Consider the following 223011-nt stretch of genomic DNA (forward strand, 5'->3'; position numbering starts at 1 on the left):
GGCAGGAGCCCACATCATCGGCACCGGCCGAGCCACACACCGGGACGCGGCCCGCGATCTCGGCGTCCACAAGTTCGTCGACCTGGACGGCGAACTCCTGGAGGACGTCGGCGAGGTCGACGCAGTACTCGACGTGATCGGCGGCGACATCCGCGACCGCTCCACCGCGCTACTACGCCCCGGCGGCACCCTCGTCACCATCACCGATCCACCCACCATCCACCCCCACGACGGCCGAGCCATCTTCTTCGTCGTCGAACCCAACCGCGAGCAACTGGCCCAACTGGCCACCCGCCTCCACGATCGCCGGCTCATCCCTCTGGTCAACGCCGTCCGCCCCCTGGCCGACGCCCCCGCGGCCTTCAGCCCCGAGGGACGCACCCGCGGCAGAACGATCATCAAGGTGACCACCGACTGACGCTCGCCGGTCCCGGTCGAGGCAGGCGTGGTACCGGCGAAGCTTCGCTGGCGTTCCGCTGTGCACTACCGGCTCACCGACACCGGAATCGTCAGTCCGCCGCCTGACGCGAACAACACGCCCACATCCCGTCTCGCGGCACCGGCAGTCACTGCCGATGCGACTGCCGCGCGGCGCCTCCGTCGTACTCCAGCGCTCCGGTCGACGGATCATTCGGATCAGCTACGTGGTGTTTCCCTCGGCAGTGTCGTCTGGTGCATCTGGGTAAGCGTCTGAGAACTCGTCCGCGAGCTCGGGCTGCCCGTCGTCGCGGGTCGGCAGCGAGTTAGTGCACGTCTGCCAGGTCGCGCTGGCGCCGCCTCTGGTAGCGATTGCTGTCAGTTCTCGCGGTCGGCGGCGTCGAGGCCCGTGGCTCGGTCCGGTGTGTGGTGTCGCAGGCGGTCGTTGTCGGCGCGGAGGTCGGCGTTGAGGTCTTCGAGATCGAGGATGCGCGCTATGCCGGCCAGGTTGATCCCGGAGGCGGCCAGGGCGGTGATGCGGTACAGGCGGGCGAGGTCGTCGCTGCTATAGCGGCGGGTGCCGCCCTCGCTGCGGGCGGGAATGAGCAGCCCGTGGCGTTCGTACAGGCGCAGGGTCTGGATCCCGATGCCGGCCAGCTCCGCGGTGACCGATATCCCGTAGACGGCCTGCGCGGGATCAGGCAGATGCGACCCGGGATGCGAGCGTGGCGGCATACCTCTTCCTTACCTTCGATGTCCTATCAGATTTTCTATTTTAGGTTCTTGCACTCTTCGGTATCGAGTGCTAAAACAAATCTATGCCAGATGACATAGGTTATCTGCCTTGACAATGGAGATTGGAGTGAGTTGGAGGTGGCGACCATGCTGATGCGCACCGATCCCTTCCGTGATCTGGATCGTTTGACCCAGCAGGTGTTCGGCACACCGGCACGGCCGGCTGCGATGCCGATGGACGCCTGGCGTGAGGGGGACGAGTTCTTCGTGGAACTCGATCTGCCCGGCATCGACCCGGACTCGCTGGATCTGGATATCGAACGCAACGTGCTGACAGTGCGGGCTTCGCGACAAGAGCTGGACTCGCAGCGGTCGATGATCGCCGCCGAACGTACCCGCGGAGTGTTCGCCCGCCAACTGTTTCTGGGCGAGAACCTCGATACCGACGCGATCCGCGCCGACTACCGCGACGGGGTACTGCGCTTGGTGATCCCGGTGGCGGAGAAGGCCAAACCCCGCAAGATCGAGATCGCCCGCCACGATCACGAGCGCCAAGCCATCAACGCCTGAGCACCCGGCCCGGCGCTTCCCCGTAGGAGGCAGCGTCATGACCTACACCAACTCGAGCCTGTCCGGCACTGAACCGCTCGACGCCGTGTTGCTCGATCTCGATCCCGACCTCGAGCAGCTTTTCGGCGAGGTCGAGCAGGTCCTGCGCGACGCCCTCGCGCGAGCACCGAGCACCCCGCCGGTCCCGGTGCCCAAGCCGGGGCCCCGGCTTGGGCCAGTGCACTGCGAATACTTCGCCCGGTTGCGTGGCCGCTGGCCCACTACCGGGCGGGCCACCCAGCGAAGCCCTCCGGCTATCGCGGGTCCCGCTGTCCCGGCAGCATGATTACCAGCGATGAGAGCGAGGTGATGCCCGTCCTACAGCAAGAAAATCGTTCTCACCGGGTGGAACGCGTGGCCCGAAGCCTGCCCACCAGCACAGACCCGCAGCCCGAGGACTCCCGGTTCGACCGGGGTGGCCCTGGCCGGGCGTGCACAGCCACCTGATGTGGCAGCCAGGCCGAAACCGCGTCGCGCCCGCCCGCGAGAGCACGTCACAGATCCTTCCATCCACGGGTGGGCCCGGTCAGCACTTCCGGGCCCACCCGGCCCGTTCGCCGGATGATCGACCCCGCGACAACGTCGGAGGAGGCCAAGTGTCATGACCACATTCGCAGCCGGCAGCGACCTCGACCGCGCCGACCAGAACATCCCTGTCGACGACACCGATCGCGATATCGGCTTGGACACCAGCGCGCTGCACCCGCTGGCCGAACGCATCCGTGCCGCCTTCGACACGGCCGATATCACCGACCGCATCGACCAAGCCTGGATCACCCCACCCGCCGATGACCACGACATCCTCACCTACTGAGCCCATCCACCCCCACATCCACACCGGCGCGGACTGCCGCTGGCAACCCGGCCACGTCGCCTGGTTCAACGCCGAGAAAGGCTTCGGGTTCATCACCCCCGACACCGGTGACGCGGTGTTCGTCGACTACCGCGTGATCGCTACCCCCGGCTACAAAACCCTCACCTCCGGGCAACCGGTCGTCTTCACCGCCACCGACACCGCCCGCGGCCCCGAAGCCACCCAGGTCCTCACCTACCCCGGCGCCCGCACCAAACCACGCGGCCCACATATCGACGCCACGCGCCTCGACATCACGCACCGAGCCGTCCGCAGTACACCGTGCCGCGACCGCGCCGCATGATCGGAGACATCCCTCGTGACAGCAACACTCCCAACCCCCGGCCGGGTTTCGGCAGACCTTCCTGCGCGTCGAACACGCACGGACACAACCGATCTCGATGGCATACCGGTGGTGCACTGGCCCGAACCCAGCCCCCTCGAATCATGGTGGAACACCGTCATGAACGCCCCATCGACCCGACCCGCTCGGTCTCGCCGTTAGCGGCGATGCGCTGACAGCCATACCGCCGATGCGCCGGATCGCCGCGGCACTGCTCGACTCAACCGACCGGGAGTTTCACCACCGGATTGGGGCCCAAGTCGGTGACGTACACGTTGTTCGCCGCGTCGACCGCCACATCCTGCGGATTCTTCAGGCCGGAGAACGGCAGCGTGGTCGGTGCCGACGCGCCCGCCGCCAACCTCACCACCCATTTGTTGTCCCAGTCGACTACGTACACGTCACCCGACGCGTCGACCGCCACACCCTGGGGATCTTTGAGCCCGGTGAACGGCAGCGTGGTCGGTGCCGACGCGCCCGCCGCCAACATCATCACCCGCTCGGTGCCCAATTCGGTGACGTACACGTTGCGTGCCGTGTCGACCGCCACACCGTGGGGATCTTTGAGCCCGGTGAACGGCAGCGTGGTCGGTGCCGACCCGCCCGCCGCCAACATCACCACCCGATCATTTCCCTGGTCGGTGACATATACGTCTCCCGCGGTATCGACCGCCACCCCCTGGGGACTCTTCAGGCCGGTGAACGGCAGCGGGGACGGCGCCGACGCGCCCGCCGCCAACTTCATCACCCGATCGTTACTCGTGTCGGTGACGAATACGTTCCCCACCGCGTCGACCGCCACACCTTGGGGATTCTTCAGGCCGGTGAACGGCAGCGGGGACGGCGCCGACGCGCCCGCCGCCAATTTCACCACCCGATCGTTACCCATGTCGGTGACGAACACGTTCCCCGCAGTGTCGGCCGCCACACCGGTGGGCAGGCTGACGCCGGTGAACGGCAGCGGAATCTGTGGCGAGTAGGCCGGCGAGATAGCTGCCGGCGAGTTGCCACCGCCGCCTGACTCCCGTTGGACGCCGACGATCACCGCTACGGCAGCCAACACCGCAACCACGGCCCCGACGGCGAGCAGCCCGGCGGTCTTGGGCGACAATCTCATTCGCCGCGCATGGCGCGCATCCACGCCCCCGGTGGCGCCGGCCGCGGAATCGTCTACCGCGGCGCAGGCGGCCGCGGCCAGCTCGCGCACGGTCTGGTAACGCTTGTCGGGGTTTTTGGCCATTCCCTTGGCGATGACCGCATCGAACGCAGGCGGTACATCGGGTGTGGTGGTGCTGGGACGCGGCGGCGGGGTGTGCAGGTGATGGGCGATCACGCCCTGCACCCCCGCTGCGCTCGCAAACGGCGGCCGGCCGGTCAGGCACTCATACAGCACGCACGTCAACGCGTATACGTCCACTCGGGCATCGGTCTTGATCTCCGAGCCGATCTCCTCCGGCGCCATGTAGGCGATGGTGCCGATGGTCTCGCCGATCGTGGTCAGCGTACGGTCGTCGGCGGCGTGGGCGATCCCGAAGTCGATCAGGGAGGCGAACTCATCGGCCCCTAGCAGGATGTTGGTGGGTTTGACATCGCGGTGGACCAGCCCGGCGTCGTGGGCCGCCTGCAGCGCGCCGGCCACCTGTGCGATGATCGCCACTGCTCGCCGCGGCGACAAGGCCCCTTCTTCCGTGATCACCTTGCGCAGGTCGGTGCCTTCGATCAAGCGCATATTCAGATAGAGCCGACCGTCGATGTCGCCGAAGTCGTGGATGGGGATTACATGCGGCTCGGTCAACTGCGCTACCGCCCGACACTCCCGGCGGAACCGCTCGCGCAGCTGCTCGTCATCGGCGAAGCGCTCAGGCAACACCTTGAGCGCCACCACCCGGTTGGTCAGCGAATCATGCGCCCGCCACACCTGGCCCATGCCGCCCTGACCCAGCAGCGACAGCAGCCGATAGCGTCCGAACGTCTCCGCTGACCCTCGCGTGGCGTCCCCGCCACTCACTGCCGTGTCATCCATTGTGCCGTCCCGTGACCACCCGACTGGCAAACGGTGTACTTGCCGTGCGCGGATCGTGTCGAGAGATCCGCCAACAAACCTCTAGCAACTTCAGCGTACCTCTGAGCCATACGATCAACTTTCGTGAATCCGGCCGTCCAACACCGCTCGGAGGCCTGGGCCATATTGCACAAAAGGCCCGTCCGACAGCGAACCGATTACGGTGCTCGGTGCTCGGTGCTCGAACCGCTGCACTTCCATGCCCACGCCGAGCTCTACGATCGCGCCGCCAACCGGCCGCGCTATGGCAACGACTCCACGCCGCGCGCTGTGTCGCGGCACCAGCTCGTCGAACTCGGTGCCGGCACCGGGCTAGCAACGGGCCGATGCTTCAGACCAGCGCCATCGTCACCGCGGTCGAGCCCGGCCCAGCCCTTGCCGCCCGCCTGCATCGCCGCTGGCGCGAAGGTACACGGACGCCGACCTCACAACTGGGTATCGGGGCCTTGTGATACCGCGGCCCTGGATAGCATCGATTCTCGTACAGATCGAGGAACGCCGAGGGGCTTGTGTTGACGAACGACCATCTTGACCGCTGGAACGCTCACGAGGCTTCGGCGGAGGCGATGATTCCGATCATTGGCAGGCTGTACCGCGAGAAGGGGGTGACCATCCTCCTGCACAGCCGGTCGCTGGTGAACAAATCGGTGATCAGCATTCTGCGGACGCACCGGTTCGCGAGGCAGATCGAGGGTGAGGAACTGTCGATCGAGGAGACGCTGCCGTTCCTCGAAGTGCTCAGCGCGTTGGATCTGGGGCCGTGCAAGATCGACCTCGGCCGGTTGGTGATGACGTATCGCACCGACGATCGCGGGCTATCGATTCCGGAGTTCACCGCCGCAGTGTTGGCCGATGTCACCGACGGCAACAAGGCCGAGTCGCAGGGACCGCGGGACGTCGTGCTGTACGGCTTCGGTCGGATCGGTCGTCTGGTCACTCGTCTGCTCATCGAGAAGGTCGGTTCCGGCAATGGGCTGAACCTGCGGGCCGTTGTGGTGCGCAAGGGCGGCGAGGAGGATCTGGCCAAGCGGGCGTCGTTACTGCGGCGGGATTCGGTGCACGGCCAGTTCAATGGAACGATCAAGGTCGACGCCGAGAACGACACGATCATCGCCAACGGCAACGTCATCAAGTTCATCTACAGCGATGATCCGACGACGATCGACTACACCGAGTTCGGGATCAACGAGGCGATCCTGATCGACAACACCGGCAAGTGGCGTGACCGTCAGGGCCTGTCGCAGCACTTGCGGCCCGGCATCGCGAAGGTCGTGCTCACCGCCCCGGGCAAGGGCGACGTTCCGAATATCGTGCACGGCGTCAACCACCGCGACCTCGATCTGTCCGAGCAGATCTACTCGTGCGCTTCGTGCACGACCAACGCGATCGTGCCGCCGCTCAAGGCGATGGATGACGAGTACGGCATTGTCCGCGGTCACGTGGAGACGGTGCATTCCTTCACCAACGACCAGAACCTGCTGGACAACTTCCACAAGGCCGACCGTCGTGGTCGCTCCGCGCCGTTCAACCTCGTGCTCACCGAAACCGGCGCCGCATCCGCGGTCGCGAAGGCGATGCCGGACTTCAAGGCCAAAATCACCGGCAACTCGATTCGCGTTCCCACACCGGACGTTTCGGTCGCGATCCTGAACCTGCAGCTCGAGCGGGAGGTCACGAAGAGCGAAGTGCTCGAGTACCTGCGCCGGGTATCGCTGTCCGGACCGCTGAGCCGCAACCTCGACTACACCGCGGCCACCGATGTGGTTTCGAGCGATTTCATCGGATCCCGCGCGGCGTCCATCGTCGATGCCAATGCCACCATCGTCGACGGCGACACCGCGATCCTGTACCTCTGGTACGACAACGAATTCGGCTATTCGTGCCAGGTGGTGCGGACGGTGCAGTTCATCTCGGGCATCGAGTACCCGACCTACCCGCAGCTGGGCGCGCAAGATCGCGCCGCCGTTCCCGCGGCCGCCGCGCGGTAGTCCGCACAACGACACGTTCGGCCGAAACCTGTTCTGCCATAGCGGTTTTCCGCGAGTAGCGGCGTGACTCACGCCGCTACTCGCCGTCGCCAACGCCGCGACCCGCGACGGCAATGCGGCCCCAACCCGTCGACGGTCCACGGGTTTTCACCCGGCTTGGTCAGCCCGCCGCAGGTGTCGCCGTGGCCGTTCGCACCCCCTAAATTTCGACGACACGGGATCCGACCGTCAGCCAAGGCCGTGATCACTTGCCACGCCGGGAAGTAGCGCAGACTCGATCGTTGAGACGTGAGTTCGGCCGGTCAGCTCCAAGCGGTCAGGTAGCCCCGCAGGCGGCGTCGAGAAGGGTTGCCGCGGCAGCGCGGGCGTTTGCGGCGGCGGCGGGTTGCCCTGCGATGGCGGCGGTGGTCTGGGCCCCTTCGACGAGGATCGCGATCTGCGCAGCGACGGCCTCGGGGGCGCCCGCGTCGTGGACCAGTTGGGCGAGGTATCGCTGGAAGCCGTCTTTGTGTTCGTGCACGGCGCGAGTGACGTTCGGCGAGCCGGCGCTCAATTCACCGAAAATATTGATGAAGGCGCAGCCGTGGAAGTCCGGCTGGCGGAACCACATGTCGAGGAAGTCGAAGACGGACAGGACCTTCTCGCGTGCGGTGACCGCGTTCTCGGCGCTGGCGGCGATGCCGTCGTTCCATTGGGCCCTGCGGCGGTGCAGGACGCCGACGATCAGGTCGTCCTTGGAGGGGAACAGGGAGTAGATCCGTTTCAGGGATATCCCCGCGTCGCTTCGGACCGCGTCCATGCCAACGGACTGAACTCCGCGCGCATAGAAGAGTCGGTCGGCTGCTTCCAGCACCCGCTCCCGAGCTGCCGTGTCGTCGATCATGGTCATTCCCCTTGCGCTGAGAACGTGCGTTCTCTACTGTAATGCACAGTCCGGAGAACGACCGTTCTCCAGCTGATTTCAGGAGGATGGCAATGGCCACCATCACCGTCGGAACCGAGAACAGCACGCCGATCGAGCTCTACTACGAAGACCACGGGACCGGTCAGCCGATCGTGCTCATCCACGGCTACCCACTCGACGGCCACAGTTGGGAGCGGCAGTCCCGCGAGCTGATCGCCGCTGGCTACCGGGTCATCACCTACGATCGGCGCGGCTTCGGGCAGTCGAGCAAGGTCGGCACCGGATACGACTACGACACCTTCGCCGCCGATCTCAACACGCTGCTCGAGACACTCGACCTGCACGAGGTGATCCTCGTCGGCTTCTCCATGGGCACCGGCGAACTCGCCCGCTACGTCAACAGGTACGGCCACGAGCGTGTCGCCAAGCTCGCCTTCCTCGCCTCACTCGAACCGTTCCTGGTGCGCCGCGACGACAACCCGACCGGTGTACCGCAGGAGGTCTTCGACGGTATCGCCGAGGCCGCCCGCGCCGACCGGTTCGCCTGGTTCACCAAGTTCTACGAGGATTTCTACAACCTCGGCGAGACACTCGGCAGCAGGATCAGCCAGCAGGCCGTCACCGCCAGCTGGAACACCGCGACCGTCTCGGCGCCGGTGGCCGCATACGCGGTCGTCTCCTCCTGGATCGAGGACTTCCGCGCCGACGTCGCCGCGGTCCGCACCTCGGGCAAGCCCGCGCTGATCCTGCACGGCACCAAGGACAACATCCTGCCGATCGACGCGACCGGACGCCCCTTCCACGAAGCCTTCCCGGAGGCCGATTACGTCGAGGTCGAGGGAGCCCCGCACGGGCTCCTGTGGACCCACGCCGCGGAGGTCAACGAGGCACTGCTGCGCTTCGTCCGCTCCTGAACATCACCTCCGGCGGGGTCACGGACCGCGCCGTGTCCCGCCGGAGGGCTCACAGCAGAAGGTAGGAAAAACGGCGGATTCGCGGCAACCAAGCATGCAGGTCGGTTAAGTCGGCTAGGTCGGCAACGGTGGATACCCGCACAAGACCGCGGTGCAGACGGGTCCACTCCGCGAGTTGGCTGTCCGGGAATGGCCCGACGATCCGGTTCGCCCAGATCTGTTCGGACCGCTGCGGTTCGACGCCGGCGACGAACCGATCCCACGACGTCTCACGCGGACGGTGCGTGAGGCCACCGTCGGTCCCGTTGGCTGGCTCGGGCGGGGCGTCCAGCACACTGCCGAGCAGATGCGCGCGTACTGTGAGCAGCCCGAACAGGACCACCACCGCCTGATACTCCCCTGGGCGGCCGTCCATACCGAGGAACCGTGACGCCTCGGACAAGTCGCGAGTCGCTCGCACCATGCGATAGAGATTGAGCAGACGTTTGGCTTCACGCGGTGTGTCGATCAGCGGGTCGAGGGCGGCCAGCAGAGTTATCTCAGGTTCGGTGAGCGGTCGAGGCCGTTCGATCCGGCCACCCGCCCGCCGTTGTGCGTCGACCTCGGATCCGGTCTCGATGGTGATGTCGGCCGCAGCCGCAACTTGGCCGGAGTCGGGCCGACTGGCAGGTGAATTGTCTTCGGCGCCTTGACTGTCCGACGTTTCGGTGGACCGGACCTCGGCTCGGACGGTAGAGAACGAGCGGAGCAAGCGGTCCAGGCTCCCAGAGGGCATGGCGGGCAACGCAAGCGGAATGTTGAGGATCTTCTCCAGATAGTCTTCGGGTGTGTGCCGGTTTTCCGCCGGACCCCCGAGCCCGTCGTGCAGCAAATCGGCGTACTGACTGCGCAGCGAACGGAGCAGCCAGTTCGGGTCGACTCCGACCACGACGACGAAGAGTTCGAAGGCCAGCAACAGGTGTACCGCCTGGAGTACCTCGACGACCTGGTCGGGACGGCACCGATCGAGATCATCGATATACAACACGATTCGGTCGACCGGCCTGCGGTGGTCCGCCCATTCCTCGGGCTTGTCCCGCCACTCCCGCATCAGCTCGGCGAGCTTGACTGCGCTCAACGAATCTCCCCAACCGGGCTCGCCGAAATGCCCCACCCGTGAGCGGTGTCGATTATAGGGGTTCGCGGTTGCCGGTGGTGGCTCGGCGGAGGTTGTCGGCGGTGGCTTGGTGGTCGCGCAGGCGGTAGGAGTCGCCGTCGAGGTTGATGACCATCGATCGGTGTAGCAGGCGGTCCAGGAGGGCGGCGGCGACGGTGTTGTCGCCGAGGATTTCGCCCCAGGATCCGACGCCGCGGTTGGTGGTGATCGCGATCGAGGTTTTCAAATATCGTTGCGACACAACCTGAAACAGAGCGGAAGCGGCCTCGGCGGGCAACGGCAGGTATCCCAATTCGTCAATGACCAGGAGCGCGGGGCCGGCGTAGAAGCGCATGGTGGTGGCCCAGCGGCCCTCGATCGCGGCGCGGTGGCAGCGGGCGGCCAGGTCGGCGGCGGTGGTGAAGTAGGTGCGGTAACCGGCGTGCGCGGCGGCCCGCGCCAGACCCGTTGCCAGATGGGTCTTTCCAGTGCCGGGGGTTCCGATCAGCAGGACGTTGGTGGCGGTTTCGAGGTAGCGGCAGGTGCCGAGTTCGTCGAGCAGGGGCCGGTCGATGCCGGAGGCGGCGTCGACGTCGAAGTTGGCCAGCGACGCCGGGGTGGGCAGGCTGGCGAACCGCAACCGGCCCGCCAGGCGGCGGGCCTCGGTGTCGTCGACCTCGATCCGCAGCAGCTTCTCCAGTGTCGCTGTCGCCGAAAGGTTCTGCGTGGTGGCATCTTCGAGGACCGATGGCAGTGCCTCGGCGGCGGCGTGGAGTTTCAGCGTGGCCAGGTGCGACCGGAGTTGCTGGTAGCGGGTCGCGGTTTCCTCGGCACCGACGGCTTTGGTGGCGCGGCGGGTGGTTTTCTTCGGGGTAGGGCTGGTCATTTTCGGCTCCTGGCTGTGGCGGCGCGCTCGTAGGCGGCCAGATCGGTGACGGTGGCGTTGGTGGCGGCCGAACCGTTGGCAGGGTCGGCGGCGGCGCGCAACGCCGCAGCTGCGGCTCGGGCGGCGTCGCCGGGTGGGATGCGTTCTTTGCGGCGGTGAGGGCGCCCGGTGTTCGCCGACGCCATCGCGGCGGCATCGAGGGCCACGACGTGGCCGTGGTCACGGACGGTCGCGCCGAGACCATCGGCGGCGCGTGCGTGGCGGGCGATCACGATGCCGGCAGTGGTGGCGATGTCGATGATGTTGCCGCGCAACGGTTGCGCGACGATCACCGTCGCCGAGGCCAGTTCCGGAGGCACCGAGTAACGGTTACCGCGCCAGGAGATCATCGCCTGCCGCGAGGCGACCCGGGGCTCGGCGACCATCGCCGGATACGCCTGGGCAGGCAAGGGCCGCAACGGTTCTCGCGCGGCAACGGTCGCGACACTCGCCCGGCCGTCAGCGGTCGGCCGCAGCCGGGTGTCGGTGCGCAGCGAACAGAACTTGTCCAGGCTCGCTTGGGCCTGCTCGACGGTCACCTCGTCGGCCAGAGTGCGCCACCAGCGTTGCGCAGCAGTGTGATTGGCCTTCTCCACCACGCCTTTGCGGTTCCCGCGACGGGGCGGGCAGATCACCGGCACCACCCCGTAGTACTTCGCTACCGCGGCGAACGACGCGGTCACCTGCCCGCTGGAGGGATGGCAGACCGTCGACATGCGGTCGAACCGCCACGACCCGCTCACCCCGCCGAGGGCGCGGGCCACGCGATCGAGGCCCTCGATCAGGTGCGGCTGATCGGTGGACGGCGCGAGATAGCCACGCCACCGGCCCGAATGGGCCAGGGACCCGACCAGCAGATGCGCGTTCGCGCCCCACCCCCACGTGGCCGGCGGATTCGGCAGATCGACCCAGTCCCATTGGGTTTCACCGCCGGGCGGGTGCGCGATGACGGCGTTGGGGCGTTCGGTCGCGGTCCGGCACGCCTGGCACACCGGCCGCAGTTTTCGGTTGCGGATGTTGCGTGTCAACGACTGATACGACAGCGGGAAACCCAGCGGCTCCAGCTCATCCATCAACGTCTGCGCCCACAAGTGCGGGTCTTCTTCCAGACGCGCGGTCACGTAATCGACGAACGGATCGAACGGATCGGGCAGATGCCGTTTCCGCACGCCAGGGGTACGTTCCCCGGCCAGATACGCACGAATGGTCTTTCGGTCACGGCCGGTATGCCGGGCGATCTGCGAGATCGTCCACCCCCGTGCACGCAGGGCACTGATTTCCACATCTTCCTCACGTGTCAACATGGAAAAGCGGGCCTCCTCCGAACGAAAGCGCTGGTCAGGTGTGGTAACCACCAGCATCGAAGGAGGCCCGCCCTTCACGGCGGAGCCACACGGGACAAATGGGGAATATCGGTGAGCGTGAAGTGGGGAAGTTCGGTGAGCGCCGTCAAGCTGCTGGAAGTCCTTCCGAATCGTCGAGATAAGCCCCAGATTGCCCGCGAACGAATCGCTTCGGGCGCGATCGGCCAGGAAGGCGTACAGCCGACGGCCCGGTGTGAGCTGAGCCAGCTGTCGGCCTAGTTCACCCACGTGGGCGACGACATCGTCGAGTTGTGCTTGTGCGACACGCTGTTCGGCCTCGGCGTCGCGCAACGCGGCGAGCTTGTCCGACATCTCCTCGCCGATGGCCGCCGCGGTCGCCGAACTCCACTCGGACTGCAGATCCTCGGTGACCTGGCGTAGGCCACGCAGTCCGCCGCGGGCTCGAGTGAGCAGAGTGATGCCTAGACCGCCGGTGCCCAGTGTCACCACCCCGAAGACCGCGGTCACCCATTCCCGCACCGCCGGTACCAGTGCCGCCGCAACTACCCCGACCACGAGCAGACCAACCGCGACGACAAGGGCGATGCGCCCCTTACGATCGGCCGAGGCCCGGCGCAGTCAGTCTGCTTCGGTCAACGTTCCCTGCAGCTGCGCGGCGAAGAGCTTCGCCTGCTCCACCTGATCGGAAATGCCGAGCTGCCGCCACAGGCCATCGACCCTGCTACCGAACTCCGCAGAGTTCCGCAGCGCGACAATGAGATCCGCCGCGCTGGCCTCGCGCTGGGCAATGGCCCGGTCGATCTCTTCCTGTAGCGCGGCGGCGGTAACCCGCGCATCCTGTGTCGCCATCTCCAGATGCCGTCTCTGGTCGAGCCTTTTGACGAGTTCGGTACGCAGTTGCTCGGACCGTTCCCGCGATGTCAATTCCGGCTCGGCCAGTTGCCGGAATATCTCGTCGCCGAGACTGGCCCACAGATTGCTATCCGCGTAATGCCAAGCGTTGAATCCGATCTGCACGATTTCCCGCTGGTATCTGGTGTCACCGGAGTTCGCGAGCCCGCGAATCCGATCTCGCAGCATCGCCATGAAATAGCTCTTGCCTGAACCCCATTTGCCGAAGATGCCGACCGACAGCGGCAACGGCGTTTCCCGGTCGGCGATGACTGTGGCCAGCATCGAGACGTACGGAGCGAAGCCCAATTCGTCGTCGGTCAGCGGGATCCCCTGGCTGGGATCGACCAGGTCTCGTGTGACTCCACCAGCAAGCTCCACGGAGGAATTGGCCACTTCCGCTGCGCGGACGATCCGGTTGAATTCCTGTTCGATCGGATCGGCAACGTCATCGGACGACGCGAGATACACGACCTCGTCAATGGTGCTCCTCGGCAGTTGTCGCTGTGCATCGACGAGGGCGGGAACGACGATCGCCGCAATTCGGCTTGCGGGCTCAGCCAACGCTCCGGCACCCAACAGCGGAACTCCGACTCTCCTTGCCTTGTTCTCGGCGGCAACACCGATCGCGCTGCTGATTGCGAGCGATACCGAGGCATCGGTCACGTCTCCGGCGTCATTAGCCTCCGCACGAGGGGTGACAAGGACCGCCCATCGCAGTGTTGCGCCGCCACTTTCCGGATCTTCCAGAAACAACACACTTGGTCGATCCGGGGTGATCTGCTCGAAAGCAATGGAATCCCACCTAGCTCGCGGGAATTGCAGCTGCAACGAACGACCGAGGTTGCCGAGCGCACTGCCGACCGATACGACAATCGTATCTATGTCCAGTTCCCATGGCCGACTCGTGCGAGCGACCGAATAGCGAACGCCCCCAATCGTTCCGAGATATGTGATGGACGAATGGACGGGACTCGTCATAGCGCCGCCTTCACATGCCGAGCGTGCGCAGTTGTATGGATCGATGGGTGAAGCCTGATCCAGCATTCACCATCCCCACCCCCGAGCTCGCTTCCCCTTGATACCGGATCTCGCTTGGACACGCGAATCTTAGTCCAGAGCGATCGAGCCCTTGCGTGAGTCTGCCCCGCGTACGTGCGCACGGGCCGCCGCCGTTGCCGCGCAGTACCCCGTCGCCGCCGAGTCGCCGGCCGCCGGCCGCTGTCGGGTGGACACCGACCGCAACGTGAGCGATCACAACGCACTAAACAGCTGAGTCCTTGACACGGGGCAAATGTTCGCGCTAACAATGTTTGCGTTAACATTGTTAGGAGCGTCACAGTGGCGGACGAGTATGTGGTCGGTGTCGACTTCGGGACGTTGTCCGGGCGGGCACTTGTTGTCAGGGTGCGGGATGGAGTCGAATTCGGTAGTGCGGTAAGCGAATACCGGCATGGGGTCATCGATCGCATCCTGCCTGTGACAGGCGTTGAGCTTCCGCCGGATTGGGCGTTGCAGGATCCTGAGGACTACCTCGACGTTTTGCGGACGGCGGTGCCGGCGGCGCTGGCCGACTCGGGGGTCGACCCGGCCGATGTCATCGGGATCGCTACGGATTTCACGGCGTGCACGGTGCTGCCCACGCTTACCGACGGGACGCCGTTGTGTCGGGTGCCGGAGTTTGCGGACCGTCCGCACGCGTACCCGAAGTTGTGGAAACACCATGCGGCACAAGCGCAGGCGGATCGGATCAACACCCTCGCCCACGAACGGGCCGAGCCGTGGATCAATCGGTATGGCGGCAAGATTTCGGCGGAATGGGAGTTCGCCAAGGCGCTGCAGATGTTGGAAGAGGATCCGGAAATCTATGCCCGGGCCGAGCGCTTCATCGAAGCGGCGGACTGGATCGTCTGGCAGCTGTGCGGCACGGAGACACGCAACGTCTGCACGGCTGGTTACAAGGGAATTCACCAGGACGGGAATTGGCCCAGCCGCGACTACCTCGCTGCGCTGAATCCGGACTTCGCCGACTTCGCCGTCGGCAAGCTGGTCCACCCGCTGTCCCCGCTCGGAGGCCGTGCCGGTGGCCTGACCGAGCGGGCAGCGGGATGGACGGGGCTGCGGCCCGGGATCGCGGTCGCGGTCGGCAATGTCGACGCGCATGTCACCGCGCCCGCCGCGCAGGCTGTCGAGAATGGGCAGCTGCTCGCGGTGATGGGCACCTCCACCTGTCATGTCATGAACAGTGACCACCTCGCCGAGGTGCCTGGGATGTGCGGGGTGGTGGATGGCGGAATCATCAGTGGCAGTTGGGGATACGAGGCGGGACAGAGTGGGGTCGGCGATATCTTCGCGTGGTTCGTCGACTCGTCGCTGCCGGGGCGCTATCACGCCGAGGCCGCCGCGCTCGGCATGGACGCCCACGCATATTTGAGTGAGTTGGCGCAGCGGCAGCGGGTCGGTGAGCACGGCCTGGTCGCGCTGGACTGGCACAGCGGAAACCGCTCGGTGCTCGTCGACCACGACCTGTCCGGGATCCTGGTCGGCCTCACCCTTGCGACGAAACCCGAGGACATCTATCGCGCATTGCTGGAGGCCACCGCCTTCGGCACCCGCACCATCATCGAAACCTTCAATGCCGCAGGCGTTCCCGTTCGCGAACTCGTGATCGCCGGTGGCCTGCTGAAGAACTCGTTGCTGATGCAGATCTATGCCGATGTGACGCGGTTACCGCTGTCGATCATCGGTTCGGATCAGGGCCCGGCGCTCGGCTCGGCCATCCATGCCGCTGTCGCCGCCGGGGCCTACCCGGATGTCCGTGCCGCCGCCAAGGCGATGGGCCGGGTGCACCGGAATGCCTACCTCCCCGATCCCGACCGCGCCGCCGCCTACGACGCCATCTACGCCGAATACCAAGCCCTACACGACCATTTCGGCCGCGGCGGCACCGAGGTGTTGCACCGGCTGCGGCGCATCCGTAACGACGCACGAAGGGAAGTCGCCACCGCATGAGTGAGCGAACCGCCATTACCGGCCTGCGTGAGCAACTGGTCGATCTGCATCGAGAACTACTGCGCTGGGGGCTGGTGGTGTGGACCGCGGGCAATGTCTCCGCCCGGGTACCCGGGGAGGAATTGCTGGTCATCAAGCCGAGCGGGGTGTCCTACGACGAACTCACCCCGAATTCGATGGTGGTCTGCGATTTCGACGGCAAGCTGGTCGAGGGCGATCTGTCACCGTCCAGCGATACCGCCGCGCACGCCTACATCTACCGGGCAATGCCCGAGGTGGGCGGTGTGGTGCATACCCATTCGACCTACGCGAGCGCGTGGGCCGCACGCGCGGAACCGATTCCGTGTGCGCTGACCGCGATGGCCGATGAGTTCGGCGGCGAAATTCCGGTCGGCCCCTTCGCACTCATCGGCAACGACGATATCGGCCGGGGTGTGGTCGCGACGCTGTCGGGCCACCGCTCCCCCGCCGTCCTGATGCGCAATCACGGCGTCTTCGCGGTCGGGCGCGACGCCCGCGCCGCGGTCAAGGCGGCCGTCATGTGCGAGGACGTGGCTCGCACCGTGCATATCGCGCGCCAACTCGGTGAACCGGTCCCCCTCGCGCAGGCCGATGTGGACAGCCTGCACGACCGCTACCAGAACGTATACGGCCAGCACTGATTTCCGGCCGCCGACAAAGGAGTACGTCCTCGATGAACCCGAAACCGCGCATCGGCCTACTCGGCATCATGCAGGCCCTCTACGACGACATGATCCCGGGCATCGCCGAGCGCCAGGACCGCTACGCCCACGATATCGCCGAACAACTCGCCGATCTCGCCGACTGGACCGTCGGACGCCCGGTCAAGGACCGGCGTGACGCCGAGGCGGTCATGCGCGAATTCGTCAATGCCGATCTCGACGGCGTCATGGTGGTGATGCTCACCTACGGCCCGGCGATGCGGGTGGCCCGGTTGTTCAACGAGAACCGACTTCCGGTGCTACTGGCCAATATTCAGCCCGAACCCTCCGTCACCCCCGCCTGGGATATGGCGGATATGACCTATAACCAGGGCATCCATGGCGCTCAGGACACCGCGAATGCGATGGTCCGCGCCGACCGTCCGTTCACCGTGGTGACCGACGATTGGCGCACACCGGAATTCGCTGTGCGCGTTGATCGTTGGGCGCGAGCCGCACGCGCGGTCACCGCATGGCGGTCACTGAAGGTCGGCGTATTCGGCTATGCCATGAACGATATGGGCGATATCCGCGTCGACGAGAACGCGCTGCTGCGGGCGCTCGGCCCGGAGATCAGCTTCGTCGCTCCCGGCGACCTCTACCGCGGCAGCCAGGCAGTGTCCGACGACGACGTGGCGGCGCTGATGGCTTGGGAGGACCGGGAATTCGCGATAGATCCGGCGCTGACCGGAGCGGAACGCGAAGACCACGCCCGGATGCAGATCGCCATCGAACGCATTCTCACCGATCGCGGCTACGGTGCGTACTCGACGCATTTCGACGCGATCGGCGAGGACGGCCGGTTCCAGCGGCTGCCACTGGCCGCGGCGTCGAGTCTGATGGCCAAGGGATACGGCTATGGCGCCGAAGGCGATGCGATGGCAGCCGCCATGGTCTACGCGGGACATCAGCTGATCGGCGACGGCCATTTCACCGAGATGTATGCGATGGACTTTCCCTCCGACTCGATTCTGATGAGCCATATGGGCGAGGGGAATTGGCGCATCGCTCGCACCGATGAACCGGTCCGGCTGATCCGGCGCGAGCTCGGCATCGGCAAGCTCGACGAGCCGCCGACCTTCCTGTTCCGCTACCGGCCGGGGCCCGCGACGCTGGCCTGTCTGGTTTCGCTCGGCGGCGAAAAGTTCCGGCTGGTGGTGGCCGAGGGCACCGTGCTCGACAGCCAGGAACTGCCCGCACTGGAGATGCCCTATGGCCAGTTCCGCCCCGCGAGCGGCGTTCGGGCCTGTATGGACGGCTGGCTCACCGCCGGCGGGCCGCATCACCAGGTCATGAATATCGGCCACCACGCCGCCGACTGGCAGGTCTTCTGTCAGCTCGCCGGCATCGAGTTCGTCCAGGTCTAGTCAAGGAGTTGTGCCCATGCCCACTATCAACCGACGCGGACTCTTCGCCGGCGCCGCCGGTGTCGCCGCGCTGTTGGCCGCCGCCGCGTGTTCCGTTGAGGACAGCGGTAATTCGTCCGCGGCCGGCGGCATGATCGGCATCGCCATGCCGACGAAATCCTCCGAACGCTGGGTCGCCGACGGCAACAATATCGTCAAGCAGTTCAAGGACCTCGGCTACGACACCGATCTGCAGTACGCCGAGGACGTCATCGAAACGCAGGTTTCACAGATCGAGAACATGATCACCCGGGGCGTCAAGGCACTGGTGATCGCGGCGATCGACAACAAATCGCTCACCGGCGTATTGCAGCAGGCCAAGACGAACAAGATCGCGGTGATCGCCTACGACCGGCTCATCCGCGACACCGCGAATGTCGACTATTACGCCACCTTCGACAACTTCAAAGTCGGTGTGCTGGAAGCGAATTACATCGTGGACCGGCTCGGCCTGCGGGATGGCAAGGGCCCGTTCTCGATCGAACTGTTCGCCGGTTCCCCCGACGACAACAACACCTACTACTTCTTCAATGGCGCCATGTCGGTGATCCGGCCCTATCTCGACTCCGGCAAGCTGGTGGTCCGCTCCGGGCAGACCGCCATCGATCAGGTGACCACGCTGCGCTGGGACGGCGCCACCGCCCAGTCCCGGATGGAGAACCTGCTCAGCGCCAACTACTCCACCACGAATATCGATGCGGTGCTGTCGCCCTACGACGGCCTCAGTATCGGCATCGTCTCGGCACTCAAGGCGGTCGGGTACGGCAGGGGCGATAAGAAGATGCCGGTCGTCACCGGCCAGGATGCCGAGAAGGCGTCGGTGAAGTCGATCATCGCGGGCGAGCAGACCATGACCGTCTTCAAGGACACCCGTGACCTTGCCAAACGCGCCGTGCAGATGGTCAATGCGATCTTGACCAGCGGCACCCCGGAAACCAACGACACCACCTCCTACGACAACGGCGCCAAGAAGGTGCCGTCGTATCTGCTGCAGCCGGTCTCGGTCGACAAGGACAACTACCGGAAGGTGCTGATCGACTCCGGCTACTACTCCGAACGCGACTTCGCCTGACGGCCAGGAAATGCCCGCATGGCCGAGTTAGGGCCCGGAGGAGGCAGCCTGCGTAACCACGGAGGGCCCCTCGGGCATGCAGAAAAGGACACAGCGCATGACCAAGCACATTCTCGAAATGCGCGGAATCACCATGGAATTCCCGGGTGTCAAAGCGCTCGACGCAGTGGATTTCGCGGTGGCCGACGGCGAAATCCACGCGCTGGTCGGCGAGAACGGCGCGGGCAAATCGACGCTCATGAAGGTGGTCAGCGGCGTCTACCCGCACGGCTCCTACAGCGGACAGATCCGCATGGACGGTACCGATGTGGCGTTCAAGGATATTCGCGGTAGCGAGGCGGCGGGTATCGCGATCATCCACCAGGAATTGGCGCTGGTGCCGCAGCTTTCGATCGCGGAGAATATCTTCCTCGGCAATGAACGGCTGCGCAGCTGGACCGTCGACTGGCACGAGACCAATCGGCAGGCGATGCTGCTGATGCGGCAGGTCGGTCTCGTCGAGGATCCCGAAACCCTGGTCGCCGCTTTGGGGGTCGGTAAACAGCAGCTCGTGGAGATCGCCAAGGCGCTGTCCAAACAGGTGCGATTGCTCATCCTCGACGAACCGACCGCGGCACTCAACGAGACCGACAGCGCGAGCCTGCTCGCGCTACTGCGGCAACTGCGCGAACAGGGCATCACCTCGATCCTTATCTCGCACAAGCTCAATGAGGTGCTCGCGGTCGCCGATTCGATAACCGTGCTGCGCGACGGCCGCACCATCGAGACCCTCGATGCGGCGGCCGAAGAGGTCACCGAGGATCGCATTATCAAGGGAATGGTCGGGCGCGATCTCGACCACCGGTTCCCGCCGCGTGCGGATCCGCAGATCGGCGAGGTGTTCTTCGAGATCGCCGATTGGAATGTCGATCACCCGACCATCGCCGATCGCCGGATCGTCCGGGACGCCGCACTGAACGTACGGCGCGGTGAAATCGTCGGTATCGCCGGATTGATGGGTGCCGGGCGCACGGAATTGGCGATGAGTGTTTTCGGCCGGTCCTACGGCCGCAATATTCGCGGCACGATCCGCAAAGATGGTGCGGTACTGCGAGTTTCGTCGGTGAGCGATGCGATAGCCGCAGGGATAGCCTATGTCTCGGAGGACCGCAAACAATACGGACTGATCCTCGATGAAGACATCCGGCGCAATATAACCCTGGCCAATCTTCCCGCGGTCTCCCGGCACACCGTCATCGACACCCACCGCGAGATCGTCGAAGCCGAGCGCCTGCGCACCCGGCTGACAGTGAAGACGCCGACGGTATTTCAGAAGGTCGGCAACCTCTCCGGCGGAAATCAGCAGAAGGTCGTACTCGGCAAATGGATCTTCACCGAACCCGATCTGCTGATCCTCGACGAGCCGACCCGCGGTATCGACGTCGGCGCCAAATACGAGATCTACCTGATCGTCCACCAGCTCGCCGCCGCCGGGAAGGGCGTGCTGATCATCTCCTCGGAGTTGCCGGAATTACTCGGCCTGTGTGATCGCGTCTACGCGATGAGCCAGGGCCGTATTACCGGCGAACTCCCGAAACACGAAGCCACACAGGAGGCTGTCATGAAACTGATGACACGCGGTACCGCCACAGCCGAGGCGGTACCCGAATGACGTTGCTGGACAAGCTGGAAGACGACGACTCTGCGGAGGTTATCGCGAAGGCCGTCGAGCAGAAACAGGTGGGCGCGCTCGCAGCGCTACGCCGCACCCTGCGCGGCAATGTGCGCCAGTACGGCATGATCGTTGCGCTCGTGGTGATTACGCTGCTGTTCCAAATCCTCACCACGGCAAAGCTTTCCGACGGTGTCAGCCTGTTGACGCCGCTCAATGTCACCAATGTCATCCTGCAGAACGGCTACATCCTGGTGCTGGCCATCGGGATGATGCTGGTCATCATCAACGGGCACATCGACCTGTCGGTCGGATCACTGTGCGCGCTGGTCGGCGCGGTGACCGGTATCGCCATCGTGCAGTGGCACTGGCCGTGGCCGCTGGTCGTGCTTGCGGCCGTCGCGATGGGCGCGGCCATCGGTGCATGGCAAGGATATTGGATCGCCTACGTCAAGATTCCGGCATTCATCGTCACCCTCGGCGGCATGCTGCTGTTCCGTGGTCTGGCGCAGTTGGTGCTCAAAGGGCAGTCGATCGGGCCGTTCCCGCAGGGCTTCGTGAATATCGCGGCCGGGTATCTTCCGAATTGGTTGCCGCTGCATGCCGTTCAGTTCGCCGGGTTCAACGGAATCGCGATACGGCTGCGCGTCGGCGAGCTGAACGGTTTGACCTTGCTCATCGGCGCGCTCGCGGTGGCGGCGCTGGTGTGGTCGCAATGGCGGGTGCGGCAACGCCGCCGCTCCTACGGTCTGCCTGCCGGGCCCCGCTCGCTGTTCATCGCGAAGTTGGCGGCGCTCGGTGCGGTCATCCTCGCATTCAGTTTCGTATTGGCGTCCTACAACGGGATTCCGATTATCGGCGTCATTCTGATCGTGCTGATCGTGCTGTATTCGTTCGTTATGAACCGGTCGGTGATCGGGCGACGGATCTACGCCGTCGGCGGCAATGAGAAGGCCGCACAACTGTCCGGGGTGAATACCAAAGCCAATACGTTCTGGGTTTTCGTGAATATGGGCGTGCTCGCTGCGCTGGCGGGTGTCATCTTCGCGGCCCGGCTCGGTGCGGCAACTCCGAAGGCGGGGCAGAACTTCGAGCTCGACGCCATTGCCGCGGCATTCGTCGGTGGCGCGTCGGCCAGCGGCGGTATCGGTACGGTCGTCGGCGCCATTGTCGGGGCGCTGGTGATGGGCGTGATGAACAACGGCATGTCGATGCTCGGCGTCGGCAGCGACTGGCAGCTGGTCATCAAGGGCCTGGTGCTGCTGGCCGCGGTGGCGTTCGACGTCTACAACAAGAAGCGAGCGGCGGCCTGACACTTCACCGCTGGGCCGGTGCCGCCGTGCTGTCGCGCGTGACCAGCGTCGGCACCACCGACGGCGATGCCGGTTCGGCGGTGGTGCCGTCGAATTCCAAGAGCCGCAACAACATCTGCATACTGCGGCGGCCTACTTCGTCGAAGTCCTGCCGGACGGTGGTGAGCGGTGGCGAAAGGTAGGCGGCCTCCGGAATGTCGTCGAAACCGACCACCGAGATATCCGCGGGCACCCGAATACCGCGTTCGGTGAAGGCGCGCAGCATGCCGAGCGCCATCTGGTCATTGGCCGCGAATACCGCGGTCACGTCGGGCTGCGCGGCGAGCAGCAGGCCCGCTTCGTAGCCGGAGCGGGCACTCCAATCCCCGCCGATCACCGGGGGGATCGGCGCGCCCGCGGCCCCCAGCGTGCGTCGCCAGCCGTCGATGCGGTCGCGTGCCTCCAGCCAGTCACTGGGTCCGGCGACCTGCCATACCGTGCGATGCCCGAGTTCGAGCAGATGCTGCACGGCCAGCCGGGCACCCTCGACCTGATCCACCGATACCGACGGCAAACCACTGTCCTGTCCGGCCTCGACCGCGACGGCCAGCAGGCGTTCGGGCAGGTTGTGCAGTGCGGCGGCGGCGGCCATCTGCGGGGCGATGAGGATGATTCCGTCCACACCCTGATCGGCCAGACTGTTCGCGGCCGCCAGCACGCTGGAACGGTCCACCGTCTCCAGCGCGAAGATGCTGACACCGTAACCCGCTGTGCGAGCGGCACGTTCGATGCCGAGCAGGGTGCATGCCGGGCCGTACAGGATGGTGTCGAAACTGACCACGCCGAGCATATTCGAGCGCCTGCTGACCAGCCCCCTTGCCATGGCGTTGGGGCGGTAGCCGAGTTGTTCGACGGCGCGCAATACCCGCTCGCGGGTCTCCGGGCGCACGTTCGCACTGCCGTTGAGCACCCGCGACACGGTCTGATGGGAGACTCCGGCGAGTTTGGCGACATCGGTCATGACCGCCGGGCGCGCGCCCGTCGGTCGAACCGCCGTTGAGGTGTCCCCGGCGGCAAATCCGTCCCTGTCCCTCACATCCCACCTTCCAAAGCGTCGTCCCGGTTCCCCCAGGTTAACGCTCACACGGCCGGTGGCCACACCGCGACCCTGAACCACCGCGCCGACCTCGGCAACCGATATCCATTCGTCGCTACCAGATTACGGCCGCGAAAGCTCTTGACTAGAAGAATGTGAGCGCTAACACTAACAGGACTACCGCACCTCGGTGCAACACGTTTCACAATTCAAGGGAGAGCCTGATCGTGTTGAAGAGGCTTCTGATCACCGCCAGCGCACTTGTCCTCACCGCAGCAACGGCCGCCGGCTGCGGCAGCTCGGGAAGCGACCAGACCGTACTCGGGTTCTCCCAGGTAGGCGCTGAAAGCGGTTGGCGCACCGCGAATACGAAATCCATCCAGGACGCCGCGGCCGCCGCCGGAATACAGCTGAAATTCGCTGACGCCCAACAAAAACAGGAAAACCAGATCAAGGCGATCCGCACCTTCATCCAGCAGCGCGTGGGCGTCATCGCCTTCTCCCCCGTCGTCGCATCCGGATGGGACACCGTCCTGAAGGAGGCCAAGGACGCCAAGATTCCGGTGATCCTCACCGACCGCGCGGTCGACTCGGCCGACACCTCGCTCTATGTGACCTTCCTCGGCTCGGATTTCGTCGAAGAGGGCCGCAGGGCGGCGAATTGGCTCGTCGACGCGACCAAGAACTCGAACGACACGGTGAATATCGCGGAATTGCAGGGCACCACCGGATCCGCGCCCGCGACGGATCGCAAGAAGGGTTTCCAGGACGTCATCGGCGCCGACCCGAAGTTCAAGATCATCGCATCGCAGACCGCGGAGTTCACCCGCGCCAAGGGCAAAGAGGTCATGCAGGCATTCCTGGCCGCGCACCGGGATATCAACGTGCTGTACGCGCACAACGACGATATGGCGCTGGGTGCGATCCAGGCGATCGAGGAGGCCGGGCTGAAGCCGGGTAAGGACATCAAGATCATCTCGATCGACGGGACCCGAGATGCCTTCCAGGCCATGGCCGACGGCAAGATCAACGTCGTGGTCGAATGCAATCCGCTGCTCGGCCCGAAGCTGATGGAGATCACCAAGGATGTCGTGGCGGGTCGCCCGACGCCCAAGCGGATCGTCACCGACGAAGGCGTCTACACCCAGGACCAGGCCGCCGCCGCGCTGCCCACCCGGACGTACTGAGCCGGAGCAGTGCATGTCGGAACCGACTGTCACACCCGCACTTCGGATGTCGGGCATCGTCAAGCGTTTCGCCGGGGTCACCGCACTGTCCGAGGTGGACCTGCGGCTGTTCCCCGGTGAGATACACGCACTGGTCGGTGAGAACGGTGCGGGCAAATCCACCCTCATCAAGGTGCTCACCGGAATCCACGACGCCGATGCCGGAATCATCGAACTCGACGGTCGCCCGGTGCGCTTCACCGGCCCGCAGCAGGCGCTGCGGGCCGGGGTGAGCACCGTCTATCAGGAGGTGAATCTGTGCCCGAATCTGTCGGTCGCGGAGAACATCTACATCGGACGGGAACCGCGGCGGGCCGGTCTGATCCGCTTCGCCGCGATGCGTCGCGAGGCCGCCCGGTTGCTGGCCAGACTGCATCTGAACATCGATGTGGCGGCCCCACTCGGCTCGTATTCGCTTGCGGTGCAACAGCTCATCGCCATCGCCCGAGCCGTCGACCTGGATGCGAAGGTCCTCATCCTGGACGAGCCGACCTCATCGCTGGACACCGGTGAGGTCGAGCAACTGTTCGCGATGATGCGCAGGCTCGCCGCCGATGGCGTGGCGATCGGATTCGTCACCCACTTCCTCGATCAGATCTTCGAGATCTGCGACCGGGCAACCGTGCTGCGCAACGGAACTCTCGTCGGCGAGTATCCGGTGGCGCAACTGGACCAGAAGGATCTCATCGCGCACATGCTCGGCACGGCGCTGCGCACGCTCGACGAGATCGAGCACGAGAAGCCGGATCCGGCGGTGGTGGCGCGCCACGATCCGCTGTTGCAGGCCACCGGGATCGGCGGGCGCCGCAATTCTGTCGCGCCATTCGATCTCACCGTCCGGGACGGTGAAGTCGTCGGGTTGGCCGGGCTGCTCGGCTCCGGCCGCACCGAGGTGGCGCGCCTGCTCTTCGGCGCCGACCGCGCGTCCACCGGGAATCTCCGCGTGGCTGGCGCACCGACGGCACTGCGCTCGCCGCGCGCCGCGATCGACCACCGGATCGCCTTCTGTCCCGAAGATCGCAAATCCCAGGGCCTGATCCTCGACCTGTCGGTGCGCGACAATATCGTGCTCGCGGTCCAGGCCGCGCGCGGCTGGGCCCGGCCGCTGTCGGCGCGCAAGCGCGACGAACTCGTCGCCGGGTACATCACCTCGCTGCGGATCGTCCCGGCCGATCCGGATACGCCGGTGAAATTCCTCAGCGGCGGCAACCAGCAGAAGGTGCTGCTGGCCCGCTGGCTGGCCACCCGGCCGAAACTGCTGATCCTCGACGAACCGACCCGCGGCATCGATATCGGGGCCAAGGCGGAAATTCAGCGGCTGGTCATCTCACTGTCCGAGGAGGGCATGTCGGTGCTGTTCATCTCCGCCGAACTCGAGGAGGTACTGCGGCTCAGTCACAAGGTGGCGATCCTGCGCGATCGGCGGCTGGTCGCCGAACTCGTCAACGATGCCACCCTGACCATGGACCGCCTCACCGAAACTATTGCGAGCGGCGCGATTTCATGACGATTATCCGAAGCCACCTGTTCTGGCCAGCGGCCGCGCTCGTCGCATTGCTGATCGTCAACGTCGCGTTCACGCCCGGGTTCCTCTCGATCCACATCCAGGACGGACACCTCTACGGCAGCCTGATCGATATCCTGCGCTACGGCGCACCACTGGTGCTGATCTCGCTCGGCATGACGCTGGTCATCGCGACGCGCGGCATCGACCTGTCGGTCGGCACGGTCGTGGCCATCGCGGGTGCGCTGGCCTGTCTGCACATCAGCAATATGCCGGATCAGGCCGATGCCGGTGGCGTCGCCGTCGCGGTGCTGATCGCGCTCGGCGTGGCGGTCGCGCTCGGACTGTGGAACGGAGTGTTGGTGGCGCGCTTCGGGATTCAGCCGATCGTGGCGACATTGATTCTGATGGTGGCCGGGCGCGGTGTCGCACAGCTGATTACGTCCGGTCAGATCATCACGATCAACAGTCCGCCGTACAAGGTCATCGGTGGTGGTTATCTGCTCGGGCTGCCGGTGCCCGTATTGGTCGCCGCCGCAGTGTTCGCTGGGCTCGCCTTGTTGTTGCGGCGCAGTGCGCTCGGGCTGCTGCTGGAATCGGTGGGCGGGAATGCCGAGGCGGCGCGTCTGGTCGGCATCCGGGCCGGTGGTCTGATCGTCGCCGTCTACGCGGTCTGCGCGTGCTGCGCCGCGATCGCGGGACTGATGATCAGCTCGAATGTCTCTGCGGCGGATGGCAACAACGCAGGACTGTGGATCGAACTCGATGCGATTCTCGCGGTCGTCATCGGCGGTACCGCGTTGACCGGTGGGCGATTTCAACTCGGCGGCACCGTCCTCGGGGCGCTGGTGATCCAGACGCTCACCACCACGATCTACACCGTCGGCGTGCCACCGGAGACGACACTGGTCTCCAAGGCGGTCGTGGTGATCGCGGTATGCCTGATCCAGTCACCGGCGTTCCGCGCCAAGGTCTTTCGCCGCCGAACCCGACCGAGCATCCCATCGACAGCTACGGAGGCGACTAGATGAACGTGCTTACCCAGGCCCGTGCCGTCCGCCCGATGCTGCGCCGACCCACGATGCGCGGATACCGCAGCCGATACATCCCGGTACTGGCCACCGCGGCGCTGTTCGCCGTCATCTATGGCGTCGGGGTGATGCGCTATCCGGCATTCGGCTATCCGCAGGTTTTCGTGAACCTGTTCATAGACAACGCCTTTCTGCTCGTTCTCGCCGTCGGGACGACCTTCGTGATCCTCACCGGCGGCATCGACCTGTCCGTCGGCGCGGTGCTGGCCCTGTCCACGGTCGTCTCGGCGTGGCTGGTGACCGTGCACGGGTGGCCGCCGCTGCTGGTCATGCCGCTCATGCTGGTCGGCGGCACGCTCTTCGGCGCCGCGATGGGCGCGGTCATCCACTACTTCGAGATCCAGCCGTTCATCGTGACGCTGGCCGGCATGTTCCTCGCGCGCGGGCTGGCGTACGTGATCAGCACGGATTCGATCACGATCACCGACCCCATGTATACGGATCTGGCGCAGCGTCGATTCCGGCTCGGCGGGGACGTATTCCTGACGGTGGGCATGATCGTCGCGCTGGTAGTTGTCGCCGTGGCCTTCGTCGTTCTGCACTACACCCGATTGGGTCGCACCGCGTATGCGATCGGCGGCAACGAACAGTCTGCGCTCATGATGGGGCTACCGGTGGCCAGGACCAAGGTCGCCGTTTATGCGATCAGCGGCTTCTGTTCGGCACTCGCGGGCATCCTGTTCACGCTCTACACCCTGTCCGGCTGGAGCCTGCACGCCGTCGGCATGGAACTCGACGCCATCGCCGCGGTCGTCATCGGCGGCACCCTGCTCACCGGCGGCTCCGGATTCGTCCTCGGCTCGGTACTCGGTGTACTGACCCTCGGCGTAATCCAGACCATCATCAGCTTCGAAGGCACTCTGAGTTCCTGGTGGACCAAGATCTTCATCGGCGTCCTGCTACTCGCCTTCATCCTGCTCCAGCGCACCATCGCAACCCGCGACGGATAGGTAGGACGCTGCCGTGCGGCAGCAGCTCGGTACCAACGACGACGAGCCTGTCGCGAAGAACACCCGACTCGGGATCGACAAAAGGTCTGCCGTCGTTCGACGCCGTGCAAGCGCCGAACGAGTTCACGCATCTGTTCCGTACCGATCTCGCCGCGCGACCAATGTTCGACGATCGCGTCGGCATCCGAGCTCGGAGTCAACCCCTCGCCCCGCACCGAGGCGTCCGCCTGCAGTGCAGAACGTGCTTGTTCCACAGTCAACTCTTCGACAGACAGACGCCATCACCGCCTCGGACTTGCGTTGGGATCCCACGCACCGGAGTGCGAGTCGCCACAGGTGAGGTCACAAGCACGACGAATTTCATCAGGACCGATATCACGGCACCTGCCGTCGAACCAGCACTCCCACAAACGAACTCGATGACCTGTTGGAAATCCAACGCATCGATGCCATCGAGATGCACGCGCCGGAGCTGGAAACAACTTCCGCGTTGGGGGTGGCGTTCATCGACATCGACGCCGCCTCCGTCATCGACACCGAGCTGCCGCAGCGGATCCCGCTCATCGGTCCGCCAGCTCCAGTGGATCTGCCAGTCGAACTACTCGAACGCATCGAAGACGCCCTCCATAAGTGGGCCGATCAGTGAGGATCCCCGCCAACCAGATGCCCACCGCCGCCGCATACCGGCCTGACTCGCGCGATACCGAAATCCGCCGCTACTTCGGCCTTACCCAATTCGCGCTCAGCGCCGGAGTGCCAGCCTCGAAACTGTCCGCCTGGCGGAACGGCCGCTACACCTGGGTGCCCTCACCCGACGTTCAAGTCGGCGACCATCCCGGTTGGTCGTTGGCGTGCATCAATGCATGGAACCCCGGAGGCGACCCGTTCCTTCGGCCGCCTGTCGTGCGATTCGCCGATACCGCCGCCATCAGGGCCCGTCACCACCAGATGCCCACGCCCACTTTGTGGGCCTGCATTTGCGACGGCACGATCCCCCAACCGGTCGTGTGGGTCGACAACCGACCAGGCTGGCTGTTGTGACGTGTGCCCGTCACAACTCCCGTCCCCGGCTGTGCGTGGCCGGGGACGGTTCTACATAGCCTGCCCACCACCAGCGGATTCGGCATGTTTGCCGCGGCCGCGGTGATCGCCCTGCTCATGATCAGCTACGTGCGGCGCAATCTGGAGGCGAAACGCCATCAATGCCGCCGAAGTCCGCGCGGCGATCCCCGTGCAGTCCGCATAATCGGATCGTGGCCGGATGTGCCGTGACCGGCGCCCCGACCGTGAGCCGTAATCCGGTTTCCGACCTGGCAGCACGATGCAATAATTGAATCCGACGTCAACTTCAACTAACCTCTGAGCCATCCGGCAACGGCAACCGGCGCTCCATCGCGGACGCCCCGGTCAGCGCGCATGAACATGGAGGTTTCTGGTCGTGAAGAGCCGAGAGGTACATCTGGTGGCCCGGCCCACCGGCGAACCCGCACCATCCGATTTCCGGATGGTGACCACGGATGTCCCGGATCCGGGCAGTGGGCAGTTGCTGGTCCGCAACGACTGGATGTCGGTCGATCCGTACATGCGCAACCGCATGAACGACGTGAAGTCCTACATTCCGCCGTTCCGACTCGATGCCCCCATGGACGGCGGCGCGGTAGGCACCGTCGTCGCCTCGGGTGTACCGGGAATCGAAGTCGGCGCGACAGTGCTGCACGATCTCGGCTGGCGGGAGTACGCGCTGCTGAAGGCGGGGCAGGCGCGCGTCGTCGATACCACGCTGGCACCGGCCGAGACCTACCTCGGCCCGCTCGGCATCCCCGGGCTCACGGCGTATGTGGGTCTGAAGGAAATCGCGCCGGTCCGTCCGGGTGATGTCGTATTCATCTCGGGCGCGGCAGGCGCCGTCGGTCTTGCCGCCTGCCGGGTGGCCAGGCACTTCGGCGCGGCCAAGATCATCGGATCGGCCGGCGGTCCGGAGAAGGCACGGCGGCTGGTCGAGGAGTTCGGCTACGACGCCGGGATCGACTACCGGGCGGGCAGTCTGGGGAAACGGTTGCACGAGGCGGCCCCGGACGGCATCGACGTCTACTTCGACAATGTCGGCGGCGACCATTTGCAGGCGGCGATCGGCTCGATGCGTGACTTCGGCCGAATCGCCCTGTGCGGAGCCGTCGCCGGGTACAACGCCGAAACCCCGCCGCCCGGCCCGAAGAATCTGGCGCTGGCGGTAGTTCGCCGACTGTCGTTGCGCGGCTTCATCCTCACCGACCATCCGGAGCTGGCACCCGAATACGCGGCGCTCGCGGCGGACTGGGTGCGTGATGGCAGCCTCCGCGTCCCCACCACGGTGCTGACCGGGATCGACACCGCTGTCGAGGCCTTCCTCGGCCTGCTGCGCGGTGCCAATACCGGCAAGATGCTGGTCCGGCTGAATGGCGAGGCGAACTGATGCGCGTGGCGAACGCGGTCGCAATCGTCACCGGCGCCGCGGGCGGCATCGGCGCGGCCATCGCGCAACGCCTGCTCGAGCACGGAGCTCGCGTCCTGATCACCGACCGTGATGCGGACCGGCTCGCGGCGACGACACGTCAACTCGCCGAGGCATTTCCCGGCGCGGTGTCCGGACAGGCCGGTGACGCCGCATCCGAATCCGATCTCCGCAAGCTCATCGCTACGGCCACAACCGAATTCGGCCCCGTCGACATGTTCTTCGCGAACGCCGGTGTCGGCGGCGGCCCGGGACTGGACGCCACCGAGGCGCAGTGGGAGCAAGCACTCGAGGTCAACACCTTGGCCCACGTGCGGGCGGCGCGGTTGCTCGTCCCGGGCTGGCTCGAGCGCGGCAGCGGCTACTTCGTGAGCACCGCCTCGGCGGCGGGACTGCTCACCCAGATCGGTTCGGCCACCTACGCGGTCTCCAAGCATGCGGCCGTCGGATTCGCCGAATGGCTGGCGGTGACGTACGGGGATCTCGGTGTGCGGGTCAGTTGCCTGTGTCCGATGGGCGTCGATACCGCCCTGCTCACCGGACTCGGCACGGACGGCGGATCCGCAGGCGACCTGGCCACCCGCGCCGTCACCGGAGCCGGCGCGGTGCTGGCTCCGCTCGACGTGGCCGATCACGTGCTCGAGGCGATCGAGGCCGAACGCTTCCTCGTGCTGCCGCACGAGGAGGTCCGAGAATTCCTGCACCGCAAGGCTGCCGATCACGATCGGTGGATCGCGGGCATGCAGCGCTATCGGAAGTCACTGTCTTGACTTCCTCCCCGCGCCTAGAGGCGGGGGATTCCAACCTTCACAGGTCGGATTTCCTGCTTCATCGGCGACTGCCGCGCCGACGACTGCCGGGGTGGTCTTACACCGCCTCCACAGGCAGACACCGCCAGCCCGGCGGCCAAAATATTCCTCGCAGCGTTGACGTCACGATCATGAATCGCGCCGCAGCACCGGCACACCCATTCCCGCACATCCAACCCCATCGTGTCGTGCAGCGACCCACACGCCGAACAGACTTTGCTCGACGGGAACCATCGGTCCACGACAATCACCTCACGCCCGTACCAGGCGGCCTTGTATTCCAACATCGAACGCAACTCCGACCACGAAGCATCGGAGATCGCACGCGCCAGACTGTGATTGCGACGCATCCCCGCCACATTCAGATCCTCGATCACGATCGTTTGGTTCTCACGAACGAGCCGAGCACTCAGTTTGTGCAGGTAATCCCTACGACGGTCGGTGATACGAGCGTGGATACGCGCCACCTTCCGGCGAGCCTTATCCCGGTTGCACGACCCATTGGCCTTGCGGGCAAGAGCGCGTTGAGCTTTCCCCAACTGCGCCTGTTCTCGCCGCAGATGTTTGGGATTGGTGATCTTCTCCCCAGTCGACAACGCCAGCAGCGAAGTAATCCCGGCATCCACACCAACGACACTATCGGTCGGCGGGTGGTGAGCTACTACGGTCTCGGTGAGCACGGACACGAACCAGCGGCCCGCGCTGTCACGAGACACAGTGACCGTGGACGGTTGCGCACCCTCGGGCAACGGCCGAGACCACACGATATTCAATGGCTCGGCCATCTTCGCGAGGGTGAGTTCCCCGTCACGAAATGTGAACGCCGACCTCGTGAACTCCGCCGCCGACCGAGACTTCTTCCTCGACTTGAAACGCGGATACTTCGCCCGCTTATCGAAGAAGCCAGCGAACGCACGCTGCAAATGCCGCAACGCCTGCTGCAACGGCACCGAAGACACCTCACCCAAAAATTCCAGGCCATCGGTCTTCTTCCACGCAGTCAGCATCGCGGAAGTCTCGTTGTAGTTCACCCGCCGCTGCTCGGTGAACCACGCAGTAGTCCTGGCCTCCAAAGCCTTGTTATAGACCAAACGAACACATCCGAACGTACGCACAAGCTCCCGCTCCTGCCGCTCGCTCGGATAGAAACGGTACTTATACGCCCGCTTCACCAAGCCCACCCCCATGCCCCACACACTAACAAGTCAGGTCGTAAACAGTGAAACAATCTGCGCCAGGCTCGTTTTCGACACCAGACATGCCAGGCATAAACTCGCCCCACCCACTCCCCATGGCTGAAGCCGGGGACCTCCACGCCACGGCCATCGGATGAGTACGCGCAGCGCCGTGCTGTTCGATTTCGGCGGTGTGCTCACCACCGCCGTCCTCGCCGCATTCGCCGAATTCGGCGCGGAGCTGGGCGACCCGCGGCTGCCGCTGCGACTGCTGACCCGCGATCCCGAAAGCAGTGCGCTGCTGGTGGATCACGAAGAGGGGCGCATCGGTGAGCGTGAGTTCGAGGTCGGGTTCGCGCGGCGACTGCGCGCGCACGGCGTCGAAATCGACGATGCGGGCCTTGTCGATCGCATCCAGTCCCGACTGCATCCCGATCCGGAGATGATCGAGCTGGTCGCGGGTGTCCGCGCGGCGGGCTATCGCGTCGGTCTGCTGTCGAATTCGCTCGGCGACAACTGCTACGCGGGCTTCGACCTGCCCGCCATGTTCGACGCGGTGACCATCTCCGCGGAGATCGGCACCCGCAAACCGTCCCGCCGGGCCTATCTCGTCGGCTGTGAACGGCTCGGTGTCACGCCCGAGCAGACCATCATGGTCGACGACCTCGAGCAGAACATCACCGCGGCCGAACTTCTCGGACTCGGCGGCATCGTGCATCGCGACGCCGCATCGACGGCGGCCCTGCTGTGGCCCGCGCTACGAACCCCCAGCTGATCCACCCACCTTGCGGCGCAGTCTCTTTCGACCACCCGCACCAACGATCGGAGCCTCGATGGACCTGTTCAGCACGTCCGAGCGCACCCAGCAGTATCAACGCGATCTGCGCGCCTTCATGGACGAATGCGTGTACCCGGCCGAGTCGGAATACGAGAAGCAGATGGCGGCAGCCGGCGATCCGCACCACCATCCGCAGATCGTCGAGGACCTCAAGACCGAGGCCCGCGCCCGCGGCCTGTGGAATCTGTTCCATCCGCATCCCGAATGGGGTCCGGGGCTGACCAATCTGGAATACGCCCCGCTGGCCGAGATCATGGGCCGCAGCCCGCATCTCGCGCCGGAGGCGTGCAATTGTTCGGCGCCCGACACCGGCAATATGGAGGTGTTCACTCTCTTCGGCACCCAGGAGCACAAGGAGCGCTGGCTGGAGCCGCTGCTGAACGGCACCATCCGCTCCGCCTTCGCCATGACCGAGCCCGCCGTCGCCAGCTCCGACGCCACCAATATCCAGCTGCGCATGACGCGCGATGGCGACCACTACGTGCTCAACGGTCGGAAGTGGTTCGCCTCCAATGCATTACACAAGAACTGCAAGGTGCTCATCGTCATGGGCAAGACCGATCCGGACGCACCCAAGCACCGTCAGCAGTCGATGATGGTCGTGCCGATCGACGCACCCGGCGTGACGGTCATGCGCAATCTGCCGGTGTTCGGCTACGCCGACCGCGAGGGCCACGCCGAGATCGATTTCTCCGATGTGCGGGTGCCCGTCACGGATGTATTGAAGGGCGAGGGCGAGGGTTTCGCCATCAGCCAGGCCCGGCTCGGTCCGGGTCGCATCCACCACTGCATGCGCGCCATCGGTATGGCCGAACGCGCGCTGGAACTGATGTGCGCACGCGCCGAATCGCGAATCACATTCGGGCAGAAGCTGAGTGAGCGCGCCAATATCCAGGACTGGATCGCCGAGGCCCGCATCGATATCGAACAGGCCCGGCTGCTGACCCTCAAGGCCGCCTGGATGATGGACACCGTCGGCAATAAGGCGGCCCAGGTCGAGATCGCGGCGATCAAGATCGCCGCACCGGAGATGGCGCTGCGGATCGTGGATCGGGCGATCCAGGTGCACGGCGGGGCCGGTGTCACCGACGATTTCCCGCTCGCCAGCATGTACGCGCACCTGCGCACACTGCGTCTGGCCGACGGACCCGACGAAGTGCACAAACGCGCCATCGCGCGCGCCGAACTCGGTAAGTTCAGGACCGGGGCGTAGGACGGACAGGAACGAATGCAGACGAGTAACGGGCTCATTCAGCCCACCGCGGACGCGACCGGCTTCGATATCGATGCGGCCGCGTTCGCGGACTGGGTGTCCTCGCTCGGTTCGGCGTGCACCGCGCCCGTGCGGGCCGAACGGGTGGGGATCGGCCAGTCCAATCTGACCTTCCTGATCACCGACGCGGACGGGCGGCGTTGGGTGCTGCGGCGTCCGCCGCTCGGCCACCTGCTGGCGTCCGCGCACGATGTGGCGCGGGAGGCCCGAGTCATGTCGGCCCTGGCGCCCACCGATGTCCCGGTGCCGCGCGTCCACGATATCCGGCACGAGGGCGAGATCGCGCTCGTGCTCATGGAATTCGTCGACGGACTGGTCATCGACGGGGTCGAGACCGCCGAGCGAATCACCCCCGAGCTGCGCCGCAGCGCCGGGCTGTCACTGGTGCGGACGCTGGCCCGCATCCACGCCGTCGATCTGGAAGCCACCGCGCTGATCGACCTGGCCAGCCACAAACCGTATGCCGAGCGACAGCTCAAACGGTGGTCGGCACAGTGGGAGAAGTCGAAAACACGGGACCTGCCGCTGGTGGACCGCCTCACCGAGCGGCTCCGGGCCGCCGTTCCCGAACAGCGCGAACTCGCGCTCGTGCACGGCGATTACAACCTCCGCAATGTGATCACCACACCGGAGACCGGTGCGATCGCCGCCGTACTCGACTGGGAGCTGTGCACCCTCGGTGATCCGCTGGCCGATGTCGGCAGTCTGCTGGCCTACTGGCCGATGCCGGGCGAAGCGGCCATTCCGGGTACGGAAATGGTCACGCTCCCGGGTTTTCCGTCCCGTGCCGAACTGGTCGAGGAGTATCTCGCGATCACCGGACGTGACCGGCGCGCACTCGGGTTCTGGCATGCGCTCGGTCTGTGGAAGCTCGCGGTCATTGCCGAGGGTGTGTACCGGCGAACCCTCGACGACCCCCGAAACCGTGCGGCCGCGGGCATTCCGACTACCGACCTGGTCGACGGACTCGCCGAAACCGCCGACCGGATCGCCACCGAAGCCGGTTTCTGATGGGAAAACGGCCTGTCTCCCGATATCGGGAAACAGGCCGTTTCGCGTATTCACACTTCTATCAGGGCACGAGCACCGACAGCGCTTCGGCAATGCAGGCGGGCTTGTCGCTGCCCTCGCGCTCGATGGTCACCAGAGCCGTCACCTGGACCCCCGCTTTGGTCGGCTCGAGCTTCACCAGTTCCACGCCCGCCCGCACGCGACTACCGGATGGCACCGGCGATGGGAAGCGAACCTTGTTGCTGCCGTAGTTGATTCCCATCCGCACCCCGTCGACGCGATAAACCTGCCAGACCAGCTGCGGCAACAAGGACAGGGTCAGATAGCCGTGGGCGATCGTCGTGCCGAACGGTCCCTGCGCGGCCCGCTCCGGATCGACGTGAATCCACTGACGGTCACCGGTCGCCTCGGCGAACAGATCGATCTGCTCCTGGGTAACGGTGTGCCATTCGCTGTAGCCGAGATGGGTGCCGACGGCCTGCTCGAGTTCGCCGATTCCATTGAATACCTTCATTATTCGCGCCTCAGACCGTCGGCGCGCCGGCGACGTAGAGTACTTGGCCGGTGACATACGACGCGCCCTCGCTGACGAAGAACGACACCGTGTGCGCGATATCCGCGGGCTTGCCGACGCGTCCCACCGGAATCCGCGCCACCAGGGTCTTGCTGAACTCCTCGAACGAAACACCCATGCGCTCGGCGGTGGCGGCGGTCATCTCGGTCTCGATGAAGCCCGGCGCGACGGAGTTCACGGTCACGCCGAATTTGCCGAGTTCGATCGCGAGGGTCTTGGTGAATCCCTGCAATCCGGCCTTGGCCGCGGCGTAGTTGGCCTGACCGCGATTGCCGAGCGCCGAAGTGCTGGAGAGATTGACGATGCGGCCCCAGCCCGCGTCGGTCATGTACTTCTGCGTCGCGCGGCTCATCAGGAAGGATCCGCGCAGGTGCACGCCCATGACCGCGTCCCAGTCGTCGACGGTCATCTTGTACAGCATGTTGTCGCGGATGATGCCCGCATTGTTCACCAGGACGGTCGGCGCGCCCAGTTCGGCGGCGACCCGCTCGACCGCCGCGGCGACAGCCTGTTCATCGGCGACGTTCGCGCCCACCGCGAGCGCCCTGCCGCCGGCCGATTCGATCTCGGCGACAACGGTTTTGCAAGACGCCTCATCGAGATCCAGGACGGCGATCGCGAATCCATCCGCCGCCAGCCGCTTGGCGACAGCCGCGCCGATGCCGCGTGCCGCACCGGTCACGATGGCGGTACGGGTTGTCTCACTGCTCATTACGGTTCTCCTTGTCGAATTCGGTTGGCACCGTTCACGGTTCGAAGACCACACGACCGACGGTCTTGCCGTCGGCGAGGCGCTGCAGTCCGGCAGCCACGCTATCCAGTGGCAGCCGCTCGCCGATCAAGGGTTTCACCACACCCTGCTCGGCCAGCCCGGTCAGTTCCAGATGGCAGTCGCGCACCGCTTGCGGATCCTTGTCGCGGTACAGGCCCCAGTGCAGACCGAGGATCGAATAGTTCTTCACCAGTGCGTGATTCAGTGCGGTGGACTGGATCTGCCCGCCCGCGAAGCCGACGACCAGGATGCGTCCCTCGAAGGCGATGCACTTGGTGGACCGCTGATAAACCTCGCCGCCGACCGGGTCGTACACCACGTCCGCACCGCGACCGTCGGTCGCTTCCCGCACGACCGAGACGAAATCCTGTGCGCTGCGATCCACCACGATGTCTGCGCCGAGCGCCCGCGCGACCTCGGCCTTGGCCGCGCTGCCGACCACTCCGATCACCGTGGCCCCGGCCGCCTTACCCAATTGCACGGCCGCACTGCCGACGCCACCGGCCGCCGCATGCACCAGCAGCGTCTCCCCCGCCCGCAGGCCGGCGCGCCGATGCAGTCCGAACCAGCCCGTCTGATAGCCGATGAAGAGGGCGGCGGCCTCGGCATCGTCGAGCGCCGCCGGGGCGGGAAAGACATCCGCGGCGCGCATGACCGCCAGTTCCGCGAACCCTCCCCAGGGCAGCGCCGGACTGCCGAGCACTCGGTCGCCGATCGCGATGCCGTCGACGTCGGCACCGACCGCGACCACCTCACCACACAGTTCGACCCCGGGGGTGAACGGGAGTTCGGGCTTGATCTGATACTCGCCCCGGCACATCAGTACGTCCGGAAAGTTCGCGGCCGCGGCGCGGGTGCGCACCACCACCTGGCCTGGACCGGGCTCGGGCTCCTCCAGTTCGACCAGCCGCAGTACCTGCGCCGGTTCGCCCAATTCCGTTACCTGCCAAGCCTTCACGCCACGCCTCCGGTGAGCGTGACGCCGCCGTCGACGACGATCAGCTGGCCGGTCAACCAGGCCGCGTCATCGGAGAGCAGGAAGGCGGCGACACTGCCGATGTCCTCGGGTACGCCGAGGCGCTTGAGCGGATAGGCCGCGGCGACCTGCTCCTCGCGGCCGTCGTAGAGCGCGGTGGCGAATTGGGTCTTCACCACGGCCGGCGCGATCGCATTCACCCGGATCGACGGGCCAAGTTCGACCGCCAACTCCTGGGTGATGTGCACCAGCATCGCCTTGGTTGCCCCGTAGAACCCGATGCCGGGCGCGGGCTTGATCCCGGCAACCGACGCGACATTGACGACCGAGCCGCCGTGCTCGCCCAGCCATGCCTTGTGCGCCTGCTGTACCCAGGAGATCGCCGCCAGGCAGTTCACCTCGAAGACTTTACGGGCCGCGGCCAGGTCGAGTTCGACCATCGGTCCGTACACCGGGTTGATGCCGGCATTGTTGACCAGGAAGTCGACCGAGCCGAAGGTCTCCAGCGTGCGCTCGATGGCCTCGGTCTGATGTTCGACGTCGTCGGCTCGTCCCGCGACGGCGATGGCGTGCTCGGGTCCGCCGAGTTCGGCGATCACCGCGTCCAGCGCGTCCTTTTTGCGGGCGGTCACACAGACCCGCGCACCGTCGGCCACCAGCCGCTGCGCGATGGCCAGCCCGATACCGCGGCTAGCTCCGGTGACAATCGCCGTCTTTCCGTCGAAACGACCCATTACGTAAGCCTCTCCTGATGCTCGAACTGCGTGACCCAGACTCACCGAACTTGATTCCGACGTCAAGTTCAAGTGAGGCCGCACGTCACGTGATGCGGGTCACATGAATGATCGGTACACACCGGCCGGCCGCGTGGCCGACGATCGGTCAGTGAGCTTCTTTCAGCTGAAGAGCGTTGAACCACAACTGATTCAGCGTTTTCACCAACTTCTCGAAGGACACCTTCCGCCCCTCGACGAATACGAAGTACGCCATACGGCTCACCATGCTGGACAGCGCGAGCGAGGTGACCTCGGCATCTAATTCGGCGTCCACCAGGCCACGATCCTGCAGATTCCGGATCATCTCGGCATTGCGCTCGACGAAGGCCAGGGCGCGCTCGAAGCGCAGCACCCGGAACTTCTCATCGATCTTCGACACCTGCTCGAGCACGGCCATCAGCCGCGCATTGCGCCGATACGACAGCAGGTACTCGCGATTGGCGGCGGCGATCAACTCACGCGGGTCGTCGATGCCGACCCGCTCCCGGATGTGCGGGTGCAGCATTTCCTCGCGCACCTGCTCGACGACCGCGGCGAAGATCTCTTCCTTGCTGTCGAAGTAGGTGTAGAACGAGCCGGAGGCGACCCCGGCGGCCTTGGAGATGTCACTGATCCTGGCGTCGAGGAAACCGTCGCGTTCGAACACCTCGCGCGCCGCGGTCACCAGTGCGGACCTGGTGCGCATGCCACGCTTACTCCGTGGGGGCACCCGACCGGGCTGGTCCTCGGTGGCTTCCTGGGCGTTCACGGCCTCACTCGCTGTCGTCCGGCTCGCTGACGTGGTGGATCGTAACAGCGCCCGCCGCTCCCGCGACCCCACGACGCCGCTGGGCAACCTGTATCGGCACAACATCTATTGAACATGACGCCAAATTCAAGTAGCGTCCGACCCACTGACGTGGCCTGGGTCACATCAGTTCTCGCCCACTCATAAAACTGGAGCAAGCCATGCCTGCGAATCCGGCTTCCCCGACCGCATCGGATCAGCCGACCAATGTCGCCGACCGGTGCTGGCAGCACGCCGCCGAACGCCCCGAAGCCATCGCGCTGCTGGCCACGGACGTACAGCTCACCTACGGCGAATTGGCCAGGCGCAGTGCGGCTTACGGTGGCCTGCTGCGCGAATCCGGTATCGCCACGGGCGACCGGGTGCTGCTGGTGGCGCCCACCGTTGCCGAATTCGTCGTCGCATATCTGGGCGCGCAGCTCATCGGCGCCATCGCCATCACCATGAACACCATGGCCACCGCGCCCGAAATCGGGTATGTGCTCGACGACTCCGGCGCGCGGATCGTCATCGCATGGCACGGCGCGCAGGAGGCAGCACAGGAGGCGGCCACCGAACGAAATCTGCCATTGCTCGCGCTCGCGCCGGGCGCGCATGCCGAACCGGCCGAGCCCGTGGCCGAACCGGTGCGCCGCCGCGCCGACGACACCGCCGTGCTGCTCTACACCTCCGGAACCACCGGCAAACCGAAGGGCGTCGAACTCACCGTCGCCAATCTGACCGAGACCGCTCGAATCTTCACCGATCAGCTGCAGCTCGGCCCGGACGATCGCTTCGGCACCGGACTGCCGCTGTTCCATGTCTACGGGCAGGCGGTGTGTCTGCTCACCGCGCTGCACGCGGGCGCGTCCTTCGCCATGGTGACGCCCTTCGAACCGCGGGCCATGATCGCGATGATCCGCGATCAGCAGCTCACCCACGTCGCCGGTGTGCCGACCATGTGGAATGCCATGCTGCACGCGGCCGGTGACTACAGTGCAGCAGATTTCGCGAGCCTGCGGCTGGCGGCATCCGGCGGGGCGTCACTGCCCGGTGAGGTGATCCGCGCCTTCTCGGATCGCTTCGGCTGCACCATTCTCGAGGGCTACGGACTCACCGAATCCACCGGTGCGGCGACCTACAACCCGCTGAATCGCGAACAGCGGGTGGGCTCGGTCGGCGCTGCGCTGCCCGGGACGTCGATCGAGGTTCGCGATCCCGACGGCAAGATACTGCTGGCAGACACCGTCGGCGAGATCTTCCTGCGCGGCCCCAGCATCATGAAGGGGTACTGGAACCGGCCCGACGCCACCGCCGCCGATTTGCGCGACGGCTGGTTGAAGAGCGGCGATCTGGGCCGCGTCGACGCCGACGGCTATGTCTATATCGTCGACCGCGCAAAGGATCTCATCATTCGCGGCGGATACAACGTCTATCCGCGCGAGGTCGAGGAAGTGCTGTACGAGCATCCCGACATCGTCGAAGTCGCGGTGATCGGCATTCCGGACGACCACTACGGCGAGGAGGTCGGTGCGGTCGTCGCCGCCACACCCGGGGTCGAACTCGATCCGGCGGATCTGCGGTCCTGGGCAAAGGAGCGGCTGTCCGCGTACAAAGTGCCGCATCGCTTCGCCTTCACCGACCAGCTACCCAAGGGCGCCACCGGCAAGATCCTCAAACGCGCTCTCGACCGGAATCTCTTGACAGACAAGGCATCCCGATGACGGAAATCCCCACCGCGACCGGAATCGTGGACTCCGCCGAACTCGGCCGCGTCCTAGTGCACGAGCACGTTTTCGTACTCGGCGAGGAATTCCGGCAGAACTATGCCGACTGGGACGAGGACGCCCGCGTCGACGATGCCGTGAGTCAACTCGACGAGTTGAAATCCCTCGGCATCGACACCATCCTCGATCCGACCGTGCTCGGGCTGGGCCGCTATCTGCCGCGCATCCAGAAGATCGCGGCCAGAACGGATTTGCGGATCATTGTCGCCACCGGCATCTACACCTACAACGATGTGCCCTTCCAATTCCATTACACCGGTTCGGGTTTGCTGTTCGATCGGCCGGAGCCGATGGTGGAAATGTTCGTCAAGGACCTCACCGAGGGCATCGCCGATACCGGTGTGCGCGCCGGATTCCTCAAATGCGCCATCGAGGAACCCGGACTGACGCCCGGCGTGGAACGCGTCATACGCGCGGTCGGGCAGGCATCGGCGCAAACGGGTGCGCCGATCACCGTGCACACCAACCCGCACACCCGATCCGGGCTGGTGGCGCAGCGGGTGCTGGCCGAGGAAGGTGCGGATCTGAGTCGCGTGGTAATCGGCCACTCCGGCGACACCACCGATATCGATTACCTCACCGAACTCGCCGACGCGGGATCGCTGCTCGGCATGGATCGATTCGGGCTCGACGTCCTGCTGCCGTTCGAGGATCGGATCGACACCATTGTCGAACTGGTGCGGCGCGGCTACCTGGACAGCGTGGTTATCGCACATGACGCGGCGTGCCACATCGACTGGTTCGATCCGGAGGCCAAAGCGCAGGTGGCGCCGCGGTGGAACTACCGGCACATCAGTGAAGATCTGATTCCGGCGCTGACCGCGCGGGGACTCACCGAGGACGATATCGACGCGATTCTGGTGCGCAATCCGCGCCGGTACTTCGAGAAGTGAACCGAATAGATACCCGGAGCAACGCCGTTGACTGCCATCTCCCCGCGTAGTGCCCATCTGACGTTCCGCGCGCTCGAGCCGATACACGGGGTGATCTACTTCACCCCGCACGGCCCGGATGCTTACCGCGAGTTGGGCATTACGGATCCGCGCATGATGTACTTCGCGTCCCGGTCCGCGGCATTCGGGCCGGTGGCTGCCGAGGTCACCATCGCCACGTTCTTCAATTTCAATCCGGACGCGGTGCGGGCCGTCATCCCTGCCGCATGGGAAATCACTTCCCCCGCAGACATTTTCCGAGCTCGTATGCGTGCCGTCGATCGGTCGCTTCGGCAGGCATGGGGCGATGACATCTATGGCCCCGAGGTGAGTGAAGCCGCCGAGCTCGCCCGGCAAGCCGCCGAACGTGCCTGCGAACGCCCGCAGGGCCGTCCGTTGTTCGCGGCGCATGCGGCGCTGCCGTGGCCCGATGAACCACATCTGATGCTGTGGCATGCGCAGACACTGCTGCGGGAGTACCGCGGCGACGGACACGTCGCCCTGCTGCTGACGGAGGGGCTCGACGGTATCGAGGCATTGATCACCCACAGTGCGACCGGCGAGATATCGCCGGAAGTGTTGCGCGCCAGCCGATCCTGGAGCGAACTGGACTGGGCCGCGGGTGTCCGGCGGCTTCGTGAGCGGGGTTGGATGGCCGACGATGCTGTCGCGCTGAGCGAGCACGGCTCCGAGCGACGCGGCGCGATCGAGAGCCGGACCGACGAACTCTCGGTCTTTCCGTACGAAGCGATCGGCGAAACCGGGTGTGCGCGCCTGCGTGCGCTCGCTTCGCCGTTGGCGATCCGGGTGATCGAAGGCGGCCTCGGATTCCCGCAGCTGCTGTCCGCGCGCTATCGGCAGGTGGTCGGGTAGGTCTTCAGCTGACGCTGCGGGCGAAGTCGATGAGTGCGGCGCTGACTTCGTCCGCGCGTTCCTGCTGAATCCAGTGTCCGGCCCCGTCCAGGACAACGGTCGCCCGCAGGTCGGACAGTATGTGAGCCATCTTGGTGGTCGGAGTGAACCGGATGACGGCATCCTGGGACCCTGCGATGAACAGCGCGGGCTGATGGATCTTCGCATCGGCCAGGTGCGCGCTGTGTTCCCAGTTGCGGTCGAGGTTGCGATAGTAGTTGAGTCCGCCGGTGAAACCGGTCGCCGTGAAAGTCTCTATGTAGTAGGCGAGTTCGTCCTCACTCAGCCAGGCCGGAGCCGCCATCTCGGAACCGTTGCCGCTCAACAGATCCCGGACACCGACGACATCGTCCTGCAGCAGCGTGCGACGCACATCCGACGCGAGCTCAGCGTCAGCGCGGCCCGGTTCCTGAAACCAGCACATATAGAACTCGTCGCCGAGCCGGGACCGCAGAATCGGCAACGGCGCCGCGACCGACCGCGGTGTGGCCGGAACACTCAACCCCGCAACGGCCCGCACCCGATCCGGATGCCGCAGGGCCAACTGCCACACCACCGACGCACCCCAGTCATGACCGACGAAGATCGCATCCTCGACACCGGCCGCATCGAGCAAACCGACGAGATCATCACACAGCGCGGCCATGTCGTAGTCCTCGATCCGGGCCGGCCGAGAACTGCCACCGTATCCACGCATATCGGGTGTCAACGTCCGGAAACCCGCCTCCGCGAGCGCGAAAACCTGATGCCGCCAAGAAAATCCGAGCTCGGGAAAACCATGACAGAACACCACAACGGGACCGTCACCATGCTCGACAACCCGCAACTCGATCCCATTGGTCGCGACCTGGCGACTCCCCAGCCCCAGCCACTCGTCCAGCAGATTGCGTGCGTCCAATGGGTCACCTCGTCTACCACGGCAATATAGATCGCCACCGTATTCGACTCTGACGTCAAGTTCAACTTTCGGCTCCGTGCGTCGAACCTCTTGATCGCCGCTTAACCTACGTGGCGCCCTATGTTTATGAAGACCAAGACCAGCGTCTATCTCGCGCCTGATCAGGCGGCCCGCCTCGAGAAGGCAGCGTCGGAGTCGGGACGATCGGAAGCCGATCTCATCCGCGAGGGAATCGAACTGGTACTGCTCCGGGCACACAAAGTCCAACGGAGCCGGCGCCGACACCTCGGCCATCATCGCCGCCTACGATCGTGCCGCTGAACTAGCCGCAGGGCGCGGGCAGCGGCATTGGCTCCGCACATGCCATGAGCGCCGGGGCCGGGTGGGGTGGCGGCAGAGCACATGTAGTGGCCGGGGAGGCCGATATCATAGGGCTGCAATGTTTTTCGCGGGCCGAAGACGAGTTGGGGAATGTCTTTGGCACCGGTCATGATGTTGCCGCCGACGTAGTTGGGGTTGTATTCGGCGAAACCGGGAGCGGTGCGGACGATGGTGCCGACGATGCGGTCGCGGAAGCCGGGGGCGAAGGCTTCGATCCGGGCGCTGATCGCTTCGGTGGCGTCGCCGGTGAAGCCATGCGGAACATGGGCATAGGTCCACACCGCGTGCACGGCGCCGACCGAACGCTGGGGGTCGGCGAGGTACTGCTGTCCGACCAGGACGAACGGGCGCGCGGGCATGCGCCCGGCATGGATTTCTCGTTCGGCGGCCGCGATTTCGGCGAAACCGCCGCCGAGATGGACGGTTCCGGCCCGGCGGGCGGGTGCGGCGGTCCATGGAACCCCGCCCTCGACCGCGAAGTCGACCTTGAAGGCCGCTGGCCCATAGCGGAATCGCCGATATGCCTTGGCAATTCGAGGCGGAAGCCGGTCACCGAGGATTTCGGCGACCGCGGTCGGCGCCAGATCCCACATGGTGATGTCGGTGGGCGGCAACTGCCATGGCGACCGCACGTGCACACCGATTTCGATCTTCCCGCCGAGGTCGAGCAGCAGCGCGGCCATCGCATCGGTGATGCGCTGTGAGCCGCCGACGGCAACCGCCCAGCCGTGTCGATGCCCCGCGGTGAGGATGCCGAGCCCGACGCTGGCGCTCAGTGGTCGGTGCAGCGGGTGGAACGCGTGCGCGGCGACGCCACCGAACAATGCCCGCGCCTGCTCGGTGCGGAAGATCTCCGCAAGTAGTGATGCCGGTGCCAGCGCGGGAATTCCGAAGCGGGCCAGGCTGATCGGATGCCGGGGCAGCCGCAGCAGCGGGCGCATGATGTCCGCACCGAACCGGTCGTAGGCGGCGACCGGCCGGTCGAACAGCAGCCGCCAGGCCCGGCCATCGGTACCGAGACCGGCGGCGGTCTCGGCGACCGAGCGATACAGCACCCCGGCGGTTCCGTCGTCGAGTGGGTGGGCGCAGTCGATCTCCGGCCACGCCCACCGCAGCCCGTAACGCTCGAGTTCTAGACCGCCCAGAAACGGCGATCCGACCGCCATCGGATGGATGGCCGAGCAGTGATCGTGTACGAGTCCGGGCACGATCGCCTCGCTCGAACGGGTCCCACCGCCGATCTCGTCGGCCGCCTCCAGCACGGTCACTTCGACACCGGCTCGGACGAGAGTGATCGCGGCGGCCAGGCCATTCGGTCCGCTGCCGACGACGATGGCGGTTTTCATCGGATGTCCTTCCTGAAAACTATTGGGACACAGGCACTACGACACCATTTCCGACTCCGGTTCGGCCCTGCCGGACAAGGCGTGGAACGCCTCCTCCCGCCGCCAGGTGACCTGCAACGGAATCGGACCGTCCGGCAGCCACGGCTGGGCGGCCACCGCGTCACGGACCCGCCAGGTGCCGCGTTCGATGACGCCGAGCGCGGCATCGATCACCTGATACTCCTGGGTTCCCCGATGGATCGGCTGTGATTCGACCCAGACGACGATCCATTCGCCGGGTTCGAATCCGACCCTCGCTTGTACGGCGTTGATCAGGTCCAGATTGTGCAGGTGGCCGTCGCCGAAGTTGAAGCCGATCAGCGAGTTGCAGCCGAACTCGGCCTCGCGCACCGTCCAGCGGTCGATCTCGTGGATGTTCTTCAGCAGCAGGGAGAATAGTCCGCGGCCCTGGCTGTGCATGGACCGCCACGCGATGGTCTGCTGCATGGTGATCTCGGCGACCGCGGGCGGATAGCCCATGGCCTGCAGTTGGTCGATCTGATTCTTGGTCGGCCGGTGCGGCAGGGCATTCAGCTTCTCCTCAGCACCGGGCGCGAAGGCCCACAGTGCCGAAGCCCAGTTTCCGGCGTATTGGCGCATCGACGGCAGGAACGACACCAGATCCGGACGCAGGTTGCCCAGAATCGGGAAGCAGACCAGAACCGCGACGATCGCGACGGTCAACCATGGCGAGGACATGTCGGTGAAGGCATAGCCGTCCCCGGCGGGGAAGCCCAGGAACAGGAACACCGTCAGATAAGCGAAGATGACATTCCATTCCTGCGGCACCGCCAGCGCGAACATCGAAATGATCGTCAGGTGGAACACCACCATGAGCACCACCGCCGCCAGGATGATCCACCGGTTGGTGGCGAACAGCAGCACGAGCGGAGTGGCTATCTCCACGGCCGAACCGCCGACATGCGCGGTGAGCGAGGCCAGCTTCGAGGGCCGGATATCGCGCGGGAAGTCGCGGTAGTACCGCCGCTTGACGCTCTTGAACGGCACACACGGACCATTCGAGGTCATCGCCGACACGACATTGCTGAAGTGGTGGCCGTACTTCGAGATCCCCGCCCCGATCCACACCGCGCAGATCAGCAGTTTCGCGGCGATGATCATGTCGACGAACGGCAATACCGCGAAGAACACCAGCGCGGGCAGGTACTGCTCGCCACGGGCGGCGAGGAAGATCGTCTTGTCCCGTAACCCGCACAGTATGTACAGCACAATCGGCGCGATCAGCAGCGTCGGCTGCACCAGGCCGGTGGTGTTGTCGGGCACCGCGTCGCTCAGCGAGGAACTCGGCACTCCCGGCAGCAGGATCGGCACCAGCAGACTGGCCAGGAATGCCAGATACAGCAGCACATCCACACCGGTGCGGCGATCGCCATCGGTGAACGGCACCCGCCGCCACGGCCGCAGCCGGATCGCGCCGCGCCGGGCATAGAACAGGATGCCGCCGATCATCGGCTTGAATTTGCCCGCGATCGGTCCCCACGATCCGGCGATGCCGATCGCCTCGAGCAGCACCGTCCACAGGATCAGCTTCTGATACACGATCGGCTGGTTCCACCAATGCGCCACATCCCAGAACGGGCCGACGCCGGATGTCCAGGTGACCACCGCGGTACCGCCGAGAACGTAGAGGATCAGCACCTTGACCATATAGATGGTGTGGATCATTTTCGGCGTGCCGAATCCGTATTCCACCCAATGCAGGGCCAGTGCTTTCATGCGCTCCATGAGCGGTTTGTCGAGAAATGTCTCCGGATCGACGGGCGGGAAGTCCGCCTCTTTGAATCCCATTGTTCGAACCTTTCAATGGCAGGATTTCGGGCAGGCACGAGCCGCATCCGAAATACCGGTGATTATGGATTGTGTGGCCGGGCGGATAATCTGCTATGCACTCGCCGCGAGTGCACGGAGTTTTCGTTTATCGATCTTTCCGACGGGATTTCTGGGCAGTCCGTCGGCCAGGAAGATCGATACCGGCGCCTTGATGCGGGCCAGCGACCGCAGACAGTGCTCGATCAGCTCGACCTCGGTGACCACCGAACCGGGCAGCGGCACGATATGGGCGACCGGAACCTCGCCGAGAACCGGATCGGGCGCACCGACCACGGCCGCTTCCAACACGCCCGGGTGAGCATGCAGGACATTCTCGATCTCCTTGGGATAGATGTTCTCGCCACCGCGGATGATCATGTCCTTGATCCGGTCCACCAGCACCAGGTAGCCGTCGGCATCGAACCGGCCCACGTCCCCGGTGTGCAGCCAGCCGTCGACGATCGTGCGCGCGGTCGCATCCGGCTGGCGAAGATAGCCGCGCATGACATTCGGCCCGCGCACCACCACCTCGCCGGGCGATCCGTCCGCGAGCAGGTTGCCGTCGGGATCCATGATCGCGACGGTCTGCCCGGGCAGCGGAAGCCCGACGGTACCCGGCTTCCTTTGCCCCGCAGGCGGATTCAACGTCGAAGCGCAGGTGCCCTCGGACAATCCGTAGCCCTCGACGATCGGTACACCGAACCGGGTTTCGAAGCGTGCGATCAATTCGGCGGGCATCGGCGCCGCACCGCAGATCACCCGGCGCAGCGACGAGGTGTCCGGGCGCAGTTGTTCCGGTTGGGACACCAGCATCGCGTAGATCGCGGGCACCGCAGAGAAATAGGTCGGCCGGACCCGCGCGAGGAGATCGAAGAATGTCGATGCGGAGAATCTTCCGGCGATACTGGCGCGACCGCCCGCCAGCAGCGGCGACAGCACGCTCACCACGATCCCGTTGACGTGGAACAGCGGCAGGATCAGCAGGCTGTGATCGGACTCGTCCAGGCTCAGCGCGTCGATGATCATGCCGCACATCGCGGCGATATTGCCGTGATCGAGCATGACTCCCTTGGGCCGCCCGGTCGTACCGCTCGTATAGATGAGCAGCGCCAGACCATCTCCGACAGCTGAATCCACCATGGCGTCCGTATTTGCCGACCGCCCGGCCACGTCGGCCACATCCAGCGTCCCGATGCGGCGCCCACCCTCGGTGATCACCACCTTCGCCGCGGCATCCTCGATTTGATAACGCCCTTCGTCGAACGTCAGGTCCGGATTCACCGGCGTGACGGCTGCCCCCAGACGCCATGCGGCGAACAGAATTATCACCAATTCCATTCGATTCGGCAGCGCCACCGCCACGACATCCCCGGAACGAATTCCATGCCCATATAAAACGGCGGCAGCCGCGCGCACACGGTCCGCGAAGGCCTGATTATCCAACTGCTCACGATCATCCGCGATACAGGGACCGGTCGGATTCCGTTCGGCTCTGATATCCGGTAATTCGGCGATGTGGTGCACGATTTCCTCACCATCGGGTGTGATCGGTATTACATTCCAACGGTAGGCACCCGGCCGACCCTCGACTACGGGCCGGTATCCCAGAATTCACCGACGGCTTTGTACTGCAGGCACAAAGGGTTTCCGAATACCGCCGAACCCGACCATGCCGTCGGTTACTGTCCGGCTATGAGTGCCGGCGTGGACCCGATCGTGCGCGAGGTCGCGGGAAGTATCAAGGCCGATCTCGAGCGGCTGACCGTCGAGATGACCTCGATGTTCGCCGATGTCATCCCGGAGTTCCGGCACGACAGCGAGGTGCGGCGGCTGATGGTCGCCAGCACCTCTTCCAATCTCGTCGCCATTATCGACATGCTGGCCCTGAGCATCTCCATCGACGACATCACCGTGCCACCGGCCGCCGCCGAATACGCCCGCCGATTCGCCCAACACGATATGTCCCTGGAAGCGCTGCTGCGCGCCTATCGCCTCGGTGAACACATGTTCCTGCAGCAGGCCATGACGATCCTGCGCGAATTGGATCGGTCCGCCGACGAGGCACTGGCGACCATGAGCCGGATCGCCCTGCTGGTCAACAGCTACATCGACCAGGTCATCGAGGGCATCATCGACATCTACGAAAACGAACGCCGCCGCTGGGACACCCGCTCCGATGCCACGCGCGCCGCACAGATCCGCGCCGTACTCGACACCGACGAACTCGATCTGGCATCGGCCGAACAGATGCTGGCGACCTCACTGCGCGGCTGGCACCTCGCCGCAGTCATCTGGATACCACCGGGCTCCCCCGCCCCGGCCGGTCTGCTGCGCGCGGGCGCGGCGATGCTGTCCGCGGCCACCGGAAAGACCGCATTGACGATCACCGTCGATGAACAGAACTGCTGGGCCTGGATCTCCTCCACCGGTAAACCCGACCTCGATGCCGACCGGCTCGACAACGAGCTGCGCACACGACCGACGCTGCGCATGGCAGTCGGCGAACCCGGCACCGGGCTCGACGGATTCCGTCGCACCTTTCGCGACGCACAGCGCGCCCGCGGCGTCGCCATCGCGACCACCCACCTCGACCGTCAGCTCACCCTGCATTCCCGAATTGCCTTGGCCAGCCTGCTGATCGACCATCTCGCCGATGTCCGGGCCTTCGCCGATCGCGTGCTCGGCGACCTCATGCGCGACGATGAAGCGACCACCCGGCTGCGGGAGACGGTACAGATCTTCCTCGATGCCCGCGGCAGCTTCACCGATGCCGCCACCCGTATGCACGTGCACAAGAACACCGTCCACTACCGAGTCCGCAAAGCGGAGGAAATCCTCGGCCACCCGGTATCGGAGAACCGGCTCGAAATCGAGGTCGCCTTGCTCGCCTGCGCACAGCTCGGACTGGATCGACCGGAGCGCCGACGCAGCTGATTCTCAGCCTTGCGCCAACTCCTGGGCGGCCTCTTGGCCCGCCACGCCGGTTCGCTGCAGGAAGTCGGCGATCACCTCGAGTTCGGCCTCGGAGTAGCGCGAGCAGAGTTCATCCATGCGGTTGTTCATGCCGGAGAACAGCTCGAACAGTTCGGAATTCCGTTCGCGCACCGCATGCAGGGTGACCGCGCGACGATCCGTGGAGTCCGGGTCGCGTTCGCGGACGATCCATCCGCCCTTCTGCAGGCGATCCAGAATTCCCGTCATGGTCGCGGGGTGGAGTCCGGCGCGGCGCGCCAACGCCGTCGGGGACATGGGGCCGTGGCGGTTGATCAGGTCGAGGCAGGTCCAGTCGACGTCCTTGAGTTCGACCCGGCCGCCGAACCGTCGATTGAGCAGCGAAAGCTGAATATTCAAGTCACGCAATGCTTCCCGCACGTCGGCCGTCAGTCGCCGACGGCTGCGCGTCGATGTACGACCTGCTGAACTCATTGTCCGTCACCTCGCCTACGTTTATACGGTTTTCGTATCATACGTAGGCGAGGGGCAGGTCCGGCTCGCCGGTGTGCGATTGGCTCCGTCAGGCGGGAACGACGCGGAAGACCGCGATTCGATGCGCCGACGCGGCCACGCCATCCGGAGTGGCTGCATCGGCCAGTCCGGTGGTGACGAAACGCTGGCCGACGCTCTTCGGACTCGTCGCCACCAATTCGTGCAGCAGCGGCGGGCGCTCGTCGACGGGCACCTCGACCAGGCGCGCCGTCGATGACTTGCGGCCGCGCGTCAGCGTAACGATATCTGCCGCACGGGCATTCGCGACCCACGCCGCCTTCGGGAATGCCTGGAAGATAAAGCGTCCGCTGTCGAGCTGGTTCACCGCGATCGGGAAGGTGCGCAACTGCCCGCTGCGCCGCCCCGCGACCGTGAGCAGTTGCATCGGGCCGAAGGCGATGCCTATCCGCTGTAGCCCGACGATGACCTTGTTGATGGTGTTGGTTGTCCGACGGTAACTATCTGCACTCATGCACACAATCCTAGTTGAAGATTATACGAGTTTCATATCGTATATTTCACATACCAGCGCGGTCGCTCCTGGACGAAGCGACCGGCGTCGGCGATTATCACTGCCAGGACAGTCGGACGCGCCGACGTCGGCGTATTCGATGGATGCGGCTCGCCTAACAGCTCCTGGCAACCGAGCACGTCATCTACTGCCCACCGACGATTCGTCGCCGACGTAGGCCGACCACAGCTTGCGGTAGGGGCCGGAGTACCGCGCCGTCGGTGGTGTCGTACAGGCGCGCAAGCAGTTTCACCAGAGTGGACTTGCCCGCGCCGGTTTCGCCGACCACGGCCACCTTCTCGCCGGGCGCGATCGTCACATCGATATCCGACAGCACCCGCGCACCGGCACTGTCGTAGGCGAAACCGGCCGAGCGATCTCACTGCGCGGCGCAGCCCCCTGCTCAAGCACCGCACGCAAGAACGCCCCCACACTATTGCCCCCAGCCACCACCGTCATCTCACCCTCGGTCAGCCCGACCGGGACATCATCGCCCCCGCCCGACCCGAGCGACACCCTTGCACTCGAGCCGATTCCGAGAAGGCGCCCGGGTTGACGGCTGAAGATATGCCGCCGATTTGGTCCACGGCGGCATCATTCGAATTCCATTCCGCTTCCGACCGAACTGGTGCTGTCCGAACTCGATTGCTGCCCTCGATCCGGAATACCGAGGGCAGCAGCCGAATTCAGGCCGACACCGTGGACCGGATATTCGGCAGACCGAGGTTGTCGCGCAGCGTGGTTCCGGCGTATTCGGTGCGCAATACGCCGCGGTCCTGCAGCAGCGGCACCACCTGGTCGACGAATTCATCGATGCCCCATGGCACCAGGTGCGAGCCGAGGATGAAGCCGTCGGAGCCCTCGTTCTGGACGAAGGCATCGATCTGCTCGGCGACCTGGGCGGGAGTGCCGACCAGGGGCCCGCGTTCGAACTGATCGATCACGACCTCGCGCAGGGTGAGTTTCTTCGCCTCGGCGACCTGGCGCAGGCGCTCGGCCGTGGCGAACCGGTCCTGATGCACGAAGGCGCGCCCCTGGATGATCGGCGGCGCATCGGGATCCGGATCGATATCGGGTACTGGTCCCTCCGGGTCGTAGCCGGACAGGTCGCGGTTCCAGATCTGTTCCAGCAGGATCAGCGCGGTCTGTCCGGTGACCTGCTCGTTGCGCACGGCGCGGAACTTCTCGATCGCCTCGGCCTCGGTATCGCCGAGCACGAAACTCGCCGACGGCAGGATCTTGATGTCGTCGGCCGCACGGCCCGCCGCGACCGCGCGCGCCTTGATATCGCGGTAGAAGTCCGCGGCCTCCGGCAGCTTGCCGTACGGGGAGAAGATGGCGTCGGCATTGGCGGCGGCGAAGGCGCGGCCCTGCGGCGAGACACCTGCCTGCAGGATTACCGGCCGACCCTGCGGGCTACGCGGCACGGTGAATCGCCCGGAGATATCGAATTGGTTGCCGTGGAAGGCGAATGCTCCGGCGTCGGGGCGGCCCAGGAAACGGCCGGACTCCTTGTCGGCGACGATGTCGGCGGCGTCCCACGAATCCCAAAGGACGCGAACGGCATTCAGTGTCTCCTCGGCCCGCACATAGCGGTCCGCCGGATCGAGGAAGCCGCTGCGGCGGAAGTTCTGGCCGGTGAAGGCGTCGAAGGAGGTCACCACATTCCAGGCGGCGCGACCGCCGGACAGGTGGTCCAGGCTCGCGAGCTGGCGGGCCAACTCGTAGGGCTCGTTGAAGGTGGCGTTGATCGTGCCCGCGAGCCCGAGATGCTCGGTGACCGCGGCGATCGAGGCGAGCACGGTGAAGGTATCGGGGCGGCCGATGATGTCCTGATCGAAGATCTTGCCCGCGCGTTCGCGCAGGATGAGACCTTCGGCGAGGAAGAAGAAGTCGAATTTGCCGCGTTCGGCGGTGCGCGCGGTGTGTTCGAAACTGCTGAAATCGATCTGGCTGCCCGCCTCGGGATGCCACCAGGCGGTGTGGTGGTTGACGCCGCCGAGGTAGGCGCCCAGGATGACCTGCTTACGTGGGGTACTCATGCTGACCTCGCTCAAGCTGTCGCGTAACGGTTGGGAACGTCGGTGGGCAAGCCGAGCAGCGCGCGCAGCGAACCATCCGGATAGTCGGTGCGGAACACACCGCGACGTTGCAGGGCGGGCACGAGCCCACCGGCGATGGCGGCCAGGTCATCGACCGCGACACCCGGCCGCAATCGGAAGCCGTCGATCCCCTGCTCGCTCCAGGCGGTGAGCAGTTCGGCGAGTTCTTCGGCGCTGCCCGCGAAAACCCCGGCATCCGAGGCGAATTCGACACCGGCGAGCTCGTTCAACCGCGCCAGGCGCTGCGGACCGGTGGCTTCGTCGGTATCGAGGAATACGACGACATCGGCGTAGACCCGTAGCGGTTCGCCCGTGCGCTCCACGCGCGCCTCGGCGGCCGCGACGTGCTCCAGAATTGCGCCGGGACCGGCCTCGCGACTCGGCGTGACGAAGACCAGATCCGCTGAGCGAGCGGCGAATTCGTAGATCAGCGGACCGTGCGCCAGCGCAGCCACCACCGGCTGCCCCTGGGGCGGACGCGGTGTGATGGAGGGTCCACGGACACTGAAGAAGCGGCCCTCGAAATCGATGTAGTGCAGTTTGTCGCGATCGATGAAGCGGCGGGCGGCCACATCGCGGATCTCCGCATCGTCCTCCCAGCTGTCCCACAGCCGCCGCGCCACCTCGACCACATCGGCGGCTTCGTCGAACAGATCGTGCACCCGGTTCGGAAAGACGCCCGACGCAACAGCTTCCGCGATATCGGCGGCGGTGAGTTCGTGCACTTCGCGACGGCCGAAGTGCGCGGCCTCCTCGGCGCTGCTGGATGCCCGCACCTGCCAGCCCGCCCGGCCACGCGAGGTGTAGTCGAGGGTGGCGATCGATTTTGAAACGTGGAACGGTTCGGTATGGGTGACCGTCACGGTCGGAATGAGCCCGATGTGCCGGGTGACCGGCGCGACCCGCGCGGCGATCAGATTGGCATCTATCCGGGCCCGGACCTGGTCGACGGCGTCATCGGACGGCTCGTGCGGCGTGCCCGGAACCCGCAGTGTGTCCTCGATGCTGACGAAATCCAGCAGTCCGCGCTCCGCGGTGGCGACCAGATCCGTCCAGTAGCCGGGGCTGAACAGCTCGGCGGGCCGGGAGTTCGGCTCCCGCCACGCGGCCGGATGCCAGCCCGCTCCATCGAGCGCGACGCCGAGATGTAGTTGTTTCGGTGCCATCGTCTCCCGTTCCTGTGCATGCGCGAATGTCATGTCCTGCAACGCGCGCGATCGCTGATGCGTCGGGCGTAGCCGACTCCGACCGGACGCTGCCCTGCTCGGTCTGAGTCCGCGCCGACCGCATATGGCGTGGCCAGGCGATATTCGTGGCGGGACCGACCCGGTGGTGTCAACGATTGAGATCAGCTCGAGCGCGGGGAAATACGCTGTGAGTCGACTACCACCGGATAGAAATTCCGCTGAGCACAATCGGTGCCGACACTCGTGCGCCTCGCTAACGTTCTCCGGTCGGAACCTGTTGCGGAGGAGTGCGCGATGACCACCGAGTCGACCATCGACATCAATACCCCACTGCACCCGCTCGACGATCCGGTGCGGGCATCGCTGCGCGGTGAGCACCGCCGCTTCGCCAGCTGGGTGGGCCGCATCGGTCGCTACGACCCGGACGTCGCCAGGTTCGTCGGTCATCCACCGGTGCTGGACGAGCAGGATTGGGCCGATCTGGCCACCCTGCTCGGACCGGGCGGCAGCACCGCACTGCGCGGTGAGGGCCATGTGCCGCCGGACGACTGGACCGTGCTGAACGAATTCGGTTCGGTGCAAATGGACGGCACCGCGCTACGCGTCACCCACGATCCGGAACTCGAGGTACTCACCGCCGCCGATGTGCCGGAGATTCTGGAGCTGATCGCCCGCACCGAACCCGGCCCGTATGCGCCTCGGACCATCGAAATGGGCACCTACCTAGGGCTTCGAGTGGACGGCAGGCTGGTGGCGATGGCGGGTGAGCGCCTGCACCCACCGGGCTGGACCGAGATCAGTGCGGTGTGCACCGATGCCGAATTCCGCGGCCGCGGCTTCGCCTCTCGACTGACCCGTGCGGTCGGCGCGAGGATCCGGGCGCGCGGCGAGACACCGTTCCTGCACGCCGTCGCCCACAATGCGACGGCGATCAGTCTGTACGAGACATTGGGATTCACCCTGCGCAAGCGTTCGTTGTTGACGCTCGTGCAGGCACCATCGTCTAACGGCTCGGCATCGACGCCGAACTAGCCGCCGAGATCATTCCGTGCGCTCGGGTAGCGGAGGAAGTTCCAGGTTCTCGCGGAAAGTGCCACCGACATAGTCGTTTCCGACGATTCCCCGGCGGCGCAATTCGGGCAGCAGTCCATTGGTCACGAAATCCCGAGTTCGGGCATCGGCCAGACCGCCCAACGAGATGACATCGAGAACCCCTGCGCGATAACGCTCTTCGACAGCATCAGCCAGTTGTTCCGGCGTTCCGGCTGCCGCCCAGTGCCCGGTATCCTTCGCGGCGATGATCAGCTCACGCAGCGTACGACCCGATGCCGCCAGCTTGGTGAAGATCTCCACCCGCCCACGACGGCGATTCACCGAATTCAGTTCCGGCAGCAGCGTTTCCGGGATCGGCCGATCCAGCGGCAGTTCCGAAAGATCGATACCGCCGCCGAACATATCGGCCAATTGGATTCGGCCCGCATCGAAGTCGGTCGCCTCGGCCGCCTCCCGGACCAACCGGCGCGCCTCTTCTTCCGTTGCTCCATAAGTCGCATGGAACGACTCATGATCAGCGGTAAGCCTTGTGCGCGACCGTGTTCCGTCGCGCGGGCGCGAATCGTCTTGGTATAGGTCACCGCATCTTCGAGCGTCGGCAGCGAGGTGAAGACCACCTCGGCGAACCGCGCGCCGAGCTCGATTCCGCCCGCCGATTGACCGGCCTGGAATTGGACCGGGCGACGCTGTGGCAACGGCGGGATATTGACCGGACCCCGCACCGTGAAGTATTGCCCCGCATACTCGATCGGACGCACCTTGGTCGCGTCGAGGACCGCGCCGCCGCTTCCGTCGGGAGTCAGCGCCCCTGGTTCCCAGCTGTCGAACAGCGCGTTGACGACCTCGAGTGATTCGGTCGCCCGCGCATACCGCTGCTCCGGGCTCGGCAGATCCTGATCGCCGTAGTTCTCCTCACCGACCGAGGATGTGACGACGTTCCAAGCGGCGCGGCCGTTGCTCACATGGTCGAGCGTTCCGAACAGCCGGGCGAGATTGTAGGGGTGGTGGAAGGTGCTGGTCACGGTGGCGATCAAGCCGACGTGCGAGGTAACCGCGCTCAATGCGGACAGAAAGATCAGCGGCTCCTGCGCGCCGATCGCTCCCTGTGCGCCGAAGCTCAGCAGGTCGGCGGCGAACAGGGCGTCGAACTTATTTGCCTCGGCGATTTTCGCGATCTCGATCGAGGACGCGACCGTCGATTCGTGCGGATCGATCGCGGCCGCATAGACACTCACCGCGCCGCTGACTCCGGTGACTGTTTTCAACGCCCGACGTCGTGCAGAGCTCATTTGCTCGAGACAACCGTATTCCGCTCCCGCAGAACAGGTTTGCGATCAGCTCGAATGGAATCGGTCAGAGTTCGGGAAGATCGGGCAGTGGCGCGGCGACTATCTGACGCGCCTCCTCTCGCGGCACCCCCAACGCGCACAGCACCAGTTCGGCCGCACCCGCGCCGGCATCGCGCCAGGCCTGATGCCCTTCGAGCACCATCCACATCGCACTGACCACCGCGCCCGTGACCATCGATATCCGCGACGACCACGCCCGTGCGCTCTACGAACGCGACCTCGTGCTGATCCGGCCGGACCAACACGTCGCGTGGCGTGGCAACGCCGCCCCGACCGACCCGCTTTCCATCGTCGACCGCATCCGCGGCGCGCACGCCTGACTTTCAGAACCGGCTGTCGATCAATTTCGTTTCCGCGATGGCGAATACGGTGTCGCTGATCTTGCCGAGCAAGGCCAGCAGCACAATGGCCAGCAGCATGACGTCGGTGCGACCGCTGTTCTGGCTGTCTATCAGCAGGAAGCCGAGCCCCTTCGACGAGGCGATCAGCTCGGCCGCTACCAGGAACAGCCAGCCATTGGCCAGGCCGAGTCGCAGACCATTGACAACCGCCGGTGCCACCGCAGGCAATTGGATCGAGAACAACAGCGCGGCCCGACGCAGTCCATAGGCCCTGCCGAGTTCGGTCAGGTGCGGATCGACCTGCGCCAGAGCCGAAGCCGTCGTCGTATAGATCGGGAAGAACGCACCGATGGCCACCAGCACGATTTTGGGTTCCTCGCCGATGCCGAGCCACAACAGCAGCAGCGGCACCCACGCCAACGACGGCACCGTGCGGAACAATCCGACGGTCGGCGCCAGTAGCAGTCGGGCGATATCGAACAGCCCGACCACCGCGCCGAGGACAAGTGCGATGAGCGCGCCACTGGCGAAGCCGAGCAGCACCCGCTGGATGCTGATCGCCAGATGGCTCCACAGTTCGTCGCGCTGTAGCAATTCCCGCAGTGCGGCAAGCACATCCGCGGGCGGCGCGAGCTGACTCGGCGAATACAGTCCGGCCGAGGTCACCCCTTGCCACAGCAACAGCAGCAGCACGGGCACAACCAGTCCGAGCGCCACCCGGTCCCAACGGATCCGGCGCACAGCACGCGGCGGCACGGTCGGGGTCACCGTCACCGAAGCGCCTGCTGTGCGAATTTCGGCTCGAAGAGTGCGCCGAGTGCGGCCTCGGCGGCTTCCTTCGATCGCACGTCACCGTCGGCCACAATGATCGGCACGATCGGGGTGAGCACCGCCCGCTGGGCCTCGCCCGGCACCGGATCGACCTTCAGCACGGTGCGCTCGAGCGTTTCCTCGGCGACGTCGAGGGAGGTCTTCGATTCGGTCGCTAGCAGCTGCGCGAGTTCGTTCGGATGTTCCAGCGCCCAAACCCGGGCCTGCTCATAGGCATTGACCACGGCTTGGACCCGGTCCGGATGCTGTGCGATGAAATCGGCGCGGGCATTGAGTACGCCGTAGGTCTGGAAGTTGGCGTTGCGGTATAGCAATCGCGAACCCTGCTCCTGACGGGTCTGCGCCATATAGGGATCCAAACCCGCCCATGCGTCGACATCGCCGCGTTCGAGTGCGGTCTTACCGTCGGCGTGCTGCAGATTGGTCACTTCCACGTCCTTGGCGGTGAGACCGGCCGTCCGAAGTGCTTGCAGCAGTGTGAAATAGGCGTCGGTGCCCTTCGTCGCCGCGATCTTCTTACCCTTCAACTCGGCCACCGAGGTTATGGGTGAATCCTTCGCGACGACCAGCGCGGTCCATTCCGGCTTGCTGTAGACCGAAATGCTTTGCAGCGGTGTGCCATTGGCCTTCGCCAGCAGCGCCGCCGAACCCGCGGTCGAATTCACGTCGATCGCATCGGCGCGCAGGCTTTCATTGGCCTTATTGCTGCCCGCGGAGAACACCCAGGTCACCTTGGCGCCGGACTTCTCCAGCAGGTGCTGGTCCCGGATGACCAGGCTCAGCGGGTTGTAGTAGGCAAAGTCCAGCCGCACCCCATCCGCCCCGGCGGCACCAGACTTTTCGCCCTCCGCGCAACCCGAAAGCAGCGTCATCACCGTCGCCGCGACGGCTGCCAGGACAATCGTCGGTCGTCTCATCAGAGTGTCTCCTTGACGGTGGCGCGGCGCGGAACGCCGAGTCGTTCGAGTAGGTCGAGCCGCAGTGCGGCCAACTGCGGGTCGGTATCGTCACGGGGGCGATCGGCGGATACCTCCAGGGCCGCGCCGATCGTGAAACCCTTTTTGCCACTTATGGTTTCGAGTACGACAACACGGTCGGCCAGGCGCAGCGCCTCGTCCACATCATGGGTGACGAGTACGACCGTGATGCCCGCGGCGCGCTGCACCTCGTCGAGCAGGTCCTGCATTCGCAGCCTGGTCAGCGCATCCAGCGCCGCGAACGGCTCGTCCAGCAGCAGCACGCCCGGATGGCGAACCAGCGCACGGGCCAATGCCGTTCGCTGCGCCATGCCCCCGGACACCTGTCGCGGCCGATGTCCCTCGAATCCGGCCAGGCCGACGATCTCGAGTCCACGCCGCACCTCGGCCTCGCCTTCAGCCCGCGAGATGGTCGGTGGCAGACCCAATGCGACGTTGCCCGCGAGGTTGCGCCACGGCAGCAACCGCGGCTCCTGGAAAACCACCGCGCAGCGCGGGTCGATGCCACGCATCGGCCGACCGTCCAGCACGACTTCGCCCTCGGTCGGCTCGTCCAACCCGGCGATGACCCGCAGCAGTGTCGACTTCCCGCTGCCGGACGGACCGACCAGGGCGATCACCTCGCCCGGCGCGATCTCCAATTCGATATCGCGCAGGACGGTATGGACGCCGAAACTGCGGCCGAGGCCGCGCAATGCGACCCCGGCGGCACGACTGGCAGTGGGTGACACGTCGACTACTGAGCGGCGGCGAATCCGCCGCGGAGATCGGCGAGGATGTCATCGATCCCCTCGATGCCGACCGCGAGACGGACCAGACCCGGCGTGACACCGGCCGCCAACTGCTCTTCCGGAGTCAGCTGGGAGTGGGTGGTCGAGGCCGGATGGATTACCAACGAACGCACATCGCCGATATTGGCGACGTGGCTGTGCAGCGTGAGCGCCTCGACGAAACGCTTACCCGCATCGACCCCACCGGCCAATTCGAAGCCGATCACCGCGCCGACGCCCTTGGGCGCGAGGGTGCGCCCGCGTTCGTACCACGGGGAGGACGGCAGCCCGGCGTAGGACACGGAGGTCACCTCCGGACGGGCCGCGAGGAAGTCCGCCACCGCCTTCGCGTTCTGCACATGCCGTTCGATCCGCAGACTCAGCGTCTCCAGACCCTGGCTGATCAGGAAGGCGTTGAACGGCGAGACGGCCGAGCCGAGATCGCGCAGCAGTTGCACCCTGGCCTTGAGTGCATACGCGGGAGCGCCGAGGTCGGCGTACACCACGCCGTGGTAGCTCGGGTCCGGCGTGGTGAAGCCGGGGAACCGGCCGCCGGTCCAATCGAAGGTGCCGCCGTCGACGATCACGCCCGCGATGGCCGCACCGTGGCCGCCCAGATACTTGGTCGCCGAATGCACCACGATATCGGCGCCGTGGGCGAGCGGCTGGATCAGATACGGCGTCGCGACAGTGTTGTCGAGGATCAGCGGAACGCCTGCGGCATGGGCGATTTCGGCGATGCCGGGAATGTCGAAGATGTGGTTCTGCGGGTTGGAGATCGTTTCGCCGTACACCGCCTTGGTATTCGGCCGGATCGCCGCGCGCCACTGGTCCAGATCGTCCGGATCGTCGACGAAGCTGACCTCGATGCCCAGTTTCGGCAGCGAGTAGCGGAACAGGTTGTAGGTGCCGCCATAGAGCCGTGGGCTGGACACGATGTGATCGCCCGCACCGGCGATATTCAGGATCGCGAAGGTCTCCGCGGCCTGTCCGGATGCCAGCAGCAGCGCCGCGACACCGCCCTCCAACGCCGCGATCCGCTGTTCCACGGCATCCTGGGTCGGGTTCATGATGCGGGTGTAGATATTGCCCGGTTCGGCTAGACCGAACAGCGCCGCAGCGTGCGCGGTATCCCGGAACGTGTAGGAAGTGGTCTGGTAGATCGGCAGGGCGCGGGCATTGGTCGTGCCGTCCGGCGCCTGTCCAACGTGGATCTGCTTGGTTTCGAAGCTCCAGTCGGCGCTCGGGTCGGCCTGGGTCTGGTCGCTGGTGGTCACATCAACGGACACTAAGAAGCGCCTGCCTGGGCGTCGATAATTACATTCAGCCGGAACCGAATCCGAGCCGCGAAAACCATGGCCGGAATCGACTCTGATCCTTTTATCAGATACGATTTCGATAACGGAAACGACGGGAAGAGGACATGGTGACAGGTGTGGTGGGCAACCGCATCGACAGGCGACGCGAGCGGACGCGCAATGCGCTGATCGGGGCGGCACGGAAGTTCCTGTCGGAGGGGCGATCCGCGGTCAGCATCCAGGAGATCACCGATGCCGCCGATGTCGGATTCGGCTCGTTCTACAACCACTTCCAGTCCAAGGAACAGTTGTTCGACGAGGCCGTGCGGTCGGTGCTGCAGATCTACAGCGAGATGCGCGACGAGATCGTCGCCATGTACGACGATCCCGCCGAGGTATTCGCGGTGAGCTTCCGGATGACCGGGCGGCTGCAGCGCCAGATCCCGGAGGGCGTGCGGGTGATCCTGAATTCCGGTACGTCCGTGCTGCTGCGCGACGAGGGCTTGGGCCCACGCGCGCGCCGCGACATCATGTCCGCCCAGGAGGCAGGCCGGTTCGAACCGATGGACCCGGATATGGCGCTGATGGCCGCGGGCGGGGCACTGCTGGGACTGCTGCAACTATTGGACACCCGGCCCGAGGCCGATGCCGAGGCGCTCATCGACGAGTTGACCCTGCGTGTGCTGCGGATGTTCGGTATGAACAAGCGCGCGGCACAGAAGCTGGTATCCAGCGAATTGCCGCCGCAGCCCCAGCTGTGATCAGCCGTCGACCGCTGCGGCCAGTCGCGGCAGTTGCCGCAGCGGATTGTGGTGTTCGATCTCCATGCGCTGATCGGCATCGAAGATCTCGCTGAGTCCGGGCGCGGGATCGTGCGAACCCCTCTGCGGGAGCGTGAGCGCGCTGAAGGGCCAGTCGGAGCCGAATACGATGTGATCACGGTTCGTCACGGCGAGCACCCCGGCCATGGCGGCGGGCGAACCACTGAGCGCGGTGTCGTAGTAGAAACGCGAGATCTGGTTCTTCATATCGAGCACCGACGGTTTCGGCAGGTCTTGCGGCCACAGCTCGCCCAGCACCGTTTGCGACGCGACACTGATGCGCCAGGACAGGAACGGAACGGTCCCGCCCGCGTGCGCGAGCTGGAAGCGAATGTTGGGATAGCGCTGGGTCATTCCGGTGACCATCATCATGGTCGCCGCGCGCGTCGTGTCGAAAGTGAACTCCTCCAGGAAGTCCGGCAGCGGTTGCCACAGTTTGACGATATATTGCAGCAATGATGAAATCATCAGCTGGTGCCATCGCGCGTGCCACCAAAACCCTGTGGCGTGCCGGATGCACGGACTCGCGCCTGGTCGGACCGTTCGCGGCACCGCAATCGCCGCTCAACGTCGACGAGGTCGGACCGCATCGCTGGATCGGCACGGCCGCAATCGAATTGGACCGTATCAAGCGCTTGCCGAAGCGCAGCGAAACCACCGTCAACGACATCGCGCTCACCGCCTGTGCCAGGGCGCTGCGCCGATACATGATCGAGATCGCCGACCTACCGGACAAGCCGTTGGTGCTCGGCTGCCCGGTCTCCATCGCACCCGAGGGATCCGCGACCGCCAGTTCGATCGGCATCATGTTCGTCGACTCGGCCACGGACGAACCTGATGCCGGGGCTCGGCTGTCGCGGATCTCCGCCTCGACGCGGGCGGCGAAGCAACACCAGTCGGCGTTGCCGCCCGCGGCCCTCGTCGGCTAGGCGATTGTCGCCATGGCGCGCCAGACACACCGCGCCAACTCGTGCCCGGCGCCGTCGCCCACGTGCCGCCGACGTTCAACCTGATCCCCGATGTCGCCCGCCTCGCCCGCCTCGCCCGCTACCTCGGTGCCGCCTTCGACGAACTCAAAGGCCATTACGCCACGGCGCTGCCCGATCTGGCGCGCAGGCCGGCCGGATAGGCGTGAGCTGCGGTTATGACACATATGACGGGTTCGATCGGCCTACCCTGGGAAGTGGATTCACGAGACCGAAGGGAAGTCGAAATGAACCGCGGAGGTGACCCATTCGCCCACACCGAACAGACAGCGCGAATCTGGCTCGACACCGTTATGGAGTGCCTGGGGACCAGTGATCGCCGTTATGCATACCGCGTGCTCCGCGCGTGGTTGCATACGGTGCGTGACCGTCTGACGGTGGATGCGGCAGCGCATCTCGGCGCGCAGCTCCCGGAGCTGTTGCGCGGCATTTACTACGAGGGCTGGCGTCCGAGCGACGTTCCGAAACGCTACGACCAATCCGAATTCGTGCAGCTCTTCGCCGCGGAGGCCGCGATCTCCGACGGCGATGTGCCATTTACGGTGACCTGTTTGAGCGCGGCGCTGCGGGACCGGTTCTCCCCGGGCACGCTGGAGCACGCCCTCGAACAACTGCCACCCACACTGCGCGAGCTCCTGTTGTCCCCCGAAACGGCCCCACCCAAGACGGCCAGGCACGGTACGGCCGACCGGCTGGATCGACTGGAACGGTCGGTCGAGTCACTCACGGATACGCTCGCGCGCATCGATCAGCGGCTGGCCGGGATGTCATCGGATCAGACCGGTAAATACGAGGCCGTCTATTAGCCACGGTTTAACAGATAGTCCAGCGGTAACCCGCACATTGACGCTGCTCGGCGAGTACGAGATCAGCGCGAACCTCTCCGATTCCGAGGCAGCTTCCGAACCATCGATCGACCGGAGGAAACTATGGCCAATCCCACCAGCCAGCGATCCGACGTGCAACGGACGCCGGCCCGCGCGGACCTGCACAGTGCCGCGTTCACCGACCACGCGACGATTCCGGACCGCTACTCCTATGACGGCGGAAACGTTGTCCCGCCGCTCGAGTGGAGTGGCATCCCCGACGACGCCGAAGAGCTCGTCCTGTTGTGTGAGGACGAGGACGCACCGGGCGGCCCGTTCACCCACTGGCTGATGACCGGCATCGCGCCGAATGCGACCAGTGTCCGGGCGGACGCGCCGCCGCCCATGGCCGTCGTAGGTCCCAATGATTTCGGTGAAATCGGCTGGAGCGGTCCGCGACCGCCGGCCGGCGACCGGCCACACCGGTACTTCTTCCGCCTCTACGCCCTGGACCAAAAGCCCGGATTCACCAAGGAAACCACGGCCGACGTGGTCCGCTCGGCCATCACGGACCACGTCATCGCGAGCGGCACCCTGGTCGGCCTCTTCGCCGCCTGACCCACCCGCACCGCGCATTCTTACGCCGCGATCGCCTCGGCGCGCAGGCGCGAGTAGTCCTCGCGTGACAGCGGGGCCGCGTTCGGTGCGCCGAGGTCTTCGAGCGGGATGCGGAATGTCTCGCGCGCGGAGAATGCGGCGACCGCGGCGATCACGGCGCAGCCGAAGGTGAAGGCGCCGACGATGAGCGGAACGTTCGATTCGGGCGGCGCGACGACCGCGTAGACGGTGGGCAGGAAGGCGGTGTGGCGGTGCCGATGTTCTGCGAGACCGCGAAGCCGGTGACCATCGCGTCACGCGCGGTGCGAGCCGGATCGGCTTGGCGGAAAACATCATTGAACACTTCGAGCGAGAGCGGCCCGGTGAATCCGGCGTCGAGGACGTAGCCGAGGAAGGCAGGCAGATCGAAGGCCCTTGGCCGGGGAACAGCCGGTAGTGGCGGCTCCACTGCAGCACATCGTCAGATGCGGTGCGTCGGCGAGCTGCAGGAAGAACAGCTTCTCCCCCGGCACATCGGCAATGCCCGCGGGATCGCTTGCGCGCGAAAGGATGTGGAAGCTGTCCAGGCACAATCCGAGCGCGGAGTGGCCCACCTTCTGCACGATGCGCCACGAGTGGTCCCAGGTGTTCACGTGCGTACCCACGCGAGGGCTTCGTAGGCGATGCGGAAACCACGTTCGCTCGCATGCTCGGCCAGCACGCGCAGCTGATCGGCGGCGAGATCGTCGTCATCGATGGTGTCTGGCGCGACCGAGGAGCACACCAGGACGGTGTCGACGCCGAGCGCCGCCATCACATCGAATTTGTGTTCCGCGCGCGCCGCAGATTCGCCTCGAACACCTCCGGCGCTGCGCCCTCGAAGTCGCGGAACAGCTGATAGAGGTCGATCGACAGACCGAGCCCGGCACAGCGCTCCCGCACCTGCTACGGCCGAGTTGGCTGGCGATCAGATCGTCTTCGAACAGTTCGATGCCGCCGAAGCCCGCGGCGGCGGCCGCGCCGAGTTTGTCCTCGAGGGTTCCGGACAGGCCCCACGGTGGCGATGGATCGCCGCGCGGTCCTCGGATATCGCGTCGAAGCGGGCACTGGTGGAGCGGCTTCGAAGCGGCATTTGCCCAGCGAGGGCGCCTTGTTGACAGTGACTCGGACCACCTTTACTCTGATTTTCACATTACGCACATATGTTCGCAATGCGAACACGATCGATATCTAGGAACCCCGCGGTCGCGTTTCCACGATTTCGAATGAGGAGTGATATGGCCAGGATTACCTCCTTGGCAGCCGCGGTCGACGAACTCGTCCGCGACGGCGATACGGTCGCACTGGAGGGGTTCACACATCTGATCCCGGTGGCCGCCGGACAAGAGATCATCCGCCAGCGCAAGCGTGATCTGACGCTGGTGCGGATGACACCGGACATCGTCTACGACCAGCTGATCGGGGCCGGTTGCGCACGCAAGCTGATCTTTTCCTGGGGCGGCAATCCGGGCGTCGGCTCGCTGCACCGGTTCCGCGACGCGGTACAGCATGCCTGGCCCACGGCGTTGGAGATCGAAGAGCACAGCCACGCCGGTATGGCGAATCGCTATGTCGCGGGGGCGTCTGGATTGCCGTTCGCCGTGCTACGCGGATACGTCGGCACCGATCTGCCGACGGTCACCGACACCATCAAACCGATCACCTGCCCGTTCACCGGTGAGCAGCTGACCGCGGTTCCGGCGATCAATCCCGATGTCACGGTCATCCACGCCCAGCGCGCCGATCGGGCCGGGAATGTGCAGCTGTGGGGGCTGCTCGGGGTGCAGAAGGAGGCGGTGCTCGCCGCGCGCCGCAGTCTGGTCACGGTCGAGGAGATCGTCGACGAACTGACCCCGGTGCCCGGAGCGATCGTGCTGCCCGCGTGGGCGGTGACCGCCGTCGCGGAGGTGCCAGGCGGCGCGCATCCGTCCTACGCGCAGGGCTATTCCGAACGCGACAACGCCTACTACGAGGCCTGGGACGCGATCAGCCGAGACCGTGACCACTTCACCCGCTGGCTCGACGAAAACGTATACACCGCCACCACGGAGACAGTATGACCATCGCCGAAACCCGCACCGCCACAATGGAAACGGCATACACCGCCGACGAGATGATGACGATCGCGGCCGCCAGGGCACTCGGTGCGGGCAAACGGTGCTTCGTCGGTATCGGGCTGCCGTCGACGGCCGCCAATCTCGCACGCAATACCCACGCGCCCGATCTGGTCCTCATCTACGAATCCGGAACATTGGGTTCGAAGCCGGATCGGCTGCCCGCTTCCATCGGTGACGGTGTGCTCGCCGAGACCGCCGACGCGGTGATCAGCGTGCCGGAGATTTTCAACTACTGGCTGCAGCCGGGTCGGATCGATATCGGGTTCCTCGGGGCCGCGCAGCTCGACAAGTACGGCAATATCAACACGACCGTCATCGGTGGTGACTACACCCATCCCAAGGTCCGCCTGCCGGGAGCCGGTGGCGCGCCCGAGATCGCCGCCTCCTGTGGCGAGGTTTTCGTCGTCGTGCGTCAGTCACGCCGATCCTTCGTCGACAAAGTCGACTTCATCACCTCTTTCGGGCACGGTCGCGGCGCCGGCGAGCGCGCGGAACTCGGCCTGCGCGGCGCGGGCCCGACCCTGGTGATCACCGACCTCGGGGTGATGCGGCCCGATGACACCGGCGAGTTGATCCTCGTCGCGGTGCATCCGGGCGTGACCGTCGAGCAGGTCCGCGATGCCACTGGCTGGCAGTTGCGGGTCGCGCCGGATCTCGAAATCGGCGAGCCGCCGACGGCCAGGGAACTCACCACCCTGCGAGCACTGAAAGCCGCCTCATGACGAGCGCATTTCTCTACGACGGTCTGCGCACCCCGTTCGGCAGGTACGGCGGTGCGCTGAGCGGCAGCCGGCCCGATGACCTCGCCGCTGCCGTGCTGCGGTCGCTCGCGGACCGCAACGATCTGGACCCCGCGACGGTGGACGAGATCGTCTTCGGGGCGGCGAACCAGGCGGGCGAGGATAATCGCAATGTGGCACGCATGGCAGCGCTGCTGGCGGATTGGCCGACCTCGGTACCCGGCACAACCGTGAACCGGCTGTGCGGGTCGAGTATGGACGCCGCGATACAGGCCGCCCGGATGATCGAAACCGGCGATGCGGCAACGGTTGTCGTCGGCGGCGTCGAATCGATGAGCCGCGCGCCCATGGTTATGTCCAAGCCCGCCAAGGGATTTCCCGCTGGCAACGAAACATTGCACTCCACCACATTGGGCTGGCGGCTGGTGAATCCGGCAATGCCCGCGCAATGGACGGTCTCCTTGGGTGAGGCCACCGAAATCCTCGCGGGCCGTTACGGAATCGAGCGTACGGCGCAGGACGAATTCGCCGCGCGCAGCCACCAGCTCACCGCGAAGGCCTGGGACAACGGCTTCTACGACGATCATGTCGTCGCCGTGCCCGGCACCGAACTGGCCCGCGACGAGTCGCTGCGGGCGGAAACGACCGTCGAGCGGTTGGCGGGCTTGAAACCGTCGTTCCGGCCGGATGGCACCGTCACCGCCGGAAATGCCTCACCGCTGAACGACGGCGCCTCCGCCCTGCTGCTCGGTGACGAAGCCCTGGCCGATCGGCTCGGCCGCGCCCCTTTGGCGCGGATCGCGGGACGCGGTGCGGCCGGCGTCGATCCGGATGTGTTCGGTATCGGTCCGGTCGAAGCGGCGCGCATCGCCCTGCGGCGCGCGGGAATCGGCTGGGGCGATCTCGGCGTGGTCGAATTGAACGAGGCCTTCGCCGCGCAATCGCTTGCCTGCCTTGCCGATTGGCCGGAGTTGGATCCCGGCATCGTCAATGTCAACGGTGGCGCGATCGCGATCGGCCATCCGCTCGGAGCGTCGGGCGGACGCGTCATCAACCAACTCGCCCGCGAAATGCGGCGTAGCGGCAGCCGGTGGGGACTGGCCGCATTGTGTATCGGCGTCGGCCAGGGGCTGGCCGTTGTTCTGGAGGCGACATCATGAAAACCCGTGCGCTACAAGGCTATAGAAAGGATCCGGCAGGCACCCACCCGCCGCTGGACTCCCCGGACTACAAGTCCACCGCCCTGCGGCATCCGAAAGAGCCGCTGGTCCTGCTGCCGCAGCGGCTGACCGAACTCACCGCTCCGGTGCTCGGCGCGGACCGGCTCGCCGAGACCGATAACGACCTCACCGCGCAGCACCGCGCCGAACCGCTCGGACAGCGCATCATCGTGCACGGCCGGCTACTCGACGGTGACGGCAAGCCGATCCCGAACTCGCTGATCGAGATCTGGCAGGCCAATGCCGGTGGCCGGTACCGCCATGACCGGGGCGCATGGGACTGTCCGCTCGATCCCAACTTCGACGGTGCCGGGCGCACGCTCACCGACGACGCGGGCCGCTACGAGTTCACCACGATCAAGCCCGGCGCCTATCCGTGGCGCAACCACCACAATGCCTGGCGGCCCGCGCACATCCACTTCTCGCTGTTCGGGCGCGCCTTCACCCAGCGACTGGTCACCCAGATGTATTTTCCGGACGATCCGTTGTTCGCTCAGGACCCCATCTTCAACTCGGTGCCCGAGGCCGCTCGCCCACTGCTGATCAGCCGCTTCGATCTCGACCGCAGCGAACCCGAGCGGGCGCTGGCCTTCGAGTTCGACATCGTATTGCGTGGCCGCGACGCCACGCCTTTCGAGGACGACGAGGACGATGACTAATCTGCCCACTACGCCTTCGCAGACCGTCGGCCCCTACCTGCACATCGGACTGACGTGGGACGACGGCCCGTACGCCGTACCACTGGGGACACCCGAGGCCGTGTGGATTCGCGGCCGGGTGCTCGATGCCGTCGGCGAGCCGATCGATGACGCCATGGTCGAGATCTGGCAGGCCGACCCGGACGGGCACATCGCACACCCCGACGACGGTCGCGGTGTCCGCGAATACTTCCGCGGATTCGCACGCAGCGACACCCGATCCGGCGAATTCGCTGTCTACACAGTCGTTCCCGGCGCGCTCGGGGACGGGCAGGCCCCGCATATCGATGTCTCGGTGTTCGCCCGTGGTCTGCTGCATCGAGTGGTCACCCGCATCTATTTCCCCGAGCACGCCGATCAGCACGCGACCGATCCGGTGCTGGCCGCGGTGCCGCCGGAACGTCGTTGCACGTTGATCGCCGCCGACGGTCCCGATGGCTATGTTTTCGACGTGTACCTCCAAGGTGAGCGCGAGACGGTGTTCTTCGATGTCTGACGGGTTGTTCGATGCTGTGCTCGCGGCCGGTCCGGTCGCGGCGCAGGTCGGCGACCGGGCATGGGTGCAGGCCATGCTCGACTTCGAAGGCGCGCTGGCGGCCGCCTCGGCCGCAGCCGGGGTCGTTCCACCCGAGGCCGCCACCGCTATCCAAAGCTGTTGCAATGCAGATGATTACGATATCGCTGAGCTCGGCGCGCAGGCGGTCGGCATCGGCAATCCGGCCGGACCGCTGGTGCGGGCACTCACCGCACGCGTCGCGGGCGATGCGGCCGGATATGTGCACCTCGGCGCGACCAGCCAGGACGTGGGCGATACCGCCGCCATGCTGGTGACGCACCGGGCGCTGACGGTGCTCGATGACGACTTGCGCGCATGCGCGGCCCAGCTGGCGCATCTCGCCGAAATCCACGCCGACACCGTGCTGGCCGGGCGCAGCCTGCTCCAGCAGGGACCGCCGGTCACCTTCGGCCTCACCGCGGCGGGCTGGCTCGGCGGTATCGCCGCGGCGCGGGACCGGCTCGACGACATCCGGCGGCACCGCTTGGCGGCGCAGTTCGGCGGGGCGGTCGGCACACTGGCTTCCTTGGGCGACAACGGGATTGCCGTGCTGAGCGGACTCGCGCGGCAGCTCGGATTGGCCGAACCGGCCCTGCCGTGGCATACCGAGCGCGGCCGCATCGCCGAGATCGCCGGGGCGCTCGGTCAGACCTGCGCGGCGGTGGCCAAGATCGCCCGTGATATCACGCTGCTGGCGCAGACCGAGGTCGCGGAAGTCCACGAGGAGGGCCCGGCGGGTGCGGGCGGCTCCTCGACCATGCCACACAAACGCAATCCGGTCGCCGCCGTGCTTGCCGCCGGATCCGCCGGGCAGGCACCGGGTTTGGTTGCCGCACTGCTCGGCGTGGCCGCGCACGAACATCAGCGCGCGGCAGGCTCCTGGCATGCGGAATGGCGACCGTATATCGAATTGCTGCGGACCTCCGGTTCCGCGGTGCATTGGCTGCGTATCAGCCTGGAGCGACTTCGCGTCGATCCACAGCGCATGCGTGCAAACCTCGAACTAACCGGCGGCCTCGCGCTTGCGGAAAACGTGGTGGCCGAGTTGGTTTCGACATCCAACGGCGAAATCGGCAGGCATACCGCGGGCGATGCCGTCGCGAAGTGCTGCCAGGCCGCCCTCGCCGGTGCAGACCCACTCGCCGATCTGCTCGCCGCCGATCCGGTGGTCGGGAAGTATCTGGAACGCGAACAGATCGAAAGACTGCTCGATCCGGCGCGGTACCTCGGGTCGACGCGCAAGTTCATCGAACGAGCACTCGAAGATTGGCGGGACAGATTATGAGCGAACGATCATTCGTCGTCCGGGCCCTTAAGGAGCCAAGCGCCAACGAGACGAAGGCATGGCATGACCGTGGTCGAGATGCACTGCCTCCTGGACGGTCCCGGCGACCGCGCACCCGTCGTATAGAGCGGATCACTGGATGGCAGGAAACTGATTCGGCAGGCGCGGCGGTGAGCGCCGTCGAGATGAACTACGCCGTGGATGATCCCGACGACCGCGCACCCGTCGTACTGAACGGACCACTCGATGACAGGAAACTGATTCGGCAGGCGGAGTCGTGAGCGCCGTTGAAGTGAACTGCGCCGTAGACGGTCCCGATGACGGCGCACCCGTCGTACTGAGCGGATCACTGGGCAGCGATCTGCGGATGTGGGATCCGCAGGTCGAGGCCCTGACCGCCGCCGGATATCGGGTATTGCGCTACGACCACCGCGGCCACGGCGCATCCCCGGTATCCCCTGGCCCGTACACGCTGACGGACCTGGGCTCCGATGTGATCGGGCTGCTCGACCGATTCGGGCTCCGACGAGCGCATTTCGTCGGACTCTCCCTCGGCGGCATGGTCGGCATGTGGCTCGGCGAGCACGCACCGGACCGGCTGCGCACGCTCACTCTGTGCTGCACCTCCGCCGAACTGGGCCCGCCCACCGGTTGGGCCGAACGCGCCGCGCTGGTCAGAGCCGAAGGGACACCGGCGGTTTCAAATGCTGTGGTGCAACGCTGGTTCACTCCGCAATGGCGCACGGACCATCCGGAACGGACCCATTACTACGAGGAAATGGTCGCGGCCACCGACTCCGACGGCTACGCATCCTGTTGCGCGGCAATCGAAACGATGAATATCGCGGACCGCCTGCCATCGATCACCGCACCCACACTCGTGATCGCCGGCGCCCAGGATCCGGCCATTCCACCGGAGCACGGACAGCGCATTGCGCGCACGATCCCGCACGCGCGCCTCGAAATCGTCAGCCCCGGCGCACATCTGGCCAGCGCCGAGGCGTCGGAGGCGGTCAACGATCTGATTCTCGCTCACCTGAAGGAGGACTCGTGAACGAACGAGCCGATAGCGGCATGGCGGTCCGGCGTGAAGTGCTCGGCGATGATCACGTCGATCGCGCCGTCGCCAGGACCACCGAATTCACCAGGCCGTTCCAGGAGTACATCACCGAGTCGGTCTGGGGCTCGATCTGGACCCGCGAGGGCCTGGACCGGCGCACCCGCAGCTGCGTTACCCTTGCGGTGCTCACCGCCCTCGGGCGGCACGAGGAGATCGCGATGCATGTCCGCGCCGCGATCACCAACGGTCTCACCGCCGCCGAGATCGCCGAAGTACTGCTGCACACCGGCGCCTACGCGGGCGTGCCCGCGGCCAATGCCGCCTTCGCGATCGGGCAGCAGGTACTGGCCGAACTCGGCGACGATACCGCCCTGTAGCACCCTGTCGAGGAGGACGACGATGACGACCGGCGGTAACGACGACGACGGGCAGCGCGGCACCCATTATGTGCAGTCGCTCGAACGCGGCCTCGCGGTCATCAAGGCATTCGATGCCGAGAACCCGCAGCTGACGCTCTCCGATGTCGCGCGCCTGACCGGACTCACCCGCGCCGCCGCACGCCGGTTCCTGTTGACCCTCGCCGATCTCGGCTATGTCCGCACCGACGGCAAACGCTTCTCGCTCACCGCGAAGGTGCTGGAACTGGGCTATTCGTATCTGTCCAGCATGAGCCTGTCCGAGGTAGCGCAGCCGCACCTCGAACAGCTCTCCGCCGACGTGCACGAATCCAGCTCGGTATCGGTGCTCGACGGTCCGGATGTGGTGTACGTCGCCCGGGTCGCCGCATCCCGGATCATGACCGTAAGCATCAATATCGGCACCCGTTTCCCCGCCTACGCCACCTCCATGGGCCATGTCCTGCTGGCCGGCCTCCCGGCTGCCGAACTCGACGCCTATCTGGCGCGCACGCCACTGGCCCGGTTGACCGCCAATACCATCACCGATCAGGATGCCTTGCGTGCCGCCTTGGAAACGGTTCGCGCACAGGGCTTTTCCATCGTCGACCAGGAGTTGGAGGAAGGCCTGCGGTCGGTCGCGGCCCCCATCCGCGATCGATCGGGCGTGATCGCCGCGATCAATATTTCGACGCACGCCTCCCGCCGCAGCATCGAATCCATTCGGGCCGAACTGATTCCGCGCCTGCAGACGGCCGCCCACCGCATCGAAGCGGATCTCACCGCCGCGAAGCCGATTACGCGGCTGGGCTGAACGACGGCAGATTCTCCAGCGCCGCCCGAACAACCTCCAGAAACCAACCCTGAGCCGCCACCCGGCCAGGTGCGCGCCGGGTATAGGCCGCCACTTCCACCGGCTCGATCGGCCACGGGAGGGTGAATACGCGCACGGGATGGGTGCGCGCCAAAGCGTGTGCCACCCGATCGGGCACGATGGCGACCAGCTCACTGTCCTGCACCACATAGGGCAGGGTGGCGAATCGGGTGACCCGCACCGCGACCCGATCTTCGAGATGGTGCTCGCGCAGCGCCTTGCGCGGGCCGGGGTGGCCGGTCACGCCCTCGACGACGATATGCCGCTCACGATCCAGTTCGGCTTGGGTGGGCGTCGCACCGCGCAGCCGAGGGTGGCGCGCCGCGACCAGCCCGGCATAGCCCTCGCTGAACAGCGGCGTCCGAGTCAGCCGAGGCGAATCGAGTATCGGACTGGCCACCATCGCGTCGACCTCGCCGCGGGCCAGCCGATCGGTCGCGGTATCGACATCGAACGCCTCGACGTGCAGGGTCACCTGCGGTGCCCGTACCGCCAGTTCCGCGAGCACCAGCGGCAGCACCGTCACCTCGCCGAGATCGGAGAGCCCGAGCGTAAACCGCGCCGGTCGACTCGGATCGAATTCAGTTGCGGCGCCGAGTGTTTCATCGACACCAGCGATAGCCGCGCGCAGCGGCGGATACAGCCGCTCGGCCTCCGCGCTCGGTACCAGACCACCCGGGCCGCGCACGAACAGTTCGTCGCGCAGCCGCCGCCGCAACTTGCCGAGCCCGTAGCTGACCGTCGGCTGGGTAACCCCGAGCAGGTCCGCGGCGGCCGTGACACTCCTGGTCTCGTAGAGCAGCACAAAGGTGCGCACCAGGTTCAGATCGAACTCGGCTGCCATAGATCTCCTCTATGTGGATCGAGAAAAATATCAATTGGATTTCTGATTGGCGGTCATTCTAGCGTGAGAGCCATCACAATCAGGGCCCGCTATGACCGGTCCGAATCTGCAGAAACGAATCATCATGAACAAGCTGTCGTCGCGGCCGGCCGTGCTGTGCTGGCTCATCGTCCTGCTCGAGGGCTACGACCTGGTCGTGCTCGGCGCCGTCATTCCCACCCTCATCGAGCACCACCACATCGGATTCACTGCGGCGCGTGCGACATTCGCCGCAACGATCTCGCTGGTCGGCGTCGCCGTCGGCGCCGCATTGGTAGGACCGATCGCTGACCACTACGGCCGCCGCAAGGTTCTGCTCGCCTCGATCGCATTGTTCTCGGCATTCACCGCGGCCGTCCCGGCGGCCGGATCCATCACCGTTTTCGGGCTATTCCGCCTGCTGGCCGGGATCGGACTCGGCGCCTGTCTGCCGACGGCGCTGACTTTCATGGCCGAGCAGGTACCCGCCACCCGCCGCGCCTTCATCGGCACCATCACGATGACCGGCTACCACGTCGGCGCGGTGCTCACCTCGCTCCTCGCGCTACAGCTCGTTCCGCACTGGCAGCCGCTGTTCTATCTCGGCGGCATCGCGGGATTCCTACTGCTGCCGCTGATCTGGGCCGAACTGCCCGAATCCGAGGCGTATCTGGCCGCCAAGGCCACTCCTGAACGGGTACAGCCGACCGTGCTGCTCGCGCCGCGTTATCTGCGCACGACACTCGGGGTGTGGGTGGGTTCGTTCATGGGCCTGCTGCTGGTCTACGGACTCAACACCTGGTTGCCGAAGCTGATGCGTGACGCCGGATACAACATGTCGACCTCGTTGACGCTGCTGTTGGTGCTGAATGTCGGTGCGATCGTCGGGCTGCTGATCGCCGGTCCGCTCGCGGACCGTCGCGGCACGAAACCGATTGTCCTCGTTTGGTTTGCAGCCGCCGCCGTATTGCTGGCCATGTTGAGCGTCAAAGTCTCCAGCACCGTGCTCCTCAATACGCTGGTACTGGTCACCGGCATCTTCGTGTTCTCGGCCCAGGCGCTCATCTACGCCTACGTCACGCAGGTATATCCCGCCGAGGTGCGGGCTACCGCGCTCGGCCTCACCTCGAGTGTGGGTCGACTGGGCGCGATATTCGGGCCCAGTATTACCGGCTGGCTCATCGTCGCCGGATCCGCATACCCGTGGGGCTTCTACTTTTTCGCTGCGGTGGCGGGCGTCGGCATGCTCGCGATGACGGCGGTGTCCCGGCTCACCACTCGATCGGTGGAACCGGCTGCCACCCTCGACACTTCGAAGGGCCTCGCCCTATGAGGAATACACGCACACAGGTCGCCATTGTCGGCGCGGGTCCGGCGGGTCTGCTGCTGTCACATCTGTTGCACCGCTCTGGAATCGACTCGGTCGTCATCGATATCCGCACGCACGAGGAGATCGCGACCACCATTCGCGCGGGCATCCTGGAGGCGGGTTCGGTGCGCATGCTGGTGGATTCCGGCGTCTCCGACCGCGTCCTCACCGAAGGCGACCGGCACGACGGTGTGGTGCTGCGCTTCGACGGTGACAACCATCGGATCGATTTCCGGGAACTGGTCGGCGAATCCGTGTGGCTGTATCCGCAGACCGATGTGTTCATCGATCTCGCCGACCGCCGCAAGACCGATGGCGGTGATGTCCGCTATGGCGTCCGGGATACCGCGGTCTGCACCGATCCTCCGGTGGTGACGTTCACCGAGGCGGACGGCCGCCCGGCCCGGCTGGCGGCCGATCTGATCGTCGGGGCCGACGGTTCACGTTCGATCTGCCGTCACGCCTTCCCGGATGGCCTGCGCACCGAATGGTTCCGCGAATATCCCTTCGCCTGGTTCGGCTTCCTCGCCGAGGCGGCGCAGTCGCATCCGGAACTGATCTACGCACGCTCAGAACACGGCTTCGCCCTTGTCAGCCAGCGCACGTCGACGATGCAGCGCATGTATTTCCAATGCGCGCCCACCGAACGCCCCGAGGACTGGGATGACGAACGAATCTGGGCCGAAATGCGCCTCCGCGTCAACGGCAATGGTTTCGCACTGGAAGAGGGGCCGATCAGCGGAAAGACGGTGCTGCCGTTCCGCTCGTTCGTCACCGCGCCGATGCGCCACGGCAGACTCCTGCTGGCAGGCGATGCCGCCCACACCGTCCCGCCGACCGGCGCGAAGGGGTTGAATCTAGCGCTCGCGGATGTGCGCGTGCTGCACGAGGTCATCGACGAATACTTCGCCCGGGGGTCCGACGAATCACTGCGTCGCTATACCGACCGCGCGCTCGATCGAGTGTGGAAGGCTCAGCATTTCTCCTACTGGGCGACGACCCTCCTGCACTCGACAGACGGCGCGTCCGCCTTCGATCTCCAACGGCAACGTGGTGAACTCGCGATGCTCACCGAATCCCGAAACGGCGCGGCGTACTTCGCCGAGGGGTACACAGGAAGCTGGGGCCCGTCGTAAACACATCTGGAGGCATCGCGTGACCCGTCAACCCACCACCGACGACAAGTTCTCCTTCGGCCTGTGGACGGTCGGTTGGACGGGTACCGACCCGTTCGGCCTGCCGACCCGACCGACCCTCGCACCGTGGGAGTACGCCGAACGCCTGGCCGAACTCGGCGTCTGGGGAATCACCTTCCACGACAACGATGTATTCCCGTTCGATGCCGACGACGCCACCAAGGAGCGCAATCTCGCGCAACTCAAAGCAGCGACCGATCGCTGCGGTCTCACCATCGAGATGGTCACGACCAACACCTTCACCCATCCGGTCTTCAAGGACGGCGGGCTGACCGCCAACGACCGCTCGATCCGCCGCTTCGGTCTGCGCAAAATCCTGCGCGCGGTGGATCTGGCCGCGCAGGTCGGCGCCACCACCTTCGTGATGTGGGGCGGCCGCGAGGGCAGTGAATACGACGGATCCAAGGACGTCTTCGCCGCGTTCGAGCGCTACAAAGAGGGTTTGGATACGGTCGCCGGCTATATCAAGTCACAGGGTTACGACCTGCGAATCGCGTTGGAGCCCAAGCCCAACGAGCCACGCGGCGATATCTTCCTGCCTACCGTCGGGCACGCACTCGCCCTGATCGCCGAATTGGAGCACGGCGATATCGTCGGCCTCAATCCGGAAACCGGCCACGAACAGATGGCCAACCTCAACTACACGCACGCCCTGGGCCAGGCATTGTGGAGCGGCAAGCTGTTCCACATCGACCTCAATGGCCAGCGCGGTCTCAAATACGACCAGGACCTCGTCTTCGGGCACGGTGATCTGGTCTCCGCATTCTTCACCGTGGACCTGCTCGAAAACGGTTTTCCCGGCTATCCGGACGGCCCGCGCTATACCGGACCCCGGCACTTCGACTACAAGCCCTCACGCACCGAACACCTGACCGGCGTATGGGAATCGGCCAAGGCCTGCATGACGACCTACCTGATGCTGGCGGACAAGGCACGCGCCTTCCGCGCCGATCCCCGCGTCCAGGAGGCGATGGCCTACTCCGGCGTCCTCGACCTGGCGCAGCCCACCCTCGACGCCAGCGAATCGATCGAGTCATTCCTGCGCGACGACGAAGGTTTCGACCCGGACAAGGCGGCCGAACGAGACTTCGGTTTCGTCCGACTGCAACAACTCGCACTCGAGCACCTGATCGGCTGAGTATCCCGACCACTGGTCTGGCCGCATTTTGACCGGTCAGCCGACGTCGCGGCGCAGCCAGGTCACCTCGGCGCCGGATTCGGTGCCGTAGCGGTAGATCTCGAGATCTTCGTCCCATGGGGTGCCGAGCGCGCGGTCGAGTTCGGTTGCCAGGTCATAGCCCGTGTAGTTGCCGAGTTCGTTGTTGGCCTGCAGCATGGCGCGCAGACGCATTTCGCCGATGGTGACATCGCCGTTGGCGGAGGTGGAGCCGTGCCAGAGGCCGAGGGTGGGCACAAAGCTGTAGCGCTCACCGTCGACGCCGTCGCTGGGGTCCTCGGTGACCTCGAAGCGCAGAACCGGCCAGGACCGCAAGGATTGGGCAATTCGGGATGCGGTGCCGACCGGACCGATCCAGTCGGTGGTCGCACGCAGTTGTCCGTCGGCGGGTTGTGCGGTCCAGCGCAATTTCGCGGGTGAGCCGAGTGCCGAGGTGAGTGCCCATTCGATATGTGGGCACAGCGCAGCCGGCGATGAGTGGATATAGACCACACCCGCCGTCGCGTCCGCGAACTGACTCGATGCGCGCACCACTGACACCTCCAGCTTCGACGAGAAACGTCTTCCCCAACGATCCGTCGTGCTGGCGTTGCCCGAGTGTACTGGAGTGCCCCGAGTTACACATGTTACTTCGGAGGCGTGTCCGACCTGTTACTTCGCAACCGAGTTCCGAGCGAGGATCACCTCGGCGATCACCGCATCGGAAAAGACGGGCCATGCCTCCCGTGCCCAGTCGCCGAAATTCTCGTCGCTCAAAGCGATACTCGCCACCCCTAATTCGGGATCGACCCACAGAAATGTGCCGGATTGCCCGAAATGGCCATAGGTACCTGCGGAATTCGATCCGCCGGTCCAGTGCGGTGATTTCCCGTCGCGAATCTCGAATCCGAGTCCCCAGTCGTTGGGACGCTGCGATCCGTAACCCGGCAGCACACCGTTGAGTCCGGGAAACGCGACCGTGGTCGCCTCGGCGTGGGTCTGCGCCGAAATCAGCTGGGGATCCAGCAGTTCCGCACCGAAGCGCACCAGATCCGCCGCGGTGGACCGGCCCGCATGTCCGGCCGGACCGGCCAGCACGGACGCCGTCATGCCGAGTGGCTCGAATACGGCCTCACGCAAGTACTCCGGGAACGCGATCCCGGTCTGCTCCGCGACGAAGGCCGCGAGAATTTCGAATCCGGCGCTGGAGTAGATGCGCCGCGTGCCGGGCGCGGCAATCACCTCGGTGGTATCGAAGGCGATGCCGGAAGTGTGCGCGAGCAGATGCCGGACGGTAGCTCCCGGCGGACCGGCGGGTTGATCGAGTTCGATCGCACCCTCCTCCACCGCGACGAGCACCGCGTAGGCGACCAGCGGCTTGGTCACCGAGGCGAGCGGGAATACGCGCTCGGTATCACCTGCCATCTGCGCACCGTCGGGGGTGACGACGCCCGCCGCCGCATGCCGAACCGGCCAGTCCTTGATCTGCTCGAATGCACGCACGAAATGAGCGTACGAGACGCCCGTTCCCGGCGTGTCCGCACCGTCTGCATGGGAAAGTCGGTACCGCCGGTACCATCAACCGATCATGAGCGAACCCACCATCCACGGCGATGTGGCGGCCGGTTTCGGCCCCGTTGCCGACGCCTTCCGCCGCAACTTCGCCCGGCACGGTGAAATCGGCGCTGCCGTGGCCGTTTATGCGGGCGATCGCCCGGTGGTCGACCTGTGGGCAGGTCATCGTGACCGCCGCCGGACCCTGCCGTGGGAGCGCGACACGATAGTGCCGGTCTTCTCCTCGACCAAGGGGATGGCCGCGTTCGTGGTCGCCACGATGGTGTCGAAGGGACTGCTGGACTACGAGGAGCCGGTCGCGAAGTACTGGCCGGAGTTCGCCGCGCAGGGCAAGGGCACGGTCACGGTGCGTCAGCTGATCGACCATCAGGCCGGACTTTCCGGACTCGATACCGTGGTGCGACTACGGCAGATCGCCGATCTCGACGGTCTCGCAACGATTCTCGCGGCGCAGCGGCCCGCGTGGCGACCGGGCACGCGACACGGCTATCACGCCATCACCCTCGGCCTTTATCAAGGCGAACTCGTGCGCCGCGCCGATCCGGAACACCGCACACTCGGGCGAATCTTCGCCGAGGAAATCGCGAAACCGCTCGACCTGGACTTCTTTATCGGCCTGCCCGCCGAACAGAGCATGGAACGGATCGCCACCCTGGCCGCCACCGAGGGCGTGGACATCCTGCGCTACGAGCGCGATATTCCGGTGCGCATCGGCGCGGAGATCTTCGCCAAGCGCGGGCTTTCCCATGCGGCACTGACCAATCCGCGCATCGGCGCGCCGGTGCGGGCGAGCAGGCGCGAACTGCTCGAGTTGGAGATGCCGGGTTCCAACGGCGTCGGCAATGCCAGGTCGCTGGCCAAGACGTACGGCGCGGCGGCGGGGCGCACCGGTGCGCTGCCGATCGAGGATGCGGTGCTCGATCGGCTCGCCGCCGCGGCCGCCGACGATGTGCCCGCCGATGATCTGGTGCTGCACACCAAGTCTCGCTATCACCTGGGCTTCCGCAAATCCCGCGGCTCGTTCAGCTTCGGCTCGGATAAACGCGCGTACGGCACCACGGGCCTCGGCGGCTCTTTCGGATTCGCCGATCCGGCAACCGGTCTCGGCTTCGGCTACTCGATGAACCGCCTGGGCCTGGCCGTCCTCGACGACGTCCGCAGCCGCAACCTCCGCAACGCCCTGCTCCGCTGCCCCGTCTGACCGAAATTTCCGCTCGGCAAGCTGGTTCGTCGGGACCAGGCTCGCCGAGCGGTGACCCGGCGATCTACCAGTCGGCCTCGGTGTACTTGATGATGCCGCGAATGTTCTTGCCGTCCAACATGTCCTGGTAGCCCTCGTTGATCTGCTCCAGGGAGTACTGACGGGTCACCATATCGTCGAGGTTCAGCTGGCCCGACTTGTACAGCGACAGCAGGTGCGGCGCGTCCTGGCGGGCGTTGCCACCGCCGAAGATGCAGCCCTTGACGGTCTTCTGCAGCATCGACAGCAGGAAACTGTTCAGCTTGACGTCGTTCTCGTCCATGCGGCCCATGGAGGTGACGACCAGGGTGCCGGCCTTGGCGGTGAGGATGAGGCCCTCTTCGATGTATTCGCCATGCATCTCACCCATGGTCAGGATGACCTTCTGCGCCATCCGGCCCTCGGTGGCCTCCATCAGCGGCATGATCGCGGCTGCCATGCTCTCGTAGGTGTGCGTCGCGCCGAACTTCTGCGCCTGCTCGCGCTTCCACGGATTCGGGTCGATGGCAACGACTTTGGACGCGCCGGAGAGCACCGCGCCCTGCAGCGCGCTCATGCCGACGCCGCCGATACCCGCGATGACCACCGTCTCGCCGGGCGCGACCTGGGCGACGTGGGTGGAAGAGCCGAAGCCGGTGGGGACGCCGCAGCCGACGAGGCAGGCGACCTCGAACGGAATGCTCGGGTCGATCTTGACCACCGAGGTGTGGTGCACCGTCATATACGGCGCGAAGGTGCCCAGCAGGCACATCGGGATGACATTCTCACCGCGCGCCTGGATGCGGTAGGTGCCGTCGCTGATGGCCTGACCCATCAGCAGCCCCGCGCCCAGATCGCACAGCGCCATGTTGCCGCTCACACACGCCGGACAGCGACCGCAGGCCGGGATGAACGACAGGATCACGTGATCGCCGACCTGCAGATCGGCTGGGCAGTTCGGCCCGAGCTTGGTGATCACGCCCGCGCCCTCGTGGCCGCCCATGACCGGGAATGCGGGCATCGGCGTCGCGCCGGTCACGATGTGGTGGTCCGAGTGGCACATACCGGCGGTTTCCATCCGGATCTGTACCTCACCGGATACCGGATCGCCGACCTCGATCTCCTCGACCGACCACTGCTGGTCGGTCCCCCACAGGATCGCGCCTTTCGTCTTCATTCGTGTCGACCTCTCGCATGCACGGGCTTCTATGTGACTGCACCCACAGTACGAGAAAACTGTAACGCGTTCTAGTAGTCGACCGAAAATTCGTCGACACGGATTGACAGAACCCTCGAACGAGTTCCAGTTCCATCCGACCGCGAACCCGTCTCCGACCGATACTGCCCGACTTCAGCCGCGCACGTCGTGCACATGGTGGATTACGTCGTGCAGGAAATAGGCGGCCAGGGATTCGACCGTGAAGACCGAGCCGTCGCTGCGTCGCGCTCGGTTGCCAAGGGCGTTTTCGGGGACCGATGCGAAGGCGCGCGCGACGGTCTCGGCCGCGTCTGTCAGCTCAGCGGCGACCTGCCGCGGATGCTGCTTGCCGTATTGATCGGCGATGGCGGTGACGTCCTGATCCCAGTTCGAGAACACCGGGATGCCGTCCGCGGACTCGAGGCCTTCGGCGTCGAACCCGGGAACCCTCGGATCCACTGCCTCGGTGCGGGCCGCGACGGCCGTGCGGTAGGTGAAGATTCGGCAGACATCGCGAACGTGAGCGGCGTATTCGAGCGCCGACCAGGTGGAGTCGTCCGGGCGGATGGCCGCGTCGGATCGCGCGAGGGTTGCCGACAGACGGCCCGCGTAGTCGCGGGCCAGATCGGGCACCGCCGCGTAGGTGATCGACTCCGGGTCGAATCCGCATTCGGGACAGGAGCGTTCGAGGACCCAGGTCCAGTTCTTGACGTCGGGAACGATAGGCATGCGCCTACCCTAGATTGGCTGAATATCTTCAGCGATAGATATTCAGCCAGCTAGCGACAAGATCCCGACAGCGGGAGTTCAATCCATCAAACGAAGCGCGCGTTCGAAGAGCTCGAGCGTGATGGCATGCAGGAAGTCACCGACCTGCTTGGGCGCCTTGCCCGCGAATGCGCGAGCATGCGTGCCCTCCAGCACAATTCCCAGCTTGAAGCAGGCGAGCACGGTGTACCAGGTGACATAGCTCAGGTCGCGATCGGAGAACTTGCCGTAGTGCTCGACCATCTGCTCCGGCGTCGGCAGACCGCCGACCGCGCCGAGCTTGCCGATCAGCGCCGCGCCCGTGGTACCCGGCTCCGGACGCGTCGCGATCTGCCAGCCGAGGTCGAGCAGCGGGTCGCCGATGGTCGACATCTCCCAGTCCACCATCGCGGCCACTTCGGGGCCGTCGTAGGAGAACATCATGTTTGCCAGGTGGCAGTCGCCGTGCAGGATGCCGGGAGTCCACTGCGCGGGCCGATGCCGATCCAGCCATTCCCCGACCTGCTGCACGCCGGGAATCTCCGGGCCCGGATACCCCGCATTGGCGGCATAGGACTCGAGTTCACTGAGCCAGCGCGGCACCTGCCGCTCGAGGAAGCCGTCCGGTTTGCCGTAGTCCTGCAGGCCGAGCGCCTGATAGTCGAGCGAGCCGAGGCGGGCGATGGCCTCGACCGCCGACAGGCCCATCTGCCGCCGGATCTCCGGATCGCTCGCGTGCGGCTCCGGCAGTTCGTTCTGCGGATTGAATCCGGTAATGGGCTCCATCAGGTAGAACACCGCACCGAGAACGGATTCGTCCGGGCAGGCGGCGATCACCTTCGGCGCGCGCACGCCGGTGCCGTCGAGCGCGCCGAGCAGCCGGGCCTCGCGACGGATGACGTCATTGCTCTTGGCGCGCAGGTGTTTCGGGCCGCGGCGCAGCACGTAGTCCTGACCGCCGCGCGCGAAGCGCAGCATGATGTTCTGGGTGCCGCCGCCGAGCGCGGTCACATCCTCGAACTCACCGGCAGGCAGACCCTGCTCGTCCATCCATTTACCGACGACGGCAAAGTCGACGATCTCACGATCTACCTCTGACATGTCCCACATTGTGCACCACGCGCCGAAGGTAACTGAAGGCACATGACAACAGTTTGCTTCGACCGGTGCGGCGTAGGGTTCGGAGCACGATGCGCACGCTCTTGATCGACAATTACGACTCGTTCACCTACAACCTCTATCAGCTGATCAGCGAGGTGAACGGGGAAGAACCCACGGTCGTGCGCAATGACGAGGTGGACGATATCGCGCGGCTGCGGCTGGAGCGCTTCGACAATGTCGTCATCTCCCCCGGGCCGGGTCGCCCGGATGTCGGCCGGGATATCGGCATCTCGGCCGCGGTGATCCGCGAGACCGAACTGCCGCTGCTCGGCGTCTGTCTCGGACATCAGGCCATCGTCGTCGCGGCGGGCGGCATCGTCACGACCGCACCCACCGCGCGGCACGGCTATCTCGATCACATCGAGCACGACGGCGACGAACTGTTCGCCGGGCTGCCCGAGGGGTTCACCGCGGTGCGCTACCACTCGCTGTGCGCGCAGCGGCCGTTGCCGGACAGCCTCGAGATCACCGCCGTCGCGGCCGATGGGGTGATCATGGGTGTGCGGCACCGGAGCAGACCGCAGTGGGGGGTGCAGTTCCACCCCGAGTCGATTGTCAGCGAGTACGGTGCGGCATTGCTCGGCAATTTCGCGAAACTTACTGCGGGCCGGCGGATTCGATCGAGTATCGTCGCGCCGTTCGAGAATGCCGAGCCGCTGATGGGTAGACACGAGTTCCGCGAATCCCGGCGCTCCTGGCAGCTGCGGCATGCGGTGATCGAGCGGGCGATCGATACCGAGGCCGCGTTCCTCCAGCTCTACGGCAACTCCCCCACCGCATTCTGGCTCGACAGCGAACATGTCGAACCCGGACTGGATCGGTTCTCCTTCCTCGGCGATGCGAGCGGACCATTGGCCGAAGTGATCCGCTACCGGGTCGGCGAGAACAAGGTGACGGTCGAATCCTCGGACGGGAACCGGCGGACCGTACCCGGCGGAATTCTCGACTATCTCGCCGGGCAGCTACACCTCAGACATACCGAACTACCCGATCTGCCTTTCGATTTCGCGTGTGGTTACGTCGGATACCTGGGCTATGAGGTGAAGGCCGATTGCGGTGCGAATGCAGCGCATCGCGCCTCGACACCGGACGCACAGTGGATCTTCGCCGATCGGATCGTGGTCGTGGACCATGTCGGCGGGCGCACCCATCTGCTCGCACTCACCGATCCCACACCGGAAGCCCTTCGGGCGGGCGCGGATTGGTTGCGCGATACCCGCGAGATCCTGGAATCCCTACCGACGTGGGCGAATCCGCCGACACTCGACGTGCGCTCGGATACCGCCGCCGTCGCACCGCTGTTCACCCGCGGGCGCGCGCGGTATCTCGCCGATATCGCCGTCTGCCAGGAGCGGCTGCATGCGGGCGAGTCCTACGAAATCTGTCTGACCGACACCGCATCCTTGGCGGCCGCCGAAGCGGATGGACTCGACTTCTACCGCACACTGCGCCGCTGCAATCCCGCACCATACGCGGCGTATCTGCACTTCGACGATCTCGAAATCGCCTGCTCCTCACCGGAACGCTTCCTGAAGGTGGACCGCGCCCGCACCGTGGAGAGCAAGCCGATCAAGGGCACCGCGCCGCGCGGGACCACGGCCGCCGAGGACGAGCGACTGCGGCGCGAACTGGCCGACAGTCCGAAGACCAGGGCCGAAAATCTGATGATCGTCGACCTGTTGCGCAATGACCTGGGCCGGGTCTGCCAGGTCGGCAGTGTGCACGTGCCGAAATTGATGGCCACCGAGACGTATACGACCATGCACCAACTGGTTTCCACCGTGCGCGGCACGCTACGACCGAATGTCGATGTGATCGATTGTCTGCGTGCGTGTTTCCCGGGCGGCTCGATGACCGGGGCGCCCAAGTTGCGGACCATGGAGATCATCGACGAGCTGGAAACCGAAGCGCGCGGCATCTATTCGGGCACCATCGGTTTCCTCGGTCTTGGGGGCACCGCCGACCTCAATATCGTCATCCGCACCGCGGTCCGCCACGACGGCCACTGGCGGATCGGGGCGGGCGGCGCCATCGTCCTCGACTCTGACCCTGCGGACGAATACCACGAAACCCTGCTCAAGGCCGCCGCCACCCACCGCGCCGCTCCCCACTGAGCTCGGTTATTTGCGGCGGCGGGTGCGCTTCGGGGGTTCGGGAGGCGCGGGAGGTTCGGCGGGTTTGCCGGTGAAGCGACCGAGGAGGGAGACGCCCGGGAGTTTGGCGATGGCGGTGAAGAGGTCTTCGCCGAGGCCGATCATCGCCTCCAGGCGAGGCAGCAAGCGGTCGTAGGCGGCGAAGGCCGGATCCGCTAACGCCAGTGTGCGGTCCAGGCGATCGATGGTGGAGTTGAGCCGGTCGATGGCGATCGCGAGGCTCTCGATCAGATCCGGGAGCTGAGCCGCCAACTGCGCCGAGGCCGGTGGCAGCCGCACCGCCGCATCGAAGGCCTGACCAGCGGTAAGTTGTGCGGCATCCAATACTTGACTCGCCGCCGACTGTGCCGCCTCCACCGCCGACTGTGCGGCCGCCAGCACATCGCCGGGACTCGGCACTCGCCCACCCGGCGCCTTCGGAGTCGCGCCCTTGCGGCCCGCACCCTTCGGGGTAGTCATTCCTCCACTCTGCCGCACCCATAGCCCTCGGGGCCGGATATCCCCGACCGACCGGTTTGTGTCGCGTCGGCGGGCACTCGCTCGCATCGCCGAAGGTATGGACCGCCGGAGTCGGCGTGTCGGTGGTTCGTGGCATAGTTCGAGCACGATGAAACTCAGTAAAGGGGCCAATGCGGCGGTGCCGACTTCCCTTCTAGCCGTGGTTGTTTCATGGCGGTCGGGGCATGCGGTGGATGCGCATGCACTGTTGCTGGCGGAGGCCGGAACCGTGCGCACCGATCGGGATCTGGTGTTCTTCAATGCACCCCGACATATGTCGCAGGCGGTGACGCTCGATCAAGAGCCGGCACCCGGCACGGCACGCCTGAGCGTGTCGTTACCGCGCACCGAATCGGATGTGGCGCGGATCGTGGTCGCCGGATCGATCGATGACGGCACCTTCGGCGATATCGCGGATCTGACCCTGACCATCGAGGCCGCGCACGGGCCGATCGCCCGGTTCGAGATCACCGATCCCGATGCGGTCTCCGCGATGATGTTCGGCGAGTTCTACCGCCGCGACGGCCAGTGGCGCTTCCGTGCGATCGGCCAGGGTTGGGACAGTGGGCTCCCCGGTCTCGTCACCGAATTCGGCGTCACCATCGACGGCCCCGACGAGCCGCCACCCGATCGCTTCCGCGCGGCACACGCGAATCGGATACCCACTTTTCCAGTGCAGCAACGTGTCTCGACTGGCACTGCGCTGACCGGATCACCCGGTCCTCAGCAGCTCGACACCGCGTCCTGGGAACAGGACGGCACACACGCAGACCCGGCTGGACAGCATGATCGTCCCGATGAAGCACCGGCCCGACCGCGGAGGCTGGGCGCGCACCGCGGAGATCAGGCCGGCCACCGCACCGCCGCCACCGCGCCCCGGGACCGAGCCGACCATCGCACCGACTCGGCCGACGACCGGCCTGCCCGGCCGCGACCGGGCAGGCCGGTCGACCTTCAGCGCCAACGGCACGAGGTCGAACCGCCGACACCAGCACCGCCGAATCCCGAACGTGCGGACTGGCATTCGGATCCCGAGAATCCCTCGCGGCAGCGTTGGTGGGATGGGGCCGAATGGACCAGTGCCACATACGAACGGCGCCAGCCTGGCCCACGCGGCTGTGAGCGGTGCGGAAATCCCCGGCGCCGCAAGCTGTTCGGCGGTCTCGCGCCGTGCCAGAGCTGCGAGCATCAAATCGAGGAATTCCTGACGCACTGGCATACCCAGGCCTGGCGGGCGCTGACCGCAGCCGGACCGCGCGGTGCGGAGTGGGATGCGCTGTGGGCGTCGTTGCGGTATCAGCGAATCGATGCGGGCCTGGGCCGGGCGGCGCTGCGGGATGTGGCGCTCACCTATGTCGAGCGACTGGTCGCGTTCGCATTCGCGGATGGCGAGATCGAGCAGACCGAGTTCGAGGCGTTCGAGTACGCGATCGAAGAGCTGGCGCTCGGCGGACCGCTGGTCGAGGATCTGCGCAGACGGATGTATCGCGGGCGCACCCTGTCGCGGTTGCGCGGCGGGGATCTGCCGGTGGTGCGTACACCCGGCCTGCATCTGGATCCGGAGGAGAAGGTGCACGTGGATCTGCCCGCCGTGCACGTCCGCCTGCTCGCCAAGGGCCCGAAACTCACCGACGGCAGGCTGATCGCCAGCAATAAGAAGCTGCGGTTCGTCGGTACCGATATCGGCACCGAATTGCCGTGGAACCGGGTGGTTTCGGTGCATGTCGAGCAGCGTTCGGTGGTCGTCGCGGCGACCTCGTCCCGCGGTGGCGCCATGTTCGACGTCGATGATCCGGACTACGTCGCGGCCGCGCTGGAGGGTGCGCTGCGGGTCGCCAAACGCCTGGTGCTGACGCCCGGGCAGCGCGACACGCGCAGCATCCCGCAGGAGGTCAAGGCCGAGGTGTGGCAACGTGACGGCGGCAAATGCGTCGAATGCGGCGACGGCCACTACCTCGAATTCGATCACATCATCCCGCTCAGCCGCGGTGGCGCGACGAGTGCGACGAATCTGCAGATCCTCTGCCGCGCCTGCAACCGCGCCAAGGGTGCGCGAATCTGATGCGGATACCGCACACAATCACGCACCGGAACACCGATGTGGCGAACAATGCATATGCGATGAAGCACGTTGAGCGGTCCGGCGTGTCACCGTAGCGTCCAATACCGAACAGAGCCGTTTGGGAGGATCAATGCAAGTAGCGGTAATCGGCGGAACCGGGGTGCTGGGGGCCGCGGTAGTACGAGAGCTGAGCGCACGCGGACATCGGGTCCGCGTGGTGAGCCGAACCGCTCCGGCGGATCGAACCCTGGAGCACCGGACCGCGGATCTCGCCACCGGCTCCGGCCTGGAATCCGCACTGGAGGGCTGCGACACCGTCGTCGACGCGGTGAGCGCCCGCAGCCGGACCCGATCGGTCATGGTGGACGGCGTGCGCCGACTACTTGCGGCCGAAAAGCAGGCGGGCATCGGCCATCACGTCGAAATCTCCATCGTCGGTTGCGATGTCGTCCCCTTCGGCTATTACAACGCGAAGGTGGACCAGGAACAGGTGGTCACCACCGGTGAGATTCCCTGGACACTGTTGCGCGCCAGCCAATTCCACGAACTCGTCACCGATATCCTGGCCCTGTCTGCGCGCTGGCGGCTCGCACCGCGTTCGACGGTGAAGGTACAGCCGATCGACGTCGACGCCGTCGCGGCAAGGCTCGCCGACGCGGTGGACAACGGTCCGGCCGGGCGCATCCCGGATATCGCCGGACCCACCGTGCACACCCTCACCGAACTGGCCGATATCTACCGCGAACACATCGGCCGCAAGCTGCTCCCGCTGCCCGTACCCATCCTGGGGCGCGCCGGACGTGCCCTACGGTCGGGCGCTCTCTGCCTGAACGGAAACGGCGACGCAATCGGCATCGGCTACGCCGAATGGCTGTCTCGCCGAATCACTCGCTGATCAACCCGGCCGTGCGCCCGAGATCGGCCAGCATCGCCTCGAACAGGATCTCCGGATTCGACAGCGGGATCGGATAATTCCCGAACACCTCGAGCGTGACGTGCCCGTAGAGCCGGGCCCAGATCTGGATCATCAGATACGTCACGCCGAGGTCGAGCTTTTCGGCCGGAAATTTCTGTCCGGACTCCGAAAGCGCTGCCAGCAGCTCGGTTTGGAACAGCACGAGGTCATCGCGCAGCTCCGCCGGAATCACATCGGTCGGCGGCGTCACGACATCGTAGGTGGCCAGCAGTCGCCCGGCTGCGGCGAGGAAGATCCGGCCGAACGGTTCGTCGAACCGGCGCAGCATGCGCGCGCGGCCCGCGCCCGGCGAGGCGAACACCAGGGTGAATTCCCTGGTGTGCGCCAGCGCCCAGCGCCGGAATCCCTTGCAGATGGCGAAGAACTGCACCGCGCCGTCATCGGGCAGCGTCGCGATCTGCTCGGACAACTCGGCGGCGAGGTCCGCACAGAACTCCAGGCGCAGACTTTCGAGCAGGTCCTCGCGCGAGTTGTAATACCGGTACAGCGCGGGAGCGGTAATGCCGAGTTCGCGCGCGATCGCCCGCAGCGTGACCGCATCGGGCCCGTGCTCGACCAGCAGAGCGCGGGCCACCCGCCGGATATCCGCATCCGAAACCACCGGTGCCCGCCCCCGCGGCTTGGCGCTGTTCATAAAAGAATTCAAGCGTATTCGACTTCCCAGCGCTTGATGCCATTCAACCAACCCGAGCGCAACCGCACCGGATCGGAGACCTGACGCAGGTTCGGCATCACATCGGCAATGGCGTTGAACATCAGATCGATCTGTAGCCGGGCCAGGTTGGCGCCGACGCAGTAGTGCGTGCCGGTGCCGCCGAATCCGACGTGCGGGTTGGGGTTGCGCAGCACATCGAAGGTGAACGGATTCTCGAATCCGTCCTCGTCGAAATTGGCCGAGCTGTAGAACAGCCCGAGGCGCTGTCCCTTGTTGATCTCCTGGCCGCCGACCTCGGTGTCCTGGGTAGCGGTGCGCTGAAAAGCGGTCACCGGGGTGGCCCAGCGCACGATCTCATCGGGCGCGGTGCGCGGGCGCTGCTGCTTGTACAGCTCCCACTGCTCTGGATTGTCGACGAAGGCCTTCATGCCGTGGGTGATCGAGTTGCGGGTGGTCTCGTTGCCCGCGACCGACAGCAGGATCACGAAGAACGCGAATTCGTCCGAGCCCAGGTTCTCGCCGTTGATATCGGCATTGATCAGCTGGGTGACGATGTCGTCGGCCGGGCATTTGCGCCGCTCCTCGGCCATATTCCAGGCGTAGCCCATGACCTCGGCGGTGGCGGTGTGGTGATTGCCGTCGAACTCCGGATCGTCGTAGGAGATCATCTGGTTGGTCCAGTCGAACAGCTTCTTGCGGTCGTTCTGCGGCACTCCGAGCAGTTCGGCGATGGCCTGCAGCGGCAGTTCGCAGGCGACCTGTTCGACGAAGTCGCCGCGCCCGGTCTGCTTGGCCTCGTGCACAATTCGAGCCGCACGCTCGGTGAGCGCCGCGCGCAGGCTCTCCACCGCGCGCGGGGTGAAGCCCTTGGAGATGATGCGGCGGGTCTTGGTGTGCTGCGGCGGATCCTGATTCAGCATCAGCATATTGCCGAGCATGTCGATCTGCTCGCGGGTGGTTTCCTCGTTGAACCGGATGATCGCGGTGTTCTCGTGCGAGGAGAACACCTCCGGATTCTTCGAGATCTCCTTGATGTGGTCGAGTTTGGAGATGACCCAGTAGCCGCCGTCATCGAAGCCGCTGGCCCGGCCGGACTGCGCGCACCACCAGACCGGGGCAGTCCGGCGCAGCTCGGCGAATTCCTGGATGGGCAGGCGGGTGGACAGCAGATCTGGGTCGGTGAAGTCGAATCCCGCGGGAATCGACGGCGTGGTCACGGTCACGGCTATCTCCTACCGGTCTGACTTGGGCTGCAGACCTCACGACACTGGGGATGGCAGCCGGCGGGGCCGGCAAGAACTGTGTGGACACGTTCCGAAGCCGATAAAACCACACAACCGGGGTTTTGTGAATAGTGTTTAGTAAACCCCGTTAACTTCACGTTTGGTAGCGGTTGAGTCGCCCACTCATCCATAGCTATAAGCTATGAATCACGGGCTTGATCGCTTATCGCGAAACCGTGCACGCAACCGAGCGGACAAGCATGTAATGGGACGCAACAGGTCACTGTCCGGAGGTCCCCCATGCCCAGCCTGTACGAGCACGCCGGTGGCGACGAGGCATTGCATCGCGTCGAAGAAGCCTTCTACGACAAGGTGCTCGCCGATCCGGTGCTGAAAACCCAGTTCACCGAACGCCGCCCGACGCATGTCGACCATCTCACCTGGTTCACCGCCGAATCCTTCGGCGGCCCGGACCGTTTCACCCGCAACCTCGGCTTCGACTACATCATCGCCGTGCACCGCGGCCTCGAAATCACCGATGAGCAGCGTGAGCGCTTCGCCCAGCTGTATCTGGCGGCGTTCGAGGAGGCGGGGCTATTCGACGATCCCGCCTTCCGCGATGCGGTGCGCGAACATGCCGAATTCGGCGCCCAAGTGGCACAACAGAATTCGCATGCCAAGACCGAGGACGAACTGCACCCGATCCGCGAGGTGCCGCACTGGACCTGGGACGGCGACGACTGACCGCCGCCTATCCCGTCACACGCGCGACCAGAGCCAGAAGCAAGAACGGTACGGTGGCGCTGACATCGGCCGTCTGATCCTCGGGTGTGCCACGGGTATGTGCCGCGACCGCGAAAGTCTCGCCGAACGATGCCGAGGCCACCTCCAGCGGCCCGCTGTCGGACCAGCCCCACTTGCTGCCCTGAACGCCGGGCAGCCGCGCAGTCCCCCAGTCCTGTGCGGTGCCGTCGGCCGCCTGTTCGCCCGCCGCGGCCATCCAGCCGAAGATCGGCGACCAGGGCTCGGTCCGCTTCTTGGTCGCCAGGAAGGTGGCCACATCCGCGGTGCTGGTGTACGACATGCCCCAGGCCGGGCCCGATTTGGTGGCGGTCAGGCCGTACTCCGCGGCAATGGCGTCGATCGCCTGCGGATACTTCGCGCCGAGTTCGTCGGCCGCGGAGTCATCCGAATAGCGGATCATCCGCTCCGCCAACGCCAGATCCGTAGCCGACCCGTCACCGTGATGCAGCGCGTAGTCGACCATATAGAGCTTCACCAGCGACAATCCGGTGCGCATCTCGTGTTCGTTGCTGGTGCCCCACTGGACGCCAGGCAGCACCGAACGGAAGGAGAACGCGGTTCGCGACGGCACACCGTCCTCATCACCCACCTCGGCGGCGGCAACGGGCGCGGCGAATACCAGCATCGCTGCGGCGGCGACCGAGATCGGGAAAGCCAAGCGGCCCATAGTTTCTCGCTCCTATCGCATTACGGTCAGGACGGGCGACGCCCGGCAAGACGACCTGCTCAGCAGAGACATCGAGGCGTTCGTACATCTCCTTCATCCGACTTGGTTCAGACTCGGCGGTTGCCAGTGACCATCGAGCGCCCGCTGCTCGGGCACATACAGCCGAAGCGCGAGCCGGAAGGTGCCGGTTTCCGGTATCGGCAACCAATTGCCGTATGGCACATCACTTCCCGGGACCGCCGCCTGGATGGCGAGTTCCAGCGAGCCGTCCGGCAGCGGTACAACCGGACGCTGATGACCGACCGAGAAGATGCCCGCCGGGTTGGGCACCAGAAAGCGCTCCGCGGTGTAGGCGGTCAGCGACCAGAAGGCCCGCGCGGGCGGCGTCTGGCCCGGGGGGAAATGCAGCCGGTACAAGCGCGGCGCACCCTGCTCACCCGCATTCGCACTGATCTCCGGATAGACGGTGTCTTCCGGCAGATTCGCACCGAGTGCGGTCCACGCGGTCGAGGCACGCAGTGAGTAATCGGTGCCGTAGGTGCCGAGGTTCGTCGCGAAACCCCAGCCGTTCTCACGTCTGGCTTTGGGATTGGCATAGTCCGGGATGCGCATCTGGCCCGCCGCCACCGCGGCGTTGAGGTCGGCGACCGGCGCACCGTCGACCGTGCCGCCCGGCCGGATGCCGATCTTCGAAAACCGCTCCAGCGCGGGGGCATCGTCGCGGGCGGGCGGGTTGGTGAGCATAAGTGCGCAGAGCCGGTCGAAGAAGGTACGCCCGTCCATCCGCGCAACCTGCTGTGGAGGTGCGATCGGGGCGGCCATAACGGGACCGATCACCGGGTTCGGCCGTTCACCGCGCAACCAGGCGCTCAGCGGTGCGAGCAGCACCTGCTGCTGCAGGCTCTCGGCGGCGGCGAAATCGGCCTCGCCGCGCAGCTCGATGCGACCGATCAACCAAGCGGTCGCGGTGGGCATCGCCAATCTGGTCAGGTTATCCGGCAGCGCACCAGACCAATTGGGGCCGGTGATCACGTAGCCGTACGGCGGGTCCTGACCAGCGCGCACCCGCGGTGCGACACTGCTGGGGTTGTGGGTGGTGTTGGTCCAAGCGTCCATGATCTGCATGAGCCAGTACCGGTCGCCGTCCATCGGCGGAACCTGCAGCACCACCGGTTCGGTACCCACGTCGAGCCAGGCTGTGGCATAAAGGGTGTCGATATTCGGCATGACCACCGTATTCATCGCGGGATTCACCGGATTGACGGCCCAGATCTGATTGGCGGGTACGGCGGCGGTATTCGACTGCAGCGTGACATCCATCAGCACCAGCGGATACCCATAGATATAGGCGTCGGTCGCGATCGAACGCGGATCACTCGGCGGCACGCTGCCAGAACTCGCCACATTATCGGAATCCGTCGATTTGCCGCACGCGACCAGGCCCGCGCCCGTAACGGCACCGGCCAGCAGCATAGATCGCCGCGACATACTCATGCCTTCTCCCTACTTTCCCGATCAGGTCGGACAACTTCGAGAGAGATCAGCCGGAGTATAGCCACATATTTGCCGTAATTCGGGCAAGCGGCGATGCGGACGGGTTTTCGCCGGTCAGCCGGTGCCGAGAATTGAATTCATAATCGTGCCCGCACTGGTGGCGACGACACCGCCGATCATGGCTCCCGCCACCATCTTCGGCGATTGCATCGCACCGCCGCTCCATTTCTCCCAGGCGAACCGGCCGCCCGCATAGATGATGCTGATTATTCCGGACAGCAGGGCAAACCAGGTCAGATAGCGCACCATCTGCAGCAGCTTGTCCGATAGCGGCGGAGCTTGCGGCGTCGGATTCTGGATCTGCGCCAACGTCGCATAGGCATCGCCGATCGACATCAGATAGATGTTCATCGTCTACTCCTCGACTATCACGCCCTTTCCATGATCCGCACAACGAGTGGTCTCGCAAGCGCGCAGGCATCGTGACTGCACGGTCGCCGAGAAACCGATACCATCTGTCGGAGAGCGCGTTAACCCCCTGTCCCGCATCCAGAATGAGCAACACGAGATGATCCTGGCCGCCGTTTACGACACTTGGGCACAGATCGGCAATCCCACTCCCGAGGCCCCTCCGGTGTCCGACAAGATTCTTCAACTGGTCCGCTACTTCACCTGGTTCGTGCTGCTCGCCGGCATAGTCGCCATCATCTACGCAGGTGGCCGCTTCGCCTGGGAGAAGTGGAGCGGCGGCGGGCTGGAATCCCCGAAGATGGTGGCCGGAGCCATGATCGGCGGTGTCGTGGCCACCAGTGCGGGCACCATCATGAACGCCGTCATCGGCTGAGTCCGCGACTTCGACTGCGGACCGGCACGATTCAGCGCAGGATGCCCGCCTGCCCGGCCGCGCGCAGCCAGTCCGGGAATTCACCCAGCAACCGGGCATACAGCTGCGCGTCGTCCACTTGGTCGATGTCGTCGAGGGCGAAGAAGCCCGCGTTGTCCACGACCCGGTCCGACATTTCGTCGAGAGTGCGCAACAGGCCGTAGTTGGCCCTGCCGAGGCCGACGAACTGCCAGAAAGCGGGCATTCGGGACGCATCGCGCATGAGTGCGGCGATCTCGCGCTTCTTCGCGAAGCCGCCGTCGGTGAAGAACAGCACCAGGGTCGGCGCATCGCCGGGCCGCAGCGAGGCGATGATGTCGCGCATGATCGGCAGTTCGTCGTTGCGACCGCCGATCCTGGCATAGTCGATGCCCTGGTGAGTGCCGGTGAGGTGCAAGAAGGTCTGGGCCCACGCCTCGCCGTGCTCGACGGTGATATCGGGCAGTTTCGCGAAGGACAGCGCGTAGAGGTAGGCCTCGAGGGTGCCGTCCTCGTCGAGCTGCGTCGCCACCGGGATCATCCGCTGCACAACGCGATGCACGACCTGTTTGCTGTATTGCCTGCTCATGCTGAGGGTTTTGTCGATGACCAGGATGACGCGCGCGCGAATTCCGAAGGCGTTCTTGTTGATCAGGACCTTGGCGACTTCGCGTTTGCGCAGGTCGAGTTCGGCGCGCTTCTCGAAGGAGAGTACGGCTTCGCCCGGGACGGTGCGGACCTCGGCAGTGGCGGGAGGAGTAACCGGCGCGGGCTCGTCGTCCACGCTTACGCCGTGATCGGTGACCAGCGCGGCGAATCCGCCCGCATAACCCTGCCCGACCGCGCGAACCTTCCACTCGGAATTACGCCGATACAATTCCAATGCGATGACAATGGACTCGCTGTCGAGTCCATCGATTACATACTCGTAGAGCGCATTTCCGAATCCGTCGGCAACGGTCGCAATCGGCGGCGCGAATTGCCCAAAAGTTGCCCCGGATTCTTCCAAAGTGATGACCACCCGAATTTGGGCGATATCGCCGGGCACGTGGGTCGTGGAAACGGCCAGCGCCGCAGGCGTTCCCGATCGCAACTCGACACCGGGCGCATGCGGCTGATTGAAGAAGACGAAATCGGCGTCGGTGCGAACGCGGCCCGCTTCGGTCACCAGTAGTGCCGAGACATCGGCCGGGGCGATGGATCGCACCGAGACGACGACATTCGATGCCGCGAGCGGACCGTTCTGTCCCTTGACGAGTGATATGCCCACCGCGAACTCCTTGCCGTACCCGATCGAACCCGTACAGACCAGGCGTCTCACAAACCCCTGAGCAGTGTCAATACATCCAACGCCGTTTCGACGGAATCGCCGAGCAGCCGGATCTCCACCGCGGTCGCGTCGTGCAGTCCGGGATCCTCCAGCACCAGGCCATTGCCGTAGATCACCACGTTGTAGCCGACATCGGCGGCCCGCAGCAGCGCACCGGTCGCCACGCCCGCACCGAGCAGCAGGTCCAGACCCTCGCCGACGAAATAGAACCGCCAGAGCGGACCGAGATCGCCGTTGTAGATCTCCTTGGTCCGATCGATGATCACCTGACCGGAGGCGGCGATCGCGTCGACGATCTTGAAGTAGTCAGGCGCGTTCTCCGGCGTACTCGCAACCGTCGCTACGGAATACGCGAGATCCACGCTCAAATGCGCGTTGTAGCCCGCCATGGCGACACGGGCGGGCGATACCTCACACCGGCGAGCGAGCTCGAAATACCGCGCCCACTGCGGCTCGACCGGCGCGCCGGTGAAGGCCGCGTGCACATTGACCAGGAACCGCCGCAGCAGTTCCAAGCTGATCGCATGCGCGTACTCCGGATCCAGGAAAGCGCCCGGATCGCGCTGCAATGGCATTACCGCCGACTGCTCCACACCGTCGAGCCCGAGCGGAAACAGCCCGCGTCGATCACGGTGCGCGACGAGGATTTCGGTGATCTGCCGGTGGCGCGCTACCGCCGTCTCCAAGCGCTGCACCGCATCTCCGAACAACGTGCTGGTATCGGAGAGTTGAGCGATGGTATCGAGTTCGTCGGCCGATAGCGGTGTGCCACAGAACGCCGGACCAACCGGCTCCGCGATGGCTATCGGCGTCAACCCGACGCTCATCGTGAATATCGCGGTGATCAGTCCGAGGACGGCCGTTCGCAAAGATGCTCGCACCGCCGAAGTCTAAGGGCCGTTCAGGTTTCCGCCGACCAGTGACACGTCAACCCACGAATTCGCGGTCACCGTAGTGGACGGTATCCGGATTCCACGTGCCGCCGATGCTGGTAACGAATCGCTGGGTCAGCGTGAAATCCGCGAGGTCGGCGACCAGGATGAGACTGCCGGATTCGGTGACGGACCCGCCGACCAGATGCTCGCGCGCCTCTCGATCGGCGACGAGCGCGTCACGGAACCGGCGCACGTCGACACCCGGGACCTCGACTGTGAAGGCGTCGACGTCCGGCGCGGTATTCGGTAGGTGCCGGAAAGTCAGCACCGACTCCTGATCGAATCGACTCCGTACCTGGTCACCGATGTGATGCAAATCGGCGGCATCGACACAGGCGAGATGGAATTCGCGCGAGCGCTCATAGGTCGCCTGCTGCCGCTCATCCGACCAGAACACCCCACTGACCAAGGTGGACCCCACCGGCAGCCCGAGATTCCCGAGCGCGATCCCGTCGACCTGAAGTTCGAACGCCGCCAACCCGTTCCGCAACCGCTGGTCGTCCGGATCGGTAATCGTCGCCGTGTTATCGGTCGCGAACAGTTCCGCAGTGGGCTGCAACGGATTTCCCACCGCACAAGCATTCGGCGCCGACTCCGCCGGTCCCCCGACCAGCACCGTCCCGACGAGCAAGGCAACCACAACGCCGACGACGCGTGACACGATCATCTGGATCCTCTCCGTCACCGATGAGCCCCGCAAGATCACCACACCTTAGCGCTTCGAGCGGGACCAGCCGAAGGTCAGTGCCACGGCGCGTTTCCAGTTGTCGTACTCGTCTCGGCGGTGGGTGGGGTCCATTTGGGGGATCCATTGTCCGGCCAGGCGCCAGTTGCCACGCAGGCCTTCGAGGTCGGGCCAGTAGCCGACGGCCAGGCCGGCGGCGTAAGCGGCTCCGAGAGAGACGGTTTCGGCTACGAAGGGGCGCATGACGGGGATGTCGAGGACGTCGGCGACGATCTGCATGAGCAGGTTGTCGGAGGTCATGCCGCCGTCGACGCGTAGGGTGCGGGCCTGCAGACCGGAGTCGGCGTTCATGGCGTCGACGACTTCGCGGGTCTGCCAGGCGGTCGCCTCCAGGACGGCGCGGGCGAGATGGCCCTTGTTGATGTAGGAGGTCAGACCGATGACGAGACCCCTTGCGTCACTGCGCCAATGCGGCGCATACAGGCCGGAGAAGGCGGGCACGATATAGCAGCCGCCATTGTCTTCGACTGTGCGAGCGAGGGTTTCGATCTCGGGCGCACTCGACACCAGACCGATATTGTCGCGCACCCACTGCACCAGCGAGCCGGTGACCGCGATGGGCCCCTCCAGCGCGTACATCGGTTCGGGCTCGATCTGATAGCCGATGGTGGTGAGCAGACCGTGCGAGGACTGCACCAGCTCGCGCCCGGTATTCATCATAAGGAAGCCGCCGGTGCCGTAAGTGCATTTGGTTTCCCCACGGGCGAAACAGGTTTGGCCGAACAGCGCGGCGTGCTGGTCGCCGAGCGCGGCGGCGATCCGGATGCCGGGCACCACTCGGCTGGTCGTCCCATAGGACGCGGTCGAGGGCTGAATGCTCGGCAGCATCGCGGCGGGAATTCCGAAGAATTCCAATAGTTCTCGATCCCAGCCGAGCAAGGCGATATTCATCAGCAGCGTGCGACTGGCATTGGTGACATCGGTGCGATGCACACCGCCGTCCGGTCCGCCGGTCAGATTCCAGATCAGCCAGGTCTCCATGGTGCCGAACAGCACTTCCCCGCGCTCGGCCCGATCCCGCAGTCCGGGAATGGTATCCAGCAGCCAGCGCAGCCGCGGCGCGGCGAAATAACCGGCCAGCGGCAGGCCGCACAGTTCGCGAATCCGTTCCGCACCGGGCTTGCTCTCGAATTCGCGCACCAGTTCATCGGTGCGCACGTCCTGCCAGACGACTGCCCGCCGGATCGGCACACCGGTATGGCGATCCCACACCACCGTGGTCTCCCGTTGATTCGCGATGCCGAGGGCCACGACCTGTTCCGCGGCGATACCGGAATCCCGCAGCGCCTGCGGCACGATGCGCTCGACATTGCGCCAGATCTCCAGCGCATCCTGTTCGACCCAGCCGGGCCGCGGATAGTGCTGCTGATGTTCACGCTGTGCGACGCCGACCAGGCGTGCGCGCTGATCGAACAGGATGCACCTGGTGGAGGTGGTGCCCTGATCGATCGCCAGCACATAGCGTTGCGCCATCGGCTACTCCCTGTCGGACGAGAATTGGTGCAACATGATGTACGAAACTCATTGTCCGGCACCGAGATCCCGCGATACCGCATGCGCGGCATCACGGACGTGCCCGACCAGCGTCGGCCGGTGGCGCAATTGCGGATCGCAGAGCCGGTCGACCGGACCGCTGATCCCGATCGCACCGACCACGAGTCCACCGTGTGTCCGGATCGGCGCGGCGATACCGGCCACCCCGGACCGGAATTCCTCGATCTCCCCGGCCCATCCGGCCTGCCGGACCGCGACGAGCGCCCGGTTGAGCGCTGCCCGATCGACAATGGTGCGCCGGGTGAGCGGCGCGAATTCACCACGGCGAACAGCGACGGCCAGCTCGGCGTCATAGGCGAGCAGCACCTTGCCGAGCGCGGTCGCGTGCGCCGGTAGCAGTTCGCCGACCTCGAGTGCCTGTTCGGTGTTGTCCGGCCGGAAGACATGGTGCACGACCACCACACTTTCGTCCGCCGCGGCACCGATTCGCACCGACTCCCCCGTCCGTGCGGCCAGGGCATCGGCCCAGTTGATCGCCCGCGAGCGCAGTTCGTTGTTGTCGAGATAACTTGTCCCGAGATGCAGTACGGCCGCGCCGAGCTGGTACTTGCCACTGGCCTGATCCTGTTCGACGAATCCCACGCCCTGCAATGTGCGCAGGATGCCGTGCGCGGTCGGCTTGGCCAGCCCGAGCGCACCCGCGATTTCGCCGACCCCGAGGCGGCCAGAACCCCGAGCGAGCAGCTGCAGGACGGCCGCCGCTCGTTCGATCGATTGGATCGGACCGGGCATACGCCGAAACCTACATGGCGATGGCCATCACAACCGTTCGGCATTGTCGAACGCACGCTATGTCCGTTTCGGCGATCCACTAATAGCGTCGGCCCCGACGGCCGCGACCGCGGCAGTCTTTGCAGACGGAGGCTCAACGGTGAAACTCGGCTCGTACGTCGGCGCCATCGATCAGGGCACCACGAGCACCCGCTTCATGGTGTTCGACCACGGTGGCAACGAGATCGCCCGGCACCAACTCGAGCACGAGCAGATCCTGCCGCACGCGGGGTGGGTGGAACACAACCCGACCGAGATCTGGGAGCGCACCCGTTCGGTCATCGTCTCCACCCTGAACAAGGCGAATCTCGTCGCGAGCGACCTGGCCGCGGTCGGTGTGACCAATCAGCGCGAAACCACCGTGGTGTGGAATCGCCGGACCGGGCGGCCGTATTGCAATGCCATCGTCTGGCAGGACACCCGTACCGACAAGATAGCCGCCGAACTGGAACGCGCGGGTCACGGCGAAATCATCCGCCGCAAGGCGGGTCTGCCGCCGGCAACCTACTTCTCCGGCGGCAAGCTGCGCTGGATCCTGGACAACGTGCCCGGCGTCGCCGCCGATGCGGACAGGGGCGAGGCCGTCTTCGGCACCACCGACACCTGGCTGCTGTGGAATCTCACCGGCGGCATCGACGGCGGCGTGCACGTCACCGATCCGACCAATGCCAGCCGCACCATGCTGATGGATCTGGAGACATGCGACTGGGACGACGAGTTGTTGTCCCTCTTCGGGATTCCGCGCGCCATGCTGCCCACCATCGCGCCCTCGTCGAATCCGGAACTGTTCGGCAGGACCCGCGCCGACGGACCGTTCGGCGGCGAAGTGCCGCTGGCGGGTGTGCTCGGCGATCAGCAGGCGGCCACCGTCGGCCAGGTGTGCTTCCGCCCCGGCGAGGCCAAGAACACCTACGGCACCGGAAACTTCCTGCTGCTCAATACCGGAACCGAACCCGTGCGCTCGCAGCACGGACTGCTCACCACCGTCGCCTACCAGTTCGGCGACGAGAAACCGGTGTACGCGCTGGAGGGTTCGATCGCGGTCACCGGCTCGGCCGTGCAGTGGTTGCGCGATCAGCTCGGCATCATTTCCGGTGCGGCACAAAGCGAATCGCTGGCCAGGCAGGCCGAGGACAACGGCGGGGTGTACTTCGTGCCCGCATTCTCCGGCCTGTTCGCACCGTACTGGCGATCGGACGCGCGCGGGGTGATCGTCGGGCTGTCGCGCTACAGCACCAATGCCCACCTCGCACGGGCCACGCTGGAGTCGATCTGCTATCAGACCCGCGATGTCGTCGAGGCCATGGAGGCCGATTCCGGTGTGCGCCTGGACACATTGCGTGTGGACGGTGGCGTCACGGCCAATGAACTGTGCATGCAACTGCAGGCAGACTTCCTCGATGTGCCGGTCTCGCGGCCGGTGGTCGCGGAGACCACCGCACTCGGCGCGGCCTATGCGGCCGGGCTGGCGGTCGGATTCTGGAGCGACACCGACGAACTCGTACAGAACTGGCACGAGGACAAGCGCTGGACCCCCACCTGGACGGCGGAGCAGCGCGAACGCGGTTACGCACGTTGGAAGAAGGCGGTCTCGCACACGCTCGGCTGGATCGACGTCGACGACTGATCAACCCATCTCGAAGACGCAGTAGCACCGAAACAAGGAGACATACCGTGTCCGCATGTTTGGACTCGAACTACCGCGCCAATGCATTGAACACATTGGGCGACAATGAAATCGACGTACTGGTTATCGGCGGCGGCGTGGTCGGCGCCGGCGCCGCCCTCGATGCCGCCGCCCGCGGCCTGACCGTAACCCTGGTCGAGGCAAGGGATTTCGCGGCGGGCACCTCGAGCCGATCCAGCAAACTCATCCACGGCGGCCTGCGCTATCTGGAGCAGCTCGACTTCTGGCTGGTGCGCGAGGCTTTGAAGGAGCGCAGCCTGCTGCTGCACCGGCTCGCCCCGCATCTGGTGCGCCCGGTGTCGTTCCTGCTGCCGTTGCAGCACCGGGTCTGGGAGCGCGCCTACATCGGCGCGGGCGTCGCGCTGTACGACACCATCGGCGGGGCGAGGGCGCTGCCCATGCACCGGCACCTGTCGCACACGCGCGCAATGGAATTGGCGCCCGCACTGCGCGATGACGCGATGATCGGCGCGATCCGCTACTTCGACGCACAGGTCGACGACGCGCGCCACACCATGACCATCGCCCGCACCGCCGCCCAGCACGGCGCGACGGTACTCACCCGCACCAAGGTCACCGGACTGTTGCGCGACGGCGAGCGGGTGATCGGCGCGCACGTGACCGATGTGGAGACCGGTCGCGAATACACTGTGCGCGCCCGCCGGGTGATCAGCGCGACCGGCGTCTGGACCGACGAGATGAACAAGATGACCGGCGTGGAATTCCCATTCCACGTGCGCATGTCGAAGGGCGTGCACATCCTGGTCCCGCGCGAGCGGCTCGACCTGGATACCGGCCTGATCATGCGAACCGAGAAGAGTGTGCTGTTCGTGATCCCGTGGGCCCGGCACTGGATCATCGGCACCACCGATACCGATTGGGCGCTGGACAAGAACCATCCGGTGGCCAGCGATGCCGATGTGCAGTACATCCTCGATCATCTGAACGCGGTGCTGCGAGAGCCGTTGACCCGCAACGATATTGTCGGCACCTACGCGGGTCTGCGCCCGCTGCTGTCGGGCGCGTCCGCCGATACCGCGACACTCTCGCGGGAACACGCCGTCGCGGAACCGGTTCCGGGTCTGTTCGTGATCGCGGGCGGTAAGTACACCACCTACCGCGTGATGGCCGCCGATGTAGTGGACGCGGCCGTCGAGGGGCTCGGTCGCGCGGCCGCGCCGTCGGTGACCGAATACCTGCCGCTGCTCGGTGCCGTCGGCTACCAGGAACTGGCCGCCGATGTGAACAGCGTCGCGCAGCGGGCCGGTCTGCCCGTCGCGACCGTCGAGCACCTGCTCGGTCGTTATGGTTCGGGCGTCGCCGAGCTGTTCGATCTGATCGCGGCCGAACCGGAGTTGGCCGAGCCGCTGCCCGGTGCCGGTGAGTACCTCGGTGCCGAGGTCGTCTACGCGGTGACCCATGAGGGCGCACTGCATCTCGACGATGTCCTCACCCGCCGGACCCGCATCTCGATCGAAACCGCCGACCGCGGCCTGACTGCCGCACCCGCGGTCGCCTTCCTCATGGGCGCGCGACTCGGCTGGGATGCCGCAGGCACGGACCGCGAAATCACCCGCTATCGCGAGCGGGTCGAAGCCGAACTGGCAGCCAACAAGGCCGTCGACGACGAGTCGGCCAATGCGGCCCGCTTGGTCGCCGTGGCCTGATCCGAGCCCGAATCGGCTCGAGAAAAATGGGTGTTCATCCGAAAGCCGGACGGTTCCGAATGTAGGTAAGTAATCATCGATGATCGGAATGAGGTAATCCATGGGTAAACATCGACCCACACATCCGGTTCGTCTCATCCGTCGACGGACAGCCACATTGGTTTTGGCCAGCGCGCTTCCCTTGTCCGCCGCCCTGATCAGCACCACACCCGCTAGCGCCGAGTCGCAACCACTCGGCGCCGCGACGCTCTCGCCGACTCCATATGGACTGGCGCTCATCGCCGATCCATCGGCTCCGGTCGACGACCCCGCCGCATACACGCACTTGCCGCTGCACGACGCCACCGCACCGGTGGCCGAGCCGGACGCCACAGTGCCGGACATTCCGAACGCGGCACAGCCGGAACAAGTCCCGCAGGCCACCAATCGCATCCGCATCGGCAATATCCAGGTCGATCGCCCGGACTTTCTGCCGCCCGAACTGGCCGCCCAGATCAACGGCGCCTCCACGGCTACCGAAGGCGCACTGTCCCAAGGGCTTCAGTCGGTGGGCGTCGAGCGCGCTCGTTCCGACCAAATCGCCAGTACTGTCGTGGGTGACGCGGTCGTAGGCGCATCGGTGGGCTCCACCCTGGCGAGTCCGCTCGCCGCCACCAGTGCCGTCGTCGGCGCGGGCGCAGGTCTCATCGCCGGGATCCCATTCCTCCCAGCGGGCTTGGTGGTCGTCCCCATTATCGGCGCGGCCATCGGCTACGCGGTGATCGCCATCCCGGCCGCCGCGGTCGGCGCCGTCGCGGGCGCGGCTGTCGGAGTTGTCCACGGTGCCGTCACCCCGATACCAACCGAGGAGCAACCGACGATCTCATGACGCGCGGCGCGCGGCGATTGTCGGAAATAGCCGTTGCCGCAGCTACTCGGATCGTGTCGGGGTGCCGCTGTGCGGCACCCCGACACGATCTAGTCCAGGAAAACCGGCAGTGCGCGGTGCCCGTTCGAAATAAAGCTGCCGACCGGCGCCAATTCCGCCGGATCCACGGCCAAGCGCATATTCGGGAAGCGCTCGAAGATGGCTGGGAGAGCGATCGTTGCCTCCAGTCGCGCGAGCGGGGCGCCGATGCCGACAACGTCTACGTGACCTTGTCGAGCCGGGCGCTGCGGCAGGATCTGATCATTATCGCCAGGGCGCGCACCGCGGGTTCGAAGTCGAAACTGCTTCGGGCCGGAGCGAATCGGGCGGTGAACCCGCAATTGATCGGCGGGCGCCAAATGGCGGCGTTCGCACTGCAACCCAACGTCGCCGAATTCCTCGACATCGTCATGCACGACTCGGCGACAGTTAGTCGGTGCATCCGATTCGGTTACTCTCGCGAATCACCACCCCACGCGCCATGGCAAAAACGACGGAGGTGGCGAAGAGGGCTTCGAATACGGCAGCGCCGAGGGTAACGGCTTGGAGCGGGTCGAGTGAGCCGTTCGCGGGTGCGTTGGCGCCGTGGTGCACGTGCCCGCCCGCCGTCGACATCGAGAAATGCACCGCCACCATCACCAGGTTCAGCAGCGCCGCCAGCCCGAAAGCGTCGGTGCAAGGGCGGATCCAAAGGGCAGGGACACAGCGCAGACATGCCAGTGTCATGGTGAGGACAACGAGGCCGTGGAGCAGGCCGTGCGCACCGACACCGGCGAGGTGCAGACCGGAACTAGCGATGGAACCGATGGCGAGCAGGCGGCCCAGGATGATCGTCCCGGGCCGCGTGCGGGGTGAATCAGCCACCATGACAATGGGATTCGTGTGCCGGACCGCAGTGATCACTGGTTGTCGCCGGGACATTCAGCACTGGGTTGGCGGCGAAGAATCCATAGGGCTTCAGCGTGAATCCACAATAGTCGGTGGGCATTACCGGCCAATCCTCGGTGCGCGGGAAGTGGGTGAGTCCGAAGGTGTGCCAGACCACGATGTCGGCACCGTCGAGGGATCGGTTCGCGGCCATATAGGCAGGCAGGCCGTCGCCACCCGGATTCTGGTTGACCAGATCGCCCGCGGGGTAACGCTCCTCGGGGGCGTAGCGGGTTACCCAGAGTTGTTTGGTTGTGTAGGTGGCCCGGGCCGCGATCGAGGAGGACGGGTCGGCGAGCAGGGTGGGTGTTTGCTCCGGGTACAGGACGTAGGCGGTCGGTGCACCCATGCGATTGGTCTTTTCGGTATTGACGATGTGCCATACCCGGCCGACCGAGGCGTCGGCGTCGCGCGCGCCCTCGGATTCGCTGGTGATGCGGGTGGATTTCGCGGTGAAGGCATTGCCGAACGGATTCGCCTCGCTGATCGGCACCCGTTGTACCTGCACCTCGTCGACCGCATTGGCCAGACCATCGACCATCATGTCCAAACGTGCGCTGAACAAATGCTGGTGATACGGCAGCCCGAGACCGGGCGCGACTTCGCTTTGGTAGGGCGAACCTTCGGGCGGGTAGGCGGCGGTGAACGCGACGCCGGTCAGCTTGGCCTCGCATTCGATGGTGCCGTCCAGGTACAGATACCAGTAGAACCCGTAGTCATAGTTGCCGACCGTGGTGAAGAAGCTGATGACCAGGCGACGCTGCCGCCGCACCTCACTGACCCCGGTGAACAGGTCGGTGTGCTTCCAGAGCGTGCCGTAGTCCTCCTCGTGCATGCAGATCGCATTCTCGATGGTGCGTGGCATACCGAGTTCATCGCTGAGAGTGGCATCGAAGTAATGGATTTCGCCCAGGCAGTCGCATCCGAGGCGCAATGAATTGGCGAATCGGCCGAATAGATATTCACCGGTGTCGAAGTAGTTCTGCCAGTAGCGATTCGGGGACGGATCGGCGTAGGGCACAACCATTTCCGCGATGGAAGCCCGATAGAGCACCGGCCGGTATTCCGCGCCGTCCCGGAATGCCAACTGCCGCAGGATCAATCCCTCACGCGCGTCGAATCCGATGCTGAGCCGCCAGTTGGCCCATTCGATCCGATCACCTTCGACGGTGAAGCTTGGCCCCTGTGGCTGGCTGATCTCGATGGGACGCAACCCCTCCAGTGGCGCACCGGCCTGCGCCGGATCCTGGAAGTTGCCGGGTTCCGCGGGCACCTCGAATGTGCGGAAGTCGATCAGGTCGACCAACTCACGCGCAATGATGTCGACATAGGCGCACAGGCCGTCGACCGGATGCGCCCACGGGTGATCCAGCGGATGGTCCTGGCGGAAGGCGAATACACGAATAATGCGCCGCCCCCGCTCATTCGGTATGTCGTAGTGCCCGGCGGACAGCGGCACACAGACGACCGACTCCGGGTCGACACCCCGCTGCCGCAGCGCGGCACACCACCGCTCGTTACCGGCGAGCACCGTGCCGACCTCCGCGAACTCCTCTTCGAGAATCGGAACCTGGCCGCGCGTACCGTCGATCGGGGTATCGGTGCGGATCACACCCGCCGTCAACGACACCGAGACATCGCGCGCCGCGCCGGAGGCGAGGTCCAGCAGCAGCACTCGCACCAACCGTTCCGGTGCGGGCCCGGTCCCGGCTTGATAGGCGAGCACCTGCGCCTTATCGGGTTCGTTCAATCCCACGTATACGAATCGGCCGGTCGCCGCGAGCAGGCCCGCATCGGCGACGACCGCGCGCACCATGGTGATCTCGTCGGCGGAGAGGCTTTCGAGTACCCGCACATCGGTTGCGCGAGTATCGAATTCGATGATGGACATGGCAGGTCTCCTCTGGAAGTTCAGGCGGCGATCGCGTCGGCGATACCGTCGTAGGCGGTGCGGTTGGTACGGCGCAGAGCCTGCGCCTGCGCGATCCCGGCCAGCGGAAACGCCGCCGTGACGAGCAGCAGGATCACGGCGAGCGTGGTCGATCCACCGATCAGGGTGGGGAAGTTCGCAACGATGATGCCCGCGGCCACCAGCAGGCCGACCAGGCCGAGCGCCGGGGCAATGCGCGTGTGCCAGCTCCGGGTATCGGCGCGGGTGCGCGCGAAGTAAACGATGACGGCAAGGCAGGTCGTCGCCATGAGCACCGCGACGCCCAGCGTCGCTACTCCCGAGAACCAGGTGAAGACCTCGAGTTCGGGATCGAGTCGGCACAGCGCGAACACGGCCACCAGCGTTGCTGCGGTGCCGGTCTGCACCATCGACGAGGTGTGCGGCGACAGATGTTTGGCGTGCACGCCCGCCAGTGCACCCGGCAGCACACCCGTCGAGGCCATCGAATGCTGGTACCGCGCGACGACATTGTGGAACGAGAGCACACACGCGAACAGGCTCGTCAGCAGCAGCACGTTGATCGCGACGGCACCGACCGAGCCCAGATAGTCCGAAGCGGTCCGCACGATCATGCCCGCCGGATCCTCGGCGGCGACCGCGACCACCTGCTCCGGACCCCACGCCATGACCAGCGCCCAGGTTCCGAAGGTGTAGAACACCCCGATCGAGATCACCGCCGCATAGGTGGCCCGCGGAATCGTCCGGTGCGGATCGCGCGCCTCGTCCCGGAAGATGGCGGTCGCCTCGAAACCGATGAATCCGGCCAGCGCCATCATCAAACCGATACCGGGCGAACCCGATAGCGCGGCGCTCGGGGTAAAGGGCTCGAGCGAGAGCCCATCGGCCCCACCGCGCCCCATCACCACCGCGGCGAGTACGAGCACGATCCCCACTTCACCGATCAGCAACAGCCCCAACACCTTCGAGCTGAGCTCGATGTGCCGGTACCCGAGCACACCGACCGCCGCGACGACCAGCAACGCATACACGTACCAGGGCAGGTCGGGTCCGCCGATATCGACGACCGACCGTTCGAGCGCTGCGCCGAGGTACCCGTAGACCGCCACCTGGATCATCGTGTAGGTCAACAGCGCCAGATACGCCGCGCCCAGTCCCATCGGACGTCCGAGCCCGTAGCCGACATAAGTGAAGAAGGCACCGGCCTTGGGCACGTAACGGCTCATCGTGCCGAGGCCGACCGAAAAGAACAGCAGCACCACGGCGGACACCACGAACATGGTCGGATATCCGGGCCCGTCGCCGATCAGCATGCCGATCGGCGCCGCGCCACCGATCACGGTGAGCGGCGCGGCCGCCGCCACCACCATGAAGACGATGGCCCCTGGGCCGAGCGAACCGCGCAGACTACCGAGCGGCGGGGATGCGGCCGTCGCGTCGAGCGGGGAATTGGCGACCATGGTGAACCTCCGAAACAGGCGAACATTTGCGATGCACACACTGTTGGCGGGGGCCTTTGCCGAAGAGTCACCCAGCGGTAAAGGTCAGCGGTGCGCCGAATGAGACCGCGGATCCGGTCGTCGCCTCGTTTGCCGATCACCCACAGATGACGCGACAGCAACATGTCCGAAACACGCGGTTCCTACATTCCGACCGTATGAACGCTCACGTCAGCGCCCTGGACCGGGCCATTGCCGATCCCGAGCCGGTGACCGGCGTGGGTATGACATCGCCGATGTCCGGCCTACATCGGCGCACCCTCGGCTTCGGCGATGTACTGGCGCAGTCGGTCTCCGCTATCGCGCCGTGCGCCGCGGCAGCCACCGTGCCCGCGCTGCTGGCACTGTACAGCGGCAACGCGGGACTGTGGGCCGCGCTGATCGGCGTCCTGCTCACCCTGCTCGCGGCGGCGACGATCAACCAGTTCACCAAGCGCATCGCGACCGCGGGATCGCTGTACACCTTCACCGCCAAAGGGCTCGGCGCGACGGCGGGGTTCGCGAGCGGGGTGAGTCTGATCCTCGGCTATGGCTTCATCTCGATGTACGCCTTCGCCAATGTCGGCTTCCACGTGTCGAATCTGCTCGGCTACGTCGGATCCGGGCCGACACACGGGCTGATCGTTCCGTTGCTGTGCGTCGCCACGTGTGGAGTGCTGTGCACCGTCGTCATGGTGCGCGGTATCCGGTTATCGGCGCGGATCAGCCTGCTGGTCGAGTCGGTCGCCGTAGCCGTGCTCGTCGCACTGGTCGTGGTGCTGTTCATCGGACAGGGCAGTCGGCCCATCTCCTGGGAGCTGATCGCGCCGCATCAGCTGAGCCTCGGTCAACTGGTCACCGGGGTGGTCATCGCGATCACGGCCTTCGTCGGCTTCGAGAGCGCCGCATCGCTCTCGGTCGAGGCCCGCCGCCCCTTCGCGACCGTACCGCGCGTCCTGACCTGGTCGCCGATCGCGGCGGGCCTGCTCGTGGTGGCCGCGACCTCGGTGCAGACCACCGGATTCCGGGCGGCCGACGTCGCGCTCGGCGAGGATGTCACGCCGGTGGCCGCGCTCTCCGCCTATTACGGCGTCGGCTGGATCACCCCGATCCTCGATATCGGGGTCGCGGCATCGTTTTTCGCGTGTGCGCTCGCGTCCTCGACGGCGCTCGTGCGTGTGCTGCTCGCGTTGGGGATCGACGGTGTGATCCCGGCGACCGTCGGCCATACCCATGCGCGATTCAAGACACCGCATATCGCGATCTACACCGCGATGCCGGTTCTCACCATCGGTCCCATCATCCTGTTACTCGCTGGTGCGACCTCGAAGCAGGCCGTCGGCATTCTCCTGGTCGTCTCCGCGGGCGGGTATGTGCTGGCCTACACCTTGGTCTGCGTGGCCGCCGTATTCTTCCTGCGCCGGATCGGGGAGCTGACGATGTGGCCCGCCATCGGAGCGGCGAGCGCCGCAGCCTGTCTCGGTGGCTGCCTTGTCGTGTATCTGACCAGAGAATCGAACAGCCCTCGGGCAGTGGGCGTTTGGCTTTTCCTGGGCAGCGTCGCGCTTGCCCTCGGGTGGTTCGTCCGCGCGCGACTGCGGCTGCTCCCTCGGATCGGTACCCATGACACCCCGATCCGAGACGAGGTCCTTGGGGGTGCACCGACCGGCTCCGACCGGCGGTCGCGGTGACCGCCTCCGGAGCGCTCGGCGGCCGACAACCCAAGGCCGTACTCAGCGCGCTGGTCGTGCTGGAGGAGGTGGCCGCCTGCGGACCGGGCGTCACTGCCCGCGAGATCAGCCGCAACCTCGCGATGCCGAAGGCAACCATCTACCGATTGCTCAATCTCCTTGTCCAACAGGAATATCTGGTCCGCACACCCGATCTCAGCGGCTTCGCGCTCGGCAGCAAGGTCACCCATCTCGCCGGAATGGCCGCTCCGCCGACCATTCCGACCGCCGCCGCGGACATTCTCGACCGCCTGCGCGGCCGTACCCGAGGCGGCATCCACCTTGCGGGATACCACCGCACCGGCACTACCCGCCCACTTGTCCGCATCCTCGACGCCGACCCCGAATACCCGATCGAGCACGAACAATTGGTCATCCGCGAGCTGACCGCCTCCGCAATCGGCCGACTCGCCCTCGCCGAATCCGATCCGGGTACCGATATCCGTCGGCATGGCTTCGCGATGCAACTCGATGAACTCCGCCCAGGTTCCGGCTGCCTCGCCGTCCCCATCCGCAACCGCGCCGGCACCCTCGTCGCGGGCCTCACCCTCTCGACCACCTCGGCCCGCCTACGCGACCCCGAGTCCGTCCTGGCCCTGTTGCTGCCCCAACGCCGACAACTCGAAATCGTGCTCGCCGAGCGGTGACACGTCGCGGGGGTGCCGATCTGGCGGCACCCCCGGGCCGTGCTACTCCGCGTCCAAGAAAACCGGCAGTGTGCGGTGTCCATTCGAAATAAAGCTGCCGACCGGCGCCAATTCCGCCGGATCCACGGCCAAGCGCATATTCGGGAAGCGCTCGAAGATGGCCGGGAGAGCGATCGTCGCCTCCAGTCGCGCGAGCGGGGCGCCGATGCAGTGATGCGCGCCGTGCCCGAAGGACAAGTGCTCCTTGTTGACCCGGTGCAGGTCGAACGTCGCTGCCGTGGCACCGTGCAGGTTCGGATCGCGGCCCGCGGCGGCGTAGGACGCCAGAATCGCCTCGCCCTTGGGAATTCGGATCTCACCGAGCTCGATATCCTCGACCGCATAGCGCAGTGGCAGGTGCGCGACCGGCGCCTCGTAGCGCAGCGTCTCCTCCACCAGATCCGACCACGGCACCCGACCCTCGACCAGATCGGCGCGCTGCTCGGGATGGGTGAGCAGGATGAAGATCGCCTGGTCGAGCAGATTGACCGTGGTCTCGTGACCGGCATTGATGACCAGCATCAGCGTGTCGACGAGCTCCTTCTCGCTCAGCTGCGAGCCGTCGTCCTCGTCGCGGGTCGCAATGAGGACACTGGTGACGTCGTCGCCCGGGGTCTCGCGCCGGTAGGCCACGAGTTCGCTGACGAGGCGGTACATCTCGAGGTAGTTGGCCTGTGCTTCCTCCGGCCCGAACGAGGTGTCGAAGAAGCCGTCGACGCATTTGCGCAGACCGGGTCCGAGATGTTCGGGCACACCCATCATTTCGGTGATGATCTCGATCGGCACCGGATAGGCGTAACTCTCGCGCAGATCGGCCACCTCGCCCTTCGGGGTGGCCGCGAGCGCGTTCAGCAGACCCTCGGTGATCGCCTCGATGCGCGGGCGCAGCGCCGTGGTGCGACGGTGTGTGAACGCGGGCGAGACCAGCTTGCGCAGGCGGCGGTGGTCCGTGCCGTACGCGGTGAACATATTGTCGACCGCGATCCACGGAAGCAGCGGCCACTCCTGGGTGATCTCGCCATTGATGAACGAAGACCAGTGCTGCCGTGCGTCTTTCGATACCCGCGGATCGGCGAGCAGAGCCTTGAGCACGGCGGCATCGGTCACCGACCACGCGGGCACGCCGCCGGGCAGCGCGACCAGCGCGACCGGCCCGCGCTCCCGGATCCGCTCGTTCTCGCCTTGGATATCGGCGCCGGTCAGATCCAGGACCAGCGGTTCATGCTCCATCGTTATCTCCTTCAGAAAACGGGCAGCGGAGGGGACTGAGGGAAAACGACCGGCAGCGCCGCCAATGCGCGGTGGAAGGGGCCGGGCCGCCAAGCCAATTCGTCCGCGGGCACGGCCAGTTCCATCTCGGGCAGGGCGTCGAGCAGCTGATCGATGGCGTCCTGAACGACCAGGTAGGCAACGGATTTCGCGGGGCAGGCGTGCGGCCCGGCACCCCAGGCAAGATGCGAGCGGTTGCCGGTGCGATCGCCGCCGCGGATCGCCGGATCGTTATTGCAGCCGGAAAGGCTGACCACGACCGGCTGATGGGCGGGCAACCAGGTGTTGTCGATGAGGATCGGCTGGCGCGGGTAGGTGATGCTGAAGTTGGCCATCGGCGGGTCGTTGAACAACACCTCGTCGAGTGCGTCGCGGGTCGAGAGGCTACCGCCGAGCATGTCGCCGCCGAACCGGTCGTCGGTGAGCATCAGCAGCAGGGTGTTCGTGATCAGATTCTGCATCGGTTCGATGCCCGCGCCGTAGAAACTGATCAGCTGGCACAGCATTTCGGTGTCGTCGAGCTTGGATGGGTGGTGGGCCATGCGCGAGGTGACGTCGTCACCGGGCTCGGCCCTGCGTAGCTGCACCAACTCCAGCAGCGCCTCGCTGAGCATAGCCATACCGGCGGCAGCCTCGACGGTGTCGAAGAGCATCGCCATACCGGTCGCGACCCGCTGCCCCAGTTCCGCTGAGCAGCCCACCATCTGGTTGATGACCTCGAAGACGACCGGCAGCGCGTACTGGGTGACCAGGTCGACCTCGCCCGCCTCGCAGAAGGTGTTGATCACCGGGATGGCGATCTTCTCGACCGTCGAATGCAGTTCGTGCAGATCGATTCCGTCGATGCTGCCGGTGTAGGCCTGCCGGTAGCGAGCATGCGCCGCCCCGGCATTGCGTAGTGCGTTCGGGTACCACATCATCATCGGCTTGACCGGTGAGTCGTCGGGAACCGTCTGTTCCCAATGCCGCGGATCCGCCGGAAAGTGTTCGGGATCATTGAGGATCCGCACCGCGGTCTGATACCCGACCACCAGGGTGGCGGGCACACCAGGCGCCAACTCCATCGGCACCAGCGACCCGTACTGGCTGCGAGCCTCCCGATAGGCCCGATGCGGATCGGCGGCGAACTCCGGCGTATGCAACAGCACTCGGGGTTCGCTGGGATCGAGCGGTGAGCCGTGCAGGGCGGGGCAGACTCCGGTCGCGGTGGCGTGGGTTGACGATGGCGTAGTCAAGGGCGTGACTCCAGACGTTGGATCAGCAAGAAGGCCAGGATCAATGGAAGCACCGCGGCGATAACACAGCCTGCGGCCACAGCACTCAGTTCAGCCCTCCTCGCGACGCCGACCGTATGTGACCCCGGCCATGAGGTCCGCGTCGAGAACTCGGACCCTGGCGAGGCAACCACAGTCGACTGCGGTCACCCCACAGTCCCTGCAGGACAGGCGATTTCGACGCGCAATCACCGGACGCCCTACCAGCCGCCCAGAACTCGACGACCCGCTCACGTTATCAGTATCCGGAAGAACTCTCTCCAGATCCGACCGCAATGCCTGCATACCCCGCGCAACCGGCAAATATGCTGAACTGCTATAGATCACGTCTCGTCGAAGGTCGACGAGCATGCTCGACAGCGGTCCTCAGGTTGTTCAGTCGGCGCTGGGGAGCCGATCATTGCGCTACCGATGAGTCCGAGTGTTCCGTGCACGGCTTCTCCGTTCGTTGGTGTGAACGCCGTCTGACAGCGTGGAGCCACCGCAGCCGCGCAACCAGACTCCGGTGCTGCGTACTCATGGCGTGATCACCCAATTCACCACGGCGGCAACGACATGGAGGCGGGGCGCCGAAGCCGTCCTCACCGGTGGGGACACTTTGATCGCCGGATCTCCGATGGCCTACTACGGTCCGACGCCGGTCCACGCGAATAAGGAGTGACGGCGTGCAGGTGCTTTTGTCGGCGAGCGGGACGCGCGGCGACGTCGAGCCGGCCTTGGGGCTCGCGCTGCGGCTGCAGGAGCTCGGAGCCCAGGTGCGGGTGTGCGCGCCACCGAACTTCGAGAGGCGCTGCACCGAGCTGGGCGTGCCGCTGGTGCCGTTGGGGCCGCCGATACCAGGTTCGGATGGTGCAAAAGCCTCGATGGCGGATCTGATCGACTATGTAGACCGGTGGCCCGCAGTTCAGTTCGACACGCTCCCCACAGCAGCCGCAAGATGCGATGCGGTAATAGCAACCGGCATTACGGAGATCGCCGCCCGGTCGGCCGCTGAGAAGCTCGGAATCCATTACCAGTACGCAAGCTACCAGCCGACCAGCCTGCCCTCGCCGCATCATCCGCCTATGCCGCGGATGCCAGGCGAGCGGCCCGCGCCGGAGGAAATCAGCAACCAGCTGCTGTGGGAGATCGACGCCGACGGTTGGAACGCGCAGTTCGGCGATGCGCTGGATACCCACCGGGCGGCACTCGGGCTGCCACCAGTAGGCAGTGTGCGCGACCACGTCGTCACCGACCGCCCGTGGTTGGCGGCGGACCCGGTTCTGGGGCCATGGCCAGAATCACCCGGTCTGGATGTCGTACAGACCGGTGCCTGGATCGTTCCCGACGAGCGCCCGCTCCCCGCCGAGTTGGAGGCGTTCTTGGACGCGGGTACGCCCCCGGTGTATATCGGCTTCGGCAGCATGCGGGTGCGCAACGACATCGCGCGGATCGCGATCGAAGCGATCCGCGCGCACGACCGCCGCGTGCTCCTGTCTCGTGGCTGGGCCGAGTTGGCCTTGATCGACGACCTCTCCGACTGCATGGCCGTTGGCGAGGTCAACCATCAGGCGCTTTTCACCCGGGTCGCTGCCGTCATCCACCACGGCGGCGCGGGCACGACAACGACCGCCGCCCGAGCCGGCGCGCCGCAAGTGGTGGTACCACAGATGACGGACCAGGCGTACTGGGCGCGCCGAGTGGCCGATCTCGGCATCGGCACGGCGTGTGCGGACGCTGATCCCGATCCAGCGTCACTGTCCGCCGGTCTCGACATGACATTGACGTCCACCACCCGAGCGCGTGCGAGCGTCGTGGCCGGCACGATCCGCGCTGACGGGGCAACGGTGGCAGCGAAGTTGCTGCTCGACGCGATCAGATAGAACGCTGCCGGAATGCCACCTCGGCACCGTGCAAGCCCGCAGCGGCGAACTCGAACAGGCAAGCCATGCCGTGGGGGATGGTGCGCAGCATCCGTGATGGCGGGTGATGAGCAGGGAGCGCCGGTGTGGGGCAAGTCCATAAACCACACTCCTGCCGATTTCTTTGCGGTTGCGGTTACATCGGTCCGCTGCGAATTGGGCTATCGGCGGCCTGGCGGCTCTGGCTGCGTAGGCCGATCACGGCGAGGCAGACCTCATTGCGGTCACCACCAAGAGCCATCCACAGCAACGCGGACTCGGTCACCATCACCGGCCGCGCAAACCAATCACAGCAAGGCGAACTCGGTTACCTGCACCGGTTTTCATCATCAGGCTCGTGATATGAGTCTTGACCGTCGTCACACTCACGTGCAGGCAGTCGGCGATCTCGGAATTGGACAGCCCCTCCGAGACCAGCTGCAGCACTTCGCCTTCTCGGGCTGTGAGCCCGCCGGCGGTGGGCGCGGCCAGGGAAGTTTCGGACGCGGTATGGGCTGTGACCGCCGAATTCACCACGCGGCTCAGCACATCCGGCGAGAACGGCCGCTCTCCCGACGCCGCTCGGCGGATACCGTCGAGCAGATCGGTCGGCGAGGCATCCTTGACCAGGAAACCGACGGCGCCTGCGCCGAGCGCCGGGTACAGGTGATCGTCATCGTCGAAGGTGGTCAACGCCAGCACGCGGGTAGCCGGGTGGGCAGCGAGAATCGTTGCGGTGGCACGGATCCCGTCCATGCCGGGCATGCGCAAGTCCATCAGCACCACGTCGGGGCGAGTGCGGTCGGCCAAGCGTACGGCGTCGGTGCCAGTTGCGGCCTCCCCGACCACCTCCAGATCGTCGGCGTTCTCACACAGCATGCGCAGCCCGGCCCGGACCAGTCGCTGGTCGTCAACGAGCAGAATACGGATGGTCACGGCGCCGTACCTATGGTCCGCCCAGGCAGGTGCGCCGCCAGCCGCCAGCCCGTCGCGGTGCTCCCGGCGGTCAGGCGACCGCCGAGCAGTTCCACCCGCTCAGCAAGGCCGACTAATCCCAACCCTGTTGCCGCAGGCACCTTTTCGCAGTTCGGCTCGGTGTTGGACAACAGGAAGTCGACTCCATCGGCGACACCGATCACGAGCCGTGCCACGGCATCGGACCCACCATGTTTGACCACGTTCGCCAGTCCCTCCTGCGTCAAACGCAGCAACGTCAGAGCCGATATCGCGTCCACCGCAGTGACATCACCGATCTCGGTCTCCACTGCCGGTCCCAGCTGTCGGGTTCGCCGCACCGCCGCCTCGATCGCATCCGGCAGATCGCCCGGCGCGACGAAAGATTCCCCGGCCGCGTTCGAATCACGCAGGATTGCCACAAGTTTCCGAAGATCAGCCAGTGTTTCCTTCCCACTGGCATGGATGTCGTCGAGCACCTTCCGCACCGCGGGTGACGTATCGGACAGCGCATGCCGCGCCACACCGACGCGCAGGACCGTCGAGGACACATGGTGGGCGATGAGATCGTGCAATTCGCGAGCGATCGCGGTGCGCTCGGCGGCCCGCGCCGCCGCCACCGCGGTCTCGCGGTGCTGCGCGACCTCACGAGTCGCCTGCCGTGCCCGAGCAGCACTGTCCAACGCGGCCCGCAGCAAGCCACCGATCAGCAACGGCAGCCCCGCCATCACCACTGCCCGATATCCCGTCGCGCCGGTACCGCCGACGGTATGCAGCAGATAGGCGGCGGAGAGGACGGCCGCGCCGAACCAGGGACGCCAACCTCCGCGGTGCACGGCGAGTTCGGTGAGCGCCACTGCGGCGGCTACCTTACCGACAATCGGCCCGGTATGACCGAACTCGAACCCGAGCGCCAAAAGCCCTGTTGCCGCCAGCGAGGTTGCCAGCGGTAGACGCGCGCCGCCCACTGTCACCAGCACCGCACCCATCCCGAGCACCCAGTCGACGACCGTGGGCGAGTCCCCTAGCCACAGCAGACACCCAACGGCCAGCGCCAACCAGACGCTCAGCCGGATCGGCAGCGATCGCCCGTCGAGCAGCCATTCGACGCCCCGCGCGACTCCGGGCTCGGCCCTGCGGAAGGTTGATCCGAGTGGCCCGCGAAGCCACGGCGCACCCCACCGGGGCCACCGCCAGATCCCGAACAACCCGCTCGCGTGTCGCCGGTCGACGACTGCGGATGCCGGCCGCATCGCGAACGGAAAGTCGCCCGGCACGTCCGCAGGCGTACCGGACAGCGGGACGTCGATACCCGGTGCAGGACCGGGCGAATCCATTGCTGCGCGGGTCTTACCCGGCATCGGCAGGACTGAGAACAGCTCGCCGGGCGCATCCATGTCGCGCGTCGCACCCGGAAAATCCACCACGCGCACATTATGCCGCTATACCGCTACCGCTGGTCTCCTACCAGCGGAGGAGGCGGCTCATTCCAGCGGCCACCGGAACGGGCCCGCGGTTCGATCCAGCGCGCGCCGGAACTCGTGAGAGTGAACCCATGACCGACGATGCCACCGCTCCCCACACCTCCCCCGTCAAGCCGAGTCGCCGAAAACTTCTCGGCGCCGTGGCCACGACCGGTATCGCAGCCAGTGCCGCCGGACTGGCCGCCGGTGTGGCGCTGGGTACCGACTCCAATCCGCCCCGATTCCAGCCGGCGGGCCGGCGCCGCTTCGAGAACCAGGTCGTGGTGATCACCGGCGCCACCTCCGGCATCGGTGCCGCCGCGGCGAAACTTTTTGCGGCCGAGGGCGCCCGGGTGGCGTTCTGTGGCCGCAGGGTCGAGCGTGGACATGGGGTGGAGCGCGATATCCGTGCCGCCGGCGGCGAAGCCACCTACTTCCATGCCGATGTGCTCGTGGAGGACGACGTCCGTAAGTTTGTCGACGGGGCCGTCGACAAGTACGGCGGCCTGCACGTCGCGTTCAACAACGCGGGCATCACCATCCAGAAGAAGCTGCACGAGTACAGCATCGAGGAATTCGACCGGGTGCTGCACACCAACCTGCGCGGCTGCTTCCTGGCGATGAAATACGAACTCCCGCATATGGTCCGTGCCGGCGGCGGCACGATCGTGGTGACCTCATCCTCGAACGCCCTTGCTACCGACGCCGGTCGAGCCGCTTACACCGCGAGCAAGCGCGGCCTGGTCGGCCTGGTGCAATCGGCCGCCCTCGACTACGCCGGCGACGGAATTCGCGTCAACGCACTCGTCCCCGGCACCACTGATACCGAATTGGTGCGCAATGCCAGCCCCATCGGCAACCTTCCCGACGACGCCTACCAGGTGGCGATGAAACAGTGGGCGAAAACGAATGTCCCCGGCCTCGGCAGGCTCGCCACACCCGAGGAGATCGCATCATTTGCACTCACCCTCGCCTCCGGCGAACATCCATACCTGACCGGGGCGCAGCTGGTCATCGACGGCGGCAAAACGGCGCACGCTTGAGGCCGACGTCCGGTCGGAATCTTCCGCACACGCCGCGGGCAGCGGCATCCCGGCCGACAGTTCGGATGCGCCTGTGGCGCGTGGGAGATCAGTTCGGCTGCAATGCACCGTGATTCCCGCGGTCAACCTGCAATCGGCCGCGGTCCAGGGGCGATTCCTCCGTCGGGCCGGACTTCCTGGTATCGACAGGGACCACCCGCACCTCGCCAAGCCGCGGCAGTACTGAAGGAATGGACGAGCTCAGCGACTTCCTGCACACGCGACGGTCCCGGGTGAATCCCGGATCCGTCGGCATCACAACCGATGCGCGCCGCCGGGTGGCCGGACTGCGCCGCGACGAGATCGCGCAACTGGCCGGGGTGAGCATCGCCCACTGGTTGGTCGCCACACCCAGATCATCGGGTGGAACCGACTCGCCGTCGCGGTATTCGGCGACTTCCCCGCGCTCCCGCACGGCCGCCGCACCCTCTCACCTCTCCTGTTCACCGAACCTCACCTGCGCGAATTACTCGGAACCGGTTGGGATCAGGCGGCACTCGCGCATCTGCGCATTCTGCTCGGACGCGATCGCGGACACGCCGAACTCATGGCGCACATCGAAAACATGCAAGAGCTGAGTCCGGACTTCGCACGTATGTGGTCTGTACGCCCGGTCGCACAGGTCCGCAACCGGACGTACGCGTTGCACCATCCGCTCGTCGGCGAACTGACCCTGCACGGCGAACTCATCGCACTCCCCGACGCACCGTCATGCTGCGGCCTGGACCTGGTTCAGCCAACTGTCCAGGGCCGCAGTTTCTCCGGATTCCGGATCGCCCAGATGCGAGTGATCCGGCCGTCGGCGATGTCGAAGGCGTAAACCGACACGATAGTGTCGGCGAGCTGCGCCACCAGGCCGGGCTGGCCGTTCACGGTGCGCTCGAGCAGCGTTACCTCGGGGCCTCGGGCGGCAATTTCGATCCAGGCGCGCGCGATCTGCTCACCGCCGATGATCGGTTGGCGGAAGGCCGGGGCCAGGCCGCCGCTGTCGGCGGTCGCGGTCGCGGTCGGATCGAGCAAACCGATCAGGGCCTCGATATCACTTGTCTCCCAGGCCCGTTTGAAGTCTCTGACCACCTCGGAGCGCTGGGCGCTCGACGGGCCCCGCGATGTGTCTATACGGCGGCGGGCGGAGGAGGCGAGCTGGCGGCAGGCCGCGGGAGTGCGGCCGACAATGTCGGCGACCTCGGCGAACGAGTAGCGGAAGACGTCGTGCAGGACGAACGCCACCCGCTCGGCCGGTGTCATGGAATCGAGTACGACGAGGAAGGCCATACTGATCGACTCGTCGAGGGTGACCCGGTCGGCCGGATCGGCGGGGGCCGGACCACCGAACCATTCGGAGTGGCCGGGAATCGGCTCCGGAATCCATTCGCCCACATACCGTTCCCGCCTGGCTCGCGCCGAGCCGAGCAGATCGAGGCAGATCCGGCCGGCGACCGTCGTCAACCAAGCGCCCGGCACCGCTACCTCATGGCGCTGCCGCTCGGATAGCGCGTACCAGCGTACATACGTCTCCTGCACCACATCCTCGGCCTCGGCGAGCGAGCCGAGCAGCCGATAGGCGAGATTGATCAGCTGACGGCGTTCACTGATCACCGAGCGCAGTTGCGGATCGGTCATGGTGTTCGGCTCCTTCGGTCGATGCTTCCCTCACCGAATCCGACGAAATAGCGGCCCGAACTGTGAGACGACCTGACATTCCGACCGCCTACATCGTCGGGAGGTCGTGACAGTTTCAGCAGAGCAGGAGTTGCGGACATGATCAGAATCGCCATCATTCTCGGCAGTACCCGGCCCAACCGCAATGGTCCGCAGGTGGCGCAGTGGGTTCTCGACTCGGCATCGCGCCGCAGCGATGCCGAGTTCGAACTGATCGACCTGCGCGACCACCCGCTACCGCATCTCGACGAACCGGTGCCACCGATGTTCGGCCCGTCGGTCCATGAACACACCCGCGCGTGGGCCGAACGGATCGCCCCCTTCGACGGGTTCGTGATCGTGACCCCCGAATACAACCACGGCCTCCCTGGCGTACTGAAGAACGCCATCGACCACCTGTTCCAGGAATGGGCCGGTAAGGCGGTCGGATTCGTCTCCTACGGTGCGGGTGGCGGCGTCCACGCGGTGGACCAGCTGCGGCTGATCTGCAGCACGCTGAGCATGGCTGGTGTCGGCCCCCAGGTCACGATCTCGCTGCACCACGACTTCGAGAACTTCACCACCTTCACACCCGGTGACCGGCACGTCACAGCCTTGAACACGCTGCTGGATCAGCTCGTCGCATGGAGCAACGCGCTCGCGCCGCTGCGGCGCCCCGGCACCGACACCCCGCACACCAATGAAGGAGCCAATCGTGACGACACCGAACGACTTTCAGTCACTCGCTGACCGAATCGAAACGCAACGCCAGGTGGATGAGGCCAAGGTTCGCCAGCAAATCGACAAGATAGTCGCAGCACTGCGAGCCAAGGATCTCGAGGCCCTCGAGCAGATGTACACAACCGACGTCGTGTCATTCGATGTCGAGCCGCCGCTCCAGCATGTCGGGATGGCGGCGAAACTCGAGAACTGGGTGAAGGTGTTCGCGGTCTTCGAAAGCGTGACTTACGAGGTGCGCGACCTGACACTCACGATGGGCGAGGAAGTGGCATTCGGGCACGCCTTCGCTCGTCTCAGCGGCACATTGCGAAACGGGTCGACGACGAGCGGCATGTGGGTCAGAGTCACCTACGGCCTCCGGAAAATCGACGACACGTGGCTGATCGCGCACGACCAAGTCTCGGTGCCGCTCGACATCTCGAGCGGGAAAGGAGTAGTCGACCTCGAGCCGGTGACGAAAATCTAGGGCCTGCTCCGACATCGACGAAGCCCCTGCTGCGCGGGGGCTTTCGTACGTCATAGCGGACAGTTCTGCGCCGCAACGCCGCGACACGCCATAGCGCGAACATACATTCGACCACGAACGGTCTCAGCGACCCCGACACGTGATCGCCTCCGCAACGCCGATCACCCGAATCGTGCGGCGCGGCCGAAACGGAACGCTGGCCGATTGCTCCGTGAACGTCCATCAGGAACTATGCGTTAGCTGTGAATCTGGGACCCGCGCTGGCCATGAGCGTCCGGCCTGGCTATTGTCAGCGCCTGGCGGAAATATCACTGTAAATTTCCGCAGATCGTGAGGTTCCACCCGATGTTCATTGGTTTACTGCCGCTGTGCTCGACGGACAGCTGGTTGCCGCCGACCGATAGCGGGTCGCCCCGACTGACCGGCATTCGGCCGCCACGGCACAACTGGTGAACGCGGAGTACACATGCTAGAACTCGATCATTTCAGCCACGGCTGGTTGACCCCCGTCATGGCCTACCTGGTCTCCTTTGTCGGATCCGGCCTTGCGCTCCGTTGTGTGACACACGCTCGGTCCTCCGATTGGCCGGCCGGTTGGTTGGCCACGGCCGCCGTCTCCCTCGGCGGGGCGGGCATTTGGGTCATGCATTTCACCGCCATGCTCGGCTTCTCCATCCACGGCGCCACTATCCGCTACGACGTTCCGATGACATTGCTCAGCGCCGTCATCGCGATCGTGGTCGTGTGGGGCGGGCTATCGATCGTGGTACGCGGTCGAAACGAATTCGTGGCACTGCCCATCGGCGGCGCGGTCACCGGACTCGGCGTGGCCGCCATGCACTACCTGGGCATGTACGCGATGAAAACCAACGCACACGTCGAATACGACCGAAACACGGTGGTGGTGTCGATCGTGATCGCGGTGGTCGCGGCCACCGCGGCACTGTGGTTCATGCTGCATGTCCGCGGTCTGTTCGCCACCATCGGCGCCGCGCTGATCATGGGTGTCGCGGTTTGCGGAATGCACTACGTCGGGATGACGTCCATGCACGCCAGCCATGCCGACCACCAAGTCGACCGCGGCGGCATCGATCCCCTCCAGCTGGTGTCGCCACTGATCGTGACCGTCACGCTGGTCATCATGATCCTGATGGTCGTCGTCGGACTCGCCGAGATCGACGAACGCAGCACCCGCGAAACGCTGCCCGTCCGGCGCGCACCACGCGAATCCTCAGCCACGACGACCGGTTCCTGGCCCGTGATCACCGACGTGCGCCCCGACTCCCCCAGTTGGGCGCTGCGTACCAGCTCGCGCACCGAACACCGAAATCGCCATCGCCTCGACTCCGATAGGTAATCGGACCTATCCGCGGCAGTACCGCTCGATGAATCGGCTCAGAATCACACTGGGCACCGTGATCGATTCCCGATGACCGAGCTCGATCAGATCCTCGGCCTCATGCGGTTCGAAATAGCCTGCGTGCCGATAAACTTCGATGCGCAAAGCCAGCCCATCGCTGTCCAGTTCGGGATGGAATTGGGTCGCGTACACGTGCTGCCCGACGCGAATCATCTGAACCGGGCAATCGGCCGATCCGGCCAGCAGCACCGCACCGGGTGGCACCTCCTGACAGGCCTCCTTGTGTCCGACGAACGCTCGGAATGTCGGTGGAATACCTGCTAGCAGCGGATCCGTGCGGCCGTGCTCGGTCAGATCGATGGTCTGCGCGCCGACCGGTTCACTGTATTTCTGGACGCTCACCTCGCCGCCGAGCACGTCCGCGAGGATGCCCAATCCGTAGCAGGCGCCCAGATAAGGGAAATCCCGGCCGACGATCTCGGTCATCAGCTTCTTCAGCTTGGGTTCGAATGTCCGCTGGTACCCGTATTTCTTGGCGTCCGGACTGCTGACATTGCTCGGCCCGCCACCGACGATGACCGCCGAGTAATCGTCGAGATCGATATCCGGGAATTCCTGATCCATTTGCACCCGGACCGTGTCCCCCTCGGCGAGGTCGGCCATGCGCAGGACGGCGCGGTATTCGTCATCCGCGGCGGGTCGCTCCGGCCGCAACTGCAGAACTAGACACGGCTTGGTCATGCTTCAGATTGTGGAAGATCGGCGGTCAATTTTCATCCAAGACCGCCTGTAAGAATTCGCGAGTCCGATCCTGCCGGGGATCGGTGAAGATTCGTTCCGGATCACCGTCCTCGAGCACGCGGCCCGCGTCGAACATCATTACGCGATCGGAAACCTTTCGGGCGAACTGCATTTCGTGGGTGACGCAAAGGAAGGTGATCTCGGTATCGGCCGCGATATCGGCCAGTAGATGCAGGACCCCGGTCACCAACTCCGGGTCGAGTGCCGAGGTCACCTCGTCGAGCAGCAGCACTTCCGGCTCCATGGCCAGCGCCCTGGCGATGGCGACTCGCTGCTGCTGGCCGCCGGACAGGTGCGCGGGACGGGCGTCGATCTTGTCGGTCAGCCCGACCAGTTCGAGCAACTTTCGCGCCCGCTCCTCGGCAGCGTCCTTGGACTGGCCGAGACCGCGGACCGGGCCCTCGGTGACATTGCGCAGCACGGTCATATTCGGGAACAGATTGAACTGCTGGAAGACCATCCCGATCTTGCGGCGCATCCGGCGCAGGTGCGCCGGACCGGCGGGCACCAGTTTGTCACCGCGCCGCTGGTGACTGAGCAATTCTCCGCCGACCTCGATGGTGCCCGCGTCTATCCGCTCGAGCCCCATGAGCAGACGCAGAATAGTGGTCTTGCCGGAGCCCGACGGCCCGATCAAAGTGACGAATTCACCTGGCGCAATGGCGAAATCGAGTTCGTCCAGGCACACCGTGGCGCCGTAGCGCTTTTCCACACCGGTGAACCGGATCATCGGTTCAGACACGTCGTTCCAACTTTCGTACCAGGATCGAGCACGGATAGCTCAGCGCGAGGAAGGTCAGACCGGCCGCGAACCATGCCTCGGGTCCCGCGCCGCCGGTATCGGCGGCGTACTCGGTTTTGACCTGATAGACCATGTCGAGGATGACGATCGAGGACAGCAGCGGCACCTCTTTGAACATGGCGATCGTGTAATTGCCGAGCGCGGGCAGCACCCGCGGCACCGCCTGCGGCAGAATCACATCGACCCAGGTGCGCGTGCGCGGCAGATTCAGCGCCGTGGCAGCCTCCCATTGCGCAGCGGGCACCGCGTCGATGCCCGCGCGGAACACCTCCGAGGTGTAGCAGGCATAGTGCACGCCCAGGGCCGTCACACCGACCACCAGCCGTTGGGCGTCGATGGACAGCCCACCGAGCAGATCCGGACGCACCACCCAGTACAGGAAAAAGATCTGTACTAAAAGCGGTGTGCTGCGGATGAATTCGATGAATGCCCACAGCAGCTGATCGACCACCGGAATCCGCAGCCGCCGGATCACCGCGAAGATCAGACCGAGCACATACGCGACCAGCGACCCGAGCAGGGTGTACTGGATCGTGACGAGCAGCCCGTCCCAAATGAAGGGAAAGGCGTCGAAGAAGCGGTCCCACCGCCATTTCTCCATCAGACCCCCACATGTGCCGAGAGTCGAATGCTCGATCGCTTCGGCCGCCGTCCGACTCGCCGGGCCGCCAACAGCTCCAGCACCCGCATGATCACCGTGATCACCACCGCGATCAGCAGGTACACGACCAGCTGAATCCCGTAGATGAGACCGAGTTCGCGAGAGAACGCTGGTACCGCACGCAGTTCATCGGCCTTCTTGAAAACCTCGGGCACCGCGATAAAGCTCAGCAGCGCAGTTGCTTTCACGAGCTGAATGAATAGGTTGTTGAACGACGGCAGCATCTCCACCACGGCCTGCGGCAGGACTACCCGCCACATGCGTTGCGCCGGTGACAGATTCAGCGCGATCGCGGCCTCGACCTGTGCCTGCGGCACGGATCCGATCGCGCCCCTGACTATTTCGGCACCGTAGGCGCCGTGGTTGAGACCGAGCACGATAATGCCGATGACCAGCAGGCCCTTCGCCGTCGCACCGAGCGACACCCCGAAAAAGATCGGTATCGCGACCGCGAAGAAGAACAGCTGCACCACCTCCGAGCTGCCCCGGAACCCCTCCACATAGATGCGGGTCACGAACCGCACCGGCAGATACGGCGACAGCATGGCGATTCCGGCGACGAAGGACAGCACGGCGGTCAGCGCGATGCCGCCGACCGCCGCCCACAGCGTGAAAGGAAGACCCTGGAGAACCCGCTCGAGGTAGGTCGAGAAATGCGACGACACGAGGTCAAGCCGTGCAGTACTGCTCGGCCGTGGCCGCCGGATCCGCCTCGTTCGCCTTCGTCAGGCCGAACGGCTCCACCAGCTTCAACCATTCACCGCTTTCGTGCAGTGCGCGCAGTTCGCGGTTGAAGTCCTCGCGGAACTTGTCGTCGCCGATGCGGAAGTTGAAGGTGCCGACATCCGGCTTATTGCCGAAGCGGAAGGACGGGCCGACCGCCAGGTTGGCGTCCGGATTGTTCTTCACCAGCCATGCGGCCGTGACGTCCAGCATTGCCGCGCCGTAGACGTCCTTGTTGCGTACCGCGCGCAGGATGTCGTCCTGTTTGGCCATCGGCTCGATGAGTTGCGATGGCACACCCGAGGATTGCGCGTAACCGTTCTCGACCGCGCCACCCAGTGTGGCTATCCGGACGTTCTCCCGGGTGATGTCCTCGAACTTGTTGATATTGCGTGGGTTGCCTTCCGGCACCAGGAATGACGAGCCGACTTGGTAGTCGGGCGTGGCGAATGCCGAACTCGCACACCGCTTGGGATTGATGAACATGCCCGCCGCGACAAATGCGTAGTTCTTGGCCCGAACGCCGTCGATCAGTCCGTCGAAATCGGTTACGACGCCTTCGATTTCGTTTATGCCGAGTCGTTTCAATACCGCGCGGGCGACGGTCGGCGCATATCCGGTCAGCTGGCCGTCCGCACCGAGGAATGCCCACGGCGCCTCGTTGGCGAAGCCGACCTTGATCTTGCCCGAGGATTTCGCATCCTCGTAGGTCACGGCTGCCGCATCGTCGCCGCCCAATCCACAGCCCGCTACGACCACAAGGCTGGCCGCAGCCACCGCCGCAGCCATGGCGCGACGCAATCGCGTACGCGCACCCCCGAATTCGAACTTCATGACCCAGTCCTTCCGCAGACACGCGAGTCGCCCCATGGTCTCGGATGAACTTTGCGATCGGCCTGCCGAATTCTTTGCGGTCACATGACGATACGGATCTAAGGTTGTGCGAATACCGAACCGGTCTCGACCAATTCGGCCGCACGGTGCGCAATGGCACTGCCGAGCTCACCGGTCGTGGCGGTGCCGCCGAGATCCGGTGTTCGAATTCGACCCTCGCGCAGTACATCGCAGACCGCGCCATCGACCGCCGCGGCAGCCGCATGTTCGCCCAAGTGCTCCAACAGCATTGCTCCGGCGAGAATCTGCGCCACCGGATTCGCAATGCCCTGGCCGGCGATATCGGGCGCACTACCGTGTACTGCCTCGAACATCGACGGTGCCGTGCGCTCGGGATTGATATTGCCCGATGGAGCGAGGCCGAGGCCACCCGTTACCGCGGCGGCCAGGTCGGACAGGATATCGCCGAAGAGATTCGATCCGACGATCACATCGAGCCGATCCGGATGCAGCACGATTTCGGCGGCCAGCGCGTCGACATGCAGCTGCCGGGTCTCCACCTGCGGATATTCCGAGGCGATCCGCTCGAAGATGCTGTCCCAATACGGCATCGAGTGCAGCAGTCCATTGGATTTGGTGGCCGAGCACAGGCGGCCGTCGCGTTCGAGGGCCCGTTCGAAGGCGTAGCGGATGATCCGTTCGCAGCCGACCCGTGTGAAGATCGATTCCTGCCGGACGAATTCGTCGGTGCGGCCGGGGTGGTGCATGCCGCCGATCGCGGAGTATTCGCCCTCGGAATTCTCCCGCACGATCAGGATGTCCAGGTCTTCGGCGGTACGGTCGCGCAAGGCCGATTCGGTGCCGGGCAACAGTCGGACCGGACGCAGATTGACGTACTGGGCGAAGGCGCGACGAAGCGGAATCAGCAAACCCCACAGCGAAATATGATCGGGTACACCGGGAAAGCCGACCGCACCCAGCAGGATCGCGTCGAATCCGGCCAGTTGACCGGGCGCGTCGGCGGGCATCATCGCTCCGGTGCGCAGGTAATTCTCACAGGACCAGTCGAATTGGGTCCATTCGATACCGGGCAGCACCGCGTCCAGCACCGCTACCGCCTCGGCCGTGACATCGACACCGATGCCGTCGCCGGGAATGGTAGCTATCCGATACGTCGCCCGACCGCCACCCCGCATGGAATCGCTACGCGCTGCTGTACTCATATCCGCACTCCGATGTATTTGGTCTCCAGGAATTCGTCTATGCCGGTGAGTCCGCCCTCACGGCCGAGCCCGGATTCTTTCACGCCGCCGAACGGTGCGGCGGGGTTGGACACTACTCCCTGGTTCAAGCCGACCATGCCGGATTCCAATGCCTCACACACCCGCAGTCCGCGCCGCAGATTTTCGGTGAAAACATAGCTCACCAATCCGTATGGCGTGTTATTCGCGCGCGCGACGACCTCATCTTCGGTATCGAAGGCGGCGATCGCCGCGACCGGTCCGAAAATCTCGGTGTGGCACATCTCGGCGTCATCGGGCACATCGGTCAATACCGTTGCGGGATAGAAGTTTCCGAGGCCCTCGCAGGCAGCGCCGCCGGTACGCACGGTGGCCCCGCGGCGGACCGCATCGGCGACCAGACCGGTCACCTTGGCCACCGCATCGGCATCGATCAGCGGACCGACCACGACTCCCGGCTCGGTCCCGCGCCCCATCGGCAGCGCCGTCAGCCGGTCCGCGAGCCGAGTCGCGAATTCGTCAACGACACCGCGCTGCACGAAGATTCGGTTCGCGGCAGTACACGCCTGCCCGATATTGCGCATCTTCGCCGCGAGCGCGCCCTCGACAGCCTCATCCAGGTCCGCATCGTCGAATACGATGAACGGCGCATTCCCGCCGAGCTCCATCGAGGTGCGCATCACGGTCCGCGCGCACTGCTCGAGCAGCAACTTCCCGACGGCGGTCGAACCGGTGAACGACAGCTTGCGCGAACGGCTGTCCAGAATCAGCGGCGTCATGACCGCCGCCGGATCGGATGTGGTGATCACATTGACGACCCCCGCCGGGACCCCGACTCGATCCAGGATGTCTGCCAGCGCCAGCATCGAAAGTGGTGTCTGCTCAGCGGGTTTCACGATGCAGGTGCATCCCGCGGCCAATGCCGGACCGATCTTGCGGGTCCCCATGGCCATCGGGAAGTTCCACGGCGTGATGAGCAGGCTCGGACCGACCGGCTGTCTGGTCACCAGGAAGCGCGAACCACCCGCGGGTGCAGGCATGTACCCGCCGTCCAGACGGACGGCCTCTTCGGCGAACCACCGGAAAAACTCTGCCGCATAAGCAATTTCACCGCGGGCCTCGGCCAGTGGCTTACCCATCTCCAGCGTCATGATCAGCGCGAGTCGTTCGGTATCGGCGAGCAGTGCCCGGTGCGCGTCCATGAGGATGTCGCTGCGCTGCCTCGGCGTCGTTCGCGCCCACTCCGCCTGTGCCCGATCGGCCGCGGCCAAGGCGTCCAGCCCATCGCTCGCATCGGCATCGGCCACCGCGCAGAGCAACTGGCCGGTTGCCGGATCGGTGACCGGGAGCGTAGCGGCTGTTCCGCGCCACCCGCCGTCGATGAACAGTCCGGTCGGAACCGTGTCGATCGCGGCGCGTTCAGCTGCGGTCAGGGCGGTTTCGGTGAGCATGTGGGCTCCTTTTTCATTCCCGACGCGGCCTTCGGCCATTGCTGTGAACCCCGTGCCCATGTTATGCATATTGTCAACAATCCGACAATAGACAATCAGTGGATACGCGCCCGGGAGGCGGATCATGACCGAGTTATCCCCCGTTCTCAAGCAGGCCACCCCGGTAACCGTCGACCACGGATCGGGCTGCTACCTATACGGCACCGACGGCCGCCGCTATCTCGACTTCACCGCGGGCATCGGCGTAACCAGCACCGGCCACTGCCACCCGCACGTGGTCGCTGCGGCCCAGGCCCAAGTCGCCAGCCTGATCCACGGTCAATACACCACCGTCATGCACCGGCCGCTGCTCGAACTCATCGAGCGACTCGGCACGGTGCTGCCCGAAGGTCTGGACACGCTGTTCTTCGCCAACTCCGGCAGCGAGGCGGTCGAGGCCGCACTGCGCCTGGCCCGCCAGGCCACCGGACGGCCGAATATCGTTGTCTTCCAGGGCGGATTCCACGGTCGCACCGTCGCGGCGGCGACCATGACGACCTCGGGCACGCGCTTCTCCGCAGGATTCAGCCCGCTGATGTCCGGTGTGCATGTGGCACCGTTCCCCACCGCCTACCGCTACGGCTGGACCGAGGCCGAGGCCACCGACTTCGCACTGCGCGAACTCGACTACCTCTTCGCCACCGTCACCTCCCCCGCCGAAACCGCCGCATTCGTGGTCGAACCCATGCTCGGCGAGGGCGGCTACATTCCCGGCAATGCCACGTTCTTCCGTGGGCTGCGCGAACGCGCGGACCGGCACGGCATTCTGCTCATTTTCGACGAGATCCAGACCGGCTTCGGCCGGACCGGAAAGTTCTTCGGACATCAGCACTTCGACGTCCGGCCCGATGTCATCACCATTGCGAAGGGCCTGGCCAGCGGGTTCCCGCTGTCCGGAATCGCAGCCCCGCGCGAGCTGATGGCCAAGGCCTGGCCGGGCTCGCAGGGCGGCACCTACGGCGGCAATGCGGTGGCCTGCGCGGCGGCGATCGCCACACTCGAGGTGATCGAATCGGAGGGTTTGGTGGACAACGCCGCCGCGCGCGGCGCACAACTGCTGACCGGACTGCGCGAGGGCGCCACCAAGGCGATCGGCGATGTGCGCGGTCTCGGGCTGCTCTGTGGCACCGAATTCACCACCGCCACAGGCGAACCCGATACCGCGACCGCCGTCGCGGCCCAGCGGCTCGCGGTCGAGAAGGGGCTGCTGCTGCTCACCTGCGGTGCGTATATGAATGTGGTGCGGATGATCCCGCCGCTGATCGTGACCGATACCCAGATCGACGATGCGCTCGCGATCTGGTCCACCGTGCTCGCCGAACTCCCCGCGTGACCAGGAGGCAGACCCGATGGCCCGCTACATCTCGATCACACTGACCAAGGCGGGCGTGACCTGCCGAGCCCGACTGCTCGACGCGGAGGCGCCACGGACCTGCGCGGCCGTGTGGGATGCGCTGCCGCAAGAAGGCGACGCCTTCCACGCCAAATACGCCCGCAACGAGGTGTACACCCTGCTGCCCCGGATCGTCGCGGCACCGCACCGGGAGAACCCGACCGTCACCCCGATTCCGGGCGACGTGTGCCTGTTCGATTTCGAAGCGTGGGAGATCGGCAACCCGGCCTACGGCTACGAACCCGGTACGGCGGCGCACCACGAGCAGGGCGCCACCGACCTCGCTTTGTTCTACGGCCGCAACAACTTACTGATCAATGGCGATCTGGGCTGGGTGCCCGGAAATGTCTTCGCCACCATCGAAGAGGGCCTCGCCGATATCGCGACGGCGTGCAACGCGCTCTGGCTGCACGGTGTCCAAGGCGAAACCTTGGCATTCGCCCGCGCCTGAGAATTCGTGATCGGCTCAGTCGGCGCGAGACCCGGCCGCGAGAAACATCGGGACGGCGACGAACAGCCGATCATCGCGTGCCCTGGCGACTTGGCCGTCCAGCCAAGCGCCTTCTCCCGCGATATTGGCGAGCACCGGCAGGCACGCGGCATCTGTCCACACGATCGTGTGGACCTCGACGGTAACGTCGACGAATCCGTTGTCCAGCAGCAGGTTTCGGTAACGGCGGGCGACCCGAGGGTTGGCCATACCGTCCGCGCGAGCGTGGACGAGCGTGCGAGTGAGTTCGGGATCGTTGGAGTCGATCACGAACGTGTCCCAGTCTTGGCCGATGAGCACCGCGCGGCCGTTTCTGGTCAGGACCCGGCGGGCCTCGGCGACGGCTAGCTCGGGCTCGGCGAGGGTGTGCAGGACCTTGTCGGCGCGGTAGCCGGTGACCGAGCCGTCATCGAGAGGCAGCGCGGTGGCATCGCCGACATGGAACCGGCCTGCGGGCCAGCGCTCGACGGCGACCTCGATCATGGCGGGGTCGAGGTCGATGCCGATGGCCCGCACCCCGCGAGCGGCCAGCTCGCCGACGGCGCGCCCGCTCCCGCAACCGACGTCTATAACGGTGTCGCCCAACGCTTCGTAGGTGTGTTCTCGCAGGTTACGAACCTGGGGCAGATCGTCGAAGGCGTCGAGCAAGGTGAGCAACGTGGACATGGCCGCAATTGTGCGACTTAATGTCGACATGAAGTCAATCGGCGAGGTGGCGGCTCGGTTCGGGTTGCCGACACATGTGCTGCGACATTGGGAGGCGGAAGGACTGCTGACACCGGCCCGCGTCGGTGACCGCCGCCGCTACACCGATGCGGACCTGCACCGGGTGGCGGCGATCCTGATCTCGAAGGAGGCGGGCTTCGGACTCGCCGACATCCGGACGATGCTGGCCGCCCGGTCCGCACCCGCCCGCCACGAGGTGACGGTCCGCCAGCGCGAGAGGCTGCTGGCTCGGATCGCCCGGGCGCAGGCCGCACTCGACATGCTCGAGGGCGAATGCCCGTACGACGACATCATGACGTGCCCGCGTTTCCAGGGACTCCTGGATGATCGACTGCAGTGCTCTTCGGTGACCAATCCCGACGACGCGACTTAGCCCAGGACGTATTCGGCGTAGCGGGCGACCGCGAGAACCAGATCATCGGAGTGGCGCGGTCCGATGATCTGCAGTCCCACCGGCAGCCCCGCGGCGGTCTTGCCCGCGGGGATGCTGATGGCGGGCTGCTGGGTCATATTGAACGGATAGGTGAACGGCGTCCACTGCGGCCAACCGTCGAGCCCGCTGCCGGGCGGGACATCGTGCCCCGCCTCGAATGCCGTGATCGGCATCGTCGGGGTGATCAGCAGGTCGTAGGTGTTATGGAAGGCACCCATGGTGATGCCCAGTTGGGCGGCAACCGCGCGGGCGTCGAGATAGTCGACGGCACTGACGGTTTCGCCGCGCTCCCACACCGCGCGCAGTCCCTTGTCCACCTTCTCGCGCGCGCCGTCCGGGAATTTCGCCAACATGGTCGCCGCACCGGCCGCCCACAGCACTTCGAATGCGTCGCGCGGGTCTTCGAAACCCGGATCTGTCGCGATGACCCGTAGCTCGGCATCGGCCAACCGCCGTACCGCCGCATCCACGATCGCGGCGACCTCCGGATCGACCTTGGCATAACCGAGCGTCGGCGAATAGGCGACAGTGAGTCCGCGCACCTCACGCGATATCTGGCCGCGGAAGGTCGCCACCGTGGGCGGCAGCGCGGTCGGATCGCGCGGATCGGGCAGTGCCAGAATGTCCATGAGCAGCGCGGCATCCTCGACCGTCCTGGTCATCGGCCCGGCGTGTGCCAGTGGACCGAACGGGCTCGCCGGATACAGCGGGACCCGGCCGTGCGTCGGCTTGAAACCGACGATGCCGCAGAACGCGGCCGGAATGCGAATGCTCCCACCGCCGTCCGTGCCGACCGACACCGGACCCATTCCCGCCGCCACCGCCGCCGCGCTGCCGCCGGAGGATCCGCCCGAGGTCGTCGTGGGATCGACCGGGTTGCGGGTGATGCCGGTCAGCGGGCTGTCGGTGACCCCCTTCCAAGCGATTTCGGGCGTCGTCGTCTTCCCGAGGAACACCATCCCGTCCTCGCGCAGCCGGGCCGCGACCGGGCTGTCCACCTGCCACGGACCACTCGGATCGATCGAGGTGCTGCCGCGCCGAGTCGGCCAGCCCTCGGTCAGGAAAATGTCCTTGATCGAAATCGGTACGCCGTCGAGCAGCCCGCGGGCGTAACCCGAATTCCAGCGCGCCTCAGAATCTTTCGCCTGCACCAATGCGCGATCCGGATCGACCAGACAGTAGGCATTCACCTCACCGTCGCGCGCCGCGATGGCTTCCAGAATCGCCTCGGTCGCCTCGACCGGGGACAGGGTGCCGGCCGCGTAGGCCGAGACCAACTCGACGGCGGTCATCGCGGCCGGTTGCGTATTGCTGTCCGGATAGCTCATGCCTGTGCCTCGCTAACGCTCGGCTCCGGCATGCGCAAGGCGCGCTGGCACATGGTTCGCTCACTTCGTTCGCTCACGGCAGGCTCCTTCAGCCGGGCACGTACCCCAGCTCTTTATCGACCACGTTGTCCAAAGTCCGGCCGGCGATCCAATTATCGAAATTGCGGGTGAACGCCGTGACGACCTCGGTTCGCCAGCCGCTGAAATCACCCGAATTGTGCGGAGTAATAAGCACATTCGGCAGATCCCACAGCGGATGCCGCGCCGGTAGCGGTTCCGGATCCACCACATCGAGTGCAGCCCCGGCTATCGATCCGGTGCTGAGTGCGGCGAGAAGGTCGTCGGTCACAACGAGTTCCCCACGGCCCACATTGACAAACCTCGCATGCGGTTTCATCGCGGCGAATGCCTTGGCATCGAACATTTCCCGGGTCTGTGGCGTCAACGGCGCGACCGCGACGACGTAATCGGCAATGGGAAGTTCGGCGAGCAGGTCGGTGCTCACGGTGCCGAAATCCGGGTCGGTGGCCCGCGCCCGGCGTCCCACCGCCCGCACGGTCATACCGGCCGCGCGCAATAACCGCGCGATAGCACGACCGATCGAGCCGGTTCCGACTATCAGGACGCAGGCGCCCGAAATGCGTTCGGATTCGCGGTGCCGCCATTCGCGCCGTTGCTGCAAGCGCAGCGATCCGGACAGATCCTTGGCGAAACCGAGAATCTGCCCCAAGACGTATTCCGCGATGGCCGTATCGAATACGCCACGTGTATTGGTGACCACGACCTCGCTTTCCCGAAGTTCGGGGAACATCACCGGATCCACCCCGGTCGAACCCATATGCAGCCAACGCAAACGATCGGCCGCGTGCCAGGCCCCGGGGATCGCGCGAGTGAGGAAGTCGTAGACGAACAACGCGTCGGCGCCGCGCAGTGCGTCGGCGAGTCCGGGCGCTTCCGTGTACCGTACCTCGGCTCGATCGGCCACCGGGGCCATGAGGTCCGCGTCGGGCACACTGTCACTGTGCAGGACGGTGACAATCGGGCCCTGTTCCACATTGACACACTAAAATCGCATCGTATGATTGTCAACAATCCGATCGTTCTCGGAGGTCTGACGGCTGAGCGCGAGAGGGGCCGCATTGGAATTCGGCTTTCCCGATATCGAAGGGCCCGTTGCACAGCGGGGGATCGGGATCATCGCACCGTTCGACCTCGCACTCGAACGCGAACTCTGGCGCTGGGCGCCGCTCGACGTCAGCCTGCACCTGGCCCGTACGCCGTATGAACCGGTGCCGGTTTCGATGGCGATGGCCGAGCTGGTCTCCAACCCGGTACATCTGACGGCGGCGACGCGCGATGTGATGCATGTCGAGCCGGAAGTCGTTGCCTACCTGTGTACTTCGGGCAGTTTCATCAGGGGGCTCGCCTATGAGAGGTCACTGCGCGACACCATCTGCCGGGCCGGAGCGCAGGACGCCGTCACCACTTCCGGTGCGCTCGTGGAGGCGATCCAGCATCTGGACATCAGCAGAGTCTCGGTACTCACCCCCTACGACGAAATCCTCACCCACAAACTGCACGACTTCCTCGCCGAGGCGGGCTGCACCGTAATCCGTTCGGACCACCTGGGATTGGGCGGCGGCATCTGGAAGGTCAACTACCGCACCATCGCCGAACGCATCGTCGGCGCGGACGACCCGCAGGCCCAGGCGATCTTCGTCAGCTGCACCAACCTGCCCACCTACGACGTCATCGAACCGCTCGAACAGGCGCTCGGCAAACCCGTACTCACCGCGAATCAGCTCACCATGTGGGCCTGCCTGGGCCGGATGAAGCTGCCGATGACCGGTCCGGGAAAGTGGCTACTCAACGTTTTCTGATTGGAAGAACATGCAGGCACCCACCGTCGGTTTCATCTACCCCGACCACGCGGCCGAGGACGACTACCCACTCGCCGCATCGCTGCTCGGCGTGCGGTTGCCGGTGGCCCACATCTATGGCACCGATCTGCACGCCATTCCGGAGTTGCTCGATCTGGGCAGTCCGGACAAACTGCGCCACGGCGCCGCACTGCTCGCATCGGACAAGCCCGACGCCGTCGTCTGGGCTTGCACCTCAGGGAGTTTCGTATACGGACCGCGGGGTGCGCGGGAGCAGGTGCGCGAGCTGGCTTCGGCTGCAGGAGTACCAGCCTCGAGCACCAGCCTCGCCTTTGTCGCGGCAGCACAGGCGCTCGACGTGCGCCGCGTCGCGATCGCCGCGAGCTATCCGGACGAGGTAGCGCGGCTGTTCGTGGAGTTTCTGGCCGATGCCGGAATCGAAGTGGTCGCCTTCTCCAGCGCCGGTATCGACACCGCCGCGGAAGTCGGCACCTTGACCGCCGAGCAGGTGCGCGAGCTGGCGGCCGCCAACGATCATCCCGACGCGCAAGCGCTGCTTATCCCCGATACCGCCATGCACACCCTCGGGGTACTGCCGGAACTCGAGGCCCGCTTGGGCAAGATCGTATTGACGGCCAATCAGGTCACCATCTGGGAGGGCCTGCGACTGACCGGCAGCACGGTGGCATCCGGGGTGCTCGGCTCTCTCTTCTCGGAAAGGCATATCCATGTCGGTCGTTGATTTCGAGCCGGTGAACCGGCAGTCGACGGCGGAAATGATCGCCGACCGGCTCCGCGAGGCGATCATGCGCGGCAACCTCGCCCCCGGCGCCCAACTCGGCGAAGCCGACCTCGCAACCCGATTCGGCGTATCGCGCGGCCCGGTCCGCGAAGCACTGCAACGCCTGCTCACCGAGGGTCTGCTGTACAGCATCCGCAACCGCGGCATCTTCGTCATCGAACTGACCATCGACGACGTCGTCGACATCTACCGCGCCCGAACCGCCATCGAAGGCGGCGCCTTGGCCCTCATCCTCGACGGCCGCCGAGATATTGCCCATGCGGCTTTGGAACCCAGCGTCACCGCCATGTGCGCCCACGCCGAAAACGGCAACGCCGCAGGCGTTTCCGACGCCGACCAAGCCTTCCACGAAGCCCTCGTCGACAGCGCGGGCAGCCCCCGCCTGGTCCGCGCCGCCCGCACCCTTTTGATCGAAACCCGAATGTGCCTGGGGGCGTTGCAAACAACGTATCCGGACCTGCGTGAACAAGCACGAGAGCACGTCGAACTACGCGATGCGATCGGCTCGGGGACAGGGCGCAGGGCGCGCACGTTGCTGGTCGAGCACATGGACGACGCGGTCCAGCGCCTGCACCACCAATACAACCTCGGTGAGCAGGCAACCTGAACATCTCGGCGGGGTGCTGCCCGGCTATCGTTCACTCCGCGAAGCCGCCGATCATGACCGCCTACTGCTCGGTCCGCGCCGACATTCAGGTGTTCTCGACCGTGATGTCCTCGTAGACGATCGTCACCGCTTCCGTCGCCGGACTGTTCGCTCCGGCATCCAGCGACGGCCCCCGCCAGTCGGACGCCCGGGCGCGCGCCAAGTGCACCCGCTTGACCGGCTTCTTGTTCGGGTCCAGCACCATCAACGTGATGTCTTGGCGAGCCTCATCCACATCTCGCATGGTCATGGTCGTATAGATCCATTCGGTGAACACCTTGCTCTGATCCAACCCGCGAGTAATCGTGATCTCCCCACTGCGCGCTGAGCCCGGCTGCTCCCCGACGATCACCTCGCCATCTGGAGTCACCTGTTTGATTTCGACCGCGTCCTCCCCGAGCGATAGCCCACTGATCTGCTCAACCGTTTCCACCTGAAACTTTCCCAGATCGACAACGAAGGTGGAGCCGCTGATCGTGTCGCCGATAGCCATGGAAATCTCCTTGCCTGTCGGGGCGCGGCACAGTCCTCGCTATCCGCGAGACCTGCACATACTGTCGCGCCATCGTCTACGTCATGGAGAGCACAACGAACTCGGCTAGAACGGTGGGGCTGTACCCACCTCACCCATCATGCGGCGATCCGTGCCGGGTCCGCAGCAGATCGGACCTATCCGACACTGATAAGTAGCGTGCCATTGCGACGGTGGCGCTACGTCGAGAAACCCCTGGTCAGCGCACAGAACGGTGCACGATCGCAACACCCAGATCGGGCGATACAGGGGGTGATTTTGGAGGTTCATACGAAGACAATCGGACAAACCGGGTCAGACTTTGGATTTCTTGTTACTGGCTACCCAGTTGGCGAACCGCTGTACTTACCACCTGTCGGAGGTTCCCTCCGGTCGGGCCAGCAGGTCCGGAGAAAGCAATCTCCATCGGTCAGCGCGGTACGCAGCTGGCACGGGTAGATCCCACCGAATGCCCGCAATCGGACCACGAGTCCAATCCGATGCTACGCCCAAGCGAACATCCCTATGCGACTACAGACCTCGGACCACGCACCGCACCTCCACCACATCACCGAGTAACGCAATGCAATGCCATGTCACAGTAAAGTTTCCGGGTTGGCCGTCCCTGCACTACTGGGCAGACTCCATAGCAGCCCACACTTTCGCCAAGGCAGTGCACGCCACGCAACTGGCAACAATTCTGATCGACCAGGATATGCGAGAAGCCCTGCAGCCCCTGCCTTGTCAGCGACTCTGGCAATAACATCGCCGAACTCCGAACTGCACCAGGCAGTTTCAGACTCCTTCGGTCGCTCGCTGCCGCAACGAACTCAACAGTATTTCGGGCGTCCAGTCTTCGATCCAGGCGGGCATTTGCCGATCCGGGTCCGGAACTCCGAGATCCTTTCTCGCTTCGGCAACGAACCTCCGACGCAGCCGGTAGGCCTCGGCCGATGCCAATCGCCAGTCGTCGCCGCCTGTGAGCTTTCCGCGAGCGAACCACTCGAGGGTCCATGAACATCGATTCAGCTCGTACCCAACTTCAATCGCCCGCGGACCTCCTAAGAGAAGCACCTCTTGCCATCGTTGACTGCGTGCCGCTTCGGCTTCCGCCAGAAGTGGGATGCCCTCATCCACAGACAATGGTTCACCGTCGCCAGGAAGATTGCGGGACACGGCTATTCGATTTGCCAGCACCTGCATCAGACGAACGCAGTTCGAGTACTCGACATACGCGGCCAGCCTGCGCTCATCCCATCGCACTGCGTGGCTCCGAGTCCACTTGGCACGTTCGTTGGCGTATGTGGCGAGGAAGGCGAGCGCGCCGCCTACGGCCACCCCCGAAAGGGTTCCGAGAACTTGGCCGAGCATGCCAGCATCATATGACGCGTTCGCCATCACCTTCGAAGGCTGGGTCACCCCGACCGGCGACTAACCAGCACTGGGTCCAAGATCCGCCGTGAATCACATACTCCCGTATGGCTGGTCGGTATCACGCTCTGCCATACGGACTTTCGGCTCTGATGCATATAGAAGTTCAGCAAGCACCGACCGTCGAACACAGCCGACACCGATGATCTCATCCGTCGAAGTCGGAGGGCCAGAAGATCATCGCAGCGACCACCGCAAGAGGCACGCCGATCACGAATACGAGTCCGACTTGAGCCGCGCTCACCGGCGCACCCCACCCATCAACGTCCAGCGGCCGAACGACGCTCGCGGCGTTGCACATTCGACATCGGCAACAGCCATCACACGATCCAGCGTCACGGCGTCCACATGCGCCGACGACGGTAGCAACACCACATCAGCCCCCGATGACTCGACCTGCTCAGCCAGACCAAGCACAGAACCCGGGTCCGCCCAGTGCAGCGGATACCCCAACCGACGCACCTGAGCCGAATCCCATTCGGGTGTCGGCGATATCGGGTCAATCCATCCGAGCGCGTGCATTCCCTGCCCTTCCTCCCCTGTCGTTGGCAAGCTCCCGCCGCCGAGGAAACAGTCGACCCGGCGGCGGGGCTGGAACCGACGCTATGAGGCAAGGGCTGGGCCGCATACGATTTCGCTGTTCACAGGCGTCCACAGCCCGCCAGCCCATTAGGCTGGAGTTATGGAACCGGGCGCGCTCCTGCGTGCCGCTCGCGAAGCGGCAGGCATCTCGCTGCGCGCGATGGCCGAGCGGAGCTACTACAGCAAGGCGTACCTGTCACTGATCGAGACCGGCCAGCGCCCGGTACCTGCCGGTGTCTCCGCCGCCTACCAGAGGGTGCTGGGCACGGACGTGGAGCGGCTTACAGTCGTGGCACGAACACCAGCCGGCGTCGACACCACTGCCCTGTCCGACGTGGCGGTGATGTTGGCGGCTACGCGCCGAATCGAGGACGCGGCCGGGGCTGTGTCGGTACTTCCCGCAGCGCGGGGCATGTCGGCGATGACCGAAGCATTTGCCCGTGAGGCGCGCACGGTGCAGGCCGAAGCGGCGGCTCTCGCGTCGGAGGTCACGCAGTACCGGGGATGGCTGGAACACGCGATCGGCGCCGACGTGGCCGCACGGCGTAGCCTCGGCACGGCCGTGAGCCTGGCGAAGGAGTCCCGAGCCCCGGACCGGCTTGCACACAGCCTGGGCTTCCTTGGCTACGTGACGGTGAGCGCGGGGAATTATGACGAGGTCATCGCCCTGTCAGACGCCGCCCTGGCGGTACCAGGCGCGCACCCGATCGTTAGCGCCTACGGGCGAATGCGGCGAGCTGAACTACTGGCCGCGCACGGGGAAAGGCGCGAAGCACAGCACGCACTGACCATGGCCGACGCAGCAGCGGAAGCAGCCGACGGCATGGAACCCCCCGCGTCGATGTATTGGTGGAGCACCGGATTCGCGGCTGTGCAACGCGGCGGCGTCCTGGCCCTGCTGGGGCACACAGCCGAAGCAGTCGAGGAGGCGACCCACGGGCTGATCGCGATGCCGACCGAACACCGCGAGAGTGAGTGGCTGGCCTCCGCACTACGCCGGATCGACCCGGACATGAGCGCAGCTGAGGAGTAAGCGCGCGGCTCCGTAGCCGATATCACTCAGACTTGCCCGCAGCTTCCTTCACTGAAACTCGTCGCCGCCGTTGGTGGTTCGGCTCAGGTCGGCGCGTCGGTGAGGTCGTGCGGGATCGCAGAACAAGACGCGACGATTTCTCGATCGGCCTCTCCCGGAGCCACACAGTGGCGGCGACTCGGGAGAAGTTCAGCGAGCGGGCCACAGCCTTTCTTGATCACGACCGGCGGACGTGGCGTCCCGGCGACCGGTAACGGCATTGACCTTCTGGGCAGTGAAGCAGCGCGGCCTCGAACGCCAGCCATCAGCGGAGTCGGCTAACTTGACAGAGGACCGCATGGCAAGGCAAGCGGTGCGAGGTTGCGGAGGAGGTTCGGTGGATACGAGCGCGGAGACGACGGGTTCGGCGAGCTTCGACGAACTGGCAGTCGAGATACGCCGCCGGATGGATTCGCTGTCCACCGCGCACAAGAAGCTGGCTCAGCGAGTGCTGTCGGATCCCGAGGCGGTGGCGTTCATGACTGTCTCCGAGCTCGCCAGCGCGGTCGATGTCAATGAGGCCACGGTCGTGCGCTTTGCCAATGGTTTGGGACTGAAGGGGTACCCGGGGCTGACGCGATTGTGTCGCGAACGGTTGCAGGAGCAAGCGCAGCTGTTGCGGCGCTTCGACAACCTCGAACACCTCGTCGCCGAAGGTGTCGGGACGCGCGAACAGACTGTGGCGCTGGATCAAGCGAATATCGCCCGCACATTCGCGCGCATCGACGACGCGATGTGGGATTCGGCCGTCGATCGGCTGGCCCACGCACCCCGGGTGCATGTGATGGGTCTGCGCAAATGCCACGCTCCGGCGTATCTGCTGACCTACCTGCTGCGGATGCTGCGCGAGGATGTGTCGGCGATCGATGCCACTGCGGGCACACTGACAGATGAACTGCGTCGGGTGCGTGCGGGCGATTGTTTCGTGGCGATGTCGATCCACCGATACAGCCTCGACACTGTTCGCGCCGCGCAGTGGGCTCGCCAGCGCGGTACCCATGTCATCGCGTTGACCGATACCGCCGTATCACCGCTGGCGGTGTCGGCGCACGATACGTTTTACGTCGATGCGTCCAGCGCCGGCATCCTGCGATCGATGACCGCCTTCACCTCCCTCGCCCAGGCAATGACGGGTGCCGTTGCACAAGTCCTTGGGCATGAAGTGCGCCCGACACTGCTCGAGGAGGAAAAGCTGTTGAGCGAGTTCGGTGTCTACGTCCCCGATTGACATCCGCGCGGTCACCTACTCCGCCGTGGCCAGTTGGGCCGCACCGGCCCGGCGCTGATGAATCACGCCCGCAGTGACCGCGGTAGCGGTGACCAGCAGGGTCAGCGCGAGCGGCGTACGGGTACCGGAATTCAGGGCCATTCCACCGACGATGGCCAGCAGGACGACTCCGACCGCGTAGGACAGGTACGGGGCGCCCCACATCCGCACAGGCAGTGCAGCGATCTGCGCTGCGGTCTTACGGCGACGCCCGACGATCTGGGTGGCGCAGATGCACAGGTAGACCACGACCGCGACCGCACCGGAGGAGCTGAGCAGGAAGGTGAAAACCGCTCCGGTGGGCAGGAAGTAGTTCGCCACGACCGCCAGGAATCCGGCGCTCGAAGCGGCGAGAACACCGGCGACCGGAACCCCGGTGCGGGCGGTCCTGCCCAGCACGCGGGGGCCTTCACCGCGGCGCGAGAGCGAGAACAGCATCCGCGATGACGAGTAGAGCCCCGAGTTCAGGCACGACAGCACCGCCGTGAGTACCACCAGATTCATGGTTGTCCGCGCACCGGGAATGCCGAGCTGGTCCAGCACCGCGGTGTAGGGGCTCTCCGTGATTTGTGTTGTGTTCCAGGGCAATAGCGTGACGACGACAAGTACCGAGCCGACGTAGAAGATCAGGATGCGGCCGGCGACGCTGCGCATGCTCGCGCGCACCGCGCTGACCGGATCTTGCGCCTCGCCCGCGGCGATCGTTACCAGCTCGGTGCCGAAGTACGAGAAGAACACCGTCAACGACGCCACGAGCAAGGGCATCGCGCCATTCGGGAACAGACCACCGTGCCCGAGCAGGTTGGCCGTTCCCGGCGCCCGGTAGTGCGGAAGCAGGCCACAGATGGCCGCGATGCCGATTGCGATGAAGGCGACGATCGCGACGACCTTGATCATGGCGAACCAGAACTCGAAACGCGCGAAAGACGTTACCGCCGCGAGGTTTACGACGGTCAAGGCGCTCATGAAGATCAGGGAATACAGCCAGGTCGGCACCGACGGCAGGAGCTGATGGGCGACGGCCGCGCCGGCAATGGCCTCGAAAGCGACTGTGACACACCAGTGATAGGCGTAGACCCAGCCCACCGACAGTCCAGCCCAGGTACCGAGCTCACGAGAGGCGTAGCTCGAGAACGATCCCGTTTCCGGGCTGGCCGTCGCCAGCTCGGCAAGCATGCGCATTACCAGGATGATCACCAGGCCGGTGAGTAGGTACACGATGACGATGCCCGGGCCTGCCGCGGAGATCGCTTTGCCGCTGCCGACGAACAACCCGGCGCCGATCACTCCACCGATGCCGATCATCGTCAGCTGCCGAGTGTTGATGCTGTGCTTCAGATTTCCCGAGGTAGGCACGATGCCTTCTTCCCTGAACCGTGGGCCGCTGCCCGATAGCGAGTAGTGACATAGAACACGCTCAGGCGGTTCGACGCAATAGCAATTGCAGAACATGTGAACTATGCAAAATTTATGGCATAGTTCAGTCGTCGACCCCGCCGAGGAAGAAGTGAGGCCCATGTCCACCGTGCTGGTGAGCAGATCCGGTTCCATCGCAACGCTCGTACTCAACAGGCCCGAACGACTCAACGCTGTCAGTGCGGAGCTGTACCGGACGCTGGTCGACGAGCTGAATGCCGCCGACTCCGATCCCGGTATCCGCTGTGTCGTCCTCACCGGTGCCGGACGGGCGTTCTGCGTAGGTGCCGACCTGAAAGCGCACAACTCCGGCACCAGGACTCCCGCGGAGCAGGCGCGCTACGTCGAGTTGGGCCAGCGCGCCTGCGAGCAGATCCAGACGATGGGCACCCCGGTGGTGGCGGCGGTCAACGGATACGCCCTTGGTGCCGGTGCGGAACTGGCCGTCAGCGCGGACTTCCTGGTCATGGCCGAGGACGCGCAGATGGGGTTTCCCGAGGTGAGCATCGGCACCTTCGTCGGTGGTGGCGTGACCAACCGGCTCCCGCGTCTGGTCGGCCTGCGCAGGGCCACGGACATGCTGATCCTCGGAGAGCGATTCACCGGTCGGCAGGCACTCGATTGGGGGTTGGCGCATTCCGCAGTAGCCACGGATCTGCTGCTCGGGTCGGCTCGAGCGCTCGCTGAAACCCTTTCGGCGAAGGCGCCACTCGCGCTGGCCCGGATGAAGGCGGCGCTGCACCGAGATGATCCCGGCGACCTCGCGTTCACCACTGAGCAGCGTGAGCTCCTGGAATTGATGGCCACCCAGGACTGGGCCGAGGGCGTCGCCGCATTCGCCGAACGCCGCACCCCTGTCTTCGAAGGAAAGTAGCGATGACCAGCATCGACGACCGCACGTCCAGCCTCGGCGCGCCCGCCCGCACCGCACTCGAGCGATTGTTCGACCCGCATTCCGTCGCCATCATCGGCGCGTCCGGCAATCCGGCCAAGCGTGGGTTCCAGGCCATCCGCGCCCTGCAGCAGTCCGGCTACGCCCATCCCATCTACCCGGTCCACCCGACAGCACAGCAGATCCTCGGCCTCGGCGTGTACTCCTCGATCGATCGGCTCCCGCACGGCATCGACGTCGCGCTGATCGCTTTGCCCGCCGCCACCGTCCCCGACATGCTGCGCCGGTGCGCCGCTGCCGGTATCGCCGGAGCCGTTGTGCTCGCCAACGGTTTCGCCGAGATCGGGGGAACCGGCGCCGAACTCGCCGCCGCGCTCGCAGCGGCGATCGCCGAGACCGGCATTCGGGTCGTCGGGCCCAACACCTCCGGCCTGCTCAACGTCGCCTCGGGCGCGAATCTCGTTGGCATCGAGGATGTTCCGTGTGGCCCGATCAGTGTGATCACGCAGAGCGGGAATATGCTGCTGTCGCTGGTCAACGATGATCGGGCGATCAAAGGTCCCGGTTTCCACATCTGTGTGGGGCTGGGTAACCAGGCCGATATCCGGTACGACGAGTGCCTCACCGAATTCGTCCGCGATTCGGGTACGGGCGTAGTTGCCGTTCATTCCGAGGGGTTTACCGACGGACGGTCGTTCCTGATCGCCGCGGCTCGTGCGGTTCCGGATAAACCGGTTGCCCTGCTGCGCGGTGGCCGTTCGGAAGGGGGCCGCCGCGCCGCGCGGTCGCACACCGGCTCGATCGCCGGACTCGACGCCGTCGCGACCGCGGTGCTGCGGCAGGCCGGGGTGGAGCTGGTCGACCGCTCCGACGAGCTCGCGGTCGTCGCAGGCGCCCTTGCCGACTGCGCCCCGATCGCCGCCGGACGCAAGGTCGCGATCCTCAGCGACGGTGGTGGCCACGCCACCCTGGCCGCCGATGCCCTCGCCGCGCGCGGCATCGAACTGGCCCGGCTCGGCGATCGGACTCAGAAGCGGCTGCGGCACCTACTCGGCGCTACCGCTGCCGTGGCCGGTCCGGTCGACGTGGCCGGCGCCACCGACACCGACCCATTGGCGTTCGCCGAGGCCGCCGAAATCCTCATGTGCGATCCCGAAGTCGGCCTCGTGCTAGTAATCGGCCTCTATGGCGGCTATCACCTGCGCTTCGACCCGAGACTGCGCGCGATCGAGGATGCCGCCGCCGGAGTGTTGCTCACACTCGTCGCCGAACACGATGTCCCCCTGGTGATCCAGAGCTGCTACGCCGGTCTCGACATCGCCAACCACGACCGCCTACGAGCCGGCGGCGTACCGGTGATCAGCTCCATCGATCACGCCGTGCGGGTCGTGGCGGCCCTGGAGCGGCGTGGTCGCCTGCTGGCGAGTGCTCCACAACGCTCCGCGCTCGTACTTCCACCGCAGGCACCCGCCATCCCCGGATCGGGACTCCTCGATGAACCGACCGCACGACGAGTGGTCGCCGCCGCCGGAATCGACCTCGGCGCATGGACTTTTGCACGCACCGTGGAGGATGTGGTTGCGGCTGTCGCCGACTATCAGAGACCGTGCGCGCTGAAAGTTGTTTCCCCGCAGGTCATCCACAAATCCGAGGTGGGTGGGGTCAGGGTCGGCGTGCCGGCCGCCCAGGCGGCCCAGGACGCACAGGCGATCATCGACTCTGTCCATGCGCATATACCCGACGCCCGCATCGACGGGATGATCGTCGCCCCCATGGCCGATGCCGGAATCGAACTGCTGGTCGGCGCCACTCGCGATCCGATTTTCGGGCCGGTGGTGGCCTTCGGTAGTGGTGGGGTGATGGTCGAGGCATTGCGCGACATCACATTTCGCGCCGCACCCTTCACCGAGTTCGAGGCCCGCGAAATGATCGACGAGACGATCGCCGCACGCATGCTCGACGGCTACCGCCATCTGCCTGCGGTCGACCGCCACGGGCTGGCCCGATTTCTGGTCTGCGTCGGCGATTTCGTAGCCGCGCACCCGGAGATATCCGAACTCGATCTCAATCCGGTGATCGCTTCGGGTTCCGACATAGTCCCGGTCGACGTTCGAATTGTATTGCGCGAGAAGACCGGAGACGACAATGGCTGAACCGATCCGCGTCGACCGTGTCGGCCATGTCGTCGTCTGGACACTGAACCGCCCGGCAGCGCGCAACCCGATATCCGCGGTCGACACGATAACCGCCCTCGAGGACGCGGTGACGGCGGTCAATCGAGACCACAGCGTGCGCGCGGTGATTCTCACCGGTGCCGGGACGGCCTTCTCCTCCGGCGGCGATGTAAAGCAGATGCGCGATCGGGCCGGAATGTTCGGTGGCGCACCGGCGGAACTGCGACAGGGGTACCGGCACGGCATTCAGCGTATTCCAAAAGCGCTGTACCACTGTGAGATCCCAACCATCGCCGCCGTCAATGGTGCGGCCATCGGTGCGGGATGCGATCTGGCGTTGCTGTGCGATCTGCGGATCGCCGCGCGCACCGCGGTATTCGCCGAGAGCTTCGTCCGGGTCGGACTCGTGCCCGGCGACGGTGGGTCGTGGCTGTTACCAAAGGCAATCGGCATGGCCCGAGCATGCGAGATGGCCTTCACAGGTGAACCGATCGATGCGCGCACCGCACTTGATTGGGGTCTGATCTCCGATGTTGTCGAACCCGACGCCCTCCTCGAAACCGCCCACCGCCTCGCCGCCCGGATCGCCACCAACCCACCGCACGTACTTCGAATGACGAAGCGACTACTGCGCGAAGGCCGACACCAGAGCCTCGACAGCCACCTCGAACTGTCCGCCGCGATGCAGGCGGCCGCCCACCACACCGAAGATCACCGCGAGGCGGTCACGGCCATGCTGGAGCACAGACCGCCTGCCTTCACCGGCCGATGAGCGGTCTCGCTAAGACGATTTCAAACGACGCAGACAATGCGGACCAGTTGCGGACCCTAGGAATTTCGGGGCCGGACCAGGCCGATGTCGTAGGCGAGCACCACCGCCTGCACTCGATCCCGCAGGCCGAGTTTGCGCAGAATCGCCGAGACATGGCTCTTTACAGTGCCTTCGGTGACAACCAGTTTCGCCGCTATCTCGGCGTTGGAGGCCGCTTGCGCGATGAGCGTGAGGACCTCGACCTCGCGATTCGTGAGATCGGCGAGATCCGGCATCGCCGCCGTTTCGGGGCGTATCTCGGCGACGAACCGATCCAGCAGCCGACGCGTCACCCGCGGCGCGAGCAGTGCCTCGCCGCCGGCCACCACCCGTATCGCCTCGACCAGTTCGGCGGGGCGGGTGTCCTTCAGCAGGAAACCGCCCGCACCGGCACGCAGGGCCGCGTAGAGCAGTTCGTCCTCGTCGAAGGTGGTCAGGATGATGACCGAGGGCCTGGGCTGGAATGCGGAAAGTCGTTGTGTCGCCTGCACACCGTCGACGTGCGGCATCCGCAGATCCATCAGCACGATATCCGGCAGCATCTGAGCGGCCAAGCGGACCGCTTCCTCCCCGTCCCCAGCCTCACCGACGACTCGGATGTCCTCACGGGCCTCCAGGATCATCCGAAGCCCGGTACGGACCAAGGCCTGATCGTCGGCGACCAGCACACTGACAGTCATCCCCGCCTCCATGTGATCTGCCGGGTGCACGCACGTCGCGGCGGCTGGTTCATGGCGAGCATCCAATCATCCGGGTGCGGAGATCCATGCGGGCATGTCAGTCCTTCACCGGATCGGCTCCCGCGTGCTTGGTCACCGAATCACCGGCTTCCACCATATTCCACAGTTGCCGGCTTACCCGGACCTTCACAGTACTGCCGTCCTCTAGCCGAATAATCAAGCGCCGGTACAGATTCGCCCCGTCGAACAACCCACGCGACTTCTTGACAACCGTCCCCCGCCATTCCTGCTGTACCACTGATCGACTCCTTACTCCGCCGAGTGTTCACGCCGCGGGGTCCCTAACGGCGTAACGTCAGTGTTTCTTGTCGCCGAGCCGGAAACATCAACTTCCAGGCGGGTATTCGCCTCTGTCGAAAGTTGGAGACAGCGCTGCCGACTACCGGACCGGAAGCCATGCCGCGACGCGGAAGCCACCAGCAGTGGAAGGGCCGGCCTCGAATCGTCCGCCCAGCTCTGTGGCACGTCGCCGCATGCCGTCCACGCCCCGACCGCTACCGTGACCGAGCCGGCCGCCGCCGCCGTTATCGGTGATCGCCACCATAAGTTGCCCTGCGGCAATCCGAACCTCGACCTCGGCTCGATCGGCTCTCGCGTGGCGCAAGACGTTGGTCAAGGACTCCTGCACGATCCGATAGGCAGCTTCCGCAACTCTCGGCACGACAGCGGCGCCGTCCGTCCCGTGCCGATTCACGACCACCTCGACTCCCGCCTGTGACATCGACTCCACCAACCTGTCCAGATCCTCCAGTCCGGGGGAAACGCTCGGGTCGCGGTCGATCACCTCGAGCAGCCGGCGTACTTCGCCGAGAGCTTGTCGGCCAACGGACTCCAGGGCGGCGACAGCCTCCCGGGCCTTGTCCGGGTGAGTGTCGAAAACATCGTTGGCCGCTGCGGCTTGCAGCACCATCAGCGACACCGTGTTCGCGAGCACATCGTGTAGTTCGCGCGTGATGCGGGCACGTTCCTGCTGGACCATACGCCGGGCTTCGGAGTCGCGCTGTGCAGATCTCGCGCGTCCCAACGCGCCCCAGCTCCAGGCCAGCAGGGCGGCACCAGACCACAGCAAAGCTTGCAACCCTCGCCCGGTCGTTCCCAACGCGAGCACGAAGAACAACACCGCAGCGGCAAGACCCGACAACGACGTACGCGCGGGACGCACCCAGGAAAAGGTCGTCAACACGATCAAGGCGACGCCCGAACCCACCGGAACGCGCAGCAGTTCCAACATTGCTCCCACGAACAGGGAGGCAATCGTGACGAAAACCGGCCGACGGTCCATCCACCAAACGACGACCGCCTGGCACACCACCAACCCGACCACAACGACGCGGGCCGTGGGTACCCCCTGAGGAACGAGCAAAACTACCGGCAACAACGTGGCACTGGTGCAGGCAACCAGCAGTACCCTCCAACGCCGCGACAGCCCCACCTCGAACTGATCCCGCACGTCACCGACGCTACCGGCTCCGACACCGCAGCCGCCGTATCTCCAACCGGATCGTCGGCTACTCCCATCGACTCGCGTATGACGTCGGGAGATCGGAAACTCCCCGCGGCAGTTGACACCCCACGCGCGGCGAAAATCCAGTAGTAGGTCGCGCCCAATCGGTGCGGCAGGCTCGGCAGATGCAGCCGTCTACGGTTCGGTTTGAAAGATGTTGGTAGACAATTGACATGGACATTCGGGAACTTCAGACCGCGCGATCGCGATTCACGACCTCTACGACGCACTGAACCTCGCCGAGCGAGGCCGCACATGGAGTCGCCAGGACTTCATGCGGGTTCGTCGGCGAAGTCGGTGATCTCGCGAAGCTGGTCATGGCGGCCGAAGGCACCCGGTCGATGCCCGGAGGCCGCGCTGCTTTGGAACACGAACTCGCCGACTGCCTTTGGTCAGTGCCGATCCTGGTAGCGGTCAGGCGCAGACGCGGTTGAGCTCGTCGGTGTAGGGTTCGAGGTTGGCGACGTTCTCATCTACCAGCGCGTAGGCGTAGGCGGCGATGACATCCTTCTCCGCGCCCTGGGCCAAATCGGCCAGGCCGCTCAGCCTGTCGGACAGTGCTGTCGCCGTCGCGTCGTCCAGGGTGCCGCCGCTCGTGTCGATCGCGATGTTGATCAGCTCGATGGCCTTGGCGCAGTGGGGGGACTGGGCGTGCGCGGGTACGGCGGGCAGGAATAGCAGAGCGGCAGCGGCCGCAGCGAGCACAGCGGCGAAGGCCGTCGACTTGGTCATGAATTCCTCTCAGAACGTTGGGCTGATCGTAGTGCCACGGCGTGAGACCCTGATCGCCATGCTCGGCACCGGCACCTGCTGACCGGGAACCGCCAAGGGGACGCGGCGACTGGACCCATAAGACCTCCTTCGGCTCGCGCATCCGAAAGCCGTCATCCGGTCCGCGCGGATGACAGGCTGCGACCAGCGGGTGATTCGCCGGGTCGTGGTGAGCAGTGCGGCGGCGAGGACAACAGTAAGCGCGGCGAGACCAGCCATCCCATATGGCGAAAGGCCATCGCGCCAGAGCGCGAAAATGCCCGCCGCCGCTAGCACTGAGCCCGCAAGGACCGGAAGTGTTGCGGTGCGGGCGGCGTATCGGGCGCAGAACGCGTCCCACCGACCAGTGATCCGGACGAATCCGAACAGTACGACCGCGGCCGCGACCATCCACAGCGGGCGTGCGGCCCACCAGGTGCCGCGATCAGGAACACCGCGAGAAACCCCACCGGCTGGCGACGACATCAGCGGCCGCCGCGGCGGCCGGTTCGGACAAGGCGTCGAGGCCGACATCGAGTGCGACGGTGAAGGCGATCATCGTGGTGGTCAGCCGCCGCACCCGCAACCCGAGGTAGTCCCCGTAAGTTCGGGCGCGGGCACGGCATCGTCGGGCTGGGTCACCGTGACTTCGGATTACTCGGCCCGGCTGAACGCATGGTGAATATATGGTGTGCAAACCGGCCTCGTATCGCCGTCGAGCGGACAGTGCCACGACCTCTGCTCCGAGTTCGCGCTACGGTAGCTACGTCGGCACTTTCGGACCTACTGCTCGGATTGGGGTGCTGTGACAAATCCTCCGCGGATATGCACGCCATGTGGACATTCCGCAACGGCGGCGGCTATCGCGTCGATATCGATGCGCTGCATCGCTCGAACCCGAGGTCGACTGGACGTCGTTTCGTGACTGGACGCAACGAACCCCTCACACGCTGAATAGGCCCGTTCCGCGGAATCCGCGACTGAATCGAATCCAGCGACGAAGGGAATCTGACATGTCGGAGCTATCGGCAGCGAATTCCACCGCGACATGGCCGCAGCTGCGTGTGGCGGACTGGACAGATACCCGTGACACCCTGCACATGTGGACGCAGGTGGTGGGAAAGATCCGGCTCGCCCACGCACCATTGTTGAATCACTGGTGGCAGGTGACCCTGTATGTGAGCCCGCGCGGGCTGACGACCTCGGCAATCCCCTACGCCGACCGCCTCTTCGATATCGAATTCGATTTCCTCGCGCACCGATTGGTCATCCGCGCCGACAACGGCGACACCCGCACCGTGGCACTCGCACCGAAATCGGTGGCGCAGTTCTACACCGAAACCATGCAAGCGCTGGACGAACTCGGGTTCGAGACCCGAATTCAGGGGCACCCCAATGAAGTCGAGGTGTCGATTCCGTTCACTGAGGACACCCGGCACGCCTCCTACGATCCGACGTCCGCGCAGGCGTTCTGGCGGCAGCTCGTCCATGCCAACCGCCTGCTCAACGAGTTTCGCTCCGGCTACACCGGCAAGACCAGTCCGGTTCATTTCTATTGGGGCGCAATGGATCTTGCCTACACACGTTTTTCGGGACGCACCGCTCCCGAACACAGCGGCGGCGCACCGCACTGCGCCGACTGGGTCATGGTGGAGGGCTATTCACACGAGCTCAGCAGCTGCGGATTCTGGCCCGGCGGTGGAGCGGAAGGCGCGTTCTACGCCTACTCCTATCCCGAACCCGACGGCTACCGCGAACACCAGCTGCAGGTGCCCGGCGCGACCTACGACCCCAACCTGGGTGAATTCGTCCTACCCTACGAAACGGTGCGCACCGCGGACGATCCGAATGCCGTGGTCGCCAAGTTTCTCCACGAAACATATGAGGCCGCAGCCGAACTCGGCCATTGGGATCGCAGCACACTCGAATGCGATCCGCATCGGTGGGCTCAACAGCGAGCCGCCGCACCCTGGTCACTGCGCTGACCGTTCGCCACAGGAAACGCTCGAGCACTCGCTGCGTTCATGCGGGGACGTTATCGACGATCACATACAACTTCTCACCCGGCCAGCGCTGGCGCAAATGACTGCGGAAGGGCTCGAAACTCGGTCCAACGCTTGCGATCTCGGATCCGACGGTAGGGCGGACGGGCGGCCTGATCAAAGGCGCCGAATAGACTAGCGTGGCAAGCAAGGGATCAGTCCTGTTCGCCGACCCAACGTCGCCGCCGACAAGTGCTCGGCGCGCTCACACGCTTGTAGTGGGCCGCAAGATGCACCCTCCCAACGAGATTGAATCGACGCGCCCGCACACCGCCCGCTTGCTACCTTGATGTTGCCCCGCCTATGAAAGGACGCCGAACGTGGAACCCGGCTCCCCTGTCGACCTGCGGCAGAATCAGCCCCACACCGCCCGAATGTATGACTACTACCTCGGCGGCAAGGACCATTACAGCGCGGACGAGGCAGCGGCTGAACAGGTCGTGGGCATCTGGCCGGGAGTTCGGATGGCCGCCCAGCAGAACAGGGCCTTCATACACCGCGTGACACGGTTCCTTGCAAACGCGGGCATTCGTCAATTCCTCGATATCGGAACCGGTATCCCGACCGAGCCGAATCTGCATCAGGTGGCCCAACGGGTTGCGCCTGACGCGCGAGTCGTCTACGTCGACAACGATCCGATCGTGCTCGTCCATGCCAGGGCATTGATGGTCAGTTCACAGGAGGGGCGTACCAACTACGTCTCCGCCGATGTCACGACACCCGAAAAGATCCTCAAAGCCCCAGGATTGCTCGAGACACTGGACCTGACTCAACCGGTCGCGCTCAGTCTCAATGCACTGATGCATTTCATCCCCGACGAGCAGGATGCCTACGGAATCGTCGATACTCTGATGGCCGAGCTCGTCCCTGGCTCGTATTTAGTGATGACACACGTCACGCCCGACTTCGATCCGACGGCAATAGCTACCGTGGTCGACATCTACCGCCGCAGCGGCCTGCCATGCCAAGTTCGAAGCCGAGACGAATTCGTGCGGTTCTTCGAGGGACTAGAGCTGGTCGATCCGGGTATAGAGGTGCCGCACCGCTGGCACCCGGACGGTGTCGCACCCCCGAAGAAAATGGACGCGCAAGTGTCCGCCTACGCGGGCGTCGCACGCAAGTAATACAACCCCCGCACAGGACACCGACCCGGGACGAGGCCCGAAAAGCGCTCAGTGATCTCGTATCCGGGGCACTCAGGCACGGCATTCCCCTGACTCGGTTTCACTATCCGCTCCGCTGAGCAAGTGGGCGCATACCTGCGCCGGTGTTCAAGCCGAACGGCGTTGGACACCGCCCAGGATGACGGGAAGGACCCTCCCGGGCCGGCACGCCGCCCTCAGACGTGGTCGACCAAGCCTCTGGCACCCTCGGACACGGCGCAGTGCGCGCAGCAGAAGAATCGACCATCTGACTCCACTCCGTGGCCGATGATCTTGCAGTCGCAATGCTCGCAGATAGGTGCCATGCGGTGGATCGCACATTCGAAGCAGTCGAAGACATGCCGCGTTCCCTGAGCCTCGACGACGATCGGCATAGCGTAATCGTTACCGCAAACCTCGCATGCGCTCATGGAACCGTAGGCTACTCCGCGGAACCGGCACCATGTCGCTACTTTCGGGTTATGTACGCATGACCGGCTCGACCTGCGCGTTGAAGATCATCGCCCCGAGTTCGGCACCGATGTCCGGGCCATCGACGCCCAGCCACAGCGCCCGGACATTCGATAAGACCGGTCGACGAAGGTTCCTGCAGTCACGACAGGTGGATTGATGGCCGCTGCGGCACGCGCGGGGTGGGTCGCACTAAGCAACGTACCGGCAATTCTCGATGTCATCGTGCGGGATCGACGACGGCGCCACCATCACCCTCGATGCCGACGACGGTGAACTCGTTGTGCAACTCGGACTGACGGATTGCACAGATCTCGACCGGAAGGGCGGCCGGCCCAGCGCCCCGGCGCTAGGGTGGACTATGCGGTCATGGTGGAGCTGACCAGCTTTTTTCGATCCGCGACGGGCCCCACGCTTCGGAAGCCGAAGAAAGTGAGGAACGGGAATCATGGGTGAGTCGACAACGATAATCGCGAAGACGATCGGGAATCCGTTGGGGGGACGGTACGACATTCCCGGGCCGTCCGGGCGTCCGGCCAAGGGAGAACGCGTTGCCATCTTCGCGTTCGAAGTGACGAGCGTCGACGGAGAAGCCGAAGCTATCCGGACGTACCACGTAGGTCCCGCTGATCTGGCCGAAGAAGGAACAATCGCGCCCGCGCGCCCTGAGCCGCAGGGTCACGGTGCAGTGGACGGAGTGCGGCGGCGGAACCGTCGTTCGACCACCAGCCAGTCTCGATATCGAGGCCGCGATGATGGATCTCGACCGCTCCGCCGAGGCGATGTTCAGTGCGAAGTTATGCCGGACGACACGCAGCTTGTCCGGATGTAGCGCGATCGAGGAGCATGTGATGAACCAGCGATTGTTCGATTTCATCGACGAGGCCCTGCGGCAATGCTTCGATTCCGGCGCCGGGCCGTATCCGTGGTTGTGCCGTGACGACCTCGAAAGGGTGCTGTCCGACGACGCCCGATGGCGTGTGATGCACGGTCGACTTGCGGCGATGGAATGGGGCAGCAGCGAATCCACCGGCAACGTCGCTGTTACCTCGGAGCGTTTGCTGATAACACCCGACGGTCTGCTCTATGCCGCCGGATTGAGCGCGCCGTTGCGGCGAAGGGCCACTCGCCGAGTACCGGCGGGGACAATGCGGCGGCCCCTGTATTACCTGGCGACGCCGCCCCAGTTGTTCGAATCGATCGTCGACCGGGTCGGTACCACGTCAATGCTGCCGGGAGCGGTGTCTGCGGTGGACAATCGGCTCGGCCACGACCTGCTGTTTCCTTGGCCGCTCGATGCTACGCTGCGCCGAATGCTCGATGCCCAGCCGGTTATGCGCATGGAACCCACCGGATGGCGGTAGACATACCGCGGAAATGGATTCTCGGCCGCGCGCTAACGACGGCTTCATCCGGGCAAGGATCTGGGAGGACAAGGCCACCACGCTGGCGAGCGGCCCGCATTCGCAAGCCACGCTGATCCCGTTGTTGCTGTTCGCGCGTCCAGGTCGTTCCGGCTCCCGATGTCGATACGCGATCATCGCCAGGTCAAGTTCATCGAGCTGACCGCGGTACGCGTGCTCGTCGGTGCGCTGACTTGGCGCGACTGTTGGCCACAGCGGCGCCGTAGTGAGAAAGCATCTGTCTCGACCGCCACCCTGCGAGCATCATGAGGTCTTGCTCCTGGCCACCACTGTCAAGCCAGGTGTGCGCGAAGAAATGGCGGAGCTGGCGCGGATGCAGCCGCTCGATACCGGCCGCATCGCAACGGCGTTCGAGCATCTGCCGGATCCTGGAATCCGTCATCGAACCGCGGTACCCAAGCCATAGCGCCGGATTGTCGTTCTTCGCACCGGAATGCTTGGCCCGCACCCGCAGATACCTGCGTAGTGCTGTTCGGGTCTTGTCGCCGAAGGGCAGGTCCGCGGTCGGCCGCCCTTGCCGGTGACCAGCACGGTGTTTTCGTTGAAGTCCAGCGAGTCCACCTCGAGCGGCGCGAATTCGCCACAGCGCATCCCTGTGTCGGCGAACAATCGGATGATCGCGTTGTCGCGCCGGTCCGCGAAGTCAGTGCCGTCGCAACCGGCCAGAAGTGCCTTGACCACGTGCATGCTCGGCACCGGCACCTGTTGATCAGGAACCGCCGGCGGGCTCATCTTGTCGAACGGGTTCGCGTCGATAATCTCTTCGGCCGCAAGGTATTTGAAGAACTGTTGCAACGACCGATACTGCCCGCGAGCGTATTCGGGCGACAGCGGTTCACCGGTGCGGCGATTCGGACGCGTAAGCAGGTCCTCGATGTAGCCGCCGATATGGGCTCGAGTGATGTCCGGCGCCGTGGTCGGAAGCTCGTTCGCGAAGTCCGCCGCCAGCTCGCGTATGTCGTCCAGATCCAGCCCTATGACCGGATCTTATCCGCAAAATACATTGGTGACGAAGCGTTGTTCTGGACCAACTCGGCTGACGCTCGGAAGACATCCGCAGGTGAGAGGGCATTTGTGGGGCGGGCGGGGCTCGAACCCGCGACCAATGGATTCTCGTTGTGGGCCCCCCAGAGCCGTCGAAGCGACTCGTCCACGAATGGTGCACCTTCGGGTTCGTAGGCGATCTGGACGCGGCGCATGTGTAGTGCGATCGCCTTACCAGACTCCTCCAGCGCGAGGATGGCCAGCGATCGACCCAATCCCGCGTTTCCCAGATCCAGCACGGCGATCGCCGAATTCAGCAGGTTGTCGGCGTTGTGTAGCAACGCATTCTGAAGCTCGACCACCTGCGAAGGTGTGAGATCCGACAGGTTCGGTCGAGGCATCAGACCAGTGTGAACGAACACTTCGGATGTGTCATCCGATTTCCTACCGCCAGCGGCAAACCGCGAATGCTTCAACTTCACCTATCGAGGAAATCCTGAGCTCATTAGATGACATCGTGCCTCGGCGGCTCACTGCAGCGAACAGCGATCCCCCGGCGTTTCCGGAAAGCCACTATCGAGATCGCGCGGCGTGGTGGCGCCGAAAGAAGCATTGGCGCCAACTCTGCTTCGCCGCTGACGCTTTCGGGTCGATACCTGGACAGACCTACCTATGGCCATCTTCGGACGCGTTCGGATTCATGCATCTACCTGCACAGATAGCGATCTCGGCAATGTGATCGAATCCCGTTGTATTCACGCGTATTCGGAACAAAAGGTCGAGTAAGGTCCAGTAGACCAGTCGTCTCGGCAGGTCAGCCAATGAAGACCTTCACTCGAACGTGCCAACGTCAAGCATTCGCTCGATCGGTGCGGCAGCTCAAACGACCGGTCCGCGGGAACGCTGACCAGCAGAACCGCGACCATCGGCGGCGAACTCTGCAGAACCGGCAACGCTAGATCGGGCAATCCTGGCGGTTGACTGAGGAAGACATTCGAGAAGCATTGCGGCTCACCGCCAGACCCGCAATCACTCCGCCGCCGATTCCAGCTGGACCGACGCCAACCCGCCACCGACGACGGAATCGCCGAAGGCAACCAACATACGCACCGCGGCGGCGCTTCACCGTAACTAGCGAATCATCGCGCAGTCTGCGATACCGCGCTGATGCCGTGTACCAATGGATCACCGATCGGCGGGCTGCCGTCGCGCCCGTCGGTTGGTGGCACGCGGACCCATTCGGGATCAACCTGCTGGACCTCATCAAGAACCTGCCGCAGGAGGTGCGAGTAGGCCGCTGCCCACGCACGCGCGGCCCGGTCGTACTCCCTGGCAGCTGCCAAGGTCGTGTTTTCAGGACGAACCTCGAAAGCCGCAGCCAACCTATCCAAATCTCGGAACCCAGCAACAAGATCGGAAGGCGTTTCCGGCCACAGCCTCGGTTGACTATCCGTCATTTGGCCCGGATACGTATGCGCTATGTGACGAGTGAGTCTCCTCCAGACACCCTTCACGATCACTGATGCCGCAGCTTGTGCTGCATATGACCCTGGACTGAGATGCAGGGTAAGCCCCATGTCCTTCTCAGCTTCGGAGGAAGCAAACGTTCGAAGTTCGTCCACCCACTGGCTCACGCGGCCAAGAGTGCTGGGAGAGAATCTGATAGCGAAACGGACCAGGCGATCGCGGGCTGAAACGGTTTCGGCCGGAGATTCCTCTTGATCGGATGGGTCCAAGTTTGCTGGCTCCCTAGAGGCGGCGTCCATATCCTCGGCGACCTCGGCAGCCCGCGCTTCCAGCTCGGCAGATACTCCTGCAGCTTCGAACTTGGCGGATTCAACGCGGCCGATCAGCCCCGTGATGGAGTTCCGCAGCCAGAACGAGACTGCGAGTCCTACTACCGGCCATTTGAGGGCGTTGATGTACTCCAGGACCATCTCAGGCGCGCTCACCCCGGTGATCGTAGAGATGATCCATGAGATGCGCACCTATCAGGCACTTTCACGCTCCCGCACCTGGCCCACGGCGCGACGCAGTCGCCACCGCCGACGCAGCCCGCCAATACCGGCGGTCGAAGGAATCGAACGATGACCCAGCCAGTTCAGTTCGCACCAGCTGCAGTTGGCGACCTCGGACTTCAGCGAGGGGTACAACCGATGTGCAAGTTGCCGGCTCAATGGTAGAACTTCCGCTTCTGGCACAACGGGATTCAGCGCTCTGCGATGATCTTCGCTTACATACTTCTACCAGCATAAATAGCCCCTGGCTATCTTCTGTTGAATCATGCTGCGCCGCACCGGTTTCGGCCGGATTCGGCTGAAAATAAGGAGTAAATACGGAGTGCCGTATGGTCCTCGCTACAACCGTGCGAGGCACCGTGAAGCCTCTGGGCAGTAGCCGAAGCCCGATCTAGGTAGGCTCTCGGGGAGCGCCACTCGACGGGGGAACAGCGATGAATAGCGATGAGCGAATGCTCGAGATCGAGCGGATCAATGAGCGGCTCGCGGCGGTGCGTGGCTCCGCGCGTTCCAGAGACGGCAGCGTGAGCATCGAGACCGATGCCGGTGGTCGGATCACCGATCTTTACATCGCCGACTATGCGATGGACAACGGCCCTCAGCACCTGGCCAACCTGATTATCGACCGTCACCGTGTCGCACTGGGCAATGCCGAAGCCGCAGCCGTGCAACTGTTCGAGGAGTCCAGGTGAACGTCGACCCGGTGAAGATGCGCGCACTCGCCACGTCCGTACGGATGAACGCGGGCAGGATCACGACGAAGACGCCGATCGCGAAGGTGAGCCGTGATCTGGCCCGGGAACGGATGGCCGGTTCGAACCTGGCGGTCAAGGTCGAGGAATCACTGAAGGCGCTGGATACGGTGCTGGCATACCACAATCGCCGCCTGAGCAGCTTTTGCGACAGCGTGGAGACCGCCGCGGGTGTCTATGAGCAGACAGATGCCGACTGGGCTGCCCAACTCAAGCAGCTGGGCGGCTAGGCGATGGCGGATGACAATTCGCTGACCATATCCAAGGTGCTCGGCTGGGATCTACGCTATCTCGGTCAGGTCGTCGACATGATGAACGAGACCTACAAGTTCATCGAGACCGAGGCCACCGCAGCGGGAAAGGCGATAGAGCAGTCCGGCGACTACTTCGACAGTTCCGCGGGCGACGCGGCACGACGACGAGGCCAGGAGGATCGCACCGACACTGTTCAGACCTCGGACGTCATCGAACAGATGGCGTCGAAGCTCAGCTCCCTGGTCTCGACCCTGGAAACCAATATTTTCGACGATCCGAACCCGCAAAGCCGAAGCCGAGGAGTCGAGATGGGATCTGTTCGTCACCGAGGACGGCCACGTCAAGTCCCGCACATCGAACGCCGAAACCTACCGCGACTACACCCCGTTCGGTGATGTCGCGGTAGTCGCGAAGGAAATCGTCACCCGACGTCTGGACAACTTCATCTCGGCCGCCTTCACGCTCGTACAAAGAGCGGATCAGGAAGGCGCGGAGATCTACATCAAGGAAATCGAGAAGCTGTCCGACCGGGTGAAGCAGGGTCTCGTTGTCAAGCCCGACGATCCGCAGCTCGCGAAAATCCTCGAGGACTATCAAACCGATGTCTCCACCGGGCTGCCGAGACTCTGGCCGGTCGGGTGGCCAGCCGACATCCTCGAGGATCACGGCATAAACGTGACCCCTTCGCTGATGACCTCCGAAGAGATCTCGGCCATGGAGAACCTGCTGCAGAACCAGGGCGTCGACGCGGTCGCAAAAGCCCTCACCCTCCCCGACCTGGCCAGGAATGCCGCCTCGGCGGAGTATCCGGACTCCGTAGCCGATGGCCAAGGCGATGCCTATCGGCACATGTACTGGAACGCTCTCATGTCGCAACAATTCGGTGAGGACTGGGCGCAAACCTACGCCACGGCCCACGAAAAGACCGGCGGCAATACGCCACAACGTGAAGCAATGGACCTCTACAACAACGAAATCGGGCGCGCGATCGGGGCAGCCAACCCCAAAGCCACTCCGGAGGAATTGGCCGCGCTGGTCGGACAGCAGATCAAAGATGGCAAAGCAGTAGTCATCCAGACTTCGAATGCCGATGGCAGCCAACTACCCGCCCCGCAGATCACCTGGAGCAATCGGGTGACCGAGGCGATGACCGGATCGCCGGCCGGCGTTGGTATTCCGCTACCTGGGAGCAAGTGATCATCTGATGAGAATCGCAGCCCTGGCCCTCGCCGCCGGTTTCGTACCCGTGCTGCTGGCTGCCGGATGTGGGCCGGACCGGTCCACTGGTAACCGGGACGCAGTGAGTACCGACTGTCGTGCCTCGTTCGACGTGCGGTCGGGCGGATCATCACCGAGTGGCGGATTCACTCTTCTGACTGCCGCGAGGCAGGCGGCTTCCGGTGACGTGCCGGTCAAGATGGTGGAAATCACCCGAGCCGCAGGTCTGCAGGACGAATGGGACACCATGGTGGTCGTTACGCCGGGCATGAAAGCCGACAAGGTGAACGAACTCGCGAATACCCCCAGAATGTGCTGGCAGAACTTGCCCGGTCCATACAACGACGACAAACCGACAACGGCCTACTACCTGTTCCTTCATGGCGGGAACCCCGTGCGGGCTGCGACCTGGTGGTTCCCCACCGATGACGAACTGGACTTCCGTTGGACCAGTACGAAAGTCGTGTACCCAGATACCGTGCTCACCCCGCTCCACTCACCCGGCGCCGATCCCAAACTCCGCGTGGCTCCCGCGAATTGAGCCGAATCCGCGAATAGCGGGACAGCGTCCGCGGCAATCGGAAAGGTTCCCCCGCGACCACGCGAGGTTGACCGCCATCCGACGACCGGCACCACTGAAAGCGCATGGCAGGGGCGCGAACCGCATTTCAGCTGGTAGATGATGGTTTGCGAGGCGGGCGGAGCTCGAACCCGCGACCAATGGATTCACCCCACCGGCAATCCATGACTTGGTGGGATGCGAGATCGCCTTCGGGTGCATCAGCACCGTCGCTGATCGTTCCCCGGCGGGATCATCCCGCTTGCGCGGGGAGCACGGGCATGGTCGACCGGCACCAGAGCACCGTAGCGGGATCATCCCCGTGTGCTCAGGGACACCGGAATCGTGACCGGTTGCACCGATGGCTGCAAACTGTTCCCTAGCGTCGCCGGGGGCTTAGAAGATGTGCCATCGCTGTTGTTGGTCGCCGCTGCGCAGAGAGTCGACGCGGTGGGCGAACTCCTGAGCGTGTTGCGGGCTGACGTCGATGATCTGCATGAGCCAGGTGACCATGGTGAGTTCTCGGACAGCGCATAGGACGGGATACCCGGGGATGCCGGTGACGTCGTAGCCGTAGGTGTCGGCGAATGCCTGATAAGTGGTGCGGGGCAGACCGAATCGGTCGACGGTCATGGCGACGGTGGTCAGGTCCCACTCCCGGGGACCTCGGGCGACGGCTTCGAAGTCCGACAGTATCGGGCCCGGAGGAGTGGGAATGATGTTGTTTATGTGCGCGTCTCCGTGGATCACCGTGTGCGGGGTGGTGAGTTCCAGTTCCGCATAACGGGTTCGGAGTGTGTAGTAGAGCTCGGTGAGGAACTCGATCGCGGTGGGATCGGCGTTCCCAGGATTGGCCAACCGAGCTGGCACGGCGCTGAACGGGTCGAATGTCGGTAGCGGAAACTCGGGTTCGGGGAGGGTGTGGAAGTCACGAAGCAGGGCAGCCAGCTCGACCTCGGTCGGTTCGCCGGTGATGTCGACCAGCTGCCAGAACGTGATCAGGCGGCCGTCGGCGGGGATGAGCTGTTCGAATTGTTCGGCTACCCGGACGGCTGGGAAGTCGTGTCGGGCGAGCCACCGTGCAACGGCCAGTTCCTTCTCCACGCGTGCCCGGCGTTGCTCGCTGCGGGCGATGCGGGCGACGACATCGGCGGGCGGGAGCGCGTAGATAGCGTTCTCGCCCATCCGGATCAGCTGTGCGTCGTCGGTGGCTACACCGAGGCGGGTACCGGCTAGTTCGAGGGCGCGGCGGGCTGTGGTATCGGAGAAGGGGGCGTCGAGGTCGACGGTCATCTGCGCGAGTCTAACTCGGTTGGGGTGGAAGGGTATTGGGTTCGTAGCCGAGTGCGGCGCGTCGTTCGGCGATCAGTCTCTGCCATCGGCCTGCCACGGTGGCGGGTCCGTCGATCCAGTTTGCGCGCCGCAGGTCCGGGTCGGGTTCGGTGCCGTCGAAGAAGTGGGTGATTTCGACGAGGTATGCGTATTCGCCGTGATCGACACTGAGTTGGAGCTGATCGCGGGCTACGTGGAGTTGGTCGTTTTCTGCGCGTAGAGCGTGGTGGAAGCAGCGGGCGAACCGGATGTATGCGAGCGCGGACCCGAGACCAGTCTCGGCGGCATCGCGTTCGAGCTCGCTGGCGCGGGCGGGCACGTGCGCGTCCGAGCCAGCGTCTCGCAGCAGGCAGGCGGTACGGACCTGTGTTTCCGACCAGTTCTGCTTGACGTTTTCGAGCAGGTTGCGGGCCAGCTCGATCTGCTGGTCGGCGCGAGTGTGGTCACCGAGTGCCGCTGCGAACGCGAGCCCGGCTTGGGCGAGTGCAGCATGTCCTGGGTTGTGGTCGGCGAGTGCCAGTTCGCGTGCGGTGCCGTAGGTGGAGCATGACAGCGCGAGATCGCCTTGTGTCCACCACAGGTGGCCGAGTGCCCGGTAGTAATGGGTGTCGTGGTCGAGTGCCTCGATGGTGTCGAGGGCGGTCGGGAATTCTCCGAGGTGTCGGGCGATGTGGGCGAGTCCGCGGCGCGCTTCGCCGGCCATCGGGCTGCGCCCGGCCGCGACATGGCTCATGTGCTGCGCCGAGGCTTCGTAGCGTCCGAGATGGCGCAGGCTTTCACCTAGGAAGTAGTGCGCGATATCTTCGGCAGATTCTGGCAGGACACCGAGGCTCAGAACGGCTTCGAGTTCGTCGGCAGTGTCTTGCCTGTGTGCGCGTTGCCCCCGGGATATGGAATGCAGGACTTGAGCCAACGCGGCTGCGGCGCAGGGGGTGTCGGGCTCGTGGTCGGTTGGAGTGCGGGGATCTGGGATGTCGATGGGCTCCCAGACCGACTCGATCACGTACCGCCATGCGGCCTCGACGATCCAGCCTGGTTCGAGTTGGAACTCGCAGGCGATCCGTAGTCCTTGTGTCAGACAGGCCATCAGCTGGCGTCGATGTTGGTAGCCGCCCGGCGCGGGCATCTGGGTGCCTACCGCGTCGAGGGTGCGTTGCGCGGCGCGGCGCCAGTCGCTCGGCGACCAGCGGTCTTCGCTGGTTGCGTCGGCTTCGCGGACCGCGGACCTGATCAGATCGTGCAGCCGATACGGCCATGGCGCGGCGGGATCGTTACCGACGAACGGTCTTTCGACGAGGTTGAGGGCAGAGGCGTCGCTGTCCAGTCCGGCTGCGGCGGTGGCCAGGTCGACGGTGAACGAGTCCAGCAGGGTGACGGTCCGCAGGACCGTGCGTTCTCCTGGGGTCAGGTCACGCACGATCCGGGCAACCAATGCCGGAAAGTCTTGATCGAATTCAGCTGGTCCCGGCACAGTGCCGGTTCGGTTGAGGATGTCGAGAAACCGCATCACGGCCAGGTCGAGGAACAGCGGCAGACCGTAAGAGCGAGAAGCGATCTCGGACCGCACCTGTGGCGGGATAACCGGTTCGTCGTTGCGGGTCAGCCGGGTGCGCAGATAGTGCTCGCGGTCGTCGTCGGACAAGAAACCGACCAGATGCTGGCGGGGATCCGCTGACGCGGCCGGTGCTAGTTGCGGCCACGGGAACGGTCCGGCTTGGTCGAGTTGCCCTTCCAGCGAGGGGTCGTCCCACTGCAGCCGGTTGCGGCCGGTGATGATGAACAGGGCATTGGGCATCAGCCACACCATCCGTTGGAACAGCCGTTCGAGGTCTCGGTGACTGCGGTCCCCGACCTCTTCGAAGGTGTCCAACAGGACCACCAGCACACCAGAGCGATCGACCGGCAGCTGTGCCAAATCCCAGGCGAGCAGATGCGGGAAATAGCTCAGAGTCTCCGTATCCTGATCGGCTTCCAGCAGGTCGGCCAACCTGGTGCAGCGCGCCAAGGCCCGCACGGCACTGCGTCGCTGCCGCAACGCTCGCACGATTTCGCGCACCGCGGTGGTCGCGGCCACCCCGGCCGCGGTCGGCAACGTCAACGCCTGAACGACATCCTCAGCGACCGCACGCATCTGCTCCCGAAGATCGGTCACGTCACCTGCCCGGCGTAGAAATCCGTTGCGGCGCAGATGTTCCTCCAGCGGGTCACCGGGATGATTGACCTCCCAATACCGCCGCATTGCAAGATCGAACGCCCGCATAGGGTGCCCCACCCGCGCCAGCGCCAACCGGATGGCCAGGATGACATCTTCGAAGTGGACTCCGCCTTGGCGCGACAGATCGATCCGGATCGGCAGGACGCGGCCGACCTGCGCAGGTACCGGCCCCCATTCCGAGCCTATGGACTCCGAATCAGTCGTCAGGTGCGTTTCCAGCCGCTTGGACAGAGTGGTTTTCCCGATGCCGCCGACACCGTAGAAGACGAGCACATTGCGGCGCGGAGTGGCGAAGTCCTCCACACTGAAGCCTGGCGCTCGCACCGCGGCCCAGTGCGCGAGCAGACTGTCGGTCGTCGCCTGCCACTCGTCATGGCGATTGGCGAAAACGTCCTGCGCGTCCACGCCGTCGCGTCCCGGGCTGAACAGCGAGCGCAGATCCGATTGCGGTGACACCGTGAACCCCCTGATACCAGTGCTTACAGGACCGCCTGGGCGGCCTCACTGTATTGTAAGATGCACATCTATCGCTGGACAACGAATCCTGTAGTGTACGAACAATTTTGGCGGCACCCCTCGCATGCACCTGTCCTGGTCAGCAGTGGTTTCGCCTTCCACTTCCGCCGACCTCATTGGCCGCGGCAAGCCTCCACAATTAACTCACGATTCACCTGCTGCCGTTCGCCATCGGCCGCTCCTGATCCGAATTCGATTAACATACAACAGATTTCACCACACCGACCCTCGAATCATGCTGCGCTGCATCGAATTAGGGCGAATTCGGCTGTACGGATTCCGTACGGTCCTCGCCTCAACTGCCCGAGGCACAATGAAGCCCGGAGAGTCCGAAGACTCCCGACATGCCGGGGCGGTTCAAGCCTCACTACCGCCTGATCGGTAACGCGTGATCCGGATGCGGCTGGGGATGCAGAGCGGAAGCGTCGGCCTGTCGACCGTGGTCGGCTCCTTCCCGATCAGGAAACGGCGTCAGATACCCAACCTTCAATTTTGTTGTCGAGCGCTTGAGCCAGGCGCCAAACGAAGTTTCGCCAAGATTGAGCACCCTTTAGGTGAAGCGCACCTGGCGTGGTTCCTTTGTGTGCGATTTCGCCACGAACACTGATGAAATCCGAGAGGTTCTTCTTGATGCTCGCAGCTGACATCTTCTGCCACCGGCATTGCCCGAGTAAGTCCGCCCCCAACAGCCGAGAGTGCAGGTCCACCACCTGCCCGGGACCAGCCGTGTTGATACCAAACTGACTTCGCGCCGGGTCGCCGTAGACGAGGAGTCGGGCAAGTTCACACGTCTTGGTTCGCCATCCATCGCCCGCGAGATCCCATGGATCGGTTTCTTTCCGCTTGGCCACGAAGTCTTTGATCGACTGGGGCAGATTTGCCACATCGGCGATGTCTCGCGTCACTTCCTCAACCGCCCACACCGCACTGTCTTCGACGTACACCTCCCATGCTGCATAAATCAGCACCAGGCTGGATCGAAGTAACGGCCCTTCGTCGCTCGAAGGTCGACCACGTCCACCGCCCGCTGCCTTGGGATGATGAGCAAGCAGCCGATCGACGTCTGACAGCGCGGTTTCAAGGGCGTCCAAGGCTGGCGTCGGCATACGGGGGAATCGGTCACATGAGCTTTTCGTTACGCGTCTCGGAGCCGCGTTGTCCGGCATCCTCGGAGAGAAGATATTCGAGAAGCGTTGCGGCTCAACGCCAGAGTGACTGCGCTCGCCGAAGTTCCCCATCTGTGCTCGCTGAAACAGTGCCGAGGCCGCCTCGGCGGGCAAGGGCAGGTAGCCCAGTTCGTCGATGACCAGCAGCGCCGGTCCGGCGTAGAAGCGCATGGTGGTGGCCCAGCGGCCCTCGATCGCGGCGCGGTGGCAGCGGGCGGGCAGGTCGGCGGCGGTGGTGAAGTAGGTGCGGTAACCGGCGTGCGCTGCCGCCCGTGCCAGTCCGGTCGCCAGATGCGTCTTTCCAGTTCCGGGCGTTCCAATCAGCAGGACGTTGGTCGCGGTCTCGAGGTAGCGGCAGGTGCCGAGCTCGTCGAGCAAGGGCCGGTCGATGCCGGAGGCGGCATCGACGTCGAAGTTCTCCAGCGACGCCGGAGTGGGCAGGCTCGCGAACCGCAACCGGCCCGCCAGCCGGCGGGCCTCCGTGTCGTCGACCTCGATCCGCAGTAGTCTCTCCAACGTGGCTGTCGCCGAAAGGTTTTGCGCGGTGGCATCTTCGAGCACCGAGGGCAGGGCTTCGGCGGCGGCATGCAGTTTCAGCGTGGCCAGGTGCGATCGGAGTTGCTGGTAGCGGGCGCGGTCTCGTCGGCACCGACGGCTTTGGTGGTGCGGCGGCTGGTTTTCTTCGGGGCGGGGCTGGTGGTCATTTGCGGCTCCTGGCGGTGGCGGCGCGCTCGTAGGCGGCCAGATCGGTGACGGTGGCGGTGTTGGTGGACCCGGTTGCCGCCGAGGCTGTTCCGGATGAGTTGGCGGGGTCGGCGGCGGCTCGCAACGCCGCGGCGGCGGCTCGGGCGGCGTCTCCGGGTGGGATGCGTTCCTTGCGGCGGTGGGGGCGGCCGGTGTTGGCCGCGGCCATCGCCGCGAGGTCGAGTGCGACGACGTGGCCGTGGTCGCGGACAGTATAGTGCCCAGGCCGTCGGCGGCGCGCTCGTGGCGAGCAATCACGATCCTGCGACCACATCGGCAGCCGCCGCAGCAGCCGGATCAGTTGCGGCCATGGCCGCGTACCTCGGAAGTAGTCGAGCAGATCCCACCCACGCTGGAAAAAGTCGGCCTAGATCTCCTCACCGCACTCCTCGATGAGGCACACGAGGCCTCTTAGCCCCCCGGCAGCTCACCCACCTGCTGCGGGTCGGGCAGCGAATTGAAGTGGGTGTTGATCGCATCGAACAGCGGCCACATCACCTCGGCCGGTTCGTCTTTGACCACCGCCCACACCGCGTCGAACCCGTCCGCGCACAGTGCCTCGAATAGTTCGCGGATCCGGCCTGCGGACATGTCCTGCCCGTCCAGCAACGCAGCGAGGGTCAGCACCTGCCACACGGTGTCGGGTTCGTGAATCGGCGTCGCAGGTGTAGTGCCGTCGAACATGAAGGGGCGCTTACGGTTCCGTTGCCGGGCCGCTCGCGCTTCGTCGCGCATCTGCAACCAAGTCGACTTCTCCGGAGCGTTGGTGTCGGGGTTCTTGCGGCGCGGTTTGCGCCGCCTCGCCGAGTTCGCCGTTTACGCCACCTTCTGTGGTGTGCCCGCGGTCCCGCTGGTGCCTGCGGGCGGTGGAGTCGGTGGTGGGGTGGCGATGGTGAAGCCCATCGGGATGACGAGCTCGCCGACACCGGGGCCGCACAGGACGTTGCGCATCGAGTAGCCGAGCTTGTCATCGACGGTGGCCTTGACCGTGATCGGCCACGACGCGACCTGTTCGGCGTTCCATTGCTGCTGACCGACCTCGGTCACGCCGGCGCGCGGCATCACCCGCAACACCCACTTCTCCCGCGCACCGACACCGTCGACGAACAAGAAGATCACTCGATAGTGGATGGTGTCCGGGGAGACCGGCTCGTTCCACGACAGTTCCTTGGTCACCGCGTCGGCGCGCACATCGGCCAGACTGCGACCGGAAACCAACTCCAGCACAGGACGTTTGAACTCCTGCGCGGTGAATCCGACGCTCATGTCTCGTTTGACGATGTCCGAACGCGTCGGCTCGAGCCACCCCCAGCTCTCGGTCTCCGAGAGCTGCTGCTCAGGCTTGAACTGCGGCCCACCCGACTTGTCGATCAACCCCAGCGACGAATACCCCTCCAGCGACATCGCGCCGACGATTCGGAACGGTTCGCCATTGACTTTCACTCGGTCGGTGGACAGGACATCGGAGCCGAGCGGGGCGGTGACTTGTGCTGCGATTTCGATGGTTTCGCCGTCGATGTATTCCTCGCTGGTGCTCCAGGAGATCGCGCAGGGGCCGATGGTGTGGCTGGGGTGTGCGTAGCGGTCGAGGAGTTGGCCGTGTTCGTCGCGTAGGTCGCCGTAGGCGTCGGGTTCGCCTTCGCGGTAGATCTCGAGCATCACCCCGTGTGGGTAGTCCGGTGTGGTCATCAGCAGATGAGTGGTCGTCCGCTGGCCAGGCCTGCGTTGCGGAGCACGAGAACGGCTTCGTGGCAGAGGCGTTCGGCTGCCCGCTGGATCGTGTTGGGGTCGGGCTGGGTGTAGGTGACCGATCCGCCGTCGGCGCTCTGGCTGGCGACCGCTGGCCGTAGCCCGGCGGCCGACGGGTCGATTCCGGCAGCCACCCATGCAAGGACCTGGAGGCAGGTTGCCTCGCGCAGGTCATCATCGGCAGGCAAGCCCGCGGGGGTGATGTCGTAGAGGTCGTTGCTGGTGATATCACGGACCCGGGTGGCGGCCGCCGCGATGAGCGAGGCAGCGTTGCTGGGGATGGGGTCGAGGCGGCCGGTGAGGTCAGCGGGTGTGGCGTAGACGAGCATCACGCCGCCGCCGAAGTCTTGGCGGCATCTTTGCCGGTCGGTGTATTCCGTTTCCCGGCCCCGGGATTCGCGTCTGCGCCACTGTTGCCCGTCTCCGTCGCGGGTGCCGGTACCGGAGCCGGGCCGGGTGCCGGAGCGGGGTTCGGTGCGGGTGCGGTGGTGGCGTTGGGGCCCTTGAGCAGGACAGCGCGGGCGGGGTCGAGGCATTTGACGCCGTAGAGGGTGTCGACGGAGATCACGGTGGTCTTGTGCCGGATGTCGTAATCCATGGCCACGCGCATGGACAGGCCCTTGTATTCGACGGTGTAGACGTCTGCGCCGGGTGGCAGTTCCATCGGAGCGGACGCGAACGCGAAAGCGGTGGAGTGGAAGGCGACACCGACCTCGGTGCTGGGTTCGCCGGGGGCCGGGTTGGGGGCGGGCTGGCCGACGTTCTGGGTCCAGAAGGCGTCGAATCCCACGATCTGCTGCCCGATGGAGCCCTGCCGCAACGCCGCGGTGGAATTGGATTTGTCGGCGTGCAGCAGCAGCGGTTTGCCGAGCCAGCGGGCCTTGGTGGTCGGACCGACCACGGCGCGTCGTCCGGGTGCGGGGACGCTGTTGATGTCGAGCAGGCGTCCGGCTTCGATCAGGTTCTCTGGGTTCTCCCATGCGCGGCCGGTGCCGGCTTCCATGGGTTCGGCTCCGCAGTGTTGGGTGATCTGGCTGCGCAGCGACAGGATATCGCGGTCAACTTTCTGTGAGATCGCTTCCATGGCGGGGCGCAGGATCTGTTCGTCGAAGCTTTCTATATCGAGGGTGAGCTCTTCGCTGGTGACTTCGACCGAGACATCAGCGATGGTGTCCAGGACGACGGGGATCTTGGATTCGGTGGTGTCCTGGATGACGATGCCACGGGCGCGGTCGAAGGTGGTGGCTTCGAAGCGCGGGGGCCGTTTGACGTTGACGGTGTTGCCGACTTTTTGTGGGCCGAAGTCGCTCGAGATGTCGCGGTAGACCAATGGGAGCATAACGGTGAGCTCGTAGAGGTTGGCCAGGCCACGGCGCGCCAGGATGTCGGGGGTTAGGAAGATGTTGGGCACGGCGGTCTCCTAGGTGCGGGAGTCGGCGATCGAGTCACGGACTTTGCGGCGGATGGCCTCGATGTCGTCGTCCACCACTGGGGCGGGTGGGGTGGCGTTGGCGGCGTTGAATTCCCCGCCCGAGCGCGCAACGGGAGGGGTGTTGGCGAGTTTCGGGTTGGTGGTGATGGCGTCGGCGACCAGCGTGGCGACTCGGATGGTGAAATCGGTTGTGTCGGGGTCGAGTTCGTCGAGGACGCCGAGACCGCGCAGGTAGGGCACGAGTAGCTTGTAGTCGCCGTGATGTGTGTCGGCGGCCGAGGCGATGGCGTCTTTGATGCGGTAGTCGCGCAGTTTGCGGTCCGAGGCGCTGGCGCGGTCGGTGAGCTCGGCGATGACCTGCTCCGGGTCGGTGTTCTCGTCGGCGACCAGGCCTAGCGCGCGCCCGATCACCACCACCCGATCGATGGATAGACGGCGAGCCCGGCCACCAAGACATCGGCGGCCGGGTTAAACTGATACCGCATAACTACTCCCGTAGATGTGCACCGACCCGGCGGAGTGCTAGCCCGCCGGGTCAACCTTTTTCTCCCGTAGATCAAACTGTGCTCGACCCTTGCGGTTATCCCTTCTCCTCGATCCGGAACATGTTCTCGGCCGGAACATCCAGTGCCGCAGCGAGTTTCGCCGCCAGCTCCGGGCTACACGAACTCCGTGCCCCCGACCGCAACAACCCGACGATGCTTTTGCCGCACCCGGCGCGCTCGGCCAGAACCCGCACCGGCACACCCTGGGCTTGCATCGCCTCACGTAATGCTGTCCGGGACTTCAACCTCGCCCGATAGACCATCCTGGCCTCCCTCCAGTGTCCTCCCACCCCTGAGCAAACAGTAACAACAGAACCTAATGATGTCTACTCAAATCCACATCTATGAGATACATCTGACCAGCTAGATATGCCCGATAGTTTGAAATAACTGCACACATACCCTCGATTCCTCACCAATACCCATATCGGTGTCGACACATGCCCTACGCTTGTGGACATGCCACGCAAGCGCGCCGTACCCGAGCCCTGGGCCTCCGCCATGGCCGCAGCGGGTATTACCAGCCGAAACGAACTCGCCGACACCGCCGGTGTACACCCGACCACCGTCAGCCGGTTGATCGACAACCCTGAGCACCCGTCCTCGATCGACACCATCCGGGCCGTCGCCCAAGCTTTGAAGCTCGACGTGCGCGATGTCGCGCACTGGTCCGGTATCGCGCTCGAGCTCGACGAGCCGTACCTGCCTCCACCGGAGGCAGCGCTCCTCGGTCGAGAGCAACGCAAGCTCGTCACAGATCTCATCCGCGCGCTCGCGGCGACGAACCGACATCTACGGCCGCCATTGAAGATTCAGACCACCGGAGTTGTCGTCCTCTCCGGCGACTAGCTTGTTCACGAGTGGCCACCGATGCGTGGTTCGGATCGCGATGAACTGATGGAACCGAACGTGCGTGGTCCGCGTCTAACCTACTGAGACCAAGAAGATGGGATGGTCCTCGTCGGACGGCCAAGTACCAGAAGTCCAGGAACAATCCCACAACGGGTCTCGCTTTCGGTCTACCAAACTGAGCAATGTCGCACTGGTAACCGCGATAGCGCGGGGGCCAGTTGCAGATCATGCGCCGAAGTCTGACCTCGGACTCTGTTCCCTTACCGCTGGCCAATACGGTCCCGGCCTAGAAACACGAGCCTGGCGGCCCATCCCTGGCCAGAGGCGAGAAACCTCACCCGATGAGTACGAACCGCCCATCACAGGCTATTGTTGATCAAGTGCGTGACATGTCACGCCAAGCGTCGTAGATCGCATTCGCTTCGCAACCAGCGCTTGCCGCATCCGCTCTTCTTACGGCGATCGATTTTGCCCATTGGCAATCTCGCCATTTCGTGCCCCGCCGCGGACCCGGAAGGTCCACAGACGGCTCGGGCACCACCTGATGCCCGAAAGGCACCGCAACAACTATGAGTTCTGCTGACCTCTCTTTTGCCGCGCTCGGCGTGAGCGCACCGCTGGTGAAGGCGTTGACTCGCGCCGGGATCACCGAACCTTTTCCGATCCAGACCGACACCCTGCCCGATTCGCTGGCCGGACGCGACGTGCTGGGCCGTGGCCGGACCGGCAGCGGCAAGACGCTCGCCTTCGCCATCCCGATGGTCAACCGTCTCGGCGGCGGTCTCGCCGGTAGGCGCGCACCGAGCCGCCCGACCGGCCTGGTACTGGCGCCGACTCGGGAATTGGCCACCCAGATCACGGCCGCGCTGGAACCCCTCGCCGCGGCCTATCGCATGACCGTCACCACGATTTTCGGTGGCGTCCCGCAGAACCGGCAGGTCCGGGCGCTGCGCGCCGGTGTCGACATTGTCGTCGCCTGCCCCGGCCGGCTCGAGGATCTGATGAACCAACGTCTGATCTCCCTGGATGCCGTCGCGGTGACCGTGATCGACGAGGCCGACCACATGGCCGACCTCGGGTTCCTGCCAGGCGTGACCCGCATTCTCGCGGCCACCCCGAATGACGGTCAGCGCCTGCTGTTCTCGGCCACCCTGGATAACGGCGTCAACAAGCTGGTCACCCGCTTCCTGCCGGATGCCAAGCTGCATTCCGTCGATGAGGCGAACTCCCCGGTCGCCGCCATGACCCATCACGTTTTCGAAACCGCGAGCGTCGAAGCCAAGCGCGAGGTCGTACACCGGCTCGCCTCCGGCTCGGGTCGGCGAATCCTGTTCATGCGCACCAAACATCAGGCTCGCAAACTGGCCAAGCAGCTGACCCTCGCCGGAATTCCGGCCGTCGATCTGCACGGCAACCTCTCGCAGGGCGCCCGCGACCGCAACCTCGCGATCTTCGCCGCCGGCGATGCCCTGGTGCTGGTGGCGACCGATGTGGCCGCGCGCGGCGTGCACGTCGACGGTGTCGAGCTGGTCGTGCACGTTGATCCGCCCGCCGAACACAAGGCGTACCTGCACCGTTCGGGCCGTACCGCGCGAGCTGGCAACTCCGGTGAAGTGATCACCCTGGTGCTGCCCAGCGAACGACGCGACCTGGCCGACCTCATGCGCAAGGCCAAGATCACTGTGACTCCGCAACGGGTCACCGCCGATTCGCCCGTGGTGGCCGAGCTCGTCGGCACGATTGCCCCATTCGTCGCGCCCTCCTACAGCGAGCGCGCGGCACGTGAAGACGACCGCCGAAGCAGCAGCGGACCGTACCGTAGCAGTGGCGGAGCGCGCAGGGGCAGTGGCGGACCGCGCCAAGGCAGCGGTCGTCGCAGCGCGGCGCGTGGTCAGTCGCGCGCCAAGCCGCGCGCTCACTCCGCGCGCGGAACGGCCGCATAAGGCCCGTTTTCCGTCGCTCCCCCAGACAAGCCCATGCCGAGATCGCCGAATCGCTGAGCATCACCGGCGAACTGCCAGGCATCGAATGCTGGTGAACATGGCTGATGACGCCGGTACTGGCGGGCAACCCATCGAGTGCGAGGCACTCGCGCCTGATGGGTTGCCATGCGATTGCGTAGCCGGGAAATCTGCGGGCGTGGCCAAGAGGAACACGCCGGGACACGACACTTGGACCTTTCCGATCCAACCCGGCCACCACCCCCGCGCACGGCCCCGCGGCTTCGACCGCGCGAACGGCCACCGATCCTCCCACACAGCGAATCCAACTCCGCCGCAACAACATCCAACACCCCCCCAGCACACTACCGAACCGGGTGCCGTTGCAGTACTAGCCCCGAGAGAACGCACGGCCATGCCGTTGAGCGGTCGGTGAGAGGTTTCTAAACTATTTTGTCCAGCAACGGAACTCGACTGTGGCCGGACGCCCCCACATGCCGATTCCGGGTCTTCGCATGCGCCAACGACGAACACTCCGGACGTGCACGTAGTGCGGAAAGTCGCGACGTGCCGCACCGCCCCCGTGCAAGTTCGAGATGCCGTCACTCCTGTGTCGACGAGGGCGGTCGGCGCGGTCCTGCTTCGGACAAGGCGGCAGCCTCGTCGGGTCGGCCCGCCGACCGGTACACGCGAACGAGGTCGTCGCGGGCGCGCAGTGCGAAGGGATCCTTGTGCCCGACAAGCTGTTCCCGGTAAGCCAGGATCTCTTCATACAACGGGATCGCCTCATCCCAGCGACCCGCAGCCTCATAGACGGCAGCGAGATTGCAGCGATCTTCGTAGGTGTCGGCGCCGCTTCTGTCGACGTAGGTCAGGTTCCGTTCGAACAACGCGACGGCCTCGGCATATCGGCACGCCCGGTAGCACGCCACGCCGAGCACGCGGCGAGCGCCAACGACGGAATACACCTGGGGTCCGAATATTTTCTCGCGATACGCGAGAAGTTGTTCGAAGTGCGGAATGGCTTCGTCCCATCGACTCAGCGACATATAGGTGCCGCCGAGTCGATTGTGTACGGCGTTGGTGTCGTGGTGATCGTGACCGAGGACCCGCTCCCGGTACGCCAGAAGCTGCTTCAAAAGCGGAACTTCGTCATCCCCCCGACCTGCCCGATGATAAGCGTCGGCGAGACGATCGCGCGTCTCGTTGGTGTCCGGGTGGTCGTGGCCGAGGCTTTGCTCCTGCAGTGGCAGAAGTTCTTCCATCAGCGAGACGGGATCGGCCTCACCAGAAGTGGCCGCGGTCCCGCTCGCCGTGCCCTTCAAGCGCCGACTCAGAGCGGCCGCTGCCCGTTTGATCGGTTCCAACACGCTGTCCCCCTCCTGGTCCAACTGGCGAGCGGGAACCCCACCGCTCCAGCCAGAAAATCTATCTCACTCGAAGTCACGAGATCCACGAAGACAACGGGTCGATGCTTCTCCGACGATCGGTGCGGCAGGCCCACGGAACTGGGGCGGCGGCAGCCTTACTCATTGGCGGAGAGCGGTACGAGCTCACGAAGCGACATCGATGCTGCCATCCGGAGCACGCGGAAATGCCGATTTGCGTGCACTGCGCGTTGTCCCGGTCTGCAACGCTGGCGGTGCGGGCCACGAACGTGACGTGTGTCACTTCATGTCAGTTCCGGGGGGGTGCGGCGTGTCTCGAGGGCATGACTGATTTCAACGCCATAACAAAGGTAGTCGTGATCGGCGGCGGTTACGCCGGTGCCGTAGCGGCCAATCGTCTGCGTCTGCGTCGCGATATCGAGATCACGCTGGTCAATCCGCGCCCGCAGTTCGTCGAGCGGATGCGGTTGCACCAGTTCGTGGCCGGTACCCACGAGGCCGCTATCAGCTACGACACGCTGCTCGGCGCGGGGGTGCGGCTGGTCGTGGATCGTGCTGTCCGCATCGATACCGCTGCTCGCAGGGTGGAACTGGGTTCGGGGCGCACGCTCGGGTACGACTATGTGGTCTACGCGGTCGGCAGCACCGCCGCGGTACCCACGGCGGTGCCCGGTGCCACCGAATTCGCATACCCGATCGCCGAATTCGAACACGCCCAGCGGCTGCGCGCGGCGCTGGCGGACGTGCCCGCTCAGGCACCGATTGTCGTTGTCGGCGGCGGGCTCACCGGCATCGAGACCGCCGCCGAACTCGCGGAGCAGGGCCGTACCGTGACATTGGTGGGTGGCGGTAAATTGGCGGCGAACTTCTCGAATCCGGCCCGGCGGTCGGTGTCGAAGTGGTTGTCGGAGAACGGAGTAGAGGTGCGTGAGCAAGCGCGGGTGCGCGAGGTGCGGCGCGACGGGGTCGTCTTGGTCGACGGCGATGTGCTGCCTGGCGCGATCACGATCTGGACCGCCGGATTCGGGGTGCCCGAGTTGGCTGCACGCAGCGGGCTCCGCACCGACGAGCTCGGCCGGTTGCTGACCGATGAGACGCTGACCAGTATCGACGACGATCGCATCGTGGCGGCCGGGGACGCGGTCGCGCCCTCGGGTCGCCCGCTGCGGATGAGCTGCTATGCCGCCCAACCGTTGGGCGCCCAGGCCGCCGCCAATGTGCTGGCCTGCATCGCGGGGGACGAACCCGCCGTGCTGGACGTGGCCTTCACCGCATGCACCGTCGGTTTGGGTCGCCGCGCAGGTGCGATGCAGTTCAGCCGGCGCGACGATGCACCTGTGCCGATGTACATCGGCGGGCGAACGGCCGGGTGGATCAAGGAGCGGGTGGGTCTCGCGGGTCCGATCGGCACCATACGCAAGGAGGCCCGCAAGCCCGGCGCGATCCCGACCTTCAAAGGCTTGGGCAGGCGCAAGGATTTGAGCGCAGCCGAGCCGCAGGGAGTCCCGCAGCCATGACCTCGACCGATGAGCACACCGAGCGTTTCGTCCACTTGCGGCCACTGCTGTTCACCATCGCCTACGAAATCCTGGGCTCGGCAACCGAAGCCGACGACGTGCTCCAGGACAGCTATCTACGGTGGCGGCGGGTGGACCTGGCCACGGTCCGGGACACGAAGTCTTATCTGGCCCAGCTCGTCACGCGGCAGGCGCTGAATGCGTTGCGGGCCAGCGCCAGTCGCCGCGAGGATTACGTCGGCCCATGGCTACCCGAGCCGCTGCTGCTCACCGACGGTGACGCCTCGAGCGATGTGGTACTCACCGAATCGGTCTCGATGGGGATGCTGGTGGTGCTGGAAACGCTCACCCCCACCGAGCGGGCAGTCTTCGTGCTGCGTGAGGTCTTCGGCTTCGACTACGACGAGATCGCCTCCGCAACAGGCAAATCCGTCGACGCCGTGCATCAGACGGCCCGCCGCGCCCGCAACCACGTGCAAGCCCGCCGCAAGCGGTACGGCCCCGTCGACACCGCCCGAACCGCCGCGGTCACCGAACGATTCATCACCGCCGCGACCACCGGGGACATGGACGGCTTGTTGTCGCTGCTCGCCCCCGATATCACTTGGACCACCGACAGCGGCGGCAAGGTGACCGCGCTGCCGGACCTGGTCATGGTCGGCGCCGAGCGGGTGGGCGCGACTCTCATGGCAGTCTTCCGATACGCGCAGCGGCGACCGCAGGTACGCATCGAGACAATGAACTGCAACAGCCAACCAGCACTCGCGTGCTACATCGACGACAAACTGGAAGCCCTCCTCGTCTTCGACATCACCGACGACAAGATCATCAACGGCTACGGCATCCGCAACCCCGATAAATTGGCCGCCCTCGGAATCCCCCGCGCAATCAGTCGCACCGAAGCACCCACGGCGTAACCCCTACCCCGCACACGGTGCCGACATCCCATAATGCCGCATATCGGTCGAACAGGGCGCGAGATCGACTGCCGGCGCTGAACATCCTGTAATGGCTCCCATGACCGCGCCGGACGAGCGATAAGCGGACTCGCCCGCGCACGGCATAGGCTCGCGCGTCGGGCTGGGGCACCAAACCGCCCGCCGCGAAACAAAAACTGTCATCACATGATTCGAGGGTCGCGGGGTGGGCGGCCCGACCGGTGACGCCCGCCCCGCGACTCCGATGCGACAGCCCGACCAACCCGACCGGACCGTCCCCGTAACGCACAACGCGGCTACCGGCGGCTGGGCGCCGCCGGTAGCCGGGCCTTATGCGCGGGTCATCGCTTGATCAGCGCGCGCAGGGCGGTGATCGAGGCCCGGCGTTCGTAGGCGATCCAAGCGAAGATCGCGGTGAGCGCCAGCGGGAAGGGGGCCAATTCCGGGGTGTCGGCCAGGAACGCGTTGAAGCCGGCGGCGAGGAAGGTGACGATCGCCAGGCCGATCGCGGCGGCCGCGGTCAGGCGGGGCACCATGAGTCCGATCCCGCCCGCGACCTCGGCGAGACCGATGAAGACCAGCAGCGCCAACGGGATCGAGAAGGCGGTGGCGTTGTTTTCCATCAGGGTCTGCGGGATGACGAGCTTCGGGCCGCCGGAGGCGATAATGAAGAACAGGCCGAGCACGACCTGCAGGGTCCACAGGACGCGGTTGCGGAGCTTGCCGGGGTGGACGGCGGCGGTCGTCTGGGTGGCGGTGATGGCGGTCATTTCTTGTTCCTTCTGGGTCGGTCGCGCCAGGTTGGTGGCGCGTTCACCAGTACGGACGGGGGCGGTCCGGAAAACTCATCGCCGCGTTCGAAAGAATCTTCACCGCGCCGTCTGGACCGGGTGTGCGCTGTGTTTCTGGCCAGAGCTGCCCTCGGATTCGAACTGATCCCGATCAGGACGCACGGTAATGCCGCGTGGCGCGCGTTCGTGAACGTCCGCAACTGCCGATGTGCGTGCATAGATAAAATCGGTGAACCGGATGGCGGACCCGGTGTTGTTTCAGTTCTGTTCGTGTCCAAGCAAATCGAGCACTTGCTCGTGCAGGCGGCCGTTGGTGAATACGGCGGCGCCGGATGAGATGCTGCGTCCTTTGCGGAGGTCGCTGAACTGTCCGCCTGCTTCCTCCACGATCGGTACGGCGGCGGCAATGTCCCAGGGCCCGGCAGTCAGGTGAAGAAAGATATCGGCCTGTCCGGCAGCCACGAGCATGGCGCCCTGACATGCTCCGGCCCAGTCCGACAGTGGGCCACCGTCAGCACACCGCGCGAGAAGCGCATCGGCGCTAGCCAGACGCTGTGTTGGAACCCAGTCTGCGACAGGCCAGATCACAACGGTGGCCTCCCTGAGGGTATCGGTCCTCGTCACCGTCAGCGCCTGATTCGGTCCGAGTCGTCCATCCAGGCAAGTACTGGTCCACGCTCCTGTGGTGCGTGAGGCCCACCATCGGCGCTGCAGGGCCGGGGCGGAGATCACGCCGGTGAGTACCTCGCCGTCGTCTTCGACCGCGAGCAAGGTGCTCCACTCGGCCCGTCCCGTGCAGAAGTTGCTCGTCCCGTCGATCGGGTCGATAAACCACCGTCGTCTGGCATTGCCGTGCGTACCGAATTCTTCTCCGACCCAACAGTCCTGAGGACGGGCATTCGCGAGTCGAGCGCGAATGGCTTGCTCTACCACGCGATCAGCAACGGTGACCGGGCTGCCGTCGGGCTTGGACTGCGTCGCGATACTCCCGGCCGAGAAGTACCGCATAGAGATGGTGTCGGCAACATCGGCCAACTGCTGAGCAAGTGTCAGATCGTCCATCGAGATCACAGATACCAGAGCTTAGAAGTGGCCGGCTGGTCGGACGCAAGATCGACCCGAACCCTATGACGCACTTCAACACAGCGCGCGGTAATACCGCTGGTCGCGGTTTCCATGCGCGAGATCGATTGCAGCTCGAGCCGTCGTGTCATAGCCCCGACTGTGCACTGTCTGCTGAAGGGTGCGGGAAGGCATGCGAAGTCCAGGCGCCTGAGCCTTCATGACCCGGTTCCCCGCCAGCAGCTGGGGCGGGTCGGCTGCCATCTGGCTACTGTTGATCCGCATGTCGCACACCGGGATCGATATCACTGCGGAGTTGGTGCGGGATCTGCTGCGTGAGCAGCACCCCGACCTGGCCGATTACCCGGTTCGGCTCGGCGCGCGTGGCTGGGACAACCAGCTGTGGCGGCTCGGCGACGACCTCGCCGTCCGGTTGCCCTGGGCGACCGGGTCCGCGGACGCGCTGCTGCGCAAGGAGCACACCTGGCTGCCCGCCCTCGCCCCGCGCCTTCCGCTGCCGGTTGCCGTTCCGCAGCGGATCGGTGAGCCCTCCGAGCGGTTTCCGCGGCCCTGGATCGTCACCACCTGGGTGCCGGGCACGCCTGCCGACCGCGCCCCCGTTACCCGCGCTACCGAGGCGGCCACCACCCTGGCTGCCTTCCTGACCGCACTTCACCAACCCGCCCCCGAACAAGCACCCACCGGCCGGAACCGCGGAGGACCACTGGCCGAGTATTCCGAGGGTTTCGCCGAGCAGCTAGCCTCGGCCACCGGGCTGGGGCTGATCCCCGATCCAGACGCCGTCCGCGCGGTCTTCGAAGACGCCGCCGCCGCGCCCGACTGGGCCGGCCCGGCACTGTGGCTCCACGGCGACCTGCATCCAGCAAACGTCCTGACCGCCGAAGGCACGATCTGCGGCGTAATCGACTTCGGCGATCTCTTCGCCGGTGATCCGGCTTGCGACCTCGCTGCCGCTTGGATCCTGCTGCCCGACGGCGCCGCCGACCGCTTCCATGCCGCCTACCAGCCGGCCCCCGACGCCGCGACCCTGCGCCGTGCCCGCGGATGGGCGGTATTGCGCGCCTTAAGCGGCATCTCCATCGGATACGCCGGCGTCCACGGACACCCCGGCGGGAAGCCCACATGGGGCCCACCCGCCCACGCCGCACTGCGACGCCTCACCGCACCGACTCACCACTGATCAATCACTTCCGTACAGAGGGAGCGGATTCCATCGGTCAGGCCATAAACGGACAATCTCGAACACCCAGTAATGCCACGATCCGCGCGTTCGGCCGCGCACAGTCATTGGCCAGCAGTCGATCTCGCGAACCCGAACTATCAAGCGTCTGCTCCGGATGCAGACTCAGCCGGAATTTCCGCAGTACTCGGTTGTTCGGGACCGTCGCCCGACTTGGCGTTCGATGTCCGGCGGTATCGGTCTGTCCAGTGCCGTCCACCCGGCTTGCATCACAGCGGTGCCGATGGCAGGGGGTAGGCCGGGCGGCGCCCGCCGCGGATCCATCCGCGGCTGGCTCGTCCAATCAGGCTGGGCCAGGTGCCGATCAGCGCGCCGTCAGCACAGCATCCAGAAGAGGACCGTCCGAACGAAGGTGACGCCCCGAACGGTCCACCCGAATCCAACGACTTGGTCGCGCCGACCGACTCTCCGTAAAACCGTGTGTCCCAGTAGAATTGGAATGCACAAGACCGGCTAGCACCGGGAATTGATATCTACGGGAGTACAAATGAATAATCGCGCTGTCGCGCGCGCGGACGGCGAGGATGCCTGATGCCGCGCGAACGAATCAAGCCCGGACGGCACGGGAAAATCACAGTCACCGTCGTTCGGGATGAAGCCGGAAAACCGATCCGGCACATAGCAAAGACCAGGCTTCGCGACCTCGACGGCGCCCTGCGACAGGTGGAAGCGATCGGCCAATCCAAGCCCAAGGCCATAGCGGTGCTCGAGGAAAAGCTGGCCCGGCGGGTCGCACCCTCGAAATCCGAAATCACGGCGGATACGCTCGTGCACCGCCTTGCCGAGCGATGGCGGACAAAAGTCGAGCGCTCCAAGCTGTCTGCGAACACCAAACGCCGATACGGGGAGCTACTGGACCTCCACATCGTCCCCAGAATCGGCAAGCTGACCATCACCGAGTGCACCACTCAGGTGCTGGAAGGATTACTCGAAGACATCGCCGATGAGGTGGGCAGACCAACCGCGAAACTCGCGAAGACCTGCCTGTCCGGAATGTGGACGCTAGCAAGCCGATACGGCGCCAGTACCGGAAACATCATCAAACTGCTCGCACCGATCCAGGTCGACGACAAACCGGTCGTGGCATGGTCGCTCAACGAGGTGCAACGCATCCGAAGCGGGCTACGTAACGACAAGCTCGCCGTCGCGAACGGTATCGCCGATCTGGTCGATCTCCTCTTGGCCACCGGATGCCGGATCGGCGAGACCATGGCGTTGAAGTGGAAGCACCTCGATCTCGACGTCAACAAGCCCACAGCGCTCGTTGAAGGGACCGTCGTGCGTGTACGCGGCGGCGGGATGATCATCCAACCGCATCCCAAGGGTGGCCTGAACGGCAAACGCCGCCTGCTGCTGCCTGAGTGGGCCGTAGAGAGGCTGACCGCCCGCCGTGACCTGATACCGAAGATCTCGTGTTCCCATCCCGAGGAGGGACCCTGCGCGATCCTCGCAATGCCCGCAAGCAACTACAGCGGGCACTCGACCGCATCGGAGTCATGGGGATACCCCAGAACCCCCATGCGGCGCGCAAGACCGTCGGCACGCATCTTGCCGAAGACGCCGATGGCGGGCAGTCCGATATCGGCGTCGCGGCCGCCCAACTCGGCAACACCGAGGCGGTGACACGAAGGCACTATGTCCAGCGCACCCATCAAGGTCCCGACGCCCGGAATCGCTTCGCGGCCTTCGCTCTGCCGGATGAGCAAGACGGGAGCAAGACGGGACTGCCGCGATAAGCCGCACGTGACTGTTGAGAGTGACCAGCGACGCCCGACGTCGGTCACCGCTGGATAGCAAACAACCAGCTCCCGATGCCTTGGCCGGGCAGGGTGTCGGGAGCTGGAGGGAGCAGCATGTGCCCGCAATTTGAAAAAGTTGAGTAAGTGTTGACCTGGGCCGTCAAAAGCACGACCCGAACACCAACCGCAACCCACTGACCAGGGGGTTTGTGGGGCGGGCGGGGCTCGAACCCGCGACCAATGGATTATGAGATCAAACACTGCGAACACTGTCCTGACCAGGCAATATCCTGGTCAGGAGTATGCAAAATAATAAAATACATTGCTGTCGATCGACATGCGCTGCGATCTTGATGCGTTCCAGGCGACTCAGAGAGGCATGTCAGTTCACGTCGGCCTTTCACCACCGATCTCGAGCGGCAGCGGCTCGTCGTGACCGACCAGGCGGATGAACTGGCTCCGTAGCCGATTACGTCGAGTTCAGTACCTGCGTGCGCTTCGGGCGAGCCGGTTGCGGCATCGCCTGCATTGGGAACCCGGGTGCACCGCGCTACCGTGCGCAGGACCTCGAGCACGATGTCGGCGCCGAAGCCTCTATCTACGGTGCGCCCGTCCAACTGCCTTGAACGGAAGCAGACCTCGATCATGGCCAATATCGCCACTGTATTCGTCCGGGTCGAGTCGGCCCCCGACGCTCCGCTGTGGACCGCGGACGACTTCTTTCGATATCTGCTACACCCCCATCTCGGCACCTACTACGTCCCGCTCTGGCATCGCGTCGGCGACGGTGTATTCGACTTGCAGTACGGGGCGAAATGGACCGGAGGCTTCGCCATCGATCAGATCTGGGCCGTTCACGGCGATCGGCTTCGTTCGGTGTGGGTTCGTTACTACGACGACGGGGGTGATTTCGATGTCATCGGTCACCGAACCGCCGCGATGGCAGACGAGTCGGAGTTTCGCGTCTGCGACTATTGGTACGACGGTATCCGGCTCGTATGGCGTTCCGGCTGGGAGCCCGATCCGGCGCAATTCCCGAAGTGGTCGGCTACCCCGAGCGGCTGGTGGTACGCGACCGGAGAACGTCGCCGGCGTGCTGCCAACGAGCGAAACACGCTCGCGGACATCGAAAGACCCACTCCGACGACGAACGCGTGGTTCTGGGGCACTGATGTCCAGGGGTGGCACGAACACCTACGGCTGTTCGGTCTGCCGCAGGACGTTCTCGACGGTGCGGCCGCCCTCGCCCTGCGCCTGCAACGAATCGAATTACGCTGGCGCGGCCGAACGGTCGAGGTCGTGGAACGCACGGACGACGATCCGGACGACGACGCCAAATCCTGGATCCGCCTGTCACTCGACGACTGGGACACCTGCGCCGATCCGCAGTACCTGAACCATTTCGGCATGCCCTGATCACGCGCGGCGGGAACACGCAGCGCCCGAAGCGTCTCACCAACCTTCGTTTCCGGACTCGAATACGAACCCCGTGTGTCGGTCAAGCTGTCGAGTTCGATGTTTCCGCTGGTAGAGGGCTGGTGTTGTGGGGCGGGCGGGGCTCGAACCCGCGACCAATGGATTATGAGATCAAACACTGTCGGCGCTGTACTTACCTGCAAAGAAAGTGCATGCCACAGAGCATGTGACCATAATCTATTGGTCGCCGATCCTCGGCCGATCGCGCCGTTGATTCGTATGAGGGTACGCCGGCAGGCACGAGACCTAGCTGTGCCGTCTCATGAAATTGGTGCCACGATGTCGATCCCGTATTCGAGTTGGATCAGGCGGCAGGACGGTAGGCGCCTCACGAGTGTTCGAGCCACAGCCTGTCGGTAAACCCGCCGCGCTCGATTCTCTTCTGCTCGGCGGCGCGGATCACGTCATCCAAGGTGAAGCCGCTGAAGATGCTGAGTGCACGGAGAACTTCGAGGACGTCGGCGGCTTCGGTGAGACGCTCGTCGTGGGTGGTTGCCTGCCGGAGTTCGGCGGCCTCCTCGAGAAGCTTGTCGTGCAGCGCGTTTTCGTATCCCTGGGCGTCAAGCACACGCACCGCGGGCGCTCGGCCGGTCGCGCGGATGATTTCCGGTATCAGGTCTCGGACGAGTTTTCCCATTTGTGTCGTACCTCCTCGGCATACTGCGGTCATGCAGTTCTACCGCGCGGAGCCCACAGCGCGAACGTCCTGGCGCCTGGCGATCCTGATGGGTGCTAATTCCCGCACCTACAAGTTCCCGTTGGGAGCGACGTTGCTGCAGTATGCGGCTTCCGGGCATGACGCTGTCCCGCTCGGCGAGTTCGCGGCGGCGTACACATCACAGCTTCTAGAACGACCGAGTGGGAGATGGCAGTCACCCACCGGAGTCGCGTTGGGGGCCAGGGACTTTCTGACCGTGCTGGACCGGGAGCGGCAGGAATCCACCGCCGCCGGTCGCCCTACCGAGGCTCTCGTTGACGCCGCGGTGAAATCCATCCCGTCGATGGTGATGCAGAAGTTCCACAATCTGCGGGCTGGCCAGATTCCACACACCTTCTACGAGCTCAGCGGGCGGGGTAGCAATCGGATCGTCCGGCTTACACCGGACTTGCTGTCGTTGGCTTCTGTCGCACCGAGCTTGTTTGCGGAGTTGGATTCTCGCTGGGCGATCGTCGAGGCATCCTTCGATGCGGGAATCGGCAAGAATCTCGTCGCTTCGGGTGTAGATGTGGATATTGACTCGGCGATCATCGTTTCCCCAGCCCGCCGAGTCTCGCTGACATCGGTTCGCGGCGCCATCATCGGATTCCAGCACGGTCGGTGTTTCTACTGCCGCGAAGCGCTCAAGGATGCTGGGGTTCATGTGGATCACGTCTTCCCCTTCGCATGGATGAAGACCGGATCGTGGCGGGGGCCGAATTTGAATCATGTCTGGAATCTTGTCCTTGCCTGTGCCCCATGCAATCTGGGCAAGGGTGCGCGCCTGCCCAGTGCCGATGAGATCGAGCGCTTGCTTGATCGCAACGACGCCATCGCCGAATCGCCGCGTCCGCTGCACCGGACCCTTGAGATCTCGATGCGAGCAACAGGCCCTAGCGCCCGTGAGCGACGGCGGACGTTCATTCGCGAGGTCTACTCACTCGTCACCGACGGCGGCTAGGTTGTGCTGTCTCACGAGATCGGTGCCATCGGCGGCCGGGCGTTGCGGTAGGTCGTCAGTCTCGTGAACCAGCCAGCGCGGGAACGCCACCACATGCGCATTCAGATTCGAATCGACCTGCGCGACAGGTGCTTTCGCGCGCTCCTCGATATCGTGGACTACTGCCCGATGGCGAGAAAGAAACTGACCCTCTGATCGTTCTGGCGAACAGAGGATCCGGCTGCCGGTTAGCCTCAATCATTCACCGGCACAATGTCTCTCGCCTCCGTATATTGCAGACTATGCCATGGAGTGTGGTCGCAACTGCGAGTGTCGGTTCGGTCGCCGCAATGGCGGCCATTGTCTTCGGTTGGCTGACGGCTCTCCGCGCCCAGTACGACCGTGTGCTGAACGTGATCGACTACGTCGCGTCAGATCGGGTCGCCGAGGCGCGGCACCACCTTGATGCGATTCTTTTCGATCGCCGCGGTGTCGTGGTACCCCAACAACGACGAACCACCTTGGAGAACCTCTTTGTCGTTCTTTGGGCCATCGGAAGAATTGATGCTGTCCGGGCTACCTTGCCGCGGGCCAATGGACCATGGTCGGGGCCGCACCGACTGCTCCGGGACAGCACCGAAGAGTGGGTGAGGTTCTGGATTCGGAACTATGAAAGTGGTCGACGGTCAGCAGCGACCAGAAACGGTGTCCGGTTGGGGTAAAGCCCAACCGGACACCGAGCTGTCCCACGGAAAGGAGTTCAGCAACTAGACCTAATAGTCACCTGAGCAATCCACGAAAAGTAAATGGCGGGATACAGTAGTGGGCGAACCCAGTCGATTACCTGGTTTTCGGTTACTGTTCCGGGACTGGAGAACTTTGGCATCGTGAACAGAACCGTTCCGTTCGCGTCCTTCAAATCAAGATTGTGGATGACCCAAGCATCACCTGAACCAGACGAGTAAAACCTGGCCAAAAGTTCACAGGTTCCGTCCGAACGGAACCGGAAGGTTGGCCCTTTGTCAAGGGTGCCGAAGATGAGACCTGATAGTTTGCAATCGCCGTGAAAGATAGGCGCGCTCCACATTAAGTCTCTGCTTTGAATGTCATCTGCCTCAAATTTGCTGGGCAATTTTGGTTCGTCGCTTGTTGAACTTAGAGGGGTATCTTCCTTTAACATGGCCTTCCTTCCTAGTATGGGCAATTTTCGGTCGTTGGGAGGATGAAGAGGCGGAAGGTGGTGAGTTCGGGCATTTCGCGACGTGGGATCGAGCAGCCGTTCTGCGCGCGAGAGGCGGATTCAATTAGGGATGTCGATCACGCGTGGCCGCTCAAGTCACCGCTACCTGGACCCGCTACGCCGCCAGCCACCACTATGGACACCGTCGGGTTGGGCGCCATCGACTCGCAAAGTTGGTTTCGCGATTCCACCAGCATCAATCCCCGGGTTCTACCAGGTTTCTGAGGAATCCGGCGGCCCGATGTCGACGGAAGAATCCAACGAGACGTCAGTGACACCAGGGATTGTTCGCAGCCGCTGGGCGGTGTCGTCACCGGCGTCGCCGGTGACGACACCGAGCTCTTCCAGGATCTTGTCGGTCGTGAATCCCGCGGCGGTCAGTTCGTCGACGATCTCCGAAATGGGACGGTCGGGCGCCGTCGTTGTGACGATCCACTTCTTCACGCCACCCATTTTCCTCCTTCTCGGACTCGACTCGACGGGCGGTGATTCGGTTACGGTGCCTGCACCAGCCCCGCGCCGACGCGGGAATGCGGGAACGGTAGCCGCTTCGCCGTCTCCTCCAGCCTCTTCCAGAGCTTCGTGCCACGCAGACCGGCGTCGGATTCTGCCCACAACGCCGCGCATCCGGCTACGTGCGGAGTTGCCATGCTGGTGCCGCTCTTCGGGCCGTGGAGTTGCGGCCGCGGCACCGAGGAGATGACGTCGCGGCCGGGAGCAGCGATATCGATCTTGCCGATGCTGGAGAAGGACGAGGGGGTCAAGTTCTTGTCCAGGGATGCCACCGACATGATCGTCGGCGAGTTCGCCGGTGCCCCCGTAGCAAGCCCGGGCATGTTTCCGGCGGCAGCGATGATCAGCGACCCACGCCGCAGCGCACGCTCCCCGGCCGTAGTGTATGCGGCCTGAACCGGTGACAGGGCTCCCAACGACATCGAGATGACGACACATCGGTTTGCAAGAGCCCAGTCGATCCCGGCGAGGATGCCCCCGGTCGACCCGATTCCGGCGTTGCTCAGGACCTTTCCGACGAAAATCGGGGCCCGATAGGCGATTCCGTAGCGCGGGATCGCGCCGGCGGGCGCCTTCGGGCCGCATGCGGTGCCGATGCAGTGGGTTCCGTGGCTGTGCATATCCTGCACCGGTTGTCCGACAAAGCTGTTGCTGACGAAATTCCGGCCTTTGAAGTCCGGGTGGCCGAGGTCCATGCCGGTATCCAGTACCGCCACCCGGATTCCGGCGCCGCTGCGGGTGCTGGGCGGTACCTTGCCGGCAACGATGCCCCAGGTGGCGCCGGCCATCTGGGCCTCGACTTCGTCCTCCGCGACGAGCTCGTGCCCGCCGTTCACCCGCAAGTCGTCGGCGATGACCTCGGCTGCCCTGTTGAAGCCACGCAGGTAGTCGACGTCAGTCTCGCTGAACGCGAAGTACTCCGGCTCGACTGTTTCGATCGGACTGTCCGCGGACTCGACCTGCGCGAGTAGTCCATAGTCCTGCAATGCAGTACCGGACACAACCGCGCATCCGACTTCCGGCAGGACCAAAGCCTCATTGTCGCCGATATCTTCGAGGGTAACTGCCCGGTCGCCGAATTCGCGGGCATTGACCACGCTGCAGCCCTGGCTGCGGAGCGCCTGCACACCTCCTTCTTCGGCGTCTTCCCGGAACGTGATGACATAGCGCCCGGTCTCCATGCTCTCGTCACCGCGCTCCTGCACAGCCTGCAACAGCTCATCGGGCGTACTGCTCAGACCACCGATGTCACCGGGATCGTTTCCTGGGTTCTTCGCCACGATTGCTCCATTCGCTTAGAGGTGGACCTTGCGTTCTGGGACAGGTCGGACGCGCATGGCGGCGGCAGGGTGTCGGCATTTCCCTAGATGCCACGTCCGGCGGTTGCCGGGTCGGCTGCGGGGTGGAGGTATCACCATCAGTGATGTCGACCAGGTGCATCGTCCCCAGCGAGCACATCGTCACCCATTTGGAGGCCACAGCACCTGCACTGGCTCGACCATGTGCGCCTCCCCGGTAAAGGGACAGGACAGATCAGTAGTGAGAGCGTTCCCAGTTCCCGTTGATCGTAGGGCGACAGCGTGCCGTCGTGGTCCCGATTCGAGGTCACAAATAGATAGCTGTTAGATTGCCACTAGTGGGGCGCTACGATCGCCTCACCCGTCCTTTTTCGCGCCTGTGCGGTATAGGGTCGCGGACCTCAGGTAGCTGTAGACGGTTTCGCGGCTGATCCCGAATTCCTTGGCCAGCATGGACTTCGGTTCGCCAGCAGCAGCGCGCGACCGGAGTGCATCGGCTTGTTCGGTGGTAAGGGCGGGTTTGCGTCCGGTGTAAGCGCCGCGGTAGCGAACGGTTGCTGGCATACCCCACATAGGATCGGCCCGGCGTCGATGGTGCGCTGCGCCGCGCGGACTCGCCGCACCGGATCGCATCCACAGGTCAAGGCCCGACCATTGCGCGGTGCACGCTGATCGTCCTCGCCGCCTTCGTCGCCGGTCTCGCCGTCGCCTGGCGGGCCCGCCAGCGCGCCACCGTGTTCGGACCGGCGGTAGGCGACCAGCACGCTGTCCAACGTGTCGATCTGCTGCCGGTACTGCTCTGCGATCTCGTCCGGGACGGCAGTCTCCGACCAGCCGCGGTTCGCCTGTCGGGCGACGGTGAGACCGAATTCATTAGCGATCCCACGGTATTTCGCGTTGTGGTAGGCACCGCCGCGGCTGGTGTCCTGGATCCCGCGAGTGCGGGCGACGCCGTGCGCGGCTTCGTGCAGCAGGGTGCCGATAACATCGCGGGCGCCGAGCGCGAATCCTTCACCGCCGACGAACAATTCCGGCATCCACTCCTGGCCGTGCAGCCAGCGATCCGGCCCGAAGTGACCGAGCCGCACCCCGCGCGGGGAGCCGATCGAACCGGCCGCCATCGCGACCACCACATCCGGTACGTCCGGATGCCGGTCCCGAATTGTCGCCCATGTCGATTCGATTGCGGTCACTATCGACCCGGCGAAAGTACTCATCGAAAGACCTCCCCGCCTTGATGTTTATGCATCAGTTCTACCGCGAAAAGCCTTGTATCCCAATGATTTTGATGCATATACGTCAATCATTTGATGCCTAGGAATCAAATGATTCGTAAGCATCAACCTCCGCGAATTGTCTTGACGACTAGGCATCAAACTGACCAAAGGGCGACTCCCCTGTTGTGGTCCCACCTCGACGCACGAAGCTCCCGCGGGCCGCGCTCGCAATCGGCCACATGCTGTAACTCGCGTGCTCGAAACCGCCACTCGCGCACCTGACTTGATCTGGCGCACTGAGCGCGCCCTGGCGCGCGAACACGCCACCGGAGGTGGCGCTGCTCTAAACGCAAGTTCCGCACCTGACGCAACCACGCTCCCAAGCCCCCTTTTGTGGTCCCTCTTCTTGTGGTCTTCTCTTCTCCTCCCTTCTGGACCTTCCCTGCTTTGTGTTTGGTGTTGTTTCCTGCCCTGCCCGGCTGACACTCTCTATGAACAGCGAAGCCATAGAGAGTGTTGGCCGGGCAGGGCAGGAGACGGCACCAAACACCCACGTCAGAACGTAGTTCTGACGTGGGGTCCGGGATTTGTCCGGGACTTGAAAATCCCGGACATGTCCCGGATAGATCCCGGACATGTCCCGGACAAATCCCGGACGGATTCCACACTCGGACAACGAGATAGACCCCGCGGGACCGGTGCCCGGCGGGCCTATCTGTTCAGATAGTTGCTCGGTTGTCCGCTGCAGAAATTCGCAGCTGGAGCGGTCAAACCTCGCTGTAGGTGTGACCCCGAACCAGTCCAATGCTCTCGCTGGTCGGGCGCACGAGTGAGGCGTCGACTCTCTCGGCGGGTGATCGGGGTGCAGCGGGGTCCGGCTGGGCCATTATGATTGGATCCCGATCGGCCAGTGTTGGACCGGGGCAACCCGATTCGGCCGATCTCCTTGCTTCAGCGACTCACGCAACGGGTCGCACGGCACTGTTCGACCAGCAGGTGCGACGGCTGGGCCCCCTCCGAGCGATTCGGGGTGGACTCGAGCCGTCGCACCTGCGGCGGAACAACCGAAGAAGAGAGGAGGGCGTGTGAGCACTGCGCCCGAACCCAACACACCGCCAAACCCTCGCTGGAAGAAACTCCAGCGCTCGCTCGAATCACTGACGTGGGTTCGTGCAGGGGCGAACGCCTACTGGCTGATACAGCATGTGGCTGATAATGCCACCGCTGCCTCGGCAATCAAGGCGATCGCCGAGGCAGCGGCACAGGCACTAGCAGCGATCAGAGGTCTCGACAACTGAGATCGCTCCGCTAGCGGCGGCCCGGGGAGCTCGCAGAGCTCCCCGGGATCGTCCGCGGACGTCTTGCGACTTCCGCTCACTTGCCGAATTCTATCATCCTGACATTCCAGAATTTCCTCCGCACTTCCTCCGCACTTCCTCCGCACTTCCTGGTCAAACCACCTGGTCAGCGCCCATTTTCAGTAAGTTGAGAGACTAGAGAGGCGCATCTCACCGGAACTTCAGGGGAATCGAAAAGGAAGTCTTTAGGCAGTCAATCGGCACGTGAGCGGAAGCCGTGCCGACGGCGTATGAGCTTGGTCGGCACGGTTCCGGGATCATCCAGTAGGCTGTATCGCCGTGAATCTCAACGGTTCCCGCCTGCTGCATCTGGATCGGCGTATTCCAGTGCCGCGGAGAGGGTGCGCGTGACCGACGACGAGCTGAGCTCAACCTGTTCGGCAATGCGTGCGTGAGACCAGTTCTGCTCGTGACGCAGGCGCAGGATCTCAGCAACCTTAGCGGGGTCGCGCCGCCCGGATGGGTCGGTGCTGCACACCATCTCGGCCACCATCGCCCATCGGTCAGTGCGCAGCGGCTGATCGGCGTCGTCGGTGCGCACGGGTGCCTCGATCTCAATCTGCTGCGCACTGTCGAGCTGTGGTGCACCGTGCTGGGCGGTCAGTTCGTTGGTGGCCGACCCGGTTTCGGTGTGAACTTCACGCACCGAGACGGTGCGTACCAATTCGGGCGTATGCACCGGTTCCGGGGCGCTGCGCACGGCTGGTGCGTGGTGGTGCTCACCGAGGATCATGTGAGCCAGCGCTGCTCCCATGCCGAGTACCACAACGGGAAGGCAGGCCACCAGCACCGTGACCGGCCACGGCGCCACGGTCACGCCGGCGGCTTGCATGAGGTGGTAGGCGACCTGCCCGACGGCACCGAGGGTGAGACTGCCGAACGCTGACCACTTCGCGTAGCTGCGGGTTCGTCCTGAACGGATCCGCCCGGACAGCCACACCGACAGCGCGTAGGAGGCGTATGCCTCCATCCCAATCGGCAACGTAATCGCGGTATTGATCTCGAAGTCATCGGCGATACCGGGCAGCGGGTGCACCGGCCCGAATCCGGTCAGCTCACCGAGGCCGACCCAGCCGGACCAGATCGCCACGAATGCGGGCAGGGCCAACAACAGCACCGGCCACGCCCGCACCGGGCGTCTCGGTGCCTGCGCACCGGTCTGTGCCTTATCCGGTGCGCTGCGGTGCGCAGCGTCGTTGCTGCGCACCGTGTCCGCACCGGTCACGTTCTCGGTCATGATTCGTGGTCTTCCTTTCCAATGTGATCGGTGCGTTGGATCAGCGGCTTCGGGTTCGTGCCCCTGTCGCGGGTTCGCGAAATCGCTGCCGTTGTGGTCGATCCAGGTACGGAACCGGATCGAGTTCCTCAAGGTGGTAGCCGGCGGCGAAATGGTCGGAGAGGTCTTTGCCGTCGCGGGCCTGCACGACCCGCACCTCTCCGACGCGGTCCGCCAGGGTGTCGGCGACCTTGGCGGCGTGCAGGTAGCCGGGGCGGTCGCGGTCGGCGACCACGATCACCCGCCCCGCCCCGCGCAGCCATTTGGCGTGTTCGGGTGTCCAGGATCCGGCCCCCATGGCGTTGCAGGTCGCGATCATCCCGACCCGGTTCGCCGCCTGGACGTCCTTCTCGCCCTCACACACATAGATCTCGCGGCCGGTGTCGAGAGCTTCCCGGATATCGGCCAGCTTCCACGGGATCGGCGCGAAACCGCCCTTCTCCCATTCGGTTCCGGTCCACCTGGCTTGCCAGAACGATTTCGCGTAGCCGTGCTCATGCGGAGTCTGCAGCCGGAACACCGCGCCCTCGATGCGATCGGTGTGCCACCGGTAGACGTAGGTGTCAACGTTCTCCGCAGGCCCGATCTGCGCCCCCAGATCCGGTTTGTTCAGGACCGGGAACCGGGCGGCCGCGATCGCCCGCTCCACCGGAGTCACCGGCCGCCCCTCAGCGACCGCGTACCGCTGACCGTGAATACCATTGCTGCGCTGCTGGTTCAGGTCACGTTCGGGCAGCCGATCCCACAGATCACGCACCCGCAACCCGATCCGGTCCAAAACCTCCTCGTCGTCACAGCGAGCCCAGCACCGCACCATGGTCTTGCCTTCTCGCGGGTCATAGCGCACACCCAGTGACGGGTTGTGGTGCTGCCCGTCGCCCTCATGCACCGGGCACAGGTAGTTCGTCCATTGCACCGGGGATCGCGGATACGGAGCTGGACCGACCCGGCGGGTCAACGCGTCGGTGACGACTTGGTATGAATGCCCTTGCGGCTGTTGTGGTTCCATCCTCAGCGCCCCCGCTGGATCTGTCGGCGCACACGTGCGCGTTCGATCGCGCGGGCCTGCTCGATCTCCCAGGCCTGCACGAGGCTGCGCCGCTCGACATCGGAGACGTTGGCGGATGCCTCGGCCGGCGAGGTATCGGTCGCAGCCAGCTTGCGTTGCATCGCTTTGGGCTTGAGCTGCCAGTCATCGCACGCATAGCGCAGGTAGACCCACTGTTCGCGGTGCGGGCCATCCATCCACCGATCATCGATATCGGCGTATTGATTGATCCGCTGCTGGAACTCAACCTCGCTACACCGTCCGGCGCGGTAGTCCCGGAACGCCTCCGCGTTGATCCGCTCAGCGTCGGCGAAGTCCGCGCGCATGGCGTCTTCGTGTTCGCGTTCCATGGTTCACCGCCCCCGCTCGATGCCGGGACGGGTGGTGTCGGCAGCGGCCAAGACACGGCCCTGTTCGATGCTGCGGCGCTGTACCGCGTCCAATTTCCCGCCCGGGGTGTGGACAGATTCGACCAGTGCGCGCCGCATCATATTGGGATCGGATTCCCATTGGGCGCGAGCGTGTTTGAGGAATCCCCACTGCTCCCGGTGCGGGCCGTGGTGCCAACCGTGATCGATCGCGGCGCCGTCGGTGTAGAGGCGGTGGATATCAGCCTGAGTCGCCTCCGGCCGATACGCCATGCCGGTGAGTCGATCCAGTTCGGTGAACGCCTCACGCATCGCTTCCTCGTGCTCGATGTGCATCGCGCTCACCGCCCTCGTTCGATCCGCGACCGTGTCCGCGGGCGGTCTTGCGCGGTGAGGTCGCGGGCCTGTTCCTGGCTGCGGTACTGGATATCGGTGAGCCCGTATCCGCCGTTGTGGTCGATGTTGTCCAGGAACCGGCGCATGGTGTCCGGTGCTCGCCGCCAGTCCTCGCGGGCGTCTTCGAGGTAGTTCCAGTGCTCGGCGTGCGGACCGGACTCCCACCGATCGGCCACAACCTGCTGTTGCATGTCGAGGAGCTGGATCTCGGCCTCACTGTTCGAGGCCTGGTACATCTGCCGTCCCAGCTCGACATAGGTGGTGAAGTCGGCGCGCATGGCTTCTTCGTGTTCGCGTTCCATCTCAACGACTCCTTTCGATCCCGTTGCGGCGCTGGCCATTACGCTCGGCACGCTGGTTGTCGACGTCGATTGGCCGCCACGGTTGGGTGTCGTCGAGTCGTTCGGCAGGCTTGGTCCGTTCGGCGCTGTGGTTGTCCTCGGCGTCGATCACCACGTGGTGCTGTTCCTCGCCGCGCTGTTGGGTTTGCTCGGCCCGATCTGCTGTGCGTCCGTTTCGTTGGGTCCACAAGGTCTGGGCGAGTTTCTGGACGGCTTCGTCGCGTTCACGCTTGTAGCGGTCGCGGTCGGCGGCGACCTGATCGACCTTCGGGCGGTCGCGCAGTTCACCGATCTCGTTGGCGAGGCGGATGTTGCGGTTCTTCAACTCCTCGATGCGGCCCTCGGCGCCGGCCAGATTGCGCTTGAACTCGTCGCGGTCGGCAGTGACCGCGTCCAAACCGCGCTGCAGGACACCGACACGGTTCTCCAACCGGTCACGATCGGCGGCCATGTCTTTCAACTGGCGCTCGATCTGAGCGAACCGATCCGGATCCACCGACGTGGCCGACTGCTGCTCGGCCGTACGGGTTTTCGGCTGCTCAGTAGCCTGTCCACGCTGGGGATGCTGGCGCTGTTCACGCAGGCCACGAACTTCGTCGGTAACCATCCCGAGCGGCCCGTCCACGACCTGCGCGTCGTGTACTCGGCCCTGTTCGCGGATAGTGACCGAGAAGTCTTGTCCGGCGCGACTGCTGGTATCGCGGTAAGTGTCGAGCTGATGCAACGTCCAGTCGTATGCCTGCTCACGAGTGTCGAACGTGCGCAACTGCGTACGGTCCTGCGGCGGGACCTTGGCGTACTCAGCGTCGTCGAGGTGCAGCACATCGGAGGGACCGACGTTGACCACGAACGGTTTCCCCAGCTGCTGGGGTGGACGCTCGGCGGCTGGATGCAGCTGTTCGGCTTGCGCGTCGGCGACGGTGCGCAGGTGATCGGCGAGGGTGTCAGCGTCGGCGAAGATCCCGGCGTCGGGCGTTTGCCGGTAAGCACCGTCAGCGGTGCGGATGATGCCCAACGGGTGTTCGAGCTGCTCGGCGACCGCTTCCGGTGCGCCGTGGCGGTGATACACCTGCCGCCCAGCCGGATCCCGCAAACTCGCCTCGACCTGCTGACCATCGACCCACATCGAGTGGTCGATATCGCGGTACATCCACGCCAAACCCTCACGCGGACTACCGAACCCGCGAGCGTCCCGACCCGCGATCTGCCCATCCCGATCAGTCCAGGTCAACCGGGCCTCATACGACGGCTGCGACTGCTGCTGATCGAATCGTGGGCTGTCGGCCTGTTCCCGGACAGTGCGGGCGACCTGCGCGCGGTAGCGCAACGCCTCGATACCGCGCACCTTGTGCGCCTTGGCGAACAACCGGCCCGGCTCGAACCGCGGGAAGATCGTGGCCGCGTCCAGACCATCCAGCGCGATACCCTGTTCGACCTTCGTCAACCGCGCGTTGGCGACGATGCGCGCCCGCAGGTCGTCGGCATGCCGCACCAAGGCTTGGGAATCACGGTAGCGGCGCTGGTGATCCACACTCGGATCGGCGCCGCGATCGGCAACCGCCAGGGAGTGCGCGCGGTAGCGGTCGATCATCTGCTGGGTCCACACCAGCTGCTTCTCACGGCCGGCATGCTCGCCGCGGCGCTGCTCGCGCAAGGTCAGGCTGATCTGCTTGCGGATCCGGCGACGGTCCAGCCAGTTCCCGGCCTGGGCGTGTAAACGCAGCATTTCCTTCATCGCGTACCCGAACTTGCGGGCCTCGGCGATCAACTCATCTTCGGGACTGCGGTCAGTCATGGTGTTGTATTCCTTTCAGCGGTAGGGGAATTCGGTTATCTGCTGCGGCGGCGGGTGCCGCGTCGCTGCTGTTCGAGCTGCTGGTTTCGGTGCTCGTCGGCCTGGTCGGTGAGCTTCAATCGGCTCGCGTTCTTGCGGGCCTCGTCGATCGCGGCTTCGACCCGGCACAGTCGCCGGTCTGCGTCGTCCAGTGCCGTCAGCACCGCGCCGTTGGCGTCGATTGGTTCGATCGGCTCACCGAGGTTGTCCACCGCCAGCGACTGCGGTGAATGGGCCAGATCGACATAGCGTTCGCTGACCCGGTTCAGCTGGTCGCGCATCTGGTTGATGTGGTCGTAGAACTCCGCCAAGTCCTGGTACAGCTCGGATGGGACCGGCAGGATCGGGTCGTTGGTGTCATCAGGCATCACCGATCACCCGCCGATCTCGTTGCCGACGCCCTCGACCGACGCAGCCGCGGTGGTGTCGTCCAGCTCGGGCGTGGGAAACGCGATATGCGGCCACGGCTGGCGGCGCGCGGTCTCGATCTGTTCGCGGGCGATGTCGAGGCGCAACCACTCCACGCGCGGCAACGTGGAACGCATCCGGTAGTCGTTGCGGCGGCGCCACTCCCCGAACAGTGCCGCGCAGTGCGCGTACCGCTCGGCGGGACCACAGCCGCTACGAAACTGCTGCTCCGCGTGGATGATTTCAGCGACCAGCTGCGGCAGGGTCAGCTCCTGCGCGGTGGCGACCATGCCGGGCGTGCTCAGCAGCTCCGGCGCGAATCCCGCGGCCACCGTGGCGGCTTGCTGCTCGCGTTCCTGCTCGTCCTGCTCACGCTGAGCGCGATAGAGCTGGTCCCGTTCGGCCTGCTCGGCGGCGATGCGGTCAAGTTCGGCGCGCTCGCCGGGAGTGAGTCGACGGCGGGCGAGGTAGTCCTCGATGTCGTCGAACGGGTCGAATTCGACCAGTGCGTACAAGGCGGCGAATACGCTCACGCCAGCACTGATGCCGATCGCGGCGGGACGAATGATGTTGCGGTTCATGATTACTGGGGTTCCTTTCGGGGTTACAGGGACGGCGGGACCGGTGCGGTGCGGTGGGTTTCGTGCCGGGTGCGGGCGACGTCGATGCGGCCGAGGACGGCGTGCACGAGTGCGGTGATGGTGGTGAACACGGCGGCGATCGCGTGGCCGATGCTGGTGGTGGCGGTGGCGAGGATCTGCGGGATCGATGGCCGCAGCGCGGCGTTCCACCACACGTAGGCCAGCCAGCTGGCGCCGTAGGCGGCCAGTGGTCCGGCCACTAGCAGCGGTTGCCCCCACGTCGCGAACGCGGTCGCGGTGACCACAAGGCAGGAGCCGCCCGCCGCACTGCCGACCATGCGCCGCCGCGCGACCCGCCCGGCCGCGGCAACCGCACCCGGGTCGGCGGGCTTGTCCCAATCGCTGTGCGTGACACCGGTATCGGTGGTGTCGGTCTTGACCAGCCGCAGCACCGGGCGTTCGGCCGGTTCAGGTTCACTGCTGCGGGCGGGCGGTGTGGGTGGGTTGTCGGCGGCGGCTACAGCTTTGGCGAGGTAGTCGGCGAACTCGTCGGCGATGATGTCGCCGATCGCCTTCGGGTCGACGGGTTCGCGGCCCTCGTCCGGGTTCTCATCGTCGTTGTGGTCGTTATCGCGGATGATGCGCATAATGTGTTGCTTTCCAATCGGTTTCGGGAAACAGGGATGCCTCAGGCGACGGCGGTGGCGCTGGAGGGGTTCGGGTTGTTTCCGGTGTTGTCGGCGGCGGCTTGGGCGGCCGGTGTGCCGGGCATGGGGGTGAGTTCGGTTGGGTTGACCTGCACGACGCGGCCCCATTGGGCGCGGCGGCCGCGGGCGTAGACGAATTCGCCGGTGTCCAACTGCCGCAGCACATCCGGGTCGACCAGCCACATCTCCCCGACCGAGACCTGGCCCTCATCGCCGTGGCGTTGGCCCTTGATCAGATGCCGTGACGGCAGCATTCCGCGCACGGATCCGAGGTGTTTACACAGGTCTCCGGCGTTCTCGTTGTAGCCGAGCAGCACACCACCCGCGCACGCCTTCAACAGCCGGTTCAGGCTCCACGCATCCCGCGCCAAACCCTCCTGAGACTGGGCGGCGAACAGCATCGCGACACATTGGGAGCGGCCTCGCTCGGCGGTGTCGATCAGGTTGATCGCGCCCCGGTCGGTGGTGGTCGCCGAGACTTCGTCGATGATCATCGTCACGCTGCGGCGCTGATCTTTGGCGGTGCGTCCGGCGCGTTGCATCACCATCCGCAGGATCGCGGCGACCTGGGCGCGGGCGGCGTCCTTGTCCAACCCGGGCACGGTCACATACAGCACGTCGATGTCGTCGAGGCTCTTGCCGCCGTCGAACACGAACTGCCCGTTGAAGTCCTGCAACAGGTCGAACAGGTTCGACGCTTTGATCAGGGCGTCGTCGATCTGGGGGACCTTCTCCTCCTGCAGCGCTTTGACCATGCGTTTGACATCCGGTGCTTGGCCCCAGATGTCGACGAGCACATCGGCGTCGAGTCGTTGCAGGAACTCCTGCGAGGACCGGGGTGGTCCGACCGGGGCGTCGATGACCAAAGACACGATGCGGCGGCGCATTTCGTCGAAGTGCTGGCCTTCGCTGGTGGTGGCTTCTCCCGCGTTGAGCATGTCGGCGAAGGCGGCGCGTTGGTCGCGGGCGGACTGGTCGAACAGGTTGAGTCGGTCCCCACCGGGCATCACATTCGCGATCCGCGCGGGCTCGATGCCTTTGCGGACCGCGTAGTCACGGATCTCGATACCGAGGTCGCGGTCGTCTTGGCCGCCCTTGCAGGAGATCACCGCGATCAGCGGGCGCGGGTGCTTGGCCCGCATCGCGGGCACGTCCTTCCACTGCACAAACGCCCGCCACTCGTAGTCGAGCATCCCCACGAAATAGCGTTTGATCAGCTCGGTCTTGCCGGAGCCGGTCGTCCCCACACACGCGATGTGGCGTTTGGCCTGCTTGTGCGGCACCACCATCCACGTCTGATGCCGCGTGGTCAGCTCCCGCCACAACCCGGCCGGTTTCGCGGTGGTGCGATCCGCCAGCGGGCCGAGCACGATGCCATCGGCCAGGCTGTAGGGGGCACCGAGTTTCGCGGCCTGGGCGGCGCGAGCGAACTTACGGGCGTTCATCGCGTCCTTGACCCGCTCAGTACGACCCAGGGACTTCAACCCGACAGTGTTGGTCTTGTGCACGAACTTCGCCCACACATACGTCGCGGTCACCGCCGCGAACGGCACCCCCAACGCGAGCATCATCGGCAACCCCGACCAGTCACCCTCGGCGACCCGGGACGCCCCTGACCACAAGAGGGAGGCTGGGGTGGTCCACGAACCACCCGCCAACGCCGAACATGCTGGCAGCAGCAGGGATCCGATCGCGAAGTTGCGCAACCGGTGCGGCGCCAACGGCCACCGTGCGGCGACGGCCACGATCATCACCAGCATCGCGACCACCACCACCCCGCACACCGTCGCGGTCCCCGCGACATGCGTGAGGGCGCTCAGGTCGGGCAAGTCGATACCGTCGAGCTGCTTGATCGGCGGCTTGACCGGGTGCACCTCGATCGCCGGCGGCGGATCCTGAACGATGCTCGGCGGTGCGGTCGGTGCCGGCGCGGCGGTGGTGAGGGGGTTGCAGTCGGTGGGGGTGAGGATGGGTTGGCAGTTCTGGTTGGTCATGACGCTTTACCTGTCTGGGTGAGATGAATGAGGGTGCGGCGGCGCCGGTTCGAGCTGCGCGCTTTGGCGGCGTCGCGCATCTGGCCGTAGCGGGTGAGGTATTTCGACCAGTCGCGGTCGAAGTCGCGGATCACCAAATCCAGTGCGAGATCACCGAATTCGGCCTCCGGTAACCGCTGCGAGGCGGCGGTGACGTTGTCGAGCACCGCCGAGGTGCGGCACAGATACAGCACCCCGACCATCACCTCGTCGGTGCTGTCACGCGCGGCGCGGATCGCGCCCTTGAGCGCGATATCCATGTACTCGGGGTCCTTCTTGGACAACTCGACTTCGACCGCCCACCAGCCGTGACGGCCCTTGACCACACCGAGGAACCGCCCGTCATGCACGTGTGGATGCCCCAGGATCGGCTCCCGCCCGGTCGAGACCGGGACCTCGCGGCGTGTCCCCTTCACGGCCGCGGTCTTGCCGATGCGGTGGCGCAACCGGCGCTCGGAAACCCACAGCTGCGGGTCGGAACCGACCAGCATGATCCGCGCCTGCGCGACCGCGCGGTAATGCTCGGCCAACCCCAACGGCGGATGCCAATCAGCCGGACGCCACCCCAGGTAGCGGGCCGCGGTCAACCGCGTCGGGACAACCCAGCGTTCCCCGGCCTGCACGTGATCGAGCTCGTGGATCTTGCCGTCCTCGTGCAGCCGTTTCGCCAGGCTGTAGACGTGGTTGCGTTCCATCCCGAGAAACCAGCCCAAAACATCCAGCTGCATCCCATGCATATCCGAAACACCCGCCAGCACAGCGGTTTTCACCGCAGTCGATTGTGAACGGCCCGGGCCGAGGATCTCGTGGGTGGTGCTGCGTGGCAGCCCGATGGCACGGCTGATCTGGTCAAGGCTGCGTCCGCCGCGCCGCAACACCGCGATCTCCCCGAGCACGGCTTCGACCTGGCGGGCCGACACCCCCAACGTCCGCGCGATCTCTCGATACGACAGACCGCTGGTGCGCAGGCCGCCGATGATCTGGTCCCGGTACATCAACTCCAGCTCGACGTAGCGGCCGGACTTGCTGCTGTGGTGGTTCATCGGGTTCGCTCCCTTCGCTGTGCAGAGGCACGGCTGCTGTGGCGGCGTGCGGCGATCGTTTGCCGCGCCTGCACCACCAGCGCCCCCATGGCCTCGATCTCCGCCGAAACCGGTTGACTCGGCTGCGTTTTCGTGAGGGCGCGGTCACGCTCGACGGTGCGGGTGGTGGTGTGCAGGCGCTCGGCGATCTGTTCGCTCGACAGTCCGCGCTCGGTGAGATCGGTGACCTGTTCGCGGCGCTCACGCGTCGCTGACCCTTGTGTCCACCGGGCTCGCTGCGGGGTGCCGTGCGGGTCGTCCAACGCGGCCTCGTCCCACTCGAACGGCAACGCCCACCCGTTACGGCGGCCCCGCGCTCGGGCCCGCTCGGACGGACCCGGAATCATCTGCAGCCGGTCGAACAGGTCTTTCACGGCGCGTTCGCGCTCCGCGGTGATGGACTGCCCTCGGTTCTCGCCGTGGGCGCGACCGACCAGGTTCTCCATGGCGCCGCTGTTGGAGCGCATGCCCAGCTCCCGGGCCAGCTGATTGCGCGGGTAGCCGAACGCGATCAACGCCTGGATCCGCCGCTGCGCCCCATGGCTGGGGACCAACGCGTTGTCCGCGACAATGTCGGCCGCACGTTCGGGCACCGGGACGGCCAGAATCGCGGCCGCGGCCTCAGCATCCATCCGGGCCTCGCCGTCACGAGCTGCCCGCCACGCCGTCATGTAGTCGACCCCGGCCAGTTGGGCCAGCTGAGTCAGCCGCACCCCCGCCGCCGTGACCCGGCCAATATGGCCGCGGACCTCAGCGGCGGGCACGATCTCGCGGGGATCCCAACGCCCATAGGCGATCTGCCGGTTGCGGCTGTTGCGATAGCAGCGCCGGCACATGCCACGCGCGTAATGAGCCCCGCCGCACCCACAGGCCGCGGCCGCTGGTTCCCGGGTCATCGTGCACGCTCGATTCCCCGGCCCGGCCGCTGGCTGCGGCGGGCGGTGATATCGGCGCGGGCCTGGGTGATCACCTCACGCATGTCCGTGGCGTCGATCCCGCGACGCTCACACGCCCGCACCGACCGCTCCATGCGTGCCAGCTCCAACGCCTCCAACTGGGAAGGAGTCGGAACCCGTTTCGGCACAGCCGTTTCCGCGTCGTACAGGAACGCCTTCAACGGCCCCCGTGAACCACCCCGAGCACGCAACACCTGCGCCTCGTAGTCCGCGCCCGGCCGCAGCCCTTCCCGCGCCAGCTGCCGATGCGTGCGCAGATGCTGTGGCGCGAACCCCCACGGCCACGTCGGGATGCCGAACTTCTCCCCTTCGGGATCGTGGAATCGGCTCATCGCGACCGCTCGATCCGCCGCGAACCTGTTCGAGTACGCTGCTGGGCGATATCCCGTTCCAGCGCCGCACGCCAGCTGCGCCGTGCCTCGCTGGTCTCGCGCTTGACCACGTCCCGAACACCTTTGAGGTAATCGAGCTTGGCGCGCTCACCCGTCGTCTGGGCGAAGTCGTTGCGCTCCATCGACGCCCACGCGGCCTGCGACATGTCGAACAACACCTCATCGGCCATCGACAGCCGCTCGAACCGTGCCCGCGCATCGTCCAGATCACTCACCCCCGCTCACCTCCCCCGAGGGGACGCAGCTGCCCGGCTTCTCCGGTGCCACACCGGAATTCACCGAACGGCAGATGTTCTGTGACGGCGGATAGTGATGTCCGGTGTCCTTCAACGCCGCACACGCACCGACCGCGACCAGCAGCAACACACCAACCGCCACCAACCGCAGCACCGGAGGCAACAACCCCAACGGCGCGTACACCGCACCGACACCGGTGAATTCAGGCCCCGCCATCGAATGCAACGCCGTATGCCCACGGCCACGGTCGAAATGAGTGACCGTGTACCCCTGCGACACCGGACCCGGCTGCCACGACGCGCTCACCGCGACCGCCCCCGATCAACGCGCGGTCGGTCGGCCTGCTCAAGCTCAGGTTGTGGATACTCGCGGACCTTCTCCGCCAGCTCGTGCGCCGAATGAAGCCAGTACTTCACAGTGTCGGCCATGTCATGGGCAGCCCTGCCGAGGTGCTGCACCGTGTACTTGACGTTGACGCTGCCGTACTCCTTGCACGACCACGGCTTGTCGTCTGGCCCCGGCTTGTTGAACAAGTCGGCGTACGGCTCCAACGCCCTGTAGCGGGCCTGCAACGCAGTCGTCCGCAGCCGCAACAACTCCTGCTCACGCGCGATCGCGTCCAACTCGTCCAACAACTCCAGCGGATGAAACGACTCGTTCACACTCATCGCCGCACCCCCCACCGACGCGACGCTCCCCAGAACGCGAACGCACCCAGCAGCATCACCGTGAAACCGACAACCGCGGGATGCGTCAGAACCAAGTAGCCGATCGACACCGCCGCAACCGCGAAACCGAATGTGCGGGCACGCATTACGAACCACCGCCTTCGTGGCGGCTCTTGCCACCGCGGCGCCGACGAGCCTGAGCCGACTTCAACGCCAGCCGGGTGTAATGGGCCTTCCGCGCCTGCGCCGCTCGGTAAGCCCGCTCTTCAGGACTGAGCAGCCCATCGGGATCAACGAGGCGATCGAACTTGGTCAGCAGAGCATCACGGGCCTTCGCCGTCCGGGCGGCTCGATCCGACGTCTTTGCCCAGGACTCGTGCGCGGCGATTCGCGCCTGCAACGCCCTCTCGACCGGGGTGCTCATGCCGCACCGCCATCCACGAACATCGTGGTCGGCTGAATCAGCGCCAGCAGCTCGTCACGTTCCACTCGCAGGAGGCGACCATTCACGCGGAACCCGCTGAGGTCACCGGCCGCGATCCAGTTCCGGATCGTCTTGGTATCAACGTCGACAAGTGCTGCCGCAGTCTTGAGGCTGATCAGATTCCGAGCCTCGGTGGAAGTCCTCTCCATCGGGTGTCCGCTCCTTCGAAAGTGGGAAATTCCTTGCAGTTCCCCACTTTTCGTGGAATTGGCAGGCAGAAGCACCGCATAGGTGGACTTGTCCAGACGTCTCAGGTACCGTAAAGAAGTCCCTAGAAGTCCCTTCGATTGGAGGAGACATGGCGAACGAACGCCTTCGCAGTGCGATGCAGCAGGCTGGGCTGGACATTCCGGATGTCGCGGACAAGACCGGCGTAGAGCCCAAGACCGTTGAGCGCTGGATCACGAAGGCGCGCACGCCCTATCCGCGGCATAGGCACGCAGTCGCGGCCCTCCTCGGAGAAACCGAGAACTACTTGTGGCCGGACGCCCTTGCACCGGAACGGAAGATCGAGGTCGCCCAGTCAGAGGTGCTGACGATCTTCCCCCACCGGAGTGCAATTCCAAGTGACTTGTGGAAGCGACTGCTGTCCAGCACAACCGAACAACTCGATGTCCTGGTTCTCGCGGGCCTGTTTCTCGCCGAGGAGCCTGAATTCGCACGGACGCTACGCTCGAAGACTCGCGACGGACTGAAAGTACGGCTGCTGTTCGGTCGACCTTCAGCAGCAGAGGCCGACAAACGTAGCGCCGAGGAACGCTTGGCGGTGGGCACTGTCCCCTCTCGCATCAACAACGCGCTCGCGCTTATCGAGCCGCTGGCCGCGATCGACGGCGTTGAGCTGCGGTACCACGACACGACGCTGTACAACTCAGTATTCCGATTCGACAACGAGATGATCGTCAACATGCACGTATACGGACTTCCGGGTGCGCATGCCCCAGCCCTTCATCTTCGACAATTGCCTGCAGGCGACATGTTCGAGACATACATGACCAGCTTCGAGCATGTGTGGTCGAACGCGACCTCCGAAAGGTGATCTTCATGAGTCGGACCGACTATTTTCACGACCCCAACGCCCCCACCCCTAACAGCGTAAAAGTAGCCGTGAGTGCCGTTGTGCGTGATTCACAGGGTCGAATCCTGATGATTCACCGCACCGACAACGATCGCTATTCGATCCCTGGCGGTGGCTTGGAGGCTGGCGAGACAATCACGCAGGCTCTAGTGCGAGAGGTCAAAGAAGAGACCGGAATCGATGTCCGAGTGACAGACCTTATCGGCATATTCTCGAATCCGGAGCACGTCATCGCATATGACGACGGAGAGGTGCGCCAAGAGTTCTCGATCTGCTTTCACGCCGATCCTATCGGCGGTGACCTCCGTACGAGCTCGGAGTCGAAGGAAGTCAGATGGGTTGCGCCGAACGATATTTCGTCACTGAACGTACATCCCTCAATTGCACTTCGCATAGAACGAGGTCTAAGTCCCGCAACAGGAACGTATTTCACGTAACAGCTAGATTCACGGCCTCATCAACCGCGTAGTAGCTTCTCGGTGCGCTCGGCTGCCTCGATCAGTTCGGGTGCGGCCTCCACCAACGACTTGGATACAACATGGTCTGGGCCGTACCGCTCACGAACCTCGGCAACGCGACTGCGCACGTCCGTAGTCGCTCCGGTTGGGGTCGTCGTCATATCCGCCCACCATAGGGCGTCACGTAGGGCTGTCTGCTCGTCCGGCCAGTCGATCTCGATGTCGCGGTTTCGCGCTTCTACCCGCGCGCATGAATGATTGGCGACGAGAGCACACAGCCGCGATGAAGCACCCCGCTGCCACAGAAACTCGGCTCCGTCGACGGGATGGAACCCGGTTCGGCAGATCGTCGGCGCGTAACCGATGTCATGCAGCCACGCCGCGGCAAGCAGCAGATCGGAGTCGTCCACAATGCCCGCGGCCCGCTGGGCATGCTGCGCAACTCCCTGCACATGCTGCCACCGTCGCGTCAGACCGATGAGGTGATCCTGCGCAAGCTGTGCCGCCCAGGCGACGAGATCGTCGGACATACCGCCAACGGTAACGCCTGACCGACAGGCTCGAAGCGCGCCGCCGGATGTTCCAGCCGATGCACCTACAGCCTGTCCCCAAGACGCGCTCGGCGGTGGGCTGCTTTTGCGCGTTCGTCGGCAACGGACTTGCCGTACCGATCGAGCATCTGCCTCGAGCGCCATCCGGCCAGCATCATAAGGTCCTGCTCCTGGCCGCCGTTGGCGAGCCAGTTGTGGGCGAACCAGTGGCGCAGCATGTGGGGGTGGATGTGGTCGATGCCCGCGGCCTGGGCGCGGCGTTCCAGCATCTGCCGTATGCCGTGGTCGGTCATTGGCCCTTGCCGACCGAGCCACAGCCGGTCGCTCTTCTTCGCGAACGGATGTTGGTTGCGGGCGCGCAGGTACCGGCGCAGCGCGATCCGCGTCTTGTCGCCGAACGGTGACGATCGTGGCCGGCCGCCCTTGCCGACGACCAGCGCGCTGTCTTCCTCGAAGTCGAGATCGTCCAGACCCAGGTTGGCGACCTCGCCACAACGACACCCTGTATCCGCGAACAGGCGGATGATCGCGTTGTCCCGCCGCGAATCGAAGTCGGTTCCGGCGCACTGGTCGAGCAGGGCGCGCAGGGATTCGAGACTCGGTACCGGCACGAGCTTGTCCGGAGCGTCCGGCAGACTCAGCTTGTCGAACGGGTTGGACTCGATGATCTCCTCGGCCGCAAGGTATTTGAAGAACTGCTGAAGGCTCCGATACTGGCTGCGCGCGTACTGCGGGGACAATGGCTCACCGGTGCGGCGGTTCGTCCTTGACAGCAGGGTCTCGATGTACCCGCCGATGTGGTCACGGGTGATCTCGGGCGCGTCCGTCGGCAGCGCTTCGGAGATCAGGTAATCGGCGAAGTAGCCGATGTGGACCATGTAGACGTCGATCGTTTTCTTGGCGCGGTTCTTCCGCCGAAGCTCGGTCGCGAAGTCGTCGCGCAACTCGCGGATGTCGTCCAGCGAAACGGTCCCCATGCCGCCCGATGCTACCGCAATAATCTATTCGTGGAAGAGCGCTGTTCTAGATCGAAACCTCTCCAGAAAAACAAAAACCCGCTGGTCAGCGGGTGCTTGTGGGGCGGGCGGGGCTCGAACCCGCGACCAATGGATTATGAGTCCACGGCTCTAACCGACTGAGCTACCGCCCCGTGTGCGGTGGATACCGACAGCGTTGGGGATGGTACCGGGTGGGGTGGGGCTGGCACCAGTCGGATGGGGGCGGCGTGGTGACGGTGGGTGGCGTGTGGGGGTGGATAGGGTGGGGGTGTAACCCGGGAACTGGCTGGAGGGTGGGCTGTGGCGAGTTTGTTTGCGAATGTGCTGAAGGTGCATCAGTGGGTTTATGAGAAGAGTGGCGGGGTGGTGGGGCATCGGGTGCTGTTCGGGAATCCGACGTTGTTGTTGCGGACGGTGGGGCGCAAGACGGGGCAGGCGCGGACGTCGGCGCTGACTTATGGGCGGGATGGGGCGGATTATTTGGTGACCGCGTCGAATGGTGGGTCGCCGCGGCCACCGGGGTGGTTGGCGAATGTGAAGGCGAAGCCGGAGTGTGAGATTCAGGTCGGGCGGCGCAAGGTAGCGGTGATCGCGCGGGCGACGCTGCCCGACGATCCGGATTATGCGCGGCGCTGGGCGATTGTCGACAAGGTCAATCAGGGGCGCTACAGCGAGTACCAGAAGATGACCAAGCGGCCGATCGCGGTGGTGGTGCTGACTCCGGTCGGCTGAGTTCAGTCGGTCTTTCAGGCATCGTAGTCGTCGTCGACATCACCACGGTCCCAAGCGGACTCACTCCGGGGCGGGCGGCTGGCCCACTGCACGATGAGAGCGACGAGACCGAGCACGATGAGGACGACGACAACGACAATCAGCGTTTCCACCCGGGGCACCCTAATGCCCAAAAAAGGTACCCGCAGGTACCGAGACAAGTTGTCCCGGAAGGCCGTTCAGACCGTAAGAAGTGTGCGTCCGACGGCGGTTCGCGATTCTATTGCCACATGTGCGCGATCGGCTTGTTCGAGCGGAAAGGACTGGCCGATAATGACTTCCAGCCGTCCGGCCGCCGCTTCGGCGAGCGAACGTCCGGTCAACGCGAGCCAATCGATATCGCCTTTTCCGGTCAGATCGAACAGCCCGAGCACGTCGATTCCACGCGCCGCCACGGCTTCTCGATCGAAGTCGGCGAATTGTCCTGCGGCAGCGCCATATCCGATGAAGCGACCGCCATCGGCTGCGGCTTCTATCGCGCCCGCACCCAATTCGCCGCCCGCACCGTCCAATACAACGTTCGCACCGGCTCCACCGGTCGCGGCGCGGGCCTTCGCAGACCAATCGGACTCGGAGTAGTCGATGACCGCGTTCGCGCCGAGTCGTGCCGCGAGGTCCAGTTTGGCGCTACCACGGGCCGCGGCAACGACATTGGCTCCGGCCGCGCGGGCGAGCTGAATCAGCAGGGTGCCCAATCCCCCACCTGCCGCGGTGATGAGAACCCACTCACCGGGTTGGATCGCGGCTCGGTCGAAGATGGCGAGCGCGGTCTTACCGTCGTGGGCGAGCGCTACCGCCGCCGTCAGGCTCAACCCTTCAGGCACGGCGACAAGAGTTTCGACCTTGGCGAGCGCTTGCTCCGCATAGCCGCCGATCGGCTGACCGCCCCCGATGCCGCTCGCGGCGGTATCGGTGACAACGCGCTTGCCGACCCAGCTCGGGTCGACCTCCGGACCGACCGAAGTAACCACCCCGGCGACCGCGCCACCCGGCACATACGGCGGTTCGAGCTGGAAAAACTCGGTGCCCCAACCACTTCGGAGCTGGACATCAAGGAACATGACATCAGCGGCCGCTACATCGACGACCACCTGTCCCGGTCCGGCGACCGGCTCGGGCACTTCACGCACCGAAAGAACCTCGGGCCCACCGAATTCCGCAGCGTGTACAGCGCGCATGACAACCTCCATCAATTCCTGACTCGATCCGACATGGACCAGCCTGGAACCTTAAGCAGAGTTGAGGTCAAGTCGAGCGCACCAATTACGCTGAGCGCGCAATTGCGCCCGGACGGGAATCGAACTCACCCACGCCGCCAACACATCCGCAGACCAAGCCGGCGGCTCCGACAACAGGGGACCTCGCCTGTTGCGGCACTCCCGCCGCCACTGTTACTGCCGCCGTCCCGCAACTAGCTCGCATCTCCGGTCGACCGCACGGCCGTCAGGAACCTCCTCCACCGCAGCTACCACCACCACAGCCGCTGCCGCCGCTACTGCTACCCCCACCGCAACTACCCCCACTCCCCGAGTCATTGCCGCCCGCATCACCGGCATCCCAGGACGAAGAACTGGGCCCCCCGATCCACCCGAACCCGCGCCGCGGCGTCCGACTCGGCAAGTTGGTCACCAGCAGCACGAACCCGGCGATCCCGCACATGATGAGGACCGTGATCAGGAAGACCAGCAGCAGGGCGAGCATTCAGGACCCACCACCGCCGCAGCTGCTCCCGCCGCCACCGCAACTACTCCCGCCACCGCCGCAGCTACTGCTACTCCCGCCACCACAGCTACTACCCCCACCACAGCTGCTGCCGCTGCCACCATCGTGACCATGCCCGTGCCCGTGATCATGTCCGTGACCGTGGCCATGCCCATAACCCCCACCACTGCCCGGATCGAAACCCATCCCCGAATCGAACCCGGCGGCCCCGTAAGCCCACGGCGAGTCACCGGAGCCCCCATACCCCCTCTGCCCGTGCTGCACTCCCCGGTTGGTCGCCCGGGTGATCAGAAATACGACCAGTGCCGTGATGCCACCACCGACCAAGAGGATGATCAGCAGCAGTACAACGAAGAAAACCGCCATTCCGAAATGGTATAGGCCCACTCCCCGACACTGAACCCACGAAAAGCAACGGCTCGCCGAACAATCACCCATTCGCCGTAGAGTGAATCGTGGCCTTCTTACGACACCGTACCCAGCGCCGAATCGACCTGAGCGATGTCGGCCGGGTGGTGGCCGCACTCGAATTTCCCGACGCGGTTTTCAAAACCAGCCCGTGGCAGCCGCGGGAACTGGTGGAAACCGGGCTGCGGCAGTGGCTGCGCTGCTGTGGTGCGGCCATGCGCGACGGTCAGGTCATCGGTATGCCGTCCCATGCGGTCGACGAGGCCTGGCACGGATTCATTCTGTGCACGGAGATGTATGCCGCATTCTGCACCGCGGCATACGGCCGTTTCCTCCACCACTTCCCGGAAGGCGTTGCGACGAAGGGTATTTCACACGGGTCCATGGGTGAACAACTCGGCCGCACCGTCGTCGCGTGGTCGATGGTCGCAAAGCCGGGCGAGACGTGCGTGCTCTGGGATCTCGACAGCAAGGTGGGCGTCGAGCACCCATGGGGTATCGGTGCCGAGCGAGTTGCGGCCATCGAGGCCGAACTCGCAGGCACACCTCAGACGCTCAGGTGAGCTTCACCCGTGCGGCGAAGAACCGCACCACCGCCGGGGCGAACTTGTTGAACTGGTACTGCAACCGCGCCTCCGGGGTGACCGGCACGATACTGCGATCCCGTTCGACCGCCCGCACGATCTGCGCCGCCACCTTATCCGGACCGTAGCGCCGCGCCTGGTACAGCTTGTCGTACCGCTCCTGCTTGCGCTGCTCTTCCTCCGCGCTGACACCCGAAAATCTGGTGGTGGCAACGATATTGGTGTGCACGATGCCGGGGCAGATGGTGTGCACGGAGATGCCGCGCCCGGCCAGTTCCGCGCGCAGGCAGTCGGAGAACATGAATACCGCCGACTTACTGGTTGAGTATGCGCTGAACCCTTGCTGCGGACTGTAGGCCGCCATGCTGGACAGGTTGACGATGTGTCCGCCGAGTCCGCGCTCGGCCATCGCCGAACCGAAAGCACGGCAGCCGTTGACCACGCCGCCGAGATTGATCCGCATGACCCGATCGAACTCCGCCGATGGCGTATCGAAGAACCCACCGGCCTGCCCGATTCCGGCATTGTTGATCAGAATGTCGGGCACGCCGTGCGCGGCGAGCACCTCCACCGCGTGCAGGTGCACCGCTTCCTCATCGGAGACATCGAGCTGATAGGCATGCGCCACACCGCCTTCGGCGGCAATCAGCTTTCGCGTCTCCTTGGCCGCGTCCAGATTGATGTCCGACAGCACGACTTCCGCACCCAGGCGCGCGAACGCCAGGCCGGTCTCGCGACCGATGCCGCTGCCGCCGCCGGTGATCACCACGAGCTGATCCTCGAATGGCTCTCGACTGCGCCCGATTTCAGCGCGACGCAGGCCGCGCGGCGCCACACCGCTATTCACCGCATCGATGAGCTCGGTGGTCGCGGTCGCGAGCAATTCGGGATGGGAGAACGGCATCCAATGCCCGGCGGGCACATCGCGGCGCCACAGCCGCGAAACCCATTTGTGCCCATCGTCATATCCCGCCGGTCGCACCGCGACATCGCGACCGGCGACGATCAACTGCACCGGTACCTCGGTGCGGCGCTCTCGCGGCGCGAGCATTCGCGGCAGGATATTGGCACGGTAGATGAGCAGACCTTCCACGGCGTCACGACGGAACGTGGGGCCGAGCACGATATTCGACGGCGCGGTGTCGTTCATGATCGAAACGATGCGCTGCCAACGCTTTTCGTGCGCGACGACCCGGAACACCTGATTTAGCCCCGGTGTCATCGAGAAGATCGTGTATCCAGACGACAGCGCCTGGGTGAGTGGCTGCCACAGATTGCGCGGCGTCGGCCGGGACAGCCTGGCGCGCACCCACTTCGCGAGATGGTCCAGATTCGGCCCGGAAACCGAGGTGAACGACGCGACCCGGGCCGCGGCCTGCGGTTCGCACACCGCCTCCCACACCTGCACCGAACCCCAGTCGTGCGCGAGGACGTGCACCGGTCGATCCGGGCTGACCGCGTTGGCGACGGCGAAGAAATCACCGGCCAGCGCATCCAGGCGGAAGTCTCGGGCGCGCCGGGTGCGGGTGGACTCCCCGTGGCCGCGGGTATCGTAAGTGACGACGTGGAAGCGGTCGGTCAGCAGTGGCACCACCGCATGCCAGAGATGGTGGGTGTCCGGCCAACCATGCACCAGCACAATGGTTTCCGCGCTCGGATCGCCGTATTCGAAGACGGCGATATCGAATTCGCCGCTGCGCACGGTCCGCCGCGTCGCGGCCGAGTCCAGGTCGGTCGTCGTCATTGACGTATCTCCTCGAGGTTCCTACTCACAGGTCCAAAACCAATCGCCCACCCCGCGCACGCGAGACGCAGACGAGCATCTCCCCCGCCTCGTGCTCGGCCGCGGTGAGCACGCTCTCGCGATGCTCCGGTTCACCGGAGAGCACCCGCACCTTGCAAGTCCGGCAGAAGCCCTGGCGACACGAGTACGGCCGATCCGGGCGGCTCCGCAGAATCGTCGCCAGCGCCGACTCATCCGCAGGCACCTCGACAACTTCACCGGTGGAGGCGAATTCGATCTCGAATGCGACACCGTCGACGATCGGCGGCGGCGAGAATCGCTCGGAATGCAGTTCGACGCCGGGCATTTCGCGCACGGCGTCCGCGACGGCGCTCGTCATCGGGACCGGGCCGCAGCAATACACCGCGGTGTCGGGGGTGACCCCAGCGAGTAGCGTTGCGGCATCGGGCAATCCGTGTTCGTCATCGGCGCGCACGGTGACCCGATCCCCGAATCCGGCGATCTCGTCGAGAAACGGAATCGTGTCGCGATTGCGCCCGGTGTACACCATCGACCAGTCGATCCCCAGCCGCATCGCCAGCCGCGCCATCGGCAGAATCGGGGTGATCCCGATCCCGCCCGCGATGAAATGTAAACGGGTGGCGGGTGATCCGTGACCGGGTACCGCGAACGGGAACGCATTGCGCGGACCACGAACCACAACGCGCGATCCGACCGGCAGTTCGTCGTGCACCTCCACCGAACCGCCGCCGCCATCGGGAATGCGGCGCACCGCAATCCGATATGCCCGGGTATCGGCCGGATCACCGCACAGCGAGTACTGCCGCAACCGACCCGAAGGCAACTCCAGATCGAGGTGCGCACCCGGTCGCCACGGCGGAAGTTCGCGCGCGTCCGGCGATTCCAGCCGCAGGCTCACCACATCCTGGTCGTGCGCCTCGATGCGTCGACCGGTCACCACCAGCGACAGCCGGTGATCATCGGCGCGCGGTGACAGATCCCGGCGGTTGATGATCGTGGTCCACCGCAGCCGCGCCGAGGCGACCGCGTCGAGCACCCGCACCGCCCGATCCTGCTCGCGCTTACCGAATAGATCGGCCGGCCGCTGCTCCGGCATCGGCCGCCAGTTCAAGACGCAACCGCCTGCGCCGCAGGCGATTTGGCCAGATATGCCACCGCCTGCGCGGTCGAACCGACGGATTCCGGGTTGTAGCCGGGCTTGAATGTCGTCAGCGCGCTCCACAGCAGCGAGGGCACACCGGGCAGCGCACCGCGCCACATCGAACCGAAGACGCGCGTGATCAGGCGCGGATAACCGAGGTCCGGCAGCGCGGGATCCTGGTGCACCATGAATTTCGTGCCGCGAACCACCAGCGTGATGAAGATCGGGAAGACGATCATCATGATCGCCGCTCGCCGCACGTAGCCTGCGCCGAAGTAGACGGCCACATCGTGGGCGACGTGCCGGTGTTCGACCTCCTCGGCTCCGTGCCAGCGGAACAGGTCGGCCACTCGCGGGTCGGCGCCGAACTTCTCCAGATCGGCATTGAGCACCCAATCGCCGAGGTAGGCGAAGAAATGCTCCAGGCAGGCGATGAATGCCAGTCGCTCCACCATGACCTGCCGCTGGGCGACACCATCGACGCTCTTGGGCCCGAGCGACTTCCGGAACAGGTATTCCGCCTGCCGCACATACGGTTCCGGATCGATGCCGTTCGCGGCGAGCACCTCGTGCAGCACCTTGTCATGTGTCTCCGCGTGTATGGATTCCTGGCCGATGAAGCCGAGCATGGCCTCGCGCAGTTTCTCGTCTTTGACGTAGGGCAGCGCGTCGGAGTACGCGGCGCAGAACATCCGCTCGCCCTCGGGCAGCAACAGGTTCAAGGCATTGATCAGATGCGAGGCGATGGGTTCCGCGGGCATCCAGTGCAATGGGGTGTCCACCCAGTCGAACCGCACATTGCGCGCGTTGAGGGCAACCTCACCGGGATCGACGTCCTGCCGCACCCTACGAAGTAGCTTCATCGATACTCCTCGATCTCACCCGCCGCGCCACGGCTCGAAAAGAGCCACGACCCGCGACGTTGCGTACCTTCCTTCATGGCCGTAGCAATGATCATACACATATGTGAAACCCTCGGTTACATACATGCCTGGGCAGCGCAGATGCGGCACGGAAAGCCTGCTTGACAATAGAAAGTTCCACTGTGACCGAGATCCCCGCGATCCGGCAGTAAACTAGAACACGTTCTAGTAGTCTTTGGCTATGGAGCGACTCACCGGATTGGATGCCAGCTTCCTGTACCTCGAGACCGGGACCCAGCACCTGCACGTCTGTGCACTGCTGATCCTCGATCCCGCCGCAGGGGGCGCGCACTACACCTTCGAAAAATTCAAAGCAGAACTCGGCCGCAGACTGCCGCTGATCCCGCAGATGCGGCGGCGAATCCACGAGGTGCCATTCAATCTCGATCATCCGGTCTGGGTGGAAGACCCGGATTTCGATCTGGACCACCACATCCGACGCATCGAAACGCCGCGCCCCCTGGAACGCCGGGAACTCGCGGACTTGGTCGGCGAGATCGCCAGTGTGCCGATGGACCGCAGCCGTCCGCTGTGGGAGATGAGCGTGGTGGAGCACCTGACCGACGGAAAACTGGCGGTGATCTGCAAGTACCACCACGCTGCCGTGGACGGCATTACCGGCGCCAACATGATGATGCATCTGTGCGATCTGGAGCCAGGTCTCAGCGAGCCCGAACCGGCCGAGGAGTGGCATGCCGAGCCGCAGCCCAGTGACTTGAAGCTGGCGGCCGAGGCGGTGCTGAACCTGCCCAACAAGCTCGGCCTGGTCGGCATGGTGCCGAAAACCCTTGGCATGGTTGCCGGTTTCGCGCAGCGACGCCGAAACAGTCAGGCGGGCATGGCCTTACCGTTGACCGCACCACGAACCCCGTTCAACGGCGCGATCAGCCCGGATCGTGTGGTGGCCTGTGCCGAGGCCGAGCTCGCCGCGATCAAGGAAATCAAGGCCGCCTTCGATGTGAAAATCAACGATGTCGTCCTGACCATCGTGGCGGGTGTGCTGCGCACCTATCTGGAGAAGCACGACGAGCTGCCCGACAAATCGCTGATCGCCTCGGTGCCGGTGTCGGTGCACGACGCTTCCCGGCACACCGCGGGCATCAACAAGGTCTCCTCGCTGTTCTCCCAGCTCGGCACCGATATCGCCGATCCGGTGGAGCGCCTGCGGCAGGTGGCCGAGGCCAACCGCGACGCCAAACAGGAACACGAATTCGTCGGCGCGGATTTCCTGATGGACTGGTCGAAGTACGCTCCGCCGAACACCTTTCAGTTGGCCGCGCGCGTCTACTCGTCGCTGAAGCTGGCCGAGTTGCATCCGGTGGTGCACAACCTCGTGGTGTCGAATGTGCCGGGCCCGCCGATGCCGTTGTATTTCCTCGGCCTTCGGGTCGAGGGCATGTATCCGTTCGGGCCGGTTTTCCATGGCGCGGGACTGACCGTCACCGCGCTGTCCAATAGCGGTGATCTGGACTTCGGATTCATCGCCTGCCGGGAACTGGTGCCCGATCTGCAGGCGATCGCCGATGCGGTCCCAGGCGTCGTCGATGAATTGCTGACCGCGGCACGCGATCTGGGCTGATGCCCACCGCTGCCCTGTTCGCCATCGCCGCCGGACAGGGCCGCATTCGAAATCTATTTCTGCCTTGCGGCAACGGCGGCGCAAGCCTCCAGCAAGACCGGCACGAAGCGGTCGGCCTCGAGCACGCAGGATGCGTGACCGGCCTTGACCAGATGAATGCTCGCACCGGGAATCATGGTCGCCATCTCCAATTGGCGATAGACCGGAATCGCACGGTCCCGCGTCGTGATCACGACGGCGGTCGGCATCTTCAGCTCGGAAAGCCAAGCGGTCGCATCGAATCGGCCGACCTCGGCGATGACCTGCGCCATGGCCCAACCACTGCTGCTGCGAAATTCGGTGAGCGCCCAGCGATTCAGCTTTCCCGGGGCCCAGGTGTGCTCCGGTAATTCGGGTAACCGGCCCACGTACTCCGCGGCACGGCGGTACGAGTAGGGGCCGATGGCTCCGGCCAATGCGCCGAAGGTCAGATGAAATGCGCGCTCGCGCAACTTCTCCTGGAACCGATACGGCGTCGCGCACAGCACCAGACCACTCACCCGATCCGAATGCCGGTGTGCGGCAAGCAATGCCACGACACCGCCGAGGGAGTATCCGGCCAGGATCGCCCGCTCGATGCCGAGCGCGTCCGCCACCGCGACGACGTCGTCGGCACAGTCCTGTACCGAGAACCGCTGCGAGCGGATACCGCGGCCGTGCCAGCGCTGATCGAAGACGATCACCCGGTAACGCTCGGCCAGCGCGTCGAGCGCCGGAAACCAGGTCAGGTAGCCCGTGCAGGCAGTGGCGTGCAGCAGGATCAGGGTCGGCGCGCCCGCAGGGCCCGGAATATCGACGACGTAGGTGCGCCCGCGCCCCGGCAGCTCGACGAGCCGACCGCCGGGCACCTCCGCGATATCGGGCACCCCCGAACGCCGGGAGAACCGCCGCATGGCCACCACCGCGGGATTCGGATTCGTCATCGTCGGCCTCCTCGCGCGGCAATATTAGAACGCGTTCTACATCGATGATGCCATAGGACCCGGTTCAGGCGAGGGCGCGGACGATGTATTCGGCGATGCAGGCGGGCTTATCGCCGCCTTCGCGTTCGATGGTCGCCTGGATGACGATCTGCAGGCCGCCGGGAACCTCGTCGACACTCACGATCCGGGCGCGGCCGCGGATGCGGGAACCGGCGGGCACGGGCGAGGGAAAGCGGACCTTGTTCAGGCCGTAGTTGAGGCGCGCCGAGGCGTCCTTGATGGCGATCAGGTCGGCCATCAGCGGCGGGAGCAGGGAGAGAGTGAGGTAGCCGTGTGCGATGGTGGTGCCGTACGGGCCGGTGGCGGCACGCTCGGTATCGATGTGGATCCACTGCCGGTCCTCGGTCGCCTCGGCGAAGGCGTCGATGCGGTCCTGGGGGACCTCGATCCAGCGGCTCACGCCGAGATCGGTACCCGCTGCGGTGCGCAGTGATTCCATGGTGAAGACGGTCGGTTCACTCATAGACCGCACAGTAGCGCCGAGTCCCACTGGTCGATACCGAGGCGAGATTCGACCGGCAATCATCTGTAACGTGTTTCAGCAAGTCGACGAGATCGAGAGGAGGCCGCGATGGGGCGGTTGACCGGCAAGGTGGCACTGATCAGCGGCGGCGCGCGGGGCATGGGCGCCGCGCACGCGCGGGCACTGGTGGCCGAGGACGCGCGGGTGGTGCTCGGCGACATCCTCGACGAGGAGGGCGCGGCCCTGGCCAAGGAAATCGGCGACAATGCCGCGTACGTCCACCTCGACGTGCGCGAGAAGCAGCAGTGGCAGGATGCGGTCGCCGAGGCCGTGCAGCGCTTCGGTGCGCTGAACGTCCTGGTGAACAATGCCGGGATCGTCAATGGCAACCTGCTCGTCGACTTCGAATTGTCCGAGTGGCAGAAGATCATCGATATCAATCTGACCGGCACCTTCCTCGGCATGCAGGCCGCGACCCCCGCGATGATCGAGGCGGGCGGCGGTTCGGTCATCAATATTTCCTCGGTCGAGGGCATGCGCGGCAGCCCCGGCCTGCACGGGTACACCGCAACCAAATTCGCGGTCCGCGGACTCACCAAGTCGACCGCACTCGAGTTGGCGCAGTACGGAATTCGGGTGAATTCGATCCATCCGGGGCTGATCCGCACACCGATGACCGACGGTATTCCGGAGGATTTCCTGCAGATCCCGCTGGGGCGCGGCGCTGACCCGTCCGAGGTGTCGGCGTTGGTGACCTATCTGGCCAGCGATGAAGCGTCCTATTCGACGGGCGCTGAATTCGTCATCGATGGCGGTCTGACCGTGGGAGTTCCGCACAAGACGTTTTCCTGATCGCCGCTGGGCGTGCGGGCCAGCACCCCCACCCGACCTGCTGATCGCCCTGAGATCACCGGACTTACGCGACTCGGCCGCAGTGCCAGGGTGGGCCGCACGTCCATGCCTTCGGCCATTCGACCGGACTTCGGCGGCGACTCGCGGCGGGCCGATGCCTGCCAGGCCGATCGACCGGCCACACACACGCCACCCCGACCATCGCGAACACGCCGCCCCCGATGACCGCGAGCACACTGCGCACCACTTGCCATGCGCCCATGGTCATTCACCGCCCGCGATCCTCGCCCGGACGGGTCGGTGGCAGTGCTAGATGCGCGAGCCCGTCGAGCACCTGCTGGAACGTCTGGAGTCCGGGCGTACCGATGGGCAGGCAGCGCTCGATGGTCTCGGCCGGGAAAGCGATGCCGCGCCGGTGGGCTCGCTCGCGCGGGCTCAACGCCTGCGGCGCGATCCGGCCGTGCCGTACGAAGTGTGTAGTAGGCCGCCCATTTCCACGCGCACCGCTCGATCCGGCACGCGCGGTGTGCCGCATCTGGTGGTGCGCCAACTCGACCTCGGCGAGGCCGCAGATGGTGGGCGGTCGTCGATATCGCCCAGTGGCACTCCACCGCATTGTCGGCGCGCCTTCAAGAGCAGCCACAGCAGCGGCCAGACCGAATGCGTCGAGGTGGCCTGGCTCGACGGAGGCAGCGTCGGCGTTCGTGACTCGAAGAACCCGACTGGCCCATCGCTGATCTTCGCCCGGGCGAATGGGATGCCTTCACAGCTGGCGTCACCGTCGGAGAGTTCAACCACCCCGCCTGAGCTGGACAAAACCGAACACCACAAAGCGGCCCCGCGCGACCATGACGTCGACGCGGGGCCGTTGCTATTGTCGCGGAAAGCCGCTCTGCACAACAGATTTGGTGGCATGAAAGTCGCGAATACCACCGAGCCGAGGGCACGCTTCAGCGCGGATTGCCGCGCCGCCTACCCCTTGGGCCCTCCCTCAGCCTCTGCGTGCGATCGCTCAGCCGCACTGGCCTCGACCTGTTCGTCTGTGGAGGATTCGAGAGTTCTTGCTGTTGGCCGAGGCCGGGTCGTCGTACGGTCGGCGAGCTCACGACCGCGCCAGCGCTCGCGACTCGTCTCTGGGCTCCTCCGCGGCGGTCGGCATGACCGAATCCCCATAAGCCCCAATAATGTTGACATCACACGCTGTTGACATCACGCGATGTCGATTATTAACCTTTTATGACATTCCCGCGTGTGCGCGCGTCGGCGGCTCCGCGTACACCGTCGGCATGTCTAGCCTTTCGAGGAGTACGCATGAGGTTCGGGCAGGCAGCACAATCGGTGGTGCTGAGCATTCTTCGTCCTGGCGGCCTGCTGTCGGCGGTTCAGATCCAGCGACAGGCACAGCTGACGGGGTGGAGCACCCGCAGTGCGCTGGCGCGGCTGCATGCACGCGGTCTGGTCGTCGCCATTTCGCACAGCGGGTGCTGGCAGATCAGCGAACGCGGACGCGCGACGACAACGGCGCGAGCTGCGTCGTGGCTGTCCTCCAGCCGCTGATCCTCACTGCCGCCGCTGCTCGCCGCGCAGCCGTACGCCGTTCGGCTCGCAGAGTTCGACTGAGTATCCGGTCCGCAGACCTGGAGTCCTGAGCGGTCGTGTAATTCCGTTCCAGCCGGTTCACCGCACGGTCGCAGCGCCGACCACACCATGCCCGCCTTCGGGCGCCGGTCCAACAGTTCGGACGCAGCTTCCGCTCGGGCTCGCAGCCGCGGCTCGATGTTACGGAAATCATATATCATGACACTCCAATCAATCTAATATGAGACTCATACGATATGGTTTTCAAAGATGGAGATGTCATGATCCTTGTCACCGGAGCCACCGGAACCGTCGGCCGCCCGCTAGTCGAACTGCTTGCCGCACAAGGGGTTCGAGTACGAGCCGTCACCCGAAACCCAGAAAGTGCCGCGCTGCCCGCCGGTGTCGAAGTGGTGGGCGGCGATCCGGCCTGGCCGGACACGCTTGCCGACGCCCTCGACGGTGCGTCCGCGGCATTCCTGCATCCACGCGCCGTGGGCGATGCGGCCTTCGAATTCGCGGAACTGGCTGGTAAGCGTGGTGTGCGGCGGCTTGTCGCCCTCTCGGCCATCAATATCGACGACCCACTCGACGCACAGCCGTCCCGTTTCCGCGGCGACCGGAACAGAGAGGCCGAGCAGGCGGTGGTGGACAGCGGTCTGGAGTGGGTGAGCCTGCGCGCCAGCAGCTTTGCCATGAACGTCGTGCAGAGCGGCTGGAATGCCCAGATCCGGGCGGGTGATGTGGTGCGCGGGCCCTATGCCGAATTCGCCGAGAGTCCGCTACACGAAGGGGATATCGCGGCGGTCGCGGCGCATGCCTTCCTGACCGACGATCTGCTGGGTCAACGAGTGGAATTGACCGGGCCCCAATCACTTACCCATGCGGATATGGTTCGGATCATCGGCGAGGTCATCAGTAGGCCCTTGCGCTATGAGGAAGTCCCCGCCGCCGTGGTGCGGCAAGGCATGGTGGCGCGCGGCTTTCCCGAGGATTTCGTCGACTCCCTGCTGACCCGCTACGCCGATGGCGTCGGCCAACCTGCACCGGTTACCAACGATGTCGAGAAGATCCTCGGCCGCACAAGAACTTTCGCCGAGTGGGCCGCTGATAACGCTGCCGCGTTCCGGAATTGAGTGCGGACCATGCGCATAATCGCCAATTTCGCCGCCCAGATATTCAGCGGCGTCTTCGCCGGATTCCTGATCGCCGTCCTCGTCCTCGAACTATCGATGCGCGACGCAACCGCAGCCGTCTATACCCAGGTCAGGCAGATCGAACTGGAATGGCTCGACGTACTCGCCACCGTCACCCTGCTACCTGCCCTGATCGCCACGGCTCTCATCATCGCGGCCCGCTTCCGCGACCGCGGCCCGACCCGCTGGCTCCCGACCATCGCGTTCGCCCTCCTCGCGAGCGTCCTGATCCTGACGGTCATCGTCAACCTGCCGATCAATGCCGACCAGCGCGACTGGATCGTCACCATGCCGCCCGGCGACTGGGCAACCATCCGTGATCGTTGGCAGCTCTCCCATGCGGTCCGCACAGTAGCCGCCACTCTCGCCTTCGCGGCGCTGTGCGCGGCTCAGGGCACCCGACGGTTCGCCACCGCCCACTCGGCGACGGCGTCGGGGGACATGTCTTCGCCGAGCACGTTATCGATGACAACCCGCCCGACGCAGATCGAGCGCAGTACGCGATCGGCGAACGCCTCCACATCGCCCCACGGCAGATAGGGTTTCGCGATCAGCAGCGAAGCAATGCCGTGCACACTCGACCACAGCTCCAAGACGACCGGCACCGGATCACCTGGCGTGATCAGGCCGAGGTTCATGCATTCGGTGACGGTCGCCGCGAGTTGGGCGAAGGCACTGCTGGTCAGCACCTGGTCGACCGCGCCTGCCGTCTCGCCGGGCGTCATGGCCAAGCGGTACTGCTCCGGATGCTCCCTGGCGAACCGGACATACGCCTGCCC

The 223011-nt window shown here is 65.2% G+C and carries 227 protein-coding genes, 1 tRNA gene and 10 pseudogenes (1 of these 238 only partly in view); 107 read left to right on the forward strand and 131 right to left on the reverse strand.

The annotated features are described in order from the left end of the window. On the forward strand, positions 1-418 hold a 418-nt coding region (locus tag ACFYOW_RS20500; RefSeq protein ID WP_387290110.1), incomplete at its 5' end, for a zinc-binding dehydrogenase. 377 nt (positions 419-795) lie between these two features. Here ACFYOW_RS20500 and ACFYOW_RS20505 read toward each other — a convergent pair. Next, positions 796-1152, reverse strand: a complete 357-nt coding sequence (locus ACFYOW_RS20505; RefSeq protein WP_387290111.1) for a MerR family transcriptional regulator — start codon at positions 1150-1152, stop codon at positions 796-798. A gap of 147 nt (positions 1153-1299) precedes the next feature. Here ACFYOW_RS20505 and ACFYOW_RS20510 point away from each other — a divergent pair, with 147 nt between their 5' ends. The 4 genes and pseudogenes from ACFYOW_RS20510 to ACFYOW_RS20525 form a co-directional block, all read left to right on the forward strand. Next, positions 1300-1722 (forward strand): Hsp20/alpha crystallin family protein, encoded by a 423-nt coding sequence (locus ACFYOW_RS20510; RefSeq protein ID WP_387290113.1) that lies wholly within the window; start codon positions 1300-1302, stop codon positions 1720-1722. A 37-nt stretch (positions 1723-1759) separates the two neighbouring features. Then, entirely contained in the window at positions 1760-2047 is a 288-nt protein-coding gene (locus ACFYOW_RS20515) for a hypothetical protein (protein ID WP_387290115.1), read from the forward strand. A 315-nt stretch (positions 2048-2362) separates the two neighbouring features. After that, the gene (locus ACFYOW_RS20520) at positions 2363-2575 is read left to right on the forward strand and encodes a hypothetical protein (RefSeq protein WP_387290117.1); all 213 of its coding nucleotides are present in this window, start codon (positions 2363-2365) and stop codon (positions 2573-2575) included. 16 nt (positions 2576-2591) lie between these two features. After that, positions 2592-2804, forward strand: a pseudogene (locus ACFYOW_RS20525) (cold-shock protein); the annotation flags it as partial. A 373-nt stretch (positions 2805-3177) separates the two neighbouring features. On the opposite strand, the gene ACFYOW_RS20530 reads toward ACFYOW_RS20525, so the two are convergent. Next, complete coding sequence (locus tag ACFYOW_RS20530; protein WP_387290118.1) at positions 3178-4980, reverse strand: serine/threonine-protein kinase PknD; 1803 nt, start codon at positions 4978-4980, stop codon at positions 3178-3180. Between the two features lie 365 nt (positions 4981-5345). Between ACFYOW_RS20530 and ACFYOW_RS20535 the strand changes: the two genes are divergently transcribed. After that, the gene (locus ACFYOW_RS20535) at positions 5346-5471 is read left to right on the forward strand and encodes a hypothetical protein (protein WP_387290120.1); all 126 of its coding nucleotides are present in this window, start codon (positions 5346-5348) and stop codon (positions 5469-5471) included. 60 nt (positions 5472-5531) lie between these two features. Continuing rightward, entirely contained in the window at positions 5532-7007 is a 1476-nt protein-coding gene (locus tag ACFYOW_RS20540; RefSeq protein ID WP_387290122.1) for a glyceraldehyde-3-phosphate dehydrogenase, read from the forward strand. Between the two features lie 316 nt (positions 7008-7323). Here the strand turns inward: ACFYOW_RS20540 and ACFYOW_RS20545 are convergent, their stop codons facing one another. Then, positions 7324-7890, reverse strand: coding sequence for a TetR/AcrR family transcriptional regulator (locus tag ACFYOW_RS20545; RefSeq protein WP_387290125.1), 567 nt, complete (start codon positions 7888-7890; stop codon positions 7324-7326). A 92-nt stretch (positions 7891-7982) separates the two neighbouring features. Between ACFYOW_RS20545 and ACFYOW_RS20550 the strand changes: the two genes are divergently transcribed. Then, the gene (locus tag ACFYOW_RS20550) at positions 7983-8825 is read left to right on the forward strand and encodes an alpha/beta fold hydrolase (RefSeq protein ID WP_387290127.1); all 843 of its coding nucleotides are present in this window, start codon (positions 7983-7985) and stop codon (positions 8823-8825) included. A gap of 49 nt (positions 8826-8874) precedes the next feature. Here ACFYOW_RS20550 and ACFYOW_RS20555 read toward each other — a convergent pair whose 3' ends face one another. The 4 genes from ACFYOW_RS20555 to ACFYOW_RS20570 all read right to left on the reverse strand — a co-directional run bounded on the left by ACFYOW_RS20555 (position 8875) and on the right by ACFYOW_RS20570 (position 13767). After that, positions 8875-9942, reverse strand: a complete 1068-nt coding sequence (locus tag ACFYOW_RS20555; RefSeq protein WP_387290129.1) for a P-loop NTPase fold protein — start codon at positions 9940-9942, stop codon at positions 8875-8877. Positions 9943-9994: 52 nt separating this feature from the next. Beyond that, positions 9995-10846 carry an IS21-like element helper ATPase IstB gene (gene istB, locus ACFYOW_RS20560; RefSeq protein ID WP_387290131.1) on the reverse strand — a complete coding sequence of 284 codons (852 nt, stop codon included), beginning with the start codon at positions 10844-10846 and terminating at the stop codon, positions 9995-9997. Beyond that, positions 10843-12189 (reverse strand): IS21 family transposase, encoded by a 1347-nt coding sequence (locus tag ACFYOW_RS20565; protein ID WP_387291390.1) that lies wholly within the window; start codon positions 12187-12189, stop codon positions 10843-10845. Before ACFYOW_RS20565 ends, istB begins: the two co-directional genes overlap by 4 nt. Before the next feature lie 639 nt (positions 12190-12828). After that, positions 12829-13767 (reverse strand): P-loop NTPase fold protein, encoded by a 939-nt coding sequence (locus tag ACFYOW_RS20570; protein WP_387290133.1) that lies wholly within the window; start codon positions 13765-13767, stop codon positions 12829-12831. A gap of 675 nt (positions 13768-14442) precedes the next feature. Between ACFYOW_RS20570 and araB the strand changes: the two genes are divergently transcribed. From araB to mmsB, 6 genes are all read left to right on the forward strand, one after another. Next, entirely contained in the window at positions 14443-16113 is a 1671-nt protein-coding gene (araB, locus tag ACFYOW_RS20575) for a ribulokinase (RefSeq protein WP_387290135.1), read from the forward strand. Then, the gene (locus ACFYOW_RS20580; RefSeq protein ID WP_387290137.1) at positions 16110-16775 is read left to right on the forward strand and encodes an L-ribulose-5-phosphate 4-epimerase; all 666 of its coding nucleotides are present in this window, start codon (positions 16110-16112) and stop codon (positions 16773-16775) included. The genes araB and ACFYOW_RS20580 overlap by 4 nt, the downstream gene beginning before the upstream one ends. A 32-nt stretch (positions 16776-16807) precedes the next feature. Further along, positions 16808-18202 (forward strand): L-fucose/L-arabinose isomerase family protein, encoded by a 1395-nt coding sequence (locus tag ACFYOW_RS20585; RefSeq protein WP_387290138.1) that lies wholly within the window; start codon positions 16808-16810, stop codon positions 18200-18202. A gap of 16 nt (positions 18203-18218) precedes the next feature. Further along, positions 18219-19313: a multiple monosaccharide ABC transporter substrate-binding protein gene (gene chvE / locus ACFYOW_RS20590; protein ID WP_040698588.1), complete on the forward strand. Its 1095-nt coding sequence runs from the start codon at positions 18219-18221 to the stop codon at positions 19311-19313. A 97-nt stretch (positions 19314-19410) separates the two neighbouring features. Further along, entirely contained in the window at positions 19411-20964 is a 1554-nt protein-coding gene (gene mmsA, locus ACFYOW_RS20595) for a multiple monosaccharide ABC transporter ATP-binding protein (protein ID WP_387290142.1), read from the forward strand. Beyond that, the gene (gene mmsB, locus ACFYOW_RS20600; protein ID WP_387290144.1) at positions 20961-22277 is read left to right on the forward strand and encodes a multiple monosaccharide ABC transporter permease; all 1317 of its coding nucleotides are present in this window, start codon (positions 20961-20963) and stop codon (positions 22275-22277) included. Before mmsA ends, mmsB begins: the two co-directional genes overlap by 4 nt. Positions 22278-22281: 4 nt before the next feature. On the opposite strand, the gene ACFYOW_RS20605 is transcribed toward mmsB, so the two are convergent. Continuing rightward, on the reverse strand, positions 22282-23352 hold the full coding sequence (locus ACFYOW_RS20605; protein WP_387290146.1) for a LacI family DNA-binding transcriptional regulator: 1071 nt from the start codon (positions 23350-23352) through the stop codon (positions 22282-22284). Positions 23353-23579: 227 nt separating this feature from the next. Here ACFYOW_RS20605 and ACFYOW_RS20610 point away from each other — a divergent pair, with 227 nt between their 5' ends. The 4 genes from ACFYOW_RS20610 to yjfF are packed head-to-tail and all read left to right on the forward strand — an operon-like array spanning position 23580 to position 28123. Continuing rightward, positions 23580-24539 carry an ABC transporter substrate-binding protein gene (locus ACFYOW_RS20610; RefSeq protein WP_387290148.1) on the forward strand — a complete coding sequence of 320 codons (960 nt, stop codon included), beginning with the start codon at positions 23580-23582 and terminating at the stop codon, positions 24537-24539. Between the two features lie 13 nt (positions 24540-24552). Continuing rightward, positions 24553-26085, forward strand: coding sequence for a sugar ABC transporter ATP-binding protein (locus tag ACFYOW_RS20615; RefSeq protein WP_387290150.1), 1533 nt, complete (start codon positions 24553-24555; stop codon positions 26083-26085). Further along, positions 26082-27113: an ABC transporter permease gene (locus tag ACFYOW_RS20620; protein WP_387290152.1), complete on the forward strand. Its 1032-nt coding sequence runs from the start codon at positions 26082-26084 to the stop codon at positions 27111-27113. The genes ACFYOW_RS20615 and ACFYOW_RS20620 overlap by 4 nt, the downstream gene beginning before the upstream one ends. Further along, positions 27110-28123 (forward strand): galactofuranose ABC transporter, permease protein YjfF, encoded by a 1014-nt coding sequence (gene yjfF / locus ACFYOW_RS20625; RefSeq protein ID WP_387290153.1) that lies wholly within the window; start codon positions 27110-27112, stop codon positions 28121-28123. Before ACFYOW_RS20620 ends, yjfF begins: the two co-directional genes overlap by 4 nt. A 122-nt stretch (positions 28124-28245) precedes the next feature. Here yjfF and ACFYOW_RS20630 read toward each other — a convergent pair. Continuing rightward, positions 28246-28377: pseudogene (locus tag ACFYOW_RS20630) on the reverse strand (antitoxin VbhA family protein); the annotation flags it as partial. Positions 28378-28550: 173 nt separating this feature from the next. On the opposite strand from ACFYOW_RS20630, the gene ACFYOW_RS20635 reads away from it, so the two are divergent. From ACFYOW_RS20635 to ACFYOW_RS20655, 5 genes are all read left to right on the forward strand, one after another. Continuing rightward, positions 28551-28769 (forward strand): hypothetical protein, encoded by a 219-nt coding sequence (locus ACFYOW_RS20635; protein WP_387290155.1) that lies wholly within the window; start codon positions 28551-28553, stop codon positions 28767-28769. A 17-nt stretch (positions 28770-28786) separates the two neighbouring features. Beyond that, positions 28787-29164 (forward strand): hypothetical protein, encoded by a 378-nt coding sequence (locus ACFYOW_RS20640; RefSeq protein ID WP_387290157.1) that lies wholly within the window; start codon positions 28787-28789, stop codon positions 29162-29164. Between the two features lie 84 nt (positions 29165-29248). Next, entirely contained in the window at positions 29249-29395 is a 147-nt protein-coding gene (locus ACFYOW_RS20645) for a hypothetical protein (RefSeq protein ID WP_387290159.1), read from the forward strand. 166 nt (positions 29396-29561) lie between these two features. Beyond that, complete coding sequence (locus ACFYOW_RS20650; protein ID WP_387290161.1) at positions 29562-30575, forward strand: NADP-dependent oxidoreductase; 1014 nt, start codon at positions 29562-29564, stop codon at positions 30573-30575. Further along, positions 30575-31384, forward strand: coding sequence for an SDR family oxidoreductase (locus ACFYOW_RS20655; RefSeq protein ID WP_387290163.1), 810 nt, complete (start codon positions 30575-30577; stop codon positions 31382-31384). Before ACFYOW_RS20650 ends, ACFYOW_RS20655 begins: the two co-directional genes overlap by 1 nt. A gap of 14 nt (positions 31385-31398) precedes the next feature. On the opposite strand, the gene ACFYOW_RS20660 is transcribed toward ACFYOW_RS20655, so the two are convergent. Then, positions 31399-32610, reverse strand: coding sequence for an RNA-guided endonuclease InsQ/TnpB family protein (locus tag ACFYOW_RS20660; RefSeq protein ID WP_387290165.1), 1212 nt, complete (start codon positions 32608-32610; stop codon positions 31399-31401). Positions 32611-32752: 142 nt separating this feature from the next. Between ACFYOW_RS20660 and ACFYOW_RS20665 the strand changes: the two genes are divergently transcribed. Genes ACFYOW_RS20665 through ACFYOW_RS20675 form a run of 3 tightly spaced genes read left to right on the forward strand, consistent with a single transcriptional unit; the run spans position 32753 to position 35720 of the window. Then, on the forward strand, positions 32753-33373 hold the full coding sequence (locus ACFYOW_RS20665) for an HAD family hydrolase (RefSeq protein WP_387290167.1): 621 nt from the start codon (positions 32753-32755) through the stop codon (positions 33371-33373). A gap of 58 nt (positions 33374-33431) precedes the next feature. Continuing rightward, on the forward strand, positions 33432-34649 hold the full coding sequence (locus ACFYOW_RS20670; protein ID WP_387290169.1) for an acyl-CoA dehydrogenase family protein: 1218 nt from the start codon (positions 33432-33434) through the stop codon (positions 34647-34649). Between the two features lie 15 nt (positions 34650-34664). Continuing rightward, complete coding sequence (locus ACFYOW_RS20675; protein WP_387290170.1) at positions 34665-35720, forward strand: phosphotransferase family protein; 1056 nt, start codon at positions 34665-34667, stop codon at positions 35718-35720. Between the two features lie 61 nt (positions 35721-35781). On the opposite strand, the gene ACFYOW_RS20680 is transcribed toward ACFYOW_RS20675, so the two are convergent. From ACFYOW_RS20680 to ACFYOW_RS20700, 5 genes are all read right to left on the reverse strand, one after another. Continuing rightward, complete coding sequence (locus ACFYOW_RS20680) at positions 35782-36234, reverse strand: MaoC family dehydratase (protein ID WP_387290172.1); 453 nt, start codon at positions 36232-36234, stop codon at positions 35782-35784. A 10-nt stretch (positions 36235-36244) separates the two neighbouring features. Continuing rightward, positions 36245-37006 carry a 3-oxoacyl-ACP reductase FabG gene (gene fabG / locus ACFYOW_RS20685; protein ID WP_387290173.1) on the reverse strand — a complete coding sequence of 254 codons (762 nt, stop codon included), beginning with the start codon at positions 37004-37006 and terminating at the stop codon, positions 36245-36247. A gap of 34 nt (positions 37007-37040) precedes the next feature. Next, positions 37041-38024 carry an NADPH:quinone oxidoreductase family protein gene (locus ACFYOW_RS20690; protein ID WP_387290175.1) on the reverse strand — a complete coding sequence of 328 codons (984 nt, stop codon included), beginning with the start codon at positions 38022-38024 and terminating at the stop codon, positions 37041-37043. Continuing rightward, a complete protein-coding gene (locus ACFYOW_RS20695; RefSeq protein ID WP_387290176.1) occupies positions 38021-38776 on the reverse strand; it encodes an SDR family oxidoreductase in 756 nt (251 codons plus the stop codon). The genes ACFYOW_RS20690 and ACFYOW_RS20695 overlap by 4 nt, the downstream gene beginning before the upstream one ends. A gap of 148 nt (positions 38777-38924) precedes the next feature. After that, on the reverse strand, positions 38925-39503 hold the full coding sequence (locus ACFYOW_RS20700; RefSeq protein WP_387291392.1) for a TetR/AcrR family transcriptional regulator: 579 nt from the start codon (positions 39501-39503) through the stop codon (positions 38925-38927). 263 nt (positions 39504-39766) lie between these two features. Here ACFYOW_RS20700 and ACFYOW_RS20705 point away from each other — a divergent pair, with 263 nt between their 5' ends. The 3 genes from ACFYOW_RS20705 to ACFYOW_RS20715 are packed head-to-tail and all read left to right on the forward strand — an operon-like array spanning position 39767 to position 43176. Further along, positions 39767-41308, forward strand: coding sequence for a long-chain fatty acid--CoA ligase (locus ACFYOW_RS20705; protein ID WP_387290178.1), 1542 nt, complete (start codon positions 39767-39769; stop codon positions 41306-41308). Continuing rightward, complete coding sequence (locus ACFYOW_RS20710) at positions 41305-42264, forward strand: phosphotriesterase (protein WP_387290179.1); 960 nt, start codon at positions 41305-41307, stop codon at positions 42262-42264. Before ACFYOW_RS20705 ends, ACFYOW_RS20710 begins: the two co-directional genes overlap by 4 nt. A 27-nt stretch (positions 42265-42291) precedes the next feature. After that, complete coding sequence (locus ACFYOW_RS20715; RefSeq protein ID WP_387290181.1) at positions 42292-43176, forward strand: hypothetical protein; 885 nt, start codon at positions 42292-42294, stop codon at positions 43174-43176. Between the two features lie 4 nt (positions 43177-43180). Here the strand turns inward: ACFYOW_RS20715 and ACFYOW_RS20720 are convergent, their stop codons facing one another. Beyond that, entirely contained in the window at positions 43181-44113 is a 933-nt protein-coding gene (locus tag ACFYOW_RS20720; protein ID WP_387290183.1) for an alpha/beta fold hydrolase, read from the reverse strand. 126 nt (positions 44114-44239) lie between these two features. Between ACFYOW_RS20720 and ACFYOW_RS20725 the strand changes: the two genes are divergently transcribed. Continuing rightward, on the forward strand, positions 44240-44434 hold the full coding sequence (locus ACFYOW_RS20725) for a ribbon-helix-helix domain-containing protein (RefSeq protein WP_387290185.1): 195 nt from the start codon (positions 44240-44242) through the stop codon (positions 44432-44434). Here ACFYOW_RS20725 and ACFYOW_RS20730 read toward each other — a convergent pair. From ACFYOW_RS20730 to ACFYOW_RS20740, 3 genes are all read right to left on the reverse strand, one after another. Then, the gene (locus ACFYOW_RS20730) at positions 44407-45840 is read right to left on the reverse strand and encodes a phytoene desaturase family protein (RefSeq protein ID WP_387290187.1); all 1434 of its coding nucleotides are present in this window, start codon (positions 45838-45840) and stop codon (positions 44407-44409) included. The genes ACFYOW_RS20725 and ACFYOW_RS20730 overlap by 28 nt on opposite strands. 36 nt (positions 45841-45876) lie before the next feature. Then, positions 45877-47688, reverse strand: a complete 1812-nt coding sequence (locus ACFYOW_RS20735; protein WP_387290188.1) for a DUF3556 domain-containing protein — start codon at positions 47686-47688, stop codon at positions 45877-45879. A gap of 93 nt (positions 47689-47781) precedes the next feature. Further along, a complete protein-coding gene (locus tag ACFYOW_RS20740) occupies positions 47782-49233 on the reverse strand; it encodes a class I adenylate-forming enzyme family protein (protein ID WP_387290190.1) in 1452 nt (483 codons plus the stop codon). A 168-nt stretch (positions 49234-49401) separates the two neighbouring features. Between ACFYOW_RS20740 and ACFYOW_RS20745 the strand changes: the two genes are divergently transcribed. Further along, positions 49402-50643, forward strand: a complete 1242-nt coding sequence (locus ACFYOW_RS20745; RefSeq protein WP_387290192.1) for a PucR family transcriptional regulator — start codon at positions 49402-49404, stop codon at positions 50641-50643. A 3-nt stretch (positions 50644-50646) separates the two neighbouring features. Here the strand turns inward: ACFYOW_RS20745 and ACFYOW_RS20750 are convergent, their stop codons facing one another. From ACFYOW_RS20750 to ACFYOW_RS20770, 5 genes are all read right to left on the reverse strand, one after another. Then, entirely contained in the window at positions 50647-51135 is a 489-nt protein-coding gene (locus ACFYOW_RS20750; protein WP_387290194.1) for a MarR family transcriptional regulator, read from the reverse strand. Between the two features lie 88 nt (positions 51136-51223). Then, on the reverse strand, positions 51224-51667 hold the full coding sequence (locus ACFYOW_RS20755; protein ID WP_387290197.1) for a nitroreductase/quinone reductase family protein: 444 nt from the start codon (positions 51665-51667) through the stop codon (positions 51224-51226). A gap of 184 nt (positions 51668-51851) precedes the next feature. Next, positions 51852-52043 carry an ATP-binding cassette domain-containing protein gene (locus ACFYOW_RS20760; protein WP_387290199.1) on the reverse strand — a complete coding sequence of 64 codons (192 nt, stop codon included), beginning with the start codon at positions 52041-52043 and terminating at the stop codon, positions 51852-51854. Positions 52044-52392: 349 nt separating this feature from the next. Then, complete coding sequence (locus ACFYOW_RS20765; protein WP_387290200.1) at positions 52393-53748, reverse strand: NtaA/DmoA family FMN-dependent monooxygenase; 1356 nt, start codon at positions 53746-53748, stop codon at positions 52393-52395. Positions 53749-53759: 11 nt separating this feature from the next. After that, positions 53760-54974: an LLM class flavin-dependent oxidoreductase gene (locus tag ACFYOW_RS20770; RefSeq protein WP_387290202.1), complete on the reverse strand. Its 1215-nt coding sequence runs from the start codon at positions 54972-54974 to the stop codon at positions 53760-53762. A gap of 315 nt (positions 54975-55289) precedes the next feature. Here ACFYOW_RS20770 and ACFYOW_RS20775 point away from each other — a divergent pair, with 315 nt between their 5' ends. Continuing rightward, on the forward strand, positions 55290-56027 hold the full coding sequence (locus ACFYOW_RS20775) for a GNAT family N-acetyltransferase (protein ID WP_387290204.1): 738 nt from the start codon (positions 55290-55292) through the stop codon (positions 56025-56027). Between the two features lie 9 nt (positions 56028-56036). Here ACFYOW_RS20775 and ACFYOW_RS20780 read toward each other — a convergent pair. Then, positions 56037-57337 (reverse strand): annotated as a pseudogene (locus tag ACFYOW_RS20780) (NtaA/DmoA family FMN-dependent monooxygenase). 64 nt (positions 57338-57401) lie between these two features. Then, the gene (locus ACFYOW_RS20785; protein WP_387290206.1) at positions 57402-57572 is read right to left on the reverse strand and encodes a hypothetical protein; all 171 of its coding nucleotides are present in this window, start codon (positions 57570-57572) and stop codon (positions 57402-57404) included. On the opposite strand from ACFYOW_RS20785, the gene ACFYOW_RS20790 reads away from it, so the two are divergent. Then, positions 57565-57717 carry a hypothetical protein gene (locus ACFYOW_RS20790; protein ID WP_387290208.1) on the forward strand — a complete coding sequence of 51 codons (153 nt, stop codon included), beginning with the start codon at positions 57565-57567 and terminating at the stop codon, positions 57715-57717. The two genes, ACFYOW_RS20785 and ACFYOW_RS20790, sit on opposite strands and share 8 nt — an antisense overlap. A gap of 3 nt (positions 57718-57720) precedes the next feature. Here ACFYOW_RS20790 and ACFYOW_RS20795 read toward each other — a convergent pair whose 3' ends face one another. The 4 genes from ACFYOW_RS20795 to ACFYOW_RS20810 form a co-directional block, all read right to left on the reverse strand. After that, on the reverse strand, positions 57721-58419 hold the full coding sequence (locus ACFYOW_RS20795; RefSeq protein WP_387291394.1) for an ABC transporter permease: 699 nt from the start codon (positions 58417-58419) through the stop codon (positions 57721-57723). An 89-nt stretch (positions 58420-58508) separates the two neighbouring features. Beyond that, positions 58509-59486, reverse strand: coding sequence for an aliphatic sulfonate ABC transporter substrate-binding protein (locus tag ACFYOW_RS20800; protein ID WP_387290209.1), 978 nt, complete (start codon positions 59484-59486; stop codon positions 58509-58511). After that, positions 59486-60277, reverse strand: coding sequence for an ABC transporter ATP-binding protein (locus tag ACFYOW_RS20805; protein WP_387290210.1), 792 nt, complete (start codon positions 60275-60277; stop codon positions 59486-59488). The genes ACFYOW_RS20800 and ACFYOW_RS20805 overlap by 1 nt, the downstream gene beginning before the upstream one ends. A gap of 5 nt (positions 60278-60282) precedes the next feature. Then, positions 60283-61593: a bifunctional o-acetylhomoserine/o-acetylserine sulfhydrylase gene (locus ACFYOW_RS20810; protein WP_387290212.1), complete on the reverse strand. Its 1311-nt coding sequence runs from the start codon at positions 61591-61593 to the stop codon at positions 60283-60285. A 146-nt stretch (positions 61594-61739) separates the two neighbouring features. Between ACFYOW_RS20810 and ACFYOW_RS20815 the strand changes: the two genes are divergently transcribed. Next, positions 61740-62375, forward strand: coding sequence for a TetR/AcrR family transcriptional regulator (locus tag ACFYOW_RS20815; protein WP_387290214.1), 636 nt, complete (start codon positions 61740-61742; stop codon positions 62373-62375). Here the strand turns inward: ACFYOW_RS20815 and ACFYOW_RS20820 are convergent, their stop codons facing one another. Continuing rightward, positions 62376-62891, reverse strand: a complete 516-nt coding sequence (locus tag ACFYOW_RS20820) for an amidohydrolase family protein (protein WP_387290216.1) — start codon at positions 62889-62891, stop codon at positions 62376-62378. Here ACFYOW_RS20820 and ACFYOW_RS20825 point away from each other — a divergent pair. From ACFYOW_RS20825 to ACFYOW_RS20840, 4 genes are all read left to right on the forward strand, one after another. Continuing rightward, the gene (locus ACFYOW_RS20825) at positions 62891-63364 is read left to right on the forward strand and encodes a wax ester/triacylglycerol synthase domain-containing protein (protein ID WP_387290218.1); all 474 of its coding nucleotides are present in this window, start codon (positions 62891-62893) and stop codon (positions 63362-63364) included. The genes ACFYOW_RS20820 and ACFYOW_RS20825 overlap by 1 nt on opposite strands. Positions 63365-63426: 62 nt before the next feature. Next, entirely contained in the window at positions 63427-63564 is a 138-nt protein-coding gene (locus tag ACFYOW_RS20830; RefSeq protein ID WP_387290220.1) for a hypothetical protein, read from the forward strand. 150 nt (positions 63565-63714) lie between these two features. Then, a complete protein-coding gene (locus ACFYOW_RS20835) occupies positions 63715-64227 on the forward strand; it encodes a DUF2267 domain-containing protein (protein ID WP_387291396.1) in 513 nt (170 codons plus the stop codon). 123 nt (positions 64228-64350) lie between these two features. After that, complete coding sequence (locus ACFYOW_RS20840) at positions 64351-64845, forward strand: YbhB/YbcL family Raf kinase inhibitor-like protein (RefSeq protein WP_387290222.1); 495 nt, start codon at positions 64351-64353, stop codon at positions 64843-64845. 20 nt (positions 64846-64865) lie between these two features. On the opposite strand, the gene ACFYOW_RS20845 is transcribed toward ACFYOW_RS20840, so the two are convergent. From ACFYOW_RS20845 to ACFYOW_RS20860, 4 genes are read right to left on the reverse strand one after another with little or no spacing between them, the layout of a single operon-like run. Continuing rightward, a complete protein-coding gene (locus ACFYOW_RS20845; protein ID WP_387290225.1) occupies positions 64866-65000 on the reverse strand; it encodes a hypothetical protein in 135 nt (44 codons plus the stop codon). Continuing rightward, on the reverse strand, positions 64997-65293 hold the full coding sequence (locus ACFYOW_RS20850) for a hypothetical protein (RefSeq protein WP_387291442.1): 297 nt from the start codon (positions 65291-65293) through the stop codon (positions 64997-64999). Before ACFYOW_RS20850 ends, ACFYOW_RS20845 begins: the two co-directional genes overlap by 4 nt. Continuing rightward, the gene (locus ACFYOW_RS20855) at positions 65178-65489 is read right to left on the reverse strand and encodes a sugar phosphate isomerase/epimerase family protein (protein WP_387290226.1); all 312 of its coding nucleotides are present in this window, start codon (positions 65487-65489) and stop codon (positions 65178-65180) included. The genes ACFYOW_RS20850 and ACFYOW_RS20855 overlap by 116 nt, the downstream gene beginning before the upstream one ends. Beyond that, positions 65474-65638, reverse strand: coding sequence for a hypothetical protein (locus ACFYOW_RS20860; protein WP_387290228.1), 165 nt, complete (start codon positions 65636-65638; stop codon positions 65474-65476). Before ACFYOW_RS20860 ends, ACFYOW_RS20855 begins: the two co-directional genes overlap by 16 nt. A 463-nt stretch (positions 65639-66101) precedes the next feature. Here ACFYOW_RS20860 and ACFYOW_RS20865 point away from each other — a divergent pair, with 463 nt between their 5' ends. The 9 genes from ACFYOW_RS20865 to ACFYOW_RS20905 all read left to right on the forward strand — a co-directional run bounded on the left by ACFYOW_RS20865 (position 66102) and on the right by ACFYOW_RS20905 (position 73748). Beyond that, on the forward strand, positions 66102-66923 hold the full coding sequence (locus ACFYOW_RS20865; protein WP_387290230.1) for a CoA transferase subunit A: 822 nt from the start codon (positions 66102-66104) through the stop codon (positions 66921-66923). Further along, a complete protein-coding gene (locus ACFYOW_RS20870) occupies positions 66920-67702 on the forward strand; it encodes a CoA-transferase subunit beta (RefSeq protein ID WP_387290232.1) in 783 nt (260 codons plus the stop codon). Before ACFYOW_RS20865 ends, ACFYOW_RS20870 begins: the two co-directional genes overlap by 4 nt. Continuing rightward, positions 67699-68880 carry a thiolase family protein gene (locus ACFYOW_RS20875; RefSeq protein ID WP_387290235.1) on the forward strand — a complete coding sequence of 394 codons (1182 nt, stop codon included), beginning with the start codon at positions 67699-67701 and terminating at the stop codon, positions 68878-68880. Before ACFYOW_RS20870 ends, ACFYOW_RS20875 begins: the two co-directional genes overlap by 4 nt. Continuing rightward, a complete protein-coding gene (gene pcaH, locus ACFYOW_RS20880; RefSeq protein WP_387290236.1) occupies positions 68877-69599 on the forward strand; it encodes a protocatechuate 3,4-dioxygenase subunit beta in 723 nt (240 codons plus the stop codon). The genes ACFYOW_RS20875 and pcaH overlap by 4 nt, the downstream gene beginning before the upstream one ends. Beyond that, a complete protein-coding gene (pcaG, locus tag ACFYOW_RS20885) occupies positions 69592-70134 on the forward strand; it encodes a protocatechuate 3,4-dioxygenase subunit alpha (protein WP_387290238.1) in 543 nt (180 codons plus the stop codon). The genes pcaH and pcaG overlap by 8 nt, the downstream gene beginning before the upstream one ends. Further along, positions 70127-71479, forward strand: coding sequence for a 3-carboxy-cis,cis-muconate cycloisomerase (gene pcaB, locus ACFYOW_RS20890; protein WP_387290239.1), 1353 nt, complete (start codon positions 70127-70129; stop codon positions 71477-71479). The genes pcaG and pcaB overlap by 8 nt, the downstream gene beginning before the upstream one ends. Positions 71480-71756: 277 nt before the next feature. Continuing rightward, positions 71757-72533, forward strand: a complete 777-nt coding sequence (pcaD, locus tag ACFYOW_RS20895; protein WP_387290241.1) for a 3-oxoadipate enol-lactonase — start codon at positions 71757-71759, stop codon at positions 72531-72533. Next, a complete protein-coding gene (gene pcaC / locus ACFYOW_RS20900; RefSeq protein ID WP_062992341.1) occupies positions 72530-72916 on the forward strand; it encodes a 4-carboxymuconolactone decarboxylase in 387 nt (128 codons plus the stop codon). Before pcaD ends, pcaC begins: the two co-directional genes overlap by 4 nt. Before the next feature lie 22 nt (positions 72917-72938). Further along, positions 72939-73748, forward strand: coding sequence for an IclR family transcriptional regulator C-terminal domain-containing protein (locus ACFYOW_RS20905; RefSeq protein WP_387290243.1), 810 nt, complete (start codon positions 72939-72941; stop codon positions 73746-73748). Here the strand turns inward: ACFYOW_RS20905 and ACFYOW_RS20910 are convergent. Further along, positions 73732-74652, reverse strand: coding sequence for a LysR family transcriptional regulator (locus ACFYOW_RS20910; protein ID WP_387290244.1), 921 nt, complete (start codon positions 74650-74652; stop codon positions 73732-73734). The genes ACFYOW_RS20905 and ACFYOW_RS20910 overlap by 17 nt on opposite strands. A gap of 124 nt (positions 74653-74776) precedes the next feature. On the opposite strand from ACFYOW_RS20910, the gene ACFYOW_RS20915 reads away from it, so the two are divergent. Genes ACFYOW_RS20915 through xylA form a run of 3 tightly spaced genes read left to right on the forward strand, consistent with a single transcriptional unit; the run spans position 74777 to position 78373 of the window. After that, positions 74777-76003: an MFS transporter gene (locus ACFYOW_RS20915; RefSeq protein WP_387290246.1), complete on the forward strand. Its 1227-nt coding sequence runs from the start codon at positions 74777-74779 to the stop codon at positions 76001-76003. Then, entirely contained in the window at positions 76000-77175 is a 1176-nt protein-coding gene (locus ACFYOW_RS20920) for a 4-hydroxybenzoate 3-monooxygenase (RefSeq protein ID WP_387290248.1), read from the forward strand. Before ACFYOW_RS20915 ends, ACFYOW_RS20920 begins: the two co-directional genes overlap by 4 nt. A 19-nt stretch (positions 77176-77194) precedes the next feature. Further along, the gene (gene xylA, locus ACFYOW_RS20925) at positions 77195-78373 is read left to right on the forward strand and encodes a xylose isomerase (RefSeq protein WP_387290250.1); all 1179 of its coding nucleotides are present in this window, start codon (positions 77195-77197) and stop codon (positions 78371-78373) included. Between the two features lie 36 nt (positions 78374-78409). On the opposite strand, the gene ACFYOW_RS20930 is transcribed toward xylA, so the two are convergent. Next, positions 78410-78943, reverse strand: coding sequence for a DUF3145 domain-containing protein (locus ACFYOW_RS20930; protein ID WP_387290252.1), 534 nt, complete (start codon positions 78941-78943; stop codon positions 78410-78412). 120 nt (positions 78944-79063) lie between these two features. Next, complete coding sequence (locus ACFYOW_RS20935) at positions 79064-79894, reverse strand: serine hydrolase domain-containing protein (RefSeq protein ID WP_387290254.1); 831 nt, start codon at positions 79892-79894, stop codon at positions 79064-79066. Between the two features lie 85 nt (positions 79895-79979). Here ACFYOW_RS20935 and ACFYOW_RS20940 point away from each other — a divergent pair, with 85 nt between their 5' ends. After that, positions 79980-81167 carry a serine hydrolase domain-containing protein gene (locus ACFYOW_RS20940; protein ID WP_387290257.1) on the forward strand — a complete coding sequence of 396 codons (1188 nt, stop codon included), beginning with the start codon at positions 79980-79982 and terminating at the stop codon, positions 81165-81167. Between the two features lie 64 nt (positions 81168-81231). On the opposite strand, the gene ACFYOW_RS20945 is transcribed toward ACFYOW_RS20940, so the two are convergent. From ACFYOW_RS20945 to ACFYOW_RS20955, 3 genes are all read right to left on the reverse strand, one after another. Then, positions 81232-82362 carry an NDMA-dependent alcohol dehydrogenase gene (locus tag ACFYOW_RS20945; protein ID WP_040688149.1) on the reverse strand — a complete coding sequence of 377 codons (1131 nt, stop codon included), beginning with the start codon at positions 82360-82362 and terminating at the stop codon, positions 81232-81234. Positions 82363-82536: 174 nt separating this feature from the next. Beyond that, entirely contained in the window at positions 82537-83112 is a 576-nt protein-coding gene (locus ACFYOW_RS20950) for a DinB family protein (protein WP_387290259.1), read from the reverse strand. Between the two features lie 78 nt (positions 83113-83190). After that, complete coding sequence (locus ACFYOW_RS20955) at positions 83191-84240, reverse strand: phosphotransferase family protein (RefSeq protein ID WP_387290261.1); 1050 nt, start codon at positions 84238-84240, stop codon at positions 83191-83193. A gap of 80 nt (positions 84241-84320) precedes the next feature. Between ACFYOW_RS20955 and pabB the strand changes: the two genes are divergently transcribed. Next, entirely contained in the window at positions 84321-86405 is a 2085-nt protein-coding gene (gene pabB / locus ACFYOW_RS20960) for an aminodeoxychorismate synthase component I (RefSeq protein WP_387290263.1), read from the forward strand. 6 nt (positions 86406-86411) lie between these two features. Here pabB and ACFYOW_RS20965 read toward each other — a convergent pair whose 3' ends face one another. Then, positions 86412-86903 carry a hypothetical protein gene (locus tag ACFYOW_RS20965; protein WP_387290264.1) on the reverse strand — a complete coding sequence of 164 codons (492 nt, stop codon included), beginning with the start codon at positions 86901-86903 and terminating at the stop codon, positions 86412-86414. A 148-nt stretch (positions 86904-87051) separates the two neighbouring features. Here ACFYOW_RS20965 and ACFYOW_RS20970 point away from each other — a divergent pair, with 148 nt between their 5' ends. Together ACFYOW_RS20970 and ACFYOW_RS20975 are read left to right on the forward strand one after the other, a co-directional pair. Then, positions 87052-89004, forward strand: a complete 1953-nt coding sequence (locus ACFYOW_RS20970; RefSeq protein ID WP_387290266.1) for a TerD family protein — start codon at positions 87052-87054, stop codon at positions 89002-89004. A 130-nt stretch (positions 89005-89134) separates the two neighbouring features. Next, positions 89135-89899, forward strand: a complete 765-nt coding sequence (locus tag ACFYOW_RS20975; protein WP_387290268.1) for an SDR family oxidoreductase — start codon at positions 89135-89137, stop codon at positions 89897-89899. Here ACFYOW_RS20975 and ACFYOW_RS20980 read toward each other — a convergent pair. Beyond that, positions 89889-90614, reverse strand: coding sequence for a TetR/AcrR family transcriptional regulator (locus ACFYOW_RS20980; RefSeq protein WP_387290270.1), 726 nt, complete (start codon positions 90612-90614; stop codon positions 89889-89891). The two genes, ACFYOW_RS20975 and ACFYOW_RS20980, sit on opposite strands and share 11 nt — an antisense overlap. Positions 90615-90622: 8 nt before the next feature. Beyond that, positions 90623-91852: a cytochrome P450 gene (locus ACFYOW_RS20985; RefSeq protein ID WP_387291398.1), complete on the reverse strand. Its 1230-nt coding sequence runs from the start codon at positions 91850-91852 to the stop codon at positions 90623-90625. A gap of 306 nt (positions 91853-92158) precedes the next feature. Here ACFYOW_RS20985 and ACFYOW_RS20990 point away from each other — a divergent pair, with 306 nt between their 5' ends. Then, entirely contained in the window at positions 92159-92602 is a 444-nt protein-coding gene (locus ACFYOW_RS20990) for a group II truncated hemoglobin (protein WP_387290272.1), read from the forward strand. Positions 92603-92609: 7 nt separating this feature from the next. On the opposite strand, the gene ACFYOW_RS20995 is transcribed toward ACFYOW_RS20990, so the two are convergent. From ACFYOW_RS20995 to ACFYOW_RS21005, 3 genes are all read right to left on the reverse strand, one after another. Beyond that, positions 92610-93329, reverse strand: a complete 720-nt coding sequence (locus tag ACFYOW_RS20995; protein WP_387290274.1) for a hypothetical protein — start codon at positions 93327-93329, stop codon at positions 92610-92612. Between the two features lie 93 nt (positions 93330-93422). Next, complete coding sequence (locus ACFYOW_RS21000; RefSeq protein WP_387290276.1) at positions 93423-94823, reverse strand: DUF1254 domain-containing protein; 1401 nt, start codon at positions 94821-94823, stop codon at positions 93423-93425. 114 nt (positions 94824-94937) lie between these two features. Continuing rightward, on the reverse strand, positions 94938-95234 hold the full coding sequence (locus ACFYOW_RS21005) for a hypothetical protein (RefSeq protein WP_062992381.1): 297 nt from the start codon (positions 95232-95234) through the stop codon (positions 94938-94940). A gap of 157 nt (positions 95235-95391) precedes the next feature. On the opposite strand from ACFYOW_RS21005, the gene ACFYOW_RS21010 reads away from it, so the two are divergent. Next, complete coding sequence (locus tag ACFYOW_RS21010; RefSeq protein WP_040688132.1) at positions 95392-95667, forward strand: hypothetical protein; 276 nt, start codon at positions 95392-95394, stop codon at positions 95665-95667. A 31-nt stretch (positions 95668-95698) separates the two neighbouring features. Here ACFYOW_RS21010 and ACFYOW_RS21015 read toward each other — a convergent pair whose 3' ends face one another. The 5 genes from ACFYOW_RS21015 to ACFYOW_RS21035 are packed head-to-tail and all read right to left on the reverse strand — an operon-like array spanning position 95699 to position 100981. Then, positions 95699-96955, reverse strand: coding sequence for a VWA domain-containing protein (locus ACFYOW_RS21015; RefSeq protein WP_387290278.1), 1257 nt, complete (start codon positions 96953-96955; stop codon positions 95699-95701). 47 nt (positions 96956-97002) lie between these two features. Beyond that, positions 97003-97896, reverse strand: coding sequence for a DUF5995 family protein (locus ACFYOW_RS21020; RefSeq protein WP_387290280.1), 894 nt, complete (start codon positions 97894-97896; stop codon positions 97003-97005). 46 nt (positions 97897-97942) lie between these two features. Further along, positions 97943-98617: a hypothetical protein gene (locus ACFYOW_RS21025; RefSeq protein WP_387290282.1), complete on the reverse strand. Its 675-nt coding sequence runs from the start codon at positions 98615-98617 to the stop codon at positions 97943-97945. A 45-nt stretch (positions 98618-98662) separates the two neighbouring features. Beyond that, the gene (gene glpK / locus ACFYOW_RS21030; RefSeq protein ID WP_387290284.1) at positions 98663-100168 is read right to left on the reverse strand and encodes a glycerol kinase GlpK; all 1506 of its coding nucleotides are present in this window, start codon (positions 100166-100168) and stop codon (positions 98663-98665) included. Between the two features lie 48 nt (positions 100169-100216). Then, a complete protein-coding gene (locus ACFYOW_RS21035) occupies positions 100217-100981 on the reverse strand; it encodes an IclR family transcriptional regulator (RefSeq protein WP_387290286.1) in 765 nt (254 codons plus the stop codon). A gap of 196 nt (positions 100982-101177) precedes the next feature. Between ACFYOW_RS21035 and glpK (ACFYOW_RS21040) the strand changes: the two genes are divergently transcribed. From glpK (ACFYOW_RS21040) to ACFYOW_RS21050, 3 genes are all read left to right on the forward strand, one after another. Further along, complete coding sequence (glpK, locus tag ACFYOW_RS21040) at positions 101178-102647, forward strand: glycerol kinase GlpK (protein WP_387291400.1); 1470 nt, start codon at positions 101178-101180, stop codon at positions 102645-102647. Between the two features lie 47 nt (positions 102648-102694). Further along, a complete protein-coding gene (gene glpD, locus ACFYOW_RS21045; RefSeq protein ID WP_387290288.1) occupies positions 102695-104374 on the forward strand; it encodes a glycerol-3-phosphate dehydrogenase in 1680 nt (559 codons plus the stop codon). A 181-nt stretch (positions 104375-104555) separates the two neighbouring features. After that, positions 104556-105242 carry a hypothetical protein gene (locus tag ACFYOW_RS21050; RefSeq protein ID WP_387290290.1) on the forward strand — a complete coding sequence of 229 codons (687 nt, stop codon included), beginning with the start codon at positions 104556-104558 and terminating at the stop codon, positions 105240-105242. Between the two features lie 89 nt (positions 105243-105331). Here ACFYOW_RS21050 and ACFYOW_RS21055 read toward each other — a convergent pair. Next, positions 105332-105490: pseudogene (locus tag ACFYOW_RS21055) on the reverse strand (cytochrome P450); the annotation flags it as partial. On the opposite strand from ACFYOW_RS21055, the pseudogene ACFYOW_RS21060 reads away from it, so the two are divergent. Further along, positions 105488-105751 (forward strand): annotated as a pseudogene (locus tag ACFYOW_RS21060) (NAD-binding protein); the annotation flags it as partial. The pseudogenes ACFYOW_RS21055 and ACFYOW_RS21060 overlap by 3 nt on opposite strands. On the opposite strand, the gene ACFYOW_RS21065 reads toward ACFYOW_RS21060, so the two are convergent. From ACFYOW_RS21065 to ACFYOW_RS21075, 3 genes are read right to left on the reverse strand one after another with little or no spacing between them, the layout of a single operon-like run. Continuing rightward, positions 105711-106145: a hypothetical protein gene (locus tag ACFYOW_RS21065; RefSeq protein WP_387290292.1), complete on the reverse strand. Its 435-nt coding sequence runs from the start codon at positions 106143-106145 to the stop codon at positions 105711-105713. The pseudogene ACFYOW_RS21060 and the gene ACFYOW_RS21065 sit on opposite strands and share 41 nt — an antisense overlap. Beyond that, positions 106138-108099, reverse strand: coding sequence for a primary-amine oxidase (locus tag ACFYOW_RS21070; protein WP_387290294.1), 1962 nt, complete (start codon positions 108097-108099; stop codon positions 106138-106140). Before ACFYOW_RS21070 ends, ACFYOW_RS21065 begins: the two co-directional genes overlap by 8 nt. Before the next feature lie 20 nt (positions 108100-108119). Next, positions 108120-109577 carry an APC family permease gene (locus ACFYOW_RS21075; RefSeq protein WP_387290296.1) on the reverse strand — a complete coding sequence of 486 codons (1458 nt, stop codon included), beginning with the start codon at positions 109575-109577 and terminating at the stop codon, positions 108120-108122. Positions 109578-109774: 197 nt separating this feature from the next. Between ACFYOW_RS21075 and ACFYOW_RS21080 the strand changes: the two genes are divergently transcribed. Then, entirely contained in the window at positions 109775-111286 is a 1512-nt protein-coding gene (locus tag ACFYOW_RS21080) for an APC family permease (RefSeq protein WP_387290298.1), read from the forward strand. Then, positions 111283-111972, forward strand: coding sequence for a helix-turn-helix domain-containing protein (locus ACFYOW_RS21085; RefSeq protein ID WP_387290300.1), 690 nt, complete (start codon positions 111283-111285; stop codon positions 111970-111972). Before ACFYOW_RS21080 ends, ACFYOW_RS21085 begins: the two co-directional genes overlap by 4 nt. A 42-nt stretch (positions 111973-112014) precedes the next feature. Here the strand turns inward: ACFYOW_RS21085 and ACFYOW_RS21090 are convergent, their stop codons facing one another. Both ACFYOW_RS21090 and ACFYOW_RS21095 read right to left on the reverse strand, forming a co-directional pair. Further along, entirely contained in the window at positions 112015-113241 is a 1227-nt protein-coding gene (locus ACFYOW_RS21090; protein ID WP_387290302.1) for a cytochrome P450, read from the reverse strand. Between the two features lie 11 nt (positions 113242-113252). Then, positions 113253-114515, reverse strand: coding sequence for a cytochrome P450 (locus ACFYOW_RS21095; protein WP_387290304.1), 1263 nt, complete (start codon positions 114513-114515; stop codon positions 113253-113255). Positions 114516-115026: 511 nt separating this feature from the next. Here ACFYOW_RS21095 and ACFYOW_RS21100 point away from each other — a divergent pair. Beyond that, entirely contained in the window at positions 115027-115215 is a 189-nt protein-coding gene (locus tag ACFYOW_RS21100; protein ID WP_387290306.1) for a hypothetical protein, read from the forward strand. Positions 115216-115219: 4 nt separating this feature from the next. Next, positions 115220-116416: a glycosyltransferase gene (locus ACFYOW_RS21105; protein WP_387290308.1), complete on the forward strand. Its 1197-nt coding sequence runs from the start codon at positions 115220-115222 to the stop codon at positions 116414-116416. A 306-nt stretch (positions 116417-116722) separates the two neighbouring features. Here ACFYOW_RS21105 and ACFYOW_RS21110 read toward each other — a convergent pair whose 3' ends face one another. Next, entirely contained in the window at positions 116723-117370 is a 648-nt protein-coding gene (locus tag ACFYOW_RS21110) for a response regulator (protein WP_387290310.1), read from the reverse strand. Continuing rightward, positions 117367-118815, reverse strand: a complete 1449-nt coding sequence (locus ACFYOW_RS21115) for a sensor histidine kinase (protein ID WP_387290312.1) — start codon at positions 118813-118815, stop codon at positions 117367-117369. The genes ACFYOW_RS21110 and ACFYOW_RS21115 overlap by 4 nt, the downstream gene beginning before the upstream one ends. Positions 118816-118943: 128 nt before the next feature. On the opposite strand from ACFYOW_RS21115, the gene ACFYOW_RS21120 reads away from it, so the two are divergent. Then, a complete protein-coding gene (locus ACFYOW_RS21120) occupies positions 118944-119894 on the forward strand; it encodes an SDR family NAD(P)-dependent oxidoreductase (protein WP_387290314.1) in 951 nt (316 codons plus the stop codon). Positions 119895-120267: 373 nt separating this feature from the next. Then, positions 120268-120753, forward strand: a complete 486-nt coding sequence (locus ACFYOW_RS21125) for a hypothetical protein (RefSeq protein WP_387291401.1) — start codon at positions 120268-120270, stop codon at positions 120751-120753. On the opposite strand, the gene sigJ (ACFYOW_RS21130) is transcribed toward ACFYOW_RS21125, so the two are convergent. Further along, positions 120666-121556 (reverse strand): RNA polymerase sigma factor SigJ, encoded by an 891-nt coding sequence (gene sigJ, locus ACFYOW_RS21130; protein ID WP_387290316.1) that lies wholly within the window; start codon positions 121554-121556, stop codon positions 120666-120668. The two genes, ACFYOW_RS21125 and sigJ (ACFYOW_RS21130), sit on opposite strands and share 88 nt — an antisense overlap. Before the next feature lie 138 nt (positions 121557-121694). Here sigJ (ACFYOW_RS21130) and ACFYOW_RS21135 point away from each other — a divergent pair, with 138 nt between their 5' ends. The 3 genes from ACFYOW_RS21135 to ACFYOW_RS21145 all read left to right on the forward strand — a co-directional run bounded on the left by ACFYOW_RS21135 (position 121695) and on the right by ACFYOW_RS21145 (position 124138). After that, the gene (locus ACFYOW_RS21135) at positions 121695-122324 is read left to right on the forward strand and encodes an NADPH-dependent FMN reductase (RefSeq protein ID WP_387290318.1); all 630 of its coding nucleotides are present in this window, start codon (positions 121695-121697) and stop codon (positions 122322-122324) included. Further along, entirely contained in the window at positions 122290-122781 is a 492-nt protein-coding gene (locus ACFYOW_RS21140) for a YybH family protein (protein ID WP_387290320.1), read from the forward strand. The genes ACFYOW_RS21135 and ACFYOW_RS21140 overlap by 35 nt, the downstream gene beginning before the upstream one ends. A 466-nt stretch (positions 122782-123247) precedes the next feature. Further along, entirely contained in the window at positions 123248-124138 is an 891-nt protein-coding gene (locus ACFYOW_RS21145; RefSeq protein ID WP_387290322.1) for an MHYT domain-containing protein, read from the forward strand. 6 nt (positions 124139-124144) lie between these two features. Here the strand turns inward: ACFYOW_RS21145 and ACFYOW_RS21150 are convergent, their stop codons facing one another. The 7 genes from ACFYOW_RS21150 to ACFYOW_RS21180 all read right to left on the reverse strand — a co-directional run bounded on the left by ACFYOW_RS21150 (position 124145) and on the right by ACFYOW_RS21180 (position 130654). Continuing rightward, on the reverse strand, positions 124145-124882 hold the full coding sequence (locus ACFYOW_RS21150; RefSeq protein WP_387290324.1) for a glutamine amidotransferase: 738 nt from the start codon (positions 124880-124882) through the stop codon (positions 124145-124147). Between the two features lie 25 nt (positions 124883-124907). Beyond that, positions 124908-125672, reverse strand: coding sequence for an ectoine/hydroxyectoine ABC transporter ATP-binding protein EhuA (ehuA, locus tag ACFYOW_RS21155; RefSeq protein WP_063040680.1), 765 nt, complete (start codon positions 125670-125672; stop codon positions 124908-124910). 4 nt (positions 125673-125676) lie between these two features. Beyond that, complete coding sequence (gene ehuD, locus ACFYOW_RS21160) at positions 125677-126345, reverse strand: ectoine/hydroxyectoine ABC transporter permease subunit EhuD (RefSeq protein ID WP_387290326.1); 669 nt, start codon at positions 126343-126345, stop codon at positions 125677-125679. After that, complete coding sequence (locus ACFYOW_RS21165) at positions 126345-127070, reverse strand: amino acid ABC transporter permease (protein ID WP_327096605.1); 726 nt, start codon at positions 127068-127070, stop codon at positions 126345-126347. Before ACFYOW_RS21165 ends, ehuD begins: the two co-directional genes overlap by 1 nt. A gap of 4 nt (positions 127071-127074) precedes the next feature. Beyond that, complete coding sequence (ehuB, locus tag ACFYOW_RS21170) at positions 127075-127962, reverse strand: ectoine/hydroxyectoine ABC transporter substrate-binding protein EhuB (protein ID WP_387290329.1); 888 nt, start codon at positions 127960-127962, stop codon at positions 127075-127077. A 98-nt stretch (positions 127963-128060) separates the two neighbouring features. After that, positions 128061-129158 (reverse strand): tartrate dehydrogenase, encoded by a 1098-nt coding sequence (locus tag ACFYOW_RS21175; RefSeq protein ID WP_387291403.1) that lies wholly within the window; start codon positions 129156-129158, stop codon positions 128061-128063. A gap of 23 nt (positions 129159-129181) precedes the next feature. After that, entirely contained in the window at positions 129182-130654 is a 1473-nt protein-coding gene (locus ACFYOW_RS21180; protein ID WP_387290331.1) for an NAD-dependent succinate-semialdehyde dehydrogenase, read from the reverse strand. Between the two features lie 124 nt (positions 130655-130778). Between ACFYOW_RS21180 and ACFYOW_RS21185 the strand changes: the two genes are divergently transcribed. Both ACFYOW_RS21185 and ACFYOW_RS21190 read left to right on the forward strand, forming a co-directional pair. Next, complete coding sequence (locus tag ACFYOW_RS21185; RefSeq protein WP_387290332.1) at positions 130779-132026, forward strand: aspartate aminotransferase family protein; 1248 nt, start codon at positions 130779-130781, stop codon at positions 132024-132026. 16 nt (positions 132027-132042) lie between these two features. After that, positions 132043-132537: a DUF3830 family protein gene (locus ACFYOW_RS21190; RefSeq protein ID WP_387290334.1), complete on the forward strand. Its 495-nt coding sequence runs from the start codon at positions 132043-132045 to the stop codon at positions 132535-132537. Between the two features lie 15 nt (positions 132538-132552). Here ACFYOW_RS21190 and ACFYOW_RS21195 read toward each other — a convergent pair whose 3' ends face one another. After that, on the reverse strand, positions 132553-133242 hold the full coding sequence (locus tag ACFYOW_RS21195) for a methyltransferase domain-containing protein (RefSeq protein ID WP_387290336.1): 690 nt from the start codon (positions 133240-133242) through the stop codon (positions 132553-132555). A 28-nt stretch (positions 133243-133270) separates the two neighbouring features. On the opposite strand from ACFYOW_RS21195, the gene ACFYOW_RS21200 reads away from it, so the two are divergent. Then, a complete protein-coding gene (locus ACFYOW_RS21200) occupies positions 133271-133675 on the forward strand; it encodes a MerR family transcriptional regulator (protein ID WP_387290338.1) in 405 nt (134 codons plus the stop codon). On the opposite strand, the gene ACFYOW_RS21205 is transcribed toward ACFYOW_RS21200, so the two are convergent. Both ACFYOW_RS21205 and ACFYOW_RS21210 read right to left on the reverse strand, forming a co-directional pair. Then, positions 133672-135063, reverse strand: coding sequence for an amidase (locus ACFYOW_RS21205; RefSeq protein ID WP_387290340.1), 1392 nt, complete (start codon positions 135061-135063; stop codon positions 133672-133674). The genes ACFYOW_RS21200 and ACFYOW_RS21205 overlap by 4 nt on opposite strands. Positions 135064-135151: 88 nt before the next feature. Next, positions 135152-136117, reverse strand: a complete 966-nt coding sequence (locus tag ACFYOW_RS21210; RefSeq protein ID WP_387290342.1) for a D-2-hydroxyacid dehydrogenase — start codon at positions 136115-136117, stop codon at positions 135152-135154. An 85-nt stretch (positions 136118-136202) separates the two neighbouring features. Between ACFYOW_RS21210 and ACFYOW_RS21215 the strand changes: the two genes are divergently transcribed. The 3 genes from ACFYOW_RS21215 to ACFYOW_RS21225 are packed head-to-tail and all read left to right on the forward strand — an operon-like array spanning position 136203 to position 138352. Continuing rightward, complete coding sequence (locus tag ACFYOW_RS21215) at positions 136203-136943, forward strand: Asp/Glu/hydantoin racemase (RefSeq protein ID WP_387290344.1); 741 nt, start codon at positions 136203-136205, stop codon at positions 136941-136943. A 10-nt stretch (positions 136944-136953) separates the two neighbouring features. After that, the gene (locus ACFYOW_RS21220; RefSeq protein ID WP_387290346.1) at positions 136954-137685 is read left to right on the forward strand and encodes a maleate cis-trans isomerase; all 732 of its coding nucleotides are present in this window, start codon (positions 136954-136956) and stop codon (positions 137683-137685) included. Then, positions 137672-138352 (forward strand): GntR family transcriptional regulator, encoded by a 681-nt coding sequence (locus ACFYOW_RS21225; RefSeq protein ID WP_387290348.1) that lies wholly within the window; start codon positions 137672-137674, stop codon positions 138350-138352. Before ACFYOW_RS21220 ends, ACFYOW_RS21225 begins: the two co-directional genes overlap by 14 nt. An 85-nt stretch (positions 138353-138437) precedes the next feature. On the opposite strand, the gene ACFYOW_RS21230 is transcribed toward ACFYOW_RS21225, so the two are convergent. Both ACFYOW_RS21230 and ACFYOW_RS21235 read right to left on the reverse strand, forming a co-directional pair. Further along, positions 138438-138884 (reverse strand): phage tail protein, encoded by a 447-nt coding sequence (locus ACFYOW_RS21230; RefSeq protein WP_387290349.1) that lies wholly within the window; start codon positions 138882-138884, stop codon positions 138438-138440. Positions 138885-139697: 813 nt separating this feature from the next. After that, complete coding sequence (locus ACFYOW_RS21235) at positions 139698-140273, reverse strand: hypothetical protein (protein ID WP_387290351.1); 576 nt, start codon at positions 140271-140273, stop codon at positions 139698-139700. Positions 140274-141015: 742 nt separating this feature from the next. Here ACFYOW_RS21235 and ACFYOW_RS21240 point away from each other — a divergent pair. After that, positions 141016-141948 carry a helix-turn-helix domain-containing protein gene (locus ACFYOW_RS21240; RefSeq protein ID WP_387290353.1) on the forward strand — a complete coding sequence of 311 codons (933 nt, stop codon included), beginning with the start codon at positions 141016-141018 and terminating at the stop codon, positions 141946-141948. A gap of 376 nt (positions 141949-142324) precedes the next feature. Beyond that, entirely contained in the window at positions 142325-143215 is an 891-nt protein-coding gene (locus tag ACFYOW_RS21245; RefSeq protein ID WP_387290355.1) for a MurR/RpiR family transcriptional regulator, read from the forward strand. Between the two features lie 15 nt (positions 143216-143230). Here ACFYOW_RS21245 and ACFYOW_RS21250 read toward each other — a convergent pair whose 3' ends face one another. Beyond that, the gene (locus ACFYOW_RS21250; protein ID WP_387290357.1) at positions 143231-144610 is read right to left on the reverse strand and encodes an amino acid permease; all 1380 of its coding nucleotides are present in this window, start codon (positions 144608-144610) and stop codon (positions 143231-143233) included. 160 nt (positions 144611-144770) lie between these two features. On the opposite strand from ACFYOW_RS21250, the gene ACFYOW_RS21255 reads away from it, so the two are divergent. From ACFYOW_RS21255 to ACFYOW_RS21265, 3 genes are read left to right on the forward strand one after another with little or no spacing between them, the layout of a single operon-like run. Next, entirely contained in the window at positions 144771-145544 is a 774-nt protein-coding gene (locus ACFYOW_RS21255) for an enoyl-CoA hydratase/isomerase family protein (RefSeq protein WP_387290360.1), read from the forward strand. 2 nt (positions 145545-145546) lie between these two features. Beyond that, positions 145547-147715, forward strand: coding sequence for an acetate--CoA ligase family protein (locus tag ACFYOW_RS21260; RefSeq protein WP_387290362.1), 2169 nt, complete (start codon positions 145547-145549; stop codon positions 147713-147715). Next, positions 147708-148508, forward strand: a complete 801-nt coding sequence (locus ACFYOW_RS21265) for a crotonase/enoyl-CoA hydratase family protein (RefSeq protein WP_387290365.1) — start codon at positions 147708-147710, stop codon at positions 148506-148508. Before ACFYOW_RS21260 ends, ACFYOW_RS21265 begins: the two co-directional genes overlap by 8 nt. Before the next feature lie 56 nt (positions 148509-148564). Here the strand turns inward: ACFYOW_RS21265 and ACFYOW_RS21270 are convergent, their stop codons facing one another. From ACFYOW_RS21270 to ACFYOW_RS21290, 5 genes are all read right to left on the reverse strand, one after another. After that, positions 148565-149227 carry a response regulator gene (locus tag ACFYOW_RS21270; RefSeq protein WP_387290367.1) on the reverse strand — a complete coding sequence of 221 codons (663 nt, stop codon included), beginning with the start codon at positions 149225-149227 and terminating at the stop codon, positions 148565-148567. Between the two features lie 97 nt (positions 149228-149324). After that, positions 149325-149525, reverse strand: coding sequence for a hypothetical protein (locus ACFYOW_RS21275; RefSeq protein WP_387290369.1), 201 nt, complete (start codon positions 149523-149525; stop codon positions 149325-149327). A gap of 141 nt (positions 149526-149666) precedes the next feature. After that, the gene (locus ACFYOW_RS21280) at positions 149667-150737 is read right to left on the reverse strand and encodes a sensor histidine kinase (RefSeq protein ID WP_387290372.1); all 1071 of its coding nucleotides are present in this window, start codon (positions 150735-150737) and stop codon (positions 149667-149669) included. 468 nt (positions 150738-151205) lie between these two features. Beyond that, positions 151206-151523 (reverse strand): hypothetical protein, encoded by a 318-nt coding sequence (locus tag ACFYOW_RS21285; RefSeq protein WP_387290374.1) that lies wholly within the window; start codon positions 151521-151523, stop codon positions 151206-151208. A 463-nt stretch (positions 151524-151986) separates the two neighbouring features. After that, complete coding sequence (locus ACFYOW_RS21290; protein WP_387290376.1) at positions 151987-152121, reverse strand: hypothetical protein; 135 nt, start codon at positions 152119-152121, stop codon at positions 151987-151989. A 433-nt stretch (positions 152122-152554) separates the two neighbouring features. On the opposite strand from ACFYOW_RS21290, the gene ACFYOW_RS21295 reads away from it, so the two are divergent. From ACFYOW_RS21295 to ACFYOW_RS21305, 3 genes are all read left to right on the forward strand, one after another. Further along, the gene (locus ACFYOW_RS21295; RefSeq protein WP_387290377.1) at positions 152555-153526 is read left to right on the forward strand and encodes a DUF5996 family protein; all 972 of its coding nucleotides are present in this window, start codon (positions 152555-152557) and stop codon (positions 153524-153526) included. 377 nt (positions 153527-153903) lie between these two features. After that, positions 153904-154707: an SAM-dependent methyltransferase gene (locus ACFYOW_RS21300; protein ID WP_387290379.1), complete on the forward strand. Its 804-nt coding sequence runs from the start codon at positions 153904-153906 to the stop codon at positions 154705-154707. A 1340-nt stretch (positions 154708-156047) separates the two neighbouring features. Further along, complete coding sequence (locus ACFYOW_RS21305) at positions 156048-156560, forward strand: hypothetical protein (RefSeq protein WP_387290381.1); 513 nt, start codon at positions 156048-156050, stop codon at positions 156558-156560. A 190-nt stretch (positions 156561-156750) separates the two neighbouring features. Here the strand turns inward: ACFYOW_RS21305 and ACFYOW_RS21310 are convergent. From ACFYOW_RS21310 to ACFYOW_RS21320, 3 genes and pseudogenes are all read right to left on the reverse strand, one after another. After that, positions 156751-157352 (reverse strand): annotated as a pseudogene (locus ACFYOW_RS21310) (tyrosine-type recombinase/integrase). Positions 157353-157594: 242 nt separating this feature from the next. Continuing rightward, complete coding sequence (locus tag ACFYOW_RS21315; protein WP_387290383.1) at positions 157595-158005, reverse strand: AbiV family abortive infection protein; 411 nt, start codon at positions 158003-158005, stop codon at positions 157595-157597. A gap of 738 nt (positions 158006-158743) precedes the next feature. Then, positions 158744-159556: a hypothetical protein gene (locus tag ACFYOW_RS21320; RefSeq protein WP_387290385.1), complete on the reverse strand. Its 813-nt coding sequence runs from the start codon at positions 159554-159556 to the stop codon at positions 158744-158746. A 518-nt stretch (positions 159557-160074) separates the two neighbouring features. On the opposite strand from ACFYOW_RS21320, the gene ACFYOW_RS21325 reads away from it, so the two are divergent. The 5 genes from ACFYOW_RS21325 to ACFYOW_RS21345 all read left to right on the forward strand — a co-directional run bounded on the left by ACFYOW_RS21325 (position 160075) and on the right by ACFYOW_RS21345 (position 162388). Continuing rightward, entirely contained in the window at positions 160075-160314 is a 240-nt protein-coding gene (locus ACFYOW_RS21325; protein WP_387290387.1) for a YbaB/EbfC family nucleoid-associated protein, read from the forward strand. Next, a complete protein-coding gene (locus ACFYOW_RS21330; RefSeq protein WP_387290388.1) occupies positions 160311-160604 on the forward strand; it encodes a type VII secretion target in 294 nt (97 codons plus the stop codon). The genes ACFYOW_RS21325 and ACFYOW_RS21330 overlap by 4 nt, the downstream gene beginning before the upstream one ends. 3 nt (positions 160605-160607) lie before the next feature. Beyond that, entirely contained in the window at positions 160608-161024 is a 417-nt protein-coding gene (locus ACFYOW_RS21335; RefSeq protein WP_387290390.1) for a hypothetical protein, read from the forward strand. A 136-nt stretch (positions 161025-161160) separates the two neighbouring features. Continuing rightward, complete coding sequence (locus tag ACFYOW_RS21340) at positions 161161-161826, forward strand: DUF6973 domain-containing protein (RefSeq protein ID WP_387290392.1); 666 nt, start codon at positions 161161-161163, stop codon at positions 161824-161826. A gap of 7 nt (positions 161827-161833) precedes the next feature. Continuing rightward, positions 161834-162388, forward strand: a complete 555-nt coding sequence (locus ACFYOW_RS21345) for a hypothetical protein (protein WP_387290394.1) — start codon at positions 161834-161836, stop codon at positions 162386-162388. A 414-nt stretch (positions 162389-162802) separates the two neighbouring features. On the opposite strand, the gene ACFYOW_RS21350 is transcribed toward ACFYOW_RS21345, so the two are convergent. The 10 genes and pseudogenes from ACFYOW_RS21350 to ACFYOW_RS21395 all read right to left on the reverse strand — a co-directional run bounded on the left by ACFYOW_RS21350 (position 162803) and on the right by ACFYOW_RS21395 (position 172368). Further along, a complete protein-coding gene (locus tag ACFYOW_RS21350; protein WP_387290396.1) occupies positions 162803-163699 on the reverse strand; it encodes a phosphotransferase family protein in 897 nt (298 codons plus the stop codon). A 10-nt stretch (positions 163700-163709) separates the two neighbouring features. Beyond that, the gene (locus ACFYOW_RS21355) at positions 163710-166409 is read right to left on the reverse strand and encodes a hypothetical protein (protein ID WP_387290398.1); all 2700 of its coding nucleotides are present in this window, start codon (positions 166407-166409) and stop codon (positions 163710-163712) included. 1307 nt (positions 166410-167716) lie between these two features. Then, positions 167717-168339, reverse strand: a pseudogene (locus ACFYOW_RS21360) (ATP-binding protein); the annotation flags it as partial. After that, positions 168336-168640, reverse strand: a pseudogene (locus ACFYOW_RS21365) (IS21 family transposase); the annotation flags it as partial. The pseudogenes ACFYOW_RS21360 and ACFYOW_RS21365, both read right to left, overlap by 4 nt. 150 nt (positions 168641-168790) lie before the next feature. Further along, positions 168791-169114, reverse strand: coding sequence for a hypothetical protein (locus tag ACFYOW_RS21370; RefSeq protein ID WP_387290400.1), 324 nt, complete (start codon positions 169112-169114; stop codon positions 168791-168793). Between the two features lie 81 nt (positions 169115-169195). Continuing rightward, positions 169196-170068: a hypothetical protein gene (locus ACFYOW_RS21375; RefSeq protein WP_387290402.1), complete on the reverse strand. Its 873-nt coding sequence runs from the start codon at positions 170066-170068 to the stop codon at positions 169196-169198. Further along, positions 170068-170460: a hypothetical protein gene (locus ACFYOW_RS21380; RefSeq protein WP_387290405.1), complete on the reverse strand. Its 393-nt coding sequence runs from the start codon at positions 170458-170460 to the stop codon at positions 170068-170070. The genes ACFYOW_RS21375 and ACFYOW_RS21380 overlap by 1 nt, the downstream gene beginning before the upstream one ends. After that, positions 170457-171539, reverse strand: a complete 1083-nt coding sequence (locus ACFYOW_RS21385; RefSeq protein ID WP_387290407.1) for a P22 phage major capsid protein family protein — start codon at positions 171537-171539, stop codon at positions 170457-170459. Before ACFYOW_RS21385 ends, ACFYOW_RS21380 begins: the two co-directional genes overlap by 4 nt. Positions 171540-171548: 9 nt before the next feature. Next, the gene (locus ACFYOW_RS21390) at positions 171549-171974 is read right to left on the reverse strand and encodes a hypothetical protein (protein WP_387290409.1); all 426 of its coding nucleotides are present in this window, start codon (positions 171972-171974) and stop codon (positions 171549-171551) included. 166 nt (positions 171975-172140) lie between these two features. Continuing rightward, entirely contained in the window at positions 172141-172368 is a 228-nt protein-coding gene (locus ACFYOW_RS21395) for a helix-turn-helix domain-containing protein (RefSeq protein ID WP_387290411.1), read from the reverse strand. A 196-nt stretch (positions 172369-172564) separates the two neighbouring features. Between ACFYOW_RS21395 and ACFYOW_RS21400 the strand changes: the two genes are divergently transcribed. Together ACFYOW_RS21400 and ACFYOW_RS21405 are read left to right on the forward strand one after the other, a co-directional pair. Beyond that, positions 172565-172954: a helix-turn-helix domain-containing protein gene (locus tag ACFYOW_RS21400; protein ID WP_387290413.1), complete on the forward strand. Its 390-nt coding sequence runs from the start codon at positions 172565-172567 to the stop codon at positions 172952-172954. A 572-nt stretch (positions 172955-173526) separates the two neighbouring features. Next, complete coding sequence (locus ACFYOW_RS21405; RefSeq protein ID WP_387290415.1) at positions 173527-174900, forward strand: DEAD/DEAH box helicase; 1374 nt, start codon at positions 173527-173529, stop codon at positions 174898-174900. A 599-nt stretch (positions 174901-175499) separates the two neighbouring features. On the opposite strand, the gene ACFYOW_RS21410 is transcribed toward ACFYOW_RS21405, so the two are convergent. Further along, positions 175500-176267, reverse strand: a complete 768-nt coding sequence (locus ACFYOW_RS21410; RefSeq protein ID WP_387290417.1) for a tetratricopeptide repeat protein — start codon at positions 176265-176267, stop codon at positions 175500-175502. 341 nt (positions 176268-176608) lie between these two features. Between ACFYOW_RS21410 and ACFYOW_RS21415 the strand changes: the two genes are divergently transcribed. Together ACFYOW_RS21415 and sigJ (ACFYOW_RS21420) are read left to right on the forward strand one after the other, a co-directional pair. After that, positions 176609-177802 (forward strand): NAD(P)/FAD-dependent oxidoreductase, encoded by a 1194-nt coding sequence (locus ACFYOW_RS21415; protein ID WP_387290419.1) that lies wholly within the window; start codon positions 176609-176611, stop codon positions 177800-177802. Next, the gene (gene sigJ / locus ACFYOW_RS21420; protein ID WP_387290421.1) at positions 177799-178719 is read left to right on the forward strand and encodes an RNA polymerase sigma factor SigJ; all 921 of its coding nucleotides are present in this window, start codon (positions 177799-177801) and stop codon (positions 178717-178719) included. Before ACFYOW_RS21415 ends, sigJ (ACFYOW_RS21420) begins: the two co-directional genes overlap by 4 nt. A 362-nt stretch (positions 178720-179081) precedes the next feature. Here the strand turns inward: sigJ (ACFYOW_RS21420) and ACFYOW_RS21425 are convergent, their stop codons facing one another. Beyond that, positions 179082-179510, reverse strand: coding sequence for a DoxX family protein (locus ACFYOW_RS21425; RefSeq protein WP_387290423.1), 429 nt, complete (start codon positions 179508-179510; stop codon positions 179082-179084). A gap of 279 nt (positions 179511-179789) precedes the next feature. Then, positions 179790-180593 carry an inositol monophosphatase family protein gene (locus ACFYOW_RS21430; RefSeq protein ID WP_387290425.1) on the reverse strand — a complete coding sequence of 268 codons (804 nt, stop codon included), beginning with the start codon at positions 180591-180593 and terminating at the stop codon, positions 179790-179792. Positions 180594-180813: 220 nt separating this feature from the next. Here ACFYOW_RS21430 and ACFYOW_RS21435 point away from each other — a divergent pair, with 220 nt between their 5' ends. The 3 genes from ACFYOW_RS21435 to ACFYOW_RS21445 all read left to right on the forward strand — a co-directional run bounded on the left by ACFYOW_RS21435 (position 180814) and on the right by ACFYOW_RS21445 (position 185009). Then, positions 180814-181794 carry an aminoglycoside phosphotransferase family protein gene (locus ACFYOW_RS21435; protein WP_387290427.1) on the forward strand — a complete coding sequence of 327 codons (981 nt, stop codon included), beginning with the start codon at positions 180814-180816 and terminating at the stop codon, positions 181792-181794. A 591-nt stretch (positions 181795-182385) separates the two neighbouring features. Next, positions 182386-183477: a hypothetical protein gene (locus tag ACFYOW_RS21440; RefSeq protein WP_387290429.1), complete on the forward strand. Its 1092-nt coding sequence runs from the start codon at positions 182386-182388 to the stop codon at positions 183475-183477. 761 nt (positions 183478-184238) lie between these two features. Beyond that, complete coding sequence (locus ACFYOW_RS21445) at positions 184239-185009, forward strand: hypothetical protein (RefSeq protein WP_387290430.1); 771 nt, start codon at positions 184239-184241, stop codon at positions 185007-185009. A gap of 388 nt (positions 185010-185397) precedes the next feature. On the opposite strand, the gene ACFYOW_RS21450 is transcribed toward ACFYOW_RS21445, so the two are convergent. After that, positions 185398-185706, reverse strand: coding sequence for a nucleoside triphosphate pyrophosphohydrolase (locus tag ACFYOW_RS21450; protein WP_387290432.1), 309 nt, complete (start codon positions 185704-185706; stop codon positions 185398-185400). Between the two features lie 31 nt (positions 185707-185737). On the opposite strand from ACFYOW_RS21450, the gene ACFYOW_RS21455 reads away from it, so the two are divergent. Then, positions 185738-186727, forward strand: a complete 990-nt coding sequence (locus ACFYOW_RS21455) for an HNH endonuclease (protein WP_387290434.1) — start codon at positions 185738-185740, stop codon at positions 186725-186727. 739 nt (positions 186728-187466) lie between these two features. Here the strand turns inward: ACFYOW_RS21455 and ACFYOW_RS21460 are convergent. From ACFYOW_RS21460 to ACFYOW_RS21475, 4 genes are all read right to left on the reverse strand, one after another. Next, positions 187467-187886 (reverse strand): DUF6294 family protein, encoded by a 420-nt coding sequence (locus ACFYOW_RS21460; protein WP_387290436.1) that lies wholly within the window; start codon positions 187884-187886, stop codon positions 187467-187469. A gap of 270 nt (positions 187887-188156) precedes the next feature. Beyond that, positions 188157-188399: a hypothetical protein gene (locus ACFYOW_RS21465; RefSeq protein ID WP_387290438.1), complete on the reverse strand. Its 243-nt coding sequence runs from the start codon at positions 188397-188399 to the stop codon at positions 188157-188159. A gap of 41 nt (positions 188400-188440) precedes the next feature. Then, positions 188441-189739 carry a S8 family serine peptidase gene (locus tag ACFYOW_RS21470; RefSeq protein WP_387290440.1) on the reverse strand — a complete coding sequence of 433 codons (1299 nt, stop codon included), beginning with the start codon at positions 189737-189739 and terminating at the stop codon, positions 188441-188443. 375 nt (positions 189740-190114) lie between these two features. Further along, positions 190115-190390 carry a helix-turn-helix domain-containing protein gene (locus tag ACFYOW_RS21475; RefSeq protein WP_387290442.1) on the reverse strand — a complete coding sequence of 92 codons (276 nt, stop codon included), beginning with the start codon at positions 190388-190390 and terminating at the stop codon, positions 190115-190117. Between the two features lie 1669 nt (positions 190391-192059). Here ACFYOW_RS21475 and ACFYOW_RS21480 point away from each other — a divergent pair. Further along, a complete protein-coding gene (locus ACFYOW_RS21480) occupies positions 192060-192272 on the forward strand; it encodes a hypothetical protein (RefSeq protein WP_387290444.1) in 213 nt (70 codons plus the stop codon). 346 nt (positions 192273-192618) lie between these two features. Here ACFYOW_RS21480 and ACFYOW_RS21485 read toward each other — a convergent pair whose 3' ends face one another. From ACFYOW_RS21485 to ACFYOW_RS21575, 19 genes are read right to left on the reverse strand one after another with little or no spacing between them, the layout of a single operon-like run. Continuing rightward, positions 192619-193569 carry a hypothetical protein gene (locus tag ACFYOW_RS21485; protein WP_387290446.1) on the reverse strand — a complete coding sequence of 317 codons (951 nt, stop codon included), beginning with the start codon at positions 193567-193569 and terminating at the stop codon, positions 192619-192621. A 40-nt stretch (positions 193570-193609) separates the two neighbouring features. Beyond that, positions 193610-194617 carry a toprim domain-containing protein gene (locus ACFYOW_RS21490; protein ID WP_387290448.1) on the reverse strand — a complete coding sequence of 336 codons (1008 nt, stop codon included), beginning with the start codon at positions 194615-194617 and terminating at the stop codon, positions 193610-193612. Positions 194618-194619: 2 nt separating this feature from the next. Continuing rightward, entirely contained in the window at positions 194620-195006 is a 387-nt protein-coding gene (locus ACFYOW_RS21495; RefSeq protein WP_387290450.1) for a hypothetical protein, read from the reverse strand. Between the two features lie 3 nt (positions 195007-195009). After that, positions 195010-195369, reverse strand: coding sequence for a hypothetical protein (locus tag ACFYOW_RS21500; protein WP_387290452.1), 360 nt, complete (start codon positions 195367-195369; stop codon positions 195010-195012). Continuing rightward, on the reverse strand, positions 195366-195722 hold the full coding sequence (locus ACFYOW_RS21505; RefSeq protein ID WP_387290454.1) for a hypothetical protein: 357 nt from the start codon (positions 195720-195722) through the stop codon (positions 195366-195368). The genes ACFYOW_RS21500 and ACFYOW_RS21505 overlap by 4 nt, the downstream gene beginning before the upstream one ends. Before the next feature lies 1 nt (position 195723). Further along, a complete protein-coding gene (locus ACFYOW_RS21510) occupies positions 195724-197556 on the reverse strand; it encodes a hypothetical protein (protein ID WP_387290456.1) in 1833 nt (610 codons plus the stop codon). 35 nt (positions 197557-197591) lie between these two features. Continuing rightward, positions 197592-197963 carry a hypothetical protein gene (locus ACFYOW_RS21515; protein ID WP_387290458.1) on the reverse strand — a complete coding sequence of 124 codons (372 nt, stop codon included), beginning with the start codon at positions 197961-197963 and terminating at the stop codon, positions 197592-197594. 6 nt (positions 197964-197969) lie between these two features. After that, positions 197970-198584, reverse strand: a complete 615-nt coding sequence (locus ACFYOW_RS21520; protein WP_387290460.1) for a hypothetical protein — start codon at positions 198582-198584, stop codon at positions 197970-197972. Positions 198585-198607: 23 nt separating this feature from the next. Then, a complete protein-coding gene (locus ACFYOW_RS21525) occupies positions 198608-199231 on the reverse strand; it encodes a hypothetical protein (RefSeq protein ID WP_387290462.1) in 624 nt (207 codons plus the stop codon). Positions 199232-199272: 41 nt separating this feature from the next. Next, complete coding sequence (locus ACFYOW_RS21530) at positions 199273-201285, reverse strand: hypothetical protein (RefSeq protein WP_387290464.1); 2013 nt, start codon at positions 201283-201285, stop codon at positions 199273-199275. Next, complete coding sequence (locus ACFYOW_RS21535) at positions 201282-202367, reverse strand: hypothetical protein (protein WP_387290465.1); 1086 nt, start codon at positions 202365-202367, stop codon at positions 201282-201284. Before ACFYOW_RS21535 ends, ACFYOW_RS21530 begins: the two co-directional genes overlap by 4 nt. Beyond that, a complete protein-coding gene (locus ACFYOW_RS21540; protein ID WP_387290467.1) occupies positions 202364-203242 on the reverse strand; it encodes a hypothetical protein in 879 nt (292 codons plus the stop codon). The genes ACFYOW_RS21535 and ACFYOW_RS21540 overlap by 4 nt, the downstream gene beginning before the upstream one ends. 56 nt (positions 203243-203298) lie before the next feature. After that, positions 203299-203694, reverse strand: coding sequence for an RRQRL motif-containing zinc-binding protein (locus tag ACFYOW_RS21545; RefSeq protein WP_387290470.1), 396 nt, complete (start codon positions 203692-203694; stop codon positions 203299-203301). Continuing rightward, entirely contained in the window at positions 203691-203969 is a 279-nt protein-coding gene (locus ACFYOW_RS21550) for a hypothetical protein (RefSeq protein WP_387290472.1), read from the reverse strand. Before ACFYOW_RS21550 ends, ACFYOW_RS21545 begins: the two co-directional genes overlap by 4 nt. Then, positions 203962-204297: a hypothetical protein gene (locus ACFYOW_RS21555; protein ID WP_387290474.1), complete on the reverse strand. Its 336-nt coding sequence runs from the start codon at positions 204295-204297 to the stop codon at positions 203962-203964. The genes ACFYOW_RS21550 and ACFYOW_RS21555 overlap by 8 nt, the downstream gene beginning before the upstream one ends. Further along, a complete protein-coding gene (locus ACFYOW_RS21560; protein WP_387290475.1) occupies positions 204294-204659 on the reverse strand; it encodes a hypothetical protein in 366 nt (121 codons plus the stop codon). Before ACFYOW_RS21560 ends, ACFYOW_RS21555 begins: the two co-directional genes overlap by 4 nt. Continuing rightward, on the reverse strand, positions 204656-204805 hold the full coding sequence (locus ACFYOW_RS21565; RefSeq protein WP_387290477.1) for a hypothetical protein: 150 nt from the start codon (positions 204803-204805) through the stop codon (positions 204656-204658). Before ACFYOW_RS21565 ends, ACFYOW_RS21560 begins: the two co-directional genes overlap by 4 nt. Beyond that, positions 204805-205083, reverse strand: coding sequence for a hypothetical protein (locus ACFYOW_RS21570; RefSeq protein WP_387290479.1), 279 nt, complete (start codon positions 205081-205083; stop codon positions 204805-204807). The genes ACFYOW_RS21565 and ACFYOW_RS21570 overlap by 1 nt, the downstream gene beginning before the upstream one ends. Further along, complete coding sequence (locus ACFYOW_RS21575; protein WP_387290480.1) at positions 205080-205292, reverse strand: helix-turn-helix domain-containing protein; 213 nt, start codon at positions 205290-205292, stop codon at positions 205080-205082. Before ACFYOW_RS21575 ends, ACFYOW_RS21570 begins: the two co-directional genes overlap by 4 nt. Before the next feature lie 149 nt (positions 205293-205441). Here ACFYOW_RS21575 and ACFYOW_RS21580 point away from each other — a divergent pair, with 149 nt between their 5' ends. Both ACFYOW_RS21580 and ACFYOW_RS21585 read left to right on the forward strand, forming a co-directional pair. After that, positions 205442-206182, forward strand: coding sequence for a helix-turn-helix domain-containing protein (locus tag ACFYOW_RS21580; RefSeq protein WP_387290482.1), 741 nt, complete (start codon positions 205442-205444; stop codon positions 206180-206182). 5 nt (positions 206183-206187) lie between these two features. After that, the gene (locus ACFYOW_RS21585; protein WP_387290484.1) at positions 206188-206658 is read left to right on the forward strand and encodes an NUDIX hydrolase; all 471 of its coding nucleotides are present in this window, start codon (positions 206188-206190) and stop codon (positions 206656-206658) included. Between the two features lie 20 nt (positions 206659-206678). Here the strand turns inward: ACFYOW_RS21585 and ACFYOW_RS21590 are convergent, their stop codons facing one another. The 3 genes from ACFYOW_RS21590 to ACFYOW_RS21600 all read right to left on the reverse strand — a co-directional run bounded on the left by ACFYOW_RS21590 (position 206679) and on the right by ACFYOW_RS21600 (position 208380). Then, on the reverse strand, positions 206679-207209 hold the full coding sequence (locus ACFYOW_RS21590) for an HD domain-containing protein (RefSeq protein WP_387290486.1): 531 nt from the start codon (positions 207207-207209) through the stop codon (positions 206679-206681). A 65-nt stretch (positions 207210-207274) separates the two neighbouring features. Further along, entirely contained in the window at positions 207275-208207 is a 933-nt protein-coding gene (locus ACFYOW_RS21595) for a tyrosine-type recombinase/integrase (RefSeq protein ID WP_387290488.1), read from the reverse strand. A 99-nt stretch (positions 208208-208306) separates the two neighbouring features. Then, positions 208307-208380 (reverse strand) — tRNA-Ile (locus ACFYOW_RS21600). Positions 208381-208528: 148 nt separating this feature from the next. Between ACFYOW_RS21600 and ACFYOW_RS21605 the strand changes: the two genes are divergently transcribed. After that, positions 208529-208960: a nitroreductase family deazaflavin-dependent oxidoreductase gene (locus ACFYOW_RS21605; protein WP_387290490.1), complete on the forward strand. Its 432-nt coding sequence runs from the start codon at positions 208529-208531 to the stop codon at positions 208958-208960. Between the two features lie 14 nt (positions 208961-208974). Here ACFYOW_RS21605 and ACFYOW_RS21610 read toward each other — a convergent pair whose 3' ends face one another. After that, positions 208975-209112, reverse strand: a complete 138-nt coding sequence (locus tag ACFYOW_RS21610) for a hypothetical protein (RefSeq protein WP_387290492.1) — start codon at positions 209110-209112, stop codon at positions 208975-208977. 66 nt (positions 209113-209178) lie between these two features. Continuing rightward, complete coding sequence (locus ACFYOW_RS21615) at positions 209179-210177, reverse strand: zinc-binding dehydrogenase (RefSeq protein ID WP_387290494.1); 999 nt, start codon at positions 210175-210177, stop codon at positions 209179-209181. Between the two features lie 999 nt (positions 210178-211176). Here ACFYOW_RS21615 and ACFYOW_RS21620 point away from each other — a divergent pair. Next, positions 211177-211692: a hypothetical protein gene (locus ACFYOW_RS21620; protein ID WP_387290496.1), complete on the forward strand. Its 516-nt coding sequence runs from the start codon at positions 211177-211179 to the stop codon at positions 211690-211692. On the opposite strand, the gene ACFYOW_RS21625 is transcribed toward ACFYOW_RS21620, so the two are convergent. Genes ACFYOW_RS21625 through ACFYOW_RS21635 form a run of 3 tightly spaced genes read right to left on the reverse strand, consistent with a single transcriptional unit; the run spans position 211685 to position 215482 of the window. Next, complete coding sequence (locus tag ACFYOW_RS21625; protein ID WP_387290498.1) at positions 211685-213457, reverse strand: SDR family oxidoreductase; 1773 nt, start codon at positions 213455-213457, stop codon at positions 211685-211687. The two genes, ACFYOW_RS21620 and ACFYOW_RS21625, sit on opposite strands and share 8 nt — an antisense overlap. Before the next feature lie 25 nt (positions 213458-213482). Next, positions 213483-214574: a PDR/VanB family oxidoreductase gene (locus ACFYOW_RS21630; RefSeq protein ID WP_387290500.1), complete on the reverse strand. Its 1092-nt coding sequence runs from the start codon at positions 214572-214574 to the stop codon at positions 213483-213485. An 11-nt stretch (positions 214575-214585) separates the two neighbouring features. Continuing rightward, complete coding sequence (locus ACFYOW_RS21635) at positions 214586-215482, reverse strand: metal-dependent hydrolase (RefSeq protein WP_387290502.1); 897 nt, start codon at positions 215480-215482, stop codon at positions 214586-214588. Between the two features lie 241 nt (positions 215483-215723). Between ACFYOW_RS21635 and ACFYOW_RS21640 the strand changes: the two genes are divergently transcribed. After that, entirely contained in the window at positions 215724-217121 is a 1398-nt protein-coding gene (locus tag ACFYOW_RS21640; protein WP_387290505.1) for a wax ester/triacylglycerol synthase family O-acyltransferase, read from the forward strand. Positions 217122-217174: 53 nt separating this feature from the next. On the opposite strand, the gene ACFYOW_RS21645 is transcribed toward ACFYOW_RS21640, so the two are convergent. Together ACFYOW_RS21645 and ACFYOW_RS21650 are read right to left on the reverse strand one after the other, a co-directional pair. After that, a complete protein-coding gene (locus ACFYOW_RS21645) occupies positions 217175-218083 on the reverse strand; it encodes an alpha/beta fold hydrolase (RefSeq protein WP_387290506.1) in 909 nt (302 codons plus the stop codon). 64 nt (positions 218084-218147) lie between these two features. Then, on the reverse strand, positions 218148-218606 hold the full coding sequence (locus ACFYOW_RS21650; RefSeq protein WP_387290508.1) for a MaoC family dehydratase: 459 nt from the start codon (positions 218604-218606) through the stop codon (positions 218148-218150). Positions 218607-218714: 108 nt separating this feature from the next. Between ACFYOW_RS21650 and ACFYOW_RS21655 the strand changes: the two genes are divergently transcribed. Further along, positions 218715-219458 (forward strand): glucose 1-dehydrogenase, encoded by a 744-nt coding sequence (locus ACFYOW_RS21655; protein WP_387290510.1) that lies wholly within the window; start codon positions 218715-218717, stop codon positions 219456-219458. 268 nt (positions 219459-219726) lie between these two features. On the opposite strand, the gene ACFYOW_RS21660 is transcribed toward ACFYOW_RS21655, so the two are convergent. Next, positions 219727-220074 (reverse strand): hypothetical protein, encoded by a 348-nt coding sequence (locus ACFYOW_RS21660; protein ID WP_387291444.1) that lies wholly within the window; start codon positions 220072-220074, stop codon positions 219727-219729. Here ACFYOW_RS21660 and ACFYOW_RS21665 point away from each other — a divergent pair. From ACFYOW_RS21665 to ACFYOW_RS21680, 4 genes and pseudogenes are all read left to right on the forward strand, one after another. After that, a pseudogene (locus ACFYOW_RS21665) lies at positions 220048-220265 on the forward strand (DUF397 domain-containing protein). The gene ACFYOW_RS21660 and the pseudogene ACFYOW_RS21665 sit on opposite strands and share 27 nt — an antisense overlap. 504 nt (positions 220266-220769) lie before the next feature. Then, a complete protein-coding gene (locus tag ACFYOW_RS21670) occupies positions 220770-221015 on the forward strand; it encodes a hypothetical protein (RefSeq protein WP_387290512.1) in 246 nt (81 codons plus the stop codon). Between the two features lie 302 nt (positions 221016-221317). Then, positions 221318-222172: an SDR family oxidoreductase gene (locus ACFYOW_RS21675; RefSeq protein ID WP_387290514.1), complete on the forward strand. Its 855-nt coding sequence runs from the start codon at positions 221318-221320 to the stop codon at positions 222170-222172. Between the two features lie 96 nt (positions 222173-222268). Further along, positions 222269-222595, forward strand: a pseudogene (locus ACFYOW_RS21680) (anthrone oxygenase family protein); the annotation flags it as partial. A 26-nt stretch (positions 222596-222621) separates the two neighbouring features. Here the strand turns inward: ACFYOW_RS21680 and ACFYOW_RS21685 are convergent. After that, positions 222622-223011, reverse strand: partial view of a TetR/AcrR family transcriptional regulator gene (locus ACFYOW_RS21685; RefSeq protein WP_387290516.1) — the 3' portion only. The gene runs 291 nt beyond the window's last position; the window shows 390 of its 681 coding nt (coding positions 292-681); its start codon lies beyond the right edge, outside the window — the gene reads right to left on this strand; the stop codon is at positions 222622-222624.

The organism is Nocardia sp. NPDC006982, assembly GCF_042869435.1.
Lineage (GTDB): Bacteria > Actinomycetota > Actinomycetes > Mycobacteriales > Mycobacteriaceae > Nocardia.

Excerpts from the sequence above, each read along its gene's own strand:
- ACFYOW_RS20505 (WP_387290111.1), bottom strand. The coding sequence starts at position 1,152 with ATGCCGCCACGCTCGCATCCCGGGTCGCATCTGCCTGATCCCGCGCAG.
- ACFYOW_RS20510 (WP_387290113.1), top strand. The coding sequence starts at position 1,300 with ATGCTGATGCGCACCGATCCCTTCCGTGATCTGGATCGTTTGACCCAG.
- ACFYOW_RS20515 (WP_387290115.1), top strand. The coding sequence starts at position 1,760 with ATGACCTACACCAACTCGAGCCTGTCCGGCACTGAACCGCTCGACGCC.
- ACFYOW_RS20520 (WP_387290117.1), top strand. The coding sequence starts at position 2,363 with ATGACCACATTCGCAGCCGGCAGCGACCTCGACCGCGCCGACCAGAAC.
- ACFYOW_RS20530 (WP_387290118.1), bottom strand. The coding sequence starts at position 4,980 with ATGGATGACACGGCAGTGAGTGGCGGGGACGCCACGCGAGGGTCAGCG.
- ACFYOW_RS20535 (WP_387290120.1), top strand. The coding sequence starts at position 5,346 with ATGCTTCAGACCAGCGCCATCGTCACCGCGGTCGAGCCCGGCCCAGCC.
- ACFYOW_RS20545 (WP_387290125.1), bottom strand. The coding sequence starts at position 7,890 with ATGATCGACGACACGGCAGCTCGGGAGCGGGTGCTGGAAGCAGCCGAC.
- ACFYOW_RS20550 (WP_387290127.1), top strand. The coding sequence starts at position 7,983 with ATGGCCACCATCACCGTCGGAACCGAGAACAGCACGCCGATCGAGCTC.
- istB (WP_387290131.1), bottom strand. The coding sequence starts at position 10,846 with ATGACCAGCCCTACCCCGAAGAAAACCACCCGCCGCGCCACCAAAGCC.
- ACFYOW_RS20565 (WP_387291390.1), bottom strand. The coding sequence starts at position 12,189 with ATGTTGACACGTGAGGAAGATGTGGAAATCAGTGCCCTGCGTGCACGG.
- ACFYOW_RS20580 (WP_387290137.1), top strand. The coding sequence starts at position 16,110 with ATGAGTGAGCGAACCGCCATTACCGGCCTGCGTGAGCAACTGGTCGAT.
- ACFYOW_RS20585 (WP_387290138.1), top strand. The coding sequence starts at position 16,808 with ATGAACCCGAAACCGCGCATCGGCCTACTCGGCATCATGCAGGCCCTC.
- chvE (WP_040698588.1), top strand. The coding sequence starts at position 18,219 with ATGCCCACTATCAACCGACGCGGACTCTTCGCCGGCGCCGCCGGTGTC.
- mmsA (WP_387290142.1), top strand. The coding sequence starts at position 19,411 with ATGACCAAGCACATTCTCGAAATGCGCGGAATCACCATGGAATTCCCG.
- mmsB (WP_387290144.1), top strand. The coding sequence starts at position 20,961 with ATGACGTTGCTGGACAAGCTGGAAGACGACGACTCTGCGGAGGTTATC.
- ACFYOW_RS20615 (WP_387290150.1), top strand. The coding sequence starts at position 24,553 with ATGTCGGAACCGACTGTCACACCCGCACTTCGGATGTCGGGCATCGTC.
- ACFYOW_RS20620 (WP_387290152.1), top strand. The coding sequence starts at position 26,082 with ATGACGATTATCCGAAGCCACCTGTTCTGGCCAGCGGCCGCGCTCGTC.
- yjfF (WP_387290153.1), top strand. The coding sequence starts at position 27,110 with ATGAACGTGCTTACCCAGGCCCGTGCCGTCCGCCCGATGCTGCGCCGA.
- ACFYOW_RS20640 (WP_387290157.1), top strand. The coding sequence starts at position 28,787 with ATGCCCACCGCCGCCGCATACCGGCCTGACTCGCGCGATACCGAAATC.
- ACFYOW_RS20645 (WP_387290159.1), top strand. The coding sequence starts at position 29,249 with ATGTTTGCCGCGGCCGCGGTGATCGCCCTGCTCATGATCAGCTACGTG.
- ACFYOW_RS20655 (WP_387290163.1), top strand. The coding sequence starts at position 30,575 with ATGCGCGTGGCGAACGCGGTCGCAATCGTCACCGGCGCCGCGGGCGGC.
- ACFYOW_RS20660 (WP_387290165.1), bottom strand. The coding sequence starts at position 32,610 with ATGGGGGTGGGCTTGGTGAAGCGGGCGTATAAGTACCGTTTCTATCCG.
- ACFYOW_RS20665 (WP_387290167.1), top strand. The coding sequence starts at position 32,753 with ATGAGTACGCGCAGCGCCGTGCTGTTCGATTTCGGCGGTGTGCTCACC.
- ACFYOW_RS20670 (WP_387290169.1), top strand. The coding sequence starts at position 33,432 with ATGGACCTGTTCAGCACGTCCGAGCGCACCCAGCAGTATCAACGCGAT.
- ACFYOW_RS20675 (WP_387290170.1), top strand. The coding sequence starts at position 34,665 with ATGCAGACGAGTAACGGGCTCATTCAGCCCACCGCGGACGCGACCGGC.
- ACFYOW_RS20680 (WP_387290172.1), bottom strand. The coding sequence starts at position 36,234 with ATGAAGGTATTCAATGGAATCGGCGAACTCGAGCAGGCCGTCGGCACC.
- fabG (WP_387290173.1), bottom strand. The coding sequence starts at position 37,006 with ATGAGCAGTGAGACAACCCGTACCGCCATCGTGACCGGTGCGGCACGC.
- ACFYOW_RS20695 (WP_387290176.1), bottom strand. The coding sequence starts at position 38,776 with ATGGGTCGTTTCGACGGAAAGACGGCGATTGTCACCGGAGCTAGCCGC.
- ACFYOW_RS20700 (WP_387291392.1), bottom strand. The coding sequence starts at position 39,503 with ATGCGCACCAGGTCCGCACTGGTGACCGCGGCGCGCGAGGTGTTCGAA.
- ACFYOW_RS20705 (WP_387290178.1), top strand. The coding sequence starts at position 39,767 with ATGCCTGCGAATCCGGCTTCCCCGACCGCATCGGATCAGCCGACCAAT.
- ACFYOW_RS20710 (WP_387290179.1), top strand. The coding sequence starts at position 41,305 with ATGACGGAAATCCCCACCGCGACCGGAATCGTGGACTCCGCCGAACTC.
- ACFYOW_RS20725 (WP_387290185.1), top strand. The coding sequence starts at position 44,240 with ATGAAGACCAAGACCAGCGTCTATCTCGCGCCTGATCAGGCGGCCCGC.
- ACFYOW_RS20730 (WP_387290187.1), bottom strand. The coding sequence starts at position 45,840 with ATGAAAACCGCCATCGTCGTCGGCAGCGGACCGAATGGCCTGGCCGCC.
- ACFYOW_RS20735 (WP_387290188.1), bottom strand. The coding sequence starts at position 47,688 with ATGGGATTCAAAGAGGCGGACTTCCCGCCCGTCGATCCGGAGACATTT.
- ACFYOW_RS20745 (WP_387290192.1), top strand. The coding sequence starts at position 49,402 with ATGAGTGCCGGCGTGGACCCGATCGTGCGCGAGGTCGCGGGAAGTATC.
- ACFYOW_RS20750 (WP_387290194.1), bottom strand. The coding sequence starts at position 51,135 with ATGAGTTCAGCAGGTCGTACATCGACGCGCAGCCGTCGGCGACTGACG.
- ACFYOW_RS20755 (WP_387290197.1), bottom strand. The coding sequence starts at position 51,667 with ATGAGTGCAGATAGTTACCGTCGGACAACCAACACCATCAACAAGGTC.
- ACFYOW_RS20765 (WP_387290200.1), bottom strand. The coding sequence starts at position 53,748 with ATGAGTACCCCACGTAAGCAGGTCATCCTGGGCGCCTACCTCGGCGGC.
- ACFYOW_RS20770 (WP_387290202.1), bottom strand. The coding sequence starts at position 54,974 with ATGGCACCGAAACAACTACATCTCGGCGTCGCGCTCGATGGAGCGGGC.
- ACFYOW_RS20775 (WP_387290204.1), top strand. The coding sequence starts at position 55,290 with ATGACCACCGAGTCGACCATCGACATCAATACCCCACTGCACCCGCTC.
- ACFYOW_RS20785 (WP_387290206.1), bottom strand. The coding sequence starts at position 57,572 with ATGGTCACGGGCGCGGTGGTCAGTGCGATGTGGATGGTGCTCGAAGGG.
- ACFYOW_RS20800 (WP_387290209.1), bottom strand. The coding sequence starts at position 59,486 with ATGAGACGACCGACGATTGTCCTGGCAGCCGTCGCGGCGACGGTGATG.
- ACFYOW_RS20815 (WP_387290214.1), top strand. The coding sequence starts at position 61,740 with ATGGTGACAGGTGTGGTGGGCAACCGCATCGACAGGCGACGCGAGCGG.
- ACFYOW_RS20825 (WP_387290218.1), top strand. The coding sequence starts at position 62,891 with ATGATGAAATCATCAGCTGGTGCCATCGCGCGTGCCACCAAAACCCTG.
- ACFYOW_RS20835 (WP_387291396.1), top strand. The coding sequence starts at position 63,715 with ATGGAGTGCCTGGGGACCAGTGATCGCCGTTATGCATACCGCGTGCTC.
- ACFYOW_RS20840 (WP_387290222.1), top strand. The coding sequence starts at position 64,351 with ATGGCCAATCCCACCAGCCAGCGATCCGACGTGCAACGGACGCCGGCC.
- ACFYOW_RS20860 (WP_387290228.1), bottom strand. The coding sequence starts at position 65,638 with ATGGCGGCGCTCGGCGTCGACACCGTCCTGGTGTGCTCCTCGGTCGCG.
- ACFYOW_RS20865 (WP_387290230.1), top strand. The coding sequence starts at position 66,102 with ATGGCCAGGATTACCTCCTTGGCAGCCGCGGTCGACGAACTCGTCCGC.
- ACFYOW_RS20870 (WP_387290232.1), top strand. The coding sequence starts at position 66,920 with ATGACCATCGCCGAAACCCGCACCGCCACAATGGAAACGGCATACACC.
- ACFYOW_RS20875 (WP_387290235.1), top strand. The coding sequence starts at position 67,699 with ATGACGAGCGCATTTCTCTACGACGGTCTGCGCACCCCGTTCGGCAGG.
- pcaH (WP_387290236.1), top strand. The coding sequence starts at position 68,877 with ATGAAAACCCGTGCGCTACAAGGCTATAGAAAGGATCCGGCAGGCACC.
- pcaG (WP_387290238.1), top strand. The coding sequence starts at position 69,592 with ATGACTAATCTGCCCACTACGCCTTCGCAGACCGTCGGCCCCTACCTG.
- pcaB (WP_387290239.1), top strand. The coding sequence starts at position 70,127 with ATGTCTGACGGGTTGTTCGATGCTGTGCTCGCGGCCGGTCCGGTCGCG.
- ACFYOW_RS20905 (WP_387290243.1), top strand. The coding sequence starts at position 72,939 with ATGACGACCGGCGGTAACGACGACGACGGGCAGCGCGGCACCCATTAT.
- ACFYOW_RS20910 (WP_387290244.1), bottom strand. The coding sequence starts at position 74,652 with ATGGCAGCCGAGTTCGATCTGAACCTGGTGCGCACCTTTGTGCTGCTC.
- ACFYOW_RS20915 (WP_387290246.1), top strand. The coding sequence starts at position 74,777 with ATGAACAAGCTGTCGTCGCGGCCGGCCGTGCTGTGCTGGCTCATCGTC.
- ACFYOW_RS20920 (WP_387290248.1), top strand. The coding sequence starts at position 76,000 with ATGAGGAATACACGCACACAGGTCGCCATTGTCGGCGCGGGTCCGGCG.
- ACFYOW_RS20940 (WP_387290257.1), top strand. The coding sequence starts at position 79,980 with ATGAGCGAACCCACCATCCACGGCGATGTGGCGGCCGGTTTCGGCCCC.
- ACFYOW_RS20945 (WP_040688149.1), bottom strand. The coding sequence starts at position 82,362 with ATGAAGACGAAAGGCGCGATCCTGTGGGGGACCGACCAGCAGTGGTCG.
- ACFYOW_RS20950 (WP_387290259.1), bottom strand. The coding sequence starts at position 83,112 with ATGCCTATCGTTCCCGACGTCAAGAACTGGACCTGGGTCCTCGAACGC.
- ACFYOW_RS20955 (WP_387290261.1), bottom strand. The coding sequence starts at position 84,240 with ATGTGGGACATGTCAGAGGTAGATCGTGAGATCGTCGACTTTGCCGTC.
- pabB (WP_387290263.1), top strand. The coding sequence starts at position 84,321 with ATGCGCACGCTCTTGATCGACAATTACGACTCGTTCACCTACAACCTC.
- ACFYOW_RS20965 (WP_387290264.1), bottom strand. The coding sequence starts at position 86,903 with ATGACTACCCCGAAGGGTGCGGGCCGCAAGGGCGCGACTCCGAAGGCG.
- ACFYOW_RS20970 (WP_387290266.1), top strand. The coding sequence starts at position 87,052 with ATGAAACTCAGTAAAGGGGCCAATGCGGCGGTGCCGACTTCCCTTCTA.
- ACFYOW_RS20975 (WP_387290268.1), top strand. The coding sequence starts at position 89,135 with ATGCAAGTAGCGGTAATCGGCGGAACCGGGGTGCTGGGGGCCGCGGTA.
- ACFYOW_RS20980 (WP_387290270.1), bottom strand. The coding sequence starts at position 90,614 with ATGAACAGCGCCAAGCCGCGGGGGCGGGCACCGGTGGTTTCGGATGCG.
- ACFYOW_RS20990 (WP_387290272.1), top strand. The coding sequence starts at position 92,159 with ATGCCCAGCCTGTACGAGCACGCCGGTGGCGACGAGGCATTGCATCGC.
- ACFYOW_RS20995 (WP_387290274.1), bottom strand. The coding sequence starts at position 93,329 with ATGGGCCGCTTGGCTTTCCCGATCTCGGTCGCCGCCGCAGCGATGCTG.
- ACFYOW_RS21000 (WP_387290276.1), bottom strand. The coding sequence starts at position 94,823 with ATGAGTATGTCGCGGCGATCTATGCTGCTGGCCGGTGCCGTTACGGGC.
- ACFYOW_RS21005 (WP_062992381.1), bottom strand. The coding sequence starts at position 95,234 with ATGAACATCTATCTGATGTCGATCGGCGATGCCTATGCGACGTTGGCG.
- ACFYOW_RS21010 (WP_040688132.1), top strand. The coding sequence starts at position 95,392 with ATGATCCTGGCCGCCGTTTACGACACTTGGGCACAGATCGGCAATCCC.
- ACFYOW_RS21025 (WP_387290282.1), bottom strand. The coding sequence starts at position 98,617 with ATGATCGTGTCACGCGTCGTCGGCGTTGTGGTTGCCTTGCTCGTCGGG.
- glpK (WP_387290284.1), bottom strand. The coding sequence starts at position 100,168 with ATGGCGCAACGCTATGTGCTGGCGATCGATCAGGGCACCACCTCCACC.
- ACFYOW_RS21035 (WP_387290286.1), bottom strand. The coding sequence starts at position 100,981 with ATGCCCGGTCCGATCCAATCGATCGAACGAGCGGCGGCCGTCCTGCAG.
- glpK (WP_387291400.1), top strand. The coding sequence starts at position 101,178 with ATGGTGTTCGACCACGGTGGCAACGAGATCGCCCGGCACCAACTCGAG.
- ACFYOW_RS21070 (WP_387290294.1), bottom strand. The coding sequence starts at position 108,099 with ATGTCCATCATCGAATTCGATACTCGCGCAACCGATGTGCGGGTACTC.
- ACFYOW_RS21075 (WP_387290296.1), bottom strand. The coding sequence starts at position 109,577 with ATGGTCGCCAATTCCCCGCTCGACGCGACGGCCGCATCCCCGCCGCTC.
- ACFYOW_RS21080 (WP_387290298.1), top strand. The coding sequence starts at position 109,775 with ATGAACGCTCACGTCAGCGCCCTGGACCGGGCCATTGCCGATCCCGAG.
- ACFYOW_RS21090 (WP_387290302.1), bottom strand. The coding sequence starts at position 113,241 with ATGGAGCATGAACCGCTGGTCCTGGATCTGACCGGCGCCGATATCCAA.
- ACFYOW_RS21120 (WP_387290314.1), top strand. The coding sequence starts at position 118,944 with ATGACCGACGATGCCACCGCTCCCCACACCTCCCCCGTCAAGCCGAGT.
- sigJ (WP_387290316.1), bottom strand. The coding sequence starts at position 121,556 with ATGACCGATCCGCAACTGCGCTCGGTGATCAGTGAACGCCGTCAGCTG.
- ACFYOW_RS21135 (WP_387290318.1), top strand. The coding sequence starts at position 121,695 with ATGATCAGAATCGCCATCATTCTCGGCAGTACCCGGCCCAACCGCAAT.
- ACFYOW_RS21145 (WP_387290322.1), top strand. The coding sequence starts at position 123,248 with ATGCTAGAACTCGATCATTTCAGCCACGGCTGGTTGACCCCCGTCATG.
- ACFYOW_RS21150 (WP_387290324.1), bottom strand. The coding sequence starts at position 124,882 with ATGACCAAGCCGTGTCTAGTTCTGCAGTTGCGGCCGGAGCGACCCGCC.
- ehuA (WP_063040680.1), bottom strand. The coding sequence starts at position 125,672 with ATGATCCGGTTCACCGGTGTGGAAAAGCGCTACGGCGCCACGGTGTGC.
- ehuD (WP_387290326.1), bottom strand. The coding sequence starts at position 126,345 with ATGGAGAAATGGCGGTGGGACCGCTTCTTCGACGCCTTTCCCTTCATT.
- ehuB (WP_387290329.1), bottom strand. The coding sequence starts at position 127,962 with ATGAAGTTCGAATTCGGGGGTGCGCGTACGCGATTGCGTCGCGCCATG.
- ACFYOW_RS21175 (WP_387291403.1), bottom strand. The coding sequence starts at position 129,158 with ATGCGGGGTGGCGGTCGGGCGACGTATCGGATAGCTACCATTCCCGGC.
- ACFYOW_RS21180 (WP_387290331.1), bottom strand. The coding sequence starts at position 130,654 with ATGCTCACCGAAACCGCCCTGACCGCAGCTGAACGCGCCGCGATCGAC.
- ACFYOW_RS21185 (WP_387290332.1), top strand. The coding sequence starts at position 130,779 with ATGACCGAGTTATCCCCCGTTCTCAAGCAGGCCACCCCGGTAACCGTC.
- ACFYOW_RS21190 (WP_387290334.1), top strand. The coding sequence starts at position 132,043 with ATGGCCCGCTACATCTCGATCACACTGACCAAGGCGGGCGTGACCTGC.
- ACFYOW_RS21195 (WP_387290336.1), bottom strand. The coding sequence starts at position 133,242 with ATGTCCACGTTGCTCACCTTGCTCGACGCCTTCGACGATCTGCCCCAG.
- ACFYOW_RS21200 (WP_387290338.1), top strand. The coding sequence starts at position 133,271 with ATGAAGTCAATCGGCGAGGTGGCGGCTCGGTTCGGGTTGCCGACACAT.
- ACFYOW_RS21205 (WP_387290340.1), bottom strand. The coding sequence starts at position 135,063 with ATGAGCTATCCGGACAGCAATACGCAACCGGCCGCGATGACCGCCGTC.
- ACFYOW_RS21220 (WP_387290346.1), top strand. The coding sequence starts at position 136,954 with ATGCAGGCACCCACCGTCGGTTTCATCTACCCCGACCACGCGGCCGAG.
- ACFYOW_RS21225 (WP_387290348.1), top strand. The coding sequence starts at position 137,672 with ATGTCGGTCGTTGATTTCGAGCCGGTGAACCGGCAGTCGACGGCGGAA.
- ACFYOW_RS21230 (WP_387290349.1), bottom strand. The coding sequence starts at position 138,884 with ATGGCTATCGGCGACACGATCAGCGGCTCCACCTTCGTTGTCGATCTG.
- ACFYOW_RS21235 (WP_387290351.1), bottom strand. The coding sequence starts at position 140,273 with ATGCTCGGCCAAGTTCTCGGAACCCTTTCGGGGGTGGCCGTAGGCGGC.
- ACFYOW_RS21240 (WP_387290353.1), top strand. The coding sequence starts at position 141,016 with ATGGAACCGGGCGCGCTCCTGCGTGCCGCTCGCGAAGCGGCAGGCATC.
- ACFYOW_RS21255 (WP_387290360.1), top strand. The coding sequence starts at position 144,771 with ATGTCCACCGTGCTGGTGAGCAGATCCGGTTCCATCGCAACGCTCGTA.
- ACFYOW_RS21260 (WP_387290362.1), top strand. The coding sequence starts at position 145,547 with ATGACCAGCATCGACGACCGCACGTCCAGCCTCGGCGCGCCCGCCCGC.
- ACFYOW_RS21265 (WP_387290365.1), top strand. The coding sequence starts at position 147,708 with ATGGCTGAACCGATCCGCGTCGACCGTGTCGGCCATGTCGTCGTCTGG.
- ACFYOW_RS21270 (WP_387290367.1), bottom strand. The coding sequence starts at position 149,227 with ATGACTGTCAGTGTGCTGGTCGCCGACGATCAGGCCTTGGTCCGTACC.
- ACFYOW_RS21285 (WP_387290374.1), bottom strand. The coding sequence starts at position 151,523 with ATGACCAAGTCGACGGCCTTCGCCGCTGTGCTCGCTGCGGCCGCTGCC.
- ACFYOW_RS21295 (WP_387290377.1), top strand. The coding sequence starts at position 152,555 with ATGTCGGAGCTATCGGCAGCGAATTCCACCGCGACATGGCCGCAGCTG.
- ACFYOW_RS21305 (WP_387290381.1), top strand. The coding sequence starts at position 156,048 with ATGAACCAGCGATTGTTCGATTTCATCGACGAGGCCCTGCGGCAATGC.
- ACFYOW_RS21315 (WP_387290383.1), bottom strand. The coding sequence starts at position 158,005 with ATGCCTCGACCGAACCTGTCGGATCTCACACCTTCGCAGGTGGTCGAG.
- ACFYOW_RS21325 (WP_387290387.1), top strand. The coding sequence starts at position 160,075 with ATGCTCGAGATCGAGCGGATCAATGAGCGGCTCGCGGCGGTGCGTGGC.
- ACFYOW_RS21335 (WP_387290390.1), top strand. The coding sequence starts at position 160,608 with ATGGCGGATGACAATTCGCTGACCATATCCAAGGTGCTCGGCTGGGAT.
- ACFYOW_RS21345 (WP_387290394.1), top strand. The coding sequence starts at position 161,834 with ATGAGAATCGCAGCCCTGGCCCTCGCCGCCGGTTTCGTACCCGTGCTG.
- ACFYOW_RS21350 (WP_387290396.1), bottom strand. The coding sequence starts at position 163,699 with ATGACCGTCGACCTCGACGCCCCCTTCTCCGATACCACAGCCCGCCGC.
- ACFYOW_RS21370 (WP_387290400.1), bottom strand. The coding sequence starts at position 169,114 with ATGCGCGACGAAGCGCGAGCGGCCCGGCAACGGAACCGTAAGCGCCCC.
- ACFYOW_RS21375 (WP_387290402.1), bottom strand. The coding sequence starts at position 170,068 with ATGACCACACCGGACTACCCACACGGGGTGATGCTCGAGATCTACCGC.
- ACFYOW_RS21395 (WP_387290411.1), bottom strand. The coding sequence starts at position 172,368 with ATGGTCTATCGGGCGAGGTTGAAGTCCCGGACAGCATTACGTGAGGCG.
- ACFYOW_RS21400 (WP_387290413.1), top strand. The coding sequence starts at position 172,565 with ATGCCACGCAAGCGCGCCGTACCCGAGCCCTGGGCCTCCGCCATGGCC.
- ACFYOW_RS21405 (WP_387290415.1), top strand. The coding sequence starts at position 173,527 with ATGAGTTCTGCTGACCTCTCTTTTGCCGCGCTCGGCGTGAGCGCACCG.
- ACFYOW_RS21415 (WP_387290419.1), top strand. The coding sequence starts at position 176,609 with ATGACTGATTTCAACGCCATAACAAAGGTAGTCGTGATCGGCGGCGGT.
- sigJ (WP_387290421.1), top strand. The coding sequence starts at position 177,799 with ATGACCTCGACCGATGAGCACACCGAGCGTTTCGTCCACTTGCGGCCA.
- ACFYOW_RS21425 (WP_387290423.1), bottom strand. The coding sequence starts at position 179,510 with ATGACCGCCATCACCGCCACCCAGACGACCGCCGCCGTCCACCCCGGC.
- ACFYOW_RS21430 (WP_387290425.1), bottom strand. The coding sequence starts at position 180,593 with ATGGACGATCTGACACTTGCTCAGCAGTTGGCCGATGTTGCCGACACC.
- ACFYOW_RS21435 (WP_387290427.1), top strand. The coding sequence starts at position 180,814 with ATGACCCGGTTCCCCGCCAGCAGCTGGGGCGGGTCGGCTGCCATCTGG.
- ACFYOW_RS21440 (WP_387290429.1), top strand. The coding sequence starts at position 182,386 with ATGCCGCGCGAACGAATCAAGCCCGGACGGCACGGGAAAATCACAGTC.
- ACFYOW_RS21445 (WP_387290430.1), top strand. The coding sequence starts at position 184,239 with ATGGCCAATATCGCCACTGTATTCGTCCGGGTCGAGTCGGCCCCCGAC.
- ACFYOW_RS21450 (WP_387290432.1), bottom strand. The coding sequence starts at position 185,706 with ATGGGAAAACTCGTCCGAGACCTGATACCGGAAATCATCCGCGCGACC.
- ACFYOW_RS21455 (WP_387290434.1), top strand. The coding sequence starts at position 185,738 with ATGCAGTTCTACCGCGCGGAGCCCACAGCGCGAACGTCCTGGCGCCTG.
- ACFYOW_RS21460 (WP_387290436.1), bottom strand. The coding sequence starts at position 187,886 with ATGTTAAAGGAAGATACCCCTCTAAGTTCAACAAGCGACGAACCAAAA.
- ACFYOW_RS21465 (WP_387290438.1), bottom strand. The coding sequence starts at position 188,399 with ATGGGTGGCGTGAAGAAGTGGATCGTCACAACGACGGCGCCCGACCGT.
- ACFYOW_RS21475 (WP_387290442.1), bottom strand. The coding sequence starts at position 190,390 with ATGCGATCCGGTGCGGCGAGTCCGCGCGGCGCAGCGCACCATCGACGC.
- ACFYOW_RS21485 (WP_387290446.1), bottom strand. The coding sequence starts at position 193,569 with ATGACCGAGAACGTGACCGGTGCGGACACGGTGCGCAGCAACGACGCT.
- ACFYOW_RS21490 (WP_387290448.1), bottom strand. The coding sequence starts at position 194,617 with ATGGAACCACAACAGCCGCAAGGGCATTCATACCAAGTCGTCACCGAC.
- ACFYOW_RS21495 (WP_387290450.1), bottom strand. The coding sequence starts at position 195,006 with ATGGAACGCGAACACGAAGACGCCATGCGCGCGGACTTCGCCGACGCT.
- ACFYOW_RS21505 (WP_387290454.1), bottom strand. The coding sequence starts at position 195,722 with ATGGAACGCGAACACGAAGAAGCCATGCGCGCCGACTTCACCACCTAT.
- ACFYOW_RS21510 (WP_387290456.1), bottom strand. The coding sequence starts at position 197,556 with ATGACTGACCGCAGTCCCGAAGATGAGTTGATCGCCGAGGCCCGCAAG.
- ACFYOW_RS21515 (WP_387290458.1), bottom strand. The coding sequence starts at position 197,963 with ATGCCTGATGACACCAACGACCCGATCCTGCCGGTCCCATCCGAGCTG.
- ACFYOW_RS21520 (WP_387290460.1), bottom strand. The coding sequence starts at position 198,584 with ATGAACCGCAACATCATTCGTCCCGCCGCGATCGGCATCAGTGCTGGC.
- ACFYOW_RS21525 (WP_387290462.1), bottom strand. The coding sequence starts at position 199,231 with ATGCGCATCATCCGCGATAACGACCACAACGACGATGAGAACCCGGAC.
- ACFYOW_RS21530 (WP_387290464.1), bottom strand. The coding sequence starts at position 201,285 with ATGACCAACCAGAACTGCCAACCCATCCTCACCCCCACCGACTGCAAC.
- ACFYOW_RS21535 (WP_387290465.1), bottom strand. The coding sequence starts at position 202,367 with ATGAACCACCACAGCAGCAAGTCCGGCCGCTACGTCGAGCTGGAGTTG.
- ACFYOW_RS21540 (WP_387290467.1), bottom strand. The coding sequence starts at position 203,242 with ATGTGCCGGCGCTGCTATCGCAACAGCCGCAACCGGCAGATCGCCTAT.
- ACFYOW_RS21545 (WP_387290470.1), bottom strand. The coding sequence starts at position 203,694 with ATGAGCCGATTCCACGATCCCGAAGGGGAGAAGTTCGGCATCCCGACG.
- ACFYOW_RS21560 (WP_387290475.1), bottom strand. The coding sequence starts at position 204,659 with ATGAGTGTGAACGAGTCGTTTCATCCGCTGGAGTTGTTGGACGAGTTG.
- ACFYOW_RS21565 (WP_387290477.1), bottom strand. The coding sequence starts at position 204,805 with ATGCGTGCCCGCACATTCGGTTTCGCGGTTGCGGCGGTGTCGATCGGC.
- ACFYOW_RS21570 (WP_387290479.1), bottom strand. The coding sequence starts at position 205,083 with ATGAGCACCCCGGTCGAGAGGGCGTTGCAGGCGCGAATCGCCGCGCAC.
- ACFYOW_RS21575 (WP_387290480.1), bottom strand. The coding sequence starts at position 205,292 with ATGGAGAGGACTTCCACCGAGGCTCGGAATCTGATCAGCCTCAAGACT.
- ACFYOW_RS21580 (WP_387290482.1), top strand. The coding sequence starts at position 205,442 with ATGGCGAACGAACGCCTTCGCAGTGCGATGCAGCAGGCTGGGCTGGAC.
- ACFYOW_RS21585 (WP_387290484.1), top strand. The coding sequence starts at position 206,188 with ATGAGTCGGACCGACTATTTTCACGACCCCAACGCCCCCACCCCTAAC.
- ACFYOW_RS21590 (WP_387290486.1), bottom strand. The coding sequence starts at position 207,209 with ATGTCCGACGATCTCGTCGCCTGGGCGGCACAGCTTGCGCAGGATCAC.
- ACFYOW_RS21595 (WP_387290488.1), bottom strand. The coding sequence starts at position 208,207 with ATGGGGACCGTTTCGCTGGACGACATCCGCGAGTTGCGCGACGACTTC.
- ACFYOW_RS21615 (WP_387290494.1), bottom strand. The coding sequence starts at position 210,177 with ATGCGCGCTGTACACGCTGCGGAATTCGGTGGGCCCGAGGTTCTTTCG.
- ACFYOW_RS21625 (WP_387290498.1), bottom strand. The coding sequence starts at position 213,457 with ATGACGACGACCGACCTGGACTCGGCCGCGACGCGGCGGACCGTGCGC.
- ACFYOW_RS21630 (WP_387290500.1), bottom strand. The coding sequence starts at position 214,574 with ATGCCGGAGCAGCGGCCGGCCGATCTATTCGGTAAGCGCGAGCAGGAT.
- ACFYOW_RS21635 (WP_387290502.1), bottom strand. The coding sequence starts at position 215,482 with ATGAAGCTACTTCGTAGGGTGCGGCAGGACGTCGATCCCGGTGAGGTT.
- ACFYOW_RS21640 (WP_387290505.1), top strand. The coding sequence starts at position 215,724 with ATGGAGCGACTCACCGGATTGGATGCCAGCTTCCTGTACCTCGAGACC.
- ACFYOW_RS21645 (WP_387290506.1), bottom strand. The coding sequence starts at position 218,083 with ATGACGAATCCGAATCCCGCGGTGGTGGCCATGCGGCGGTTCTCCCGG.
- ACFYOW_RS21650 (WP_387290508.1), bottom strand. The coding sequence starts at position 218,606 with ATGAGTGAACCGACCGTCTTCACCATGGAATCACTGCGCACCGCAGCG.
- ACFYOW_RS21655 (WP_387290510.1), top strand. The coding sequence starts at position 218,715 with ATGGGGCGGTTGACCGGCAAGGTGGCACTGATCAGCGGCGGCGCGCGG.
- ACFYOW_RS21660 (WP_387291444.1), bottom strand. The coding sequence starts at position 220,074 with ATGCGGTGGAGTGCCACTGGGCGATATCGACGACCGCCCACCATCTGC.
- ACFYOW_RS21670 (WP_387290512.1), top strand. The coding sequence starts at position 220,770 with ATGAGGTTCGGGCAGGCAGCACAATCGGTGGTGCTGAGCATTCTTCGT.
- ACFYOW_RS21675 (WP_387290514.1), top strand. The coding sequence starts at position 221,318 with ATGATCCTTGTCACCGGAGCCACCGGAACCGTCGGCCGCCCGCTAGTC.